Here is a 230,686-nt window from a genome sequence, read left to right on the forward strand (position 1 = left end):
AAATAACCCATCTCCCCCATCTTTTTCCAGATTTCCTTGTCGATGGTCCCGCTTTCTTCCCACTTTTCTATGTGAGGAACGGCTTCTTTCTGAAGGAAGTCCCTAAAACTCTGTCTGAAAAAATCGTGTTCTTCTGTAAAATGCATTGAATATTGAATTAAGACTAACGGGAAAAGATCGAAAATGCGTCCGAAAATCGTTTCAATTGGTTGGTTATTCCAAGCTCAAATATACTTCAATTAATGCGAATTCTCTTAGGCCGATTTCAGGAATTGAACGAAGTTCAGACCAGTTTTTAAAACCCCCGATCTTCCTCCGTTCCAACCAGATCGATCGAGCTACTTCATATCCAATTCCGGGTATTGTTGCCAAATCTGAGGCAGATGCTTGGTTCACGCGGATCAAATCCACAGATCGTGGCTGATCGAGTGTAAACCGGGATTTGATCCGCTTGATCAATTCCGCATCAAGACCGTAAATGGCATATAACTCATGCATATGTGCGAACCCACCGATTCGCTCCCTGAAGGTCTTGATCTGTTTGCTTTTAACTGATCCTATGCCACGTATTTGTATAAAGTCTTCTTGAGTAGCCGTGTTAAGATCTCCAATGAGGGATGTTTCCTTAACCACTTGTCGGGGTTTACCGGAGTTTTGAAGAAACTCGGGAAGTTCAAGATATGGTGCAATACGTTCCATAACTGAATCGGACAATTGTGTAACCATCTGAAACTGTTCCAGGGAATTGATCCAGTTCCCGCTTTCACGAAAAGCTGATATACGATCTACGGCAACAGGTGGAAGGCCCAGAATATACCCCCGATAATCATTTAGGAAAGTGGGATTGAAGGGGTAGATTACTACCCTACTCTTCATCTGACGTTCTCGCCTGAGATTATCCAGCAACTCGATCTGACAGCGCATCTCATCATCCAACACAGGAGCATTCAGTTCTACCTCCTTCTTCGGGAAATTCCGATAGAACAAGACAACGAGAATGAGGGCCATTAAAAAAAGAATCCCGTCGCGCTGACCGGCAGTCAACTTACGACGGGATGAATATCGTTCCATATGTTCATGACATATGGGGAGTTTTACCTCCTATAAAGATAAGCATATTATTTGCCTTTTATACCCTTTATCGCATCCAGATACTTGGCCATTTCTTCTCGCACCTTCGGGAACAGGAAGAAGAGTCCAATCATGTTGGGGAATACTAAGGCAAGGATCATAGCATCCGAGAACTTGATCACGGCATCCAGGGTAGCAGCAGCTCCAATGACAACAAAGACTAGGAAGAGACATTTGTAGATCAAATCAGCACGCTTTCCTTTTCCGAATAAATATTTCCAGGACTGCAGGCCATAATACGACCAAGAGATCATGGTCGAGAAGGCGAACAACACGATCGCGATGGTCAATACGTAGGAGAATCCAGGGATGACCGAATCAAAAGCGCGGGAGGTCAAATCCACTCCACCTAATGCCTCTCCAGATCCATTCAGGATCACACTACTTCCATCTACAGACCCATAAGTAAACACACTTTGCAGATTGTCGGCATCGATATTGAAGAAGATGATCACAAGTGCAGTCATGGTACAGATCACGACGGTGTCGATAAACGGTTCCAATAACGCAACCACACCTTCGGATGCTGGATACTTCGTCTTTACAGCCGAGTGGGCGATTGCAGCAGAACCTGCACCCGCCTCGTTGGAGAATGCCGCCCGTTGAAAACCGACGATCAGTACTCCGACCAATCCTCCAAGACCGGCCATTGGCGTAAAGGCCCCATTGAAGATCAATCCAAAGGCATCATCCACATAACTGAAGTTCGCAAAGATGATCACCAACGCAGCTAAAACATAAATACCGGCCATAAACGGCACGATCTTTTCCGTTATACTGGCGATCCGCTTGATACCACCGATGATCACAATTCCGACCAGGACAGCCAGGATAATACCAATAATTACTCCGGTAGCTCCTCCTTCGAGTCCCATTAAGGAAGACAACTGAACGGTAGCTTGGTTGGATTGGAACGCATTACCTCCACCAAAGGAGGCACCCACGCAAAGAATAGCGAATAAAGCTCCTAAAATTTTACCCAAACCGGAGAAACCTCTTTCTTTAAGTCCTTTTGACAAATAATACATTGGACCTCCATATACCGTTCCATCTGCACCAACATCCCGGTATTTTACACCAAGCGTACACTCTACAAACTTGGTCGCCATACCGATCAATCCACAAACGATCATCCAAAAGGTTGCTCCGGGCCCTCCCAGAGCGATGGCGACGGCTACCCCTGCGATGTTTCCTAGTCCAACTGTACCGGAAACAGCTGTTGCCAGTGCTTGAAAGTGAGAAACCTCACCTTCCTGACTCTCATCCCTAATGGTACCTATTACATCGCCATCCACGGTCAGACCTGTAGTGTCTGCCGAAGAGGTAACGGCTTCATGATGGTCAATTTCGTCGTATTTCCCACGCACTGTATTGATAGCCAAAGGAAACTTCAAGATGCTTGGGAACTTAAAATATATGGTAAAGAACGTGGCTCCAGTTACTAACAAGATTACCACAAAAGGCACATCATATTCACCTAATGGAACTGTCGTCAGGACGAATCCTTCCCACCAGGTGGCGATGGGCATGAACCAATCGTTGATCCGCTCGTCCAGCCCTTTTTCGGCTGCTTCCTGCGCGATGGTCAAAAATGGAAGAAATAAAGTTAACAGGGATAGGAAAGCTTTCCTCATAATGGAGTTATTGGTTCGAACTTTTGATTTTGAGCTCAGCAAGATGCTAAAAAAAAAAGCGAATTCAAATTTTCTCCCCGAATTAATGGTGCAGTCTAAACCTCGTATTGCTGCTTCAGGCTTTCGATCTGATTGGGGCGTCCGATCACGATCAGTTTTGATCCCTGCTCCAGTTTTAAAGATGGGTCCGGATTGACGATATACTCCCCTCCAGGAGTTTTGTAACCAATGATGGAGCAACCCGTTTTCCGTCGAAGATCCAAATCCCGAATGGTCAATTCCTCTCCAGAGGGGCAAACCTTCTCAAAGGGTATCTGCTCTACATTTATGCTATCGTCTTCACCCGAAACAGAAAGGTTATCCAGGAATTCAACCAGATCTGGAACCACCACTAATGAGGCCATGTGATCTCCCCCGATCTTATCCGGTAAAATGACATTATCGGCTCCTGCCAGCTTCAACTTTTGATAGCTGGTCTCTTCAGTTGCACGGCTGATGATCTTCAAATGAGGATTCAATTGGCGCGCGGACAGTACAATGAATAAATTATCCGCATCACTGGGCAATGCACTGATCAGGGTAGAAGCCCGTTCTATTCCGGCCAGATTCAGCACCTCATCCTGGGTTGCATCTCCATCTAGAAACAGAATTCCATCCCCCCTGTGATCGTCGATCACTTCTTCGTTGGACTCGATGACTACAAAATCCTTGTTGTAGTTCTTTAGCTTTAGAACGGCCTGTCTTCCATTTCGGCCAAAGCCGCAAACAATGATATGGTCCTTTAGGAGTTGGATCTTGGACTGCACGCGTTTTCTTCTAAGGTTAACAATATTGTTTCTGCTGATGATATTCTCTGTGATCACCTTGATCGCATAACCCACAATAAAGATACTGGAAAGGATGAGTATGGAGGTGAAAATTTTCTCATTCTGACCCAAGGGTTCTACTTCCTTAAAGCCAACGGTGGAAACCGTAATAATAGTCATGTAAATCGAATCTACTAGACTAAAACCAAACATCCAATAGCCTACAGAACCAATGACTAGTACTGAAAGTACCAGTAAAAGGGCCATGGTTATACGTGAAAATGGTAGACGGATCATAGATCGAAGACGGAAGTTCGTTTGGTGTAGACCAGGTCCTTTAGTCGAAGCCAGAACGCCAGGGTCAGGTAGATGGCGAAGCCCACTCCGAGTGTTGCAAAGGAGACATAGATAAAAAAGAGACGCACACTTTTAGCGCGCATCCCTAGTCGATCTGCTAGACGGGAACAAACATAGAACCCGCGCTTCTCAAAATAATGACGTATGGAATAGACCAGCTGAATCACCCCTGAAAATTAGCATAAATTACGCAAACAGTGACTGAGATCGATCAGTTAGAGATAACCTTTTTCACGCATCCAGTCATCGTTGTACATCTTGCCAACGTATCGACTTCCATGATCGTGGAATAGAACAACAACGACATCATCCGGGCCAAAGTGTTCTTGCAGTTGTAATACCCCTTTGATGGCTGCACCTGCAGAATTTCCACAGAACATGCCTTCCTTTTTGGCCAATAACTGGGTGTAAACAGCTGCATCCTTATCTGTAACCTTCGTAAAGCCATCGATAATGTCAAAATTGACATTGGCCGGCAGAATGTCCTCACCTATGCCTTCAGTGACATAGGGATAGATCTCTTTTTCGTCAAAGATGCCCGTTTCGTGGTATTTTTTGAAGACGCTGCCATAGGTGTCCACTCCCCAAACTTTGACATTTGGGTTTTGCTCTTTCAGGTATTTCCCGACACCAGAAATAGTTCCTCCGGTGCCGACCCCAACCACAAAATGAGTTACTTTCCCATCCGTCTGTTGCCAGATCTCCGGACCCGTGCTTTCATAGTGAGCCTGGGCATTGCTGGGATTATCATATTGGTTGACATACCAACTATTTGGTGTTTCTTCCGCCATTCGCTTGGCAGTGGAATAATACGACCGGGGATCTTCTGGCGCAACCTCAGTTGGACAAACTACGACTTCACTTCCAACGGCTTTAAGAATATCTACCTTTTCCTTACTCTGTTTATCTGTGGTGACACAGATCATGCGATATCCTTTGACAATTGCCGCCAGTGCCAAACCCATACCGGTATTCCCACTGGTCCCTTCCACTATGGTCCCTCCAGGTTTCAGCCGGCCATCAGCCTCGGCATCTTCTACCATCTTCAGGGCCATTCTGTCCTTCACCGAGTTACCCGGATTAAAGGTCTCGTATTTCGCCAAGACCAGACAAGGCAGATCTGCCGTTAAGGTGTTGAGCTTGATAAGGGGAGTGTTCCCTATAGTTTCCAGAATGTTCTTCGCGTATTCCATCTATTCGATTTGGCGATGCAAAATTACAAAACCCCTTTTGCATTTTACCCTACCACTATCTAATAAATATGCTATTCGAAACGGATCGCCTTGATGGGTCGAATTCGGGCCACCAGGTAGGACGGGATAAGCAGCATGACCAAACAGAGTAGAAAGGTCCCTGCATTCAGGGCCAGAATATAACCCAGGTCCAGGTAAACCGGTGCTTCTGTAACATAATAAGTATCTGGATCTAAGGGGAAAACCTTGAAATATTTCTGCACCAACAGCAGTCCGATGCCTAGTATATTCCCCCAAAGCAGCCCTTTCCCGATCAGGTACATCGAATTATATAGAAAGATCTTGCGGATGGACCAATCTGAGCTACCCAAGGCCTTTAGTATACCGATCATTTGAGTTCGTTCTAAAATCAGGACCAATAAAGCAGTTATCATGTTGATCCCGGCAACGAGGATCATGATACCGATCATCAGGGCGATGTTGAAATCGATGAGATCCAGCCACTCGAATAAGGCGTAATATTTTTCGCGTATGGTCTGTGAGTCCAGCTCACTGCCGATATCCTCATAAACAGCATTTCCCACTTCCTGGATCTGATCGAAGTCTTCCACAAACAGCTCGAAGGACCCGATCTGATCCTCTTCCCATCTGTTCAAACGCTGAATGTGACGAATATCCACCAACAAATACTGCTGATCAAATTCCATAAAACCACTCCGGAACAATCCAACCACCTCAAAACCACGACTCCTGGCCCGGTTGGTATTCTTAGAATCAAAGAAGTAGGTATTCACCTTATCACCCACCGAGAGCCCAAGACGATTGGCTAGAAATGATGATAACAGAATTTCCGTGTTCAGATTTCCACTGTAGTCAGGAAGCCGGCCGGCTATGAGAAAATCTTCAAAGGCATCCCACCGATAGTCCGAACCAACACCTTTGACCACTACCCCTTCAAATTCTGTTTCCGTTAGTATAACTCCTCCCTTCAAAGCAGATATCTGAATGTGTTCTACACCTGAAAGGGATGTAGGATTCGGATAAAACTCCTGCCCCATACGAATTGGGATCTGGGAATCGTTAGAGAAGTTAGTGTCGAAATTGGAAATGATGATGTCCCCGTTAAAAGCGGACACCTTCTCCCGTATCTTTTGCTGCAGGCCGATCCCAGTCGCAATGGAGATCATCATCATGACCATACCGATGACGATGGCCGTGATGGCAATTTTAATTATTGGGGCCGAAATGCTACTTTTATATTCTTTGTTGGTAGCGATTCGTCGCGCCATGAAAAACTCAAAATTGACCCGTTCCAAATGCGATTGATTCTGCTCAAAAATACGTTTTTATTCCTTGTCCTTGGGCTGATAGGCTGTATGGATCAGCAGGCACAGAACACCTATTCAGATTCTGTCTCAGATAAGGGTTCTAAACTCTATTTAGGGGCCGAAAGAATGAATGAATATCTACCTCTCTTAAACGGAAAAAAAATTGGTGTGGTGGCCAACCAGACCACAGTACTCTACCGGAATAACGGAAGCAATATTCACCTGGTGGATAGTTTGTTGAGCAGAGGGATTCAACTGCAGAAGGTCTTCGCCCCGGAGCATGGTTTCAGAGGAGAGGCAGATGCAGGAGAGCTAGTCAAAGATGGTGTTGACACTCAGACTGGATTACCCATTGTCTCCCTATATGGAAAGAATAAAAAACCAAGTGCGGAACAGCTGCAAGGACTGGACTGGGTGATCTTTGATATTCAGGATGTAGGAGCTCGGTTCTACACCTATATCTCCACCCTGCATTATGTCATGGAAGCCTGTGCCGAACAAGGCATTGCCGTAATGGTGCTAGACCGTCCGAATCCCAATGGTCATTATGTTGATGGGCCGGTTTTGGAAGTCGCAAATCAGAGCTTCGTCGGTATGCACCCGGTGCCCGTAGTACACGGCATGACCGTAGGAGAATATGCCCAGATGATCAATGGTCAGAAATGGCTGAAAAATGAGGTCCAACCAGAGCTGAAAGTGATCCAAATGCAAGGATATAGCAAAGGCATGTTGTACTCACTACCCATCCGTCCCTCACCCAACCTACCGAATGATCAAAGCATCAATCTTTATCCCAGTCTTTGTTTCTTTGAAGGTACGCCAGTGAGCGCAGGTCGGGGAACCGAGACCCAATTCCAGGTCTTTGGTGCTCCATTTCTTCCTGAAGACCGATACAGCTATGGTTTTACTCCGGTTGCAAATACAGGTGCAAAATATCCTAAGTTCAAAAATGAAGCTTGTAGTGGCATTGACCTGCGGGACTATCCAAAATTGGATCAGCTAAACCTCAAGTGGTTGATCCAGGCCTACCAGGACAGTCCTGACAAGGACAAATTCTTCAATAATTTCTTTGTCAAACTGGCTGGAACGGATCAATTGCAGCAACAGATAAAGGATGGTTGGAGCCAGGAGCAAATCCGCGAAAGTTGGCAAGCGGGCCTTAGCGCTTATCGTGAGATGAGTTCGGCCTATCGGTTGTATCCGGACTGATCAGTAATTAGGTAATCGCCTTTTCATCTCCTCAACGATATTAAAAGCTGCCGGGCAGATAGCAACATTCTTTATGGTCAGATTGCTGATCTGGTGGAATTTTTTCCTATCGGTGTGTGGGTATTCCCTACAGGCCTTTGGCCGTACATCGTAAACAGAACAATAATTATCAGTTCCTAGGAAGGGACAGGGTACCGATTGTAATACATAATCCTGGTCCTCATCCAGGCGCAGGTACTGATCGATGAACTTCCCGGGCTTCATGCGGAAATGACTGGCCAGTCGCTCTATATCGCGATCTGTGAATAAAGGCCCGGTGGTCTTGCAACAATTGGCGCACTCCAGGCAATCCGTCCTGGAAAATTCATTCTCATGCAACTCCTGCATAAGCTGATCCAGCTTGGCCGGTGGTTTCTTGCGCAGTTTAGCAAAGAAGCGCTTGTTCTGCTTCTGTGTATCTTTGGCCAGGTCTGGAAGTTGTTTCAGAAAGTCGTCCATCCCTCAAAATTAACTAAATGCAAGACATCTTTGGCCAGGCATTATTGGATTACCAATTAGGAGATCATCATGCCGAGATCCTGACCGAAACCAATATAAGCGAAGAGGAAGCCGTGCCGGTTCAGTATTTCTTTCGCATGTATGACGATATGCCCCCGTTGGAACAAATTGCTCTCCAGCGAAGCGATGGGAAGGTTCTGGACGTAGGATGCGGTGCCGGAAGCCATAGTTTGTGGCTGCAACAGCAAGGATTGGATGTACATGCGATCGATATATCACCTGGTGCGGTCCAAGCAGCCCGGCTGAGAGGAGTAAAAGATGTGGAGCACAGAAACCTTTTGGATGTTACGGGAACAACCTATGATACCATCCTTATGCTGATGAACGGCAGCGGAATTATGGAGAAGCTGGACAAGGTTCCATTCTACTTGGACCAATTAAAGAAGTTAATTACACCAACAGGTCAGGTGCTCTTGGACAGCAGCGATTTGCAATACCTGTATCCAGAAGGAGATGATGGCGCAATCTGGATCCCGGCTGGACGTTATTATGGAGAGGTCGATTATTGGGTAAGCTATAAGAATGAAAAGAGCCATCCCTTCCCTATGCTCTACCTGGATTCCGCAACGCTGAGCGAGTTAGCTCGTGCCGCCGGTTGGCAGATGGAGATCGTCCAGGAAGGAGAACATTTTGATTATCTGGCAAGGTTGACCCTATTGTAACGACCTAATCAATATTCCACGTCTCGGATGTACATTAAAAAAGTATGGAATCCGGAACAGGTAGGATTTTAAACAGTATGTTTGTTATACTATAAAGTGAGCTATGAAGTCAATGTATTTGAAAGTATTGAGTTTGTTATTCTTGGTTGTTCTTGCAGCCTGTAAGAGTGACGATGGAGGAGACAGTAGCCCTGAAGAGGATTCAAACGCCGGAAATAATCTTGCTCTGGGTGTCTCTGCTGGTGATCTGCTTACCGGGGGCAACTTCCAAAGAATGGTGATCGAATTCGTCTATTCCGAAGGGTTTCGGCCGCGCCAGGAAACCATCGATGCATTCAGGACCTTCCTAAACGCACGTGTCAATAAACCAGGAGGAATTGTATTTGTGGAAACTGTGATCGATCCTCCGGCCGGAGCACCATTCAATGCTACGGAGATCAGGGAGATAGAGGCCAATAACAGAACTCAGTTCAATACAGATGATACCATAGCCGTCTATGTCTTCTTTAGCAACGGCAGTGCTTTCGGTGACACCCAGACTGGATTTACCTTAGGTACGGCCTATCGCAACACTTCTATGGTTGTCTACGAAAAGACCTTGCGGGATGTTTCCCTGGACAATCCTGATTTTGATCTGGGAAGACTGGAGATCACAACGCTGAACCACGAGTTCGGACACATACTTGGACTGACCAATATCCTGGGAGATGACATTCATGAAGACCACGAGGATGGCATCAACAGAAAACACTGCATTATCAATGACTGTCTGATGTATTTTGAGGCTCAGCGGAGCTCGCGTGAGATGCTCAGACAAGTATTCCGCAATGATGAGGTACCCCAGTTAGATGAGCTGTGTATAGCAGATCTTCAGGCCAAGGGCGGAAAGTAATTCGTCCTTAAAGGCCTTTATAAACGGCCTCTCCTCCGATAAATGTTGCTAGCACTTTGGTATTAGGTATCTGATCCTCTGCCATCTGCATAAGATCACCGTCAAGGACCACAAAGTCTGCCATTTTACCAACTTCGATGCTTCCTTTTTCGGTTTCCTCAAAATTGGAATAAGCCGCCCATATGGTCATGCCTTTAATCGTTTCTTCTCGGCTCAATGCCTCCTCCATACGGAATCCGCCCTCAGGATATTGTTGAAGGTCCTTCCTGGCTACTGCAGCATAGAATGTATGCATGGGATTGACACGCTCTACGGGGAAATCAGTTCCAAGAGCGACTATACCTGCCTTATTCAATAAGGTTTTAAAAGCATAGGCTCCTTTGATCCTTTCGGAACCAACCCTGTCCTCGGCCCAGTACATATCGCTAGTGGCGTGAGTAGGTTGCACGGAAGGGATAATGTTTAAAGAGAAGTAATCAAAATCCGCAGGGGTAACAATCTGGGCGTGTTCGATCTTCCAACGAGCGTCTTCCTTCCCTTTGAGCGCTTCTGTATAGGCCCGCATCACGGCAATATTAGCTGAATCCCCAATGGCATGGGTATTCATTTGGTAACCTGCATAGGCTATCCTTTTCGCAAGGGCGGTCAGCGTTTCCTGATCTGTGATCATAGCACCGTAATGACCATCTTGGTCAGAGTATGGGGAGCGCATGGCAGCTCCTCTTGACCCTAAAGCTCCATCTCCGTAGACTTTGACCGAGCGAACATTGAGCCTAGGTGTTTTGATCTTGCCTTTACTCAGAAAGTGATCCAGGTTGTCCGGGTAATTACTGACCATGGCGTATACTCTTAACTTCAATAAGTTCGACTGCTGTAGGCTATCGATCAATTCTATCACCTCCCGGCTCAAACCGGCATCATTGACGGTGGTCAGCCCTAGTTCCATGCATCGGTCTGCTGCTTCCAATAAAGCTTCTGTCTGTAGTTCCCTGGATAATGGCGGAATAATAGCCCCTACCAAAGACATGGGTGCATCCACTAATATACCGCTAGGCTCTCCGTCCTTTAGAACGACCTCTCCGCCCGGCATTTTGGTATCCGCCGTTATCCCGGACATTTCCAAGGCCTTGGAATTCACCCAGAGTGCATGGCCATCAATTCTGCGAAGGGCAACCGGTGTATCAGGGAAAACTGCGTCCAGCATTTCCTTGGTTGGAAATTCCTTTACATCCCAATCGTTCTGATCCCATCCCCTTCCCTGGATAAAACTCATCTGCTTCTCGGCCTGGAAAGAAGAGACCTTCTGGATCACATCCTCGGCGCCTGTTGTGCCTACCAAGTCAACTTGTTGCATCCCCACACCCAGGTTGTACAAGTGCGCATGCGCATCAATCAGTCCAGGAAAGATACTCTTACCACCAGCATCGTAAATTTGAGCAAAATCATAGGTTGCTTCTAACGACTCTTCACTGTCAATAGCGACGATAAGTCCATCTTTGACCGCAAAGGATTCTGCAGTGTCAAAATTGTCGTTAACGGTATAAATGTTGGCGTTGGTGACTAAAAGATCGGCAGTCTCTTTGTGTTGCTGGCAGGCCACTAGGCTCAAAGCAGCGACCAGAAGGATGGTATTTCTCATGGCGTGTTTCATTTCCTCAAATTTACGGAAACAGAGCCTAGTATTAAACGCCTCTAGTTATCAGGCTTTTACCAATCGAACTTATAGGTAGCCCCAAGCAATGCTTGAATTCTCTGAACCGGAAAATTCATCCATTTTTGATAATTCTGTCCCGTGAGGTTACTCCCGTTCAAAAAGATATTGAAGCGATCATTTACCCGATATCCGACATGAGCATTCAGATCAAAATAACTATCCAGGCTCATCAAAGTTGGTGGCAACAAAGGTGTGGTTTCATTCATAAAAAGGTCCTTTCTCTCCCCTACGAAGAAGAACGACACTCCCCCATAGATCTGTTCTGTGATATTGAAATTGGAATAGAGGCTGGCCTCAAAGTCCGGCAGGTTCCAAGGTTCCGCCTGATTGGTCAGATCGTACTGATAGAAAGACCCATTCAGACCAAGTGAGAAATTGTCCGATATCTCCACTTTTAATTCTCCGAACACAGACAGTGTCCTTATATCGTCATATACGATGCCAAATGAATTTCCGTTCTCATACCCCTCAAAATTGACGGACATCCCCTTATACGGATTGGCTTGGAACAAAGCCCTGTTCTCCTGACTTCCATAACTCACACGCAAGTTATATCCCACTGTATTAGAGGCCTTTCCTTTCAACCCCAGGAAGGCGTCGTATTGCTCATTGGTCGGAGCGATCCACAGCGTTGGAGACACAAAAGGATTCTCTTGCCGGAACTGGTCATAGCTATTTTGGCGCAGTCCACCATCGGCACCACCATAGGCAATCAGCACCTCATCTACCAATCTGTAGGATGCATTGATCCTTGGATAGACATAGAAGTCCGTACTGCTATTTTTCAGATCGAAACCAAAAACCACAGCTGCCCCAAGTGAGACTGTAAAATCGTCTTCGGTATAATTGAAGGCCGGAGTTATACCTGTTATTAGATAGCTGTAATCCAGCTTCATTAGATTGGCATAATCCCGATCGAACCCACCGCTCAGAAAATCCAGATCTCCCTGCAGGTTGATGGAGAAATCGTCCACCGGAAAATCGAATCCAACTCCTAACTCTCCCCTAAACTCGGAAGAGGAGAAAGCATCGGTCAAGATAGAGAGCTTTCCCCTAGCCTCCTGGAATGTAGATTCATCCATCTGAACCTCTCCCCCAGCATAAGCACTGAAATAGGTCTGTTGAGGATCGATGGCATCTACAACCCCCATTTCGGCCTCGTTAAAAAGCGGATTAAGCCCATACCAATTGAACAACTGATGTTGAACCCCTGCATTGACCTCATAGGCCAGGTCGCGTTGACGGCTGATATAATTTCCATCCAATTTGGTATCGTAGAATTTGTTCTCCAACAACACATCGTCTATGTCTCCCTGAGAGGAATTGTGCCTGAAGAAAATGCCTGCATTATCGGTTCTGGAAATTTGGAAATTGCTAAAGAGTTCTGCCAGAACAGAAGTGTAATTCCCAAAGCCCAGTGAGGCATAACTATCGTATAACTTCATGGGTTCTGACTTTTCCACCGTAGCTGCCTGGCCCTTGGCGGGCGTGAAAGTTGATGCAACTGGAACAGAAAAGATCTCGTAACGCACATCCTTTTTCCGGGTCGTTACGGAATCGTCCAGAAGCGGAGTCTCTCTAACCTTAAAGGCGTCCGAAACACTTGGTGTATAAGGTTTCACCACATTCACCACTTCAGTACCCAAATCTTGCTCCTCCTGGGCCAGCAAAGAACTTCCGATAAATAACGGAAGCACCAGTAGTAAGTTGATTACAAATTTTGACAAGCTAATTTGATCTAAAACTTTTACCATCTTCAAAACAATCTGGGGATTAATCGTTACCATCCGTTTCTACAGACGAATTGGTTTTAGACTGGGCGGCCTTGATAACGGCCAACTCGGATCGAGCCTCTGAGACCACTTCTGGGAATTCGGCAAAATTTTCGATCACGCTTTCCAGGATGTAAGTTGCCTGGTAGGCATCTTCCAAGCCATAGAAGTTCCGAGCCATTAAGACCAGGCCTTTCGCTCCATATAGCTTATAACCTGAATAATCACGGGCCAGTTGTTGCACCGAAGCATTGGAAGCTTCAAAATCTCCATCCTGGTTTTTAAAGTAAGCGTCGTAGTACAGAGCCTCGGCCGCTAACTGCCCTGTGGCTATCTTCAACACCTCCGTGTAGGCCGCACGTGCCTTATCTTCTTCTGCCGTCTCCATGGCCGAACGGGCAATGATCACTTGGGCATCACTCTTTATGGCGTTGTCTATCTTAGAATTGGCCAGGACCTTTTCAGCATACTGAACGGCTTCGGAATAATTTCTGAGCTCGTAATGCGATTTCATGCTGTTGGTCTGGGCGAAGATCACATTCTGAGGGAAATTGGCAACAGTTTCCAAGCGGGATAGATAGGCCACGGCCTCCCCATAATCATTCTCGGAAAGCAAGATTTCAGAAAGTCTGGCCAAGGCCTGCTCGGTAAACTCGTTTCGTTCCCGGTCTGCGACGGCTTTGTAATGAGGCTTGGCTTCGGTTTTCTCATTGTCACCAAACTGCAATTGGGCCAAGTAGAAATGTGCCTTCAGGGAATGCTTGCCATTGGGGAACTGCTCCAAATAATCTGCGAATCGACCCTTGGCCTGCCCAGGTTTGTTTTCCAGATAAGGTCTTTCGGCTGCCTGATAAGCCGCATCGTCCAATTCTGCGTCGGCTACTTCCACAAAATCCAGGGTTTTTACCCAGCGGGCGTATTCGTCCACCTCGCCCAGGTCTATATAGATGATCTTTGCAGAACTAACCGCTTGCAATGCTTCGGGGGTGGACGGGAATTCACCGGCAACCTGTTTGAACAATCGCAAGGCCTCCCGGCTATCACCTCCGTTATCATAGATCAGCGCTTTCTTTAATAAGGTCCTGGCCACAAAACCACTTTCCGGTAACTGTCTTAGCAACTGATCGTAGGCCTCGATGGCGTCTTGGGTTCTGTCCTGTGCAACCAGGGTATTGCCCAATTCGTACAAGGCATCGTCCCTATAGATGGAATTTGGATAACGATCTCCGAACTGGGACAAAGCGACTAATTTTTCCTCTATCTTCCCGATGAAACCGTAGCTGATGGCCCGTTGGAAGGCCGCGTAATGCTGGTCTGGTGTTCCCTGGGTAATGGCCTGGCTATAATTGTCTATGGCCGCCTGGTAATCGCTGGTCACAAAATAACTATCCGCGATCCGGACCAGGGCATCTCTTTTCCGACTGGCTTCCGCACTGGTCTTGGAAACATATTGTTTAAAGCTACTTATCGCTGCGGGATAGTCGTTCAGTTTGAATTGATTATACCCAATGGCATAGGCACTGTTCTCGAATTCTGGAGTATCCGATGCTCTCGGGAGCTGCATGAACTGCCGATATCCGATCAGGGACTCGTCGAAATTTGACTGCAAGTAATCGCACTCCGCTATCCAATAGGTCGCCCTGGCAGTATACATGGCATCCCTGGGTTCGCTCAGACTCTTTTGAAAGAGCTCCCTGGCCTGCTGGAACCGGTTCTCGTTAAAAAGTTCCACCCCGCGGAAGAAAGCGACCTTTTGATAGGCCAACTTATTCTCAAATTTCTTGTTGTTCTCCAGCAGATCGAGAGCAGCGCCATAGTTCCTGGAACTGATGTAAGAGTCGATCAGCAATTCTTGCAATTCATCGTTGTTCGCGTTATCCGGGTACTGATCGATAAAGGACAACAGTACCTCCGGTACTGGCCGGTAACTATTCCCGATCTCATAACTAAGTTTGGCATAATTGAGCCATGCATCTTGTTGGATCTCGGCCGAGAAATTCATCTCCGAAGCATTTTTAAAAGCATTGAGTGCCTGCTGTTTCTGATCCAGTTTCAAATAACTCTCGGCTAGGTGGTAGTAAGCGTTTTGTGCGACCTCATCCCGACCGCCTACGATCTTGTTGAATTCTCCTATGGCGTTCTGATAATCTCCCTGTTTGTAGTAGGTATATCCCAATTGGTAATAGTCCGTATTGGACCAGCGACCATCCTTACCCCTATATCCTTGCAGATATGGCAAGGCCTCATCGTATTGCTCCAGATTGAAATAACTCTCGCCTATGATCTTGGATAATTCGCTTTTCTCCCGGGCATTGGACTGGTCAAATTGCTCCAGGCCAACCTCGATCGCCTTCTCAAAATTTCCCAGCTTGAAGTTCATATCCGCCTCGTAGTAGGACAGGCCATGCGCATAGCGATCTATTCCCTTTATCTCCTCAAAATATTCAGTAGCGCTTTGGTAGTCTTCTTCTTCATATGCGATATAACCCAAATAATACTTGGACTGCGCACCGTACTTTTCCGAATTGCTCACACGGTTCAGGTATTTTTGGGCCTCTTCATAACGCTTGCTACTGAAGTAGGCATAGCCATTATTGAAGTAGAATTGTTCTTTTTGTGCAGCGTTCAAGGCATTTTCGTCCACCTTGTCAAACCACTTCCTGGCGTAGGCGTACTTTCCATTCTCAAAATAATAATTGGCCACATTGATATAGGCCTCGTTGCGCTTGATGCTTGTTGGATAATCTGCCACAAAAGCTTCCATCAGACCGTCGGCATTTTGTTGGTTCAAGCGGACCGCACAACTGGCGATATAGTAAGCACAGTCGCCTTGTATCGTCTGATCACTGGACTTCTGCTTGACTCGTGTAAATAAGGTTTGGGCGGCTAAAAATTGACTGTTCGAAAACAATTCGACCGCTTTGTTATAATCTGAAAGTGGATCGGTAAAAACCGCTGTCTGCTGACCAAATACGGGAAAAATGGTCAAGCCAACCAGCAGTAGTAGCAGGAATTGACGGAGCATGCGATTTGGATTAATTGATTTGATTGATGACGTATTGACATAATAACGGCTCATTTTCCCGTTAATTATGTAAACGGCCAAACGACCCGTTCAGCTAGCGAAAATTACTGTATTTTTAACCTTCACCTTCGGATCAAATTATTTTCTTATGAAGAATGCATTGTTAATAGTGACAGCCCTTCTTTTGAGCGGTCAAATTGTTCATGCCCAAAAAACCAAGGTCCTTGTCGAACGGAATGGAAAAGTGGGAATAGGCACCAATCAACCCGATGAATTACTGACCGTTAAGGGAGTTATTCACACGCGGGAGGTGAAGGTCGATATGAAAGGTGCACTGGCTCCGGATTATGTATTTGAGTCCTACTTTGATGGCGAATCGGAACTCAATCCAAATTATCAATTGATGGAATTGTCCGAATTGAGAACTTATTTGGAGGAGAAAAAGCACCTACCGGGTCTTCCATCCGCTGCTAATATGCAGCAAGAAGGAATAATGCTAAGAGCGATGAATTTGAAATTACTCGAAAAGATAGAGGAATTGACGATCTACACCTTGCAGCAACAAGAAACGATCGATCAATTGAACCTTCGTCTGAAAAAGGTCGAAAACAATCAATAATAAAAGCCCCAAAAATGAGCGAAATCGTCCTCAGTCTTAAAAATGCATCTATTTTCCAACGGGAGAACCTGATCCTTTCCGATGTAACGGTCAAGATAAAAAAGGGAGATTTTGTCTACCTCATCGGGAAGACCGGAAGTGGTAAAAGTAGTTTCATGAAGACCCTTTACGGGGATATCCCACTTCAAAAAGGGCAGGGCACCATCGTTGGATTTGATCTGTCTACCCTGGCGGAACGGGAAATACCTTTTCTAAGACGCAAACTGGGCGTTGTATTCCAGGATTTCCAGTTATTGAACGACAGGACGGTCAAAGATAATCTGGCTTTCGTACTAACGGCAACAGGCTGGAAGGATAAGGCCAAGCAAGATCAGCGCATCAACGAGGTGCTTGAGAAGGTAGGAATGAAGACCAAGGATTTCAAATATCCCTATCAATTGTCTGGAGGAGAGCAACAGCGAGTAGCCATAGCCCGGGCTTTATTGAACGATCCGGAACTGATCCTGGCCGATGAGCCAACAGGTAACTTAGATCCTCAAACCAGCGTAGAGGTCATGGAAGTACTAAAAGAGATCAACCAGAACGGGAATACCATCTTAATGGCCACCCACGACTATGCCCTGATCCTGAAATACCCGTATAAAACCCTTAAATGCGACGATCACCAGATCTTCGAGGTGGTTCAGAAAACCGTTTGATCTAGTCTGATCGCTTATTCAGTTTACAGTTTTGCTCCATATCGGAGTCTATCTTCAAATGAACTGATCCATCGGGTCCGGGTTTGAAGTGAGTCCCCTCTTCCAAAATTACAGCTGTTGATGCGGTAAGTTCCAATTGAGCAGATTCCAGAATCTCCAGGTCACTAAAGCACACTTCTTTAGAAAAGGATCTAACCGGGAAATTCCAGCGATCAAATCGTTGATTGCTTATTCTTGCTGTAGCTTCCGGGTTAAATAGATCGTGAACCAGTTTAACCGCACGGCCACTGTGTAACATGCCCGCTCCATAGTTACCTCGGAAAGGCTCATTCACAGCGATTTTGTCCAGCCTGGTCGCAGTTAGTTTCAAAATAGGTTCTATCTCCTTGGCTGAAAGGCAAGGATAGAGAGACAACATCAATCCGATAGTACCGGTCACAAATGGCGCAGATACAGAGGTGGCTGCCGTTTCAATATATTGGACTTTATCCTCCAAAATCAGTGCTGAACCTTGCAGGACACCGACGGCCGGCGCAACCAGGTCTACCTCCGAATTTAAAGTGGCTGTCGCTACCGGATAAATTCGCATAGGATTGCCTATTCGACCATCTTTATAGCCAGCTGTCCGACCAACAAAGCCAAAGATGTTTTCAACATAGGGTTTCCCCGATTTTTGGTATTTCAAATTGTCCTCAGGTCTCTCGTACTTCCACATCACAGATGAAACTGAGATCACCTTATCGTAAGATGCAGGATACATATAGTCCTGTCCTTTGTTTTCCGACCAAGGCTTGTTTCCAGCTCCAGCGACCAATACGGTTCCTTGGGCAAACATTTCATCCACCGCGGCCTGACCGGTATCATAAAATCGGGAGCTAACCCAACTACAATTGATCACCCTAACGCCATCGTCCGAAAGCTCTCTGAGTTGTTTAAAGTCTCGGAATCCTCCATAACGGGTAGCGGCTAGGTTACAATCGTAGCAAATGCCCGGGATACCTACCCCATTATCACCTCTCGCTCCAAGTACAGCAGCAACTCCAGAACCATGACCATTGGATTGAGTAGAAAGTTGATAGACCTTTACCTTTCCTGCAAATTCCGGATGCAGTGTATCAATTATTCCATCGGCTACACCTAAGACGGTTTGGGGAGTTCCGGTAGAATAGTACCAGGCCTGTGGCAACCCCAACACATCCAAATAATCCAGCATGGCCTCCGCTCCCTGATTGCTTCCAATGGTACTGGTCGATCCGTAATCATTGGGCTCATAGATCTTCATTTCATCCTCCGACCATCGTTTACCCTTACTGAAAAGAGATGAGGAATTCTTTTTCAAGTCTTCTATTAGCCCCTTCCCACTAGTTCGAACAAAGAACTTTCGGATTCCCTCTCTTCCGGCTGTACCAGCCTTGGTCTCCGTAAACTGATAAATATCGTATTTGGACAATACAGCCTTTAGCTTTTGATCACGACCGGTGTAGCCCATTTTCCCATTGGTCATTGCGAACTCCGGCTGCCAATTGGCATCCTCGGTCTCCAAGGTATACCAAGCTTCCTGCTGAGCTTGAACAGTCCAAGTCGAATTCAAAAGAAGACCTATCAGGAGAAAAAATGAAAGCCGAAGAGTGTATCCTTGATGTTGTTGTGTTTTCACTATGAAAAGATACTGATTCTGCGGAAATCTAATGGATTAACCTCGCTTTTTAAAAAATGGTAATTTAGCTTCTGTCTATGCTATCGGTCCTCATACCCACTCACAATGATGATGTCCAGCCACTTTTGATGGAATTGGATCAGCAGCGATCCGAGTTGGACACTGCTGTAGAGATCATTGTTTGGGATGATGCCTCAGATCAGCTCACCAGTGAATCACTGCAAATCTTAACATCTCCAGGTTTTAAACAGTTTAGAAGTGAAAAGAACCAGGGACGATCTACCACGAGAAATCTGCTGACCGGCAAAGCTAAGTACGATTGGCTACTCTTCCTGGATGCCGATACCTTACCGGTTAATCCAGATTTTCTGCAGCAGTATGTAAAAAGTATCCAGACCGAACCCCGTTTAGTTCATGGGGGCATCAGCTATTCGGAGCAGGTTCCGGATAAGGAATACCGCTTAAGATGGGCCTACGGCCGCCGCAGGGAAATGCAAACTCTGGAGCGAAGAAATGTCAATCCTCATTTGGTCATGACAGGAAATTTGATGATCCAAAAGCAGTTGTTCCTTGATCTGAACAAAGACATTGGCAATTTTTATGGGGACGACCTGCTGATCTCGGATCGTATCCGAAAAAAAGGTATCGAAGTTTTGCATATCGAAAATCCGGTCTGGCACCTGGGTCTGGAGCCTTCCGATCTCTACCTGAGCAAACTGCTGGAATCCGACCGCGTACGTTACGCACTGGAATCCGACGGAACACTCTCTCCAGACCTGACACGGATCCAACAGTTCCATCATCGGTACAAATGGTTGATGCCATTCTACAGAGTCTGCTACGCTCCATGGAAAGAAGGAGCTAGAAGGAATTTAATCGGAGAAAATCCCTCCATACGAACGCTGGATCTTTATCGTTTGTATCACTACGGAAAGAATATCTAACATGGAATCAGGGATTTCCGTTATCATAACCGTTTACAACAAGGCAGAATACCTGACCGATACCATAAGGTCAGTGCTGAATCAGTCCTTTACTGATTTTGAGCTCATCCTCTGGAACGATGGCTCGACTGACAATAGCCAAAAGGTGATAGATACATTTCGGGATGTGAGGATTAAAAAATTCGAGGACAAGAACAGGGGTGTTAGTGAGGCAAGAAATCGAGCAGTAAAACAAGCCGCTCATCACTTCCTGGCATTTTTAGATGCTGATGATCAGTGGCTTCCAGATCATTTAGAAGAATTGAACCGAATGCGATCCACCTATGACAACGCCTCATTTTTTGCTACAAATTCTAAGTTGATCATCGGAGATAAGACCTTAGAGAGAAATTATAGCTTACACGCAGTCAACACAATCCAGGAAGTCGATTTTTTTGAAGCCAGTATGCGCGATTCGATCGTGAATAGCTCGACAATTGGTGTTTACAGAGAAGCATTTGACGCAGTCGGTGGTTTTGATCCCAGTCTAAAGAGTGGTGAGGATACCGATCTTTTTATCAGACTCGGCTTCAATTATTCCGTAGTTTTTAGTCCGAGAGTTACCAGCCGGATATATAGAACACCCGACAGTCTGTCCCAAACAGCGACAGATCTAGCCAAAAAGCCGGATTTCAGTGCGTACGCAGAAGAAGAAAAGCAACGGCCGGCTGTTAAGGCTTATCTTGACCTCAACCGATATGCGCTTTGTCTGCAAGCCAGACTAAACCAGGACGAGGTTCAATTTGATCGTTTCTATCAGCAGTTAGACGTTCAAAATCTCAACAAAAAACAACGTTTTCTGCTGGGCCAGAGTAAAGATGCCCTGATCAAATTGAAGAAACTACAGGATTTTGGCCGCCGATTAGGGTTTAGATGGGGCGCCTTTTGAGCGCAGGAACTCATTGTAGGAACGTAGATAATCCCCCTCGTCAAATTCGCCTGAAGAAAGAACCAGGCACACCGCACCAGAAGAGAAATTCTCCAGTTCTCTCCATGTCCCGGTAGGGATCAGCAGACCCCTGTCAGGTTTATTCAAGCTAATTACTTCCCTGTGATGACCATCGTCCAGAATTACATCGAAACTACCGCTAACAGCGATCAGGAACTCCATTTGCTCTTTATGAGCATGCCCACCTCGACGGGAGTCAGAGGGAACATCGAAGAGATAATAAACTCGTTTTGTAGCAAAAGGCAAGACATCCTTCTCAATAACCGCCAGATTACCCCTGGGGTCTGTGATCTTCGGTATGCTAATAATCTGGTAATCTGACATCTTATCTAATTTCCTGTCCCCCTCTGAGAAGAGATCGATATTTGGCTATCCCTCTAAAGCCTGTTCTCACTTTATGCGAGATCTCGGAACTCTTAATATACCCATGAGTTTTGAGAAAGCGCACGTATTTCAGCACCCAAAGATAGGACCAAAATCCATTATACTTGAATTGCAAGGCCGCCCTGGCGAAGACCACCCTATCACTTCCTTCGTCCTTGCCCGAACTAAACTCCGGATGAGACAAGATAGCTTGCGGGTAGAAATAGGTGGGCAAGCCCGCCTCCAGGCAGTTCCGCATAAAAACATATTCGTTGGCCGTCCCAAAAGTGGTTCCAAGTCCAAAATGAATGTTATATCCCACCTTATGGTCCAACAAGGACTTCCGCCTAAAACTGATCACCACTCCGTTTACCGTATCTGCTGAGGCCACATTATGAGCAGTAACATCCGGATAACTCCTATAGGGTGTCCCGTCAGAATTATTCATTTTAAACGTGATCACAGCTGCATCCGAATAGTGTTCAAAGGCCTGATGAATAATTGCATCCAATTCGGGTTCATAGACAACATCATCGTCCGCCACCAGACAAATATCGCTCTGTGCATGGGCTATAGCCATGTTCCGGCTTTGCGGCAAGCCTCGATCCGAAGTATTGATCACCCGGACGTTTTCCCGATCTGACTCTAACTGCTTATCCTCGTCGGTCTGATTGACGATCAGCACCCTGAAATCGGACAATTGATTGTGCTCAAACATGGCTTCCAGAAAGGAAAGATCTGTTTTGAACATGGTCGAGATAAGGATTTCTATAGGCACTGTAAAGTTGGGCTTTTGTATCTTTGATTACTACTTAAACGTAATTCGTGGGTACTTGCAAATTTAATTTTTTAGGCGAAAGCTCGAAGTTTGATCGGCCCGGAAAATTATCCTCCAGATGAACATACTGCTTGTCGGCGAATACAGCCGGTTGCATAACTCCCTAAAAGAAGGCTTACAGAAATTGGGTCATCGAGTGGTCTTATTGAGCACTGGTGATGGCTTTAAGGACTATCCTGCAGATATCAAGCTAGACCGTAAATACACCCGTGGCCTTGCGAGAAAATGGCGAATACTCTTGGTCCGACTCTTCAACTACGACCCTGCTGCAGCCGATCTCAAAAAGCAGTTCTTCCGGCATTATGAATCATTAAAAGGCTTCGACTATGTACAACTAATCAACGAAAGCCCCCTGGAAGTGACTCCTGGAATCGAACAGCAAGCCATAGATTGGCTCTATCAGAATAATGGTCCAATGTACCTGCTTTGTTGCGGTACAGATTATCTCAGTGTTCAGCACATATACAACCAGAGGCAACGCTATTCAATACTTACCTCCTACTTTGACGGGAAGAGCAGTGCCCAGGACCATGACGGGGCACTAAAATACCTGCGTCAGGACTTTAAAGAGCTGCACGAATTTGTATTTAAGCGCATCCATGGGGTGATCGCATCCAGTATCGACTATGATATGCCCATGTCCGGACATCCACAGTACCTGGGGATGATCCCCAATCCGATCAATGTAGACCTCCTACCCTTTCAACCTCCCAGGGCAGAGAATCCAATCGTCATTTTACACGGTATCAACAGAAGCAGTTATTACAAAAAGGGCAACGATTACTTCGAGGCAGCATTGGAGCAAGTAAAAGCCTCCTATGGGGACCGGATAATGATCGACACCGTAGAGGACCTGCCTTATCAGGAATACATTGAACATGTGGCAAAGGCCGATATTGTTTTGGACCAGGTATACGCCTTCGACCAGGGGTACAATGCCTTGGAGGCCATGGCCAGGGGAAAGGTCGTCTTGACCGGCGCTGAAAGGGAGTTCATGGAACACTATCAGCTCAAAGAGCAGGTTGCTGTTAACGTCCTTCCGGATTCGGAACAAATTGCAAGAGTGATGTCCGAACTGATCGAGGCGCCGGAAAAGCTCACTCAAATCGGCCGCAATGCCAGGGATTTCATAGCAGAGTATCACGATTATGTTCAGGTTGCCAAACAATACCTGGACAATTGGAAAGCAGCTGCAACTACTAGAGAATGAATATGTACTTTTGCATTTGACCAGTTAAAAAGCAGATGAATAACAGTATAATTTCGGATAAGGCCACCATTGGTAAGAATGTGAGTATCGGCCATTTTTGTATCATCGAGGATGATGTGGTAATCGGTGATAATACAGTCCTTCGAAATTATGTGGAACTCCGAAGAGGAACAGTCATTGGCGAGCACTGCTATATCGATTCCAGGGTATCTTCTTCCGGGAACTGTCAAATAGGTGATCATGTGATCGTACGCTATGACAGCATTATTGCACGAGGAGTTCGGATAGACGACCACGCTTACATCTGCCCCAAGTTGATGACCAACAACTTAAATACCGAAAAGGACTCTATTGGGGGAGCCTATATTGGTAAGCACGCCTTCATTGGGACGAGCTGTGTGCTGCAACACGGAATTAGTATTGGGAATCACGCTGTTATCGGCGCCTTGTCCTTTGTGAATAAGGATGTCCCTACATCTGAGGTTTGGTACGGTAACCCAGCCACTTTCCGAAAGAAAAAAGGGAATTAAAAACGGACGATCTTATTCCGTTTCAAGATCTCTCGCTCCTGATCCCAATCCCTTGAATAGTTCTCTTTGATCAATTTGGCGGGAACACCGCCGATCAGGATCTTTTCTCCCAGTTGAGTATAGTCTTTATTACATAGCGAATTAGAGGCGATGACACAATAGTCGGGTGTCTTGCAATTGGGCATAAAGGATACCCTGTTGGAGACGGCGTTGTGACTGCCCAGTTGGATGGGTCCCTTCATAGGATAGCGCTCTCCGGTTTCGGTATTGATCATGGGATGTGCATTGGTATCGATAAGTTGGGACTCAAAACCGATCCCTGTCCAATCTCCCAATACGATGCGCTCAGTACAAATCAACTTCACATTACTGCCCAAGGCCGACATATCCCCCATCTCACAATAGGCACCAGGAGACACACTGAATTGGCAGTCCTTTCCCATATGACAGTAGCCCTTAAATACCAGGGTCCCGCTTATTGAGAATTCTGCTATACCTCGAGATCCGGAGAACTTCTCGAACTGCTGACCAAAACCAACTTTTCCCATAATTGGAGCACCTTGCAGTACCACCTCTCCACTCAGATCTCCAAATTTGACCCGACCGTAGAATACCACGGGCAACTTACGGGCTACTTTGGCCGGAAACATCTTATAGTTAAATCGGAGGGTCTGAATCCAGTTGACCTTCCGATAGAGCCTTAATCGCTGCCTGAGTGATGGCTTTTGCTGTTTAGTCATCTCCTTTTTTTCTGCCCTTAAAAATATGCAATAGAAACTGACCGAGGTCTAGACGCTTGTTTAGCTGTTTCCAGGAGAACCAACTAGCCACTAAAAAGATCATGATCAAACCACCGTACTTGAGATACAAATTGGAAGTCAAGGTGGTTGCAAATCCCAGACCACTGAGCAGCAAACAACCAAAGAAGACAGGGTAAAACTCCCCCTCTAGTTTAAAGTTGTAGCGCCAACGGGTGATCCAGGTGACTCCCAGGAAATGGATGATGTAATAGATCAAAAAGCTAATCCCCAATCCTTCCAGGCCTCCATAGCGATATCCCAGAATATTCAAGGTCAGCATCAAACTATTGAAGAAGATACTGGTACGGATAAACAAGCGGGAATCGCCCTTGGCCAGGATAATATATCCCACGGACCAGGAACTCGCTTTGAAAACCATCCCCAGTATACCCCAAACTAAGAGAGGAACGACCGGCAAAAATTCTGCGGTGTATAAAATTCGAACCATCCACGGAGCAACCCCAATAAAGAGAACAACAATGGGGGTAATCAAAAGATTGGCAACGACGGCCTGTTGCAAGACCGAACTACTCACTTTAGCCGGATCCTCTGCTACCCCGGACAAACGGGGGAAATAATCGGTGGCCATGGCACTAAATATCAAACCGACATAGGTGTTCAGTATCACAAAGCCCGCATTATAAAGTCCCACTTCGTCCAAGCCCCCAGTCCCACTGATATAGATCTGTATCAGGTATCCCACCACCAGGGTGATCATAGAACTTAAAGACATCATTACCCCTAGGTTGACCATGGATTTTCCCTCTGTGATCAGATCCTTACGACCAATTTTGTCCTTGGAGCGCGAGATTCCCTGACTGTAGATCATTACGACAATCAAGCTGATCAAGGCCGTGAGAATGATGGCAGGTACTATCCCAACTATTCCGTAATAGTAGTATAAGGGTAAGGTGAGCACCAGTGCAACACCGTTACCGATCAAATTGGCCTTGGCCAGGTTTCCTAGCTTTCGGAGGCCTTGAAGCACTGCCAGACGGCTCGCGGTCAGCTGCTTAAAGATCAACGCCAATGATAACCACATAAAGGCCCAATCGTAGGAAGTATCCCCGAAGGCCCATTGACTAAGTGGCCCTGAAAAAACGGTCATCAACAGAGCACCAACCAAAGAAGTGATCCAAACCAAACGGTTTAAAATGGCGATCAAGCGCTCACTTTTCTGCTCATTATCAGAGTTCTCGGCAAAGGCGATCTCTTTTACGGCAGATCGGTCCAAGCCCAGGTTTGTGGCCCCGTTAACCAGGTTCAGTGTAGAGTTGAGCAGGCTGGCAATACCCATTCCGGCAGGACCAATTAGCCAGGCAATTACCTTGGAACGGACAATGGCGATCAGGATATTGAACACCTGTACTCCTCCGAAGAGGGAGGTCGCCTTTAAGATCTGACGATATTCCTTTTGACTATCACTCATTACTTTCTTCCAATCCCGGATTCTTTCTGAAATACCGCTGGATCAGGACAAATACGAAGATCAGGTAGAAGACATAGCGGATCATGTGAGCAAGTACAACTCCCTCCAAACCATAATCTGTAGTGAGGTATCGCGCTAAGATATAGAACATAGCCAGCGAGAAGATCTCAGAGGCTATGTAATTTCTAACCAGTTTCTTGGCCAGGAATTGATACATCAGGACTAATCCGGCCAGCCGGATAAAGTCCCCGATCAGTTGCCATTTAAACAGGGAAGCCAGACCTTCAAAATCCGGATAGATCAACAGCACCACATAATCCCGGAAAATATAGACCAGTATCATCCCCAACCCAAAAATGGGCAGTAAGGTCTTGTATATGTTTCGCAATTCGGCATAGAAGCCGGATCGGCTGTTAATGGCCGAGAATTTAGGCAAGACATATAAAGAGAAGATAGCTGTGGAAAAGACCATATAGTTCTTGGAAATATTGGTCATAGCCGTCCATATCCCGGCGTCAGATTCGGTGATCCTGCGAGTGATCATGGCCCGTACATCGATCTCCACATAATTGGTCAGCACTGTAGACGCAAAGGACATCAGGCTAAATGCCAATAAGGACTTCGCCATTGGTGTTGTAAAGCTCAACTTGCTGAATTGGACATACTCCCTGAGCACTTTCCCGAAGATCAAGATGATCACCAGGATCTGAACCAGAGGCGCAATGGCAATGGCGACCAATACCCCATCGATATTGTCCCGATATAGTAGCCAGACTAGCAAAGCCGCATTGAGTAAGTAGGCAAAGAGATCGATCTTGGCAAATTTCTTGTAAGCTGATAGGCCGTTGACCACTCCGTAGAATATGCGTTGAATGGCAATGGAAGGAACGATCAGAGCAACCAATTTGATCAGGTAGACGAAATCTGAGGTCGCAAAAAGATAATTACTTACCTCCTTGGCAAAAACCAAGAGTAGTATCCCACTGACCACACTTCCCAAGAGGGTAAAGACCATGGTAGTCGAGAAGAGCTTCTGCAACTGAGGTTTGTCCGATTTATACTCTGCCAGATATTTTACAACTCCGTTAAAGACCCCTAAGGAGGTGATGGAGGTCAACATCTGTATCAGGTTGCGAAGGGATCCTACTTTGGCCACCCCCGCTTCGCCCACCATTTGGGCCAGGAGTCGCTGAATAAAGAGAGAAATTACGAGGCGAACCGCAATGACCCCGGCATTGAGGCCGGTCATTTTCAGAAGTAGGTTCTCACGAATGAATCGAGGTATCTTCAAGGAGTGTAGGCATTAAGGATTTGTATGACCAATTGAACTTGATCTTGCTGCATTACAGGAGAAATTGGAATGCTGACCACTTCATTATGAATTTGTTCAGAGACCGGGAAACTCAACTTATGAAATTCGGGCAAGGCCGCTTGACGATGTGGTGGAACCGGATAATGAATAAGTGATCCCAATTCTTGTTCTGTTAGGTAGTGAATAAATTTTTCACGATCAGCAACTCGTACGACGAACAGATGAAAAACGTGATCCATGCCACCATCGTACCAGGGAAGCCTTATGCAAGGGTTATTAATCCCACTAAAATAAGCCTGAGCAACAGCTCTTCTTTGGGCATTATCATCGTCCAAAACAGGTAATTTACACCGAAGAAAGGCGGCCTGAAGTTCGTCCAGCCTGGAATTCATGCCCGGATGATCATTGATATAGCGTTTGGCCGATCCGTAATTCCGCAATTTTCTGATCAGATCAGCCAGTTGCCCATCGTTGGTCGTTACTGCGCCGCCATCTCCAAGAGCCCCCAGGTTCTTGGTTGGATAAAAGCTAAAGCCTGCAGCATCTGCAAGGGCTCCGGCCTTCTGGCCTTCGTTATTCATGGCACCATGCCCTTGAGCCGCATCTTCCACCACTATCAAGTCGTGCTTACGGGCCAGTTCATTGATCTTTTCCATAGGAGCCAATTGGCCGTATAAATGGACGGGCATGATCACCCGACTCTTGTTCGTGATGGCGGCTTGTAAGGCCTCGAGGTCAAAACTATATCTACTGGTTTCGCACTCTACCAAAACGGGGACCATACCAGCCTGCTTTACAGCCAAAACCGTAGCGATATAGGAATTCGCAGCAAGCAATACCTCATCGCCTCTCTTCGCCTTTCCTAATTGAATATAGGCTTCGAGAATCAATTGAAGTGCCTCCAGTCCATTGGCTACACCTACACAAAACTCAGTACCACAATACTGCGCATATTCCTGCTCGAAGGCGTCAACTTCATCTCCGAGTATATAATAGCCCGTATCCAGCATTTGATCCAGTTTGGTCCTGAATTCCTGCTCGAAACGGCGATTATTTTCTTTAAGATCTAAAAATGGGATCAAACCAATTGTTCGCTTAAGCGTTTATAAGATGCAGTTTCCACCAAATAGTTGTCCATGGCATATGCACGGGCTCCACAGGTTTCCTTCCAAAAGATCAATCCGGGATTCAAATGACCTGAATCCGGATCGACCGAGGTATTAAAATCAAAATATCTGCGCCCTTCGGAAAATTCCCGCATCAAAAAGTCGTATAACATATCGAGACTGCCCAATTGATTCTTGTCCTCATTGGCCGATACATATTGCGGATGGATGGTGGTTCTGGTCAAAAAGACCGTGGTGCCGGCCACTATCTTATCCTCATGATAGATATTCACCTGCTTGATCTGCTGCGGGAATCGGTGATGCAATAATTTGATCTCCTCCAGTGAATGAACAGGTTCCGCCCCGTGCTTCCGGCTTAGGTTGGGCCGCAAAATTTGGGTCCAAAATGCTTCAAAATCGTTGTCTATTTTCACTTCCAGGCCTTTTCGCATGGCCTTGTTTATCCCTTCCCTTCTGTTCTTTTGGAAGCCCAAGGCCTGGTCCTGATCGATCAGCATGATCAAATCCCTTTCCAAGAGTTTGGCCTGGCAGAGAAACAAGAAATATGCCAACTCATCTGATGGCAAAATGGTATAGAAGCCGGGAATATTTTTGATCTTTAAAGATTCAATTCCTTTATCGTGCAGAAACTCCAGCAACAAAGCCCAGGCTTTTAAGCTATCGCTAAGTTTAGCTCCTGTCCCTAGGACAAAACCACCGTAGGTCAATCCCTGATGAGAAATTAGCTGATCTCCCTGTTTATTGGCCGGTAAGACAGCAAAGACCTGTTCATCCCTATAGACCATGATGGAATGATCCCGAAAACGGTCCCGGTGGTAGTCCATAAAGTCACGCTCAAATAAGAATGTGGCATTCTTGGCCTGCCGGATAAACCGGTCCCAATCTTCTTTCCGATCTGACTGATACATGAAAACCCGAAAATTTCCACGATTTCTATTGCTCTTTTGGTTCAAATAACCCGAATTAGGTGTCGCTCTGTAAATCTAAAATTATTTTTACTTTTATCGGAATTATGCCCGATTTTACAAGATAAATGATCACATCCAGACAGGCTAAATATCTTGTATGGGGGCTCTTCCTCTTCACTACCCTCGTTGTACTATACCGTGAATTGGTCTATTTCCCGGATTCTGAAGGCTATCTGAAAAGCTACCTTATCCGAACAGCCGGATACCCCTTGTTCCTAAGGGCAGTAACGGCGATTTCAGGTGAATATTTTGAATGGATTCTAAAAGGACTGCAAGCGGTTATTGGCTGTTGGGGTATTGGTTATTTCCTTCGCAAGCTAAAAAGACTTAAAATTTTACAGCCTTTGTCAGTTGTTGTGCTTTGTGTAGTGTTGCTCGCACCCTATGTCTTTGATATTCGTATCGGTAATAAAGTGCTGAGCGAAGCCTTGGCCTATCCGCTCTTCCTGGTAGTAATCGCCCAACTGTTCGGAGCTTTGATTCGTAGAAGCAATAGGTCCCTGTTATTGGCTATTCCTTGGTTATTGCTGCTGTTAAGTGTACGGAATCAATTTATTTTCCTGGTACCCATCGGCATCGCTTTGGCTTATTTGATCTACAGGGACAAGGGTCAATTACGGCCATTCTTGATGGTTATGATCCTCTGGTTGGCTATACCCCTTGTAGGCAACCTCACAGATAGGTCCTATCATTACTTGCAGCACGGACATTTTGTAAGGACGCCCTGGCAGGGTATCCACTTCATGGCGCCCGCTATGTTCGTGGCCGAGCTCGAGGATGTCGATCTCTTTGACGAAGAGGTCAAACGCAACTATTTTTCACAAATGCACGCCTCCCTGGCAGCCAAGAAACTACATATAGACCATCCCAACGACTTCTACTGGGATCCGGTAGTGATCTATGTCTATCAGTTCACCGAAATTGCGAATTCCACCCTTTTTATGGAAGGTCGCGAGATCATTGCACCCGGTAAGGATAGATATGAAACCTTTATCGAAGTGGATCGCGTAACGGGACAAATGGCCCCGGTCCTGATCAAAAACAACTTTAGGAGATGGTTCCGAATCTATCGTGGGAATTTTGTTCATGGTATAGGAAGTACAGCTTTGGCCGTCGTTCTGTTATTCCTGCTGCTCTATGGGATATATAGCCTGTCAAAACGCAACGCTAGCCGCAATATGGAGTGTATGACCCTGGCCTTGTTGCTCTTATATGGCAATATGGCACTGGTATCCTTAGGCATGTATACCGTGAATCGATTCACTTTCTACAACCACTGGGCTATATTCTTCCTATTGATACTTTGGATTCAGGCCGGGCAAGCTAGCCTAAAGGCCAAGAAGTAAAGCTGATATCCTTACGCCTTGTTTCTTTTACGATCTACCTCTTTAAGCAGGATCTTTCTCAAACGAAGATGATTGGGTGTGGCTTCCACATATTCATCCTTTTGAATGTATTCCAAAGCCTCTTCCAATGAGAACTTGATCGCAGGTACAATACGCGTCTTATCATCCGCCCCGGCAGAGCGTACATTGGTGAGTTTCTTGGTCTTGGTCACATTGACCACCATGTCGTCACTTCGAGAATTCTCACCGATGACCTGACCTTCGTAAATCTCTTCTCCAGGATCAACAAAGAAACGACCTCTCTCTTGCAGCTTATCGATAGAATAAGGGATAGCGGTCCCCTTTTCCATAGAGACCAAACTACCATTCTGTCGTTCCGGTATACCACCCTTTAACGGTTGATATTCCAGGAATCTATGTGTCATTATGGCTTCACCAGCAGTTGCCGTAAGCAATTGGTTTCTCAGACCAATAATACCTCGAGATGGGATGACGAACTTACAGATCATCCGCTCTCCCTTGGCTTCCATACTGACCATCTCTCCCTTTCGGATGGTGACCATATCGATAGCCTTCCCGCTGACGTGCTCCGGCAGATCGATGTTCAATTCTTCTACTGGCTCGCATCGCTGCCCATCGATCTCCTTCTCGATCACCTGGGGTTGACCGATCTGTAACTCATACCCCTCACGGCGCATAGTTTCTATCAGGACGGACAAATGGAGAACTCCTCGTCCAAATACCATGAACTTATCCGCGCTATCAGTTGCTTGAACCCGGAGGGCCAGGTTCTTTTCAAGCTCCCGCTCCAGTCTCTCCTTGATGTGACGAGAGGTAACGAATTTACCATCCTTACCAAAGAATGGGGAATCGTTAATGGTAAATAGCATACTCATGGTAGGCTCATCGATGGCGATGGTGGCCAGTCCTTCTGGTTCCTGGGCATCGGCAACAGTATCGCCGATCTCAAATCCTTCCAGACCAACAAGGGCACAGATATCCCCGGCCTCAACCTGCTGTACTTTCTTACGGCCCAAACCTTCGAAAGTGTGCAATTCCTTAATGCGTGACTTCAATTGACTACCGTCCCGTTTGATCAGGGTAACCTGATCATTTTCATTAAGCTGACCACGTTGCAGTCTCCCTATGGCAATTCGGCCCGTAAAGGAAGAGTAATCCAGGGAGGTGATCAACATCTGAGTAGTTCCCTGTTCTACTTTAGGTTCTGGTATATGCTCCAGGACCATATCCAATAGCGGCTCAATATTATCGGTTGGCTGCTGCCAATCCTCACTCATCCAATTCTGTTTGGCCGATCCGTAAACCGTCGGAAAATCCAACTGCCACTCTTCGGCGCCCAATTCGAACATCAGATCAAAGACAGCCTCATGTACCTCATCCGGTGTACAGTTCTCCTTGTCTACTTTATTCACCACAACACAAGGTTTCTTACCCAGATCTAATGCTTTCTGCAGAACAAACCGGGTCTGAGGCATTGGACCTTCAAACGCATCTACGAGCAGCAAGACTCCATCGGCCATATTCAATACGCGCTCTACCTCACCGCCAAAATCGGCGTGACCAGGAGTATCGATGATGTTGATCTTGGTCCCTTTGTAATTCACAGAAACGTTTTTGGAGGTAATGGTGATTCCTCTTTCCCGTTCCAGGTCGTTATTGTCCAGGATCAACTCACCGGTCTGCTGATTCTCTCTAAAGAGACTGCAATGGTGCATGATCTTGTCTACCAAAGTGGTCTTTCCGTGGTCTACGTGGGCAATAATGGCAATATTCCTAATGTTCATGATGTGCTCCTTTTGGCGGCGCAAAAGTACTGGTAAATAATGGATTTTCTGGTATCTTTGTCACTCAAAATCAATCCCATGGATTTATCCAAGATCCCCCATCTCTCACATACCAATTCCAACAATTTTTTCCTGCTGGCGGGACCTTGTGCGATTGAAGGAGAGGAAATGGCTCTGCGCATCGCAGAGCAAGTACTGAATATCACAGATAAACTGAGTATTCCATTCGTCTTTAAAGGAAGTTTCAAAAAGGCCAATCGGAGCCGTATTGATAGTTTTACTGGTATTGGGGATGAAAATGCCCTGGAGATATTGGCCAAGATCTCTCAAAAATTTGAGGTACCAACCGTTACGGACATTCATGAAGTCTCTGATGCAGCCAAAGCAGCTCAATACGTCGATGTATTGCAGATTCCTGCCTTTTTGGTCAGACAGACGGACCTGGTTGTAGCGGCGGCTAATACGGGTAAAGTGGTCAACTTGAAAAAAGGACAATTCATGAGCCCGGAGAGTATGCAGCACGCCGTTCGAAAGGTTACTGATTCTGGTAATGAGCAGGTCATGGTCACCGATAGAGGTACCATGTTTGGATACCAGGATATGATCGTGGATTTCCGCGGAATTCCAACTATGAAACAGTTCGCGCCAACCGTTTTGGATGTGACACACAGCCTGCAACAACCTAATCAGACATCTGGTGTTACTGGTGGAAGACCAGATATGATAGCGACCATATCACGTGCAGGAATTGCGGCCGGTGCCGACGGGATCTTCCTGGAAACTCACTTCGACCCGGCCAATGCCAAAAGCGACGGAGCAAACATGTTAGATATTCGTCACTTGGAAAAGTTATTGACCGATCTGGTAGCCATTCGCCAAACCGTCAACGGGCTTTAAACGGAACGTTCCTAAATTCATAGGCATCCACTAACAAATCGGACAAAATATGGGTTACGATGTCCTCTACTTGATAATATCTAAGTGACTTGACGTACTTCCGGTTTTCGGAATTGAGATGCTCCAAATGCCGGTGGAAATGCTCTCCCGCCCAGAAACCAACATCCACACAACCCTTGCTGACGTTCAAATAACAGATCGGCTTATTGTCAGAATAGTAAAAGGGTACCTTCCATTTGTAAAGTAGCTGCGCCTCTGGAAGATGCTGTTCGATGATCATCTGCAATTGAAGCAAGATAGACCTAAATGGTTCTTCTTGCCTTAAAATATAGTCCTCTGCAGGTCGCACACTTCAAATTTAGGACAAAAAAAGCCGCTGTCTGTTAAGGCGATAGCGGCTTTCTGATCAGTTAGTTGTTCTTATTCGTATTGATCGAGTAAGAAGTTAATTACATCAGTGGTGGTAATGATACCGACCAATTGATCATCTTCCACAACCGGTAAAGCGTGGAATTCCTTTTCTGCAAAAATCCTGGCCACACTGCGAACCGTCATGTTCGGGGTCACGCTAGTCACATTCCTAACCATGACCTGATCTATGGAGAACATATCATAAACCGAATCTGAGGTAAAATCGTCGGCCACACTATAAGAATCTGCAAAACTGATCCTCAACAGATCATTATAGCTAAGCATACCTGTAATCAGTCCCTTCTCGATGACCGGTATGTGCCGTATGTGTTTCTTTTTAAAGTACTGCTCTGCCCTTTCTAGGGGATCGGTTACTTGTACCGTAACCACGTTTCGGGTCATTATTGCTGATATGCGAGTTCCTTCTTTCATGACGAACATTTTATACATTAAATGTCCGATTCCTAAGCCGAAAAAAGTATGACAAAAGTCAGCTTGACTGTGGGGACCGCTAGTTACTCCTTTCCGTCCACGAAATCTTGGAGATAGGAGAAACGAGGCGTGAGTTTGCCTTCCTCGTTAGTGATACGCGCCCTATGGAGGATTCCTCGACTATCTCCGTCAAAGAAAGCTGGAATTACTTCCTTCAAGAACATTGCTCCAAAACCATCGCTGGCATCCTTGGGTAACTCGCACGGCAGGTTATCTACAGCCATAACCGCAATCGAACCCTTCTTCTCATAATCTGTCTCGCTTTCAGATTGAGGGTTGTATCCGTAAAATGGCTCTGCAATGGTAGACGGTCTGATGGTAGAGGCTACAGGTCCGTCAATATCGCAGGAAATATCGGCGATATAACGAATAGCAAAATCCGCCTGGCGCGCATCTTCCCTTGTAAAAAGAAATGGTGCACCATCTCCATAGAAGTGACCGGCGATAAAAACATCACTTCTTCTGGCCAATGGCATGAAATTAGGTCTGTATCCAGTTGGGTCGCCGTAAAATGCACTGCGGTCAAAGTTTTGACCTTCAGGTGGCAGGTTGTAATCATCAACGTCCGCAACTGTATAAACAGCTTCGGAGAAATTCTCCTTCAGATAATCAGCGACACCAACCTCTTTGAGTTTAATATGGTCCAATATTTCCTTTGCCCCTCGCATCACCTTTCCACTCCCGGTCAGCACTATTCTAATGGCTGGTAATTGGATATGGTCCAGCTCTTCCTTCATGGCGGACAGATCCGGCAGATCCTCGGCCTTTGGCAGAACGAAAAGCCCTTCTTTCAGACCATACATACGCAAACCGTTGTAAGCCCCAACCAGACCGGCATAGTACCCAAAACCGATCAAACGGCCTCCTCTTTCATTTTCTATGGTCTCGTGGTCGTAGAGTTCGATCTTCTTATCCAGAATTGCGCGCAGCAAGTCCCGGTTATAAGGCTGCTTCTTAATGGTATGGCTGAAAAAGAAATACTTTTTACCAGGAACCAAGGACTCTACAGGAACCTCTTTTACCCCCAACATCACATCGGCAGAGGATACATCATCAGAAACGGTTAGCTCCCGTTGTTCATAGACCTCATCGTGATAGACTCTGATATCTGAGGATTCCACCAGGATGCGGGAATCAGGATATTGTTCTATGACAGACTGGCAGGCTTCAGGCGAAAATACCACCCGGCGATCCGGCGGTGTCTTTCTTTCCTTGATAAGGGCAAAGGTTATGGACATTTGGAATACTTTTTGAAGTATAAAAACGAGCGCTAAGATAAGCCAAAAAGACTATCTTTACGCCCATTTTCAGCTCTTTGAAAAACCATGGGGCCGACTGGTTTTGACAGCGGGACTTATGGTACAGTAAGCATGTCGAGCGCTGGAATACAGCTCGTAAATCTCATATTTCATCTTTTTTAAACGGCGAGAATAACTACGCCCTAGCTGCATAATCTGAATTATAGTAGGATATGCCTCGGCCCACAAGGTGGGCAAGCAGGAAGTCACTCAGCGACCTTGGTTTGCGGTAACTGATATAGTGGCTTCGTAAAAGTAAACCTAGCCCGTGCAGGGCTTTGATGCACAGGCGAAAACAAATTGAAGCTAAGCTGCAACTTGGTTGTCCACTACCGGGGCGCGGTCCAAAATCCTAAAGCGGACTAAACATGTAGAAAGCCGTGCTGTAGCGCGTTTGGACGAGGGTTCGAATCCCTCCGGCTCCACGATCAAATAAAAATCTGTTGAAAACACGGATTGAAATAGAAAAAGTCCACAAGCTTGCTTGATGGACTTTTTTTGTTGAAATACGTAGTTCGCTTTGCGAACACAGATTTTTATTTGCAGGACTGGAAATAGTAGGGATCACCGAGCGCTGCGAGGTACTCTCTCCCGTTGAGTGAAGAGTGAGCAGTGAAGTGAAAAAAGGATGCGCTAGCATCTGGGGTTTGTATTTGCAGGATGGGATCAATTGGAGATCACCGAGTGCAGCGTGGTAATCTCTCCTGTTGAGTGAAGCGTGAGGGGTAAAGAGTGAAGATTGAGGCACAGTGATTTCTGTGATTCCCCTAAATATGAAAGATCATTAAAAGCCACCGCACCAGCTCGCTCCTCACTACCAAAGGTCCACCGGACCGTTGGCGACCGTTCGGCCGTCCCCGGCTCCACGATCAAATAAAAATCTGTTGAAAACACGGATTGAAAATAGAAAAAGATATTCTTCCAGCTTGCCAGCCATGGCTAACGGCTAACCAAAACGAAAAATGATTTCTACCTAGGGGCATTAATCCCCACCCGACACAATCTAGTCTTTAATGCCCTATCATCCAAGTCCCAATCAAGTTGATTTAGGGGCTTCATGAATGCAGATATCCCGATTCAAGAATAACAGGCCCTTGTCTAGTCAGTAATTTTAAAGTAATTTTCCAGAACACTGACCAAGTTTGGACCCTATCCACTCCATAACCAACCCAATTTATGTACTGATGATGCTCTGCCTGATGGTGGTGCTGTCCTATTTTGCGGCTAAGACCAAAATCGGAAAGAAATTTGGAATTGCCCTACTTGCCATTGTGTTTACGGCTGTGATAGCGAATCTGGGATTGATTCCATCCGCATCTAACTCCATTCCGCTATACGATGGTATTTTCACTTACCTGGCTCCTATTTCGATTTTCTATTTGTTACTCGGTGTAAATCTGAGATCAATAAAAAAAGCGGGAGGCCCTATGATCGCGTTATTCCTTATTGGATCACTGGCAACCGTGATGGGTATACTGTTTTCCTGGTGGATCATCGATCCCGCCTCAACATTGGGAGAAGATGCTGGCATACTTGCCGGTATGCTTACGGGAACCTATACAGGAGGAAGCATCAACTTTAATGCGATTGCACTGCAATATGGATTCCAGGAGAAAGGGGCCCTCTATGCGGGAACAATTGCCGTAGACAATGTGGTCACTACTCTTTGGATCATCGTGACCCTGGCCATTCCTGCCATTATGAGACCTTATTGGAAAGATAGGCGTATAGAAATCGAACAGTCTAAAGACGAAAAGGTTTCCGAGATGCCGATAGGTTATAAATCCCTGGCCTTGCTCGTCCTGTTGGGGCTAGTAGCTTTCTGGATCACCCAATTGGTCAAGGAATGGGTACCACAGATCCCTTCGATTATTACCATCACCACACTGGGTATTCTCCTGGCACAAAATAAATCTGTGGCCAGGCTTAAAGGTAGTCAGCCGTTAGGGCTATACCTTGTCTATATCTTCCTTGCTGTTATTGGAGCCTATTGCGAGATCGCCTCGGTGATTGAACTAAAACAGATCGGTCTTACCTTATTGTTGTTCACCGGGTTGGGAGTGATTATACACGGTGTCTTGACCATTTTATTAGGGGGACTATTTCTGCGAGACTGGGATATGGTGGCCATTAGCAGTCAGGCCAACATTGGCGGTGGTACAACCGCCATTGCCCTGGCCGAAACATTCGGGAGAAAAGAGTTGGTACTTCCTGCCATACTTGTAGGGACTCTTGGAAATGCGCTGGGAACCTATCTCGGATTTATGGTCATTTATTTATTGTGATGAAATAGATCTATCGGTAAACCACTGATGCCCGCGTACCATTCATCTTTGTATCTTAAAGAATTAAATTCGACGAAATGAAAGAGCTTAGAAAAGAAGACATCAGCCAAGAAGTTTTCGACCTCTATGATGATTATGCCCATAATCGGATCAATCGGCGGGTGTTCATTGAAAAATTATCCCTTTATGCTGTGGGTGGTTTGACCGTAGGGGCCTTGCTCAGTTTTATTTCTCCTGATTACATCAACAGTGTTCTGGTTTCACAGGATGATCCGCGGCTCGATTCTAAGATGATTAATTATCCTTCTCCGAAAGGTGGCGGGACTATTAGCGGATTACTTTCCAAACCCAAGGAGGCAAAGACCAAACTTCCCGGGGTGGTCGTGGTGCATGAAAACAGGGGACTAAACCCGTATATAGCCGACGTAGGTAGACGAACTGCGGTGGAAGGCTTTATCAGTCTTGCGCCCGACGCACTGAGCCCACTGGGTGGATATCCTGGCAACGACGATGAAGGCAGGACCATGCAGCGTCAGCGAGACCGTAATGAAATGTTAGAGGATTTCATTGCTGCCTATGAATTTTTAAGATCACACCCCGATTGTACAGGCGAGGTTGGAGTGGTTGGCTTCTGTTTCGGTGGATGGATCTCCAATATGATGGCTGTAAAGCTAACGGATCTGGGAGCAGCAGTTCCCTTTTATGGCCGTCAGCCTTCCGCAGAGGACACGACCAAAATTAAAGCTCCATTGCTGATCCATTACGGAGAATTGGACAGTCGCGTTAACGAAGGTTGGCCCACTTATGAAACCGCTTTAAAGAAGAACTCCGTAGACTACACCATGCATATGTATCCGAATGCCAATCACGGGTTTCACAACAATACAACCCCGAGATTTGATGAAAAAGCCGCTACGCTGGCTTGGGAAAGAACAATTGCATTCTTCCGTAAGAACCTCAGTTAAAACTTTGATATTCAATCCGGCCTTATTAATTTTGACTTAAAATTGAGTGTATGAAGCCGAAAGTGACCACCGATTTTCAGGAAGGAAATGCCCAGATCTTCAAGAATCCTGTCCTGGAGAGCCTTACGAAAACCAATCCGATTCAAAACATTATCGTCTATGGGTTGACCATTGCGGCCTTGATCTATGTTGCTGTTGACTGGATCGGACTTAGTCCTTTGATGGTGCTTGGCTTATTTGTGAGCGGGATCTTTGTCTGGACCTTTGCAGAATATATGCTTCACCGTTTCCTGTTTCATTGGGTGACTGAGGCCAAATGGTCTCAACGCTTCCATTTCATCATGCACGGATCACATCACCAACACCCAAAAGATGAGGAGAGATTGTTAATGCCTCCGGTACCGGGCCTCATTATGGCCAGTGTGTTGTTTGGGATTTTCTTTTTGATCTTCTGGATCGCAGGATACTCTGATCTGACCTTCGGATTTTTTCCAGGATTCTTTAGCGGTTACTTGATGTACTCATTTGTACACCGGGCTACCCATACCATGAAACCACCCAAGCGATTCCGTCATCTATGGCACCATCACAGTCTTCACCACTACCGCTTTCCAGACAAAGCTTTTGGTGTTTCCAATACATTTTGGGATCGTGTCTTTGGGACCATGCCTCCAGCCTCAGCCCGACTGAAGCGATAGCCTATCTTATCGGTTTCATCCGCTCAAACGGAGTTTCCCGATCAAAATAATACCTGTAGGTAGAGTGCACCTTGCAGATCTCTCCCCCCACCTGCTTGACTACGATGATCATCTTACGATTAAAGTCTCCTATTCCATTGATCTCCAGGTTATCATATAGACCGGGCATGGTTTTCATTGCATTGTAACAGGTCATAGCAAGGGAGCCGTCCACACCTTTTCCCTGATGTTCAGGGACAATACCGAAAACTATCCCCAACATCTTGGTATTCTTCATGGTCAATTTATACCATAAGAACTTCAGAGTGCCTATCAGGCTCATTTTACCGTTGAGGTGCTTAAAGATCTGATTCACTTCAGGTATATTCAGATAAAAGGCAATAGGCTGGTCTTTGTAATAAATCAGCCACATGATCCTCGGATCAATGATGGGTTTCATCCTCTTAAACATCTTGATGGCCTGTTCGTAACTCAACCCTGAAACACCCTCGTGTTTGACCCAGGCCTTGTTGTAGATATCAACAATATCTGCTACCTGTTTCTTGAAATTCTTCATATCAAATGACCGAACATCATAGTCGGGATTTTCGGCCACCATACTAGCCTTCCGCTGAAGCTTCTGATCGACCATCACACGGGTATCCTTCCTAAATGTATAATGCTCATAATAGACCTGAAATCCGTAATTCTCGAACAGTTCCTTGTAATAGGGTAAATGATAATTACAGTTATAATTGGGTTCCAAATCATAACCTATGGTCAGTAACCCCCACCATTTATCTCGGCGTCCAAAGTTGATCGGACCATCCATGTAGGAGGCACCGCGTTCGATCAACCATTTCTTAGCTGTATCAAAAAGTAAATTGGCTGCTTCCTGACTTGGCGAACATTCAAAAAAACCAATTCCACCTGTAGATTCTAGTTCGGAGTCCACCGCCTTACGATCGACCACGAAGGCCGCAATTCTTCCGATGGTACCTTCAGCGTCTGTCAATAACCATCGAATACAATCTCCACGATGAAATGTAGGGTTGTTTTCACGATCAAAGACCTGATTGATATCCTGATTAAGTGGTCTTATATACGCCTGATCACCTGCATAAAGGGAATGGGCAAAGTCGATAAATTCTTGCTGATGCTCAGCAGTCTTAACCTCGATTAGATGCATCCGGAATGGGACAATACGTTGAAACAATAAACTTAGAAAAAAAAGCTAAACTGACCTCAACAAAAAAAAGCCCGATCTAGAAAGATCGGGCTCACAGTTGGTTGGTATTTAATTATTGGTGGGCTTCCTTGATATAACCCCAGCCCTCCGCTTGTTTTTGAATGATCTCCAGTATGCCATCCGGCACGACGTCTACACCTTTGATCAATTGGTCTTCACTTACCTTATAGCGGTTCATAGTTCCCTGACAGATTTTAAACGAAACATTACCTTCGGCGGCCAAGGTCTCAATATCCTTAGCCACAGAAGATTTGTCTGCTAAGACCATGTTCATGGCCTTGGAATACATAACCACTTCAAATTCCGACTCCGGGTAAGCCTCGGACATAAATTTGACATGGCGAATAGTAGATTGATGTGTTCCTTCGTCGGCACTGGTCACGTCAAAGACGATCTTGACCGGCTTTTCCTGGGCCATCACCAGCCCTCCGATCAACAGCATTAAAACACTGACAAACTTTCTCATGACAATCGCATTAATTACCGGCAAATATGTAACCACATCCGTGTTCTTGTGCTCTACCCAAGGCCCAGACCCCAGAAGGTACAACTTGAATGCCTGGATGCACACCGGCTTTCCATTCCTCGTAAACGGCATCAGAATCTAGTCCCATACCAGCAGCTGCCACACCACTGTATACCCGCAGTGCCAGATCGCAAACACAGAACATGGCCTTACGCTCTTGCATCTTTTTGATTCCATCGATCCCGGGTAGTGGGAAGTCACCATCTTGAGGCTCGTAATACGGGTTTCGCAATGAAGGTGCCTGTGTTTTGTTGTCTTTGACATCGAACATTTCCCCAAACTTATACTTCTCCCAAAGTTCTGATTTCATGGCAAATGGTATGGCCGAATGACGCAAGACACAAACCGCCGTCATATCTCCATCTGGAGTACCGGTCTGATTGTTGGTGAGGTAGAATGCCCATGTCCAAATAACTGGAAATCCGTCGTGAGGTGTAGATCCATCGTAAGCAATGCGATGACTTCCCTTAACGTTGTCCTTAAACCACTTGTCCGCATCATTGGGCGATAGCGGTGGATGAGTTGGTAGAGTTGGTAGAGCAGCCTGTATCGGGTTGGTCAAAACGGATAGGCTACTAGCGGCTGCTCCAAGCGCCACGGCGCTCAAGAATTGCCTGCGCGAATTTAAATCTGCAGATTTCATAAAAAGTGTTTATTGGTTAGATGAATACCGGGTAGGAAGCGGAGGTAGAAGGAAGCGGTTATAATTTACGAAAATTCAACGGCATGGTCTAGGCAAGGCGCATGCGAATTTCCCTACTTATTTGCTCTTTTCTATTTGATGCTCACGTTTATAAAAGGCCATGATCTCCAAAAACGGGCCGAGTTGATGCTGTTCGATACTAAATGGATCCGCAAATGGCGGATAAGGTGTAGACACAGGTTTTTTCACCAGATCAGGGAAATCTTTCTCCAGATTAGCCTTGACAGGACGGTTTCTTTGGTTGATGTATCCGGCAACATCATAGGCCTCTTCGTCAGATAATTTAGGGTCGAGATAGGTCACACCAAATGGCATGTTCGCCTTGATGAACTGGGCCGCGGTGATTACCCGATTCATACCCGCTCCGTTGTTGAAGGAATCTGGCCCCCATAAGGGTGGATATAGATAAACCTGGGAATTGGGTTTGAGTCGTCCTTGTCCATTGGCACCATGACATTCAGAGCATACCCGATGAAATATAGCCGCGCCTTGTTCCAGGTCCACAGCGCGATCCGGCAATTGGATACTTACAAAACCCTGCCCTTCTATCTTGCCGTCGTCAGGTGCAAATCGGCTCAACCAGTTGAGATAGGCAATATAAGCCTTCATCTCCCGGCTATCCTCTGGCATCATCCGACCGTTCATACTCCGCTCTAAACATCCGTTTATCCGCTCTTCGATGCTCCCGATCTTATCCTCGCGTCCCCGGTATTGCGGAAACCGTTGGATTATCCCGATCAAGGGAGCCGCGTAAGGTTTGGTCCCTCCCATCAAGTGGCAGTTGTTACAGGATAGATTGTTTCCGCTGTATATTTTTAGTGAATCACCATTACCCGGACCGATATACTGCGGAGTCTTGGTGAATAGTTCGTACCCCCACTTGATCTCCAGGTTCTCCGGAGAATGATCTAAGGTCGATACCGCGTATTCCAGATCGTAAATACTCTGAGCTGAGTATGCGTTCGTATCTGCCTGCTGGAGCTGATTATCCGGCTGAAAGGTCCCTATATAGATAAGGACAACACATCCCACGGATACAATCATAAAAAGTGCGATGAGCTGACGCATCAGCCGTTTGACCGGGTCCATATGTGGTAAAGGGTCACTCATAAATAATCTACAATCAGCGGAGTAGGCAAGGTGGGAGGCGGGATATGACGACTAAAGATAAAATAACCGGGACATTGCCCGGTTTAAATTTATTCGGAAAACTGTTTAATTCACAGTTTCTAATTCGTTGTCTTGCCATTCCTGTATACCTCCTTGTAGGTCGTAAACTTTAGTAAACCCCATCTCCTTGAGGATCTTGGCCGCTCGGGCAGATCGCTTTCCGGATCGGCAATAGACATATACGGGTTTGGACTTATCTAATACGCCTACCTGATCCTGAAAATCGTCATCGGTAACACAAATGTTTTGGGCATTCTTCAAATGGGACACGGAGTACTCTTCCGGTGTCCGAACATCTACCAATTGCAGAGAATCTGAACCATAAACGGCCTCATAGACCTGCAGCGGTGGGATCACCTCGATCTCACCCGTGGTCACTTCCTGCTTACAACTCCCTAAGGCTAGTAGAAGGAATAATATCAAAATATTCAGGCCTTTCCTCATAATAGTGATCAATTAGGTACCGTCTCTCCCGACCATTCCATAATACCCCCTAAGAGGTTATAAGTGGATTCGATACCAATAGAATTGAGTACCGCACAAGCCTGGGCACTTCTACCACCTGACCGGCAATAGACGTAATAATTCTTACTGGCGTCCAATTGCTGAACAGCCTCCATAAAGGAAGGTGGATCATAGATGTCAATTTGTTTAGCCCCTGGAATGGAGACTTCATCGAATTCCTCTTTGGTGCGGACATCCAGGATAACGGCCTCGTTATCGGCTGCCAATTGGCTTTTCCACTGGTCCTGCGTTAGATCTGGCATAGTGTTAAATAAATCTTAAAAATAAGAAATGTTTCCTCAATAGACGCAAAAAAACCCGAAACGTTACATTCTCGTTTCGGGTAAATGTTAAACAAAAACCGGAATCAGGCCTTGACCTTAACGGAACAGCCAATCGCTCTAGTTTCTTTTACGGTAACTTCTTTTCCCTTAATTAGTTGGTTTACAGCATTAGCTAAAAAGCGATCTTTAACACCCGAGGCATTACGGACATTATCGTCTATTGCGCCAATGTACTTCACAATATTCTTTCCGTTCTCTTTATTCAGTAAGTAAACATGTGGGGTTTTCTTGGCACCGTACTGGGCATAGACCGTTTTGGACTCGTCATAGAGATAAGGAAATGTAAATCCTTTATCCTTGGCCTTCTTCTGCATTAGTTGGAATGTATCATCCGGTTGAACGTCCGGATCATTCGGGTTGATCGCGATAACCGGGTAGCCCTCGCTCTTAAATTCCTTATCCAGGGCAATGATCCTGTCTTCTGAAGCAACTGCATACGGACAGGTGTTACAGGTAAAGATCACGATAAAACCTTTGGCATCCGGATAATCACCATAGGAGACCATCTTGCCGTCTACATTCTTCAGGTTGATGTCTGCCGCCTCATCTCCAATGGTGTAACCTCCATCCAGGTATGTAAAACTAGACAGACCAACGATGGCCGCCGTGGCCCAAATAAAAAGTACGAGTGATTGTTTTAGTTTCATGATTATTCGAGTATGGTTTTCAATTCAGTTTCTATCTCCTCATAGGTAAAGGAACGCTCGTAGAATTTCTCTTCCTCTCCCTTGATCAACAAGGTGGCCGGGATGGCACCGCTCCATTCTTCTGCTACCTTGGGTATCCAAGTATTAGCATCAGAATCGTCCAGCATCACTACCTCCGCTTGCAAACCTTTCTGCTTTACAAAAGGTACGACCTGGGTCTCCAACAGATCTGGAAGGTCAAGACTGACCAGGACCACTTTTACATTTTGATCTTTGAATTTTTTGTTCAGCTCTTCAAAGGCAGGTAATTCCTTGATACAAGGTTTGCACCAGGTGGCCCAGAAATTGATCACGTAAGTAGTCTCTTCGGATTGCCCGCGGTATAACTCTTCGAAGCGATCAAAATCAAAACTTGCAATAGTAGATCCAACTTCGTCGATAGTAATATCACTTACCGCGCTTGTTTGCTCCAATTCCGCCTGTGCCGTTTTGGACTCTTCTTGCCCTTTACAAGATACCAGGAGGATTATAAAAGATACAAGTAGCAGAAATGCTTTCATGCACTAAATGTAGCGAATGACCGCCGGAGTCCGAAGTCATTTAACAAATCGTTAATCCCGGCTTTCTCCATTTTAAAACCGACAATGATAAAATTGTGTTAAAGAGAATGAATTCCATAAAATCTGCATATATTTGTATCTACAAATGTTGTATTAACAATTATGTCGATAGAAAGAAGTATAAAATCAACCAAGCCCATGGCTATTGATACCAAAACGGTTATCAATATCATGTATACCAGTCGGCACATTGAAAAGACAATCGATCAGTTCAGACAGCACGATCTGACCATGCAGCAGTATAACGTCTTACGAATTTTAAGAGGTCAAAAAGGTCAGCCCGCTAACCTGTCTACCATTCAAGAAAGGATGATCGATAAGAACAGTAACACCACTCGCCTGGTGGACAAGCTGATCGAAAAAGGCCTGACCCGGCGTCAGCAATGTGAAGCCAACCGCAGAAAGGTTGAGATATTCATTACCGACAAAGGCATGGATCTGCTTAGCACATTGGATCCACTGACAGAAAAGATCAATCGGGAAATTGTGAGTAACCTGAGTCATACAGAAAAAGAAAAATTAAATCAACTCCTAGATAAACTACGAAACGATGAGTAACTACCTCGACAGTCTGAATTGGCGATATGCCACCAAGAAATTTGACCCCTCCAAGTCCTTATCTGACGAAGACCTGGATTATATCAAAGAAGCCATGCGGCTCTCTGCCTCTTCCTACGGTCTACAACCTTATGAAGTACTGATCATTCAAGACCCGGAGATCCGGGCCAAACTGAAACCAGCTTCCTGGAACCAGACCCAGATCACCGATGCCGCCTACGTGGTCGTCATTGCCAACCAATCCACCTTTGGTGACGAATTGGTTGATGATTATATCGATAACCTGGTCGAGACAAGAGGTGTAAGCAAAGAAGATGTTCAGGGCTACGCAGATTTTATGAAGAACACCCTGGGCGGATTTCCAGAAGAGATCAAAGCTCAATGGACAGCTAAACAGTCTTATATCGTCCTGGCCAATCTACTTTCAGCGGCCGCTGAGCGCAGAGTAGATGCCTGTCCGATGGAAGGTTTCGATCCGGCCCAATACAACGAGATACTAGGCCTAGGTGAAAGAAACCTAAACGCCGCCGTGGTGGCCACCATAGGCTATCGCAGCGACGAAGACGCCACACAACATTATCCAAAGGTTCGAAAATCAAACGACATTCTATTTAAAACCATTTAACACGTAAATACTAAAAACGATGAAAAAGACAGCTAAAACGTTAAGCCTTTTATTTGTTGCCCTGGCAGCATTTGCCTTTGCACCAAGCACTATCAAGAAGATCGATGTAAAAGAAAGCTCAATTGCCTGGGTAGGTAAAAAAGTGACCGGACAACATACCGGAACCATCAATCTGAAGGAAGGTTACCTGGAAATGGATGGAGACGCAGTAAAAAGTGGAAAGTTCGTTGTAGACATGACTTCCCTGACCGTAACTGACCTGGAAGCGGGGAAAGGAAAGGAAAAATTGGAAGGCCACCTGAATTCCGACGATTTCTTCGGTGTTGCCAATCATCCAACAGCTACCCTAAATATCAAAAAAGGAAAGGTAAGCGGCAATACACATACCCTGATGGGAGATATCACCATCAAAGGAGAGACTCAACCCCTGACATTCGACCTCGTTATGAACGGAAACACTGGTACTGCCAAGGTAGTTATCGATAGAACCAAATTTGGAATCCGTTACGGATCTGGCAGCTTTTTCGACAATCTTGGAGACAAAGCGATCTACGATGATTTCGAACTGGATATCACCTTGAAATTTTAACGAGTATAAGGTTTGCAGGATTGTATTTGATTGCTATATTTGAACTTCAAATGAAAAATCAAAAACAATATAACTGGTGGTGGACCACTTTACGAATAGAGTCGTGAGTGCACGCTGGTTATGCAAATTAAATACCAAGGCTTGTCTTCACGACAAGCCTTTTTTAGTTTTATGAAGTACCCATTAAAAACGGCATACAGGCAATTACTGGCGGATACCTTAACCCCGGTTTCCATCTACCTGCGGATGAGGGATCGCTTTCCGGGCAGCTTGCTGCTTGAAAGTAGTGATTACCACGCCAACGACAATAGCTTCAGTTATATCTGTTGCAATCCCATTGCGCGATTCGTTCTGACCAATGACCAACTCTACCGGCAGTACCCTGATGGCAAAGAAGACCGGCATACATTGACCACAACCGATTCTGTAGTCGATCTATTGAGTGAGTTTTCCACTCAGTTTGAAGCAGATGCGGGCCCCTTCAAATTCATCCATAACGGTCTGTTTGGATACATGAATTACGACGCGGTGCGCCACTTCGAGAATATCGAGATCTCCCAAAAAGAAGGAGCTCTGGGAATTCCAGATATCTGTTATGCGGTCTATCAGAATGTGATCGCGATCAATCACTTCAACAATGAGGCCTACATCTTCGCCCATACTTACAATCAGGATGAGAACCTGGACGAGATTGAACAATACCTCCGGTCCAGGAACTACAGTGCCTACCCATTTGCGAGATGTGGAGAACCAACCTCCAATCTTGACGATACCGGTTTTAAAGAGTTGGTAGTCAAATGCAAACAGCATTGCGCACGGGGAGATGTGTTCCAGATCGTTCCCAGCAAGCGGTTCAGCCAAGAGTTTACCGGAGATGAGTTCAATGTCTACAGGGCCCTGCGAAGTATTAACCCCTCACCTTACCTCTTCTACTTTGACTATGGAAACTTCCGGATATTTGGAAGTTCTCCAGAAGCTCAGTTAGTGGTCAATGAAGGAATCGCGGAGATTCATCCCATTGCCGGAACTTTTAAAAGAACTGGCCGCGATCAGGAAGATGCAGAACTGGCCCGTCAATTGGCGGAGGATCCCAAAGAGAACAGCGAGCATGTAATGCTGGTCGACCTGGCCAGGAATGACCTCAGTAGAAATGGAAGTGAGGTACAAGTAGATCGCTACAAGGAGATCCAGTATTTCTCACATGTGATCCACCTGGTGAGTAAAGTAACTGCCCGCAAAGATCCCAAAATCCAAACGGTGCAACTGGTAGCGGATACCTTCCCCGCCGGAACTCTTAGTGGTGCCCCTAAGCATCGGGCCATGCAACTATTGGAATCCTACGAGAATATCAACCGGGAATTCTATGGAGGAGCCATCGGCTTTATGGACTTTGAGGGAAATTTCAATCACGCCATCATTATCCGATCCTTCCTGAGTAAAGATCATTCCTTACACTATCAAGCCGGAGCGGGTATTGTCAGCGATAGTGACGAAGGAAAAGAACTACAAGAAGTGTACAATAAATTAGGCGCACTGAACAAGGCTCTGGCCTTGGCCGAAAATATGACCTCATGAGAATATTGGTAATCGATAATTACGACAGTTTTGTTTACAACCTGGTTCACTACCTGGAAGAATTGAACGTAGAAGTTGTGATCAGACGTAACGATGAAGTCCAGCTGGACGAAGTTGTTCAATTTGACAAGATACTGCTCTCCCCCGGCCCTGGAATTCCGGACGAATCTGGAATGCTGAAAAAAGTGATAGAACATTATGCCAGAAAGAAACCGATGTTAGGAGTCTGCCTGGGGCATCAGGCCATAGGCGAAGTCTTTGGGGGTGAGTTGGAAAACCTTGACACGGTGTTCCACGGAGTGGCAACCTTGGTCACTCCCACTGTCTCTGACGAACCTCTTTTTACTGGCCTGGAGGCCCAATTTGAAGTGGGCCGCTATCACTCCTGGGTAGTACGACCGGAAAACCTGCCGGATGAATTAGAGATTACAGCCCTGGACGGCAACGGACAGATCATGGCCATGAGACACAGGACCTTACCCTTGACGGGTGTTCAATTTCATCCGGAAAGCGTACTGACGCCGGATGGTAAAAAGATGATCGAAAACTGGGTAAAGAGCTGAAATTAGGATGAAAGATATTTTAAACAGACTGATCAACCATCAGCAACTGGATAAAGAAGAGGCCAGGGCTGTATTGCTGGCTATTTCCAAGGGTGACTATAACCCCAGTCAAATCGCGGCTTTCCTAACTGTGTTTATGATGCGGAGCATTGGAATACAAGAATTGGAAGGATTCCGCGACGCCTTGCTAGAATTGTGTATTCCACTAGAACTGGAAGGCAGAAAGACCATCGATCTTTGCGGCACAGGTGGAGACGGAAAGAATACCTTCAATATCTCTACACTTTCCTCTTTTGTAACCGCAGGTGCTGGTGTACTGGTAACCAAACACGGTAACTATGGTGTATCGTCGGTCAGTGGAAGTAGCAATGTGTTGGAAGCCTTGGGAGTCAAATTCAGTAATGAGCGAGACTACTTATTGAATTCTTTAGACCAGGCGGGTATCTGTATACTTCATGCTCCATTGTTTCATCCTGCTATGAAACAGGTCGCCCCGATAAGAAGAGCGTTGGGAGTCAAGACCTTTTTCAATATGCTTGGGCCTATGGTCAACCCTGCCTTTCCGGTAAATCAGTTGGTAGGTGTATTCAATTTAGAGCTTGCTCGTTTATACGGTTACCTCTATCAAAAAGGAGATAAGAATTACGCTGTATTGCACGCCATGGATGGCTATGACGAGATCTCCCTGACCGGAGCAGTCAAAGTAATTGCAAGGGAGCAGGAGCGGGTTTTGAGCCCTGAAGATCTCGGATTTGCATCAATCAGTCAGGAGGAGATCTATGGTGGAGAAACCGTAGAGGAAGCAGCCAAGATCTTTCAGGACATATTGAATAATTCCGGTACCGATGCCCAGAACAATGTGGTTTGTGCCAATGCGGGAACTGCGATTTCTGTAGCCCAAGGTTGTAGTTTGGAAGACGGAATAGCTATGGCGAAAGAATCCCTGCAAAGTGGTGCAGCACTCCGATCATTGAGAACCCTGCAAGAAATTAGTGCCTGATGAATATTCTGGATCGAATAGTAGCCTATAAAAAGCTGGAGGTAGAAGCTCACAAAGCGGCAATTCCCTTGGAAGTATTGCAAAGATTTGAGTATTACAACAGAACAGTGCAGTCCATGTCCGAGGCACTGAGCAATTCCGAATCGGGCATCATTGCAGAACACAAAAGAAGATCTCCCAGCAAGTCAGTGATCAATGAGAAGAGCGACCTGCCTGATGTGATACAAGGATATCAGCAGGCGGGCATATCAGCCATTTCAGTTTTGACAGACACACGTTTTTTTGGAGGATCTATCACCGATCTGCTTTTAGCTAGATCGTACAGTCAAATTCCGCTCTTGCGAAAGGAGTTCATGATCGATCCCTACCAGGTTCATGAGGCCAAGGCCCATGGTGCCGACGCCATCTTGCTGATTGCGGCCATATTGGACAAGCAGGAGGTAATCGAGCTTTCTGACCTGGCCAGCTCGCTGGGGTTGGAGGTTTTACTGGAGGTTCATAACCAGCAAGAATTGATAGGGCAGGACTTTAGTCATGTTCAAATGGTGGGGGTGAATAATAGAGACCTGAAAACATTTCAGGTAAACCTGGATAACAGCAGAAACCTTTCTGCACTTATCCCCGATGATGTGGTCAAAATATCCGAAAGTGGGCTTTCCCAACCGGAGTCCATTGGCGATCTACGCGGGTATGGCTACAAAGGCTTCCTGATGGGAGAATCCTTTATGAAACAGGCAGATCCCGGGCTTGCAGCGGCAGAATTTATCAAAGAATTGGGATGAAGTTGCGATTAAAAATATGCGGGGTAAAGGAACAAGCTGAGGAGCTGGCTGGTTTAGGGCCGGATTATCTGGGTTTCATCTTTTATGATCAAAGTCCCCGATACTTTAAATCTGAGATCCCTAATACCACAAAAGAAGTTCGTCGAGTGGGTGTCTTTGTGAACGAAACTCCAGAGACAGTTTTGAAAATACAAAAGAAACACCAGCTGGATATCCTGCAATTACATGGAGACGAATCCCCTGAAGTTTGCGAATTACTTGGCAGGGAGGCAGAAATTTGGAAAGTCTTTGGGCTGAACCAAGAATTTGATTTTAGCCAATTGACTCCTTACCTGCCAGTAGTCGATATGTTCCTATTCGATACCAAGTCCAAGGCAAGAGGAGGAACAGGTAAAACCTTCGATTGGTCAGTTCTAAAAGGCTATGATCATCCCAAACCTTTCATGCTTAGTGGTGGTATAGGCCCAGAACACGTACAAGAAATAAACCATATGGAGAGCGAATTCCCCATGCTGTATGGAATTGACATCAACAGCCGGTTCGAGTCAGAACCCGGGCTAAAAGATATTGAACGAATAAAACGATTTAAAGATGAGCTATCACGCTAACGCACGAGGTTACTACGGTCGCTTCGGAGGTGCTTACATTCCCGAAATGCTCTATCCCAATGTAGAGGAATTGAGGCAAAACTACTTGCAGATCATGCAAGAAGAGAGCTTCCAAAAGGAGTTCAATGATCTGCTTTCCGATTATGTTGGGCGGCCCACACCGCTTTATTTTGCGGAGCGGTTCTCCAAGCAGTACAATACTAAGATATACCTGAAACGGGAAGACCTGTGCCATACCGGTGCCCATAAAGTGAATAATACCATTGGTCAGATCCTCATGGCTAAAAAACTGGGGAAAAATCGGATCATAGCTGAAACAGGAGCTGGTCAGCATGGCGTTGCCACGGCCACAGTATGTGCCTTGATGGGAATTGAATGTGTGGTCTATATGGGTGCTGTAGATATAGAGCGACAGGCGCCCAATGTGGCCAGGATGAAGATGCTCGGAGCCAAGGTTGTTCCCGCCATGAGCGGCAGTAAAACCTTAAAGGATGCCACCAACGAAGCCATTCGGGATTGGATCAACAATCCAACGGATACTCACTATATCATCGGTAGCGTGGTGGGACCACATCCCTACCCGGATATGGTGGCACGATTCCAGTCTGTGATCAGTAAGGAAGTAGAAATTCAACTGCAGGAGAAAGAAGGCCGTGACCATCCGGACTATGTAGTAGCCTGTGTAGGTGGGGGCAGTAATGCCGCCGGTATCTACTATCAATACCTGGATCGGCCTGAGGTTGGGATCATAGCTGTTGAAGCAGCCGGAAAAGGTGTGAAAAGTGGGCACAGTGCTGCCACCTCTGCCCTGGGCAGGGAAGGAATCATCCACGGCAGCAAGACCCTACTGATGCAAACTGATGACGGTCAGATCACTGAGCCCTACTCCATATCGGCCGGTTTGGACTATCCTGGAGTGGGTCCTATGCATGCCCATTTGTTCGATTCCGGAAGGGGTGAATTTATCTCCATCACGGACCGGCAGGCTATGCAGGCTGGTTTGATGCTGAGTCAATTGGAAGGTATTATTCCGGCCATTGAGACCAGCCACGCCCTGGCCATATTCGAAGACCGAAAATTTAAACCTGATGACGTTATCGTCATCAACCTCAGCGGTCGCGGAGACAAGGATCTGAATACCTATATCGATTACTTCAAATTATGAGCGAACGCATTAAAAAGACCTTCGAGTCTGGAAAAAAGCTATTGTCCATTTACTTCACGGCGGGTTATCCGGAATTGAACGATACCCGCAGGGTCATCCGGGAACTGGAGGACAGCGGAGCAGATATGATCGAGATCGGTTTACCTTTCAGTGACCCCCTGGCAGACGGACCAACCATACAGGAAAGTTCTACCCAGTCTCTTCAAGGTGGGATGCACACCGAATTATTGTTCCAGCAGTTGGAGGGAATTCGAGAGGAGGTCGAAATACCCTTACTCATAATGGGTTATTTTAACCCTGTACTGCAATATGGCGTGGAAGACTTTTGCAGGCGGTGTCAGGAATTGGGAATAGATGGACTCATTTTACCCGACCTACCTTTGGCAGAATATCAACTGCATTACGAAGAACTCTTTAAGAAATACGGGCTGACCAATGTGTTCCTTATCACTCCTCAAACATCCGAAGAACGCATACGGCAGATCGATGAGGCCAGCGATGGTTTTATTTATATGGTCAGTAGTGCCAGCACGACCGGGGTGCAGCAAGGATTTGGTGAAGGAAAGCAAGCCTATTTTGACCGAATTGCCTCCATGAAACTCCGGAATCCAACCATAGTAGGTTTTGGTATCGGCGATTCCGATTCTTTTCGGCAGGCAACACGACAAGCCAATGGCGCCATCATAGGAAGTGCCTTTATTCGAATGCTCACCGCAGACGGGATTCCAGGTATCAAAAATTTCATAAAAGGCATAATAGACAATTGATTATCAAACTTTTATCTTTTTCCTATCTTTAATCCAATCATCAAATTAGACAATTATCATGGGAAAAGGAGATATGAAGACCCGCAAGGGAAAGATAAGCCGGGGTACTTATGGAAAACTGCGTCCGCGTAAGCCTGATCAACTGAAAATTGAAAAACCTGCAGCCAAAAAGAAAAAGTCTGCCACCAAAAAGAAATAAGCCAGTATATACCCTTCTAACCGGAAGGGTATTTTTTTAGAATTATTGCGTCCGTTCTTTAATTTTCTCAATTGATATCTTAAATTGTGGCAACACAAGAAGCGCATTATTTATGAGCAGATATATTTTAGGATTGATGATGTTGTCAGGTTTACTGGCATGTAGTGATTCCAGTGACCAAAAGAGCTCAGAACAGCCATTTACAGACAACTCCACTACCCTTTTTTCTAAAGTGGAACCCTCGGATTCCGGGATCAATTTTACCAATGTCATCAAGCAGACCGTAGATTTTAACTTCATGAACTATATGTATGTCTATACCGGAGCAGGTGTAGCTGTTGGTGATGTGGACAAAGATGGTCTTGATGATATTTATTTTGTGTCCAATTTAGGCCCCAATCGTCTTTACAAGAACAAGGGAGATCTGCAATTTGAAGACATTACGAACCAAGCAAGGGTTCAGGATTTTAGTGGTTTTTCTACTGGGGTGACCATGCTGGATGTGAATCAGGACGGCTGGCTGGATATTTACGTTAGCAAGGCTGGTTCTTTGAAGGATAATGATGGCAGGCGTAATTTACTTTTTGTCAATCAGCAGGATGGCACCTTTAGTGAGGAAGCAGCCAGGTGGGGAATTGATGACCCCGGTTACACTACTCAGGCATATCCCATTGACTACGACCGGGACGGAGACCTGGATCTGTATATTCTGAACCACCGCTACGATTTCCAAAATAATGGCACCATTTCAGGTGAAATTCAAAGTAAGATAGAGGAGTTGACCAGCGATCATCTGTACAGAAATGACGGCGACCGTTTTACCAAGGTTACCGCGGAGGCTGGTTTGTACAATAAGGCATGGGGGCTGAGTGCCGTGGTATCGGATTTCAACGATGATGGCTGGGACGACATCTACCTGGCCAACGATTTCCTGGAACCAGATGCCATGATGATCAATCAAGGAGATGGAACATTTAAGAACGAGATCCTGACGCGGATCAATCATATTTCGACCAATAGTATGGGTTCGGATTATGCCGATCTGAACAACGACCTCTATCCGGATCTGATGACGGTAGATATGGTCTCTGAGAATTATGCGCGCAGTAAAGAAAATATGGCGTCAATGAGCACGTCCAACTTCGAGAATATGGTCAAAATAGGTTATCACCATGCCTACATGGCCAATATGCTGCACTACAATTATGGGAACGGAAAATTCCAGGAAACCGGACAAATGAGTGGAGTTACTAAAAGTGACTGGAGTTGGGCCCCACTTCTGGCGGACTTCGACAATGACGGATATAAGGATATCTTCATTACCAATGGTGTAGACCGAGACTACACCAACCAGGATGTCCGGAAACAATTATATGGAATCATGGAACGAGGAGAGTCCATGCAGTTGGACGACCTGCTCAACATGATCCCAACAGAAGAGCTCAATAATTACATCTACAAGAACAAAGGAGATCTTTCCTTCGAGAAAACCATAGTAGACTGGGGGATGGAAGACCCTGGCTATTCCAACGGGGCCGCTTATGCCGATTTTGACAACGATGGTGACCTCGACCTGGTGACCAATAACCTGTATGAACCTGCAGGAGTTTATGAGAATCATGCCAACAAGCATTATTTACAGGTGGCCTTAAGCGGGAGTTCTTCTAATCCTTTGGCCATAGGAAGTAAGGTGCGTATCACCTTGGCGGATGGCAGTCAACAATACCAGGAACTTTACCTGACCCGAGGATTTGAATCGTCGGTATCCCCTGCCCTTCATTTTGGGTTGGGCGATGCCTCGGAGATCAGCGAAGTTTTGGTGATTTGGCCAGATGGTAAAAGTACATCCGTCACCAATACTATTGCAGACCAGAGAATGGAGATCGATTATAGCCAGGCCACCAATTCGGGCGTATCGCTCAGAACCGTTCCCAGCAAAAAGAATACCCTCAATGCTGAGGAACTAGGTCTGGACTATGTGCAAAATGAAAATGACTTCAACGATTATGCCCTGCAATTACTGATCCCACAAAAACAGTCTACCAAAGGCAGCGGTCTTGCCAAGGCCGATGTGAATGGAGATGGCCTGACAGATGTTTTTGTCGGAAATGCCCTTGGAGCGAGTGCAGCTCTTTATATTCAAAAGGAAGACGGAAAATTTCGGGCTACAAACAAAAGCTTATGGTCCAGGGAGTCTGTTTATGAAGATAGCAGGGCTCACTTTTTCGATGCTGATGGAGATGGCGATCAGGACCTCTATGTGGCCAGCACCGGATACGAATTGGCAATCGATGACCCGTTGTTGCAAGACAGGCTTTACCTAAATGACGGTGAGGGGAATTTCAGCAAACAATCCAATGCCTTACCTGCTATGCTAACGGCGACCAAGGCCATTGCATCCGCCGACTACGACGGGGACGGGGACCTGGATCTGTTCGTTGGAGGAAACGTGATCCCCGGCCAGTATCCACTGCCACCGCGTTCTTATCTGTTACAAAATGACAACGGAAAATTTACCGATGTTACCTCCACAAACCAGGCACTAGAAGCCATAGGAATGACATCCGAAGCCATTTTTACAGATTACGACGGAGATAGTGACACAGATCTGCTGGTAGTTGGAGAATGGATGCAACCGACCTTTTATGAGAACATCAATGGCTCCTTCGACCTGGCCGCTAACATTAGTGGCTTGGAAGATACCGGGGGCTGGTGGTTCTCTGTAATTTCAGAAGACTTTGATGGTGATGGTGATGCCGATTATGTGATCGGAAATGTGGGTAAGAACAATAAGTTCCAACCCAAAAATGATAAACCGATCTATATCTATTCCAAGGATTTTGACGACAATGGCAGTTACGACGTGGCCCTGAGTAAGATCAACGATGGTCGTTTGGTACCTGTGAGGGGTAAGGAATGTAGTAGTGAACAGAATCCATTTTTATTGGACAAGATCAAAACCTATAAGGAATTTGCCAGCCTGGAGATGAAAGATATTTACGGAGAGGACAAACTTAAGGATGCCTACCGATTGCAGGCCAACACCTTTGAGACCCTTTATTTAGAAAACCAGGGTGAGGGTCAATTTAAGATCCATCATTTACCGGTGCAGGTTCAGGTTGGACCAACCCTATCCATGGTCAGTGGCGATTACAACAATGACGGTCATCTCGATATTTTAGGTGTTGGAGCAATATATGACGCCGAAGTAGAAACTATTCGATATGATAGCAACTACGGCTACGTGCTGCTGGGCGATGGTTCAGGAGGATTTACTTACAGCAAGTCCCACGATCCGTTTATCGATTCTGATGCCAAGGAAGTCATACAGTTGGAGTTAGCCGGAAGACCACACTTTATGGTACTTAGCAACAAAGCTCCGTTAGAAGTGTTCTCGTTAGAGCCTTGATTAGAAGTGGTTGCTGTATTGCAGCACCCGAAAATCGATGGTGTTAAAGGCCGGATCCTTCGCCTTTAGTTCTTTATACTGAACCAGGCTCCCTACGGCCCGATTGGCTGATCCGGAAGGCGCAATAAGAGAAACTGTTTTAATCAATTTTCCCGATTGTGGATGAACGAAGCTGTGTATCCTCGGCACCTCGGAGTTTTCTACCTTGAGCTTTAGATCATATTGCTTGAGTAATCTTCGGAAAAAATATTCTGGTCCATTTTTACTGTTACCTCCGGTGAATAATAAGGTGTTTACACTGGGATGGACATTCAGAATGGCGATCAGATCCCTCAATTGAACCGACTGCATACCCAGATCTGTGGCGTCTATTTTCTCGCGTAAAGCTTCTTGCACTATATCACAGATACCGATCTTCCTTTGGACAAGGAAGTCCTTTCTTTGATCGATAGCTTGTTGGGTGGTCTCAAAGTTCAGTCCCAGATCAAAGATCCGATCCAGAATAGGCCATAGTTGCCCATCCCTACTTCCGTAACAAAAATTGACGTCGCCAGGTTTGAGTTCACCATTAGTGAAACGTGGTGGAGGAAGTGTTCCGACGATCAGCTTGGCAGATCCTTTCGGGATGAAAGGATCATAAGGATGTCGGTGGACGAACATTAGCGAGTAAAGACCAGCTCGGTATCTGTGGACAAAGACTCGGCATAGCCATAGCCGTCAAGGTTAAAGCTTTTGATATCGTCTAGAGTTTCGGCTTTCGACTGAATCAGGTAACGCGCCATTAGTCCACGGGCAAATTTGGCAAATGTCATAATTACCTTGTATTCGTCCCCCCGCAACTCTTTAAAATGACAGGTGATCACCTGACCTTTTAAGGACTTGAGGTCTAATGCTTTGCTGTATTCATTACTGGCCACATTGACCACGATCTCGTCTTCCCTTAATTCCCCGTTCAAGGCTTTGGTCAATTTAGGCTTCCAGAATTCATAAAGATTCTTCTTCACTCCTACCTTGATCTTGGTTCCCATTTCCAACCGATATGGCATGATGCGATCCATGGGCTTGAGCATACCGTATAGACCGGACAATATCCGAAGGGAATCCTGGGCATAGTTCAGTTCACTATCAGTAAATGTATGACTGTCCATACCTCTGTAGGCTTCTCCATTGAATGCATAAATCGCTTGACGCGACACATTTTCTTCAAATGGAAAGCTCCAGGCCTGATTTCGTTCAAAGTTCAAATCGGCCAAATTGGGCGAAATATTCATCAATTTGCCTAAACTTCTGGCTGATTTCTTTTTCAGCAGTTTATTTAACCGTATGGATTGATCGGAAAAATCAACCTCGGAAGAACGATCCGTAGGCAGCTCAGAGTCGAAATCCATTGACTTGGCGGGAGACAATAGTATTTTCATGAAATCTTTTTCTCAAAATTAAGGATTATCAAACAGCTGGAGTCAAAATGAAATTGGATATCACAATGGAACAATGGGGTAAATTGATACCAATAATTCCCGAACTCTAAAAAGTTAAACAAAATGGAGTAGGAATATCCAGTCTCTAGTTGTTATATGAACAGAAACAAGGCAAAACATCTGATTGATAACCTGATTGAACCAAGAAAATATATGTTGATTATGAAAAGAATTTATCGCTTCGCATTGTTAAGTATCCTCGCTCTGGGATCAGTCTTTTATTCATGTGAGACTACCGAGCTGGAGTTGTTGGACAACCCCAATGCCCTGTCTGATGATCAGGCAGATCCAAACTTGTTGCTGAATTCTATTCAGCGTGCCTATGTCACTAGCTTAGGTACATTGAACGATCGTAGTTCTGAGTTAGCTCGGATCGACTATGTAGGTGGACGTGATTATTTCGCCATGTACAACTCTTCTGCCCTGGACGGAACCTGGAACCGGTTCTACTCAGGTATGAGTGCTGACATCAATGTGATCGCAGCTCTTAACGAAGGAGAGGATCAGGACCTGCGTTTCCATCTTGGAGTTTCCAAGACCCTGCAGGCTCACCACCTGATGTTGCTGGTAGACTTCCTGGGAGATATCCCATGGTCTGAGGCACTGAACCCACTTGAGTTCCCGAACCCAAGTGTAGATGATGATGCGTCTGTTTACGCTGTAGCTCTGGCTTTGCTGTTCGAGGCTGATTCTTACTTCGCTGATTTCGGATCTGATGCTCCTGACTCTGTGATCGACTTCTTCTACGATGGAGATAACAACAAGTGGAGAAGACTGGTTCAGACTCTGAAAATGCGTCATGCACTTACTACAGGAGACTTCAGCCGCTTTACCGGTCTGGTCTCTGAAGGTGGATTCATCAATAACTCTGCTGACGACTTCCAGTTCAACTACGGTACTCAGCTGTTGAACCCGAATACACGTCACCCAGATTATAACGCTGATTACACCACTTCTGGTGCCAACATCTATCAGTCTAACTGGCTGATGGAAACCATGCAAGGTGCAGATAAAACGGACGGTAGCGATGACGATCCACGGATGCGTTACTACTATTTCCGTCAGGCTGACTGTACTCCAGGTGCCTCTTGTGACCCTGATGGTGACGGACAGTTCCTGTCTTGTTCCCTGGAAACTCCTCCTCCTCACTATATCGCTGGTGGCGTAAGCTACTGTTGGTTAGAGGATGGATACTGGGGTCGTGACCACGGTGATGACGACGGTACTCCTCCGGATAACTTCCTGAGAACTGCCGTAGGTGTATATCCTGCTGCCGGATTGTTTGACGATGATCGTTTCGCCGGTCTGAATCAAGACGTAGGTGGTGTCGGAGAAGGTATCGAGCCAATCATCCTGGCTTCTTACGTAGACTTCTGGAGAGCTGAAGTAGCTCTTTCTGCCGGTAACGTTGGTGGTGCTCGCGACTTTGTAGACGCAGGTATGAACAAGTCCATGGACAAGGTTACCTCTTTTGGTGCCCTGGATGGATCTCGTGATACCTCATTTGAGCCTTCTCAAGGTGACATCAATGACTACATTGACAGCATCACGTCTCAGATTACTAATACCTCAGACGATAGCTGGAACGTACTAGCAGAGCAGTACTTCATCACCATGTACGGCGGTGGTAGTGATGCCTATAACTTCTACAGAAGAACTGGTTATCCAACAACGGTTAAGCCTAACTTAGAGCCTAACCCAGGTGTGTTCCCAAGAACATTCCTTTACCCTTCTGTTGAAGTAGTTGCTAACCCGAATATTACTCAGCGTCAGGACAACGCTACTCAAGTCTTCTGGGATACAAAACCAGCAGGACCTGCGTTCCCGCCGGCGAATTAATTATAGATTCATTTGAAAAGTCAACCATCGACCGGAGAACCGGTCGATGGTTTTTTTATTCCTTCTGGTGTTTGGCGTAATGTCTCCACTTTTCCAGACAGGATTCGAAGTCTTCAGGGAGATCAGCCTCGAAAGAAAGAAACTCACCGGTCATTGGATGGTCAAAACCAAGTGTTTTGGCATGTAGTGCTTGCCTGGACAGCACCTTAAAACAATTCTCAACAAACTGCTTATACTTACTAAAGCTGGTCCCCTTCAGGATCTTATCTCCACCATAGCGTTCGTCATTGAAGAGCGTATGACCAATGTGTTTCATATGTACCCGGATCTGATGGGTCCTGCCTGTCTCCAGTTTACAGGACACTAAGGTGACATAACCTAGTCGCTCGATCACTTTGTAATGGGTCACTGCGGGCTTACCTCTTTCCTCTTCTTCTCCTTCGAAGACCGTATTCTGTAAACGATTCTTGGGATGACGGCCAATATTTCCACTGATGGTCCCTTCATCTTCCTCCACATTACCCCAGACCAGGGCCAGGTATTCTCGCTTGGTCGTCTTTTCGAAGAATTGCCTGGACAGTTCTGACATGGCCAGGTCCGTCTTGGCCACAACCAATAGGCCACTGGTATCCTTATCTATCCTATGGACCAGACCCGGGCGATCATTACTGTTCTGTGGCAGGTTTTCGAAATGATAGGCAAGGGCATTGATCAGGGTGCCGCTGTAGTTTCCATGCCCTGGATGGACCACCATACCAGCGGGTTTATTGACAACCACTACCTGGTCGTCCTCGTGAACGATCTCTATTGGAATGTTCTCCGGTACAAGCAGAAACTCGTAAGGCGGATGCTCAAAAAGTACGGTGACAACATCTGCCGGCTTGACCTTGTAATTGGATTTTACAGATGAACCGTTGACGTGGATATTACCAGCTTTTGCCGCATTCTGAATACGGTTACGGGTGGCTTTCTCGATCTTGTTCATCAAGTATTTATCCACTCGCAGCGGTTGCTGACCTTGATCTGCGGTAAAGCGATAATGCTCGTATAGATCGTCGCTATCCCGTTGTTCCCAGTCGGGATTGTTCTCAGGGGCGCTCATTCTGGGGAGTTTCTTCTGATCCTTCCTCTTCATCGTCCTCGATCTCTTTCTTTTTTAGACGGTTTAAAGAACCGTCTCCAACCACCAGGTCGATCACACTGGTCTTGCGCAATTCTGAACCGGGTTGCAAGGATTTCCCTTCATAGAGCATATCTAAAACTTGGTCACTGATGTCTGGTTTCTCGATCACTTCCCCGATCTGAAAACCAGCCGCCAGAAGTGTTGGAGCTGCTTGTCTCAAGGTCTTTTGCACTACATCGGGAACTTCGATCATCGGGTAACCAGAGCGATTAAGTGAAATGTAGATCTTACGATCCTCCTTTACAAAGGTCCCGGCATTAGGGATCTGCTCTATCACAGTCTTGTATTCAAAGTCCGGGTTGTAGTTTGTAGAGTCCATGATCTCATACCTCAATTCTGCTTCGTCCAAGGTCTCCTCTACCTGTTCCACCGTCATATGTGCCAGATCGGGTACTTCTATTTGCTGTCCGTGATTGGTACTCATCCGGAGCCACCACATAAAAAGGGTAACCAAAACTAAAGTGACTAAACCAGCCAAGACTAGCTGCTTGAGAAAGGTTCGACTGAAGATAAAGCGAAGAAAAGACATTGTTAGTGGACTTGGGCGCAAAAATAGGAAACCTATTGCTTATGGTACTTTGATTTTTCGATCAACTTGGGGTGGACAGGCACGCTATACCTAAAACCATACCAAATTGCAGGTAAGATAACGGATTTAAACTATGTTTATTTTGACCATCCATAGGGCCTCCGAAGAGGTACCCCTCATTTTGAAAACCAATTAAGCTGAAATCAGATTTGATCACATGGCAAAATCATCATGCTGCTTCCTAGCCTTTTTGTTCCGGCTGGATCGATAGTTTCTACTGCCCTTGGTCCAGTAGCTAACCGCAGACATCGCGATGCCCAGGACAACGATCATTATGACGATCTCGTAGAATTCTATAGGAAGGTTCATAGCCTTAAAATACGAAAAATCCTTAAGTTCGTTTAACCGGTTCGGATTCGGACCATATTAAACAACTGCGATATTTTAACTTAAATGAACTTCATTCATAAATTTCGGAAGTTAGTCAGCCTCGTGAAACAAAGAGCCGCCCTGCCCTCAATTTTGTTTTCAATACTACTTTTTACCTCATGCGAATCAAACAAAACACACAACTTATCCCTACTCGACCATCAGACCCCAGATAATACTCCACTGATCTTTGCCGAGGGAATTATTTCTACAGATGATTTTGAATTCACCATTACTTTCACACCAGAGATGGATGAATTGTATTTTACCCGTCGCAAACCCGACGAAGACAATGCGGTCTACGGTATTAAACTTGAAAATAATGTGTGGTCAGAACCGGAAATAGCGTTTTTTACATCCAACGAGGGCTGGGACTTTGAGCCGCATATCAGTCCAAATGGCGACCGCCTATATTTTGGCAGTGTCCGTCCGCTTAACGACACAGCATCATCTGCAGGATTGCATCAATGGTACAGTAAACGAACAGCCAGCGGATGGGACGATCCAAGACCCTTGGAAAAACCCTTCATTGACAGGCGCATCACCATGTACCTGACCTCTGCAGAAAACGGTAACCTTTATTTTACCACGGGCGAAGAGGGAGTAAAACCAGAAGATTGGGACATTCACACTGCTAACAACATCAATGGTGAATACTCCGAGGTGATCCGTATGGGCCCGGAAATCAATTTTGATGGTAAGTATATTGCCCACTCCTACATCGCTCCAGATGAAAGTTATATGATATACGATGGAGAAAGTGATTCCGGTTATGGCGACTGTGACCTCTATATCAGTTTCAACCGAGACGGTCAATGGAGCGAAGCTATTAATCTTGGACCCGAGATAAATACAGACCAATGCGAGATGTGTGCCAGTGTTAGCCCGGATGGAAGATATTTATTCTTTCACCGCGGAAGCACCGACGAAAATGACAAGGACACCGGGAACATCTACTGGGTCGATCTGGGCCGTGTTTTGGAGAATATCGAATAGTCATCGAAAGACTAGGGTTCCATCCCGTATTCGACAATAACTGCTGGTATCTTAAGTTTAATTATAACTTTGCGATAACATCCTAAATTGGTCCAGATGAACAAACCAAAAGTAGCCGTCGCCATGGGCGGATATTCCAGTGAAAAGGACATCTCCTTGCAAAGTGGCAAGGTTGTTTCAGAGAATCTGGACTCGGATCAATTTGATGTTTATTGTGTGGAGATCATTCAGGAAGGCTGGTTTCACATAGGTCCTAACAATGAACGTTATCCAATCGACAAGGGAAACTTTGGATTTGATACTCCAAATGGCCCAGTAATTCCAGATGTTGTATTCAATACCATTCACGGCACTCCAGGTGAAGATGGCCTGTTGGCCTCCTATTGGGAATTGATCGGGATTCCCCAAACAAGCGCACCATTTTATCAAGCGGCCCTGAGTTTTAATAAGCGGGACACCCTGGCGGTTTTAAAGCAGTTTGGAATCAATACGGCCCGTTCTGTATTGTTAAACCAAGGTGATGAAATTGATACGTCGAAAATAATAGACCAGGTTGGCCTACCTTGTTTTGTAAAACCAAACCGCAGCGGATCCAGCTTCGGGATCAGTAAAGCAAACAGCCATGAGGATCTGCTGCCGGCCATTGAAAAAGCTTTTACCGAAGACGATGAAATCATCATTGAAACAGCCCTTGTAGGCACCGAAGTTTCAGTGGGCGTTTATGCTCAAGGTGGTAAGCCTGTGGCTTTGCCCGTTACCGAGATCGTGAGTGAAAATGACTTCTTTGATTACGAAGCCAAATACCTGGGCAAATCGGATGAGATCACCCCTGCCAGGATCAGTGATGAAGAAACTTTAATGGTACAGGAGGAAGCCAAAAAGATTTATCGACTACTGAATATGAAAGGGATCAGCCGCTCAGAATTCATTATTCAGCAAGGTATTCCATACTTTCTGGAGATCAATACCACTCCTGGACTCTCGTCAGAAAGCATAGTTCCGAAGCAGGTTAGGACAGCCGGGCAACACTAGGTCAATTCTTTGGTCAATTGGTGATGGAAGCATTACACCAAAAAGACTAACTTTAAACCATGAGACGAGCCGTATTTCCGGGATCTTTTGACCCAATTACCCTGGGACACATCGATATTATTGACCGAGCCATGCCTCTGTTCGATGAGATCATCGTTGCCATTGGGGTCAACGCCGAGAAAAAGACCATGTGGAGCCTGGAAGATCGGCTGCAATTTATCCAGGAGGCCCTAGGAAAATACGATAAGGTCCGTATCATGACCTACGATGGATTGACTGCTCAGTTTTGCAAGGAACAGGAGGCCGGATATATTCTTCGGGGTCTAAGGAATGCCTTAGACTTTTCCTATGAACGATCCATTGCCCAAACCAATGCCCGGATTGCGGGGGTGGAGAGCATTTTCATCATCAGCTCTCCCGGGACATCGCATATTTCATCGACCATAGTAAGGGATATAGCCAGGCACGGTGGAGATTACAGCGAGTTAGTTCCTTTTAAGGTAAGTCCATAAAAAAACTCCCCGGTCACCGACCAGGGAGCTTTCAATAAATTTATTGACCTCTTTACTTACAGAGAAGCAACGTGCTTAGCCAATTTAGACTTCAGGTTAGCAGCCTTGTTATCGTGGATAATGTTGCGCTTGGCTAACTTATCCAACATAGCTACTACTTCAGGAAACAATTTCTCAGCCTCCTTCTTATCGGTCATCTCTCTTAGCTTCTTCATCGCGTTACGCGTTGTTTTATGTTGATACCGATTACGAAGACGTTTGGTCTCGTTGCTTCTAATTCTTTTTAAAGCTGACTTGTGATTCGCCATACTACTAATTTTTTGTAGCCCATAGGAGAATCGAACTCCTGTTTCAAGGATGAAAACCTTGCGTCCTAACCACTAGACGAATGGGCCATTGTGTCAAATTGCGGATGCAAAAATACAACTATTTTTCAATGCTACAAGGCTTACCAACTTTTTTTGGTAAATTTTAGTAAGCCTTTGCAAACAGGACTTTCCGAGCGGATGGCCTCCCAGTAACCATACAGTTTCCAGGGGATGTATCGCCCTCCATTGGAATACATCGAATAGTGGCCTTGGTCTCATTCTTGACCTGCTCTTCCGTTTCGGCTGTTCCATCCCAATGTGCCAGGATAAAACCACCTTTTTTCTCCAGAACTTCCTTGAACTCATCATAGGTCTCTACCTCTGTGGTCAATTCGGTCCTGGCATCAACCGCCTTTTGATACAGGTTGGTTTGTATCTCCTCCATCAGACCACTAATGTGATCTGCGCTATCGGTTACCTGAACGATCTCCTTGCTCAGGGTATCGCGTCTGGCGATTTCCACTGTTCCGTTCTCAACATCCTTTGGGCCAATAGCGATGCGAACCGGTACACCCTTAAGTTCGTATTCGTTAAACTTCCAACCCGGTTTGTGGGTATCTCGCTTATCGAACTTAACCCGAAGTCCTTTGGCTCGGAGTTCTGATTGGATCTTATTAGCCACCTCAGATACAGCATCAAACTGTTCATCGTTTCTGTAGATCGGTACGATCACCACCTGATCGGGAGCCAGGTTTGGCGGCAGGACCAACCCATTATCGTCACTGTGGGTCATGATCAGGGCACCCATCAACCTTGTAGATACCCCCCAGGACGTAGCCCAGACATGATCCAGTTTACCATCCCGATCGGCAAATTTCACATCGAATGCCTTGGCGAAATTCTGCCCCAGGAAGTGAGAGGTTCCCGCCTGCAGTGCCTTACCGTCTTGCATCAAAGCTTCTATACAATAGGTCTCCAACGCCCCTGCAAAACGTTCGCTTTCGGTTTTCAATCCTTTGATCACCGGCACAGCCATGAAGTTTTCAACAAAGTCCGCGTAGACATTGATCATCTGTTCGGCCTCGGCTATGGCCTCCGCTTCCGTAGCATGCGCGGTATGTCCTTCCTGCCAAAGAAACTCGGCCGTTCTAAGGAACAAACGTGTTCTCATTTCCCAGCGCACTACATTGGCCCATTGGTTGACCAGGATAGGCAGGTCTCGGTAACTCTGGATCCATTTGCGGTAGGTATCCCAGATAATGGTCTCGGAAGTAGGACGAACGATCAATTCTTCCTCCAGCCGTGCATCCGGATCCACCACAATACCTCCCCCATCTTCATCGTTCTTTAAACGGTAGTGAGTAACCACCGCACACTCCTTGGCAAAGCCATCCACGTGGCTGGCCTCTTTGGAAAAATAAGACTTGGGAATAAAGAGCGGGAAATAGGCATTTTGGTGACCGGTTTCCTTGAACATGCGGTCCAGTTCGGCCTGCATGCGCTCCCAGATGGCAAAACCGTAGGGTTTGATGACCATACAGCCTCGGACACCCGAGTTTTCGGCCAGATCGGCCTGGATAACCAATTCGTTATACCATTTGGAATAATCTGTCGCTCTGGAGGTTAAATTCTTAGCCATGTTTATAAGTTTGGCACAGATATTGAGACTATCTGAGTAGCTGTCAACATTCGGCAAAACTAACTATTTTTACATTGTCCAACAATTAAATCGCATGGTTATGAAAACCTTCTACTCGACCCTAAAAACGCGAGCCTTTTTTACCCTAGGATTGCTTGGACTACTGGTATTTACTTCCTGTGGTTCTTCATACTATGGTGCTGAGGCTGCAGGCGATGGCATTTATGCCAATACCACTTCGGATAACAATACCGAAGTCGCCGAAACCCAAACGGACAAATCCAATTATTACAAGCAATATTTCCAGTCCAAGGATAAGGCCTATGAGGAAATTCCGGAGGAAGATGCGGTCTTTACGGATATTGAGGCCTATCACACCAAGGAAAGCCTGGACGAAGAGGGAAATATCGTCATAGAAGAGCAATACTACGATGAGGGATATGGTGCCTGGGGCACTAATTCCAGCAGCGTCTCTGTAAATTATTACGGGGGTGTTGGTTTTGGCGTTGGCGTCGGTTTCGGCTGGGGCTGGGGCTGGGGTGGCTGGTACAATCCCTGGTATAACCCCTGGTGGGGCTGGGGCTGGGGCTACGGCGGCTGGTACAACCCCTGGTGGGGATATGGATGTTATTACCCTACTCCTTACTACGGCCATGGATATTACAATAACTACGCCTATAATCGCGGTAGACGAAACTCCAATTACTACGCATCTCGTTCGACCAGTAGAGGAAGAAGTAATGTTGCGGCCGCAAGGAACTCGTATTCCAGAGCCGAGCTGGATCGCCGGATCAATCGGAACAATCAGTCTCGTATAAACAACGGAAACCGCAGTCGATACAGCAGACCGAATAGCTCGGCAAATAGAAGTCGTCCGAGTTCGAACAGGTCCAGACCGGCTTATAATCGGCCAAATAACGGCAGGCCATCCTACAGCAGGCCAAGTAATTCCAGGCCAAGTTATTCCCGTCCTTCTGGTGGCCGGCCCAGTTCCGGAATGAGAAGTGGCGGAGGAATGCGAAGCGGCGGAGGAATGAGAGGCGGCGGCGGTGGTCGTCGTGGTGGAGGCCGAGGATAAATCACTTACAACCAGACTCAATCAAACTATCAATATGAAAAGAACCACTTTCTTACTCATAGCGGGAATGGTATGTGCCACTGTGAATGCACAAACCATTACCGACGGGCTACGATACGGAATAGACAACACCCTAGGAAATGCACGATTCAACGCCATGAGCGGTGCTTTTGGAGCCCTCGGAGGAGAGATCTCGTCCATCGCTCTAAACCCGGCCGGTAGCGCAGTATTCCTGGGAAATAACGGGACATTCTCGACCACCATTGACGATTTCAACAATAAATCTACTTACTTCGGGACGTTTACTGAAAGTGGTGAGACCGATTTCAACGTTGCCTCGGCAGGGATGGTTTTTGTCTTCCCCAATTACGATATGGACTCGGCATTCAAAAAATTCTCCCTGGGGTTGAATTTTAACCAGACACAGAATTTTGACAATGACCTGTTCTTTCGTGGGAACGGGAATACTTCGGTTGCGCAATTCTTTTTACAACAGGCACAGGGAGTTCCGCTAAACCTGCTGCAAACCCAAGAGAATGAATCCATTTCCGACCTCTACGCCTTCCTTGGGCGCAATGAAGGTGTGGCGGCACAGAACGCCTTCCTAGGTTACCAGGGATTCATTATAGACCCTGTAGAAGAGAACCCAAACAATAGTGCTTATGTTTCCAATGTAGCAGGCAATAGCTTTAACCAGGAATACTACCAGTACACCCGGGGATATATGGGAAAATACACCCTCAACTTCGGTAGTCAGATAGGTGAACGCTTCTTTTTGGGGGTAAACCTGAATACACACAGCATTCTTTATGATGAGTCCAACTTCCTAAGGGAGCGCAACTCCAATCAGGGAAGTTCAGTTAGCCAGATCGGTTTTGAGAATCTTTTGAGGGTCAGAGGAACAGGTTTTTCCATGCAGTTTGGCGGTATTGCCAAGGTGACCGAAGCTTTCAGAATAGGTTTGACCTACGACACACCAACCTGGCACGACATTAACGAAGAGACCACGCAATACCTGGAAACACGGAGAATGGAAGGCGGGAATACACTGACCACAATAGTAGATCCGCGAGTTATCAATGTTTTTGGAACTTACAATCTGAATACCCCGGGAAGGTGGGCAGCCAGCATGGCCTATGTCTTTGGCCAGGATGGGCTGATCAGTGTCGATTATTCCTATAGAGACTTTTCAAACATCAAATTCAAACCCACCAGCGACCCATATTTTGCAGCACTCAATGCAGATATCAACAGAAGATTACAAGGCGTTTCGACCATCCGAATCGGTGGAGAGTACCGGATCAGTCAGTTTAGCCTCAGGGGTGGATATCGTTATGAGGGAAGCCCATATAAGGACAAGACCACTCTTGGTGACCTGAACGGATTCTCAGCGGGTATCGGCTATAATTTTGGCTTCTTTTCTTTCGACTTCTCATATGCCCATGCCAAGCAGGAGCGAAATCAACAATTATATACCATCGGTCTGACGGATAGTGCCCGTATTGAGACGGTTACAAATAACTACATCTTTACTCTGGCAACTAGTCTGTAGAGGCGTTAATTCTATGATAAAAGGTAGTCTAGACCCTCAGGCCTTAACTACCTTTGTTACATTGTATCAAGGCATTGTTTTATTAGAACAACGCTAATAACTATCTTTGCACTTGGTGAATTGCTAACACCCATTACTATGAATTTAGAAAAACAATTGCAGGAAATAGAAGCCATGGGCGATGATCACGTCAGTTCATCGGCAGACACACCCCTTAGAGCGGATGCGTTTGACCTAAGTGATATTGAAAAGGTCGCCCTCATCAAAAAGGATGTCGAACGTATTTTACATACCTTGGGGATGGACCTTACAGACGACAGTCTGAGAGGAACTCCCCATCGGGTTGCAAAAATGTTCGTGCAAGAAATATTCAGTGGACTCCACCCGGATAACAAGCCCAATGCTGCCACATTTGAGAACAAATACAAGTACGGAGAGATGCTGGTCGAGAAGAACATCACCCTCTACTCTACTTGTGAACACCATTTACTACCTATTGTCGGTAAGGCTCACATCGCCTATATCTCCAGTGGCTCAGTTATCGGATTATCCAAAATGAATCGGATTGTGGATTACTATGCCAAACGGCCTCAAGTTCAAGAACGATTGACGATGCAAATTGTACAGGAACTTCAACAAGCTTTGGGGACAGAAGATGTGGCTTGCGTGATCGACGCTAAACACCTCTGTGTAAATTCACGGGGAATACGCGATATCGACAGCAGTACAGTAACGTCAGAATTTGGAGGTGTCTTTAAAAACACTGATGTAAAAAGAGAATTTCTGGACTATATCAAACTGGAAACTGAATACTAAGGCACTTCTAGCCTCACAACCTGACCAATCACCCACAAGAGTTCCATGAAATTATTCGAAACTCAGGATCTTTCCATTTATAACTCCTTATCCAAAAACAAGGAGAAATTTATTCCAATACACGAAGGCGCCGTTGGTATGTATGTTTGCGGACCAACCGTCTACAGCAACGTGCATTTGGGGAATTGCCGAACTTTCCTATCGTTTGATCTGGTTTTCAGGTATTTGCAACACCTGGGCTTTAAGGTGAGATACGTGCGGAACATAACCGATGCAGGTCACTTGGAGAATGATGGTGAAAGCGGTGATGATCCTATCTTAAAGAAGGCCCGCATAGAACAGTTGGAACCCATGGAGGTTGTCCAGAAATATTCGGTCGATTTCCATGAGGTCATGGCACTCTTCAATGCGAAGGCACCCAGTATAGAACCCACCGCAACCGGGCACATCATAGAACAGATTCAGATCATTGAACAGATCATTGAAGCAGGATATGCCTACGAAACTAATGGTTCGGTCTATTTCGATGTACAACGCTTTAACGAAGATCATCAATACGGAAAGCTGAGTGGGCGTCAGTTGGAAGACATGATTGCCAATACCAGAGAGTTGGCGGCCCAGAGTGATAAGAAAAACCCCCAGGATTTTGCCTTGTGGAAGAAGGCAGAACCTCAGCACATCATGAGATGGCCGTCGCCATGGAGCGATGGATTTCCTGGCTGGCATTTAGAATGTACAGCCATGAGCACGAAATACCTGGGAAATAATTTTGACATTCACGGAGGTGGAATGGATCTGAAATTCCCTCACCACGAATGTGAGATCGCCCAGGCAGAAGCTTGTAATGGAGAGTCTCCGGTTAATGTATGGATGCACGCCAATATGCTTACCCTCAATGGTAAGAAAATGGCCAAGTCTACCGGAAACAATATACTTCCCAGAGAATTGTTTACCGGAGAGAACCAACATTTGAGCAAGGCCTTCTCTCCGACGGTGGCCAAGTTCTTTATGTACCAGGCCCACTATCGCAGTATTCTGGATTTCTCCAACGATGCCTTGCTGGCCTCGGAAAAAGGCTTCAACAGGCTCATGGATTCCAACAGGGCGCTATCAGAATTGAATACCTCGGATCAGAGTTCCTTGGATATATCCGCTTGGCGCCAGTCTTGTTACGATGCGATGAATGACGACTTCAACAGTCCCATCCTAATCGCTCAATTGTTTGAAGGAGCCCGTATGGTCAATTCTTTGAAAGAGGGAAGTGAGACCATTACCAAGGAGGACCTCGGCTTACTGTCCAAAACCTTCCACGACTTCCTGTTTGATGTACTAGGAATGGTCGATGTTTCTGCGGACAACAGCGGAAGTGGAGACAAACTGGCCGGAACCATCGAGCTACTGATCCAATTGCGCAATGAGGCCCGGGCTAACAAAGACTTTGCTACCTCCGACGCAATCCGGGACCAACTGCTAGAGATGGGAATTCAACTTAAGGACGGCAAAGAGGGCACTACCTACTCGCTGAACTAGATTAGCCAAGGTGTCCTTACAGGGTGAATAAATGGCTCACATATCCACTGGTATTGTTGATCAGGTTGTATCAGACCCTGATCTCTCCCTTGTTTCCATCTACCTGTCGCTATCAGCCTACCTGTTCCCATTACACAATAGAGGCGCTTCAGAAGCATGGATTGTTCAAAGGGTCCTGGTTGGCCGCAAAACGAATTGGGAGTTGTCATCCTTGGGGAGGTTCAGGCTACGATCCTGTTCCGGATAAAGACCCTCAATCTAACGATTGATCCTGTTTGAATCCCAAAAAGTATCATAAACACGCGACCCATTCCCACTCGCTTTTCTATCTTTAGCCGTCTAAACACTCTCCATATATGATGAACCACTTTCTTTCCATGCGATGGGATCCTTCCGAAGGTCTTGACCTGGGATTTTTCGAGATCAAGTATTACAGCCTGATGTATGTGATCGCATTCATTTGCGGGTGGTACATCATGAAGAAGATATTCACCAAGGAGAGAGAATCCCTGGATAAGCTGGATTCTCTTTTCATTTATATGGTGCTTTCCATCCTGGTCGGAGCTCGTTTGGGGCATGTTATCTTTTATCAACCGGAACTATTCGTGGAGGACCCTATCTCTGTATTTCTCCCTATCCGGACAGTACCGGAATTTGAGTATACTGGATTCAGGGGATTGGCTAGCCATGGTGCGGCTATAGGAGTTATCATCGCCATGTATCTATACAGTAAAAAGGTGGTGAAAAAGCCTGTTCTCTGGATGCTGGATCGCATCGTGATCCCTATAGCCCTTGGAGCAATATTTGTTCGTTTTGGGAATTTTATCAATTCGGAGATCATTGGGAAGGCAACGGGAACAGATTTTGGTGTGATCTTCGTCCAATTGGGAGAGGATTTCCCCCGTCATCCTGCTCAGCTCTATGAAATGACGGGATATCTCTTTGTATTCATACTGTTGTGGCAGCTGTATTTTAAAAAGGAAAAAGGTCAATACCTGGGATACACCTTCGGACTATTCCTAACCCTGCTTTGGCTAGTGCGTTTTTTGGTGGAATTCGTCAAAGAAGCTCAAGTAGACGACCGGGCAGATTGGCTGCTGAACACGGGACAGTTATTAAGCATCCCATTCATCGTATTGGGTATTTATTTTATGGTGAGGTCCAAAAATCACCCCTATCAAAAAGCATAATTCAATTCCATGAAGAAATACTGGATTCTTGCTGCATCCATAAGCATTATGGGTTCATTTCAAGCATGTAAGGACAATTCTAACAAGCAAAACCTCACACAGGAGGTCTTCTTTACCAAAGAAGGAGAACTCTCTCTGATACGTGCTGCAAACGATTCTGTTGTAGTAAAACTGGATATCGAGATCGCAGATAATGATTACGAGACCCAAACCGGGCTGATGTATAGGAAATCTATGCAGGATAACCGAGGAATGCTATTTATCTTCCCTAATGAACAAGTCCGGGCCTTCTACATGAAGAATACTGAATTTGCCCTGGACATCATCTTCCTGGATACCGAGCAGAAGATCGTCAGTATTCAGCAGAACGCTAAACCACTTGACCCCACATCCTTGCCTTCTGATGGCCCCGCCAAGTACGTATTGGAGGTCAATGCCGGCCTGATCGAGCAATGGGGTATAGGTCCTGGAGACCGGATGGAATTTCAAAAGAACTAATAAAAAAAACCGCTTCTTATCGAAGCGGTTTTTTTAATGTTTATCGAATGGATTAAGCGGCCTTGTCGCTTTCTTCCTCTTCTTTCTTATCACTTAAATCGATTCCTCGTTTCTTCACGGTATCGAAGAATACTGGAGTTGCAATGAATACAGACGAATAGGTTCCTACCAATACCCCGACGATCAATGCGAAGATCAATCCTCGGATAGACTCAGCCCCCAGCAGGAAGATCGTCAACAGTACGATCAAGGTGGTCATGGAAGTATTCAAGGTACGGCTCAAGGTACTGTTCAGGGCCGAGTTGATAATACGGTTCATCTTCCAACTACCGTGCTCGTTAAAGAATTCACGGATACGGTCAAATACAACCACCGTATCGTTCAGGGAGTAACCGATCACCGTCAGGATGGCTGCGATGAAGGATTGGTCGATCTCCATATTGAACGGCATGATCTTATAGGTCAGGGAGAAGATCCCTAACACGATCAATACATCGTGGAATACAGCGGCAACTGCACCCAAACTAAACTGCCAGCGACGGAATCGCAGCAGGATATAAAGGAAGACAACCACCAGGGATCCAAGGACCGCCCAGAAAGAGGCTTTCTTTATATCGTCGGCAATAGTCGGACTCACCTTGTAGTACTCCATACGTCCGGCAATCTTATTCTCATCGTCTACCTGGAACTCGGTAAAGGTCATTCCTTCCGGAAGGTTTGGCTTCAAACCTTCGTATAGCATCTGCTCGATCTCCGTATCCACCTCAGAAGCAGTTTCATCAACCCTGTACTTGGTAGTTATCTTCAGCTGGTTGTTGGCACCATAGGTCTTAGCCTCGGCACTTCCGAATACGGCTACCAGATCATTTTGGATCTGTGTGGAGTTTACGTCCTTATCAAATCGAACCGTGTAGCTTCGTCCTCCAACAAAGTCGATACCTTGGTTCAGGCCATTGGTGAAAAGAGAACCTAAACTGATGGCCAATAGTACACCGGAAACAACATAGGCAACCTTTCTTTTCTTCAGGAAGTCGATGCTCATGTTCTTGAACCAGTTCTTAGTCATCGGAGTAGAACATGGAAGTGGCTTCCCATTGCGGGTATAACTATCAATGAATAATCTGGTTATGAAGATGGCGGTGAACAGGGAGGTACCAATACCAATTAATAAGGTAGTGGCAAAACCTTTGATCGGTCCGGTTCCGAAGACTAACAAGATCAAACCAGTTAGTGCTGTCGTGATGTTGGCATCCAGGATGGAAGACAGTGCGTTGTTGAAACCGTCCTTGATCGCATCTTTCTGTGCCTTTCCTTTGGCGAGTTCTTCTCGAATCCGCTCAAAGATCAGTACGTTCGCATCCACAGAAATACCAATGGTCAATACGATACCTGCAATACCAGGCAGGGTCAATACCGCGCCCAATCCTGCTAGGATACCAAAAATGAAAACGATGTTCACAACCAAGGCGACATCGGCAAAGGCTCCAGCTTTACCGTAATAAAATATCATCCAGATCAATACAAGGGCAAGGGCAATGATAAAGGACATGATACCGCTATCTATGGCTTCCTGACCAAGTGTTGCACCTACAACCTCCGCCTCGATAATGTCAGCAGATGCTGGCAATTTACCCGCGCGGAGTACGTTGGCTAAATCCTGACCTTCTGTAATGGTGAACTCTCCGGTTATCTGACTTCTTCCTCCGGAGATCGGACCGGAAGTAACTCCAGGTGCAGAGTAGACGATATCGTCCAGTACGATCGCAATCTGCGTCTGATTGGTGTAGGCATATCCAGTCATCTCTTCCCAGATCTTCGCACCACGACCGTTCATTTGCATATCTACAGCAACATTACCCAATTGATCGTAAGTCTGCTGGGCGTCGGTTACAACACCTCCACTGAGGGGCGGCTCGTCTTCCCGATTACTCTTAATGGCATAAAGACCAGTAATTTCTTCTTCAAGCTGATCGTTGTATTGTGGAATCTCCCACAAGAATTTGGCAAAACGCGCATCACCTGTAAGTAAAGCTCGGACCTGCGGCATTCTCAAATAGCTGTTGATCACTGCCGTATCGCGTAGAGAGAAACGGGCAATTACAGGAGATCCCTGTACTCCCGGAAATACGATTCGACCAATGATCGGATTGGCCTCGGCAGGATCTTCATCCTCAGAACCAACTTCTTCACCTCCTAACAGATCGTCAATGTCTGCAGACGTGCTATCGGTACTGGTAGAATCAGCCTCTTGCTCTGACTGAGGAGCCAACAAACTCTTCACTGTGGCATCGGCCTGGAAAATGAAATTCTGGAATTCCTCAGCCTTGTACACTTCCCAGAATTCCAATTGAGCTGTACTCTGAAGAAGTTTCTTCACACGCTCGACGTCCTTGGCCCCTGGAAGTTCGACCAGGATACGGGCAGAATTCCCTAATCGTTGGATGTTAGGTTGAGTCACACCGAATTTATCGATACGCTTGCGCAGTACTTCGAAAGCAGAGGTGATGGACTCGTCGATCTTTCTGGAGATCACACTCTTCACCTGCTCGTTGCTCATAGAAGCATCAATATCGTCTTCCAGATTCTTGTTGAAGAAGATATCCGGAGAAGCTAATTTGTTTTCTCCTGGGATGGCCTCAAAGGCTTGGTAGAAGGACTCCAGGTAAGTATCCTGGCTATTCTTTTGTAATTCGACCGCATTGGTCAAGGCCTGGTTAAATGCCGGGTCTTTGGAGTTGTTGGCCAGCCCGCGAAGGATATCCTGTACGGAAACCTGAAGGATCACATTGATCCCTCCCTTTAGGTCAAGCCCTTTGTTTAACTCTTTATCCTTGGCCGTTTTATAGTCGATACCCAAAAACTGAGACTGGGTAGAGACGGAATCCAGGTATTGAATCTCGGCAGCACTGCGTTCGGCTGGCTGATCCGCTCCGAATTTAGCGCTGGCATAGGCCTTGGCGTTATCTTCCACGCGATTTGCTATGAAGGTGAAGGAGAGTTGATAAAGACTTACCAGTCCAAACAACACGGCAAATACGGTGATTAGTCCTCTATTCTGCATGCTTCGATTTTTTGAACATTTTTTGAAACGTGCAAATATAGTCGTTCAAATAGGAAATGCCAATTATTTCGGATCTAAATACGGCACAAAAAAAGGCCACCACCGGTAGCCTTTTTTTAATTCTATATGCTTAATAACTAGACGTCTAGAAGTCCATTTACCGCAGAAACACCGGCTGCACTGGACTGCAGATGATCCTTTTCCTTCTGATCCAGTTCGATCTCTACGATAGACTCGATTCCGTTTCTCCCGAGAATAACCGGTACCCCAAGGCAGATATCGTTCAAGCCGTATTCCCCTTCCAACAAGGCAGAACAAGGGAACATCTTGTGTTGATCACAGGCGATAGCTTGAACCAAAGCGGATACGGCAGCTCCGGGTGCATACCAGGCAGATGTACCTAAAAGTTTCGTCAGAGTAGCACCTCCAACTTTGGTATCTTCCAATACCTGCTGCAGTCGGTCTGCATCGATGAATTCAGAGACAGGAACGCTGTTTCTGGTGGCCAATCTGGTCAATGGCACCATTCCGGTGTCACTGTGACCACCAATAACCATTCCGTCAACATCGCTAATTGGTGCACCTAGTGCTTCTGCCAGTCGATACTTAAAGCGTGCGCTGTCCAGGGCACCGCCCATACCGATGATTCTGTGCTTAGGCAGATCGATGGATTTGTGCGCCAGATAGGTCATGGTGTCCATAGGGTTACTGACCACGATCAGGATAGTGTCTGGAGAGTGTTGAACCAAGCTACTGGCAACTGTCTTAACAATCCCGGCGTTGATTCCGATAAGCTCTTCCCGGGTCATTCCAGGTTTCCTCGGAATACCCGAGGTTATCACACAAATATCACTTCCTGCTGTCTTGGAGTAATCATTGGTCGTACCGGTAATTTTGGTATCGAATCCGTTCAATGAAGCGGTTTGCATCAGGTCCATGGCCTTTCCTTCGGCATAGCCTTCTTTGATATCGAGCAGGACTACCTCACTGGCAAAATCCTTGATGGCGATGTATTCTGCACAACTGGCTCCGACTGCTCCGGCACCGACTATGGTTACTTTCATAATTCTTAAGGGTTTATCAGGTTTATGATTATCTCGAAATTGTGCGGCAAAATTACGAAATCAATTGCTGAAAAGTCTTGTGAGGACTTTCTTTTTTAACTGATTTCCGTCAGGTTTAGGTCAAAAAAAAACACCCCATACGGGGTGCCTTTGTTATGTTTAACATCAATTAGGCATCGATATTGGCGTAGACCGCATTTCGCTCGATAAAATCACGTCGCGGTGGCACCTCATCTCCCATCAGCATGGAAAAGATCCGATCTGCTTCCGTGCCGTTCTCGATGGTCACTTGACGCAGCGTTCTGAATTCCGGATTCATGGTGGTGTCCCAAAGTTGCTCGGCATTCATTTCACCCAGACCCTTATAACGCTGAATGTTAGCTCCACCTCCAAAGGACTCATTGATCTCGTCCCGTTCCGCATCGTTCCATGCGTAGGCCTTCTTTGCTCCTTTCTTCACCAAATAAAGCGGTGGAGTGGCAATATATACGTGTCCGGCTTCTATCAGTGATTTCATGTACCGGAAAAAGAAGGTCAGGATCAGGGTTGCAATGTGAGACCCATCTACATCCGCATCACACATGATGACGATCTTGTGATAACGCAATTTCTCCAGGTTTAGCGCCTTGCTGTCCTCTTCTGTACCGATGGTTACTCCTAAGGCAGTAAATATGTTCCGGATCTCTTCATTCTCGAAGACCTTGTGCTGCATGGCCTTTTCTACATTGAGAATCTTTCCTCTCAATGGCAAAATGGCCTGAAAGTTTCGGTCCCGACCTTGTTTGGCCGTACCTCCCGCCGAGTCTCCCTCTACCAGGAATACTTCGCACTTTTCCGGATCCTGCTCTGAACAATCCGAGAGTTTACCAGGTAGTCCTCCCCCGCTCATGACGGTCTTCCGTTGAACCATTTCACGAGCTTTGCGGGCGGCATGTCTGGCTTGCGCCGCCAGGATCACCTTTTGAACGATGGTCTTGGCATCATTGGGATGCTCCTCCAGGTAATCTTCCAGCATTTGGGAAACAGCCTGGCTAACCGCAGAAGTCACTTCACGGTTACCTAATTTGGTTTTAGTCTGCCCTTCAAATTGGGGTTCCGCAACCTTAACCGAAACAATGGCGGTCAATCCTTCGCGAAAATCGTCTCCGGAGATTTCAAATTTCAACTTGTCCAACATACCCGATGCATCCGCATATTTTTTTAAGGTAGTGGTCAAGCCTCTTCTGAATCCAGATAAATGCGTTCCCCCTTCGTGGGTGTTGATGTTGTTTACATAGGAATGCAGGTTCTCGTTAAAGGAGGTGTTGTAGATCATGGCCACTTCTACAGGTGTACCATTCTTCTCACCTTCCATGGAGATCACATCAGCGATCAACGGCTCTCTGTTTCCGTCCAGGAACCGGATAAATTCCTTCAGTCCCTCTTCGCTGTAGAAGGTTTCGGCAACGAACTCACCTTCTTCGTCCTTAAAACGCTTGTCTGTGAGGTTTATGGTGATGCCCTTGTTCAGGTATGCCAGCTCTCTCAAGCGGCTGGCCAAGGTGTCATAATTATATTCCCTCGTGATTTTAAAGATCTCCGGATCTGGCCTAAATGTGACAATAGTACCTCTCTCATCGGTTGTCCCTATGGATTTGACCGGATAAAGGGTCTTCCCTCTTTCGTATTCCTGTTCCCAGATCTTTCCGTCCCGGTGAACCGTGGCGGTAAGATGCTCGGACAGGGCATTCACACAACTGACCCCAACCCCGTGCAGACCACCGGATACCTTGTAGGAATCTTTGTCAAACTTACCTCCGGCTCCGATCTTGGTCATAACGACCTCCAGTGCGGAAACTCCTTCTTTTTTATGGATGTCGACTGGGATACCCCGGCCATTGTCTTTTACAGTAATTCCGTTGTCCTCATTGATCCATACATCGATGGTATCACAGTGACCCGCAAGGGCCTCATCAATGGAGTTGTCCACCACCTCGTATACCAGGTGATGCAACCCACGGACACCGACATCGCCAATATACATGGACGGACGCATACGTACGTGCTCCATCCCCTCCAGGGCCTGGATATTATCGGCGCCATAATTGGCATTTTTTTGCTCTTCGCTCATCAACTAAAAAGTCTGGTTTAAACCTAAATTTCAAATTCTTACAAAGATAACGAAATACCCAATGAAATCAGTACTTTTCAGCGTTTTTATACTCGGAGTTATTAACAAAAAATTGTGAAGAAATGACCCTCTTTTCCAGCAATTTATATCGATTTGTTTCTGCTCTCGTAAGCCTACTTATTTTGGAACGACCAACTCGCTGTAATTAATGGGGATTTTTGCAAAATTTTAAGGTTCCCTTCAGTCTTAAAAATTAAATTTGAATCATAAACTAAACATCATGAAAATCAAAACTACAATGACCATTCTGGTCCTGGCTTTATTGGCAGTTGCAACACCACTGTCTGCACAGGATTTTAGTAACATGGACGCCAGTCCTATGGATGCCGCCAGCTTCCCTAGCAGCTACCGCGTAAGTGACAAACTGATCAAGATCGTATACAGCCGTCCACAACTGAAAGGACGTGACCTTGCTAGCCTGGCACCTGCCGGAAAGGTATGGCGAACCGGAGCGAACGAAGCAGCAGAGCTTACCCTTTACGTGGATATGAAGGTTGGTGGAAAAACCGTTAAGGCCGGAACTTATTCTTTCTTTACTATTCCCGGTGAAAAAGAGTGGACTGCCATCATCAGCAAGGACGTTAACGTTTGGGGAGCCTATTCCTATAACGAAGCCAATGATGTAGCTCGCGTCAGTGTTCCTGTTTCGACAGGTGATTCACTGGAAGCTTTCAGCATCGCCTTCACAGAATCGGATAACGGAGTAGATATGAACTTGGGATGGGGAACTGTCCGAGTAAAGGTCCCTTTCACGAAATAAGACCTTCTCTTTTGAAATTACCTTAAGCCGTGAACCCGCATTGGTTCACGGTTTTTTTATGGGATATTGAGGTATTTGTGAGTTTGAAGGGAAACGATCCACTTAGGATTGGCCATGGCGTAGTCTACGATCATTGGCATAACCTTTTCTCGTTTGCTCCATTCCGGTTGCAAGAACAACTTGCAGGAAGGCCCGACCCGTTCGGCCTGCTCCTCCGCGAATCGAAGGTCATCACGATTGTAAATAATAACCTTTAGCTCGTCAGCCTCTATGTAAACCTGCTCCAGTGGCAGTTTGTTCTTTTTTGGCGAGAGGCAGATCCAATCCCAGTTACCGGTCAAGGTGTAAGCACCTGAGGTCTCTATATGAACCTGCATACCCTTTTCTTTGAACGCGGCCGTCAAGGGACCCATGTCCCACATCAGTGGTTCTCCACCTGTAACCACAACCGTATTGGAATAGTGAGCGGCATCTTCGGCAATTTGATCAATGGCCGTGGGTGGATGTAGTTTTGCATTCCAGCTCTCCTTGACATCACACCAATGACAACCCACGTCACAACCTCCTATGCGGACAAAATAGGCCGCCCGTCCTTTGTGATATCCCTCCCCTTGTATGGTGTAGAAAGCCTCCATAAGGGGGAGCATCATTCCTTTACTGACCAGATTGGAAACGGCTTTATCCATGAGCGCAAAGGTAAGGCTAATCTGGGTTTTCCAGGACCTTATTCGGACTTAACCGCGACCACTTCGATCTCGACCAAGGCGCCCGCCGCAAGTCCTTTTGCTGCAAAGGTGGTTCGGGCCGGTTTCTGAGGCAAATATTCCCGGTAGACTTGATTAAATGCCGCAAAATCTGACATATCATCAAGTACCACCATTGCCTTGATCACATCGGACATCTTCAGTTCGTGCTGGTCAAGCACAGCCTTTATATTCTCCAGGGTCTGACGGGTCTGTTCTTGGATCCCACCTTCTACCAACTTCCTAACGCTATGATCCATCCCGATTTGACCGGAGAGAAAATAGAACTGACCCACTTGCACCACATCACTGAAGGGAGTGTCACTTTTCAGCGGTTCGTGGGAAGCATGAAAGACAGGGGCCACACTTTTGTGCTCCCGTTTGCGTTTTCGTTTGTGCTCACCATTCTGGTCGGTTGTACCGTGATCAATCTCGGTGTGATGTTCTTTGGAGGAATCATGATCGGCACATGCCAGAAAAATAACTGCTAGCATCGAAACCATTAGAAATCTTAATCTCATAATGAAAGGTATTGGTATTTAAAATTAGGAATATTTCTATAGCAGCAGGACAATTCCTATTTTTAACCCAAACAACGGACCATGGCCAATCGCGAGGAATTCTTTGATCACATCTCCCAAGGATACACCACTAAGGGCGAGGCCATTACATTGGGCGCAGCCATGTTAGACGGCGAGGCAGTTACTAATGCCTTGGTCAAGGTTCCACTTAAAACCTTGAATAGGCACGGACTTATTGCCGGTGCCACCGGAACAGGTAAAACAAAAACGTTGCAGGTCCTGGCAGAAAATCTATCGGACAACGGAATTCCCGTTCTCTTGATGGACATGAAGGGAGACCTCAGCGGAATTGCAAAAGCGAGCCCAGGACATCCGAAAATTGACGAAAGACACCAGGCTATCGGAATCCCCTTTACTCCCCAGGAGTTTCCTGTGGAGATTTTAAGTCTCTCGGAACAGGACGGAGTGAGATTGCGGGCGACAGTGAGTGAGTTTGGACCTGTCTTGATCTCCCGTATTCTTGATGTTTCAGAAACTCAGGCGGGGATCATCTCCATATTGTTCAAATATTGCGACGATAATCAATTTCCATTGCTCGATCTGAAAGACTTTAAAAAGGTCCTTCAATACGCAACTGGTGAAGGCAAGAAAGAACTTCAAGCTGAATACGGCAGAATATCGCCTGCTTCTACTGGGGCCATTCTCAGGAAGATCGTTGAACTGGAGCAGCAGGGAGCCGACCTCTTCTTTGGTGAAAAGTCTTTCGACACAGATGACCTTCTCCGGGTAGACGACAACGGACGAGGATATATCAACATCGTGCGGCTAACCGATATACAGGACAGACCTAAACTCTTCTCCACATTTATGCTTTGTTTGCTGGCCGAGATCTACTCCAGTTTCCCAGAGCAGGGAGATTCCGGAAGACCGGAACTGGTGATCTTTATAGACGAAGCCCACCTGATCTTCAAGGAAGCCAGTGATGCCCTACTGGATCAGATCGAATCCATCGTCAAGTTGATTCGATCCAAAGGAGTGGGACTCTATTTTGTGACCCAGAACCCAACAGACGTACCGGAAGAAGTATTGAGTCAGCTGGGGTTGAAGATTCAGCATGCGCTGCGCGCATTTACGGCCAAGGACCGTAAGGCCATCAAGTTGACCGCGGAAAACTATCCCATATCGGATTATTATGAAACGGACCAGGTTCTCACCTCACTTGGAATCGGTGAAGCCCTGGTTAGTGCCCTGAACGAAAAGGGAATCCCAACACCATTGGCGGCGACTCTTCTGCGAGCACCTATGAGCAGGATGGATGTACTGGAGCCCAAAGAACTGCAGGATCTGATCCGATCATCCCAGCTCATCCGGGATTACAACGAAGAGATCGATAGAGAAAGTGCTTACGAATTACTGAACGAAAAAATAGCCCGGGCCAACGAAGAAGAGGCTCGTGAAAAAGCAAGACAGGAACGCGAAGCAGCATCTACTTCTGGTAGGAAGAGATCTTCTTCCTCCAGACGATCTTCACGAAGAAGCCCCCTGGAGAAGGTGCTGACCTCGCCTACAGTAATACGTTCCGTGCTCGGTATACTCAATAAAATGATCAAATAAACCTTATATCAAACCATGAAGAAAACATCCCTTTTACCCCTACTCGGACTGATTGCCATCCTCTTTTATCAATGCGGCCCTGATACCGATCCATTTCTGATTTCAGATGGCGCTATTGGACCGCTTACCAAGGACCTGATGATCCGCCAGGTAGATTCAGTTTTCGAAGGAGACTCTTTGGTGCTATCTGCTCCTTTAGGTAATACGCTAGGCACCCAAGGTGAGGTAGAGATCTACGAAAAAGGAGGAATCAAACTCTTATTGGTTTCGCCTGAAGATCCCAACGATCCATACTCCATGATCTCTTATGTCCAGGTATTCGACCCTCGCTATAGAACCGAAAAAGGACTTACCATCAGCAGTACTTTCAAGGACATCAAGGACAACTACGAGATCAAGAGTATCGAAAATGCCATCAACTCGGTAGTGATCTTCTTACAGGATAGCGACGTCTATCTGACCATAGATAAACAGGAACTACCAGAGGATATCAGGTACAATTACACTGCGAGGATAGAAGCCACCCAGATTCCGGACGACGCCACCTTCAAATACTTTATGATCGGCTGGGACCACAGCGCCGAATGATTTGACAGAATCTGTTAATAATGAATTAAATAGCCTCCTCTGCGGGAGGCTTTTTTGTACTTTCAAATCAAACAACCCACCATGAAATACAATACGATACGAGGACTCTCGCAGATCTTCATTCTGCTGATTGGTCTAAATCTTTCAGCACAATCCGAATACAACTACGAGCCCAATGCCGATTACCCTTTTGGTCGTCCAAACCCTGAAGCACCGCAGGAGATCAAAGATTGGCAAACACTCATTGGCACTTGTGAATGCTCTTCTGTGGCCAGGAATCCAGATCAATCCTGGGCAGAACCAGTTCAGATGGAATGGACCTTCAAGTATATCATGAACGGCTGGGGTTTACAGGATGAGACTCTCAAAGCCGATGGCGGCCATTCTGGTAGTATCCGGCAGTTCATAGCCGATAGCAGCAAATGGTATGTGCACTATTATTCCAACAAAGGCACCACTACCGTCCTCCCAGCCTGGGAAGGCGGAAAGCGCGGAGACAGCATCGTGCTTTATCGACCTCAGACAGCACCCAATGGCATGGAAGGATTTTATCGGATCACGTTTAGCGACATGAGCGAAGAGGGGTTCAATTGGCTGGGGGAATGGGTGGATCCTTCTGAAAAGATTCGTTTCCCGACCTGGAAGATCAATTGCAGAAGAAAGCTGACGAGCAAATGAAATACTTGGTCGAATTGACTGGAATATCTTAGCTTTATGCTATGCTGACCAGCCAAAAGAAGTCCGAATACCGCTCCGAGCTATTCGCGCATTTAGACGGGATCGTTGTTGCTCCCGTAGCCTACGCTTTACATGAGCGAAAGGTCTTTGATACTCTTATCCAAGAGCAGGAAATTGTTCTAAGCGATCTGACCCGATCGTTCGGATGCAATGAGGGATACCTCAATGTAGGGCTGCGTATGATGGCCTCTCAGGGTTGGCTGGATTATCACCTGGACAACGAGCAGAATATCGTTAGGTTGCGGAAAAATGATAGGAGTTCACTGGCGTTTGAGTTTATGGGTCGCTATAAGGAGGTGGTGGATTTCATGAAGAATTCCGAGGCCTTTCACCCCCGTCATGTAGAGCGGGAACAATACAGCGAACTAAATCGCATCTTCCAGAAATACATAGATGGTCATTACGATGCCGTTTCCAAAGACAGCAATCGGATCGAAATCGAAGAGCAGATCAAAAAACACATAGAAGGGGTTTTGATCGGTCCAATCACCGTTTTACTGGGGATGGAAGGTATGTTTCACAAATACTTCATGGAGGCCTCCTTCCGGGCAGACGAATTTCACGAAGACCCCATCAGCTTCTCTAAGATCTTAGATTTCCTGACTTTTTTAGGTTGGTTTGAGAAACGCAATGAACATTACCGATTTACTGACAAGGGGCTCTTCTTTGCGAGAAGATCGTCTGCTTACGGAGTCACAGTCTCCTACATCCCTACATTCCGTCGCGTGGATGAGTTGATCTTTGGCAACGCCAATATTTTCAAGCGATCCATCCCAGGCAGCCCCGAAATACACGTGGATAGAGAGATGAATGTATGGGGCAGCGGAGGAGCTCACTCGGCTTACTTCAAAAAACTGGATGAAGTGGTCATGGCCTTGTTCAATAAGCCTATCCATGAACAACCCAAGGGAATACTGGACATGGGATGTGGGAATGGAGCCTTCCTCATCCACCTCTTTGAGGTCATCGAACAACGGACGCTAAGAGGTCAGATGCTAGAAGAACATCCACTTTTCCTGGTCGGTGTAGATTACAACCGGGCTGCTTTGAAGGTAACCAGGGCCAATCTGGTTAAGGCCGACATCTGGGCCAAGGTGATCTGGGGAGACATTGCAGATCCTGCCCAGTTGGAAAGTGACATCCAGGCCAGTTACGACATTGATCTAAGCGACCTGCTCAACGTAAGGACATTTCTGGATCACAACAGACCCTGGAGTGATCCCAAGGCCAAAAGAGTTGAAAAAAGCACCTCAACCGGAGCTTTTGCTTATGCCGGTGAACGATTGTCCAACGCAGATGTGGAACAAAATCTCAAAGAACATTTCCAGAACTGGGTGCCATATATTGGGAAATTTGGTCTTTTGATGATCGAACTGCACACGATTCCATCCGAGATTACCGCGGCAAATCTGGGAAAAACGGCTGCTACGGCCTATGATGCTACCCATGGATTCAGTGACCAATACATTCTGGAGTTGGATGTCTTTAACCGCATCATCGCGGAACTTGGTTTAAAAGCCCATCCAAATTACTTTTCAAAATATCCGAATAACGAATTAGCAACAGTGAGTATTAATTACTTAACCCTAGAGAACTGACCATGCAACCTATCTCACCCTTTCATTTGGCCATACCAGTAGACGATATACCCACTAACCGATCCTTTTATCGAGAGGTAATTGGTTGTGAGGAAGGTCGCAGTAGTGATCACTGGGTCGATTTCAACTTTTTTGGTCATCAATTGGTCATTCACTACAAAGACCCGGAACCAGGGGCCGAATTACATACCAACCCGGTAGACGGAAAAGCCGTCCCTGTCCCTCACTTCGGTGTGGTCCTTAGCATGGAACAATTTGAGGCTTTGAGTAACCGATTGAAAGAGCAAGAGATCGAATTCATCATAGAACCCTACATCCGTTTTCAGGGTGAGGTTGGCGAACAGGCAACCATGTTCTTTTCTGATCCTGCCGGAAATGCCTTGGAGTTCAAAGCTTTCAAGAATATCGATCAGTTATTCGCCAAATAGACTTCTTTCCCTTAATTCTTGAAATGGTTAAATTTATGATCTGATGAATCGACCAAATCAAATTCCTGTTGGGATCATTCAACAGCTGTTAGTCCTTTTGCTTATTGCCATTTTTGGCGGCTTGATATTCTGGGAGTTGTTACCCTATCTTTCCGGAGTTCTGGGAGCGATCACCTTGTATGTTCTCATGCGAGGGCCAATGGTACGGTTAGTTAAGCGAGGTTGGGGAAGAAATTTTACGGCCACCATATTATGTATTCTTTCATTCTTTGTAATCCTATTACCACTTTCCGGAGTCTTTGCCATGCTTGGCAGTAAGGTGGCTAAAGCTGTACAGAATTCGGAACGGGTTATCAGTATTTTCCAAAAGAACTTAAACGAGGTCGAGACCTATTTGGGTATTCCTTTGGGGTCTGATCTGGATATTGGTGCTATTACCAGTTGGTTGACCTCTAATTTGCAGAGTGTTGCTGGGGGAACCTTCAATGCCATTCTTGCCGTTGGTTTGATGTATTTCATATTGTTCTACCTGCTTACGGAACGAGCCTTCAGAAGATCACCCATTTTCAGCAGCCTGCCGTTCAGCAAGGAAAATATGGAATTGATCAGTGAGGAAATTCAAGCCATGGTAAAATCCAATGCCATCGGCATACCGTTAGTGGCTATTATTCAAGGGATCTTTGCTTTGATTGGATTCCTGATCTTTGGTACAGACGAGCCGTTTTTCTGGGCGGTCATTGTGACAATAGGATCCACCATTCCTTATGTGGGTACGGCAATTGGCATAGTACCCGTGTTTATCATTTCGTTATCTGCTGGGGATAATTTCGCGGCTTGGGGCGTACTGATCTACGGTATAGTCGTGGTTGGTACTTCAGATAATCTGGTCCGTTTGTACCTACTGAAGAAATTGGATGATGTCCATCCGCTGATCACCCTGGTCGGGATCGTAGTCGGTGTACCTTTGTTTGGATTTATCGGGCTAATCTTCGGTCCCCTGATGATCAGTCTTTTCCTGCTGCTGCTTAAGATCTATCACAAGGAGTATGGCCAGAATGAACCGATTAAAGAGGAAGTGAAAGTTTCTGAGATCCAGGATGCGTCGGAGGATTTGACCGATCCCTCAGATTAGGATCGTCGCTTCCTGGCCAATAAGGTATTGCTGAGCAACATGGCGATGGTCATGGGACCTACACCGCCAGGTACCGGTGTGATAAAGGAGGCTTTCTCTTTGACGGCATCATAATCTACATCACCTTTCAATACGTAGCCACGGGTAGCTTCTTCATCCACAACACGGGTAATACCCACATCGATTATCACGGCACCATCTTTAATCATACTCGCCTTCAGGAATTCCGGAACTCCCAAAGCGGTCACGATTATGTCTGCAGAACGGGTGAATTCTTCCAGGTTCTGTGTCCGGCTATGGGTAAGGGTAACGGTCGCATTACCGGGATTTCCCTTCTTGCTCAAAAGTATGCTCATGGGCCGGCCCACAATATTACTTCGTCCGATAACCACAACGTGTTTACCCTGTGTATCCACTTTATATCGCTTCAGCATTTCCATGATACCTGCCGGTGTTGCAGGCACAAAGGTCTCCATCTCCAGAGACATCTTCCCAAAGTTGGTCGGATGAAAACCATCCACATCCTTATCCGGATCAACAGCCATTAACACCTTTTGAGCATCAATTTGTTTTGGCAAAGGCAACTGAACAATGTAACCATCAATGTCGTCGTTGGCATTGAGTTCGCGAACTTGTTTCAGCAATTCTTCTTCGGTAGTGGTCTCTGGCAGATGAATGAGGGTCGATTCGAACCCAATGCGCTCACAAGCGCGCACCTTACTTCCTACATAGGTTAAACTGGCTCCATCATTACCAACCAGAACGGCCGCTAAATGTGGGACCTTTTCGCCCCTATCCTTCATTCCCGAGACCACTTCGGTGATCTCGTTCTTGATATCGTTGCTCAGTTTTTTTCCATCCAGTATTACCATAGGTGCAATTTGGGTTTGATTATCGCATTTTGTTCATCATCTGCATCATCTTGCGGCCGCCGCCTCCCTGCATCATCTTCATCATCTTGGCCATTTGATCAAATTGTTTCAACAATTGATTGACCTGCTGAACCGATGTTCCACTTCCCTTGGCAATACGCTTCTTTCGGCTCCCATTGATCAGGGTTGGACTGGTCCTTTCTTCCGGGGTCATGGAGTGAATAATGGCTTCAACATGCTTAAAAGCATCGTCGTCTATATCCACATCTTTCATGGCTTTACCCGCTCCGGGAATCATCCCGATCAGGTCCTTCATGTTCCCCATTTTCTTGACCTGTTGGATCTGCTTCAGGAAATCGTCAAATCCAAATTGGTTCTTGGCGATCTTCTTCTGCAGCTTACGGGCCTCTTCCTCATCAAACTGTTCCTGGGCACGTTCTACTAAGGAAACAACATCTCCCATCCCCAGGATACGATCGGCCATCCTTTCAGGATAGAAGACATCGATAGCATCCATTTTTTCACCTGTACCGATGAATTTAATGGGTTTGTTAACCACACTCTTGATCGAAATGGCGGCACCACCACGGGTATCACCGTCAAGTTTGGTAAGAATTACACCATCGAAATTGAGGCGATCGTTAAATGCCTTTGCTGTATTGACCGCATCCTGACCCGTCATGGAATCGACTACGAATAAGGTCTCCTGTGGCTGAATGGCAGAGTGGATGTTAGCGATCTCCGTCATCATTTCTTCATCCACAGCCAAACGTCCGGCAGTATCCACGATGACCACATTGTGACCGTTTTGCTTAGCATGGGCAATGGCATTGGTGGCAATTACAACCGGATCCATATTACCCTCTTCGCTGTAAACTTCTACCCCGATCTGTTCTCCAACCACATGCAACTGATTAATGGCGGCAGGACGATAGACATCACAAGCAACTAATAGCGGCTTTTTGGATTTCTTGGATTTCAGATAGTTGGCCAGTTTACCCGAAAAGGTGGTCTTACCACTACCCTGCAGACCCGACATCAGTATCACTGAAGGGCTAGCACTCAGATTTATTCCTGCTGCATCTCCTCCCATCAACTCGGTCAGCTCGTCCTTGACGATCTTGACCATCAATTGACTCGGTTTCAGGGAAGTCAGTACGTTTTGTCCCAGTGCCTTTTCCTTCACCCGATTGGTGAAATCCTTGGCTATTTTAAAGTTGACATCAGCATCTAGCAATGCCCGTCTAACCTCTTTCAAGGTTTCGGCTACATTGACCTCGGTAATGCTTCCGTGACCTTTTAAAACATGTAAGGCCTTATCTAACTTATCACTTAAATTATCGAACATCTGCTATCAGCATTTTTGCGAAAGGCAAAGATACAAATTAAGCCGCTGCCGACTTCGGAGGAATACGAAATTTTGTCGTATATTTAAGTGCCTGACAAACCGACACTTACCCGCTTTTATTTCCTAATTCTACCAATCCAATTCCCGGACTACTTAGTTTGTGGTTGATTGCTCCATTTTCGGACTTCTGCACCGAGTGATCGACTATTAACCAATACTCTCATATAATGAAAACAACCATTAAAAAATCCATGCAATGGGTCCTATGCCTGTTATGTATCAACCTGGGGCTGGCCCAAGGAGACTATCAAGCGTTTTGGGTACACGAGGACCATGTAAAACCTGCAATGCTTCAAGAATATGAACAGGTATCCAAGGAGTTTGTCGAAGCCTGCAAGAAGAACAATATTTCAGACCTTTCTTTCATCACCATGGCCACCGACGATTTTCGCTATGCCTATATCGGAGGTATTGAGAACATGGCGGCACTAGACAAGAATAGTTTTGCCGAAATGCAGGAAAAGATGGGGATGGAAGCTTTTGGTTCCATGATGAGTCGAATGGATAAGTGCTATACCGATCATATCGATTATGTATTGAACCTGGATCCGGAATTGAGCTATATGCCGGGCGGAATGACTCAAATGCCAGAAGGTATGAACTACAGGAGCAATACGCTTTATTATGTTTCCCCGGAGAATTACAGCAAGGCAAACGATGTCGCCAAGCGCTTTAAAGCACTTTTCGCTAAGAATAATTCCAAGATGCATTATAAAGTCTACCGCAGTGGATTTGGGGCACCGGCAACTTTCTTCCTGGTGGCCATAGCTGCGCAGAGTCCGGCTCATTTTGAAACCATGAATGCAGAAAACATGCAACTACTGGGGGAAGAAGGCGCCGCCCTAAATGCCGAATTAATGACCATCATTTCAGATATGGAGCCCATGCGCGGGTACATGAGACCTGACCTGTCTTACGCTCCCGCAAATAACTAACTAACCCTTATTAACCAACTATGAGAAAATTGATCATTTTAGGACTGGTCCTTGTTGGGGCCATCTCTTGTAAAGAAGCTGAAATTCGATATACCCAAGACTCACCAGAGATAAACGAGGTGAAAGGCCTGGTGGCCGATTATGTTGCGGGTAACTGGGACACCTTCCAGGCTCGGTACTCCGATACGGCCAAACTATATCACAACACCTGGGACGAACCTATCAGTCCGGGACAACGGCTGGGTGACACCCAGGCTTTGTTGAGCAATTTCAATGACTACAGTTTTGTCGAAGACCGTTCTGAATACGAAATGGTGATAACTGATAAAGGTGAAACTTGGGTCAATTTCTGGGGAGTCTGGAAAGGAACTATGATCGCAAACGCCAAAGAGATCATTATTCCGGTTCATATCACCGCTCGTTTTGTGGATGGTAAGATCGTCAGTGAATACGGTTATTGGGACAATTCACAGATGATGATGGCTATGCAGGAACTCGCTCAGCAAGCACAGTCTGAACCGGAGGAGCCTGAATAATCAATGATCGAATTCCTATAAAAGCGGAACCGCTCCCTGGGCACCTGGGAGCGGTTCTCATTCATAATAAAACTAACCAATCAAATTATGAATTTTGCTTACAGCGGAGGAAGGATCACTCGGTTGATCACGTGCACAACTCCGTTAGCTGCTTGAACGTTTGTCACTACGATATTGATCACACGTCCGTTTGGATCAGTGATAGTAGCTGCAGCTGCATTGATGGTGATATTTCCTCCCAGGGTACCTACATCTCCACTAGACAAGTCCTCCTCACGTACATTGGCTCCACCAATGACGTGGTAGTTGAGTGTCGCGGTCAGCGTGGCAGTATCCAGGTCACCTAGACCACCTAGTCCTAGCTCGGCCAACAGATCGCCAAAGGCATCGTTGGTTGGGGCAAATACAGTAAAGGGTGCAGGCTCTGTTCCGTTTGGCGTACTCAGTATCCCAGCAAAATCAGGTTGATCTTCTCTCGTCAGCGCAGCAACAAGGGTCTCAAAAGTTGGATCCGCAGTGGCGAATGTAACTACCGTTGGAAGACCGATAACAGCATCGACAACGTGTACTACTCCGTTGGCCGCAGTTTGGTCCGCAGCTGCAACAGAAGAAACTCCATTGATGCGAACACCATCTGCAGTACTGATATACATGCTCAGGTTATCTTCTCCTCCGAATGTAGCCAAGCTGCTCACATAGCCAGTAGAAAGATCAGTTGAAAGAGCTGTTCCGGTAAGAACATGGTTCAGAAGTACTTGCGTCAATACATCGACTGGAACATCGTCCAAGCTATCTAATCCTAGGCTGTCCAAAAAGGCCAGGAAAGCAGTATTGGTCGGAGCGAAAACAGTGAATTCTGCATTTCGGTCATTTAGCGTATCAACCAAACCGGCACGTCCCAGGGCATCAACCAAAATCGAAAGGTCTGCGTTCATCATGGCCAAGCCAGCAATTGTTGGGTTCACAACATCGATCGCCTCTTGTGGCAAGATCACTTTATCTATTGCGTGAACAATACCATTTGAAGACTGAACGTCAGTTGCAATGATGTTAGCTTTAATTCCAGTAGCATCAATGATACCAGGACCTCCATCCAATGTGATCAGGATGTCTTCTCCTTGGAAAGTAGTTACCTCTGCCCCTTCAGACAGGTCTCCTGCGCGGACATTGGAAGCGGCAATTACGTGATAATTTAAGACCGTTTGCAATAGGTCTACTGGGATCTGGTCCAGGGAATCCAGGCCAAGAGCTTCTAGCAAACCAGCAAAAGCATCGTTTGTTGGGGCAAATACAGTAAAGGGAGAGCCTTCAGTTCCCGATAACAGAGCAACATAGTCTACACCGTTCGTAGAACCAGCGACTAAGGCTTCAACTAAAACAGAAAAATCTGGATTTGCAGTAGCCTGAGTAACAACTGTAGGTATACCGATAACGGCATCCACCTGGTGGATTACACCATTACTTGCCTCTACATCAGCATTGGCGACTACGACAGAAGATACTCCGTTAACTCGTATGCCAGAGCTTAGGTCGACAAACAGGCTTAGGTTAAATCCAGTATCTCCGAATGAGGCTAGGGAGTTCAAATATCCAGTTGTAAGGTCTGTAGAAAATGCAGAGCCGTTCACTACGTGGTTAAGTAATGTCTCTGTCAAAACATCAACTGGCACTTCCTCCAGACTTGGGAAACCATTATCATTCAAGAATTGTTCGAAGGCTGCGTTGGTTGGCGCAAATAAAGTTCGCTCCTCTACCCCATCCAGTGCCCCTGTCAGCCCAGCTCTATTCAGTGCCGCGACCAATGAGGTGTAGTCGGAATTACTTTGTAAAATGTTCGTGATTGTGAAATCAGAGGAATCCGGATTGGTCGGATTGTTATCATCGTCATTGCTACATGCTACAACGGTGATCGCTAAAAAGGCAACAAATGCCCATTTAAATAGTTTTTTCATAATGCATTTTTTTAGCTTGATTAACTGCTTATGAAACAAACAAAGGGCATTTTTTACTACCCGAAATCCCCCAGTTTAATAATACTTTAACTTTTTGTTCAATCTTTATATAAAAAGATTAAACACTGTAAAAGCCTATAAATAGGGGTCTAGCGTAGTTTTTTGCCAAATTTTAGTTACAGAGGTCGATGGCATCCAGAATCACTTGTTCTAGAGCGGCGTCATCTTCTATGAGTTGAGTAGTACCTGTTTCCCAGATTACTTCCATGGGATAATTCATATTGACAAGTATGTTGGTAGGAAAGTCGTCAAGCCATTGGAAGGTCTGCTTGTCATGGTCTAATGAAACAGTTTCAAAACTACCCTGGGTGGCATCGTAAATGGCCAGGCGAATTGGATAGACCAAGTCGATGCAAGTCACTCGCTGATCGTAAAGAATACCCGCCTCACATTTGGTGATCTCAGTTAGGAATTCTTCGTGAACCTCTATGGTCGTAGACTCATAGTTCGCATAAGTGATCTCAATGGGATAGACAGGAACCAGTTCGTCGTTGGAATTAAAGGGTACAAGATCGGCAACCGAATTGATCTGATACGGCTCTCCGCTGTACATTACGGTATAAGGGAAGTTAACACTGAAACAACTGGAACGATCTACCACATCGTCGAAGGTCCCGTCGTGAGAGGTCACATTTTGAAGTAGGGATCTAAGCTGCAAGGCCAACCCTTCTTCATTGTTTTGATCTTGTTCATCTATAACTGTAAATTCCTCCTGTTGACAGGCAAACAAGGCACACACTATCATCAATCCCAGAACTCTCTTCATGGCGGTGATTTTTCTGTAATATAACAATTTAGGACATAGAATTCCTACCGTGAATTTCTTTCTATCTTTAGCCACTGGCAAAATGCTATGGAAAAAAAGTTGTTTGAAAATGTATGTCAGGAACAGATCTACAGTCAATTGTATCAACGACTTGCAAAAGATCTGCACGACTTCATTTATTTTAAATACGGCAACCAGGTCAATCCCGAGGACAAGGTTCATGAAGCCTTCATGAAGCTATGGCAGAACTGTGACAGTGTACCTCCGGAAAAGGCCAAGTCCTATTTGTTTACCGTAGCCAATAACCTGGTGCTAAACGAACTCAAACACAATAAGGTGGTCTACAAGTTCAAGCAAATCCCCAAACGCAGCGAAACCAACAAAACCCCTCATACTGAACTGGTGGAGGAAGAATATTTAGAACGATTCCAAGAGGCACTGAACAAGCTTCCCGAAGGACAAAGAATAGCATTTTTGTTGAACCGTGTCGAAGGCAAAAAACATCAGGAAATAGCGGACATGCTGGACATATCTCGGAAAGCGGTCGAAAAGCGCATCTATACAGCCTTAGACAAAATATTGAAGGAATTGGGAGAAATTCTGGAATAATGGTAGGAAAAAACGTCCCTCGGTTGTTCTATACTTGAAATTAGGTATGAAAAAGAAAGATTTAATTTCCAAATGGTTAGACCATGAGCTAACCGCTGACGAGCTCAAGGCGTTTGAAGCATCAAACGCCTTTGGTTCGTTGTCAAGGATAGATCAGGCTGCTGAATTAGTTCAGAAACCTGAACTGGATGTGGCGCTTTCTTACCAAAAGCTTAAAGCAAAGCGGGATCAGGTCCGTGAGAAAAGTCTCTGGAACTGGCGTCGTGCTGTTGTTAGCGTTGCTGCAGTTGCAGTGATTGCCCTTGGGCTTTTTTGGGTTGTATCCAATAACTCCGGAATGGTCCAGGTGATGACGGCCATGGGAGAAAAAACGGAACTTACTCTGCCAGATAGTTCTGAAGTCGTCTTAAATGCGGGATCTTCTCTGGAGTACGACCAAAACTGGGATGATGTTAGAGCTGTTCGTTTGAATGGGGAAGCCTTGTTCGAGGTCGAGGAAGGAAAAACCTTTACTGTAGAGACTTCAGTTGGAACGATCCAAGTCTTGGGAACTCGATTCAATGTAAAGAACCGCGATAATTGGTTTGAGGTCACTTGCTTTGACGGTTTAGTGGAAGTGAAGTTTGGAGCTTCCAATTATAAGCTGTCTGCCGGCAATTCCTTCAGACTGGTCAACGGGCAGCCGCATTGGGAAGAGACCTCAATGACGAATCCGGCCTGGGTTGCCAACAAATCGATCTTCAAGAGTGTACCGCTGTCTAGTGTCTTAAGCGAATTAGAGCGGCAATATGCCATTGAGATAGAGGCTACTGAAATCGATAAAAGTGTTATTTTTACGGGAAGTTTCACCCACGAGGATCTCGAAACAGCCCTTAGAGCCATAAGCATTCCGTTATCCCTGACCTTTGAGGTAAAAGAGAATTCCGTGACCTTAAAATAGATTGACGTGCCGTCACTGAAAAGGCATTTCATTATTCTCTTTTTCTGCATCTCCTCACTCAACCTGTTACAGGCGCAAAGCGAAAACCGGGAGGTACCCCTTACTCAATTCTTTCAGTCTTTAGAACAGCTTTTTGGTTGTAACTTTTCCTATCAGGACAGTGACCTGACCCATCACTATGTGCTACCGGAACAACGCAATAACCTCAATGAGTATCTGGATTTACTGTCCGAACTCACCCTATTCGACTATACATTGCTGCCGGATCTAACAGTTGCCGTAGCAACTAAACCTGATCTAACCTCCTACTGTGGGGTACTGATCGGGCGGGAGTCCGAACAGGTGGTAACCGGAGCTACCGTAAGAACGGCCTATCAAATTATGACGGTGCCGGAAAGTGGCATGTTCCGTGGCCTTGTAGCCAAGCCCAGTGAAGAGATATCGATTACCATGTCAGGCTACAACCCCATCCTCATTACTGCTGGCAACTTGGATGAAGCGGCATGCCCCAGATTGGTGATGACTCCACTACCCCAAGCCCTGGAAGAAGTTTATCTGCTAAACTTCCTGGCCAAGGGGATAGAGAAACGCCTGGATGGTTCACTGTTAATCAATTATGACGATTTCGACATTTTACCCGGGCTGATCGAACCCGATGTCCTGCAAACCATACAAGCCTTACCTGGGATACAATCCGTAAATGAGCGGGTTTCCGATATCAATATCCGTGGTGGCACCAACGACCAGAACCTCATCCTTTTGGACGGAGTTAAAATGTATCAAAGCGGACACTTCTTCGGATTGATCTCTGCGTTCAACCCCTTTCTGACCACCGAGGTCTCGGTTATCAAGAACGGCTCCCCGTCCCGTTTCGGTGATGGAGTTTCGGGTATCATTTCGATGCGCGGAGAGGAGGAGATCAACAAAGAATTCAGGGCAGGAGCAGGAACAAATCTAATCAGTGCTGATGCCTGGGTAGACGTACCACTTGGAGAAAAGGCTTCCTTGCAGGTTTCAGGAAGAACATCCATCAATGGCCTGGTGGAGACTCCTACTTTCAACGCCTATTTTGACCGGGTATTCCAAAATACCGAAGTGATATCAGAAAGTGATAGCGAGTCCGTTTCGGATGACGCCTTCAACTTTTTTGATACCTATCTCAGACTGTTGTATCAACCAACAGAAAAAGACTATATCAGGGCCAACTTCTTGGTCCTGGGTAACGACTTGACCTTCCTGGAAAATGCCAACGTGGATGGTATGTTGGAATCCAGGGGAAGTAACCTGGACCAGAACAACCTGTCCGGAGGATTCTTCTATCGACGAGACTGGAGCCCGGACTTTCGGACCATTTTTCAATGGTATGGCAGTAATTACGATCTGGAAGCTCGCAACGTAGACGTGATCAACAATCAGGAGCTAGTGCAGCAGAACCAAGTTGAAGAAACTGGGTTTAGAGTGCGTGGTATCTACGATTTAACGGCAAGATTTGCACTAGAGTTGGGTTATCAATTCAACGAAACGGGTATCACCAATTTCGAACGGATCAACAATCCCGACTTCGAAAGGACCGATAAACAAGTGATCCGAACCAATAGTCTGTTCGCGGATGCTACCTATGTGACCAATGACAATAAGACCGTATTATCTGGCGGAATCCGGTTCAATCATATTGGAAAATTTGATGAGATCAAGGTCGAACCACGTCTGAGGATCAATCATCGTTTTAGTGACCGGTTGAGCTTGGAACTTCTTTCCGAGATCAAGAGCCAGACTACTTCCCAAATCATCGATTTCCAATCGGACTTCTTGGGTGTGGAGAACCGAAGATGGGTATTGTCTTCTCCAGATGTTTTGCCCATTATCATGGGACGGCAAATTTCCCTGGACCTCATCTATGTGAATCAGGGCTGGCAGTTAAGCGTAGAGCCCTATTTAAAGGAGATCGATGGAATTTCGGCTCAAAGCCAAGGTTTTCAAAATCAATTTCAAAACGTCAGAACAACAGGAAGATATACGGTAAAAGGTGTAGATCTCCTGATCGATAAACGCTTCCAGAAGATCAATACCTGGTTGGGATATTCCTTTGCGGATAATAGCTATCGGTTTCCGGAATTAAACCCAAGTGAATTTCACAACAACCTGGATGTTACCCACACACTCAGTTATGGTATCAATTACAGCTGGAAGGATTTTAAATTAGCCGCTGGCCTGAACTGGCACAGTGGAAAGCCCACTACCAGACCCGTTCCCGGTGAAGAGATAATCGACGGACAGATCAACTTTCAACCTCCTAACAGCGACAATATCGACGATTATTTCAGGGTAGATCTCTCCGGCACCTATCGGTTTATGATCGGATCAAAGATCAAGGCTTTTGCCGGACTCTCAGTCTGGAATCTTTTCGATAATGAGAATGTGGTCAACAACTTTTACAGGATCAATTCTGCAGGAGAAATAGAGGAGGTAAATGAGCTCTCATTGAGCTTTACCCCTAACGCCAGTTTTCGGATCGAATTCTAAGTGAAATAGCTATCTTTAATCCACGTCAATCAATATCCTAATCGTAAATCAATTCTGGAAATGAAACAACTAATTACGGTCATGATCATGGCCCTGTTCACTGTGGCCGGTTGGACGCAAACCGATATGGAATTAGCTCAATCTACCGTCACTCAAGACAAGATAAAGGGGCATATCTACTTTCTAGCCGATGATCTGCTGGAAGGTAGGGAAACCGGAACCCAGGGAAATAAAATAGCAGCCGCTTATTTGGCGAATACCCTAAGAAGTTATGGGGTTAAACCCAATCCCGAATCTGGAAATTTCTACCAGGAAGTCATACTGCAAAAGACAACTCCCCATACGCGAATTGAGCTCAAACTGGGTGGTAAAGCTGTCAAGAACACAGTCGTCCTGGCCGGCAACAAGATCAACTACACTGGAGGGGCGGTCTTTGTAGGTCATGGATTGGAAGATGATTACAAAGGCAAGAATGTCAAGGGTAAGATTGTTTTCATGCGGGCCGGAGGCCCAGATGGTGGCACAGCTCAACAAGCCTTCAGACTAAGAAAGCAAAAGGAGGCGCTTGCCAAGGAGAAGGGAGCTATTTCCATGATCGAATTCTTACAAGCCGAAGAAAATATGTGGGGCTATATCGAACACAACTTCAATACGGATCGGCTGGGAATGAAGGACCCGGAGAAGATCAAGAAAGAACAGACCGTAAAAGGTGAGATGAATTTTACCTATCTCTGGATAAAGGATGAGTTTGGTCAGCTGGCTGTAAACATGGAAAAGAATCCGGAGCAGCCTGTTCAGCTCTTGGTTTCCGGAAGCCAAAAGATTCCTGTGAAAACTCAAAACGTGATCGGCTGGGTAGAGGGCACTGATCCCGAATTAAAAAATGAGTTCATTATCTATTCGGCTCACTACGACCACGTGGGGATTGGAACCCCGGACGAAACAGGAGACGCTATCTACAACGGTGCCAGGGACAATGCCGTAGGTACAACTACTGTATTGAGCATGGCGGAAAACCTGGCAAAACACCCAACAAAGCGGTCTGCTTTGTTCATTCTCTTTACTGGGGAAGAAAAAGGGCTATTGGGAAGTAAGTACTATGTGGAGAACCCAGTGCTACCACTCAATCAGATGGTCTACTGCTTCAACTCTGACAATGGTGGATACAATGATACATCTCTGGCCACCATCATCGGATTACCCCGCACTACTGCAGAGCAGAATATCAAAGATGCTGTTTCTGCCTTTGGCCTGACCGCCATTGACGATCCTGCTGCCGAGCAAGGGCTGTTTGACAGAAGTGATAATGTGAATTTTGCCGCTGTCGGCATCCCGGCACCTACCTTTTCCTTAGGCTTCCGTTCCTTTGATGGTGAAGTAACCAAATACTATCACCAACCCGGAGACCATGCGGATTCCATGGATTATGACTACCTGGAGAAATTCTTCAAGTCCTATGTATTAGCCGGAAGAATGATCGCCAATGACCCACAGACCCCATTCTGGACTGCAGGAGATAAATATGAAGAGGCCGGTAAGGAACTTTATCAGGTAAGCGGAGTTAAGAATTAGATGGTTTCCACATAAATAGAAAGACCCGCCTGGCACAGGGCGGGTCTTTTATTTCGGGGGCAATAATTGCCCAAACTTACTGAATTTTAATCACATACGCTCCGGAACCGATATCCCAAGCAGGTCAAATCCAAGCCGGATAACCTCTCCAGTTGCTTCTGATAGTTGAACACGGAATTGGATCTTCTCCGGGCTTTCTGCACCAAAGATGGGAACATTCTGGAAAAAGGAGTTGTAAAATTTCACCAGATCGTAGGTATAATTGGCAATAAGCGCAGGACTATAAGCGTCTGCAGCGGCTTGAAGTACTTCAGGAAATAACATCAGCTGCTTCAGTACATCTTTCTCACGGTCTTCGAGATCCACATCTACGCGACCCGAACCAATTGATTCGTCTTCATTGGCTTTACGCAAAATGGACTGTATCCGTGCATAGGTATACTGAATGAAAGGGCCTGTATTGCCTTGGAAATCGACGCTCTCCTCTGGGTTGAACAGTATTCTTTTCTTCGGGTCGACCTTGAGAATATAGTACTTCAAAGCTCCCAGCCCAATGATGTGGTAGAGCTGTTGCTTCTCCTCTTCAGAATAACCTTCTAACTTCCCGAGCTCAGAAGAAATGTCTCCGGCGGTTTGATCCATTTGTGCCATCAGATCGTCGGCGTCCACTACCGTTCCTTCCCGGCTCTTCATCTTTCCGGAAGGCAGATCGACCATGCCGTAGCTCAGATGATATAAATTCTCCGCCCAGGTATAACCCAATTTTTTCAGTATCAGGAATAATACCTTGAAGTGGTAATCCTGTTCATTTCCTACTGTGTAGATCATCCCGGTGATATCCGGGTTATCCTTCACCCGTTGGATCGCTGTACCGATGTCTTGGGTCATATAGACCGCCGTACCGTCACTGCGCAGCACCAGCTTCTCGTCCAGTCCATCTTCGGTCAGATCACACCAAACTGAACCGTCTTCTTTTTTAAAGAAAACTCCTTTGGCCAGGCCTTCCTCTATATTGTCCTTACCTAGCAAGTAGGTATTGCTTTCGTAGTAATAACTGTCGAATGAAACTCCCAGGTTTTGATAGGTTTGCTCGAAGCCCTCGTACACCCAGCCGTTCATGGTCTTCCAAAGCTGGACCACTTCGGGCTCTCCTGCTTCCCATTGCCTGAGCATCTGCTGGGCCTCCAAGAGTGATGGTGCCTGAGCCTTGGCCTCTTCTTCTGTCTTCCCTTCATTCATTAATTGGGAAACCTCAGCTTTGTAATCTTTATCGAACTGCACGTAGAAATCCCCTACCAATTTATCGCCTTTTACTCCGGCACTTTCTGGAGTTATTCCGTTGCCATGGCGTTTCCAGGCTAACATGCTCTTACAGATGTGGATCCCTCTGTCGTTGATGATCTGGGTCTTGTACACCTTTCTTCCGGCTGCTGCCAGGATTCGAGAGACGGAATCCCCCAACAGTATGTTCCTGATATGCCCCAGGTGGAGTGGCTTATTGGTATTAGGAGAAGAGAACTCCACCATAACGGTTTGATCCGTGATATTATCAAGCCCATAGCGCGAATAATCAGGAGTCCGGTAGAACTGCTCTAACATATAGGAATCGCTCAATACGATGTTCAAAAATCCTTTGACCACATTGAAGCCTACCACTTCCGTCAAGTTCTTTTCCAGGAACTCACCTATGGTCTGTCCAATTACAGCCGGATTTCCCTTAATAGATCTGAGCATAGGAAAAACAACCACGGTGATATCTCCTTCAAACTCCTTGCGAGTGGCCTGGAATTCGACCGAAGGAAGTTCTACCTGATAGCTTTCCAGTATGGCGCGCTTAACATTTTCGGAGATCAGTTCTTGAAGCAATGTATTTTGATTTATGGATTTTGAACAAAATTCGCCTTAAAAATCCGTTGATATTCTAGGCCGCAAAGATAGTTTTTTTATGCATGGATTGTGGGTTATCTTTGTGTTGATGCTGTTTAACGTATCCTATAATAACCCTGCTGTTCGAAAGCAAATAGATTCGGAGATCGGAAAGCCTTATACCCTGGCGGAGCGGCTCCGGCTAAAGGGAATAGGTTCTCCTCGATTGGTCATTTCTGAAGCCAGTATTCAGATCCACAATCTCCTCATTCTGGACAACAACCGGAATTATGCGAATATCGAGTTAAGACCTGGAGGAATCCTTGTAGGTTTTCGTTCACTTTTGGAATCCTATGCCCTGGTCATTCCCTTTCACAAATTGACAGTATACAAGACCGATGCGAATGTTTACACCATTCATCGCGACAATTATTTTGTGCGTATTGAATTGCGGAATCGCGATAAGTCCATACATAGATTCATGCAGAAACTGACCCAACTTAAAACTGAGGCCATGGGGGATAGAATTGAGGACTTATGATCAACTTTTTAAATACTCAGTTTTAGTAGACCATCCTATGCGCGTTCTTCGATATTTATTGGCCCTGGGTGGAGTTGGATTGATTGTTCTTGCCATATCGAATTGGATAAGGCCTTTTGACCAATTTGAAGGGCAATCCCTGCCAATGGCAGGTCTTGGAGTTCTGTTGATCTTAGGTGTACAACTCAGCCAAAAAAGGCGAAGATAGCGCTCATGATGTGGCTTTGTGACGAGCATTGATTATCTTTAGTCAAAGCTGTGAAAATGAAGATATTATTGACCGGCGCCAATGGTTATATTGGCATGCGCTTGCTACCCTTGCTCCTCAGAGCTGGTCATGAAGTAGTATGTGCCGTAAGAAATCGGGATAGACTATCGATTACAGAGGATATCAGAAGGCAGGTCCAAATTGTTGAGATCGATTTTCTAAAGGATGTTGTTCCCGATCTCTTGCCAAAGGATATCGACATCGCTTTTTACCTGATCCATTCGATGACTTCCTCTACAGATTTTACGGACAAGGAAGAACGATCGGCAAATGTTTTCAACGAATACCTTGCAGAAACCAACTGCCGGCAGGTAATTTACTTGGGCGGTATCGCCAATGAAGAAAATCTTTCACCTCACTTATGGTCCAGGCGCAATGTGGAGGAGACTTTGGGGTCCGGAGAGGCTGCACTAACCGTCCTGAGGGCAGCGATCATAGTGGGCTCGGGCAGTGCCTCCTTTGAGATCATTCGTGACCTTTGTGAAAAACTACCGATAATGATTACCCCCAAGTGGGTCAAAACGCGTTGTCAACCTATTGCCATTCGCAATGTAATGCAATACCTGATTGGGGTCATAGACCGAAAGGATTGTTTCAATCAAACTTTTGACATTGGTGGCCCCGACATTCTCAGCTATCGCTCAATGATGCAAGAGTATGCCCGTTTCAGAAAGTTGAGATTATTTATCATTGACGTCCCTTTCTTATCACCTAAATTGTCTTCTTACTGGTTGTATTTTGTGACTTCCACCTCCTATAAGTTAGCGCTGAACCTAGTAGACAGCATGCGGGTCGAGGTTATAACTAAAGACACCCGCCTGCAGGATATGCTTGACATAGAGCCTATCTCCTATCGCGATGCCCTGGAAATGGCCTTTAAACGTATCCGGCAAAATCAGGTGGTTTCCAGTTGGAAGGACTCCATGGTCAGTGGGATCATGGACCAGGAGGTCAGGGACTATATCAAGGTGCCGGAATACGGCTGCCTCAAAGACAAACAACAGATTATTCTAGAAGATACTGAAGTAACGCTCGATAAGATCTGGGCCATCGGCGGAAAGAACGGCTGGTATTATGCCAATTGGCTATGGAGAATAAGAGGAACACTGGACAAAGTGGTAGGTGGTGTAGGACTCAGGCGTGGCCGAACTCATCCCGATAAGATCTATGAAGGTGATGCCTTGGATTTCTGGAGAGTAATTCTTGCCGATCGCGACAAACGCAGATTACTGCTTCTGGCAGAAATGAAAGTTCCAGGAGAAGCTTGGTTAGAGTTTGAGATCGATGACCAAAATATCCTTCATCAAACTGCTACTTTTCGACCCAAAGGCTTGTGGGGTCGATTGTATTGGTATGCCATGCTGCCCTTCCACTATTTTATTTTTGATGGGATGATCAGGAAATTAGCCGATAGTCGGTAGTCGGTAGTCGGTAGTCGGTAGTCGGTAGTCGGTAGTCGGTAGTCGAACCAAAAGAATTCCTGCTCACTGCTTGCTAAGTAAATCGATTCACGATTCACGATTCACGATTCACGATTTCTACCTTGGGGCCCCTAAACCCCTCACGGGAACAAAGTATTGATTTCATCAATAGACTCCTAATCCTTTTCGGTAGTCTAAAGCTTATTCATGAAAGGTCCTATCGGAATTCAAGTAACCCGATCGCTCAAGGGCACGAGTCAGTAGTCAGTAGTCAGTAGTCAGTAGTCAGTAGTCAGTAGTCAGTAGTCAGTAGTCAAAATATCCTATTTGTCTACGCCTCATTCTTCAATCTTCACGCTTCGGCAAAAACACTTCCGCCATCATACACCTGGCACTACCACCTCCGCAGGTTTCTATGATGGTCAGATCACTGCTGATGATCCCACCAAATTTACGTAATGTATCGATCTGTTCTTGATCCAGGCTATCATAGGCAGCCTGGCTCATAACGGTATATTTCTGATCGGCCCTTGAACCTGAAGCATATTACCCGCAAAATGATTCATTTGTTCCTCGCTAATATCAATAATGATCTTACCGTCCTCTTTCAGAGAATTGGTCACCGCTTTCCTCTCGGATTTATCGTCTATGGCAGACAGACAGATCACACAGAATTCTTCCCCAAGGCACATCATCACATTGGTGTGATATATGGGTAATCGTTGGCCGTCGACGGACTGATTCGCCGTAAAAATGACTGGGGTAAATTCAAAATCTTCGCAGAATTCAATCACCAATTCTTCATCTGCTCTGGCCGAAAGCGCACAATAAGCCTTCCTATTGACACGATCTAATAGTAAGCTGCCAGTACCCTCCAGAAATAGTCCTTCATCTTCAGCGGAGGAGTAATCCACAACCTGTTGGATGAGCATTCCTTCTTCTTCAACTTTTACAAGAACCTCTTCCCTGCGTTCACGTCTTCTATTCTCTGCAAACATGGGATAAAGGGCAACGGTGCCGTTGTCGTGAAAACTGATCCAGTTATTGGGAAATACGGAGTCTGGAGTGTCCAATTTCGCTTCATCGTCTACAACGATCACTTTAACACCCGCATCCCTTAGTTTTTTGACAAAGGAATCGAATTCTTGACGTGCCCGATCATTGAGTCGTTCTGGATCTATGGCCGTTTGCTGTTGGAAGAAATTATTGACCGCAGTTAGCTCGTTTGTGCGAAAACTAGCTGGTCGGATCATCATTAAGGTATCGGTAATCTGTCTCATTTATCGCTTGGTCATGGGTAAGCAAAAATAGCGTAATTTAAAATCCGATTAGACCGAAAAGACAATTATCCAATGACAGAAAAGGAAAAAATGTTAGCTGGGGAGATGTATGATCCACTCGATCCGCAATTAGCTGAAGAACGGTACCAAGCCCGATTACTTTTTCAGGAATTTAATAAGATTGACGAAAACAATAAAACCAAGCGCAACGAAGTCTTAGGAAAATTAATTCCGCATACTGGATCCGATCTATGGGTAGAACCTCCGTTCTATTGTGATTACGGCAGCAACATAATCATGGGAAATCAAGTGTTCATGAATTTCAACTGTTGTATACTGGATGTCATGCAAGTGAAAATGGGCGATAGAGTAATGCTGGGTCCTCAGGTTCAGATATATACTGCTACCCATCCACTAAAGGCCAAAGCGAGGAGTTCGGGAAGGGAGTTTGCCAAGCCCATCACTATAGGTAACGATGTCTGGATAGGCGGTAATGCCACCATTTGTCCGGGTGTGAATATAGGTAATGGTGTCGTGATAGGAGCCGGTTCTGTTGTTACAAAAAATATACCGGACAACTGCTTCGCAGCTGGCAATCCCGCTAGGGTAATACGAGAAATTGAGAACGATTAGATCAGTTGGCTTCCCGAATCAGTGGCATGGTGCTGCATCGCAGTAGCCCTCCCTGTTTTGCGATCTCATTGTAATTCACTTCTTCTACGGTAAACCCATGAGATCTTAACCAGTCATTTAGACGGGTAAAATTGCGTTCGGAGATCACCACATCAGGTGATATGGAAAACACATTGCTGAACATAGCCGCCATCTCTTCCTTGGTGATGTGAAAACAGTTCTTCTCACCAAAATGGTCTATAAGCCACTGATACTCTTCTTCCTCAAGGAAGGCATCTCTGTGAATAATTGCCTTACCTCTTCCCAAGGGTTGAAAACAACAATCCAGGTGAAGAGCTGAGTTCAATGGATCCGTATTCGACTTTTTGAGATTGAACGAAACCACTTTTCTCTCAGGAAATAACTCCTGCAGGGCCTCAACCGCTGCCATATTGGTCCTGGCAGTAATGTAATCAGGATAGTCGTCTCCACGATATGTTCCCACGAGAAGGTAATCCCCCCATGGCATCACATCACCGCCTTCCACATGACATTCGTCCGGAAGAATGATCCGTTTGGACTTGTCCACCGTTATCCAAACGTATTCGGTGGCTTCCACCTCTCGCTTACGATCGGGCAGAATATTGGCAATAATGATCTTATCATCAATGACAAAGGAGATATCCCTGGCAAATATCTGGTTATAATCTTCCAATACTTCAGGTCGATAAACCTGCACCCCATAGCGCTTCAAGACATCAGCTACCTCCTCCATCTGGGAGACCATGTCGGCTTCTTCGGGATAGGTTCCGGCAAGTATGTGTTGTAGGGATTTAGGATCGTAAGCATCCTCTGGTTGTGGTATGGGACCATTGCTTGTGGCTATCCCAAGGACAACCGCTTTAAGCGGGGAAATTTCGTCCGTAATATGTAACTCCATAGAATAAAAAAGCACCTCCGGAAAAGAGATGCAATATGTGTGATGGCTTAACGGTATTCGATATCCTTAAATGGGCGATGAGTTTCTCCGATATAGATCTGTCTTGGTCGCCCGATGGGCTCCTTCCGAAGTCTCATTTCGCGCCATTGAGCGATCCAGCCAGGCAAACGGCCAAGGGCAAACATGGCAGTAAACATTTCCACTGGGATTCCCAATGATCTGTAAATGATACCCGAATAGAAATCTACGTTAGGGTAAAGTTTGCGATCTACGAAGTACTGATCTTCCAGGGCCTCTTTTTCCAGACCTTTGGCAATGTCCAATACCGGATCATCCACTCCCAGGTCGTTCAATACCTCATCGGCGGCCTTTTTAATAATTCGTGCCCGAGGATCAAAATTCTTATAAACGCGGTGACCAAAGCCCATTAGTCTGAACGGATCACTTTTATCTTTGGCCTTCGCCATATACTTCTTGGTATCTCCACCATCTTCCTTTATTCCTTCGAGCATTTCGATCACGGCCTGATTGGCACCTCCGTGAAGCGGACCCCACAGTGCACTAATTCCAGCCGAGATAGATGCAAACAGCCCGGCGTGCGAAGATCCGACTATCCTAACCGTGGAGGTAGAACAGTTTTGCTCGTGATCGGCGTGCAGAATAAGCAACTTATCCATGGCCTCAGTAATCACCGGATTAGAAACATACTCCCCGCTCGGACTTTTGAACATCATCTTCAGGAAGTTCTCTACATAACCAAGTGAGTCGTCACCGTACTCCAAAGGCAGTCCGGCTCGCTTTCTGTGCGCCCAGGCCGTGAGCACAGGAAACTTACCTAGTATGCGCACTATGGCATTGTACATCTCCTCCTCGCTATCAACATTGACAGAAGATGGGTTAAAGGCTATAAGTGCTGATGTTAGTGAGGACAGCACACCCATGGGATGAGCAGACTTCGGAAATCCATCTACGATCTTCTTGACATCCTCATCAACATGAGAGTTCTTTTTGATATCAGCATGGAATTTCTCCAGCTGATCCGTATTGGGCAACTCTCCAAAGATCAACAAATAAGCTACTTCCAAGAAGTCGGCCTTTTCTGCCAACTCCTCGATAGAATACCCCCTGTAACGCAAGATCCCTTCTTCTCCATTGAGAAAGGTAATTGCACTTTCACAGGAGCCGGTGTTCTTATAGCCCGGATCAATGGTTGTAACACCTTTGGTAACACCTCGCAAGGTTTTAATGTCGATAGCTACTTCATTTTCAGTACCTACGACCAAAGGCAATTCATACTGATTTCCATTTATTTCCAGTTTGGCTGTGTTACTCATTGAAATGATGATTTTAGGGGGGTGATTTTCGAATTGCTAAATTACGAATTATTGCCCTATTTTTTTAACATTTCCGCAAACGAAGTGGGTTAAAAAAACCTTAATTCAGGGTATAAAAAAACCCCGCCTTAGCGGGGTTGATAATTTGTTCGATATACCTAGACTTTAAAAGCACTTCTTCCTGGATAATAGGCGATCTCATCCAATTGCTCCTCGATCCGGATCAGTTGATTGTATTTGGCCATCCTATCGCTTCTTGAGGCAGATCCGGTTTTGATCTGACCCGTGTTCAGCGCAACGGCCAGATCGGCGATGGTATTGTCTTCGGTTTCTCCACTACGGTGAGACATCACACAAGTATAACCCGCATTATGCGCCATATTCACCGCTGCAATAGTCTCTGTAAGGGTTCCGATCTGGTTCACCTTAATCAAAATAGAATTGGCAATGCCCTGCTCTATTCCTCTTCCCAATCGCTCTACATTGGTCACAAACAGATCATCACCCACCAGTTGAACCTTGTCTCCCACCAGGTCGGTCAAATGTTTCCAACCTTCCCAGTCGTTCTCGTCCATTCCATCTTCTATGGATATGATTGGATATTTTCCTGCCAATTCAGCCAAATATTCGGCTTGTTGACGGGAGTCGCGCTTCTCTCCTTTGTCACCCTCAAAAATGGTGTAATCATACACTCCATCCTTGTAGAACTCTGCCGAAGCACAATCCAAGGCAATCATAACCTGCTCACCGAGCTTATATCCAGCTTTCTCAGTAGCGAGAGCGATGGTTTCCAGGGCGTCTTCTGTCCCACCCAGGGTTGGTGCAAATCCTCCTTCGTCTCCTACGGCAGTGCTCAGACCCCGGTCGTGTAATACTTTTTTGAGATTGTGGAAGATCTCACTTCCCATCTTCAGAGCTTCAGTAAAGCTTTCGGCATTGACCGGCATGACCATGAACTCCTGGAAGGCGATCGGTGCATCACTGTGAGAACCACCATTAATAATGTTCATCATAGGAACAGGCAAGGTCTTGGCGCTAACTCCTCCTACATATCTGTAAAGAGGCATGGCCAGTTCGTTAGCAGCCGCCTTGGCTGCTGCCAAAGAGACTCCGAGGATCGCATTGGCACCCAAACTGGACTTATTAGGTGTTCCATCTAATTCGAGCATGATCTTATCGATCATTTCCTGGTCAAACACAGAGATCCCAAGTAAGGTTCCGGCTATCTTACCGTTTACATTTTCCACGGCCGTTAGCACTCCTTTACCCATATAATCGCTTCCTCCATCTCTAAGCTCCACGGCTTCGTGTTCTCCGGTAGAAGCACCTGAAGGTACAGCTGCGCGACCCAGGATTCCATTCTCGGTGATCACGTCTACTTCCACTGTTGGATTTCCTCTGGAGTCGAAGATCTGACGGGCTACAATGTCGATGATAATGCTCATAGTAATGGTGTTTTTTTGTAGGGTTGAAGATACAAAAAAGGGCCCCATTTCTGGGGCCATTTCTATCTAGTGAATTAGAAAATACGCTTATTTAACACTATAACGATTTCGCCTTCTAGCTACTTAGGCGCCAACTAGGCTGTGACTTTTCACATTGGTTAGGAACTCGTCAAACAGGTAGCGTGCGTCGTGGGGTCCGGGACTGGCTTCAGGGTGATACTGAACCGAAAACACAGGCTTACCGGCGATCCGAATTCCGGCTACGGTATGATCGTTCAAATGAACGTGAGTGATACTAACCTGCTCATGAGCTTCGGTCTCCTCCCGATTTATAGCGAATCCATGATTTTGAGAGGTGATCTCTCCCTTACCTGTTTCCAGGTTCTTCACCGGGTGGTTGATCCCTCGGTGTCCGTGGTGCATCTTATAGGTCGAAATTCCCATTGCCTGCGCCAATACCTGATGGCCTAAACAGATTCCGAATGCCGGTTTGCCGGAATCGATAACCTTTTTGGCCGTTTCGATGGACTGGGTAAGCGGTTCCGGGTCTCCAGGTCCGTTGGAAAAGAAGTATCCATCTGGCTGGAAATCCGACATCTGCTCAAAGCTCGCATCATATGGAAAAACTTTGATGTAACAGTCTCTGGAGGCCAGGTTTCGCAGAATGTTCTTTTTGATCCCAATGTCCAGGGCAGATATCTTATATGTTGCATTCTCGTCACCAAAGAAATAAGGCTCTTTGGTAGAGACTTTAGATGCCAACTCCAAGCCCTTCATATCAGGAACTTCGGCTAGTTCTTTTTTCAACTGGTCAACTTCATCCACCCGAGTAGAAATAACTGCATTCATTGCACCATTGTCCCGAATATAGCTGACCAATGCTCGTGTGTCCACATCGCTGATGGCTAGTAATTTGTTCTTATCCAGGAATCCCTCCAGGGAATCATCGGCCAGTGGTCTGGACTGGTGATAGCTGAAGTTGCGACAGATCAATCCTGCGATCTTAACGCCATTGGACTCGTTCTCCTCTTCGAAGGTCCCATAGTTCCCAATGTGCGCGTTGGTAGTCACCATGAGTTGACCGTAGTAGGAAGGATCAGTAAAGATCTCCTGATAACCGGTCATTCCGGTGTTGAAACAAACTTCTCCGAAAGCAGTGCCTTCCTTTCCGCCTACTGCTTTACCGTGAAAAATGGTCCCGTCCGCTAATAAGATCAGGGCTGGTTTTCTGGTTTGATATTTCATAGCTAAAAGAATTTTTCAAAGATACGACCTTACGGTCTTTATGTTAATATCCTAAACAAAACTTATGCACAAAAAAAGGAGTGAAAATCACTCCTTTATTCTGTTCCGAGAACGGCATCCAACATTCGTTTGACATCCAGTTCTCTTTTAAATGACAAATCGTATTTATCAACAAATTCCATCAGTTGACCCTCCTTATCGCCTACCAAGGTGACCACATCCTTCTTCCGCATTCTAAATACCTTGAAGGAGTTCTTCTTTCTGAGATAATAGGTCGACTGTTGCTCGTACTTACTCGGCCTGTTGACCATGGGGTTATCAGATCCCTCTGTAAAAGTCAAATAATGATATTTGAGCAAGGAAAAATCGGAATTCTCATAGATCACTTCAAAATAGGTAGAGCCGCGCTCTACGGGGAAGTAATATTCTTTGAATTCCCTTCCGTTAATATAAGCCCGCTCCAGGCTCTTATTATCGAATGTAAAAATGGTGTCCTCACTGACCTTAGACTCAAAGACCTTACGATACAGATTAAAGTTGATGTTTCGAATTAAAAATCGGGTGCTTTCTCCGGTGGTTACCTCTAACACACCTGTGTTGGTCCAGGATTCGAACAAATGGACAGAACCAGAAATGTTTCTGGCCGGACTGATCACCATAGAGGTACCTCCCAAGTTCTGACCTCCGGCTCCTATCGCTGATAAGTTCTGAATCACAATGGCATTATTGGCATCGATAGGGTTATCGTCCTGAGCCAAGCCCATAGACAGGCTTAATAACAAACCGACCAATAATGTTATTTTCCTCTTCATAAGCTTTCCCCGCATCTGATACTCGCTCCACATAAGCGATAATATACTAATTATTCATAAGGTTGGTCAACATCCTTCTGACATCATCCTCCTTTTTGAAAGAAAGATCATTGGTCTTGGCATATTCCTCCAACTCCCCTGATTCCTCTCTGGCAAGAGCCAGGATGGCCTTCTTTTTAAATTTAAAATCCTTGATGGAATTTCCATCCTTCACGTAATAGAATTCCTTTTTGGTGATCTTGGTACGAGACCTGTTGACCATAGGATTTGGATTGGCTTCCACTACATGGATGCTATATCCTTTGAGTAGTGAAAAATCAGGCCCTTCAAAGATCACCTCATATACTTCATTCCCTCTTTTGGATGGATTGTAGATACTTTTAAACGGCTTATCGTTTATCACTAACCGATCGTAGGTGCTGATATCAAAGATCACTACAGAGTCCTGCGAGATCTTGGACATAAAATTACCGGAGCGAACATTGTAATTCATATTCGTAAAGATGTACCGCTTATCATCTACTTCGATAACACCTCTATTTTCCCATTGATCGAACAGATAGACAGAACCTTCGGCATCTGCCCGAGAAAGGATGATATCGTCAAAATCGGTTAAACTGGCCCATCCCCTGATCTTCTGAACGTCGATATTGGTGATCAGGGATTCCGGATTTCTCAAACCATCGGCATCATCAAAGGCAGGAATACCGCCTAGGTTACCTGCAGATGGGTTGACATCCTGAAGTTGACCGAAAGATTGAATGGTGACTAATAAACCTAAAGAAAATGCAATGAGCTTCATAATATGATTGTTTTAAATTGATGAACAATTCCACACAAAATGAAGCTCACTGTAATACATCTACTACTGGTGCTGTACGTAGTTGAGTATCATTTTGAGGTCCTCTTCGTTTCCGAAGGACTTATCGTATTTCTTGGCATATTCTTTAGCGATCTCGCCTTTTACGGGACCCAATGCCTTTACGATATTACTTTTATTGAATTTGAACTCCCGAATGGACTCTTCGGTATCCATATAGTATTCGTGACGCTGAATTATCTTATCCCTTGTTCGAGCCAACATAGGATTCGGGCTGGCTTCCAGGATGTCGATGGAATATCCTTTCAGGATAGTAAAATCGTCTCCTTGATAAATTACTTCGAATACACGCTGGCGCTTTAACGGTTCGTAGTAGTAGCTTTTAAAGGTCTTACCTCCAACCTGAATTTTCTCGATGCTGGCAAAGTTGTAAGAAGAGATAGAGTCTCCCTTCTTTCTTTCGAACATCGAGCGCTGAATATTAAAATTAATATTCTCCGAATTGAAAACACCGCCATCATTCTTGGCGTAGATGCGCGCGGCATTGTCCCATCCGTCAAACAGGTATACTGATCCCTCGCGATCAAATTTCGGATTATAGAAGGAAAATCCTCCTGTTAGGGTCGATCCTGTACCTTGAGTACTGGTCGCTAGACGCTGCATACGGAAAGTATCTCCGGTTTGGTTCGCATCAACATTGGCATTTTGAGCAACAGTAAGTCCGGTAATTAATAATAGTCCGGCAATTAATGATTTCATAGAATTTTGTTTTCGGTTCAAATAAAAATACTAAGGGTAAAAAAAGGGTAAGACTCTGTCGAATCTTACCCTTTACGTTTTGTTTTAAGATCTAACGTCCAATCTTATTCTTCCTCTTTAACCGCAGTAGCTACAGGGGCTGCCGCAACAGCAGCACCACTCTTACCACCTCTTCGGCTTCTTCGGGTCGATTTCTTCTTAGCTGGTTTTCCAGCATTGTAAAGCTCGTTATAATCTACCAATTCGATCATGGCCATTTCGGCATTATCTCCAAGACGATTACCCAACTTGATAATGCGGGTATATCCTCCTGGACGATCTCCTACCTTGACAGCAACGTCGCGGAACAGTTCCGTAACAGCATCCTTTTGGCGCAGACGGCTGTAAACAACTCGACGGTTGTGAGTAGTGTCCTCTTTGGACTTGGTCACCAACGGCTCAACGAACTGTTTCAGCGCCTTGGCCTTAGCCAGGGTCGTATTGATTCTTTTGTGTTCTATCAGGGAGCAAGCCATATTGGCCAACATCGATTTACGATGCGCGGTTTTTCTCCCCAGGTGATTAAATTTCTTTCCGTGTCTCATTTTCTTATACTTTCAGGTAGTTCATCCACATCGGAAAACAACCTAATCTTTATCCAATTTATACTTAGACAGGTCCATCCCGAAGCTCAGCCCTTTTACATTGACCAGCTCTTCCAGCTCGGTCAATGACTTCTTACCAAAGTTTCTGAACTTCATCAGATCGTTCTTGTTGTAAGAAACCAGGTCTCCCAGGGTATCTACTTCGGCCGCTTTCAGACAGTTAAGCGCTCGAACGGACAGATCCAGATCGATCAATTTGGTCTTCAGCAACTGTCGCATGTGCAAGGACTCCTCATCGTAGGTCTCTGTCTGAGCAATCTCATCAGATTCCAGGGTAATGCGCTCGTCACTGAACAGCATAAAGTGATGAATAAGGGTCTTAGCACCTTCTGTCAGGGCTTTCTTAGGATGAATAGAACCATCGGTGATGATCTCAAAAACCAACTTTTCATAATCGGTCTTCTGCTCCACACGATAGTTCTCGATGCTGTACTTCACATTCTTGATCGGAGTGTAGATCGAATCCGTGAAGATGGTACCAAGAGGTGCGTTGGCTTTCTTGTTCTCCTCTGCGGGAACATATCCACGTCCTCTTTCGATAGTGATCTCCATATTCAGATTCACCTTAGAATCCATATTACAGATTACCAGTTCCGGGTTCAATACCTGGAATCCAGAAATGTACTTTTGGAAATCTCCGGCGGTCAATTGATCAGCTCCAGAAACAGAGATGGTCACGGTCTCGTTGTCGATCTCGTCGATCTGACGCTTGAACCGAACCTGCTTCAGGTTAAGAACGATCTCAGTCACATCTTCCACCACACCAGCGATCGTTGAAAACTCATGGTCGACTCCTTCGATACGAACCGAAGTGATCGCAAATCCCTCTAAAGAGGAAAGTAAAACACGTCTTAATGCGTTACCTATGGTCAGACCGTAACCAGGTTCCAAGGGACGAAACTCGAATTTCCCCTCGAAATCGGTCGAGCTGATCATGATAACTTTATCAGGCTTTTGAAAACTAAATACTGCCATAGTGTGACTCCTGTGTGTTAAGATTACTTAGAATATAATTCGACGATGTACTGCTCGTTGATGTTCTCCGGGATCTGCAGACGCTGAGGAACAGAAACGAAAGTTCCTTGTTTGTTCTCAGGATTCCAGCTGATCCACTCGTAAACATGACTGGCGTTGGCCAGTGAATTCTCGATCACTTCCATAGACTTGGACTTCTCTCGAACTCCAACTACATCTCCAGCTTTCAGCTGATAGGATGGAATGTTCACTTTGTTGCCATTCACCGTAATGTGACGGTGAGAAACCAACTGACGTGCAGCACTTCGTGACGGCGCGATCCCCATGCGGTAAACTACGTTATCCAGACGGGACTCACACAATTGAAGCAAAACCTCACCTGTAATTCCAGGAGCGGCAGTTGCCTTTTTAAATAGGTTACGGAATTGACGCTCCAGGATACCATAGGTATACTTGGCTTTTTGCTTTTCAGCCAATTGGATAGCGTATTCTGATTTCTTCCCTCGACGACGGTTATTCCCGTGCTGTCCAGGAGGGTAATTTCTCTTTTCGAAGGACTTATCGTCTCCGAAAATCGCTTCGCCAAACTTACGGGCGATCTTAGTTTTTGGACCAGTATATCTTGCCATTTACTTTGAATTTGAAGGGTAGTGCCTGATTAAGGTCATCCTCTGGCACCGCTCTCCCTTCGGTTTATACTTAATTGATTATACTCTTCTTCGTTTCGGAGGACGACATCCGTTGTGCGGCATTGGAGTTACGTCAATGATCTCGGTTACCTCTATTCCATTGTTGTGAATGGTTCTGATAGCCGATTCCCGTCCATTACCTGGACCTTTAACGTATGCCTTTACCTTGCGCAGACCTGCTGCCTGGGCCACACCAAGAGCATCCTCAGCTGCTAATTGAGCAGCATAAGGTGTGTTCTTCTTGGATCCGCGGAATCCCATTTTACCGGCAGAAGACCATGAGATCACGTCTCCGTTCTTATTGGTAAAAGAAATGATGATGTTATTGAAAGAGGCTGTAATGTGAGCTTCACCTACAGACTCCACCTGCACCTTTCTTTTCTTCGTAGTTTTTGAGCTAGACTTTGCCATATCTCTAGGTATTATTTAGTTGCTTTCTTCTTGTTAGCAACTGTTTTACGTTTTCCTTTACGTGTACGAGAGTTGTTCTTGGTTCTCTGTCCTCGTAGTGGTAATCCCACACGGTGACGAATTCCTCGGTAACACCCGATGTCCATCAAACGCTTGATGTTCAACTGGACCTCACTACGTAATTCACCTTCGATCTTGAAGGACCCTACAGCCTCACGAATTTTCCCGATCTCCTCATCGTTCCATTCGCTGACCTTTTTGTCCTCGCTAACTCCGGCTTTGTCTAACACCTGCTGGGCACGGCTTTTACCGACCCCGAAGATGTAAGTTAACGCGATTACACCCCTTTTGTGATTCGGGATATCTACACCTGCGATTCTTGCCATAACTTATCCTTGTCTTTGTTTGAACCTTGGGTTCTTTTTGTTAATTACATACAAGCGACCTTTTCTGCGTACGATCTTGCAGTCGGCGCTACGTTTCTTAATGGAAGCTCTTACTTTCATTGTTCCTTTTGTTTGATCGCGGATCGTGCCGCTTAGTATCTATATGTTATTCGAGCCTTAGTCAGATCGTAAGGACTCATTTCCAATTTTACCTTGTCTCCAGGTAATAGCTTGATATAGTGCATTCGCATCTTTCCGGAGATATGTGCGGTCACCACGTGACCATTCTCCAACTCTACTCGGAACATCGCATTGGACAGGGCCTCTACGATGGATCCATCTTGTTCGATTGCGGGTTGCTTTGCCATAATTAAGCTACTGCCTTTCGGTTTTTACCTGACTTCATCAGACCGTCATAGTGACGATTCAACAAGTAGGCGTTGATTTGTTGCATAGTATCGATGGCCACACCCACCATGATCAACAGGGAAGTACCTCCGTAGAACAGGGCCCAACCTTGCTGCATACCGATCAACTTAACGACGAAGGCCGGGAATACGGCGATCAGCGCCAGGAAGATCGATCCTGGTAGTGTGATCTGTGACATGACCCGATCCAGGAACTCTGCTGTATCGGTTCCGGGTTTGATGCCTGGTATAAATCCTCCACTGCGTTTCAGGTCGTCGGCCATTTTGTTGGTCGGAACCGTGATCGCGGTGTAGAAATATGTAAATATCAGGATCAGTACTGCGAATACGATATTGTACCACAGCCCGAAAATGTCACTGAAATTAGCTTGTACCGATTGCGCCCAGCTACTGTCAGACAGACTCGCTACGGCAGATGGAACGAACATGATCGCCTGGGCGAAGATGATCGGCATAACCCCAGAAGCATTTAGCTTGAGTGGGATGAACTGACGAGCACCAAAGATGTTCTTTTCATATCCACCACTTGCAGTTCGCCTGGCATATTGCACGGGGATCTTCCTCACCGCCATCACCAACATGATAGAGGCAAGTATGATCACAAACCAGATCACCAATTCGATCAGGATCATGATCAATCCACCGTTAGATTGCAGTACTCGGGAAGCAAATTCCTGAGCGAAGGACTGAGGCAAGGTAGCGATGATCCCCACCATAATAAGGATGGAGATACCATTCCCGATTCCTTTGTCAGTAATCTTCTCACCCAACCACATCGCGAAGATACAGCCGGTTACAAGGATGATCACAGACGAAATGTAGAACATCGGGGTCTGTCCCAGGATGAAAGCTTCAGTTGGGACACCCAAGGCTGGTAATCCAGCCAGGTAACTCGGTGCCTGAACCAAACAGATACCGATGGTCAACCATCTGGTGATCTGATTGATCTTCTTCCTTCCGCTCTCTCCTTCTTTCTGCAATTTCTGCAGGTATGGTACGGCGATCTGCATCAGCTGTACAACGATCGATGCCGAGATGTAAGGCATAATACCCAAGGCAAAGACCGATGCGTTTGCAAATGCACCACCGGTAAAAGCATTCAATAATCCACCAATCCCTCCGGCATCGAACTTACCGGCAAATTCAGCCAGTTTAGAAGCATCAATCCCAGGCAGGACCACCTGCGCACCGAAACGATAAACCAAGAGAAGACCCAAGGTTACCATGATACGGTTTCTCAGCTCTTCGATCTTGTATACGTTCTTGATAGTTTCTATAAACTTCATGCGCGCGCTATTAAATAGTTACTACTTCCCCACCAGCAGCTTCGATAGCTTTTTGGGCTGAGGCAGTAAATTTATGTGCGGTTACTTTCAATTTGGCAGAAAGTTCTCCACGCCCTAGTATCTTAACCAGGTCGTTCTTTCCAGCCAATCTAAGCTCAATCATAGTATTCAGGTCAACTGAATCCTTGATCTTCTTGTCATCGACCAATTTCTGTAGGGTATCCAGGTTTACTCCCTGGTATTCTTTTCGGTTAATGTTCTTGAAACCGAATTTAGGCACACGACGTTGCAATGGCATTTGACCACCTTCGAATCCTAACTTCTTAGAATAACCCGAACGTGACTTAGCACCTTTGTGACCTCGGGTAGCCGTACCGCCTTTACCGGACCCCTGTCCGCGACCGACGCGCTTTCCTTTGTTCTTAACCGATCCCTCGGCTGGTTTTAAGTTACTTAGATCCATTGCTCTATCTTAATTGGTCTCTACAGAAACCAGGTGATTTACTTTTTTGATCATACCGAGAATGTTTGGCGTATCCTCGTGCTCGACGGTCTGGCCGATCTTACGAAGACCAAGAGCCTCAAGCGTTCTCTTTTGGTTTTGCGGGCGATTGATCGCGCTGCGTACCTTGGTTACTTTAATTTTTGCCATCTTCTTCAGTATTTTATCCTTTGTACAATTTCTCCAGGGAGATTCCACGCTGCTTGGCCACCATTTCGGCAGAACGCAATTGCAACAAGGCATCGAAAGTTGCCTTTACTACATTGTGTGGGTTGGACGACCCTTGAGACTTAGATAATACATCGTGAACTCCTACTGCTTCCAGTACCGCACGTACAGCACCTCCGGCAATAACCCCCGTACCGGGAGCAGCTGGAAGTAATGTTACGCGGGCTCCACCGTACTTACCTTTTTGCTCGTGTGGCAAAGTGGCTTTGTTCAATGGGATACGCACCAGGTTCTTCTTGGCATCTTCGATGGCCTTGGCAATGGCACTGGCAACATCTTTCGACTTCCCTAGTCCTTGTCCAACAACACCGTTTTCGTCACCAACAACAACAATAGCAGAAAATCCGAAGGCACGACCCCCTTTGGTCACCTTGGTAACCCGTTGTACACCAACCAGGCGATCCTTTAATTCCAGACCTCCGGGTTTGACTGTTTCTACGTTTTTATAATCCTGATACATACTTACTAGAATTTAAGTCCGCCTTCACGCGCACCTTCTGCTAATGATTTTACTCTTCCGTGATACAGATAACCTCCACGGTCAAATGCAACACTGTCTACACCGGCTTTGATCGCCTTTTCAGCAATGGACTTACCAACCAATTTGGCCGCTTCAGTCTTATTTACTTTAGACGCGTCGATGTCCTTATCTCTCGAAGAAGCAGCGGTAATGGTCACACCACGTACGTCGTCGATCAGTTGCGCATAGATTTCCTTGTTCGATCGGAACACAGCCAAACGAGGACGTTCGGCAGAACCGGCAACGGTTTTACGGATCCGGTAGTGGATGCGCTGTCTTCTCTGTTCTTTAGATAATGCCATAACTTACTGACTTAAGCAGTTTTACCTGCTTTTCTTCTAATTTGTTCTCCTACAAACTTGATTCCTTTTCCTTTGTAAGGCTCTGGCTTACGGAAGCTACGGATCTTGGCAGCAACTTGACCTACCAATTGCTTGTCGTGAGAAGTTAGTTTAACAATAGGGTTTTTACCTTTTTCACTGACGGTCTCTACTTTCACCTCTGGGGCGATATCCAACACAATGTTGTGAGAGAAACCGACGGCCAGATCCAATTTCTGTCCTTGGTTAGAGGCACGATAACCTACCCCAACCAATTCCAGTTCCTTGGTCCAACCTTTGGACACACCTTCGATCATGTTGCTGATCAATGCACGGTACAATCCGTGCTTGGCGCGGTGGTCCTTGGCATCAGAAGGACGCTCAACGATTACGTTGCCTTCCTCTACTTTTACGCTAACCGCATCAAACTGCTGCGTTAACTCGCCTTGCTTTCCTTTTACGGTGATCACGTTGTCGTTGATCTCAACAGTAACCCCCTCTGGAATCGCTACTGGGCTTTTACCTATTCTGGACATTGCTCGTCTTAATTATATTAGTAAACGTAACACAATACTTCTCCACCAACCTTTTGAGCTGTGGCCTGCTTACCGGTCATTACACCGGCCGAAGTGGACACGATGGCAATTCCCAGTCCGTTCAGGACACGAGGCATCTCGTTGGAGGCAGAGTATTTACGTAAACCAGGTTTACTTACTCTTTGAATTCTACGAATAACCGGTTCTTTGGTCATTCGGTCGTACTTCAATGCGATTTTGATAGTCCCTTGAGGTCCATCTTCATCATTGAATTTATAACTCAGGACATACCCTTGATCAAATAGGATCTTGGTAATCTCCTTTTTCAGGTTTGAGGCAGGGATCTCCACTACACGGTGTCCCGCCTGTGCTGCATTTCGGATTCTGGTTAGAAAATCTGCAATTGGATCAGTAGTCATCTTCTCTTCTCTTTAATTTATTACCAGCTTGCCTTTCTAACTCCAGGAATTAAGCCTTGGTTGGCCATCTCGCGGAAGGTAACTCGGGAAATTCCGAATTGACGCATATACCCCTTTGGACGTCCTGTCAGCTTACATCTGTTGTGCATACGCACAGGAGATGCATTCTTAGGAAGTTTTTGCAGGGCTTCATAATCGCCGGCCTCTTTTAGTGCCTTACGCTTTTCAGCGTATTTGGCGACCATTTTTGCGCGCTTTACCTCGCGGGCTTTCATTGATTCTTTAGCCATCTTAATTCTTTTTAAAAGGTAATCCTAGTTCTGTTAACAATGATTTCGCCTCCTTGTCCGTGTTGGCTGTGGTGACGAAAGTGATATTCATTCCTTCGATCTTCTTGATCTTGTCAATGTTGATCTCTGGGAAAATGATCTGCTCGGTCACTCCCAATGAGTAGTTTCCACGTCCGTCAAAACCAGTGGCCTTGATCCCGTTGAAATCACGTACTCGAGGTAGTGCGATGGTGATCAATCGATCCAGGAATTCATACATGCGTTCTCCGCGCAGGGTAACTTTAGCTCCGATAGGCATTCCCTTACGTAGCTTAAAGTTGGCGACATCCTTGGTAGAAACCGTTGGAATGGCTTTTTGCCCGGTGATGTTGGTCAATTCCTCAACAGAATAATCGATCAGTTTCTTATCAGCGACAGCGTTACCAACTCCACGTGATACGATGATACGCTCCAATTTAGGAACCTGCATCACGTTGTTGTAGCCGTACTCGTCGGTCAGGGCGTTGATTACCCTATCCTTGTATTCGTCCTTAAGTCTTGGTGTATATCCCATAACTACAATACTTGATTCGATTTCTTAGCAAATCGTACTTTCTTCTCTCCTTCCATGCGGTAACCCACACGGGTAGCCTCACCGGATTGAGGATCTTTCAAAGCCAGATTCGAAACGTGAATCGGAGCTTCTTTTTCGCTGATCCCTCCCTGAGGATTGGCTGCACTTGGCTTCTGGTGTTTCTTCACCAGGTTGACACCCTCTACGATGGCTTTGTTCTCCTCGCGGAAAACACGCATCACACGACCTTCGGAACCTTTGTGGTCTCCTGCAGTCACGATAACGGTATCGCCAGATTTGATTTTAAGCTTTGCCATTTTAATTATCAATTAAAGCACCTCGGGCGCCAGTGAAACAATCTTCATGAATTGCTTGTCTCGCAATTCGCGGGCAACCGGTCCGAAAACACGGGTTCCTCGCATCTCACCCTGAGGGTTCAACAGTACACAGGCGTTGTCGTCAAAGCGGATATAAGATCCGTCAGGTCGACGTACTTCCTTCACCGTGCGAACAACAACGGCGGTAGAAACAGTACCTTTCTTAACTGTCCCGTTTGGTGTGGCTTCTTTCACGGTAACAACAATTTTGTCTCCGATTGAAGCATAGCGTTTTTTAGTTCCTCCCAACACACGGATGGTCAATACTTCCTTGGCCCCGGTGTTGTCTGCTACTCTCAGTCTAGATTCCTGCTGTACCATGATTACTTAGCTCTTTCTATGATTTCTACTAATCTCCAACACTTGGTCTTACTCATAGGTCGTGTTTCCATGATCTTTACAGTATCCCCTTCGTTGCAGTCGTTCTTTTCGTCGTGCGCTACGTATTTCTTCGTTTTCAAAACGAACTTACCGTACATCGGGTGCTTTACTTTCTTCACCTCGCTAACAACGATAGATTTCTCCATCTTGTTGCTGGTTACCACCCCGATACGCTCTTTTCTTAGATTTCTTTTTTCCATCTTTCGGCTACGTACAATTATTGCACTTCTCTTTTAGTTAGTTCGGTCGCAATTCTCGCCATGGCTCTGCGTTGAGCCCGCAGCTGAATTGGATTCTCCAATGGAGAAATGGCGTGCGCTATCTTCAGGTCGGTATACGACTTATTCAATTCGTTCAAACGCTCCTGCAGATCTGCAGTAGTCGCTTCTTTTATTTCGGATTGTTTCATCATCTTATCCTTTGAAAATTAAGCTTGATAATCGTTTGAAACGATGAATTTGGTCTTTACCGGAAGTTTCTGGGCCGCCAGTCGAAGGGCCTCTTTGGCTACATCTTGTGGCACTCCAGAAATCTCAAACAATACCCGACCAGGCTTTACAACAGCTGCCCAGTATTCTACGGCACCTTTACCTTTACCCATACGTACTTCCAATGGTTTCTTGGTGATGGGTTTGTCCGGGAAGATCATGATCCACAGGGATCCTTCTCTTTTCATATATCGGGTAGCTGCAATACGAGCAGCCTCGATCTGACGTGAAGTCAGAAAGTTCGAGTCTAATGACTTGATACCAAAGGTTCCGTAGGCCAGTTGGTTACCGCGACCGGCATTACCTTTCATTCGGCCTTTTTGCTGCTTTCGGAACTTCGTTCTTTTTGGTTGTAACATCTTCTGTTTACTTTAAAAGATTACTTTCTGTTACGACGTGGGCCTTTACCAGCACCGCGACCACCAGAAGTTCGTTTTCCACCTTTTTTATTAGCCAGACCTACCAAAGGAGAAAGCTCACGCTTACCGTAAACCTCACCTTTCATGATCCACACTTTTACACCCAGGCGACCATAGGTCGTGTGAGCTTCTACCAAAGCGTAGTCGATGTCCGCCCGGAAAGTAGACAATGGAATTCGTCCATCTTTATAGGCTTCGGTCCGTGCCATTTCAGCACCATTCAAACGTCCGGAGATCTGAATTTTGATTCCTTCAGCGTTCATACGCATTGCAGCCGCGATAGCCATCTTAATCGCACGACGATACGAGATTCGATTCTCGATCTGACGGGCGATGCTGGCAGCTACCAGGTGCGCATCAAGCTCAGGGCGCTTGATCTCATGGATGTTGATCTGTACTTCCTTCCCGGTGATCTTCTTCAGCTCTTCTTTCAGCTTGTCTACCTCCTGTCCGGCTTTCCCGATAATGATACCTGGACGCGCAGTGGTGATAGTAACGGTTACAAGCTTAAGCGTACGCTCAATGATCACACGAGACACACTAGCTTTACTCAGACGAGCGTGAATGTACTTTCGGACTTTATCGTCCTCGGCCAGTTTATCACCGTAGTCGTTGCCTCCGTACCAGTTGGATTCCCATCCTCTGATGATCCCAAGGCGATTTCCTATTGGATTTGTCTTCTGTCCCATTTACAATCTAGCTTTGTGTGTTATCGTTAGCTCCAAGAACCAAGGTTACATGGTTGGAACGTTTTCTAATTCTGTGTGCCCGTCCCTGAGGTGCTGTCTGAAGTCTCTTCAGCATAGTTCCACCGTCTACGCGGATCTCTTTTACAAAAAGATCAGCATCTTCGATCGAAGCATCCTCATTCTTGGCTTGCCAGTTGGCGATCGCTGAAAGCAACAACTTCTCCAAACGGATAGAAGCTTCTTTGTTGCTGAATCGCAAAATATTCAAGGCCTTGTCTACCTTCTCACCACGTACCAGATCCGCAACCAGGCGCATCTTTCTTGGAGAGGTAGGGCAATTGTTCAATTTGGCCATGTACTGTGTCTTCTTGGCCTCCTTGATCTGTTCTGCTCTTTCTCGTTTACGAACTCCCATGGCTTACTTTTTACCTTTGTTTTTAGCACCTGCGTGACCACGGAATGATCGTGTAGGTGAGAATTCTCCCAGTTTGTGACCTACCATGTTCTCGGTAACGTATACCGGTACGAACTGGCGACCGTTGTGCACGGCTATGGTCTGCCCGACAAAATCAGGAGTGATCATAGAAGCACGCGACCAGGTCTTGATCACACTCTTCTTGTTCGAGTCCACATTGGCCTGGACTTTCTTCTCCAGCTTATAGTGAACGTATGGTCCTTTTTTTAATGATCTTGCCATTGCTTATTTCTTTCTTCGTTCTATAATGTACTTGTTACTCGCTTTTGTCTTGGAACGAGTTCGGTAACCTTTAGCAGGCACACCGTTTCTCGATCTTGGATGACCTCCGGAAGCACGTCCTTCACCACCACCCATTGGGTGATCGACAGGGTTCATTACAACCGGACGAGTACGTGGACGACGACCCAGCCAACGAGAACGACCAGCCTTACCGCTAACAAGCAATTGGTGGTCACTGTTGGATACAGCTCCGATAGAAGCCATACAGGTGGTTAGGATCAAACGTGTCTCACCGGAAGGTAACTTCACGGTGGCGTATTTTCCATCACGGGCCATCAATTGGGCAAACGCACCAGCACTTCGAGCCATGACAGCTCCCTGTCCTGGTCGAAGTTCTATACAAGAAATGATAGTACCCAATGGGATGTTGGCCAGTGGCATGGCGTTCCCGATCTCTGGAGCTACTTTCTCCCCGGAAACGATGTTCTGACCTACCTGTAGTCCATTTTGAGCGATGATGTATCGCTTATCTCCATCCTGGTAGTTGACCAAAGCAATAAACGCGCTTCGGTTTGGATCGTATTCGATTGTTGCGACGGTAGCAGGGATTCCATGCTTATCGCGCTTGAAGTCGATAATTCTGTATCGACGCTTATGACCACCACCTTTGTAGCGCATGGTCATTCTTCCTTGACTGTTCCTTCCCCCTGAACGTTTTTTCGGAGCGAGCAAGCTCTTCTCCGGCTTATCAGTTGTGATGGTGTCAAATCCATTTACAACTCTAAAACGCTGTCCTGGGGTGATCGGCTTTAATTTTCTTACTGACATTTGTCTTCTCTTTTAGGCTGTTAACAGCTTAAAGGTTACTGTAAAAATCAATTGTATCACCTTCCGCCACCTGTACAATAGCTTTTTTGTAAGCTGCTGTTTTACCAGTTTGAATCCCGGTTCGGGTGTACCGAACACGACGATCTGGGCGGACATTCATTGTGCGAACTGCAGTAACAGAAACTCCATAAGCCTCTTCTACGGCTTTCTTGATTTCTATCTTATTCGCCTTCGGGTTGACCACAAAGCCGTACTTGTTATTCAGCTCGGCATCGCTGGTGGCCTTCTCGGTAATAATAGGTTTAATTAAGATATTCATCTCGTCTCTATTTACTTAAGTTTGCTTCAATTCCTTCCAAAGAACCTTCGAACAACACTAGGCTGTTCGCGTTCATAATTTTGTAAGTGCTTAATTCTGAGTTCATTACAACTTCAGCACCTTTCAAATTACGCGACGACAAATATACGTTATTATTTGCGTCACCCAACACGAACAGAGACTTTTTGTTCTCCAGCCCCAGGGATTTCAATACAGAATTGAACTCGGCGGTTTTTGGAGCTTCCATTTGGAAGTCCTCTAACACGATGATTGCCTTATCGTTAGCCTTTTGACTGAGGGCCGAACGACGAGCCAAACGCTTCAGGTTCTTGTTCAGCTTGAAACCGTAATTTCTCGGGCGTGGTCCAAATACACGACCACCTCCTTTGAAGATAGGCGACTTAATACTACCCGCACGAGCTGTACCGGTACCTTTCTGACGCTTGATCTTACGAGTGGATCCTACGATCTCTCCTCTTTCCTTGGCCTTGTGAGTCCCTTGACGTTGATTGGCCAGGTACTGCTTTACATCCAGGTAAACTGCATGATCGTTAGGCTCGATCCCGTATACCGCTTTAGAAAGCTCTGCTTTCCTTCCGGTATCTTTTCCGTTTTTATCTAAAACCGCTACCTTCATTATTTCTCGATCGTTACATAGGCGTTCTTGTGACCGGGAACAGCCCTTTCACAACAAGCAGGTTCTTCTCAGGAACCACTTTTAGTACGCGCAAGTTTTGAACTTTCACTTTTTCATTCCCCATTTGACCAGCCATGCGCATCCCCTTGAATACTCGAGCTGGATACGATGCGGCTCCAATGGAACCAGGTGCTCTCAATCGGTTGTGCTGACCGTGAGTCGCCTGACCCACACCGGCAAAACCGTGACGCTTAACTACCCCTTGGAATCCTTTCCCTTTGCTTGTTCCTGAAACATCCACGAACTCGCCTTCTTCAAAGTGCTCCACAGTGATAGTATCACCTAGTTTATACTCCTCTTCAAATCCTTGGAATTCAACAACACGGCGTTTAGCAGTTGTTCCAGCCTTCTTGGCGTGGCCCTCATCCGCTTTATTTGCCTTCTTTTTGTCATCGAAACCAAGCTGAAGAGCTTCATACCCGTCAACCTCTTTGGTTCTGACTTGGGTAACGACACAGGGGCCTGCTTCGATAACGGTACACGGAATGTTCTTTCCGTTCTCGTCAAAGATGCTGGTCATCCCTATCTTTCTTCCAATTAACCCAGACATAGTTATTATTTAATTAATAGTTATTGTTCTTATTCTTACCGGAGAGCTTCTCAAAAAAACAGGGTCAAAATAACTTCAACCCTGAAAATTATTTTGCTCCGTTTTTCCTTCGCTCGCAGCTCCGGACATGTCACCACCGGCTTTTCCAGTGGCAGTATACTTATACCTTGATCTCTACTTCAACACCAGATGGCAGCTCCAATTTCATCAGAGCGTCAATGGTCTTGGAAGAAGAAGAGTAGATATCCAACAAGCGCTTATACGAGCTCAATTGGAATTGCTCACGACTCTTCTTGTTCACGTGTGGCGAACGCAACACGGTAAAGATCTTCTTGTGAGTTGGTAACGGGATCGGCCCGGTTACAACTGCACCTGTACTCTTTACAGTCTTCACGATTTTCTCGGCAGACTTGTCTACCAGGTTGTGATCGTACGACTTAAGCTTTATTCTGATTTTTTGACTCATTCCTTAACAAATTACACGTTAGCAGTTCCTCGGGCAGCAGCTACTACCTCTTCCGAGATATTCGATGGAGTCTCAGCGTAGTGCGAGAATTCCATGGTAGAAGTAGCTCGTCCAGATGAAAGGGTACGCAGGGTAGTCACATATCCGAACATTTCGGATAGTGGCACCAATGCTTTTACCACTTTGGAACCAGCACGATCACTCATATCATTTACCTGTCCACGTCGACGGTTCAGGTCACCTACAATATCACCCATGCTCTCTTCTGGAGTAATTACCTCCAGTTTCATGATGGGCTCCATGATAACGGCACCTGCAGCCTTGGCGGCAGCTTTAAATCCTAATTTTGCAGCAAGCTCAAAAGACAACTGATCAGAATCCACAGGGTGGAAAGATCCATCCTTGAGGGTAACCTTCATGCTATCTACTTCGAAACCAGCCAATGGGCCATTCTTCATGGCGGCACTGAATCCTTTCTCAACAGACGGGATGAATTCCTTAGGAATGTTACCTCCTTTGATCTCGTTCACAAACTCTAGACCAACTTTACCTTCGTCAGCAGGTCCTAGTGTAAACACGATATCGGCAAACTTACCACGACCACCCGTTTGCTTTTTGTACACCTCGCGGTGATCTGCAGTGCGGGTAATGGCTTCTTTGTACTCCACCTGAGGCTGTCCTTGGTTAACTTCAACCTTGAACTCACGCTTCAGACGATCAACGATGATATCCAGGTGCAGCTCTCCCATACCAGAGATAACTGTTTGTCCGGATGCTTCGTCAGTACGAACCTGGAAGGTTGGATCCTCTTCGGCCAATTTGGCCAGGGCCATTCCAAGCTTGTCAACATCTGCTTTTGTTTTTGGTTCTACGGCAATACCGATCACAGGATCAGGGAAGTCCATAGATTCCAGGATGATCGGAGACTTCTCTGCTGAGAGGGTGTCCCCGGTCTTGATATCCTTAAATCCAACCGCTGCTCCAATATCTCCTGCCTCGATAAAGTCGATGGCATTCTGCTTGTTGGAGTGCATTTGATAGATTCTAGAGATACGTTCTTTCTTACCAGAACGGTTGTTCAATACATAAGATCCGGCATCAAGACGTCCTGAATAAGCACGGAAGAAAGCCAAACGACCAACAAACGGGTCAGTGGCGATCTTAAAGGCCAGTGCAGAGAAAGGCTCTTTGGTGTCCGGCTTACGGGCGATCTCGTCTCCGGTATCAGGATCGGTACCTACGATAGCGTCCTTATCTACAGGAGAAGGCAGGTAACGACATACGGCATCCAGTAGGAACTGAACCCCTTTGTTCTTAAACGCAGAACCACAGATCATTGGGATGATGGACATGTCCATCACAGCAGCACGAAGAGCAGCGTGCACCTCGTCCTCAGTGATGGAGTTCTCATCTTCCATGAATTTCTCCAGTAGGTTCTCGTCATATGCAGCAACCTCCTCGATCAGCTTCTCGCGGTACTCGGCAGCTTCTGCTTTCAACTCTTCAGGAATCTCTACTACATCGAAAGTAGATCCCATGGTCTCGTCATGCCAGATGATGGCACGGTTTTTAACCAGGTCAATGATCCCTTTGAAATCCATTTCCTCACCGATCGGCAATACGATAGGCACGGCATTGGACCCCAACATATCTTTAACTTGCTGAGCAACAGCCAGGAAGTTAGACCCCTGACGGTCCATTTTGTTTACAAATCCGATACGTGGCACTTTGTAGTTGTCCGCCAATCGCCAGTTAGTTTCTGACTGAGGCTCAACTCCGTCCACCGCACTGAACAAGAAAACCAATCCGTCCAAAACACGAAGTGATCGGTTAACCTCCACAGTAAAGTCTACGTGACCAGGAGTATCGATAATATTGAAGTGGTAACCTTTAGCATCTGCTGTTGGCTGACCATTTTCCGTTGGGAAATTCCAGGTACAGGTAGTAGCCGCAGAAGTAATGGTAATACCACGCTCCTGTTCTTGCTCCATCCAGTCCATAGTAGCCGCTCCATCGTGTACTTCCCCGATCTTGTGGCTTACCCCAGTATAATAAAGGACACGCTCTGTTGTCGTTGTCTTACCGGCATCAATGTGCGCGGCAATTCCAATGTTTCTGGTATATTTTAAATCTCTTTGCGCCATGGTTGATTAGAATCTGAAATGTGAGAATGCTTTGTTGGCCTCGGCCATCTTGTGAGTATCCACTCGTTTCTTCACTGCAGCTCCTTCTTCCTTGGCAGCAGCAAGAATCTCTGCAGCTAGTTTTTGAGCCATGGACTTTTCATTACGCTTGCGCGAGTAACTGATCAACCATTTCATAGCAGTAGAGATCTTGCGATCAGGGCGGATCTGCATTGGGATTTGGAAGGTTGCCCCTCCAACTCGACGGCTTCGTACCTCTACGTGAGGCATTACATTGGAAAGTGCATCTTTCCAAAGTTCCAGAGCCGACTTTTCTTCATCTTGTTTCTTCTCCTCTACGATATCCATAGCATCGTAGAATATTTTGAAGGCCACAGATTTCTTTCCGTCCCACATCAGGTTGTTCACAAAACGTGTAACCAGCTGATCGTTAAACCGTGGGTCCGGTAAAAGCGGCCGTTTTTTTGCTTGTCTTTTTCTCATCTTAACTTACTTTGACTGAATTACTTTTTAGGACGTTTTGCACCATACTTGGAACGTCTTTGCAGACGACCCTCAACACCAGCGGTATCCAATGCACCGCGTACGATGTGGTATCTTACTCCTGGCAAGTCTTTCACTCGTCCACCTCTAACCAATACTATCGAGTGCTCTTGAAGATTGTGTCCTTCGCCTCCGATGTATGCGTTCACTTCCTTCCCGTTGGTTAACCTTACACGAGCCACTTTACGCATGGCCGAGTTTGGTTTCTTAGGAGTAGTGGTATATACACGCGTACAAACACCGCGACGTTGCGGGCACGAATCCAAAGCAGCCGATTTACTCTTCTTGGTTATTTTGGCTCTTCCTTTTCGTACTAATTGTGAAATAGTTGGCATATAAAATACTCGTTATACTTAATTTATAAATACAATTTCCCCTATAAAAGGGCGTGCAAAGGTAGAAATTAAATTGGAGAAATCAAACGGTCTAATTTCCAAATCAGTGAATCACAAGAGAATTTTATGACTTGATATGAAAAACGACCAACTAACGTTAGATTTACAGCGCCAATTCTGAGGATTTGAAGAGAACTATCAGGTCACTTTTGTACCTTAATATATATATACTTGCAATTAGTTGGGTGAATGCACAACAGATCTCCTTGCAAATTGACACGGACTCTCCCCTGGACCCAGTGGTTAAAGAACGGCTTGTCCTTCCTACTAGACTAAGCGACCTCTCTGAGCTGACCACATTTTCAGACAGCCTGCAAAACCTACTGAGCAAGCAGGGGTATATAGACATCTCCAGGCCAACTAATATTAAGGTAAACGATTCTACCTATTCCATCAGTTTCCAACTAGGAGATCGTTACGCCCTTATCCGCATAGACTATGATCCCGAGAACTGGAACAGAAAAGACCTGGCCAGGTTGATCCCAAAAGTAGAGGATGATAATTTTATCCTGGCCGTGGAACAGTTGGAGCCCACCCTGCAGGCATTGACTGGAATCCAATCGGCTAAGGGGGATCCATTCGCCAAGGTCCAGTTGAGGAATATACGCAAGACCGAAGACAATTCTCTTCGAGCTTCCCTCTCCCTGGAATCCACCCAAGGCAGAACGATCGACTCGCTGGTGATAAGAGGCTACGAAAAATTTCCCCCGTCCTTTGTTCGATACTACGCCGGTATAAGAATTGGCGATGTCTTTGATCAAGCCCGGTTACTGGAACAGGCAAACAATATCAACAGCCTGGGCTTTGCCAGAAGTAGCAGATCGCCGGAGGTATTCTTTGAACCGGACCAAACCACGGTCTACCTCTATCTGGAAAAACGCAACAACAATCTCTTTGATGGCATCCTAGGTTTCAATACCAACGAAGACGACGGTAATCTCGAATTTAACGGTTACCTCAATTTAGAGTTGAACAACAACCTCAATTACGGTGAGCAACTTTCAATCAACTACAAGGCGGACGGCAGGGAGCAACAAAACTTCCGGGTGGCTTTGGCCATGCCCTATCTACTACGCTCTCCATTGGGAGTGGAACTCGAACTCAAAATCTTCAAACGGGATTCTACTTTTTCTACCACGGATCAACAGGCACGACTAACCTACCAATTCGATCCCAAACTGATCGGCTCCGTGGGATACAAGGGATACAACTCCAGCAATCTTAGACAGGATGAATCCTTGGTTCAGGATGTAGCAGACTATGACGCTGCCTTCTTCACAGCCGGTATTCGTTACATAGATAACCAGGACAACATCTTATTTCCAATTAAAACATTGGCCACTATAGATTCCGAATGGGGAAAACGGGAAACAGACACCTTGAATGACGACCAGTATAAGATAGCGATCTACGCCCATCATATCTTCAACCTCAATTTGCGGAATTCCATTTACCTCAGAAATGAAACCCGCTACATACAAAGCGAGGACTACCTAATCAATGAACTGTATCGCTTTGGCGGGATCAACAGCATACGTGGATTCAATGAGAACTCCATCGATGCACAATTCTACTCTGTCTTAAACACGGAATATCGTTACCAATTCAATTCCGGTCTATACGCCCATAGCATTATCGATTTGGGATATTTTGAGAACAGTCCGCTTAACTTGAAGGAAAAGTTATACAGCTTCGGATTGGGAATTGGATTTTCTACTCAAGCAGGAGTGTTCAAATTGAACATTGCAAACGGAAATTCGGAGTCCCAAAACTTCAAATTTTCGAACACAAAAATTCACTTAAGCCTGTCTTCCAGATTCTAGCTGAGCCTAACAATAGCTTAACGTTTTGGTAAAAAAAAACCAAATTTTAAGTTTAAAAAGTTGTGTATTTAACTTTTTATTGTGATTTTTGGCAATGGCTAATTCAAATAATTTATAAAAATGAGAACAAAGTTTAGTGGAATTTTAACGCTATTATTGGCGTTTGTCGTGCAACTGACGTTCGCACAAGAAAAAACTATCTCCGGTACGGTGACTGATAATTCAGGCCTGCCCCTTCCCGGAGTTAACATTATCGTAAAAGGCACGAGTAATGGAACACAATCTGACTTTGATGGAAATTACTCCATCCAGGCCAGTGTGGGACAGTCGCTTGTATTTTCTTACGTTGGCTTCACTACCGTGGAGCAGGCTGTAACTGCCGCAGCCAGCAACATTAGCATCCAAATGCAAGAGGATGCTGCCGAGCTGGATGAGGTAGTTGTAACTGCACAGGGTATTAAGAAAGAGGCTAAGGCCCTTGGTTATGCGGTAAGCACCGTAGAAGCCGAGGACATCGAGCAAAGAACAGAGGGAGATGTTGCCCGGGTACTTTCGGGTAAAGCTTCAGGGGTACAGATCACTTCACAGGGTGGTACGTCAGGTTCTGCTACCAATGTAGTTATTCGTGGTTATAGCTCCATTACCGGTAGTAACCAGGCGTTATTCATTGTGGATGGTGTTCCATTCTCCAGTGATACTAACGCACAAGGTAACTTCCTTGATGGAAACGTGGGGTCTTCCCGTTTCCTGGATCTTGATCCAAACAACATTGAAAGTGTTAACGTATTGAAAGGTCTGGCTGCTGCTACACTTTATGGTACTGCCGGACGTAACGGGGTAATCGTTATCACCACCAAGTCTGGTGGTGGAGGAGCAACTGCCTCAGTGAAGAAGACCGAAATTACAGTTAGCCAATCATTCTTCTTCAACGAGATCGCATCTCTTCCTGATTATCAGGATGACTACGGTAACGGTTTCGACCAGTCTTTCGGATGGTTCTTCTCTAACTGGGGTCCAAACTTCTCTCCTAACGGAGTGGACGGATACCTTAATGACCCAGCCGGACTGATTGATGGGAATGGAACTTTGGCTCACCCATATGATACTTCGGCCTTCCTGAACAACTTCAACGGTGGTAACAACGAATTGAAGAACAAATACTCCGGAGCACGTTATCCTTACCAACCATACAACAGTGTTGAGAACTTCTTCAGGACTGGTGCGGTTAGCAACACTTCTATCAACATCCGAGGTAACTCAGAAGATGGTAAAGTGGCCTTTAACGTGAACTACGGTCACCTGGACGAAGAAGGATTTACTCCAGGTAACGGAATTCGACGTAACACATTGGCTGTTGGTGGACGTGCACAACTGTCCAACAAATTTACAGCTCAGGCTACTTTGAATTTCTCTCGTAACGATGTTAAGTCTCCTCCAGTAGCGGCCTCTCGAGGTAACGGTACACTTGGTTTCTCAACATTTGCGAACGTATTCTTTACTCCTCGTTCTGTTGACCTGATGGGTCTTGAGTTCGAAATTCCAGAAAACGGTGGTTCCATCTATTACCGAAACGGTAACGACATCATCAACCCTCGTTGGTCAGTTAAGAATGCTGGAAGCCGTCAGTTGACAAACCGTGTATTCGGTACTGCTCAGCTACAATATGATATCACTGATAACCTGAACGTTCTTTACCGTGCTGGTATCGACTTCTACAACGAGCGTAACACGCAGTATGTAAACAAGAACGGGGTTAACTTCAACCAAGCGATCAACGGACAGTATATCACTTATGATAACAATGTAAGGATCTGGGATCACTACCTATCTGTAGGAGGTGACTACGACCTGACAAGCGATTTCGGTCTTTCTTTCACAGCTGGTGCTACTAGCCGTTCGAGAGAGTTCGATCAGCAAGGGGTTCAGTCTGACGGACAGATTGTATTTGGCGTATTACGTCACTTCAACTTCTTGACTCAGCAACCAATCCAATTCACTACTTACCGTAACATTATCGGGGTATTTGGTGAAGCTTTGATCGACTTTAGAGATTACGCTTTCTTGACACTGTCTGGACGTAATGACTGGGTTTCTAACCTACCAACTGAGAACAACAGTAAGTTCTATCCAAGTATCTCTGGATCGTTCATTCCAACTCAGGCTTTCCCATCCATCCGATCTAACGGGTTCAACTACCTGAAGATTCGTGCCGGTTTAGGACAGTCTGCTAACTTCCCAACTGGATTCCCAGTTGTAAACACTGTTGCTCAGAACACTAACGTAAATGGTGGTGCCATCGGAGGTGTAACTACTAACGCAGTTTCAAACTTCCAGGCTAACCCTGATCTGAAGCCAGAACTTATTTCCGAGTTCGAAGTTGGTTTCGATACTCGAGTATGGGATAACAGAATTACACTGAACTTCTCTTACTTCGATCGTCAGACCAAGGACTTGATCGTTAACAAGCCGCTTTCTCCATCAACCGGATTTACCAATACTCAAGACAATATTGGTAAAGTAGAAGGTGACGGATTCGAAGCTGACTTGAGCGTCGATTTCTTTAGAGCAGAGAACGAAGGAGACTTCGCGTGGAACTCTCGAGTGAACTTCACTAAGAGTGAGCAGATCGTAACTGAGCAAGATGAGGATCAAATCTTATTTGCCGGATCTACTGCCTCTTTCCTAGGTGCGAATGCCGCAATCGAAGGAGAGCAATTAGGGGTTATCGTTGGAGACCGCGTACTACGCGACGAAAACGGAAACTTCGTGGTAAATAGTGCCGGTAACTATGTTACTGAATCTCAGGTTACTTTGGACGATGGTCGTCAGATCACTCCAATCATCGGTAATCCGAACCCTGATTACGTGATGAACTTCATCAACTCGTTCTCTTACAAGAACTTCAATCTGAACTTCCAGGTCAGCCACACTTCTGGTGGTGACATCGCCAGTTCAACGATTGCTGTACTTCTTGGACGTGGTTTGATCGAAGAGACTGCCGATCGTAAGAACACATTCATTCTTCCTGGTGTACGTCAGGACAATGGACAGCCTAACGATATTCAGATCAACAACTCTCAGTACTACTTCTCTAACGTTCTGTTTGGACCAAAAGAGCTGCAAGTATATGATGGTTCTGTGATCCGCCTGCAAGAGATCTCTCTTGGATACACTGTACCTAAACGTTATCTGGACAAGACTCCATTTGGATCAGTATCTATTACTGCTAGTGGATTCAACCTGTGGTACGATGCTTACAACACACCTGATGGTGCTAACTTCGATCCTAACGTAGCTGGTGTAGGTATTGGTAATGGTAGAGGATTCGACTACATCAACGGACCTAGTTCCAGAAGATGGGGTATGAGCATCAAGGCGTCGTTCTAATTACAAACAAAAATTCTTATGAAAACTATATATAAATTTTTAGTTCTGGCATTGATCTCGAGCGGTGCGGTCTTTTATTCATGTGAGACTACCGAGCTGGAGTTGTTGGACAACCCCAATGCCCTGTCTGATGATCAGGCAGATCCAAACTTGTTGCTGAATTCTATTCAGCGTGCCTATGTCACTAGCTTAGGTACATTGAACGATCGTAGTTCTGAGTTAGCTCGGATCGACTATGTAGGTGGACGTGATTATTTCGCCATGTACAACTCTTCTGCCCTGGACGGAACCTGGAACCGGTTCTACTCAGGTATGAGTGCTGACATCAATGTGATCGCAGCTCTTAACGAAGGAGAGGATCAGGACCTGCGTTTCCATCTTGGAGTTTCCAAGACCCTGCAGGCTCACCATCTGATGTTGCTTGTAGACTTCCTGGGAGATATCCCATGGTCTGAGGCACTGAACCCACTTGAGTTCCCGAACCCAAGTGTAGATGATGATGCGTCTGTTTACGCTGTAGCTCTGGCTTTGCTGTTCGAGGCTGATTCTTACTTCGCTGATTTCGGATCTGATGCTCCTGACTCTGTGATCGACTTCTTCTACGATGGAGATAACAACAAGTGGAGAAGACTGGTTCAGACTCTGAAAATGCGTCATGCACTTACTACAGGAGACTTCAGCCGCTTTACCGGTCTGGTCTCTGAAGGTGGATTCATCAATAACTCTGCTGACGACTTCCAGTTCAACTACGGTACTCAGCTGTTGAACCCGAATACACGTCACCCAGATTATAACGCTGATTACACCACTTCTGGTGCCAACATCTATCAGTCTAACTGGCTGATGGAAACCATGCAAGGTGCAGATAAAACGGACGGTAGCGATGACGATCCACGGATGCGTTACTACTATTTCCGTCAGGCTGACTGTACTCCAGGTGCCTCTTGTGACCCTGATGGTGACGGACAGTTCCTGTCTTGTTCCCTGGAAACTCCTCCTCCTCACTATATCGCTGGTGGCGTAAGCTACTGTTGGTTAGAGGATGGATACTGGGGTCGTGACCACGGTGATGACGACGGTACTCCTCCGGATAACTTCCTGAGAACTGCCGTAGGTGTATATCCTGCTGCCGGATTGTTTGACGATGATCGTTTCGCCGGTCTGAATCAAGACGTAGGTGGTGTCGGAGAAGGTATCGAGCCAATCATCCTGGCTTCTTACGTAGACTTCTGGAGAGCTGAAGTAGCTCTTTCTGCCGGTAACGTTGGTGGTGCTCGCGACTTTGTAGACGCAGGTATGAACAAGTCCATGGACAAGGTTACCTCTTTTGGTGCCCTGGATGGATCTCGTGATACCTCATTTGAGCCTTCTCAAGGTGACATCAATGACTACATTGACAGCATAACGTCTCAGATTACTAATACCTCAGACGATAGCTGGAACGTACTAGCAGAGCAGTACTTCATCACCATGTACGGTGGTGGTAGTGATGCCTATAACTTCTACAGAAGAACTGGTTATCCAACAACGGTTAAGCCGAACTTAGAGCCTAACCCGGGTGTGTTCCCAAGAACATTCCTTTACCCTTCTGTTGAAGTAGTTGCTAACCCGAATATTACTCAGCGTCAGGACAACGCTACTCAAGTCTTCTGGGACACAAAACCAGCAGGACCTGCGTTCCCGCCAGCTAACTAAAAAAAATAATATGAAAACGAGATATAAAGTTTTTGGTCTGATTGCGGCAGCCTTGTTTGCCACATCCTGTACCGAAGAAGATAACACAATCGACCAAGTGTTTGATGGAGTAAGCAGCGGTGCCGTACTTCGCGGTATCCAAACCATCTCCAACGAATTGCCGATCGGTAATGACGATGCTTCCTTCTCTATCGAACTGGAATACCAGGACAATCAAGATGGAGCCCTGTTGGAAAGCATGGACATTTACATCAAGTACGCTGACAACTCTCCAGATGAAGGAGATTCCGGCGGAACTCAGGAAGAGAAATTCTATGGTAACGTTGCTGCTGGTCAGTTTACCGAAGGACCTTTTGGACTCCCTCGATTTACCCTGACTATCACAGCTGCCGATTTCCTGGCAACTACAGGACTTACTTCTGAGCAGATCTTTGGTGGGGATACCTTCACCACTCGTCTGGAAGTATTCCTGACCGACGGTCGTCGTTTCTCTGTAGATAACGCTGGTGGTATTATTACCGGTGGATTCTTTAACTCTCCTTTCCAGTACACTACTCCAGTAGTATGTCCAGTATTGGCCGAGGAATTTGTTGGAGACTACACAGTGGTGAACAACAGTGCCGGTGTACTTGGATTCAATGTATTCGAAGAAGGAGGAACAGTAACTCTGGTATTGGGTGAGACTTCTGTAGAACGTCAATTCGACTTCATCTTCTTGCCAGATGCAGGAGTTGGACAACCCGCAGACACCTTCATATTGAACTTCGTTTGTAATGCTACTGTAGTGCCAGCTGGTCAATCGACCAACCTGACTTGCGGAACCGGTCTGACCATCGGACCAGCCCCAAGTGGAGACCAAGGTAGTTATACAACAGGTGATGACTCTGTATTCTCTATCATCTTTACCGACAACACTCAAAGTGATTGTGGGGAAGGACCAAAAGATGTTACAGCAACTTTCACTAAGCAATAATAATCTTGCACAGATTAAGAAAGCCGTCCTTCGGGACGGCTTTTTTATTTTGTAGTTTTGCCCCAATCATCAATTATGCGCTTGAAGAACTTACTCTTTATTTTAATTTCTAGTTTACTTATCGCGTGCGGACAAGAACACAAAAATGAGATCAGTGCACAACAGATCATCGAACGTTCCATCGAATCGTATGGGGGTGAAGCATTTTTTAACTCTGTTGTATCGTTTGAAGTAGATGATCTCAAATACAATTTGATCAGAAAGGATCACATTACCGATTTCACTGTAAGCCGACTTAAGGACTCCATGGATTTGGTAGGAAGGTATCAGAACGGGCTTTTGGAATATTATGTTGATGGCGAGCTGCAGGAATTAGGCACCTACAATCTTAGAATATTGAGGGGAAAATTAGACGGATTCACCTATATGAATTCAATTCCTCACATTTTGATTCAAAATGCTATCACACTAACAAGGATGGCAGATGTGACAATCAGGAACAAACCTCAACTGGTTGTAGAGGCCAAATGGTTGAAAATCGAGGATCAGGATCAGGATATCCTTTATCTCTACCTCGACCCAGAGACCTATAGGATCAACTATACCGCAGAGCAACTTGAAGTTACCGGAGGTTATCCCCAATTTAAACGATATTTCAACTTTCAGGAAGTCAACGGACTGCTATTCGCTGATTACTATTCCTTTGCCAGAAAGGACAGTGTTGAACTGGATAAGATGTACCAACGATTTGAGCTGGCGGATCTCCGAGAACTGGACCAGATCAACCTAAAAGACATAGAAGTGATCTATCCCTAAGCCTATGAAAAGAGAATTCACTGTTTTTGGAATATACCCGGTAATAGAGGCAATCAAGTCCGGTAAGTCCTTGGACAAGCTGTATGTGATCAAGGACAGTCAAAACCCGAAGATCGATCAGATACTGCAGTTGGTCCAGGAAAGTGATACTACCGTAGTGGAAGTTCCAGTGGAAAAATTGGACAGATTAACTCGCTCCAATCACCAAGGTGTGGTAGCGACCCTCTCTCCTATTTCTTTTATCTCCCTGGACGACCTGGTAGAAAACAGCTTGGAAAAACCCACTCCGGGGCTGATCCTGGTGTTGGATCAAATAACGGATGTTAGAAATTTTGGTGCGATTATCAGAACAGCTGAATCTACTGGGGTGGACGGGATCATCATCCAAAAGAAAAGTGGTGCTCCGGTAAGTGGGGACACCGTTAAAACCTCTGCAGGAGCAGTTTTCAACGTCCCTATCTGCAAGGTAGACCACATCAAAGACGCCATCTACTACTTACAAGGATCTGGGTTTACAACCCTTGCTGCAACGGAAAAAGCGCAGCAAGATATCTACACAGAAGACCTTAGCGGGTCCGTGGCCTTGATCATGGGTTCTGAGGGCAGAGGTATTGCCCCTTCTGTTCTGAAGATAGTAGATACGCAAGTAAAACTACCGATGCTGGGCAAGATCAATTCCTTAAATGTATCCGTTGCCTGTGGAGTGTGTTTGTACGAGATCGTACGCCAAAGACTATAGATCGTCCTTTCGGGAGCGAAAGCGATAAATGATCTTAATCGGTTCTTCCTCTGCTTGCTCTTCTTTTGGTAAATCTCCAATAAAATTACCATCATCGTCAAATTGCTGCATGAATTCGTCATCATCAGGATTGTAATTAGGCGATTCCCACGCATATCGAGCCACAGGAGGCTTCTTTGGTCGCAATAGCAATGCGAGTACCAAACCAACAGCAAAACCCGAAATATGGCCTTCCCAGGAGATCTTAGGATCTATAGGAAAGAGATACCAGATAAAACCGCCATAGAGAAACACTACGATCAGGGCAATAGCCATGAGCCTGTAGTGCCTGGAAAATGCTCCCTTGAAGAATAGAAATGAAGTGAGCATATACACTACCCCACTAGCGCCTATGTGCATGGCAGGGCGCCCGATAAGCCAAGTCATCAATCCTGTTAATAGCACGCCCAAAATTACAACCCGCCAACGAATAGACCGGTAGAAATAGAACAAGCCCATGCTCAACACCAATAGGGGTACTGAATTATTAAACAGGTGTTCCAAGCCACTGTGTATAAATGGACCTGTTAAGATACCGATCAGACCTTCAGCGTGCAGCGGATAGATCCCGTAACGGTTAAAATTGACACCAAACCGAACCTCTACCCAGAAAACCAACCACAGGGAGAGCACGAATAAGAGAGGATATACCAATACATCCAGGCTAAAGACAAGTTTCACAGTCTTGGTCATAACTCAAACCTCTCAAAAATTACTCCCTTTTACAAATTTGTGCAGATTTGTCAGTTGATGAATAACCGAAATCGTACTTTTAGTCACCTATGAGTGCACCACTGGCAGAACGGATGAGACCTACCTCCCTGGCCGATTATATCAGCCAGAGACATCTGGTTGGACCTGAGGGCTCGCTCAAGGCACAACTTCAAAGTGGCATGATCTCATCCATGATCTTTTGGGGACCTCCCGGTACGGGAAAGACCACCCTTGCCCAGATCGTTGCTAATGAATCCGGCAGACCATTCTACACCCTAAGTGCAATAGACAGCGGTGTTGCTGCTGTTAGGGAAGTTATTGCAAAGGCAAGGAAAAGCAACGACCTCTTTACCGCTAAGAATCCCATCCTCTTCATTGATGAGATCCATCGCTTCAGTAAATCGCAACAGGATTCCCTGCTAGGAGCGGTTGAAAAAGGTTGGATCACCCTGATAGGAGCAACAACAGAGAACCCAAGTTTCGAAGTAATCCCTGCCCTGCTGTCACGTTGCCAAGTTTATGTTTTGAACCCATTTGGGAAGGAGGACCTCGAGGTATTGCTAAAAAGGGCACTGGAGGAGGACGATCAACTCAGAGCTAAAAAAGTGACCCTTAAGGAGACCGAGGCCCTGATCCGTCTTTCAGGAGGTGATGGCAGGAAACTACTCAATATGCTAGAACTGATTGTCCTGTCAGAGCCAGGCGAGCAAGTGGAGATCACAGACCAAATGGTATTGCAAAAGGTTCAGCAGAACACGGTGCTATACGATAAGACGGGAGAACAGCATTATGATATCATATCGGCCTTTATTAAATCGATCAGGGGAAGTGACCCTCATGCAGCTGTCTATTGGTTGGCTCGGATGGTAGAAGGCGGGGAAGATGTCAAATTCATCGCCCGACGATTGGTCATTTTGGCCTCTGAGGATATCGGTCTGGCCAACCCAACTGCACTGGTGATGGCTAACAACACCTTCCAGGCTGTAAACCTAATCGGTTATCCGGAAGCCCGGATAATACTCAGCCAATGCACCATCTACCTGGCAACTTCTCCTAAGAGCAATTCTGCCTATGCCGCAATTAAGAAAGCCCAGCAGTTGGTCAAACAGACCGGGGATCTATCGGTGCCTTTATCTATTCGGAACGCACCTACTAAATTGATGAAGGAGTTGGGTTATGGTCAAGACTACGCTTATGCCCACGATTATGAAGGTAATTTTACACCTCATGAATTTCTGCCAGAAGAGATTTCAGGTACCTCTCTCTACGCTCCAGGAAATAATAAAAGAGAACTTAGTCTGCAGACCTATTTAAAGGGCTTGTGGCGAGATAAATACGATCAGGGAAGTTGACGTAGTTGGAGAGATCCGTTGTTGGTTCCTGCAATTAAAAGTTGTAGCTCAGGAATAAATTCCAGGGACTTTACATTTCCATCCAAATACAGACCAGCATCCTCCCATTTCATAGATCGATATCCGGTTTCTCCTCCAAGTAGAACTAAGCCTAAACCCATGTCCATTCTAGGGGTTTCTACTTCAGTATTAAAGATGTTGCCTGCTAATACAATATCCTGGTATCCGTCTTTATTTATATCAGTAGAGATTGAAGCAAATACAGGGAACAATTGGGCCTCTGGGGGAAGTTCCCGTATTTCGAAACCACTTCCGGTATTGATCAAAACAACAGACTTAAGGGTGTTCATCTCTGCTTGGTATGCAGAGTTCAATTCCTCTCCATAAATATCCTGCAGCGAGGCATTAGCAAATTCGTTATAGGTTGAGAACTTCTCTGTAATAAAAGGCATCTGCTGGGAAGAACACTCTCGCCCTCTGACCGGCACATCCTTGCCGTTGTATTTCTTGCTCAATACCAGGTCGAAAGTACCGTTTCCGTCAAAATCATTGCCATATACCCGGAAAGGCTTGTCTGCCGAGGCTTTGAACTTGATATTGGAACCCATATTACCGAGAACATAGTCTGGAAGGCCATCATTATTCACATCAGTCTCACCCACGTGAAACCACCATCCCAACTTATCCGCCAAATCGTATTGAGCAGCGATATTCTCAAAAACTCCTCCTTGATTCTTAAAGAATCCTACACCACCCCATTCTGCTACTGCCATGAAGTCCATTTGACCATCCTGATCAAAATCTGTAGCAATGGTTTTGTTTACAATTCCGAAGGTGGAGAATTCTGGAGCCATCTCGGCCGTCGCCAAACTAAACTGGCCAGCATCATTTCTAAGGATAAATGAGGTGGCCGCCATGGGATACTGACCGGGAGTGATCCTATTACCGACAACAAGGTCCTTATCGCCGTCGCCATCCATATCGAAAGCAGTGACTGTTTTACCACTTTCTGCAAGTCCGGCAGGCAACAAAGATACAGCTGCCTTTGTGAGCCCTCCAGACCCATCATTGATATACAACCGGTCTTTGTAAAGCGGATCCGATGCAGGAAACTCATTTCCACCACTTACAACGTAAAGATCCATATCAGAATCACCATCGGCATCAAACCAGACAGCTTCCATGTCCTCATGACCGGAATCCTCTTGAAGCACGGTACTCCTCAGCTTTCTGAAACCGGAATCACTTTGTACAAAAACAGCACCAGCTTGTCCTGTTGCCCCTCCGATCCAGAGATCTTCTTTCCCATCCCCATTGATGTCCGCCTTGGCCATGTAGGGTCCAAAAGTAGATTGCTTGTACGGAAGTAAGATCTCGTCTACAAAATCGTCAAAATCATTCTCCAGGTGATCAAAGGACATACCTCTGACGGCAACTTGTTTGAAGGCCGTATTTGATCCTGAATTTATGTTGCTATCCGCGAATGCCTCCTCTTCCTTGAAGGTCAATGAAGAATTCACATCTACAGCATAGCGTTCCTCCATCTTTCCATTGGGCCAGGTTACCCGCACCGTATCCACTACTTGTACATCGCCTAATCCAAAATGGGCGTCAGGAGTTGTAGCAGATAAATAACCTTTAACCCGCTTGGTCTCTATTAGCTGTGTTCTCCCGTCGTAGAACAGTTCGACACGCGCAAAAGGTTCAGAAGTCTTACCCTTGGTGACCACCTTTAAATAGTTTCCAACTTCTCTGTCTACAGATAGATTCTGATAGATAAAGGCCGGTTCGTCAATATTGTTGATCACCAGATCAAGGTCACCGTCATTGTCCAAATCGGCATAAGAAGCCCCATTAGAGAAAGACGGTTCTAAGAACCCCCATTTAGCGGTCTTATTCTTGAATTCCAGACCCTCGGTATTCTGATAAAGGATATTGGATAGTTTTTCGCTGGGAAGCGCATCGTACAAGCGCTGCTTGACCTCGACCGGCACATTTCCCTGATAGGCTTGCTTGGCCTGGGTCACCATGATCCTGGAATCATTATCCAGTGCATAACGGCGGTAACCATTGGTCACATAGATATCCTTTAGGCCATCCAGATCAAAATCTGTCATTAAACCTGCCCAACTCCAATCTGTCTTGGCGACTTTCGCATGTTGCGCAATATTGACAAACTGGTCATTCCCTACATTGAGCTGCAGCGAGTTGAACATATACTGATATGGCATCTCAAATCGGTCCACCAACAAGGAAAATCGCTTGGTGTCCATTGAGGCCATTAATGTCTTGGATCGAACGTGATCACTGGATGCCATATCCAGCACATAAATATCCTGGTTCCCATCATTATTGATGTCGGCCATATCGACACCCATTCCAAAAAAGGTGATCTGTCTGATGTGATCCTTAATGCGATTAGCGAATGTTCCTTTCCCTTGATTAATAAAAAGAGCATCGGGCACATAGTAGTCGTTGGCCACGTAAACATCGATCCAACCATCTTGGTTGACATCGCCCGCCGTTACACCGAGTCCAAAGGACGGGGTAAGCATCCCTGCCTCCTTTGTTATACGGGTGAAGCTGTTACCGTCGTTGCGGTACATCTGTACGGAACTTTTCTCCAGATCTGCAGGCCTAACTTCCATCTGATTAAAGAATCTCAATGGATCCAGGCCATAAAACTCATTTTCGTTGGAAACGAAGCAATCCAGATCCCCATCTTTGTCCATATCAAAGAATACAGATTGGGTACTGATGCCTTGATCGTTCAGTCCGTACTGCTCTGCGCTCTCCGTAAAGGTCAGATCTCCATTATTGATGTATAACAAATTGGACCGATCATAATCGCGTTTTGGCCCCCTTGAGAAACATAAACATCCATCCAGCCGTCGGCATTGATGTCTACAAAGGTCACTCCATTGGACCAAACTTTATTCTCATTGATACCGGCTTGGTCTGATATGTCCTCAAACTGGAAGTCTCCTTTGTTCAGGTAGAGCTTATTGGGTACTTGATTTCCGGCAAAAAATAGATCCGGAAGCCCATCGTTATTGATGTCTTCTATACCTACGCCGGCTCCATTATAGAAATAATCAAAATCGAAGAGATTCTCAATGGTACTAACATCTTCCTGCAGGCTGTTGGCGAACAGAACACCAGACTGGGATGCAGGTACTTTTCTGAACAGGCCCTGGTGATCGTCCTTGGCAATCCCTGTATCGGTAGGTTTAGGGGACTCCGATTCATTTTCTTCCTTACAACTGATCAGTAAAGTAGAAAGAAGAAGAAATAATAGGGTGTAGTAAAGAGGGTGTTTAGAATAATATTTATTCATCTTTTACAAATTTCATCACCATAAGGTCAGATTGACCTTCCACTTGCCGTTCGATCTCAAAACCGTTCTTGGTCTTTCTGGCAATTCCACTAAAACCATTTGTATTAACTAGATAGGTGTTTTTTTGGGAGGTTGGAACCATGGTTCCGATCTTTTCTCCTGCCCTTCTGATCTCAAATTGATCTCCACGGGCGATCAACTGAAAATCCTGATAACTGTAGGTCTCCTGGTCCGACATGACCACCTCTTTCGCAGAAACCTCTTCTGCAGCCGCATTGGCTGCTTCTTCTGTTGCTACAACAGCAGCTGTTGTCTTACGGCTTCTTTCTGTTCCTTCTGACGGAGTAGCTGCCTCCGCGGCTGCCAGAGCGGTCAATTCGAAGCTTTCCAAGGCTCTTCGCATGGATTCCTGGTAGGCCACCTTGTACTCCTTCTCTTTGCTCTTGCCTTCTTTGGTAGAATAGACTGTGAAGCCATTACAGTCCTTTAGATGGACCGTAGTCTTGGTGTACGGAAAGCCGGTTTTAGATTCGGCCTCTAACCAAAGAACATCACATCGTTTCAGATCTTCCGGCAATTCCTCTTGAAACACTGCTTCATAGCCGTAATTTCTTAATTCGTAACGAGTTAAGGTATTTAACCTGTGTGTATCCTTCCCTTTTAAAAAGGTGTACTGATAGGGTACTACAATATAAGTGTAGTCGCCAATTTTTCGTTGTGCAAAGCTGTCTGTTACTAAAGAAAAAAGGAAAAAAAGTGCGATAAGCGTTCTTATCATTGCTGGTCTAATTTTAGGTTGAGTCCCAGTTGTAAAGATACACTTTTTGCCTTAGCGATATTGCCGTAACGCAGCATATTGTCGGCCATGACGTAAAAATTGAACCGACCGAAAAGAGCTGAAACCCCCAGCCCCAAATTATCATAAGAATAAGAGTCTATTGTGTATGTCAATTTCGCCGAAAGGAATTCCCACATCCGGCGGTAGTAATAAACAGTAGCTGCTCCTTGGAATCTATTTGGTCTCTTTATCGTGAACAATTGCAAGCCAACTTCCTGTTTCCATTTAGTACCGGCATCCATGTTACGACAATCGCATTCCTGCCCACTGGCCAAACGTCCAAAACCATAGCTTACGGCAGCATTCACTTTTAACGGTCTCCAAACCGTGTAAGCACTGCTGACTGTATCTATGGGTATTGCAGCCTCCAATTCGTCTTCCAGGTCATCCCAGTAAGGTGGTGCGGGCTCACCTTCTGATAAAGGAGGAAAGAGTAATTCTATGCCGTCCAGTGTATAACTGCCTCTGGCCTCGTAGGATTCATTATTTCTGCTGTAAACAATGGCCCCAATATCGAGTAAACTGGCACTAGCCGTTACCTGGTCGTTAATATTGTAGGAAGCCCCTAGATCCAATCCCAGACCAAGGTTACCACTAAAAATGGCCCGCCCAATGATCTTAGAAGCACCTCCTTCATCCAGATCCATGACCCCAGAAGTATTTACCGTGACCTCAGCATTTTCTATGGTATGTTCATAAATGTTTTCAGAATCCCCTGATGCTACTCGAGTAGTAAATGTCCCCCGATTCCCAGTACTTTTTATGTTTAGAATTCCCGAATACAGCTTAACCCTTGCACCCAATGTCCATTTCTTACTGACCCTTTTGTTGATTCCAAAGTGGTAAACATTGACCAGATCGGCCACAGCACTTACCTCTTCGAGATCAAATGGATAGTCCAGGTAGTTTTGATTGCCTTCCCAAGCCAGTATGGCCAGATCTCTAGGAAAATAGGCAATGAAATCAAGTTCTTGATAGATCCCGGCACTGAAATACATTTCCTTCCGATTCCTCCAACCAAAAGAGATAATCTCCAATTGCTGGGTGGCTGTAAAGAAATCATTTTCCGACAGCTCGAATATCTTTTGCCCGATCCGCTGATTGATATCTCCACCATCATTCCGAAAAATGTCGTAAACCGTTACCCCAGACGAACCTCCATTGATGTGAAACTGAGAAAATAAAGGAATTCCAAAATGTCGCTCTAGGTTGGTTTCTTCCCCGGGATTGACCAGCAAGGACTGTGGGATCTCACTGAATCCGTAAAGCAATTGCTTATTCTGAGCGGAGGCCCAATTGATCAACAGTGCCACAAGAAGGACGGTTAAAATACGCATATGATTATTCCCTCTCCTTGATCTCAAAAAAATAGGTGGTCTTGGATTGCAAGTTCAGATTACCTTCCAACCCGGGATCAGCCGACGCGATCTCAGTCTCGACCACCAACCGATTGGCCATGGTCAGATTCATAATTTGATCTCCTTCTACAACCTCGAATATCTCCGTTAGCACAGGGGCAGACACACTGCCATTGATCACTTGTGCCGGAATGGTATAAACCGTATCATTTTGCTGGGAGATGAATCTAAAATCAACCTGGAAAGTTCGGTCTATGGAATTGGTAAACCGGAAAAGAAAATCTACACGCTGCAGGCTCTCCTGTGTTCCGGAATCGTCCAGAAAACGGATCTCGGTAGTATCCCGAACGATCTGATTGATCTGCCCGGTTTCCTGATCGAAGAAGCGATCGAATTGCAGATCGAAAAAGATGAGGTTCAATTCCACCACCGGTCGCAAGGCTACCTCATTAGCCTGATCAAAATCGACATCCTTCGCACAAGATCCAAGCAGCATCAGTCCGAAACAGACTAAGAAAGAAGGAAATAGGTTTGTTCTCATCTGGGGGGTTGTTATTTAAAACAACGTCTTGTGAGCCCTAAATATTATAAGAAAGCGTCCAGTTCCCATAACTGGTCTACACAGGTATAGTTGATGGGAATATTCTCCTTGTGATAGTTGATGAAAATTGTCTGCATACCAACCTCTTCTGCCCCTAGGATATCGGCTTCGAAGGTATCACCTATCATCAAAGATTCTTCCGGCAAGGCACCTGCCTTCTCCATGGCCAACCGAAAAATATAAGGATGTGGTTTTTTCACCCTGGCCTCTTCGGAAGTAGTTACTGTACTAAACAGGTGGGCAATCCCACTGTTGGCTAGTTTTTGGTGCTGAACCTGGTGAAAGCCATTCGTAATGATGTGCAATTTGTAAATATCCGCCAGGCGCTCCAGCAATTGTTCCGCCCCTTCGAATAAATGGTTGTCACCGGGTAATTCCTGGATATAGGACTCTGCCAAAAGATCGATGGTCGTGATATCGAAGTGCATCCCCAATGCCCCAAAAGCATCTTGAAATCGACCTCTTCTGAGCTCTTGTTTAGAAATTCGCTCCTCTCTGAACAATTTCCAATAATTGAAATTAATGGGTTCATAGATCTTGACAAACCGAGCGACTTCCAGCTGGATCCTATGTGTAGAAAATACCCGTCCAAATGCCAAGGCCGAGTTTCGGTCGAAATCCCAAATGGTATGGTCCAGGTCAAAAAAAATATGTGCTACCGCTTGTTTATTCATCCCGCTTGCGAATTTGATCGTAAAGTCCATGCCAGGTCCTGTTTTGAAAGGTCTTGGCGAAGTCCTCATTCCGAAGAATCACAGAAAACTCCCCATTAAGTCTTCTCACTTCTTCCATTAATTTCAATAGTTTGTCGTGCACCTGCTGTCTTTTTTGTCCTTGCAATCCGCTTATGGCCGCAGCAACGGGTTGGATCAATAGCGGTGTCTTTATTTCGTAATCCAGATCGTAAAAAAGAAATGGCGTACAGGTGCCGGCACGGAAACCGATCTGATCTTCATACACCATGGAGAAATCACGGGGAATTTCAACTTCGACCAGGAGTCTGTAAATATCTGGAAGGCTGATCAGATAATTGGTATTCATTGAAGCAGTGACCTCACGATGGGTCAATTCTTCCAAGGCCTTTTTTTCCTGCTGCAATTCATTCAGATCGGACAAGGCATTCTGTGAGATCACCAGTCCAACTGTTGTATAGTCGGCCACATATTTGACAAGCGATTGAAATTTCTTTCGGCGGCTGTTAATATTGCGAGAGAATTGACTGGCCTCGCCTAAAAGAAAGAACAAGGTTTGTGGATAAGATTCCTTGCCTGAATTGTTCATTAAGAACTCAAAGGTGTCATAAGGATCTTTCTTCCACCCCATCACAACCTGTAATACCTGGAAGAACGAAACAAACCGCAAGCGAATCAAATTGCCCAGCAGATTCATGCTGGTGGCTATAGCTCCCCGCTGTAAATATCGGTACGGCAATTCAGCATTAATGATGGTGTGAGTCTTGAAGCCTTCGTTTCTTAATGTTATTGCCGGGAATTGTTGCTTCAACGCTTGTCCAAAATATTGTGCCCATATATCGACCACCGGCTGCATGAGAAAACCCTCCTTAAAACCTAAGGAGGCTTCGGCAGGAAAACGCCCTCTTGTATCCTTAACATGAGGCAGATACTCCTCGTAGCGCGACATGAGGTAAAAGGCTGCGGAAAATATATCAAAGGCTAAATGGCTGTTGCCATCCACTGCAAAGAAGCAGACCGTTTCCTTAAAGGGTCTTACCTGTATGGGTTGATCCTCAAAGCCTTGCTCAAATAAAAGACCTTGACTTTTAATAAAGAATTCGTTTCCCAAGGCTTGTTTGCCATAAGACATTTTTGGCCCCTGGTGAGAGACAAATTGCTCTACCGCAGAAGTGAAACTGATCTCCAGCCCTAGGATGCGCGTACAAATGTGCTTGAAGATATAATCAACTCGGGAGGTCGTTTGCCGGGTGTAGATCAGGAGCATGAATGGATCAAAGGAGTTGTTCGTCAGCAAAGCTAAAATACGCTTTTTCAGTGATTATTAGATGGTCCAAAACCTGTACATCCAGATGTTTGCCGGCCTCTACCAGTTTCCGGGTAAGTCGAATATCAGACTCACTTGGCTTCAGGGTACCGGAAGGGTGATTATGGGCCAGAATGATGGCTACAGCACTGATCCGAATGGCTTGGCGATAGACCAATCTGATATCGACCATGGTTCCGGTGATCCCACCCTTGCTCAATTGATCATAGCACATCACCCGATTGGCATTGTTCAGGTAAATGCACCAAAATTCTTCATGTGGCAGATCACCAAGAACGGCATGCAGAAGCTCGAAGACATGTTTGCTGGATTGAATACTTGTTCGTTGTCTGGCCGGTTCCTGCTGCCTTCTTCTGCCTAACTCCAAGGCCGCGGCTATCTTTACTGCTTTCACCTGTCCGATGCCTTTAAAATTGCAGAGATCTTCCAGGCTGAAGCGTGCCAATGAATTCAATTGATTCTCCGCCTTGTTTAATAATTGGCGTCCAATGGTCACCGCAGATCGATCCCTGGTCCCGGACCCGATCAACACCGCCAACAACTCCGCATCGCTCAATGCTGCTGCACCTTTAAGCAGAAACTTCTCCCTGGGCCGGTCTTCGTCCTTCCATCCTCTTAGGGGTATACTAAATCGATACATCTTTTTTTCCGAAACTAGCATGAAAAATTAGTACCACTATCATCCCGAACAGCAGTTTTCAGCGTATTCAAGAATTAAGAGTCGGCTATCATTAATTCGTATCTTTAATTTCCAAAATAATCACGCTATGGAGTCTTTATTCGAGCAGCAAGGATACCAAATTATCCAGGACCGATTGGACAAATTGAGTCCGGACCAGCCCGCCAAATGGGGAAAGATGGACGTCGCCCAAATGCTACATCATTGTCAGAAAGCTTTCGAAATACCGCTCGGAATATCCACCATCAAACCGCCGGGGGGCTTGATGAAATTGGCTTTTAAAGTATTCAAAAAGACCTTGTACAATGACAAGCCCTGGGGTAAAGGGATGAGAACTGCTCCGGAGTTCCTGGTAAAGGATGCCAAAGTCTATGAAACGGAAAAATCCAGGTTGCTGGAACTAGCGGCTCAGTTCCACGAAAAAGGCAAAGATCATAATTGGCCCATACACCCAGCGTTCGGAAAATTGACCTCGGAACAATGGGGTAAAATGCAATATAAACACCTGGACCATCACCTGAGACAATTTGGAGTTTAACTCGAGCCTATTCCATGGAACAGCACCCAAAATATCCACCTCCACATCATCAGATTCAAGACCGGGAGAAAATGATCGACCTTATCCGAAATTATCCCCTGGCGGAGTTGGTGACGGCAGACGGGGATGAAGCTTTTGTTACCCATATTCCCATTATATACAATGAAGCTTTAGGTCAGTTGGTAGCGCATATAGATAAGTACAACCCGCAGGTCAGGACACTGCAGGATGGAAAACAAGCTACAGTGGTCTTTAAAGGGCCGGATACCTACATTTCACCGGGCGTTTATAGAAGCGACCAGTTACCCACCTGGAATTACCTCATCGTTCATATCAAAGGGAGAATCACCCTGATCAATGAGCCCGAGCGAGCTAAACAGACCATGATAGACATGACCGCATTCCTGGAAGGAAGTAAACCACGATTTGTACTGGAAATGGACAATCCAAGAATGGCCAGGGCCGTCAACTATATCCAGGCCTTTACCATAGACATGGAGCATTGGGATGGTAAATTCAAATTATCCCAAGACAAACATCCCGCAGATGGACGTGCCGCCAAACAAGAGATGATGGACAATAGTCGGGCGTCCGAGGAGGAATTCATCGAACGAATGTACAAGTAATCACTGAAGCCGTTGCTTCAATTCTTCAAGATCTAAACCACCATAATTACCGGAACTCATCAATAAAACAGCTTTGGGCTGATCCAGTTGGCTGTAGAGGTGTTCTTTAAATTTTTCAGGTTGTGTAAAAACGACCAGATCCTCTCGTTGAAAAGCCTCTCGGATCTGTTCTTCTGTCAGGGGTTGTAGTTTTTTGATAGCCACCGCATGAGGAGAATAAAACACAACGGCCTGATCTGCCACGTTCAGTGCACCGCGATACTCCTTCAAAAAAACAGGATTTAAACTACTGTAAGTATGCAGTTCCAAACAGGCCAATAGATCCCTGTCCTGATATTGTTCTTTCACGGCCTTGGTGGTCGCCTCTACCTTGGAGGGCGAATGTGCAAAGTCCTTGTAGACCACCACAGAAGGAGTTTCGACCAACTTTTCCAAACGCTTGCTGGCACCTTTGAAACTGGCTATGGCTTCATAGAAATCCTGCTGGTCTACCCCCATTAACTGGCAGATCCATCGGGCTCCTTCCAGATTATTCAGATTGTGCTTCCCAAACACCTCAATAGGCATAGGGCCTTCTGGTGTTTCCAACAAGGTCTGATCACCCACTACTCTATACTCCGGGGTTTTGTACGGGTATTTCTTTATCGTATGAGTCGTTTCCTCGACCAAAGTCTTAAGACGCTCGTCTTCCTCGTTGTAGATCAAGGCTCCCCCTGGGGTGATCTTCTCGATAAAGATTCGAAATTGATCCAGGTAATTCTCAAAGCTTGGGAATACATTGATATGATCCCAGGCAATTCCGCTAAGCAAGGCAATATTGGGTTGATACAGATGAAACTTCGGGCGTCTGTCCAATGGTGAAGAGAGATATTCATCGCCCTCCAGGACCATGAAATCATTTCCGTCTGTAAGCTGTACCATGGTCTCAAAGCCATCCAGCTGAGCACCCACCATATAATCCACTTCTTTCTCCCAATAATTAAGCACATGTAGTATCATGGAAGTGATGGTGGTCTTACCGTGAGATCCCCCAATGACGACCCTGGTCTTTTCCTTGGATTGTTGATAAAGAAACTCGGGATAAGAGAAAATCGGCAAGCCTAATTCCTGAGCACGTTTTAATTCTGGATTATCTGCTTTCGCATGCATACCAAGGATGACGGCATCTAGTTGAGCGTGAATGCGATCCGGGAACCATCCCATAGCCTCAGGAAGCAATCCGGATCGATCCAAACGTGACCGTGAAGGTTCGAAAATATCGTCATCGCTACCGCTTACCTGATATCCCTTCTGATGTAACGCCAGGGCCAGGTTGTGCATAGCACTTCCCCCAATAGCAATAAAATGAATTTGCATAGACTGATTAAAGCGCTAAGATAATGGCTTTTTCTTGCCGTGCTTCCTTAAAATCCGGTCGATCTTCCAGAGCCTTATCGATCCATTCTAGCGCCTGGTTCTTTTGACCTTTGTTCTTATGGATCTGTGCCAGACGAAAATAAGCCCAATCCTTCGGCACTCCATCCTTAGCCGAATGATTTTCTATATATGCGTGTAGACATTGAATTCCCAAATCACTCTTCAGGTTGTATTGAGCGGCGATCTTCCCGATCTGATAATTCAGCTGATTTCGCTGGTGTATCTCTAGTGATCTGGTAGCATTATTGATGGCCTCGTTGGGACGGTCATTGTTCTCGTAAAAACTAGTCAGTTTCTCATAGGTCAACATGGACCCACCAATATCGATGGCTTTCTTATAGTGATACTCCGCATCTTTTGGCCGATCACTATACTCGGCAATATAACCATGGGATAGGTGTCCGTCTACCGGAGAGATCTTCATCAGCTGGTCTGCGTAGGACTTGGACTTGCGCTCACTTCCCCCGATAATTCCAGGTAATTGCATGTAGAATTCGACCAAGGCCCATCTGACGTCAATATGAGAGCTATCCAGTTCTGCAGCCTTGCCAAAGTGATATTTGATATCCGAAATATATCCCAGGGCCTTGAATTTATTTACCTCCAGCGCCTTCATAGCTAAAGAACCACCGTATTTGTAATGGTAATTGGCGCTTTGATCATTTTCCTCCACCAGAGGACCATACCACTCCAAAGCTCCATCCCAATCCTTTTGGTAAGCGGCGATATCGCCAAGATATTCTCGGGTCTTTGCGTCCTTTGGGTAATTTTTCAAGTGGGATTGAAACAAGGATCCTGCCTCTTCATACTGCGCATCCTCAAAGAGGATCACAGCCCGATCAAAGGGGTTTTGGGCATGCAAAGCAGATGCCATGATCAACATAAAGCAGGTCAAATACCGCATTTGAGTCATACTAATGGGTCTAAAGATAGGGAATATGGCTTTTTCACTCGTTGAGTGCAGAACGTTCACTCAATTGCTTTAGTCTGATGTTGTCGGCTTTTATCATCAATTTAACACCCTCAGGCTTAATCTTCCTTTGGCGGAAAGTCAGCTAACAACTTGGTAATGGTCTCACGATAATAGACTTCCTTCTTCTCCGGAGAAGAATTCGTCTTGAGGTCTGCCGCGATAACCCCTTGCCAGATTAGGGCGTCCTTGCGCACATCGATAATATCCACTGTGAGTAACTGCCTGATTTGGTTTCCACCGACTGGAATGCCTCCGCTTACGCCGTATCCAACATTTCCGCTCCCTCCACCTATTCCAACACCTATGGTGGTATTGGATTCGGTCACATAATCCTCGGTGTAAAAATTGATCAGGAATTCCGGTCGGATGCTTTGGCTCATCCCCCTAGTCTCCAACACGCTGTCTATTGCACGGATCAGGCGACGGTTGTCAAATTCTGTCAGGCCACTGTCTATCTGTGGGTAATAATCATAGCTGTCCAGTTGGCCAAAATCGGCCGCCCTGTCGTAATCTACAACAGCGGCAGAGCCACAAGAGAGCAGGCAAAACGCCCAAAAGATCAGAGATAATAAACGCATAGCTTTTTAAATAAAGATACGAAATGAGGCTATGACCAAGGGAGTCTATTCTTCCCGGTTCAGTAAGACCCAGAGCGAATCTTTGAGTTCAGTCAAACCCTTTTGGGCTACAGACGAAATGAACAGGTAGGGAAGTCCACCGAATGCTCCTTTCAGTTCGGCATCCATTTCTGTTTTCAGTTCCTCATCCAGCATATCGCTCTTAGAAATGGCAATAAGCCGGTCTTTATCCAGCAATTCCGGGTTAAAACGTCGTAATTCGTCAAGCAGTATATCATACTGTTTTTCAATATCCGGAGCGTCCGCCGGAATTAAGAACAGTAATACCGAATTTCTCTCGATATGCCGCAAAAATCGATGTCCGATTCCCTTACCTTCTGCCGCACCTTCTATGATACCCGGTATATCCGCCATAACGAAGGTCTGATAGTCCCGGTGCTTCACTATCCCCAAGTTGGGTTTGAGAGTGGTGAACTCATAATCTGCGATCTTGGGTTTCGCAGCGGTGATCACGGATAGTAAAGTAGACTTTCCGGCATTGGGAAAGCCAACCAATCCGACATCGGCCAGTACTTTCAGCTCGATGGTCACATTGCGTTCCTCTCCGGGCAGGCCCGGTTGGGCATAGCGCGGTGTCTGACGGGTAGCCGATTTGAAATGGTCATTTCCTCGGCCTCCCTTGCCACCCTTCGCCACGATCACTTCCTGGCCATCTTCAGTGAGTTCGGCAATCTTTTCCTGGCTGTCGGAATCCTTAAGAAGGGTGCCAAGCGGTACCTCAATGATAATATCTTCTCCATTAGCACCTGTACTGGTTTGTTTACCGCCTGCACCGCCGTGCCCGGCCTTAAAGTGTCGCTTGAATTTCAAGTGATACAAGGTCCATAGATTCTTGTTGGCCCGAAGAATGATATGCCCTCCCCGGCCACCATCTCCTCCATCCGGCCCACCTTTGGCCACAAATTTCTCTCTACGGAGGTGTGCGCTACCCTGGCCTCCTTTTCCCGAGGTCACATGCACCTTGACATAATCCACAAAATTTCCCTCGGTCATGGGATCTGGTTTCTATTGAAGTGAATCGATCACCCCACTTAGGCGATCTGTAATTTCGGCTATACTACCTACACCGTCTACACCGAAGTACTTGTCCTGTGCCAGGTAGAAGTTCTTTAAAATGGCGGTCTCGTCGTAATAGACCTTGATCCGGTTTCGGATCACAGCCTCATCGGCATCATCTGCTCGGCCAGAGGTCTTTCCTCGCTCTAAGAGTCTTTCAACCAAGACCTGGTCCTCTACCTCTAAAGCGATCATTGCCGTAATCTCGCTCTTCTTGGAGTTCATAAGGTTATCCAAGGATTGTGCCTGGGCCTCGGTACGAGGGAAACCGTCGAAAATAAAACCATTGGCATCCGGGTTCTTGTCTACCTCGGCATTGAGCATGTCTATGGTCACTTGATCGGGTACTAACTGACCCTTTTCTATATACTTCTTGGCCAATCTTCCCAGCTCAGTATTGTTTTTCATGTTAAAACGGAATACTTCCCCAGTGGAGATATGAACCAATTGATACTTTTCTTTTATGACATCTGCCTGAGTACCTTTTCCAGCACCCGGAGGCCCAAATAAAACGAGATTGATCATGAACTTGTTTAAAGATTATCGCCTTTATGCAGGCGGTTATTTCACGCGGTTGCAAAGATAAGAATTGCCCAGAAGATTGTACCTTTGCTACATGGCAAATTATTTTTCTTCCTCCTTCACATTAGGAATACTGGGAGGCGGACAATTGGGAAAAATGCTCCTCTACGAAACCCGGAAATACGACATTGCCACCCGGGTTCTGGATCCAAGTGATCAGGCTCCATGCCGCATTGCGTGTAATGACTTTCAACAAGGTGATCTGATGGATTACCAAACTGTCCTCGATTTCGGTCGAAAGGTGGACTTGTTGACCTTCGAGATCGAGGGTGTCAATGTAGATGCATTGGAGACCTTAGAGCGCGAAGGCAAAAAAGTCTATCCCTCGTCCCATACTTTACGACATATACAGAATAAAGGCATCCAAAAGGAGTTCTACAGGGATAACCATATCCCTACTGCATCTTTCCATCGTTTTGAATCCCTTCAAGCTTTGCGAACGGCCATTAAAGAGGACCGGGTAAGATTACCCTTTGTTTGGAAAAGCTGCGTTGGTGGATACGATGGTATGGGTGTCAGCATAGTGAAGGACCTGTCCAGGCTAGATCAATTGGCGGATGTGCCATGTATTGCAGAGGATCTGATCCCATTTAAGAATGAATTGGCCGTTATTGTGGCCCGTTCTCCTCAAGGGGAATTGACTACCTATCCGGTGGTGGAAATGGAATTTCATCCAGAGGCCAACCAGGTGGAGTACGTCCTGTGTCCGGCTCGCATTGACGATGAGGTTGCCGAAAAGGCCAGGAATGTAGCCAAACAAGTCTCGCAGGCATTAAGTCATGTTGGGTTATTGGCGGTCGAGCTGTTCCAAACCGAGGATGACCAAATTTTGGTTAACGAGGTAGCTCCTCGTCCCCATAACAGCGGCCACTATAGCATTGAGGCCAGTTACACCAATCAATTTGAACAACATCTCAGGGCCATTCTGGACCTTCCCTTGGGCAAGACAGATAGTAAAGTTGGGGTGTTATGGTCAACTTGGTGGGAGCCGAAGGTCATACCGGCCCGGTGGTCTACGAAAATATTGAGAAGATCATGGCCATGGAAGGGGTTACTCCGCATATCTACGGTAAAAGTGAAACCCGACCTTTTCGAAAAATGGGACACGTGACCATAGTGGATAAGGAATTGAATAATGCTCGGCAACTGGCCGAGTCCGTCAAAAATAGTATTCGTGTAATCAGTAATAGCAGCAATCATGAGTAAAGTGGGTATAATTATGGGTAGCACCAGCGACATGCCGGTTATGAAAGATGCAGTCGAGATCCTCAAAGGATTTGACATTGAGGTAGAAGTAGACATTGTATCGGCACATCGTACCCCGGATAAATTGTTTGATTATGGTAAAAATGCACATGAAAGAGGTATTTCAGTGATAATTGCCGGAGCTGGAGGTGCGGCTCACCTACCTGGGATGATTGCTTCATTGTCGCCGCTGCCAGTGATCGGTGTCCCTGTCAAGTCCAGCAATTCCATAGATGGTTGGGACTCCGTACTTTCTATCCTACAAATGCCGGGCGGAGTGCCCGTAGCCACAGTTGCTCTTAACGGTGCCAAGAATGCAGGTATACTTGCTGCTCAGATCATCGGAAGTGCAGATAAATGTGTTCTGGACAAAGTCCTTGTCTACAAAGAAGGACTGAAGAAGAAAGTGGAAGAAGGCGCCAAGGATATCAAAACCCAGCACTAGATCATGACCAACACCAATCCCCTGCTGCAGGATTTCGACACCCTGCCATTTGACCGTATAAAAAATGAACATTTCCTGCCAGCGATCAAAACCCTGATCAAGGAGACCAACAAGGAAATTGATCGGATTACGGACAATCCCGAAACACCGGATTTTTCGAACACCATAGAAGCCCTGGAACGCACCGGCGAAAAACTGAATATCGTATCCGGTACCTTCTTCAACTTGAACAGTGCTGAGACCAACGAAGAGCTACAGGCCCTGGCACAGGAGATATCTCCAATATTAACGGAATTTCGGAATGATTTCATGCTCAATCAACCCCTCTTCCAAAGGGTTAAGAATGTCTATCAGAAACGTGAGGAACTAGACTTGAACCCGGAAGAGCAAATGTTGTTGGATACCCAATACCAGGCATTTGCCCGCAATGGTGCAAATCTTCAGGATGAGAAGAAGACACGTCTACGGGAGATCGATACACGGCTAGCCAAACTTTCCCTGAGCTTTGGGGAAAATGTATTAGCGGAGACCAACAAGTACGAGTTGCATTTAACCGACGAAAAACAGCTGGAAGGATTGCCGGAAAGCGCGCGTGAAGCTGCAGCGTTGACCGCTACCGAGAAAGAAAAAGATGGCTGGATCTTTACCTTGGATTACCCCAGTTACCTGCCGTTTATGACCTATGCGGATTCTCGGGAACTCAGACAAGAACTGGCCATAGCAAACGCTACTAAAGGGTGCCATGGTGACGAATTGGACAATCAGGAGATCGTTAAGGAGATTGCTGGTTTGCGGCTAGAGCGAGCTCAACTTTTAGGATTCCAGACCCATGCTGATTATGTCTTGGAGCGTCGAATGGCTAAATCGGCAGATACGGTGAACTCCTTCCTGGATGAGTTATGCCAGAAAGCCCGGCCTGCAGCAGAAAAAGAATTTGCCCAATTGGGCCAATTTTCCAGAGAATTGAATGGTCCTGAACAACTGGAGATCTGGGACGGTGCCTATTACTCCGAAAAGCTGAAACAGAAGTTATTCGACCTGGACGACGAAATGCTGAAACCCTACTTCCCTTTGGAGCAAGTTATAAACGGGGTATTCGAGATCGCAGGAAGACTATACGATCTCAGCTTTGAAGAAGTTGATGACATTGCTGTTTATCATCCCGACGTAAAGACCTACCGGGTATCGACCTCCGATGGGAGATTGAATTCCATCTTTTATGCAGATTTCTTCCCAAGAGCCGGGAAGCGCGGTGGTGCTTGGATGACCAGCTACAGCCCTCAACAGATAGTGAATGGGATCAACAGCAGGCCTCATATATCCATCGTCTGTAACTTCACCAAACCTACCCCAGACAAACCGTCATTATTGACCTTTAACGAGGTCACTACACTTTTCCATGAATTTGGTCATGCCCTCCACGGTATGCTGGCCAATACTAAATATTCAGGACTGAGCGGCACCAATGTATATTGGGACTTTGTAGAATTACCCAGCCAGATCCTGGAAAACTGGTGTTACGAAAAAGAAGCATTACTGCTGTTCGGGCGCCACTACCAGACCGGAGAACCTATCCCCATGGAATATATTGAGAAGATCAAGGCGTCCGCTAACTTTATGGAAGGGATGCAGACCTTAAGACAGTTGAGCTTTGGGATGTTGGACATGGCCTGGCACCATGCCTTTGCCGGTGAGATCGATTCTGTTAAGGCGTTTGAATCTGAAGCCATGAACAGCACCAGATTGTATCCGGATGTGGCAGAAAGTTGTCGGAGCACGGCCTTCTCACATATTTTCCAGGGAGGCTATTCTGCCGGTTACTACAGCTACAAATGGGCAGAAGTCCTGGATGCAGATGCTTTCGAGTATTTTAAGGAAGAAGGTATCTTCAATAAGAAAGTTGCGCAACGTTTTAACGACCATATCCTTTCAAAGGGAGGTACAGAGGACCCAATGGAACTCTATATTCGTTTTAGAGGTCACAAACCGGATCCGGAAGCCTTGTTACGAAGAGCAGGCTTGATAGCAGCTTCCTGAGCTTTGTCAAAATGATTATTTTTGAAGGGTAACTCCAGTAAATGTCAGCTAATCAACCTGAGCCACAACATTGGGTAGACCGCTACTCAGACTACCTTTACAATTACACCATTGTAAGGGTAAACGATCATGTTGTAGCCCAGGATCTCATTTCTGAGACTTTCCTGGCAGGGCTTAAATCCATGGCCAACTACAAGGGTGACGCCTCGGAAAGAACTTGGCTCATATCCATACTCAAGCGAAAGATAATCGATCATTATCGTAAGAGCAATTCCAAAAAAGGGAAGGCTGAGGTCCGTATGTCTTACAGGCAAGACGAAGATGAGGGCGATTGGCTATCCGAACGGGTAAGTGACCCTTACGATAAGAATGCTGAAGACCTGATGCAGAACGAAGAACTGGGTACCGCCATTTTTGGTTGTCTGGACCAATTGAGCGATAAACAAGCAACCATATTCAGAATGAAAACCATAGATGGAATTGACACTGAGACCATCTGTAATGAATTTGACATCACTGCGTCTAACCTATGGGTGATTATACACCGGGCACGTAAGGCTATGGCCGACTGTCTGGAAAAAAACTGGTTCTAAACCGATGAAAGTAAAAGTAACATGCCAGGAGGCCAATCACATTTGTGATAAGAATCAATACCGGGAAGCATCTTTCTGGGAGAAGGTTCGTCTGAACATACACCTGATCTATTGCCGGGCTTGTCGGAAATACACGGCCCGAAATATGAAATTAACCAAGGCCATGAAGAATCCAGAGGTCAAGACTATGGAGGACGGAGCCAAACAAGATCTCAAGGCCAGGCTGGAAAAGGAAATGCTCAACCACTAAGGGATAAGGCCAGCAAATAACCGGCAATCGGAATCCCTTCTACCCAAAACGAAGCAAAAAAAGGTCGTTGTTCGCTTCGTGACAATAGCAAACTCAAGTAGGAAATCACCACCAGGTAAATCAGAACAACCATATGCACATGGATCTGTGTTGATTTGGCAAATTCCATCCCAACGATGATCAGAGCCAGGATGAACCCAAACTTCTTGGTTCCCTCAATTCCTAGTATCTGGGGCAAAGTACCCAGGCTAGAATCATCTTCCTTCAGATCCCTGATCTCAAAAGGCAGGGTCAGGAGCACGATAAAAAGAAATCGCTGGGTAATACTGAACAATAGGTCGCCCTTTAACTCCAACCCAGCCGAATAGATCGCGGGACATATGGTAACCCCGGTCCAAACCAAGGCTACTAACAAAATTTTTAATCCGGAACGGTTTCTGAGATTTCGGCTCTTGTTTAAAGGAAAATCGTAAAATAGAGTGACCAACCCCATTGCGCCCATTACCAATAGCAACTCAGTATCGAGGGAGATGGACGAATAGACTATACCGATACCCGCCAGCATATTTACAAACCAGAATAACCAAACCGGGATTGGAAGCTCCGAATGGCCCTCCTTGATGCTTCGATAATACTTAATGAAATTATAGCCGATCAACGTCCCACAAAAAATGAGCAGGTAGACTCGAAAATCCAGAGAAGTGTTGAATTCCAAGGCAGAGATGCCCAATAGAGAAATAACCGCTAAGCCCACGTGCATACTGCTTTCCACATAAAATGACAACCAGGGCCGTAATCGCATCATTGAACAAAATTAGCCAAATGTTAGCAAGTGCCCTTTTTAGTTAAAAAAAACAGTGTTAGGGGCTCGTTAAAACAACCTTTTTTAGCTGTTTTCGTCGTAATTTTGCGAAAATTCCGAAACTGAAGAATATATGAATTTCGACTCTTTCGCTTTAAGACATATTGGACCTCGCCGCAGTGACCTGCAATCCATGTTGGAAACCATCGGGGCTGAGAGTATGGAACAGTTGATTTATGAGACCATCCCTCCAGACATTCGTTTAAAGGAGGATATCCAACTGGATCCGGCTATGACGGAACAAGAATTCCTGGAACACGTGAATCACTTGGCGGAGAAGAACAAATTGTTCAAAACCTATATAGGTCTGGGATATCACCAAACCCACACTCCTCCGGTTATTCAGCGTAACGTATTGGAAAACCCGGGTTGGTATACAGCCTACACACCATACCAGGCAGAGATCGCCCAGGGTAGATTGGAAGCATTGCTCAACTACCAGACCATGATCACAGACCTGACCGGTATGGAGTTAGCTAACGCTTCTCTCCTGGATGAAGCAACAGCCGCTGCAGAAGCGATGTCGCTGTTGTTCTCGGTCAGGGAACGCCACCAGAAAAAAGAGAACATCTGTAAGTTCTTTGTTTCTGAAGAGGTACTTCCTCAGACCAAATCGGTTCTTCAGACTAGAGCCATTCCAATTGGAGTGGAGCTGGTTTTCGGTAATCACGAAGAGTTTGATTTTTCAACCGAATATTTCGGCGCCCTTTTACAATACCCGGGCACGAGTGGAAGGATTTACGACTATGGTCAGTTTATAAGCCAATGTAGAGAATCGGGAATCAAAGTAGCTGTTGCTGCGGACCTTCTCAGCCTGGTCCTGCTTGAATCTCCCGGACAAATGGGAGCTGATGTAGTTGTAGGTACCAGTCAACGATTTGGTATTCCACTTGGATACGGAGGGCCACATGCTGCCTACTTCGCAACGAAAGAGGCCTACAAGCGAAACATACCTGGTCGAATCATCGGGGTAACACGGGATGTGGATGGAGGCCGCGCTTTGCGCATGGCCCTGCAAACCCGTGAACAACACATTAAACGTGACAAGGCCACCTCGAACATCTGTACAGCACAAGTTTTACTGGCAGTTATGGCTGGTTTTTACGGAGTCTATCACGGAAGTGAAGGGCTGAAGTTCGTAGCCCGGAAGGTTCACAATTCTGCCGCTACCCTTGCAGATGCCTTGGAACGACTTGGTCTTTATCAGATCAATGAGCATTATTTTGACACAATTGCGGTAAAAGCCGATGCCGAAAAGACCAGATTGATCGCCGAAGCTCATGAGATCAATTTCTACTACCCTGATTCGGATACTGTCTCCATCGCCGTAAATGAGACCACTACCATCAAAGACATCAATGCCATCATTGAGGTGTTTGCTTTGGTATTGGGCAAGGAGATTAGCAGCGTCGAAGATCGCCTGGAGGGAACAGCTATTCCGGAGTCTGTTCAAAGAAATACAGATTTTATGACCAATGAGGTCTTTAATCGGTACCATAGCGAAACGGAACTGATGCGTTACATAAAGAAGCTTGAACGAAAGGATCTTGCTCTAAACCATTCTATGATCTCCCTGGGGTCTTGCACCATGAAGCTGAATGCCGCAGCCGAGATGTTGCCACTCAGTGATGCGAGATGGGGAAGTATTCATCCCTTCGTACCGGTAAAACAAGCCAAAGGTTACCAGCAAATGCTTCAAAAGCTTACAGATCAACTTACCGAGATCACAGGCTTTGCCGGTACTTCTCTTCAGCCCAATTCCGGGGCTCAGGGAGAATATGCTGGCTTAATGGTGATCCGTGCTTACCACGAATCCAGGGGTGATAGCCACAGGAACATTTGCTTGATTCCATCTTCTGCACACGGAACCAACCCTGCCAGTGCGGTTATGGCCGGAATGAAGGTGGTAGTTACCAAAGCAACTGAAGAAGGAAACATTGATGTGGACGACCTTCGGGCCAAAGCCATAGAACACAAGGATAACCTGGCGGCCTTGATGGTCACCTATCCATCTACCCATGGGGTATACGAATCTGCTATTCGTGAGATCACAGGTATTATTCATCAATACGGTGGTCAGGTCTACATGGATGGAGCCAATATGAATGCTCAGGTCGCTTTGACCCACCCTGGAGCTATCGGTGCCGATGTATGTCACCTTAACTTGCACAAGACATTTGCCATTCCGCATGGCGGTGGAGGACCAGGAGTTGGGCCTATCTGTGTAGCAGAGCAATTAGTTCCCTTCCTCCCGAGTAATCCGTTGATAGAAACAGGAGGAGATCAAGCTATAACAGCTATTTCTGCAGCTCCTTTTGGAAGCTCCCTGGTCTGTATGATCTCTTATGGTTATATCTCTATGCTTGGAGTTAGCGGGCTTAAGCGATCTACAGAATATGCCATCTTGAATGCGAATTACATCAAGGAGCGTCTGAAGGATCAGTTCCCGGTCCTCTATACGGGGGAGAGAGGCAGAGCTGCTCACGAGATGATCATTGACTGTCGTCCCTTTAAGGAAAAAGGCATCGAAGTAACAGATATCGCCAAGCGATTGATGGACTATGGTTTCCATGCACCTACTGTATCCTTTCCTGTGGCCGGTACTATGATGATAGAACCGACCGAAAGTGAAAGCAAGGAAGAGTTAGATCGATTCTGCGAAGCTATGATCGCGATACGCGAAGAGATCGATGCAGTTGATGCTGGGGATACAAACAATGTTCTGAAAAACGCACCACATACCCAGGCCATGGTAACAGCTGACGTTTGGGAACTACCTTACAACAGACAGAAAGCAGCCTTCCCACTGGATTATGTTGCCGACAATAAGTTCTGGCCAAGTGTTAGACGTGTGGATGATGCCTATGGGGACAGAAACCTGATTTGCAGCTGCGAACCTATAGAAGCTTATATGGAAGCCTAAATTAGGCCTAAACATAACAGGGTAGTGCTGGAATTTGGGTATTTTTACGAAAATTGCTAGCTCATGGGTATTATCATTTCAGGTACCGGTTCCTACCTTCCTCAGAAGGTTACTACTAACGAAGGCTTCGAAGATCATAACTTCTATCAGCAGGATGGATCTCCATTTGGATCGGAGAACACCAGAATCATTGAAAAGTTTGAAGCAATAACGGGTATCTCGGAACGGAGATATCTGGCCGATAATATGGTCACATCCGAGATCGCCTACAGGGCAGCTGATAGGGCTATTGCAGACGCAGAAATCGATGCGGAAACCCTGGACTACATCATCGTTGCCCACAACTACGGAGATGTCAAACACGGCACCCAGCAAAGTGATACGGTTCCCAGCCTAGGTTCGCGGGTAAAGCATTTGCTACGGATCAAGAATCCGAGCTGTGTGGCCTATGATATTCTCTTTGGGTGCCCGGGCTGGGTTGAGGGTATTATACAGGCACAAGCATTTATTCGATCAGGTATGGCGAAACGCTGTCTGGTCATCGGGGCCGAATCCCTTTCCCGGGTGATCGACAAGCACGACAGAGATTCTATGATCTACAGTGATGGTGCCGGAGCTTGTATTGTTGAAGAATCCACAAGCGGAGATAATGGAATCCTCAGTTTTGAAAGTGCCACCTTTACATATGATGAGGCTCATTTCATATACTTTGGTGAATCCAATAACCAAGATGTCAGTGACGCACGACGCTACATTAAGATGTACGGCAGAAGGATCTATGAATTTGCCATTACTCATGTTCCGACCGCAATGAAGAGCTGCCTGGATAAAAGTGGATTACCAATTGACCAATTGCACAAGGTATTTATACACCAGGCTAACGAGAAAATGGACGAAGCCATCATTAAACGCTTTTATCAACTCTACGGCAAGGACACACCTACTGATGTCATGCCCATGACCATCGAAAAATTGGGCAATTCCAGTGTAGCCACTGTACCCACGCTTTATGACATGGTGCGCAGAGGTGAATTGGAGGGACATTCCGTGAAGCCAGGCGATGTCATACTGTTTGCCAGTGTGGGAGCCGGAATGAACATCAATGCCATAGTCTACCGCGTCTGATATGTACGACAGCACCTACCCGAAAAAGAGATATCAGCATACCCTTAAGTTTCTCAAAGAACATATCAATAAGGAGGAACGCATACTCGATCTGGGGGTGAGTAATCCATTTTCGGAAATTCTGAGAGAGAAAGGTTATCAGATCACCAACACCAATGGTGAAGATCTCGACCTGGATTTCAGCGCTGTACAAAAGAACCAGTATGAGGCCATTACGGCGCTGGAGATCTTTGAACATCTTGTTTCCCCATTCAATGTGCTATCCCGGATAGAAAAAGGTAAGTTAATCGCCTCTGTACCTCTAAAACTTTGGTTTGCCTCCGCCTATCGATCAAAAACAGACGCACGGGATCGCCATTATCACGAATTTGAAGATTGGCAGTTTGACTGGCTCTTGGAAAAGGCGGGATGGCGTATTAAAAAGCGTGAAAAGTTCACCAATCCGGTCAGGAAGATCGGTATTCGGCCAATCCTTCGCCGCTTTACTCCACGATATTACCTGGTCTATGCGGAAAAAGGGTTATGAGGTTTGCCATAATCATCCCGGCGTATAACGAAGAGTCTAATCTTCCCAAGACCTTACAATCGTTGGTTGAGCAAAGTCTGTTGCCTACCCAACTCATTGTCGTTAACGATAACTCTACAGACGATACCTTTAAGATCGCCTCTGACTTTTCCCAAACCCATCACTTTATCAAGGTTATAGACCGAATGTCCGAAGCCGTTAGCCTTCCCGGGGCCAAGGTTATTGAGACTTTTTATGCAGGACTTGAGCACATAGACCATGAGTTCGATGTAATCTGCAAGTTTGATGCAGATTTAAGCTTTCCCTCTAATTACCTGGAATCCTTGGCCAATGAGTTTAAAACTGAACCAAGTTTAGGTATGGTCGGAGGGTTTTGTGAGGTAGAAAAAGACGGCAAATGGGTCTTGGAAGACCTGACAGGAAAGGATCATATTCGAGGTGCATTAAAAGCCTATCGCAAAGCCTGTTTCGACGATATAGGCGGCTTGAAGAAGGCCATGGGATGGGACACCATAGATGAGCAGTTGGCCCGATACTATGGCTGGAAGGTAAAAACCCTGGATCATTTAAGAGTGAAACACTGGAAGCCTACTGGCTCCACTTACAAATCTAAAAATGGTCGTTTGCAAGGAGAGGCTTTTAAACGCATGCGGTTCGGATTTACCCTCAGTTTGATCGGTCTTACCAAACTGGCACTGAAGAAAAAGAGTCTAAAATATTGGTTTGAAGGTCTTAGCGGCTATTTAAACTGCAAAGAAGAAGCATTGGTGACCCCAGATCAAGGAACTTTCATTCGTAAATGGAGGTGGCAGAAGATTAAGAAAAAGTTATTCTGAATTCCTAAAAAGAGAGACTTAAATTAGTCCTACTTTTACATTAAAATAGACCTGATCATGAAGAAATTTCTGCTCGTTTTATTCGGGATCACCCTGATTGGATGTCAGGAGCAGTCCCAGGATACCATAGATGAGACCTCCGGGACAAATACGGATGTGAACAAGGAAAGACCAAAGAATATCATTCTATTGATAGGCGATGGTATGGGCTTAAGCCAGGTGAGCGCTGCCCAATTCTATAAGGAAGGAACTCCGTCCTTTGAACGATTCCCGGTAGTTGGCCTGAGCAAGACCTCATCCTCTGACCAGCTGATCACGGACTCTGCCGCCGGAGCCACTGCCTTCGCGTCGGGAGTTAAGACCTATAACGGTGCTGTCGGAATGAATAGAGACTCCATCTCCGTTCCTACCATATTGGAGCAAATGTCAGAACAGGGATATCATTCTGGTGTGATCGCTACTTCTTCCATCACGCATGCCACACCTGCTGCATTCTACGCCCATGTGAAAAGAAGAGGGCAAGCAGAGGACATAGCCTCACAAATGCCGGCCTCCGGTGTAGACTTTTTTGCGGGAGGAGGATTACAATATTTCAACCACCGCAGTGACGGTGCAGACCTGATACAGGAGTTGGTCGATAGTGGCTTTGCCGTGGACACGACCAGCATAGAGACACAGCTTACAGCGGAAAAGCAAGCTTATCTTTTAGCGGCCGATGGCATGCCACGAATGTTGGACGGAAGGGGAGATTTCCTTCCCAAGGCAACGGCCAAAGCAATTGAGCAATTGAATTCTGGAGACAAAGGATTCTTCTTAATGGTAGAGGGATCCCAGATCGATTGGGGTGGTCATGCCAATGAGACGGATTATCTGGTGTCTGAGCTATTGGATTTTGACCAGGTTATCGACCAGGTGCTGGATTTTGCAGAAAAGGACGGACAGACCCTGGTCATTGTAACTGCCGATCACGAGACGGGTGGATTCACCTTATCAGACCTGGATGGAGATTACAACCAAGTAAACGGAACCTACAGTACCGGGGGGCACTCTGCGACCATGGTTCCTGTTTTCGCATATGGACCGGGCAGCGAGTCGTTTGGAGGAACTTATCCTAACAATGAAATCTATTTTAAAATGGTCCGCGCAATAGGTTTGGTTGTAGACTAAAGGGTAGAATTCTCCAGCTTTAATTCCGTATTTTAGCACTTTTCCAATATGAAGTACCTGGCGGATATAGGTTCGTATTTTATGATGTGGAGGGCCATCTTCAACCGCCCGACCAAGCGTTCCGTTATGCGGGAACTGATCTTTAAGGAGATCGACGAACTGATCATTAATTCCCTGGGTATAGTAGCTTTTATTTCTTTCTTTGTTGGCGGTGTTGTGGCTATACAAACAGCGCTGAACATCGATAACCCGCTTATTCCTGTTTACCTCATCGGGTTCGCAACAAGACAGTCCATCATCCTGGAATTTGCCCCCACCTTTATCTCGATCATCATGGCCGGAAAGATGGGTTCTTTCATCACCTCCAGCATTGGCTCCATGCGGGTGACCGAGCAGATCGATGCCTTAGAAGTGATGGGGATCAATTCATTGAATTACCTGGTCTTTCCAAAGATAGTCGCCTTATTATTCTATCCTTTTGTAATTGCGATCGCTATGTTCTTAGGGATTCTTGGCGGATGGGTCGCAGGTGTATACGGAGATTTTTCGTCCTCGGAGGCATTCATCCAGGGATTACAGGAAGACTTTAAGCCATTTCATATTTTTTATGCCTTTGTGAAAACCCTGGTTTTCGCCATGATTTTGGCCACCGTCCCCAGTTGGCAAGGTTATTTCATGAAAGGAGGAGCTTTGGAGGTCGGCAAGGCCAGTACAAACTCCTTTGTTTGGACCAGTGTATTGATCATTCTGGCTAATTATATCATTACATCTTTATTGCTGAGCTGATGATACGGGTAGAGAGTCTATACAAAAGTTTTGGCGAGGAGCCCGTGCTTAAGGGGATCACAACCACCTTCGAGCAAGGTAAGACCAATCTGATAATCGGGCAAAGCGGGAGTGGTAAAACCGTTTTCTTAAAATGCTTATTAGGTCTTTTTACCCCAGAGGAAGGCAGGATCTTCTTTAAGGAACAGGCCATAGACGAGATGAATATCGATCAGCAGCGCAAGTTGCGTGAAGATATGGGAATGGTCTTCCAAGGAAGTGCCTTGTTCGATTCCATGAATATCGAGGAAAATGTGATGTTCCCCCTACGCATGTTTAGTGAAAAACCACGTGAGGAAATGCTGGAACGGGTAAATGAGGTTTTGGCCCGGGTCAACCTGGAAGGGGTAAACAGCAAATATCCTTCTGAGATATCTGGTGGGATGCAGAAACGGGTAGCTATTGCCAGAGCAATTGTTAACAATCCGAGCTTTTTATTCTGTGATGAACCCAATTCGGGTCTCGATCCACGGACAGCCATCTTGATAGACAATCTGATACAGGAGATCACTAAGGAATACAATATAACTACTGTTATCAACACCCACGATATGAACTCGGTAATGGAGATAGGAGAAAATATCGTCTTCCTGGAAAAAGGAGTATTAGCCTGGCAAGGTAACAACCGGGAGATCTTCATGACGGACAACAAGAATGTGACCAATTTTGTGTACTCCTCGGACCTTTTCAAGAAGATTAGGGAGATTCAGATCAAGGAAAAGTAAATTTAACGCAGGACCAGGGTATCGATCTTCAGCCTGGCTTTTAAGAACTCGTACAACCTGGCTTTGTCACTCTCCACATCTCGCCTGCGCGCATTGTCCTTCCAATAGGTATTGAAATAATTGACAGTATCCACCTTCCCCCCTCGTTCTACCAGGGTAACCGAATAGGAGAACTCCTCGAGGTTGGGATAATTGATCTTCACCTCTTTATTGATCTCTTCGAATGGGATCAGGTCATCCTCAATTTTACTCAAAGCATTCACCTTTCTTTGCAGTGAGTCGATCAGGGAATTCTTATCACTGATTACCAATGAGTCTCGTGATCGAATGGCCTCCAGGTACTTGACTTCATTGTCTCTATCGTCAAAACGACCGGACTGATTGATAACCAATTCACAGTCACGCAAAGCACTATAGGTCTGCATCCTGTTTTCAAGCACTAAAACCGTGGATTCAGGAATTTGCTCTACTCCAAAGGACATTAGCTCTATGGTCGATACATCATCATATCGATACTGAAACGTGGCGTACTTCTTCATATATGAAGAGTTGGGAAGTGCGTCCAGCTCGGTTTCGATAAATCGTTTGGCGGCTGTCTCGAAGCTACTTTCTTTCAATACCCGATAAAAGGTCACGCCAGCAGGAACCATGACCAGCACGGCAAAGAATGACGCTATCCTAGAGGTATTTCTCCGTTTGCGTGAATTAGCATATTTGATCAATGGGAAACGCAGGATTCGAAGGATCAACCAGGTTGCCAGTGCTATGAAAATACTGTTGATCAGGAATAGATACATGGCACCGGCGGCATACCTCCAACCATCAGGATTACCCAATATTCCTTCTGCGAGGCCATAACCAACCGTACAAAGTGGTGGCATCAGGGCTGTGGCAATTGCCACTCCGAAGATCACCGAGGCGATGGTCCCTTTCTTGGTCCTTGCAATGATCAGGGCCGCACCACCAAAAAATGCGATCAATACATCACGTATGTCCGGTCGTGTACGGGCTAATAATTCCGAGGACTCTTCCCTCAGTGGGAACAACCAAAAGAACAACAAGGCTGTGATCACACTAAGCGCAACCATTACCCCGAAATTCTTAAGGGCCTTACGCAGGGTGTCAATATCGTTTGTGGCCACTGAAAGTCCTAAGCCCAAAATCGGACCCATCAGTGGAGAAATAAGCATGGCCCCTATAACTACTGCCGTAGAGTTGGCATTCAATCCTATGGAGGCGATGAAGATAGAACAAACAAGGATCCAGGCGGTGGCACCTCGGTAAGGAATATCGGCCTTTATGGCCTCGATAGTTGCAGGACGATCTACTTCCTGACGTATATCGAGCAACTTGGACAAAAAGCCAGAGATGCTCCTATACAAGCCCTTGGCATCTTGTTCTACTGCTTTACGCTGGTCCTCTATGTGCTTATTGACATCTTCGTTTTCCATACATCAGGTATACTGATCTCCAAAATTTGAATTGACTTTTTGGAGCAATTCCTTGATCTCTTGTTGCTTCTGTTTAGGAAAGATAAGTAAAACATCGTCCTTATCCACTATGATATAGTCATCCAGGCCATCTACCACAACCAATTTCTCTTTGGATGTGTAGATCATATTGGAGTTGGCATTGTCCAAAAGTGGTTTAGCCCGAACTACTGCATTCTCGGATGGATCATCAACCATTTTCTCAAAGAGCGCACCCCATGTTCCCAGATCATTCCAATCAAAGCTGGCATTTTTGACCCGCACATTGGCGGCTTTCTCCATGATTCCGTAGTCTATTGAGATGTTCTCCGCCTTTGGATAAGTGGAATTGATGAACTCCATTTCACCATCCGTGTGATATGAATCATCTCCCTCCGAAAATAATGCGTACATCTTCGGGAGAAACTCCTTAAAAGCTTTCAGTATGCTCCGGGCACTCCAGATGAAGATACCTGCATTCCACAAGAAATTTCCTGATTCCAAAAACTGTTTGGCGGTGTCGTAGTCAGGTTTTTCACAAAACCGCAAGACGGAAGGAATATCCTTTGTGTCAGTTTTGTCTTTTTCAATATATCCATAACCCGTGTTGGGGAAGTCAGGAACAATTCCCAAGGTAACCAACACATCTTCTTGGGCACAAAGATCAAAGCAGGCCAAAACATCATCTTTAAAGGCCAACTCATCCTCTATCCAGTGATCGCTTGGGGCAACCAGCATCAAGGCATCCGGATTCTCCTTGTAAATACGCATAGCAGACCACAGTATACAGGGTGCTGTATTCCGCATAGCCGGTTCCGGAACCACCTGGTTCTTATCAATTTCAGGTAATTGCTCACAAACTAACTCTGTATAGCTAGCATTGGTCAGCACGTTGATCTGAGAGGCAGGAACAAATTGGTTTAGCCTACTAAAGGTTTTTTGCAGCAGGGATTGCCCCGTTCCCAGCATGTCGTGGAACTGCTTAGGAAATGAAGAAGTGCTGACCGGCCAAAAACGCGAGCCAATACCTCCCGCCATGATGACGGCATAATAATTATTGTTCATGAAACTATTGGATTAAATTGACTTCGGCCATGGGATTGAACAGGTAAAGCCTTCCCGTTTTCACTTCAACGCATTCGAAGCGCTTAACCCGTTTTGCTCCCCGTCGAAATACCCGTCCGTTGTACAACTTGAAGTAACCACCCATGGGCACCTCAAAGATATAGTATTTGTCGTTGGGCGGATCGTACTGTTTAAGTGATAAGGCGAGTGCAGGATCAGAATCGCTGCTGGCCCGGGGATTCTTAAAATGTCGAGCTAATTGTGGCAATACTTCAGAAGGAAAAACTTGTGGCCTGATAAAAGGCAGCATCATTTGCTGAAAGGTATGCTTCCATTCCCTGCCGTGTGGTTTAATTTGCCGCCCGTATTTCTTGTACGCCACTAAATGCGCCAATTCGTGGATCAAGGTCATCAAAAAACGATAGGGATTCAGGTTAGCATTGACCGTTATCTGGTGAGTTCCGTCTGGTCGCAGTCGATAATCCCCATGACGCGTTACCCGCTCATTGACGATCTTTAAATGCACCTCATGAATTTTGATCAGTTCCAGGCAGGCCGAAACCGATTCAGAGGGCAGGTATTTTTCCAGAGTGTTGTCCATCCTTAGGGTGTGGTACTGGATACCGGTAATATCTTCCCATTGTAGTATCGATTGCCATTGAGGGCAAAATCCAGAACAAAGCTCGCCATTTCCTTAGCCGAGATTGGTGCTTTGTAACCTGGAAAGGCCTCTTCCAACATTTCGGTCTGTACAGCACCTAAAGCTAGGCCATTGAATGAAGGGCCGGAATCTTTGTATTCCTCTGCAAGTACCTCGATCAATGTATTAAGAGCTCCCTTACTGCTGGAATAAGCTGTAAGACCCGGGAACTTGGCACTTCCCTGAACTCCTCCCATACTACTGATCCCAACTACGTGCCCTTTCTTACCCATAAAAGGAAGGAGTTGTTGAGTAAGATGCATCACGCCGAAAACATTGACCTGATAACACTGCAGAATCTCTTCTGCCTTTAGTTGAGAGAATGGTTTGTTTACCAGATTTCCTGAATTATGGATCAGTATATCTACCCTACCCCAATGTTCACCTATATAGTCCGCAACTTTGATAAGGTCGCCTTTTTGAGTGATATCGCAAGGTAGACAGTGACAGTTGGTAAGCCCCAATCCTGAAACCGGAACGGCATCCCTGGACAGCGCAATTACCTGGTGTTCCGTATCGGCTAACAGACCGACCATCTGGTAGCCAATACCCCTGCTGGTCCCTGTGATTATAATATTCTTTCCCATAATCTAAAGATAAAGAAAACCCGTTATCGACTTCTGGGATAACGGGCTTCTATTATTTTGCACATTGTGTCAGATCAGGCGAACATAGTCACCGGATTCTCCACATAATTTCTCAATGTCTGAAGGAAGGCAGCACCCGTCGCGCCATCAACCGTTCGGTGATCACAGGCCAAAGTAACTGTCATGGTGTTTCCAACGGCGATCTGACCATTCTTAACCACCGGTTTTTGAACGATGGCACCTACCGACAGTATTGCCGAATTCGGTTGATTGATGATGGAGGTAAACTCCCTGATCCCAAACATGCCCAGATTGGACACCGTAAAGGTGCTTCCCTGCATTTCGTCCGGGGTCAATTTCTTGTTCCTCGCTTTACCCGCCATTTCCTTGACCTGGGCACCAATTTGAGAGAAGGTCATTTGATCTGCAAATTTCAATACAGGAACTAATAAACCATCTTCGACCGCAACTGCCACTCCGATATGGATGTGTTTGGCAATACGGGTTACTCCATCTGCCCAGCTAGAATTGACCTGAGGATGTTTTCTCAGTGCCATGGCACAGGCCTTTACCACCATATCATTAAACGAGATCTTGACATCAGGATCCGAATTAATGGCCGTTCTTGAGGCTATGGCGTGATCCATATCAAACTCCACGGTCAGATAATAGTGTGGTGCCGTGAATTTGGACTCTCCAAGACGACGCGCTATGGTCTTTCTCATCTGAGAATTGGTAACCTCCTCAAACTGCTCTTCGCCTACAGGCATGTAAGCAGCAGGACCAGCAGCAGCTGGTTGGTAATTTTCAATATCCCGCTTGATGATCCTTCCATTCTCTCCAGATCCCTGGACTCGGCTTAGATCTATTCCTTTCTCGGCTGCCAGTTTCCGGGCTAGTGGCGAAACAAATAGTCTACCGCTTGTGGCTGCAACTGGAACTGCTGCAGGTGGTGCTGGCGTTGGTTTAGGTGCCGGAGCTGGAGCCGATGGTGCCGGAGCTGGAGCAGCAGCTTTTTCAACTACAGGTGCAGTCTCTTTCTTCGCTGCAACCGGAGCCGCACTAATTCCGGAAACATCTGTTCCGGCAGGTCCAACGATGGCAAGCAGCGCATCTACTTTGGCCGTTTGGCCCTCAGGAATCCCAATTTTCAAAAGGGTCCCGGAATAAAATGATTCAAACTCCATGGTGGCCTTGTCGGTCTCGATCTCGGCCAGGATATCTCCTTCCTCAATGGAATCTCCTTCTTTTTTTAACCAGCTGGCTACCGTGCCCTCTTCCATAGTGTCACTAAGTCTGGGCATAGTGATGATCTCTACTCCTTCAGGTAATTCAGTAGTAGTTGTTGCCTCCTCTGCAACCGGAGCCACTTTTTCCTCAGTCTCTTCCTCAGCAGCAGCAACTGGTGCATCTCCACTTAACAAGGCACTGATATCTTCTCCTTCCTCACCAATAATGGCCAGTAAGGCATCTACGTTGGCGGTTTCTCCCTCGGCTATACCGATATGCAGGAGAGTGCCTTCGTAAAAGGACTCAAACTCCATGGTGGCTTTGTCGGTCTCGATCTCGGCCAGGATATCCCCTTCAGCTACCTGATCTCCGACCTTTTTCAGCCAGGAGGCTACAGTTCCTTCTTCCATGGTGTCGCTTAAGCGCGGCATGGTGATAATTTCCGCCATAGCTATAGTTTATGTGGTAAGAATGGATAGTCTTCTTGTTCGTAGACAGCTTCGTACATGACGTTGAGTTCCGGGTATGGAGAATCTTCCGCAAACTGCTCGCACTCTTTAACCAACTCCTTTACCCGATCGTTGATCGCCCCGATCTCGTCCTCGGTGGCGTATTTCTTTTTGTAGATGATATCCAATACGTAATCGATGGGGTCTTCATCCTTCATTCTCTCAACCTCTTCCTTTGTTCGGTAATGCTGGGCATCACTCATGGAGTGACCCCTATACCTGTAGGTTCTGATCTCCAGGAAGGTTGGACCACCGCCTTTACGGGCGCGGCTGATCGCCTCGTCCAATTCCTTGGCAACTACTTCCGGTTTCATTCCGTCTACCGGACGACAAGGCATATCGTAACCCAATCCAAGTTTCCAGATCTCACTATGGTTGGCTGTTCGCTCTACAGATGTCCCCATGGCATATCCGTTGTTCTCTACACAGAATACTACCGGAAGATTCCAAAGCATCGCCAAGTTAAAGGTCTCATGCAATGATCCTTGCCTGGTCGCCCCATCCCCCATAAAGGTCAAGGTCACCGCATCCCTGCCGAAGTACTTATCGGCGAATGCCAAACCAGCACCCAAAGGAATTTGTCCTCCAACTATACCGTGACCACCATAAAATCCGTGTTCCTTGGAGAAGATGTGCATAGAGCCTCCAAGTCCCTGAGATGTTCCTGTTCCCTTTCCGTACAGTTCCGCCATCACTTTTCTTGGGTCAACCCCCATTCCGATTGGTTGAGGGTGATTTCGGTAGGCAGTGATCATCTTGTCCTTGGAAAGATCCATGGCGTGCAAGGCTCCCGCCAAAACAGCTTCTTGTCCGTTATAGAGGTGCAGAAATCCCCGTACTTTTTGCTTGATATAAACCTGGGCCAGCTTGTCCTCAAACTTCCTCCAGAACAACATATCCTCGTACCACTTGAGATAGGTCTGCTTGGTTATTTTCTTCATCTAGTTGACTATATCCCCGTTGGGGTTTTTCAGAAAAACAAAAATACTATTTTCTCACCTTCTAAAAAACCACTCAAATTAAAATGTGCGAAAACGTTAGAGGTAAGAATCATCGAAGGTAAATGGCAAGAGATCAGCGACTGAGGAGGCCTTGTAGATCGGCCCCTCCCCTCCCTTAAAGTAGATGGGTATTGCGCAATTCTGTCTCAGTTCATACTGAGCGATTGCCTGCCTGCAAACACCGCAGGGTGCTACTGGTTCCGGATTGTCCTTGGACCTGGCTCCACCCACTACCACCAGCGTCTTTATGAGTGGATCGGAATAACGGGAAGCGGCTTGATGAATAGTGGTTCTCTCTGCGCACAATCCCACTGGAAAGGAAGCATTCTCCTGATTGTTCCCACTCACGATCTGTCCATCACCCAACAAGACAGCGGCACCGACCGTAAAGTCCGAAAATGGGGCATAAGCCCTGTCCCGGGCTTCTCTAGCATGAGTGTATAATTCCTGAATGTCGACCGGCAGATCATCCAGCCTCTCATAGATCTCGAATTCTGCTCTGAAAACGAGCTTCTCCAAAGCGCCTAGTATTCGCTATACTCTTCCCCAAAGGAGAAGGTCAGACCAAATCGTAGTGTTCCCTCCAACGGGCTCCTGACCGCCGAAGTCGAAAATAGATAAGAGATATCGAAGTTGATTGTGGTATACCTGAACCCAGCTCCCAGAGATAGAAACTGACGGGAACCCTTATTGGGATTCTCGTAGAAGTAACCTGTCCTGAAGGCAAAGACATTCTGATACCAGTACTCCGCGCCAAAGGCCCAGGTCATTTCCTGAAATTCTTCTGAGAAGCCATCTGGGGCATCACCCCAAGAGGAGAAAAGTGCCGAGAACCAGCTTTCATTATACCAGTCGTCTTCTCGATTGATCACGCCGTCCCCATTGGAGTCACTAGGAGTAGGCACTAAAAGCTTGTTCATTTCTAGGTTAAGACCAATCGTGTTATAACCGTCCAGGATGAAGTCAAATCCACCGCCAATGGCAAAGTTGGTCGGCAGGAAATTCTCCTGCCCCAGATCATCATATTTCAATTTCGGTCCAATATTCGAAATGTTGAATCCGGCTCTCCAACGACCGTTAAAATCACTGTATGCGATCTCCTCACTTTGATAATATCCTGCAATATCAACCGCAAATGAGTTAGCCGCCGAGGCATCTTCTATGGCCGCCTGGATCTTAAGATCAGATCGCAGGTATCGACCCGCTACCGCAAGAGAGAACTGATCACTTAATCTTAAGGAATAACTGACGTCAAAAGTTAGTTCATTAGGGCTTTGCAATAAAGGTTCCTGGTCGATGGTCTCACGAAGTTCGATCTCACCCAAACTGAAATACCTGAAACTGAGTGCAAAGGCACTTCGTTCGTTGATTCGATTGTAATAGACCAGGTTACCCAGGAAAATATCGTTAACCAACTGACTTAAATAAGGTGTATATGTTATCCCTATCCCCTGCTGATCCAAAGCGAAGGCATACTTTGCTGGATTCCACTGTTGTGAGAAGGCATCTGCAGAACTCGTTACACCGATATCAGCAATCCCGGCCGAACGTGCATCTGCTGCGATCAATACAAAGGGGACACCTGTGGTGATGACCCGATTATCCACAGATGTACCGTTGTCTTGAGCAACGGCTTGAAAGGCCATAATCAGGGTTAGAATCGGAATAAAAATCTTCTTCATGAGGTCAAATTTGAGCAAATATAAATGTATTTTCTAAAGGATTACGAGTTTTTCAAATTTTTCAACTCGCTGGTTAGTTAACGTAGATTTAACAGTAATCTTGTACACATAAGTACCTTTTCCTATCCGGTCTCCGAAATCGTCCCGACCATCCCAGATAATATCCCTGGAAAGGAATCCTTCTGTGTTGATCACCTGATTCTTGGTCCAGACCACCTTCCCGGAAATAGTGAAGACCTGTACCTGCACCTCCAGGGGCTCGAATGGACGGTTGTGATTGAACCAAAACTCGGTGTAATTCACAAAGGGATTTGGATAGTTCAGTACCCGTGTTATCTCTAACTGATCGTCACCAGCCACCACAAATTGTATCTCTGCTGTACTGGAATTGTTGTACACATCCCAGGCCTTAAAGGTCAGGGTGTGCAATCCCTCTTCCAGGTCTCTCAAATTATAGGTAGCCTTTCCACGTGTAAAGTCGTCAACCTCTGCCAGATAATACTCATTGAGCACAAATGGATTGGATTCGTCCCCATCCAGGATGGCGATCATATCGTGTCCAATACCTGAAGCAGTATTGATACCGTTTTCGTCCATCAATCTGGCGATCAGTATAGGAGAATCGTTGGTGATCCCACCATTGACGAAGGTCTCGTCGTTCATGAACAATTCTATGGTTGGACCGGTGTTGTCCTCCGGGGCTGTCTCGTCCAGTCCACCGACGATCAGATCCAGGTTGAATCCATTCCTGTCCTCCAGAACATTGTCCTTCTTGCTGTACAAACTAACCCGGCCATTGCCATAGGGAATCTGAATGTCCCTGGGAACAACAAACTCGAACTCGAACTGACCGTCGCTCACCGTTGCCTGCCCGTTAAAAAGACCTTCCCCAAGGGTAATGAAATCCATGATCAGCAGGAATCCATCAGATCCCCTGACCCCATCGTTTCCAAGAGTTTGTCTATCTACATTCTTATCGAACACCTTTGCCTCCAAAATACCGTTGTAGTCTGTAAGCACATTCCCGGAGGCATCCGTGACTTCTCCTCCCAGGCGTACTCTACTTAGCGCCTTTAAGGTGTCATTGGCCTGCCCGATTGGTACTCCGTTCAAGGTTGTCAGCCGAATATTGGGTTCGGGGAAGGCCAAACGCATAGCGGGATCTCCTAGATAAAATATCACTCTTCGGTTAGAACTGGACTCACCAACCTTTGACAGCCTCAGGGCCTCTGCGGGTGGGACCGGTACTATACGGTCAAAACCAAAAAGCTCTTCCGCCAGATCCTGATTGAACCTCACCCCTAAACTAACACCAATAGATCGGGTTGTGGTGATCATGGATACTGCTCCCCCAGTGGGATTCCAGTAAGTGATCTCTCCCGCCGTAATTCGTTGAGGTCATCAAATTTGGTAAACTCACAGGTCACCGTTACAAAACAAGGAAAGCGATAATCATTGGTCAGGTCGTCAGCCTCCAGTTTCATGAAGATGGCTTCACTGGCCAGTCCGTCTTCCCCGCCATGACCAAAATAATTGATAACCAGTGCACCAACCTCCAGGGCATTGACAATGGCATCATTGACATCGGGATATCGATCTCCTCCCGCAGAGGTTTGTTGCTGATACGAATCGCTATGGATCTTCTTTACATTGATAAAGGGTTTTTCCTGTGAGATCTCGTCCCCCAGTGCATCCAGATTGCCTTGCAGATCTTCAAATTCAAATTCCTCGTCCACATCATCCGAAACCAACACAAAATTGTTTCTCCAGTTACCATAGGATCGTTCCAGTGCATATCGTTCGATCTTAGTTACCATTTCATTGGCCAGATTGACATCATCCGCCAGGATTCGGCCAACCGCGATGTCCAGTTTATCGGAGCCATTGTTATACAGAAACCGTCCTTCTTCGGGATCCATCGCGCCGTAAAAGTCATCGGTCATATAGGAACGGAAGGTACTATTGCTAAATACCGTATGAAAAACAGGGACTACATTATTATTTCCAGGTATTCTGTTCTTGTAATCGAAGGAAGCCTCTCCAAAAAGGCAGAGGTATTTTATTCGCTTATCGGGTGAAGAGGCATTCTCATAAATATAACGAACAAAGTTTCGGATAGCCCCAACATCTTGTTTGCCTGAACTGAACTCTTCATAGATCTTATCCGTAGTCACCACCTTGACATTGAGACCATCAGCCTGGCTTCGGATATTCGCCAACCGTAAGGCAGGTTGCAAAAGAAAAGGGGCCGTGACGATCAGATAATCAACATCCTGAAAACCACCCGACCCGCTGAAGATAGTACCCTTGAGGTCCTGGTTAGCAACCCTGGGGTTACTGATCTGTTCCGGGGCAAAATAATCGTCTGCACCATGAGCGATGTACTCCCTGATCTGACCCAGATTTGCCTTGAAACTTAGGCTAGCAGAACCATCATGTACCTTAAAACCGATATTCGCAGGATCCGTCACATCCCAAAGCTGAGAAAAACTACCAGCCGAAGAAATGATATACTGTCCGACGCCGCTTGAAGAGGCGGCTTCATTCTTTCTAAAGATCAATTGTCCTTGGGCCCCGGTAAGCTGCCGGTCGGCCCGGATACGTATGTAATCCAGATAGGCTATGCTGGTAGGATTTCCTCCGTTGCTGTAGGTGAGATCTACTGTAACCGTTTCCGGTCCCGCATTCACAGCGCCTGTAAAATTACGGGTAGATAATAAGGTCGGATCGTTGATGGGTGGGAATTGAAGTGGATTGACAGAAGTTCCGTTTATGGAGATTGCCATGGAAGTTGATTGCTCTGAAGCTGCTCCGGCCTTGATCGTAATATCCATGCTGCTCCCACCTACAATATTTGGAAAACTGAGTTCGAACTGTTGCTCTGGCTCTACATCGAATCGATTTCCAAACCACCTTCTTCCTACTTTGGCCGGACTGATCTCGTCCTGCTCAAAGAACTGATAATCGTCGAAGGTAGTGAAGCTCAGTTGGGGCGCCCCACCTGGTTCGGCTAGAGGTTGGACCCGGCGTCCAGGGCCTCCATCGGCGGTGATATAATAGAAAGACTCATCGCTGTAGGGATTGAGGTTACTATCATTCTGATCCTGATAGCCTCGCGTACTCTCACCGTAGAATAGGATATAGTCATCGGCATTGAATCTTCCATCCTCCTCGCCCACTATTTGTATGGCGTTTTCCCGGAGGTCAAAATACTGGTTGTCCTGATTGACTAGCGGTAAGGTCTTACCGCCGTTGCCGTAAATTTTGAGATTACGAGGATCTACTTCGTTCATGTTCAACCCCAGATCCCTTAAGAAGTCCCGATCAATGATATGGATGCCATTGTTGGAGACTTTGAACTTGTACCAATTCCCAGAAGCCAGGACCGAACTGCCCAGTGGAATCCGATTGCGTTGAGGTGCCCGAGTATAGGTATATTCCAATCCAAATGAAACAACTTTAACTACTTGTCCGTTCTGTCTCAACACCGGAGTTAGCTGTAAGGTAGCCACCTGTTGGTCCCTGGCACGGGTACTTAAAAAGTCAAAGCTCAATTGGGATGGGATGTCGATCTGAGGCAGTCTGGCCACCTCATTCTGACTTAGGGGCTCATATTGAACATTGACCAGCTGCACGGCAGAAGGATCAACATATCCCTGCTCCAGCCAGGTCACCGAATAGGTAAGTTGTTCGTTATCCCATTGCAAATTTCCCGAGTCCAGTAAATTGGGATCGGGGACCACGTTTACACTTCTTTCTTGAGTAGCAGAAGTAATCGCAGACGTTTCCCAGGAAATCTGAACACGTTTGGTTTGGGCAAAAAGTCCTGAACACAGGGAGAATACGCCCAGGAACAGTAGAATTTTTCTCATCATTAGCACTAACGATTCAAATATACGCTTAGTATGGCGGACAATTAACTTTTTTCTAAGAAAACTAGGCCCTGGCATAATAAAACCAGAATTGAGCCGTTTTGTAGGGGTGATAAGGGTTCCCGCGATTTTGGAACCCACTAAAAACCAAAAATTTATTGCATTTTTGAGGTTAATTACTATATTGCAATCCCAATTTTGCTGAACCTAAAATCATGAACTTAAACAAATTCTTCGTACTACGGCTATGTATTGCCCTCGTCACAGCCGGCGTTTTAGTCGGATGTAACAAGTCAAGAGATTACAAGAACAGCTCCCGAGCCACTGGATGGAAGGTGAATGCCAAAGAAGGCGGTCTGCAGTATAACGCGAAAGCGAAAGAGCAGGAAACCGGTCCTGGATTGGTGTTTATCGAAGGTGGTACCTTTACTATGGGAAAAGTTCAAGACGATCCAATGCACGATTGGAACAATTCCCCCAATCAGCAGCACGTCCAATCTTTTTATATGGACGAGACCGAGGTGACCAACCTCATGTATCTGGAATATCTGGACTGGCTTAAGCGAGTCTTCCCTCCAGATGACCCTAATTTCAGAAAGATTTATGAAGGTGCATTACCTGATACCCTTGTTTGGAGAAACCGCCTGGGTTACAACGAGGTAATGACCAACAACTATTTGCGCCACCCTGCCTATGCAGATTACCCTGTTGTGGGTGTTAGCTGGGTACAGGCTGTCGAATTCAGTAACTGGCGTACAGACCGTGTAAATGAATTGATCCTGGAAGAGGAAGGATTCGTTACACGCAATGCGCGCTACGAAGTAGGCTCAGGGTCTACCTTTAATACGCAGACCTATTTGAATGCACCTACCATGACCTACGGTGGGAATGACTCCTTAACTCGAGGTGGTAAGCGTTCTCAAAGTGTTGCCAAGCGAAGCCAGGATAGTACCAATCTTTACGTGCAACGCAAGGACGGTTTGTTATTGCCTTCTTACAGGCTACCTACTGAAGCCGAGTGGGAATACGCCGCTCTGGGATTGGTAGGACTGAGAAACTACAACGTATACCGAGGTAGAAAGAAATATCCGTGGGATGGGCAGTATACCCGCTCTGGAAACAGACGTTCTCGTGGAGATCAACTGGCCAACTTCAAGCAAGGAGATGGTGACTACGGTGGAATTGCCGGATGGAGCGACGATGGTGCCGATATCACGGCAGAAGTTAAGTCCTATGAAGCCAACGATTATGGTCTGTACGACATGGCCGGAAATGTGGCCGAGTGGGTAGCCGATGTTTACCGTCCTATAGTTGATGACGAATTTAACGACTTCAACTACTATCGTGGAAACGTATATACTAAAAATGCCATTGGATCTGATGGTAAGGTGAAAATAGTCAATGCAGACTCTATTGTATACGACACCCTGAGCAATGGTAAGGTCGTTGCCCGTAACCTGCCAGGTGAGATCCTTCAGGTTCCTGTAGACGAGAACGAAACCTATTTGAGAACAAACTTCTCCGATAGTGATAACCGTGACTACCGGGACGGAGATAAGCGATCTACTCGTTATTACCAATCCTTTGGTGATGATGATGAAGATGGTGTGAACAAGAGAAAAATGTATAATTCTCCCGAGCATCAAGTTGGATCTGCCGACGACGGAAGCATGAACTTGCAGTACGATAAATCCACCAAGCGAACTTCACTGATCAGTAATGAGGTCAGGGTGTATAAAGGAGGTTCTTGGAGAGATCGTGATTACTGGCTGGATCCAGCGCAGAGAAGATTCTTCCCTCAGGATATGGCCACGGACTACATCGGTTTCAGATGTGCCATGTCTCGAGTAGGATCTAAAGCAAAAGACAAGAAGAAACCTCGTCATTAAGGCGAATCTACCCCATAAACCAACCCTCCAGTACTTCGTGCCGGAGGGTTTTTTGTTTTGTAAATTTGAAAAAAACTTAGCTTGAGGATCGAACAACTTTACGAGGTGTACCGGCAGAGTTCAGGTATCTGTACAGATACCCGGAAGATCCAGCCTAACTGTCTCTTCGTAGCTCTAAGGGGGCCAAATTTCAACGGGAATGAATACGCCCAGGAGGCACTTGATAAAGGAGCCTACAAGGTAATCTTAGACGACCTGCGTTTCCACAAGAACACCGGTGAGACCATTTGCCATGGTGATTCTTTAAAGTTACTTCAGAAACTAGCCACCTATCACCGAGGGCAACTGGGAATTCCAATTATCTCTCTTACGGGGAGTAATGGTAAGACGACAACCAAGGAACTCATTCATCTGGTGCTGGCTAAGAAATTCAATACCCAAGCGACTCAGGGTAATTTGAACAATCATATCGGCGTTCCGCTTACATTGCTCGCGATGAACGAGAAAACTGAACTGGGTGTGGTCGAAATGGGGGCTAATCACCAGGGGGAAATCGCGGCCTTATCAGAGATCGCCCTACCCGATTTTGGATATATCACCAATTTCGGCAAAGCTCACCTGGAAGGCTTTGGAGGCGAAGAAGGCGTTATCAAGGGAAAGTCTGAACTCTACAGACACTTGGCGGCGCGCAACAAAAAGGTCTTTGTAAATGGGAATGATCCCAAACAATTAGAATTGACGGAAGGCATGGATCGGTTCGTTTTCGGTCCAGATGACTCAGACTGTCCCATTCAATTGTTAGAGCACCAGCATGGATTGAAGATCAAATACCGCCAACTATTGATCCAACCTCATCTGACGGGGGTATACAATTTTCACAATATCGCCGCGGCTATCGCCATGGGTCATATACTTGGTATTGAACCCGAAGCGATTAAAGAGGCTATTGAGACCTATATGCCGGATAACAACAGATCTCAATTAACCGAGATCAAGGGACGCAAGGTATTTAAGGATGCATACAACGCTAACCCAAGTAGCATGGTGGTTGCAATAGACAACTTCGTTCAGATGACCTCCACACCAAGGATCTTGATACTTGGAGATATGTTCGAGTTAGGTGAGGATGCTGCGAAAGAACACCAAGAGATCGCCAATAAGGCCGGCAGTTTGAGAGACACTACGGTATTCCTTGTTGGAGAACACTTTGATCGAGTAAAGGCTGAAGAACATATGCATCAATTTTCCACCTACTCCGACTTGGAAGAGTATTTACAGAATAATGAGCTAGCCCCAGGCCCATTAATGATAAAGGGATCCCGCGGTATGGCCCTGGAACGAGTGTTGGAGCTGCTCTAGGGAGTCAATCTTACAATTTAAATTCAACTTAACATCTTTTTGTTTAACGTTATTGTATTTTTGTTAAACAATTTAGATGAAACGTCCATTAGCTGAAAAGATTTGCCCGGTTTGCAATCGCCCATTCTCCTGGAGAAAGAAATGGGAAAAGAATTGGGATATGGTAAAATACTGCAGCCAGCGTTGTCGTCGAAATAAGAGTTAAGATGAAAACAGCCATCTATTGGTTCAGGAATGACCTGAGAGTAGTTGACAACCACCTCCTGAAGCAGGCAACCGAAGAGAACGATCAAATTATTGGCGTTTACATACTGGAGGATCGCCTTCTGAGCTTAGATCGTTATGGTTTTGCTAAAACTGGGCCATTTAGACTTCAATTTCTCCTGCAGAGCTTACAAGAGCTTAAATCTGCCTTACTGGATCTCAATATCCCTTTGATTGTACTGAGAGGGAGCGGGGTATCAGAAATGAAATCGCTCATATCTAACAACGAGGTCACAAGTATTTACAACCAACTGGAATGGACTTCTGAAGAGGTTGACACGGAAACCAAACTGAGAAATTCAATTAGCGCCTCTGTTCGATGGATCCAATCATACGATCAATTCTTGCTCCATCCCTCGGATCTACCCTTTTCACCAGACCGTACTCCGAGGGGATTCACTTCCTTCCGAAAAAAGATCGAGAACCGGGTAGATGTTCGTCCCGTGGAAGTTCCGAGCCCCATGAAATCGACACCAGAGATTGAGGCCGATGGGATACCCGTGTTGGAGGAATTAATTCAGGACAAAATCACGACGGACGATCGATCTGCTTTCCCATTCAGAGGAGGCCAGACTCAAGCGCTTGATAGATTGAGATCCTATATCTGGGAAACTAAAAAAGTTCGGTATTACAAAAAGACCAGAAATGGGCTAGTGGGAACAGATTACAGCAGCAAGTTCTCTCCCTGGTTGGCAAATGGAAGTCTATCTGCAAGATCGATCTACTGGGAGGTCAGGAAATTTGAAAAAATTCACGGATCTAACGAATCCACCTATTGGCTAATCTTTGAATTGATCTGGAGAGATTTTTTCAAATATGTCTCCCTAAAACATCAAAATAAGATCTTCAAGACTGGAGGTATACTCGAGAGGGAGTACTCCTGGTCGCGTGACAGAGACAAAATCGAACAGTGGATCAAGGGAGAGACCCCAGAGCCATTTGTCAATGCCAATATGATCGAATTGGCACGAACCGGATGGATGAGTAATCGGGGCAGGCAGAATGTAGCCTCCTATTTTAGCAAGGACATGGGCTTAGACTGGCGTATAGGAGCAGCCTATTTTGAATCCATGCTGATCGATTATGACGTGCACAGCAACTATGGGAACTGGATGTATGTTGCTGGGGTGGGTAATGATCCTCGGGATCGAAAATTCAATGTGGCATCTCAGGCAGAACGCTACGACCCGAACGGTCGTTTTCAGCGAATCTGGCTCCAAACCACCTTGTTTTGACAAAAACGCTTAGACTCATACTGGGAGATCAACTAAATAGTTGTCACAGTTGGTTCCAACAAGTGAACCCTGATGTGACGTATGTTATGATCGAATCCCACCAAGAGCAAGAATACGTCACTCACCATATCCAAAAAATAGTTGGCTTTGTCCTGGCCATGCGGTCGTTCGGACAAACGCTTACTAATAGAGGACACCAGTTGATCTACATGAGGCTAGACGACCCTCAGAATCGCTCGAGCTTAACAGATACGATTAACAGTTTAATCGAGGCGGGTGGATTTGAACGTTTTGAGTACTTACTGCCAGACGAATATCGACTGGACCTCCAACTAATAAATTTTTGCCAGTCCTTGAAGATAGCAACAGGGTTTCGGGACACGGAACACTTCTACACCCAGAGGGACGAAATGGCCCTGTTTTTTGAAGGCAAAAGTCAATACCTGATGGAGAGCTTTTACCGATACATGCGGAAAAAGCACGGGGTACTGATGCTTAACGATACCAAACCCATTGCAGGACAATGGAATTTTGACAAGGACAACAGAAACAAGTGGAAAGGCCAGCCAGCCATACCAGAGTTACCTGATCTGAGGAAACCCGTCGCCCAGCTGATCACTATGATCAATGAACAGGGAATTAAGACCATTGGTGCCATAGACCCGGAAGATTTCAATTGGCCTACTAACCGAGCTGAAGGACTAGAACTCTTAGAGTATTTCTGCAACTACCTCCTCCCCCATTTTGGCACCTACCAAGATGCTATGCACACTGACCAACCTTTTCTTTTTCACAGCCGGCTATCCTTTGCTTTAAACCTAAAGATCCTCAGCCCCAAGGAGGTTGTAGACAGGGTGATCGACCATTGGGCCGATAGGAAAGAAGATATCGATCTGGCCCAAGTGGAAGGTTTTGTCCGACAAATCATTGGCTGGCGCGAATACATTCGCGGAATGTATTGGCTACAAATGCCGGACTATGAACGCAAAAACTTCTTTAAGAACGATAATCCCTTGCCCCAGTTCTATTGGAGCGGAGAGACCAAGATGAATTGCATGAAACATGCCATTTCCCAGAGTCTGGACTTGGGCTACGCACACCACATTCAACGTCTGATGGTCACAGGAAACTTTGCCTTGCTAAGCGGAGTTAGTCCAGAAAAGATCGACGCCTGGTATTTAGGTATTTATACAGACGCTATCCAGTGGGTGCAATTACCTAATACAAGAGGGATGAGTCAATTTGCTGATGGAGGTTTACTGGCGACCAAACCCTATGTAAGCAGCGGGAGCTATATCAATAAAATGAGTAACTATTGCCAAGGTTGTGCGTATAACGTAAAGACCAAGGTAGAAAAGGATTCCTGCCCATTTAACTCTATGTATTGGAATTTCCTCTATCAACACAGAGACAAATTGGCCAATAACCGCAGAATGTCCATGATGTACAGACAGCTGGACAAAATGGATGGACAAGTTTTAACTCAAATGGTCCTAAGAGCACAAGACATAATTGAAAATCCGGATGCTTACTGAAAAAAGCGACATAAGCATCATGTGGTTCAAGCGCGATCTGCGATTGGAGGATAATCCAGCTTTGGATCAGGCGTTGAAATCAACTAATCCGGTCTTGCTCTTATACTGCTATGAGCCAAGTTTGATGGAAGACGCTCACTACTCTGACCGTCACTGGAACTTCATTAGACAATCCCTGGAAGAATTACAGGAAGACTTGCAAGGAGTAAATAGCCAAGTGCTAGTTGTGCGTTCTGAACTAATCCCATTACTGTCCAAGCTACAGCAATTCTGGAACATCAAAGTCCTGTATTCCCACCAGGAGACCGGATTAAAAGTAACTTACGAGCGAGACAAACAAGTTGCCCGTTTTTGCAAGAACAACCTGATAAAGTGGACCGAAGTGGTCAATAATGGTGTCTTCAGAGGAAGAAAAGACCGGTCCAACTGGAAGAATGACTGGTTGGCCTTTATGAAATCTCCGGTTTTGAGATTTAATGCTAGTTCAGAGCAATTTATTCCAACCGTAGATATACAAGAAGCAAGTACATTCTTTGATAGTTTTAGTCCTAAACCAGCAATAGGTAAGTTCCAGCCCGGTGGAAGAAGCAAAGGTCTAATCTACCTGCAGACTTTTTTACAGTCGAGGTATCCTGACTACAATAAGAACATTTCTAGTCCGGCTTTGGCTCGCATCAGTTGCAGCCGGCTTTCTCCCTACCTGGCTTGGGGCAACTTATCCGTGCGGGAGGTATGGCAAGCTGCAAAAGCGCATCGAAAACAGGCACCCGCTAAAAGGGCTTTGGACGCATTCACCAGCAGATTGAGATGGCAGGCACACTTTATTCAGAAGTTCGAAATGGAGGATACCATGGAATTTGCCAGCGTAAACAAGGGCTACAGAAAACTCAAAAAAAGTATTGCCCAGGATTATCAAAAAGCCTGGAGAACTGGAATGACTGGTTTTCCATTGATCGATGCCTGCATGCGCTGCCTTCAATCTACCGGTTATCTGAATTTTAGAATGCGAGCCTTGGTGGTCTCCTTTTTCACCCATACACTGTGGCAGCCCTGGCAGGACGCAACGACTCACTTGAGTCAAGTATTCCTGGATTTTGAACCGGGAATCCATTTCCCGCAATTGCAAATGCAGGCCGGGGAAACTGGAATCAACACCATCAGGATCTACAACCCGGTCAAAAACAGCAAGGACCACGACCCAAAGGGAGATTTTATCTGCAAATGGGTACCCGAATTGAGAAACGTCCCGGACGAATTTATCCACGAACCATGGACCATGACTCCCATGGAAGAGCAGTTCAACAATTTTACACTTGGGATCGACTATCCCAAACCCATCGTTGATCTGCCTGCCAGGCGTAAAATAGCCTCTCAAGAACTATGGCGGATGAAAAAGGACCCGGAGGTCCGGGCCGAAAGTAAACGAATCCTGCGTCGACACACCTTGCAGGACAGAAATCCATTTGATTGATGAAAGCTCAAAGATTGGACGACCAACAGATTGATCGAGTGATAGAAATGGCATGGGAGGACCGTACTCCTTTTGACGCCATAAAGGCTCAGTTCGGCCTGGACGAAAAAGGGGTAATCACGCTGATGCGACGCGAAATGAAGCCCAGCAGTTTCCGACTATGGCGGGCGCGGGTCCAGGGTCGTTCTACCAAGCACCTTAAAAAACGTAACTTTGATCAGGACGATGCGCGATTTAAATGCACGCGCCAACGACAGATTAGTAATAATAAAGTTTCAAAACGACGATGAAGGAGAAAAAGCCAGATCAGGTAGTCTATAACGAGGAGTCTGGTCGTTATGAAGCCAGCTTAAAGCCATATAGCACCAATGTAGGAGCGCCGGCTATTACCACCCCAGACACCACAGCCTGGAAACTGAGAAACATTGACCAGGTGAACAAGCAGGTGGGAGCGCGCTACGCAGAATTGAAGCTGCAATACGATGCCTTGATGGAGCAGTTCCAGTACAATCAGTTAGTTTACGATGCTCAATTCAATTTTGAACCCTTGGTGGGTCATACTTATCACCTGTACAAAAAGACGGACCAACAACCCTTTCTTTCTATCATATCGCCCCAGGAATGTAATTTCGAGCACTTAGGATCCTTTCGGCTAAATGCCGATAAGATGTGGGAGCAGGTTGAGGAGCGTCGTAAGGAAGAATGAGCCGATAGTCGGTAGTCGGTAGTCGGTAGTCGGTAGTCGGTAGTCGGTAGTCGGTAGTCGGTAGTCGGTAGTCGGTAGTCGGTAGTCGAAGTTAAAGTCGATTCACGAATAACCATTAACGAATCACGATTTCTACCTTGGGGGCCCCTAAACCCCGTCCGGGGGTAAATTAGATCAATCCAGATAAAGCTCCTAATTATTGCTTCGGCAGTTTACTGAATTCTTGAATGGGGATACTGGATTACTCACTACGTTCGTGATCCAGACTAAACCCTCTTCTGAAATTACAAACCCGATCCACTTTGCGGATCACTGGTTATTTTTTAAAGTCACCACACAAGCGAATTGAAGTTTATAGGATTATTCCCGCAGGTCATGATCCAGATCAAACCCGCTCCTGCAAATACCAAAACCCCAATCCGTTTTACGGATTGAGGCTTTTCTTTTTGGAAAAACATCAACATGCGAGCATGAGCAAAGAAGATTATTCCCTTCGCTCATGATCCAGACTAAACCCTCTTCTGAAAATACAAACCCGATCCACTTTGCGGATCACTGGTTATTTTTTAAAGTCACCACTCAAGCGAATTGAAGTTTATAGGATTATTCCCGCAGGTCATGATCCAGATCAAACCCGCTCCTGCAAATACCAAAACCCCAATCCGTAAAACGGATTGGGGCTTTTCTTTTTGGAAAAACATCAACATGCGAGCATGAGTGTTTTCCCAAAAAGAAAACCCGCAACTTTCGTTGCGGGTTTTGTGTTTGATGTGGGTCATACTGGATTCGAACCAGTGACTTCTACCCTGTCAAGGTAACACTCTGAACCAACTGAGTTAATGACCCGAGGGACGGCAAATATAGTCAATATAGACTTAATTGAACCGAGGTATTTTTGCTTTTTACGTTATTTCAAAGCTCTAAACGGGAGAGTATTTCAAGGAAAGAATAATCCGAAAAGATCAGGGATTACTCCCTCCGGTCGTGATCCCGGACCGAGCGTCTTCGCAGAAGAATCAATGTCCGGTGGACATTGGTTAGCGAGGGGCCAGCGTTGAGGGGCGGGCAGAGAAAGCCGATTGCGGTTGGTCAGGGATTACTCCCTCCGGTCGTGATCCCGAAGCGACCACTACTGCAAATGAAAAAACCGATCTGCTTCGCAGATCATGGTTGTTTTTATCAGAAAAACACCAACATGCGAGCATGAGTGTTTTTCTAATAAAAAAACCACATCGTTTCCGATGTGGTTTTTTCGTTTGATGTGGGCGCGAAGGGATTCGAACCCCTGACCCCTTGGGTGTAAACCAAGTGCTCTGAACCAACTGAGCTACGCGCCCTCACTTGAGCGGGGCAAATATAAGGCAGTTTTTATTCATCGCAAATTATTCGAACAAAAAAATCACAGGACTTCCGCCACAACAAAGGTGCTTCCACCAACAAAGATGATATCCTCAGGTTTGGCCCTTTGTTTGGCGCTATTCAAGGCTTGATTCACTTCTTCTACCACCTCGCCTGTGAGACCAAATTTATAGGCGGCTTCTTTCAGTTCATCTGCCGACAAAGCTCTCGGTATATCAGGAGAAGTGAAATAGTAATAAGCATCCTTGGGAAACAGTGGCAAAAGAGTTTGGAGATTCTTATCTGCTAATGTCCCCAGAACTATATGAAGTTGTTCGTAGTCCTCCTTAAGTAATTGCTGAATGACTAGCTCTAATCCCTCTTTGTTATGGGCGGTGTCACAAATGATCTTTGGCGCGGTTCCAAGTATCTGCCAGCGCCCCATTAACCCCGTATTAGTTACGACATTCAGTAGACCTTGCTCAATTTGATTTTGTTCAATATTCCATTTCCTGTTTTGAAGAATTTCTAAAATGGCTATTGCTGTACGCAGGTTAAATTGCTGGTACGCTCCTTTGAGGTCAGTTTCATAAGTGGTCCTAGTTAGTTCATCCGCTCGATAGATAGGAGCATCCAATTGATGGGCTATCTTTTGGAATACCGGCCAGGTTTCCGGTTGATATTGCCCAATGACTACTGGCACTCCGGCTTTGATTATACCCCCTTTTCTACTGCAATTTCGGGGAGAGTGTTGCCTAAAAACCGCATATGATCAAACCCAATATTGGTAATGGCGCAGACTTCAGGATTGACCACATTGGTACTGTCCAACCGGCCACCCATTCCAACTTCGACCACCGCAATATCTACCTTGTGTTTTTTAAAATGATCAAAGGCCATACCTACGGTCATCTCGAAAAAAGAAAATTGTCCTTCTAGCAAGAACTCTTTGTTCGTTTGTATAAATTCGACCACATCGCTTTCCGCGATCATCTCACCGTTGATCCGTATGCGCTCTCGGAAATCGGACAAATGAGGAGAAGTATATAATCCGACCTTATAACCAGCCGTCTGCAGGACAGAGGCAACCATATGGCTAACCGATCCTTTCCCATTGGTCCCTGCAATATGAACTGCGGGAAAGTCATTTTGCGGGTAATTGAGTTGGCTCATCAGGGCCCAGGTATTGGACAGGTCTGCCTTATATGCCGCCCCGCCTAATCGCTGGTACATCGGCAATTGCGAAAACAACCAATCCAGGGTTTCCTGATAGGTATTCATGGCCTACTTAAGAATAAGCTTAGAGCTCCAGTTGGGTAGGTTAGTCAATTTTAGAAAATAGACGCCGGATGACAAATCGCTAAGATTAATGCGGCTATTGGTACCCTCCAGAGAGATGCTCTTTAATAGTCTTCCTAGCTGATCGTATACTTGCAACTGACGGCCATCTAAACCTTCCGGTAGCTGAATATTGACCATTCCATCTGTTGGATTCGGAAATACTTGAATGCCATTCACTTGTAAGTCCGGAAGTTCGAGGATATTCGTGCTTATGTCTAGACGATAACTGGAACGCCCATAAGTACCCACATAAAGGAGGTCGTTGGCCTGATCCAGGTGCATATCCGTAATCACTACCGATGGAAGGTTAGTTCCCACAGGTGCCCAACTATTCCCTTCATCATCAGATCCAATTACCCCGATATCGGTCCCCAGGAATAAATTGCCAAAATCATCTTTCACTATATCGTTAACCGGTACATCGGGTAGGCTGGTACCAATATTCGTCCAATTGGCCCCGAGGTTGGTACTCCGATAAACATGACCGTTGTCCTCACCAAATCGGTATCCAGAAAAGGTCACATAGATGGTGTTACTGTCTTCGGTATCGGTCAACACTTTGGTCACCCATCGATCCGGCAAACCCGTTGAAACCGCATTCCAATTTTCTCCTCCATCCTCGGTAACCCAAACCTTTCCGTCATCCGTTCCAACCAGGATCAGGTCACTGTCTAAAACAGATACATCGATACTTGTGATTGTTCCAAAGGCCAAATTCCCTTCATAGGGTCCATCTGTCAAATCTTCACTGATCGCTGTCCAGTTGCCGGCAGCATTGGTTGTTCGATAGAGGCGTTGTGTACCGTAATAAAGTGTTTGAGAGTTAGCTGGATCAAAGGCGATGGGTGTATCCCAATTATTCCGATCTGAAGGATTGACCCCGTTAAGCGCACCATTAAAGGTGGAGCCATTATTCGTGGATTTTCCCAAATTACCCCTCTGAGATAGCGCATAAATGACATTGGTATTGTCAGGATCCACAAGGGGTTGAAATCCATCTCCTCCAAAAATGATCTCCCAATCGTCCAGCCCTCCTGTTTGGGTTCGCATGGTGCTGTTGTCTTGAGTACCTCCATATATTTTATTCCCGTTGGAAGCATCCACATGAAAACGATAGAATTGGGTGATAGGCAGGGTCTCATCTTTAGTCCAGCTACTGCCATCGTTGCCACTCTTGTAAAAGCCCCCATCATTACCTAACAATACCTCTCCAGCAATATTTTCGTTAAAGGCAAGCGCATGCTGATCCACATGGACATTGGGAAAGGCGTCGAACCAATTGTTACCACCGTCCGTAGATTTCTGAACGTCAAAATCCACATTATAAATGATATCCTCGTCAGAGGGATCGACGAATATACCGCGGAACCACCAGTGAAAACCAACATTGTTTAACTGACTGGAGTTCACCTCGACCCAGGTATCGCCTCCATCGGATGTACGATAAACCCCCTGAATTGAACCCCCTGCTGTAGCGTATCTGGCATAGAGTACATTCGGATTTGAGCGGGATATGTCTATACTAATACGGCCCTTATCATTTGGTGCCGTTGGTAGACCGTTGGTCATTTCCTGCCAGGTATCACCCCCGTCCAATGATCGGAACAGACCAGATGTCTCTCCACCGTATTGTCGACGGTTTGGTCTACGGATTCGTTCCCAAGCGGCCGCATACACAATTTCTCCATTACTGGGATGAATGGCCATATCAATGATTCCGGTAGAATCAGAAAGGAATAAGCGTTGCTCCCAATTTTGCCCCCCATCGGTACTGCGATAAACTCCTCTGTTGTTGTCATTTCGAAAAAGAGGGCCCATGGCGGCCACGAAAATGGTATTGTCATCGTTCGGATCGATCAGGATCTTACCAATGCTTCCGGTGTCCGGAAGCCCTTGAGGGGTCCAACTTAATCCCCCATCGGTACTTTTATAGACACCATCTCCATCGTAAGCTAAGGATCCTCCTCCTGCGTTCACCTCGCCGGTGCCTACCCAGATCAAATTGTTGTTGTTTCTCGAGATCTCAATATCACCAATGGATAACATCTCCTGATCGTCAAAAATGGGTTGCCAGGCGCTACCTGCATTGGTAGTTTTAAAGATCCCACCAGAGGCGGCACCCACATAATAGGTTTGGGCGTCATTGCTGGGGATCTCTATATCAGTAATCCGGCCACCTATGTTGACAGGCCCGCTAAATTCCCACAGCACATCAGTGCCTCTTGTATTTCCTAAAGTACGTTTCCACTGAATAGCTTTAGAGTAAGCCTTGGTATCAATCTGACCAGAGGGGTATGCTCTTTGCGCAAAGAGAAAGTCGGCCGGTAGCTGATCCGGCTCTTCACTTTTGGGTTGATTTAGTGAGTTCTGGCAAGCAAGCAAACACAGTACTGCCAGAGCGAAGAGAAGTCGTTTTTTCATGGCTGATTTTTATCTGATAAAGATAGGGAATCAGCCTCTGAATTTAATCGGACAGACTGAACTTGTAGATGATCTTTCCGATCTGTTTGGCCGGTGCTTTCTCGTCCGGATTGAATTTGGTCGCCAGGGCTGCTCGTTTGGCTGGCTCAAGCAGACATTTGGAATTGTTGGTCGTTCCTCGAACCCCTGGTGTAGCACTTATTACTCGGCCACTTCTGTCTACTTCAATACTGACCACAACCGTTCCCGCCTCGTTACATTCCTGAACGTATTTTTCCTTGTTCAGCGCCTTACGTCCACCCAATAGATAATTACCATCGCCATCAAGGCCTTTTCCGGTTCCGTAATAGCTGGATGCGTTAGGATCACCATCCGGAGAACCTTTATCACCTGCCTGGTTGTCGTTGCCTTCATTTCCATCTGCCGTCCCTTCATTTTTAGGTCCGTTTATCAGACTGGATAAGGCATCAGTCGTTGCCTTATCGGGTTTCGGGTCCGGCTTTTTGGGGGTTCTTTTTCTTCGGGCTTCTCCTCAGGGACCTCTTTTTGTTCCTCTTTCTTTTCCTCTTTCTTGATTACCGGGGCCTCTTCCGAATCCTGGGTAACCACTTCCTCTTTAACTTCGGTCTCTTCCTGAGGTGTTGGAGGAGGTGTGGTCTGTTTGGGAGCAGTCTTTACGGGTTCTGTTGGCTGATTGTTGTCACTGCCAAAATCCGTGGTGCCAAAATTAACGGCTATCCCACTTTCCAGCGGCGGATCAAGGTACTTTAGGCCAACCCAGAACAATAGAATCAGGATGATCACGTGGATGACCACCGTAATTCTCATGCTCTTTCGCTTGTGTTCCGTATCCAACCAACTACTCATAGCTCAATTAATTTGGGCGTACGGCTAGAACTACCTTAAAATTATTCTTGTTGGCGATGTCCATTACAAAGACTGCATCCTCAATGGGTACACCTTCTTCTGCTCTTAATATGATGGTTGGTTTGTCCTGTCCAGCCAGGACCTTCTGAAGTTCTTTCTCTACCCCGTATTCACTGACCCGCTCTTTATTGACATAATATGCACCATTCTTGGTAATACTGACCGAGGCTTTCTGCTGATTGGTCGATTTACCCTTGGCCTTGGGCAATATAAGATCTAGCGCATCTGGGGTGATCGCGGGAGATGTTAGCAAGAAAAAGACCAATAACAGAAATACGATATCCGTCATCGAACTCATGCTGAATTCGGCCTTCACCTTATTTCTTCCCCTTAGATTCATTCTGCAGGTTCATTTAACAGGTCTAGGAAATCCACAGCCGTGGCTTCCATTTGGTGAACCACTTTATCCGTTTTCACCACCAGGTAGTTGTATCCGATGTAGGCAACGATACCCACGATCAAACCAGCAACGGTTGTGGTCATGGCCGTATATATACCTTCAGCCAGGCTTCCCATTTCTGCTTGTCCACTACTGGTGGCCAATTGGTGAAAAGCCAAAACCATCCCGATCACCGTCCCCAGGAAACCGATCATAGGAGCAGCACCAGCAATGGTTGCCAACACACTGACATTCTTTTCCAATTTGTAGACCTCCAGCTTACCGGCATTCTCAATGGCCGTGTTGATATCTTCAAGTGGACTTCCGATCCTGGAGATTCCTTTCTCCGTCAGCCGTGAAACCGGAGTGTTTTGTTGGGCACACAGCACTTTGGCTGCCTGGATGTTTCCACTGGCCACATGATCGCGGATCTGATTCATGAAGTTCCTGTCTACCTTAGACGAAGCTTTTATCGCAAATAGACGTTCGAAATAAATATAGACCGCAACAAAAAGAAGGACGAACAGAACGGCAATAATGATTTGACCTCCCAGACCACCATTCATGAGCAATTCCATGATGGAAAGTGTCTTTTCGGTCGATTCGGCCTCCAGGCCCTCGACTACCTCCTGCTGACCTTCCTGAAGGAATAGGTTAAGCATACAGAAATTTATTTAAACAAATAACGGGATACAACTGGATAAATTGTGACTCCCTAGAAAAACATACTCTTGAACGCCAGGAATACCGCGGCTCCTGCCAGGAATCCGATCAGTGCCAACCAGGCTACCTTTCTAAGGTACCAGATGAAATCGATCTTCTCCATTCCCATAGCGGCAACACCGGCTGCCGATCCAATAATCAGCATACTACCCCGGTTCCAGCCGAGTAGGCAATAAAGTGCCACAGGGCAGAATCAGTTGGTGCATCGTACATTCCCATTGAAGCTGCCACCAGCGGAACGTTGTCAATGATAGCAGACAATACCCCTAGTAACATAACTACAACATCCTGATTTGGGATGGCTCCCTGTAAAACTTCGGCCAGATACCTCAAGGTTCCTACTTCTTCACCGTTGATGGCTCCATAGACCAGGCTCTCTAGCCCGGCGACTGCAAGTAGTATCCCGAGGAAGAAAAGTATACTCGATATCTCGATACGGGAAAGGGCCTTGTGAGCAGAATACAAATGTCTTCTTTCTTTACTGAAGTCTTCTTCCGGGTGTATATATTCTGATACTAACCAGGTCACACCCAAGGCCAACATCATCCCCATATAGGGAGGTAAATGAGTCAAAGTCTTGAAAATGGGAACCGATACGATCATTCCTAGACCCAGGAATAACATGGTTCTGGAGCTCAACAACCGTTCCGCAGCTTCGTCCGCTGTAGTGTCTACATCGACATATCCCTTGAATGGCTTCATGTAAGAGGCCACCATAAATGGCAAAATAAAGCAGGCAATAGATGGAAGAACCACGTATTTGATCAAGCCAAGTGCGCTCACTTTATTGGCGATCCATAACATGGTTGTAGTTACATCTCCAATTGGAGACCAGGCTCCCCCGGCATTAGCTGCAATAACCACCATGGCGGCATACCACAAACGATCTCCCTTGTTGTGAATCAGCTTTCTAAGCAGTGTGACCAGTACAATTGTAGCTGTCAGATTATCGATGATAGCGGAGAGAATGAATGCGAGAATTCCAATGATCCATAAGAGGCGTCTTTTGGAGCGCGTTCGAACCGCGGATTTAAGTACCTCGAAACCACGGTGCAAGTCGATTATCTCTACGATGGTCATAGCCCCGATCAGGAACACCAGAATCTCGGCAGTCTTACCGAGATGGTGTAATAGGGTGTTCTCAAATCCGTGAAGGGCTTCATCACCTCCTGATGCGCTGAATACGTTCTCGTAGGTATCCACCACACTGAACCAACCACTTTGAAATCCGACTGCTAAAACGGCCCAGATGAGGGCTGCCATAATAAGTGCTGGAACAGTCTTATCTAATCGCAACGGGTGCTCGAGAGTAATGGAAAGGTACCCGATAACGAAAATCAGGATAATGATGGACTCCATAAAAAGTTGGATTTTAGTTCTGTCCTAAATTAACTGTTTCAACGCAATTTCAAAAGCTGTTTCACTAATATTCTTTACGCTAGGGTTTTGATCGAAAATTTGACGGATCGATCGTCTGATAGTCTGGGAAGTATCATTGAAAATAGCTTCGTCCGTCATCTCGACCTTACTCTCCATGAAATAAGCGAACACCCTGGCCATCCCACAATTACTTATGAAATCCGGGATCAAGCTAACCCGTTCGTCTGTAAACTCCATGATCGGCCCAAAAAAGATCTCTGGATCGGCAAAAGGCACATTGGCTCCACAACTGATCACTTCTAATCCATTGTCCATCAGGCTGGCGATCTGGTCCTTGGTGATCAACCTTGAGGCTGCACATGGGGCAAATATATCGGCCCGACAGTTCCAGATCTCTTGGTTGATCTGATCAAAACTCAGCATATTATCAGCCACCAAGGTATTTCCATTCTTATTCAGGAACAAGGATCTGATCTCTTCAAAGCTGAAGCCGTCATTGTTAATGATTCCGCCGTCCCGATCGATTATACCCACTATGCTGGCACCCATTTGTGCCAGGTAATAGGCAGCGGCCGATCCGACATTTCCGAATCCTTGTACAATAGCTCGCTTGCCCTTTACTTCACCTCCATAGATATCGTAATAGTGCTTCACCGCTTCGGCTACGCCAAAGCCGGTGATCATGTCCGCCACAGTATATCGTTTATACACATCGGGAGAGTATTCCGGAGAGTCGATTACCTTGATCACCCCGTGACGCAACTGCCCGATACGATTGATCTTATCTGCCTCACTAGGCACGAAATGACCGTTAAAAACTCCTTCCTGAGGATGCCAGACGCCACTTGCCTCTGTCATGGGTATGACCTCATGGATCTCGTCCACATTCAGGTCTCCCCCAGTGCCATAATACGCTTTGAGCAGAGGACTGACTGCCTTATACCAGCGCTCCAATACTCCTTTTTTCCTTGGATCATGCGGATCAAAATTGATCCCGGATTTGGCTCCACCGATGGGAGGTCCGGAAACGGTGAATTTCACCTCCATGGTCTTGGCCAAAGAAAGCACTTCGTTCATATCCAATCCCGGGCGCATCCGTGTTCCTCCTCCCGCAGCACCACCTCTAAGGGAATTGATGACAGTCCAGCCTTCGGCCTCGGTCAGGGGATCCTGCCAATGAAAAACAATTTCGGGAGCTTTGTTCTCGTAGGTTTTAAGCAGTTCTTTCATAGGTTGTCGTTAAGCGCCAAATATAAAAATTTGCCGGCGCTATTCTCCAAAATTTTCGGGGTTTTAGGGGTGAAATATCTTGCCTGAGCTATGATTTTTTTTTGCACCGGTAACCGATGCCAAACAGTTGACTTCATTGCGGAATCGCAATACTCCTAATAGTCCAAATATCAGGGCTTCTTTATGCTCTATTAGATTGGCCTGAGGTATCGTAATCTCTGCCTCGCATTCTTCCCGAATCCTACGGATCAGAAAATCGTTGTAAGCCCCACCCCCTGTGATCAGGACCTTACTCTTAACCGGAATGGAACCAGCAATCTGCTCGGCCATATGTTCCACCAGGGTCCTGAGCATATCGCAGTGCGGTAAATCCGTCTCCACTAGAATCGGATCTATTTGCTCACTAACCCATTCTACTCCTAAGGATTTAGGTGGTGACAATTGGTAATAGGCCAAGTTGTTCAAGCGGGTCAATAAGGATTCATTTACGTTCCCGGAAGCTGCAAGTCGCCCCTTGTCATCATAGGGATAACCTAACTTTTGAGCATAGCGGTTTAGCACAATATTCACAGGACAGATATCATAAGCCAAACGTTGCCCATCGTTCTCCATGGAACAATTGGCAAAACCACCCAGATTAAGACAGTATTCATAATCGTGAAACAAGAGTCGATCACCTATAGGAACCAAAGGCGCGCCTTGACCACCTAAGGCCACATCCTGAGTTCTAAAATCGCAAACTACGGGTAATTGTAAGGCTGTTGCCAAAACTTGCCCATCCCCAATTTGTCTGGTGTAACCCAGCTCCGGCCTGTGCCAGACTGTATGCCCATGACTACAGATAGCGTCTGGCCTACCATTCAATTGACCGATAAATTCTCGGAGGATATCTATCAAATGTTGGGTAAAATCATCTTCCAACTGTTTAACTTCTCCCACCTCCAGTAGACTGCAATCTCGAAGCCGATCCTGCCATTGATGATCGTATTCAAATGTGGTTGTCTTGAGGAAATTATAGTCCCAATTCCCATCAGGGCTCAAACTGAGTTGGATGTAGGCGCAATCTACTCCATCCAGAGAGGTGCCACTCATCACCCCAACCACCTTGTATACGTCTTTAAACATATGAGTAAAAGTATTGGGATTTATTGAAAAAATGGCAACTAAGAAGTATCTTTGCACCACTTTTCTTGAAAATAATTTAACGTATTGCCGCTATGGATTTTAATCTTTCAGAAGAACACCTCATGATTCGGGATGCAGCCCGTGATTTTGCTCGTACGGAATTGCTGCCCGGAGTGATAGAACGTGACACTCATCAACAATTTCCTGCAGAGCAGGTCAAGAAGATGGGTGAATTAGGATTCCTTGGAATGATGGTGGATCCAAAATATGGCGGTGGCGGAATGGACACATTGTCTTATGTGCTGGCCATGGAAGAGCTCAGCAAGGTTGATGCCTCCAGTTCGGTGATCGTTTCCGTGAACAACTCCCTGGTGTGTTGGGGTATCGAAACCTACGGGAGCGAAGAGCAGAAACAGAAATACTTGACCAAACTGGCCACTGGAGAATCTCTTGGAGCATTTTGTCTGAGTGAACCAGAAGCTGGAAGTGACGCAACATCACAACGCACTACAGCTATCGACATGGGTGATCATTACATCCTGAACGGAACCAAGAACTGGATCACCAACGGTGGAAGCGCAGATTATTACCTGGTCATCGCCCAAACGGATCGTGAAAAAGGACACCGAGGAATCAATGCCTTTATCGTGGAGAAAAGTTGGGAAGGATTTGAGGTTGGACCCAAGGAAGACAAACTAGGTATCCGGGGGAGTGATACCCACACCCTGAACTTCAATGATGTAAAAGTACCTAAGGAGAATAGGATAGGTGAAGATGGATTCGGTTTCAAATTTGCCATGAAGACCCTAAGCGGTGGTCGGATCGGAATTGCTGCCCAGGCTCTTGGAATCGCATCAGGCGCTTACGAACTGGCCAAAGAATACTCCAAGATCCGTAAAGCTTTTGGCACCGAGATTTGCAACCATCAGGCGATCGCCTTTAAGTTAGCCGACATGTATACCCAGATCACTGCTGCTCGACACTTGGTCATGCAAGCAGCCTGGGATAAGGACAATGGCAATAACTACGATCTAAGTGGAGCGGTGGCCAAACTTTACGCCTCACAAGTTGCCATGGAGACCACAGTCGAGGCAGTTCAAGTGCATGGAGGAAACGGATACGTAAAAGAATACCACGTAGAGCGATTGATGCGAGATGCGAAGATCACCCAGATCTACGAAGGGACCAGCGAGATCCAAAAGATCGTGATCTCTCGCAGCGTTCTTAAAGAGTAGTTCTCTGGTCTAAAGCAGGAAGTTCCAAACCAGACCAAACCGGATGACCGCGTCCCGGTAGGGATAGCCCGGTGCGGAGAAGTGCTTGTTGGTACTGCTGAAAAGCTGGTTGAAGTGCTCCCATTTAAAGAATATCCTGGTCTGTTTCACCTTGACATTAAAGAACAGGTCCACTAAGGGGAAGGCTCCTAGTTTTTCATCATTCTGAACGTAGAATTCGGCGATCACAGGATCGTAGGCATTCATGTTGTATTCGGTGAAGAATGTGAAGTTAAGGCCCGTTTGGACAAATAGCGCATTTTTAAACCACCTGTCCTCGTAATACAAGGAATTTCGTGTAACGAATTCCGGCACATTGAATACCTCTTCTCCGCTCAAGGCCTGTTGAAAGAGGATCGTATTCATTAGGGCAAACTTCCGCCAACGGAACTCCTTTTCAGCTTTTACCTTCACATAATCTACCCGCTCCCCAAACTGAGATGGGCTAGGTGTACTATCATTGGACCGTATCTGGTAGTAGGTATAGTCGTCGATACCGGTATAGGTCACTGTAAGATCCAACCATTTGCTGGAGGCCAGATCCAGCTCAAGCTCCTGGGTCTTGATGTTGTTCAGTTCATTTTGCCAGTTGTAATTGACATAATCACTTTGGTACAACAGAAAACCGAAATCCGGGGCCACGGAGTGAATCCTGGCCGTTGCAGTCACCTTGCTTTCTGGTTGTAGCTGATATCCTATCCCTGCCTCTAAGAAATTGCCGTCAAAATCTCCAGCCAGGTTGATCGCTCCCTTCCCAAAGACCTCAAATCGACGATACTGTTTTTGGTAGGTCGCACCCAGCTCTACCAGGTCTCCTTTCAGACGGTTAGTGATCCTTCCCTGATCCAGGATCAACACCGAATTGTACCCGTAATTATAATCCGTGTATTTCACATAACCGCCCAACTGTCCGATCACATCGTTTTCCCAGCGGACATAACCACTTCCTTGGAAATCCTCCAGTTTGGTCTTTTTACGCAGGTCAGTTGCCACATAGGCCGGTCCAAATCCATCATAAGCACTGTTTTGTCTGTACTCGTAGAACTTGTCTTCATACATCCCCCAGCCCCCTAAAGTCACAACATTTTGGGAGGTGCTGTCCACATCCTTGATCAGGTCGTACTCTAACTCACCGAAAAAACGCAGCCCTTCCAGTTTATTCTCGGCATTTTCAAAATTCACGTCCAACCGTCCCCTATCCTGGAATTCAGGGTCGTTCGCCTCAAATAGGGCAATTGAACTCGGGGTAAGCCCACCATTTTCCTGATTCAGTATATCCTGGGCAGCGATATGCCCCCTGAATCTGGTTCGTTTATTGGGTGCCACCCAGTTGGAAGTAAAACGAAAGTTCCCGGTGCTAGCCAGTGCATGTTGGTACTTCCCTAGGGATCGCAACCCTTTGTACGCCACCGAAAAGTTGAAATTCTTTTTGGTGTTAACCGTAAAAAATGCATCCAACTGCTGTCCTTGTTCAAAGGCTGTTTTAAAGTACAATTCCGTTAAAGGTGTCGGGACATTGAAGTAATTCATGTCTTCCATATCCCGATAATTAAAATGATGGGATTGGGCGACGAATCTCGGTTTCAGATGATTGGAGTCGAAGTTGTATGCCAGGGTATTGTAGGTCTGTCCGACATTGTTAAATGGCAGCAGCTCAAACCGATCTCGTCTCAGATAATTGAACTTGTATTCTTTCTGAATACTTTGTGTAGTATCCAGGAAAGTGGTATCCCGATCGTGGGAAATGATCTTATACAGGTCAATGGGTGCCCTTCTGATATTATTCTTATCCAGAAATCCTTGTTCCTCCTGGTCATTATCCTTGCCCTGACCGACGTTAGGAGGTGGCACATTCTGGTTAATTCTCAGTCCCTTATCTTGGGCCCAACAAACGGTCGAAAAGCCAATAAAAACAACAAGGACAAGCCTTTTAAACATACAGCTGCGGACTTATGCAGCAAAGGTATACTTTTGAATGGAATTCCTTAATTTTAATTATGCTGCAGTCCCGAATCCAGGAAGAGTTGATCGAGTGCGGAACGGACGAGGCCGGTAGAGGTTGCCTGGCCGGACCGGTTACGGCAGCGGCGGTCATCCTTCCTCCGGATTACGACCATCCCATCCTGAATGACTCTAAACAACTCAGCACCAAACAACGGAATGCCCTACGAATAGAGATCCAACGGGAAGCCATTTCCTATCAGGTGTGCCACATTCATCCCAAAGAGATCGATCAGATCAATATTTTAAAGGCCTCTATTCTGGCCATGCAACGGAGCATACTTCAATTGGATCCTCAGCCGGGTTTCATTGCGGTGGATGGCAACAAGTTTATCGAACTTCCAGGCAAGCAGCACCAATGTGTGATCAAAGGAGATTCACGTTACCTGCATATTGCAGCTGCCTCCGTATTGGCCAAGACCTATCGGGATGAGTATATGGCCAGGATCGCTTCAGAGTTTCCTCAATACGGCTGGGAGTCCAACAAGGGGTATCCGACAGCGTCCCATCGAGAAGCCATTTCAGAATTCGGCCCCACCCCTTATCACCGGATGAGCTTTAAACTTCTCCCAACTCAATTAAAACTGGAACTTTAGCGTTAGCTGTTAAAAAGTAGTCAATAACTGCTGCTTGTAACCGAACCAGCGTGCATGCATCCTTTTTATTTTTACATATGCGATTGACCTGGACCAGATTATTATTGGGGATTGGACTTGTTACGCTAATGGCCTGCAATAACAGAGCAGACCAAAATCGTGACCTGTTTACCTATGTCCCCGCGAACGCAGATTATGTCTGGAGATTTGACAACCTGGATGAGCTCCTGGCAGACCTGACCAACAATGATCTTATTGAGGCTGCGGATCAAGGGTCCATTTATAACAGCTTATTGGACTCCCGTGAATTACTCCAATTATTAAAGGTAGACTCCAGATCCTATCTGGCCATGACCAGATTGAACGATAGCCTGAGTCCTATGTTGATCATTACGGATCTCAGGGAAAATCCTGAACTTTTAAACTCTGTGGAGGGCTTGCAAGAAAAAGGAATTCCTGCAGAGCAATACATTAGTCAGTTGGTCTTGGGTCAAAACACTTATTACAAAAGCCTTCAGGATAGTATTTTAATCTTATCCGATTCCCAACTTTGGCTGAAGGAGGGATTGAACAGATCTATCGCTCAGGATTCTCTTCTTGAACGCATATTGCAGATTGATGCTGGAGGTGAAGTAGGTATGGCCAGAAGAGCAGATGGCCTCTTTAACAGAGATTCCACCCAGATGGATTTTGCTTCCTGGGTGGCTATGGAAACGCGATATCTTCCGGAGGGAATTGAGGCACATGGTGTTGTACTGGCACGTGATAGTACGGATCAATTTGTCAGACTATTCGACGGCTTAAATCCTCAACCAATTAACAGCTTGTACCGTATTCCCAGAGATGTCGAATCGGTCACAGGGTTTACGTATAGCGACGACGAACGGTTGTTTGAGAACCTGGCCAATTACCGATCAGAACGCTTTATCGCAGACAGCATACAAGCCGTCTTTGAGAGTATAAATGAGATTACGGTGATTGACCGAGGTGACCATCAGGCCGTCATCATGCACAGTCTGGATATTGACCAGTCCTGGCTGGAAATAGCATCTTTCATGACCCAAAACGAGACTTATCGTGAGATTGAACTCTATGATTTCTCCCAGGCCAATTGGCTATCTGATTTGCTCCAACCACTGGTTTCTGCCCGGTCGTTAAAACTGGCCTTTCAATTGAATGAACACCTGATCATTTGTTCAAACAGAGGATTGGCCGAGTCCATTATATCCTGTAGTCAGCAGAATAATTGCCTGGATAGCTCTTCGGATTTCCAGATCGCCGCAGACCGTATCAGTTCTTCGGCTTCTTATTATTTGGTGCAAACCGATGATCCCGGAAAAGCTCCCTTTGCCAATTGGTTTGGACTAGCTCCCACAAATCTTAAGACCTATCCCCTGAATATTATCCAGATGAGCTACGATAGGGACTTTGCCCATGTTAACCTGATCGGGCAACAAAGGCAGGCTGAGACCGTAAGTACAAGTGGTAGCGTCTCGGAGATCACACACATCAATTTGGATCAGGATATATTAGGTGATCCGGTTTTCTTTAGTAATCATCGTACCGGCGGAAAGGACATCGTCGTCCAGGATGTGACCAATACCCTACATCTGATATCCAGCGGCGGGAAGATACTTTGGAGCAAGGCTTTGAGCGAACCCATCCTTGGCAGGGTCAAGGAGGTCGACATCTTACGCAATGGAAAGAAACAGTTGGCTTTTACCACTACACGAGGGTTACACGTTCTGGATCGCAATGGAAATGCCGTTGCCCCTTTTCCTAAACAATTCAGGGATGAGATCACTCAACCCCTGGCCTTATTTGACTACGACCGCAATAGAAATTACCGTTTCGTGATCGTACAGGGAGAAGAGGTTCATATGTACGACCGTCAAGGTAAAACGGTCAAAGGTTTTGGATTTGACAGAGCATCCTCCCCCATTGCCTTACCCCCTGTACACATCAGGATGGACCAACGCGATTATCTGCTGTTCGCAGAAGATTCTGGCAAGCTCAATATTCTGAGTAGAAGAGGTAAAGAAAGGATCAAAGTAGAACAGAACTTCGAATTTGGAGAGAACCCGCTGGAACAAGAAGGCTCCACCTTTGTGGTTATTACCAAGGACAAGGTTAAGCACAGCATCACCCAAAGTGGAACAGTCCGTTCACAGCCATTGAACGTTTCCAATTCCTATTGGTTCAATATGGAAGCTAAAGTTAAGGCTACCATGGACGACAACCTGCTGCGGATCAACGGTCGCTTGGTCGAACTGCCTTACGGGATCTACACCTCACCGGGCATCTTCAGTCGAAACCGGAATTACTTTGTCACCGTAACAGAGACCCAAGACAACAAAGCCTACCTCATCGATCAGCAAGGAAGCGTCATCAATGGATTCCCGGTATTTGGACAGGGAGCGATAGACTTGGGAGATGCCAACAGGAATGGAAAGCTCAATGCCTTGGTGAAAGGAGGAGATCGAGAGATCATCCTATACCAGATCGATTAGGCTAGTACTATGACTGAGTTTCGAACAGTTGGTTAAAATGCTCAAGCAGTTTGCCTTTGACCTCTTCCATGGAGACTTTTTCCCTGCCTAACTCTACATTTAAAGAGGTAACGGCCTTGTCTTTGATACCACACGGGATCATATGATCGAAATACCCGAGGTCAGCATTGACGTTGAAGGCGAAACCGTGCATGGTCACCCAACGACTGGCACGCACACCCATGGCACAGATCTTTCGGGCAAATGGGGTTCCCACATCTAACCAAACACCCGTTTCTCCGGGCGAACGCTGTCCTTTGATCCCGTATTCGTCCAAGGTTAGGATGATCATCTCTTCCAAGGTTCGGAGATAGCGATGAATGTCGGTAAAGAAGTTCTCTAGATCCAGGATCGGATAACCGACTATCTGACCCGGACCGTGATAGGTGATGTCCCCTCCCCGATTGATCTTGTAGAAACTAGCCCCGATCTCTTGGAGTTTGGCCTCATCAACTAGAAGATTATCAAAATCCCCACTCTTACCCAATGTATAGACATGTGGATGTTCTACAAACAAGAAATGATTGGACGTCGGCAGTTCCTTTCCCTGCCTCCGGTTGGTGATCTTGGTATCCAGTATCTGTTTAAAGAGATCCTCCTGGTAGTCCCAGGTCTCTTTATAATCTCGGTATCCGAGATCCTCTACCTGAACCTGTTTATTCATGATCAGTCTTCTAGTTCGACCTCTAGATCAAGTATGTCGGGATCTTTAAAATAAGCCAAGAAAGAACGGTCAACCTCAATGGTCTTGCCATCCAGGCTCAATTTAGCATCCTTTGCAGAGGCATTCTTGATACGCTTTGGGAAGGTATATCTCAAGGTGTATCGCATGCCTTCCAAAAAGCTTTCGGCGGAGGCTACGCTGTCCATTTGTTGTTTGTGCTTTTGTGGATCACGAATAAATGCGTCTCGTTTAAAGACACCATTCTTCATACTGAACTTAACCCCGATCAGACCTTCGGAAGAATCTCCTGCAGATTGACTGTTTTCATCCTGAGAGAAACCACTCATAAAATCTCCACTTTTCTCAAAGGCAGCCATCAGATCCCCAATCTCATCGACACGGTCAAACTCCGTAAAGACTTCAATGTCCATCTTTCCACCATCTGGATCCATGTAGGTACGGAAGCTAAAGTCCTCCAATTCCTTTAGACGCTTTTGTTCCTCAGCAGGTAGCGTTGCGATGCTATCTTTCTTTTGTTCGAGGAAATCCCGCATTCGGATAATGGTATCTGTCTTGGTAAGGGTGCTGTCCTGTGCCAACTGGCTCAAGGTCATCATCTCGCTCATATCCATGGACACGGCAATTTTACCAGAGCCGTCTTCACGGACTTCCATGGTTTCTACAAACTGACAACTACTGGCAACTAAAACAAGGGCTAAAGCGAAAAAGAAACGGTAGATCAAAACTTATCGATTAGGGTTATTCAAAATAATTAGTGCTGCTATCACTCCGGGTATCCAACCACATAATGTTAGGATAAGTACGATCACTATAGAACCGCAACCCTTATCCAAAACCGACAGTGGGGGAAACAAAATGGCTAGCAAAACACGCCATATGCTCATAGACTACAAATTTACGATTAATATCCATGGTATCAGTACAGCTGATCGGGCTTTTGTTACATCGGGCAATTAGCTATATTCGGGTATGAAATTGCCCTTGCCCTATCTTCTCATATTGCTTCTTAGCCTTGGAAGCCAGCTAAGGGCGCAGCATGTTTTTTCTGGTCATGTGGACACCACAGGTCAGAGTGAAATATTTCTTTCGCTGATAGATGACTATCGGAAGATAAGCGGGGTATACCCGGAACAGATCATTGCCAGGGCCGTACCAGACTCCAGTGGTTTCTTTAGTTTTCAGGGTGACAATCTTCCTAAAGAAGACCGGATCTATCGGATCCATCTCTCGCTATGCCCTGAGGACGAAGACCAGGCTAGTCATTTCAACGGTCAATGTGTCAATAGCCGGGAGATTCTGTTTATAGCTAGTAGAAACGACACCCTATCCCTTCCACTTAATTCCGAAGACGAAATTTTCTGCAAGATCTCTTCCGGCCGCGACGAAAGTTCGATGCTTATGCGGGTTGATTCCCTCAAGAATGACATGCTTTTCGACTTTGGAAGTTATCGCAGTGCGACAAACCAGGAAATGAATACGGTGAATTGGTTTGATCGCTTCAGTGAATTTGGACAGCAACTGGGTCATCCACTGGCACAACTCTACATTTACAGCATAGTGAGCGACCGTCGCTCGCCCTTTTACCAGCATTACTTAGACCATTTGGATGATGCCGGATTTGACCAACTGGCAGACAGATTGGAGCTGCAACTACCGGGAAGTAACTATGGCAAACAACTAAGGTCAGAATTGAAAGCAGACCAAGTCACTACAGGTCTGAAGTGGAGTCTTGACAGCTGGATGCTTTGGTCGTTGATAGTAATTCTCCTTATATCACTGGGTGTCAATTTCTATCTGATCCGGCAAAAGAACATCACCCCTAAAGGAAAGAGTTTGGTACTTTCGAATCTCTCTCAGCAAGAACGAACCATTTTGCAGCTCATCGTTGACGACAAGACCAACAAAGAGATTGCCTCGGAATTACACATTAGTCTCAGTACCGTAAAGACGCATATCAACAATCTCTATCGCAAATTAGGAGTTGGTTCGCGAGCAGATGTAAAATCCCTCTGGGGATAAATCCACCGGGGGTCTAGTCCCGATTTCCATCCCCGTTTCCTTGCCCTCCCGGGGCATTTGATCCCATATTGCAGAAAAAAAAACATGAGATCAATACTCCTATTATCCCTGTTCCTAACCGGATCGGCCCTTGTAGCCCAAACAATCAATCAGCAAACAACAGACAGCAGAGATCGCGTCATACTTCTAGGTCCCATTGACCAACAAGGACTGTCCGAAGCTCCGTTTTCCAGCTGGTTCCTGGAACGTAAAAGCGATTATCAAGCCCAAGCAGAGACCCTCGAAAAACTCCACGGACAACTGGGAGAATACGATTTGACATTATTTATGGGAACCTGGTGCGGCGACAGTAAAAGAGAAGTGCCTCGCCTTTACAGTTTACTCGAAACTGCCGACTACCCCATGGAGAGAATGACTGCCATTGCGGTAAGTCCGGACTCCGAGACCTACAAACAAAGTCCGGGAGCAGAAGAGCGGGGACTAAACATTCATCGGGTACCTACCCTGATCCTTTCCAAAGATGGAAAGGAAGTAGGGCGAATAGTCGAGCATCCCCAACTTAGTCTGGAAGAAGATCTACTCGCGATCTTGGAAGGTAACTACCAATCCCATTATGCAGCAGTCGATCTTCTGGACGCATTGATCGACGATCTGGGGGTGCAAAAATTTAGGACGCAAATGGAAGACGTCGTCCCAGAATATAGGCAGACACTAGAGTCTGTATATGAGCTCACAACCTATTCCGCCGTTCTGGAAGCTGCCGGAATGCAGGAAAAGGCCTTGGCCGTGGCCCAATTCAATACCCTGATCTACCCTGAAGAAGCCTATGCCATGCTCAATTTGGGCAAAAGACAAAAACAGGCAGGTATGCTTGCAGAGGCAAGAAAGACCTTGGAAAATCTGCTCGTACAGCAACCAGAGAACAAACAAGCCAAGAAACTATTGGCCAGCCTGGGTGAAGAGCAGCGTTAGGTACCGGTTTTTAGTTTTCTTTTGTAAATATTCCTTGGAAATGGGCTAATTTTGCTGACTCAAAACAGCAACCCATGCAACTCACCGAACAGGAACGCGTAAGACGAGAGAAATTGGCCCAATTACGAGCCATGGGCATCGATCCGTATCCACCGGAATTGTATCCCGTGGATCAGATGACTTCCCAGGTCAAGTCCGACTTCCAGGAAGGGCTTCAAGTCAAAATGGCTGGGAGATTGATGTCCAGACGCATTCAGGGAAAAGCGAGTTTCGCCGAACTACAAGATAGTGAGGGCCGGATACAGGTTTATTTTAACCGGGATGAGATCTGTACTGGAGAGGACAAAACCCTGTACAACGATGTGTACAAGAAGTTGCTGGACATCGGTGATTTTATTGGGATAGAGGGTGAACTCTTTACCACTCAGGTAGGCGAACCTACTGTCATGGTGAAGAATTTTACCTTATTGGCGAAATCCCTACGGCCACTACCCTTACCTAAAACAGATAGTGAAGGAAATGTGCACGATGAATTCAACGATCCGGAACTGAGATACCGGCAGCGGTATGCTGATTTGGTGGTGAACCCACAAGTAAAGGACACCTTCATCAAAAGGACCAAACTGACCAACACCATCCGCAGGTTCTATAACGACATGGGCTTTTTGGAAGTGGAAACTCCCATACTACAGCCTATTCCGGGTGGGGCTGCGGCCAGGCCATTTGTGACTCATCACAACGCCTTGAACATACCTCTGTATTTGAGGATTGCTAACGAGCTTTATTTAAAGAGACTGATTGTAGGTGGTTTTGACGGGGTGTATGAGTTTGCCAAGGACTTCCGTAATGAAGGCATGGACCGGACCCACAATCCGGAATTCACCGTGATGGAGATGTATGCGGCCTACAAAGACTACAACTGGATGATGGATACGACAGAGCAATTACTGGAGACCATCGCCATGGAACTACACGGAACCACTGAAGTGACCTTTGACGGCAAGAAGATCGATTACAAAGCGCCTTATCAACGGGTCGGAATCCTGGATGCCATTAAGGAACATACCGGACACGATCTCTACCAGAAAAGCGAGGATGAGGTCCGTGAAGTTTGCGGAAAGCTGGGCATCGAGGTCGATGAGACCTTTGGAATCGGCAAGATGATCGATGAGATCTTTGGCGAAACCTGTGAGCATCTGTACGTTCAGCCCACCTTCATCATTGACTACCCGGTAGAGATGAGCCCGCTGACTAAAAAACATAGAACAAAGGAAGGCCTTACAGAACGTTTTGAACTAATCGTAAACGGAAAAGAACTGGCAAACGCCTATACCGAGCTTAACGATCCAATTGATCAGCGGGAGCGCTTTGAAGATCAACTCAAACTATCTGAAAAAGGTGACGACGAAGCCATGTTCATCGACCAGGATTTCCTTCGGGCACTGGAATACGGTATGCCTCCAACCTCGGGAATCGGGATTGGAATTGATCGGCTGACCATGTTCATGACAGATAACCAGTCTATACAGGAAGTTCTTTTCTTCCCGCAAATGAAACCGGAGGTAAAGCAAGTCGCACTGAGTGATGAGGCGAAGAATGTTCTAGAACTGCTCAAAAATGCCCAGCAGATGTCGCTAAACGACCTAAAGACCCAAGCCGGGCTCTCCAACAAAAAGTGGGATAAGGCCATCAAAGAACTAACCAAGAACAAGCTAGCGAAAGTCGAAAAGACCGATGAAGGTCTGTTTGTTGAGATGGTTTAATATCAAAATGTCTCCCTGAGAGCGGTCGAAAGATTTCTGATATAAGAAAAGGATTTACATACACGTAAATCCTTTTTTATTGCTTTATGGAGCAGACCGCAGCAAATAAACTAGTGTTGACAGTCACGGATTGGTCACCATAGAATACATAATGATCTCTTAAAGGATTATATCGTCCGGTTAATTTTAGTTAAGGTTGGTTAACAATCAGTTAAATTACCCGTAGTTCAGTAACAAATACCTTCCAATGAGAGTCTTCTAGTCAATCAATCAATTATGAATTTAAGACGTACAATCATGACAACCGTAAAACATTTCGTCCTCGCGATCACTTTACTTGCAGGAACAACTTTATCCGCGAACAACGATCCAGTTGTTAAAGACAAAACATCAACAAGCTGCGAGGAATTTAATAAGTGCCAGAAAAAAACAGATTGTCTGGTGGGTGCATTAGCGCAAACCGACACAACGCATGAGGAGATAGGAGATTTCGGATATGTTGATATTGAGGAAATGGAATTGCTGAATCAGGAAATGGAAGCGCTAGGGTTTGAAAAGGCAGGCTCAGACGATCAGGAGATAGGCGATTTCGGGTATGTCGATTTTGAGGAATCGGAATTGCTAAGAGAGGAAATGGTAGCTCTGGGATTTGAAAAGGAATACTCAGAAAACGAAGAGATCGGCGACTTCGGATATGTCGATTTTGAGGAATCGGTATTGCTAAGAGAGGAAATGGTAGCTCTAGGTTTCGAAGAGGTAGATTCAGAAAACGAAGAGATAGGCGATTTCGGGTATGTCGATTTTGAGGAATCGGAATTGCTAAGAGAGGAAATGGTAGCTCTGGGATTTGAAGAGGTAGATTCAGACAATGAGGAGATAGACGATTTCGGTTTTGTTGATTTTGAGGAAATGGAATTGTTGAGGGACGAAATGAAAGCTTTAGGGATTGAATTATAAAAAACTTCCGTTATACAGTATATGACCATCAAGGCATAGTTAAAATATTTTCTTTTTGAAACCGGGTTTATCCCGGTTTCTATTTTACATAACATTTTCCAGTTCATACACCTCTGAACTTGATCCCGGATTGGTCACTTATTTGTCAAGACGCTCTAAACTCACTTGAACGATCAGGTTGGATTATCCAACAAGAAGTGGAAGAAAGCCATTAAGGAGCTCAGAAAGAACAAGCTGGCTAAAGTCGAGAATACAGATGATGGTCTGATGGTGGAATAAACCGCCTTACCTGTATGATATAACTCATGGTTTCGGTAAATCCGATCGCTATCTTTGAGGAACTAAAATCCTGTCCATGACCGATATTCAGATCGCCCAGCAGATAACACCCAAGCACATACGAAAGATAGCCGAAGGGCTCGCAATACCAGAAGAAGATCTGGAGTATTACGGTCAGGACAAGGCCAAGCTTCCCCTGTCGCTCATCGACCAGGAAAAAGTGAATGCCAATAACCTCATCCTGGTAACCGCCATTTCTCCCACACCAGCCGGTGAAGGAAAGACCACCACGAGTATCGGACTGACTGACGCCCTTAACTTAAGGGGGAAACAATCCATGGTGGTGATTCGGGAACCTAGCTTAGGACCTGTATTTGGAATTAAAGGAGGAGCGGCTGGCGGAGGTTGGAGTCAGGTGATCCCAATGGAAGATATCAACCTCCATTTTACCGGAGACTTCAATGCCATTGAAAAGGCAAACAATTTGTTGGCTGCCTTAATTGACAATAATATCCAAAGCAAGACCCGTTCTCTGGGCATAGACCCCAGAACGGTCAGCTGGAAACGCTGTATCGACATGAACGACCGGGGGCTCCGAAATATCGTGGCAGCCTTAGGTGGAAAATCCGGTGGCATCCCACGGGAGACCGGGTTTGACATTACAGCTGCATCGGAGATCATGGCTATTCTGTGCCTGAGTAGAAATCTGGAAGACCTGACCCGTCGTTGCGGGGATATCTACATCGGTGACACCTGGGACGGAAAGGCGATTCATGCCAGGGATTTAAACGCCCAAGGAGCAATGGCCGTTCTTTTAAAGGATGCCATTAAGCCAAACCTGGTGCAAACCCTTGAAGGAAACCCAGCCATCATACACGGGGGCCTTTTGCCAATATCGCCCAGGGAACCAACTCTATTCTCGGAACCAAAATGGGATTGAGCCTAAGCGAATTCGTGATCACCGAAGCTGGTTTCGGTGCCGACCTGGGTGCTGAAAAATTCATGAACATCAAATGTCGGGCTGCGGGCTTATCGCCCAAGGCAGTCGTACTGGTAGCTACTATTAGGGCGCTCAAATATCACGGAGGAAAACCGCTAAGTGAACTGACCGATGAAGATGTGGATGCACTGCAACGGGGATTTGCCAATTTGGACCGACACATAACCAGCTTGAAGAGCTTTGGGATTCCTGTTGTGGTCTCTATCAATTCCTTTAGTTCGGACACCGAGGCCGAAAACCAGGCACTTTTGGATCACTGCAAATCACTTCATGTACCGGCTGCCCTTTCGGAGGGGTGGGCCAAAGGAGGACAGGGTTGCCTGGATCTGGCAGATCTGGTGGTTCAAGCGGCTGCAGAATGCCAAAGATCATTTACTCCGACTTACGCTTTGGACGATCCCATTCGACTGAAAATGGAAAAAGTTTGTCAGACCATTTATGGAGCTGAAAACGTGATTTTGACCAACAAGGCGAAACGGCAGTTGGCCCGTTTCGAAGCCAGGGGCTATGACCAATTGCCGATTTGTATGGCCAAGACGCAAAAAAGTCTCAGTGATGATGAAAAACAACTGGGACGACCAGAACACTTCGATATTCACATCAGGGAGTTCGAGATCGCGACCGGAGCAGGTTTTGTCATTCCCATTGCTGGAAACATCCTGCGCATGCCAGGTCTACCGGGAACCCCTGCCGCAGAGCGGATCGAGATCCTGGAAGACGGCCAGATCAGCGGCTTGTTTTAGGTTAAACTTTTGTGCCTTAGCACCTTTTTTTGAAGAATTTTCTTACCTTTTCCCGCATTTGTTTAAATAAAGACATGAGAAGTATACTATTTACCCTATGCCTGATCGCCCTATTGTCCGCCCCACTTTATGGTCAGGAAGAACAAAAATCATTCTACGATAATGGTGCCGTTAAGGAGGTATTGACCACCCAGGGCAACGAAAGTAAATTAGTGACCTATTATCCGGATGGTCAGGTCTATTCGGAACAACGCCTAAAGAACAATCAGCCCCACGGCAGGTTGACCAGATATTATCAGAACGGTAACAAGGAAAGTGAGATCGATTTTGTTAACGGTCGTCCCGAAGGGATGGTAGCCAACTATTATGAATCTGGAAACATTCGGGTGAGTCAACCCCATCTAAACGGTAACCCGCACGGAGAGTGTATCGAGTATTTTCCCGACGGACAAGTAGCCGTTAAAGGGAATTATAACGACGGACGGAAAATTGGTAAATGGGAATCGTTCTATCCCACCAATACATTGAAATCAATTCTGGAATTTAATGCTGATGGTGTTGCCACTAGTTCTGTTCTCTATTATGAGAACGGGCAAAAGTTAGAAGAAGGTGACCTTATGCTGGACAACCAGCATGGGGAGTGGAATTACTATTTTGACAATGGGCAAATGAGTGCCCAGATCATCTGGAACCAAGGTAAGATGGTGAAATCCGTTTCTGCCTTCGATGGTTCAGGAAATCCTATGGACCCAGGCACCCTGGACAAGGGCAATGGCACAGTTATCTTCTATGGCCCAGATGGAGAAGTCACACAGACCCTGGAAGTGATCCAAGGGATTGCACAATACGATAATTGATTGTGATTTAATGCAGGACCAAGGCGGCAGGCTCAATCGGTATGTCCGTGGTCTTGATCAGTTGTAGTCCGTAATCCAGATAAGCCACGGCCCACTGGGCTTCGGTGTTTCCGGCTTCTATGTAGGAATAAGCAAAGACGATCACCTCCTCTTCAGAGTTGATTTCAATTGGTCCTGGATTAAGCAGATTCTGCCCATTGGATTCCAAATAATCCACAAAGGTGAAGAGATCGAATATGGTGTTGGCCCCCTGGTCAAGGTCATAGTATGCCGGACCCTCGATCAGTAGATTGGGTTGCGCATACGCAAATCGATAATACAGTCTGTTGCCGACCAACTCGGTATCGAAGAAGCCTCCTCTGTTGATGTTCTCCAGTATTCCCTGCGGACTACCCAGTTTGCCGATATTGTAATCAAAAATACGGACCACCCCATTCCCGAATAAATAGATAAAGTCTCCAGAGAAGGTATACCCGATCAGGCTGGTGATATCCGTTTCCAGGACCTTGGTCCGAGAATTCAGGTCGAAGGCTTCCAGGATTAATCGCTGATCCTGGTCTACATAGGTCAGCATGAATTTGTTCCGGTCAATATGTACCGTAGAAAGTGCTTCTAGAGTCTCGTAAAGTGGCGCCTCTACTCCTTCGGCCATATTGTAGCTATCCATTCTGTAAATATCTTCATTGAATCGATCCCTATAGAATGTAACAATATGACTTGAGCTTGCCACAGTAGAGATACTTACCGGATCCACCTCCGGCTGAAAAAATTCGTTGAACGGGCTTGAATCACCTGTCCTTACATCCCGTACCCAAACTCGATTAAAGAAACTTGGGCGGTAAAAGATCAGGTTGGGAGGCTCTGAACGAAAAACTACACCAGTATCCATGTTCATGTCCTCATTCAAATTGAGTACAGGACCCTGTATTTCACCTTCGGTAAGAACAACACTGGAATAAACGGCATTAACTGGTCTGGACAGAACGGTCAGGTCAAAATTGACGGTTCGATCCGGGTTTTCTCCATTAGTATCTTCGGAATCCTGTTCGGTGTCTGTTGCGGTGGTCGCGTCATCATCGCCCACATCACAACCAACAAAGGCAATCAGGAAAGAGAGAATCAAAAATTTCTTCATCATAGCAGCAGTTAACAAAGTTAATTAAAAGCAAAACAATGAGCCAGTTGTAATCCAACAAGCGAATGTTCGACTACCTCTTCATCAAGACGCAATCGCAATGTCAAAAACCAAGACGATCATATTTGATGGAGAATGCTCCCTTTGCAATGGGATCATCGATTGGTTGTTCCAGCAGCTACCAAGGGATGAGTTTAATTATGTTGCTTTTCAATCGCCAGAGGGACAAGAGTTACTAAAACACTATGGTTTCAACCTCTATAGGCTGGACACTGTGATCTTGATCGATGATGAAGGCCTTCACCTCCACAGTACAGGTCTGCTAAGAGTACTGAGGCTCACCAACAGATGGCATGCCCTCTCATCCTTAGCTCTAAAGTTTCCACGTCCCCTTAGAGACGGAGTCTACAGGATCGCTGCTCGCAATCGAATGCGTTGGTTTGGCGCCTCTGGCCAATGCCATATTCAGCTACCTCTGGCTAATCATTAACTCGAGGTACACGAATCTGATTCCCTAGGAATAAAGCATTGAGGAACAACCGGTTGGTTCCAAACCAAGATCCACGGAAATTTGGATTGTCTGCGAAGAGGACCACCCTACCGGCCCCTACAGCACTTACCACTAAGGATGCAGAAGGTTTCAGATAGTTCTCGTACCGATTTTCCGAGATGTATCCGTCGATGTGTGGATCGGCCGTATACTTGGCCACAGTCGCATATGGATTCTGACTGGGTTGTATGAAGACTTCGTTGTTCTTGTAGACCGGCAGAGAACGATCCGTATAACCGAAAGCTAGTGGGTGGGTCAGATCCAGATCAACCTCGAAAATAGCACCACCAACTTCTTCTCTTCCGTTATTCTCCGGAGCATCGACATATGATAGCCTCTCTGAATTTTCGTTCTTAACACTATCCTTGGTTTTGACCGTCAGTTTCTCCTTGACCAATTTCTTATTTATAGCCCACTTAGAGGCTCCTGCTATGGTGATCAGCGTATTGCCTTTGCTAACCCAATCCTTGATCTTCTTCTGTTTGAGCGAGTCCAACTGTGAATAGCTTCCAGATACCATTACCAGGGTATTGTATTGGTCAAGTGGAGCAAAATTGAAGGTTCTCAGCTGTAATTTGGTCATGGGCATTTTTACACGAGTATCCAGCAGATGCCAGACTTCTCCGGCTTCGTAGGAATTGACCCCATCCCCTATTAACATCAAAACCTTAGGAGCTTCTACCTTTCTGAAATTACCGCTACCCAGATCGATTCCTTCCAAACTAAATCCGGTGGAAACCGCATAGATATTCACCTTCCATAATTGTTGAGCCTCCTGGATGAATTGATGCAATTGCTGCGGGGACATGTCCTGCTTGCTCACGGGTATCATGATGGTACCATAATTGAATTCCTTCTGTCCGGCATGCGTATTTGTGGTAAACGGTTTGAAGGCAGAAGCCGCTTGCACACCGTTCTTCTGTAAGTAGTTCAAGGCTGCCGGTCCGTAATAATCATCCCAATCCAGTAAATAGGCATAATTGGATTGTGGAGCCGTAGTGATCTGTACCAATTCCGAATTCCCGCTTACCTCCTTGCTGGTATCAACAGAACGTACAGGCTTGTACTTCATATTGTAGAAATTGGCAACACTCCAGGCCGAGGCATCGTAGAAAACGCTGTCACGGTATTTGTTGTAGGTCTCAAAGAATGACTGAACCATCCGTTGTTGAGGTTGACGAGTAGGCACTACAAATCGATCACCTTTTTGGTAAACCTTGATGCGATGCAGTAATAACTTATCGATAAAGGCAATGGTCCGATTGACATCCTTTGGATCTCCAAATTCGTAACCAGCCACATTGGATGGTTTATTGGCAGTAACTGCCGAGTTGAAGAATTTTTGCTGATACTCTCGCAGGGTAACTTTATTTTCTACTGCTGCTTTCACCGTTGCCATACTGGAGGTAAACTGATTGCGAATGGTAAATGCAAAAGATATCTCACCATAGTCGGTCTTTTGTAAATGCCCGCGGGAACTTGCTTGCTCAAACAACAGCGCCAAGGCGCCCTGCAGATCAGGGTAGGAGGATCCATAACCTGGGTAAGTACCATCAAAAGCTTCTTTAGTGAAGTAGAAGGAACCAATATTATCCAAGGCACTGGAATAGTATGGCGCGAACAGATTATTGAGATCTTCGTAATTCTCTTTAGGCATTATGGGGTCTTCAGATCCGATCGGTTTCATCGGCTCGAAGAAATAGTTGCTGTTGGTCCCCATTTCATGAAAATCGGTTACCACATTGGGATACCATTGATGATACCAGGCTAGTTTACCCCTGCTTTCCGGGTTGATCGCCAACAACCAGTCCCTGTTCAGATCAAACCAATAATGATTGGTCCTCCCTCTTGGCCAAGCCTCCCAGTGTTCTGCATCATAATTATCGCTGACTAAAGGGTCGGCACGAAATTGATTGGCCCATTGGGTATGACGGTCCCTGCCGTCGGGATTAATGGTGGGATCAATGAAAATGACCCCATCAGAACGATACTTAACAATATCAGGATGAGATGACGCCACCAGTGTGTAGGCTGTCAATAGAGCAGCTTCAGAACTGGATGGCTCGTTACCGTGTACGTTGTAACCGAGATTGATGAGGATAGGCAGAGCATCTGGACTACCCGGATCTTGGTCCGGGTTGGTAAACTTAAGATGTTCCAATCGGATCTGTTCCATGTTCTGAATGTGATCGGGATCCGAAATTGTGAGCATGACCAGTTTCCGGGCCTCATGGGTCTGTCCGTAATACGTTATGGCTGCCCTGTCCGATAGCCGCGCCAGTAGCTCCATATAACCAACGATCAGATCGTGGCGCGTATGCATAGCGCCCACCTGATACCCCAGATACTGTTCTGGGCTGGGAATTTCCGGATCGAATGGACCGTAATCCTGTAAATAGTAATCTTGGGCCTGTGTTGAGATTCCAGCCAAGGCGAGAAAGCAAAAGAGGAAAATGTTGGTGAATTTCATAGGATGGTAATTGATTGTTCTAAAATAAACCAATTAGCCCGGATTAACACAACTTTAGTAGCCGCTGGTTAAACCTCTTGTATTCGGTTTAGTCATAAGGACATAACCTTATAAAATTAATAACAATGAAGACACTAGTTTATTTAGCCCTGGCGTTGACTACCCTTATTGGTTGGTCCCAACCTGTAAGGGGTTCCCACGATAATCGTAACCCTATGAAGGAGAAACTGGCGGAATTGTCGCCAGAACAGTTAGCGGATCTCAAGACCAAGAAGATGACCTTACAGTTGGACCTGGATGAGAAACAACAACAGCAGATCCACAATTTTCACCTGAACCAGATACAAAACAGAAGGCAAGAAATAGAAAATGGCAAAAAACCAAAGGATATGACCGCCTATGAACTCTATGCCTTCAAATCCCAACAGTTGGACAGACAAATAGCCGCAAAAGATCAATTGAGGTCAATTTTGAGCGAAGAACAATTCGATAAACTGGAAAAGTCAGTTAAACGCGGGAAAGCCATGATGTTGAAGCGGGCCTCGAGAGATCACGGTCGACGCCCATAATGTTAATCTGGCCCGATTCTTGAACACATCTGGAGCAATTGACTACTTTAGTCACATACTTAATTGATAAATTATGAAAAGATCGATTTGGATTTTGAGTTTTGCCTTACTGCTGCTCGGAGGGATGAACACCTTGAGCGCCCAGGATTTAAAACGAAGTCAAGACAGGCCGGAAGTAGTTGCCAAGGCCAAGGTCAGTGAACTGAGTCAAACCCTGGATCTAACAGGAGATCAGCAAAGAACGATCTTCCGGGCCATGGTTAAATATGAAAAGGCCCGGTCCCAAGAAGAGAACTACGATCTGGAAGCAGTGATGAAAAAGACGCTAACGGCAGAACAGTTTGATCAATGGAAGAAAATGAAGGACAATTAATGTCCCTCAAGCATATTGAGCCCCGCCATGAAGCGGGGTTTTTTTATGACCAATTTTGAAGAATATCCTCGCAGGCGTGAATGGTCTTATCGATATCATCGTATGACAATGCATCATTCAGGAACCAACTCTCATAAGCCGATGGCGGCAAATAGATCTCACGTTCCAGCATCCCGTGGAAGAAACGGGAAAACGAATCACCTCGAGCCGCTAAAGCTGAAGATTCAAAATCGACGACCGGCTGATCACTGAAGTGAACCGAGATCATGGATCCCAATCTGTTAATCTGGTAGGGAATCTCGGGATGTGCTTTAAAACACGCTTCCAGTCCCTGATGCAAATAAGCTGTTTTCTCATCCAGGGATCGATATACTTCGGGATTATTGTCCAGCAAGTTCAACATGGTCAAACCGGCGGTCATGGCCAATGGATTACCACTTAAGGTTCCGGCCTGATACACCGGTCCAACGGGAGCAAGGAACTCCATAATTTCCTGCCTGGCTGCAAATGCCCCTACAGGAAGCCCACCTCCGATCACTTTACCGAAAGTTACTATATCCGCCTGAACACCAAGCCGCTCCTGGGCTCCACCCGCTGCCAGTCTGAAGCCTGTCATAACCTCATCAAATATGAGTAAGATGCCGTTCTGATCACAAATTTCACGAAGCCCCTCCAGGAATCCTGGCTGGGGCAAGATGCACCCCATATTTCCTGCCACCGGTTCGATAATCACAGCGGCGATCTCTCCTTGATTTTGTTCCACCAAATTGGCAACGGAAGCCAGATCGTTAAACCGGGCTAGTAAAGTATCCTTAGCGGTACCTTGAGTAACGCCCGGGCTGTTAGGTGTCCCAAAGGTAAGAGCACCACTTCCTGCCTGAATCAAAAAGGCATCACTGTGCCCGTGATAGCAACCCGAGAATTTGATCAGCTTCTCTCTTGCCGTATACCCTCGTGCCAGCCGAACTGCGCTCATGCAGGCCTCAGTACCGCTATTGACAAAACGGATCTGGTCAATATTGGGCACCATCTTGACGGCCAACTTGGCGATCTCGGTCTCCAGCTCTGTTGGAGCACCAAAAGAGGTCCCTTTTTGGGTTCGATCGATCAGTTTTTCGACAACTTCCTGATGAGCATGACCTAATATCATGGGACCCCAGGATGCAATATAATCGATGAGTTGACGACCATCTGCATCATAGAGATAGGCTCCTTTCGCCTTCTCAATGAATACGGGATCGCCTCCCACGGCCTGAAATGCCCTAACCGGCGAATTTACCCCTCCGGGAATGTACTTTTTTGCTTCCTGAAATAGTGCGCTGCTACGGGTGTAGTTCATGATGACCTAGCGATTTTCTGTAGGCTGCAAATATAGGGTTTGTCCTACTGAAATCAGGTTACCATTCAGCTTATTGTAAGCCTTTAACTTATCGACCGTCAAGTTGAATCGACGGGCGATACTGTATAAGGTATCACCAGAACTGACCACATAAACTTCTCCGGATGGCGTTGTGGTCACGATATCCTGGGCCGGAGGCTCCCAATTGCCTTTGAGGACCATCTTGTCGAAACGCTCCAGATCATAACGCTCTATGATCTTGATGAGTTTGGAAGGATATTTCGGATCCGTTGCATAGCCAGCCTTTTTCAAGCCTTTGGCCCATCCTTTGTAATCCGACTGCTTCAATTTGAATAAAGAAGCATAACGCGACCTCTTGGTCAGGAACAAGGAGTGATCCCTAAAGGAGTCATCGGGATCTTCATAACGGCGAAAGCATTCCCCTTTTTCGTCATCGTCGTGGTATACGCGGGCGCCGTTCCAGGTAGTATGACACTTGATTCCGAAGTGATTATTGGATTTACGGGATAGTTGGCCTCTACCGGCGCCACTTTCTAAAATCCCCTGTGCCAGGGTAATACTGGCGGGAATTCCATAGATCTCCATTTCTTCCATGGCAATCGCCTGGTAGTTTCTTATATAGATATCTACAACTTGGGTGTAAGTGGCATTGGCAGGGATGGGTTCTTTCTCCCGACTGGGTTCTACTCGGGTAGTCTCTGGTTTGGGCCTTTCCTTGCGCTCTTTTCGTTCTTTTCGGGTTTCGTTCTTGGAGACTGCCTCCTTTCCAGGTTTACAGCCCAGAACAAGACTCAACAATATGATCCCCAGCAGGTATGGTCTCATGCAACTTACCGAATTAAGGGTAGTTGTTTTTTGATAAGAATTTGGTTCATAGCAGGAATGCCTTGTAGCCCCCCTGTATGTACGGCTAAAATACGGCTATTTTTCGGAAAATGTCCATCGCGAATTCGTCCCATGAGTCCCATCATCATTTTTCCGGTATAGATTGGATCAAGACCAATATTGGTCTGTTCCTTAAGCTGGTTCATAAAAACAATGAGAGAACGATCCATCTTAGCGTATCCGCCTAAGCAAGCTTGGTCAGTAATCTCAAAATTAACCTTGTCCGTATACTTAACGATCTCCTCTGTCTGAAAAGTGCCTTTCAAAGCAGAAAATCCGATGACCTGCTGATCATTTGCTGAAGATTTGATCAAACCGGCCAGGGTTCCACCAGTGCCCGTTGCACAGCAGATGTGAGTAAACTCCCTTGTGTGAATTCCCAGAATCTCTTCGCATCCTTTAACCGCTAACTGGTTAGTACCACCCTCAGGGATCAAGAAATGCCCAGGATATTGTAGGAGTATTTTCCTGATCTCATCTGAGGCTTCCTTTTGCCGATAAGCGGTCCTGCTTACAAAGTAAAGTTTCATCCCGCTTTCCTTGGCTTTGGCCAGGGTCGGATTCAATGGCTTGGACGCCAATTCCTCTCCGCGGATTATTCCAACCGTAGGGATGTCTGTAATTTTTCCAAGACAAGCCAAGGAATCGATATGATTTGAGTGCGCTCCTCCAAAACTTACCATACTCCGAAAGCCCTCCGATCTGAAATGTTGATAATTGTATCTCAGCTTCCTGAATTTGTTCCCCGATACCGGTGAAGGGATCAAATCTTCTCGCAATAAGCTGAGCTCGACTTCTGATGGATTATGACCCAAAATACGGATCGGTTCTATTAGAACTGGGGGCAATTTAGCAGCATCAAATAAATTCATATAGCTAACTAACTAAATATGAGTCCATATTTAAATTATTGACAAAAATCTAGAGTTCTAAAGTGGTCAAATTAAGGTATTGTCAGTATTACGAACAATACGATGCAAATAAATTGGGACTTTTAGGCGTACACTTGAAGTTTATTCCTACAAAATGTTAAGTCAAAACCGGATAATTGTTAATCTTTAGTGTATTTCATCGATTAATATTGCATTTTATCGATTTATTGTGATATTATTGTTGTGTATTCAATAAGACCCCAAAAGCTTATGAAAAAATCATTACTTCTTAAGATTTATGTCCTTTTCGTGCTGGTCGTTCTGATCGCCGGAAAGGCGCTTTCACAAGTTGGGATCAATACAACCTCACCTCAGCCCGGATCTATACTTGATGTTGAGAGTGCAGATAAGGGAATGTTGATTCCCAGAGTAAACATCAATAACCTATCGACTATCGCCCCAATTACAGGTGGGGCCACCGAAAGTCTTTTGGTTTACAACACCAACAATACCACCGGTCGTGGTTTCCATTACTGGGACGGATCGGTGTGGGTACCCCTGATCAGCGACGATTGGCGGGAAGATGGTAACAACGGCACCAATATTGCCACAAATTTTGTGGGTACCACAGATAATGTAGGCCTGCGATTCAGAACGAACAACGTCAACCGATTCGAAATGACAACCGATGGACGGCTTTTGGGATTTAGTTCAGGGAATAGCGGTAACCCCATGCTCTCCTGGAGCGGCGATCAAAATACCGGAATCTTCCAGGCATCGGCAGATAATCTGGGTTTTAGTACCGGTGGGACGGAGCGATTCCGAGTACCTAATGTTAATCAGGTTCATGCCATGGCCCTGGGAACAAACGTTGCCCCATTCTACAGCTGGAATGCCGACACCGATACTGGACTGTGGAGTAGTCAAGCGGACCGAATGAACCTCAGCGCTGGTGGACTGGAATTCATCGAATTGAGAGAGAATGGAAATGACGAACTGATGATCAATGATTCCGGAGTTGATATGAATACCCGAATAGCAACCAATAATAATGCGAATACCTTCTTTGCCGATGGCGCCAACGACAATATCGGACTGGGAACCGGCACACCGGACACCAGTGCCCAACTTGACCTGGCGGATACGGACAGAGGAATACTGATCAATAGGGTTGCTCTGGGCGCCACCACAGCTGCAGCACCGGTAACAGCACCTGCAAGCGGACTCATGGTCTACAACACGGCCAGTTCTAATGTGGGAAATGCCAACGAGGTCACTCCCGGTTTCTACTACTGGAACGGATCTGGTTGGGTTCGTGTGGAGGGTTGGTCAACCACTGGAAATACGGGTACGAACTCCACCAACAATTTCCTCGGCACCACAGATTTCACGACCCTGGTCTTCCGGACCGATAATACAGAACGCATGTACATTGACCAGGCCGGCACAGTGGGTATAGGAAATACTCCTTTTCCCAATGTAGCGCTGCGTGTTAACAATGCTGCTCAACCCTATGGGGTCTTGGCCGAAACCAACAGTGCCGGTGGAGTAGCTGTTTATGGAGAGGACATCGGATCAGGAGGTTTGGGAATCTATGGAACCTCTGCCAATAATCACGGTATATTCGGTATCACCAGTTACACGGGTAGTGCCTTCCTTATTGGAGGTATGATCGGCTGGGGATCCGGTTTCGATGGAGCCAATGGTATGTTAGCAGTTGCGGACCAACAGGCCAGTTCCCGATCCAATATGGGAATCAGAGCCGTATCCGGTAGCACGACGTCCATCTCGTCCAACCAGATCCTTAACGTGGGGACCAATACCAACGCCACCGATCTTGCCCTTTACGCTTTATCCGAGGGACCTATCACAAGTCTGGGTGAATTGGAAGCAGCTCGCTTCCAAACCAATTATACCGGATCTGCCATCACTGCAGACTCCAGGGACCCGCGAGCACAATTGGCCGGGTACACCAACAACAGTCAGCAGGGAGGTGGAAATATGTACTACGGTGGTTACTTCTACAGTGGAGGATCCAATTCCAATTCTTCCTGGGCCTATGCAGGCGCTCGGTACAACAATACCAATTACAAGATTATTGGGAACGGAAACGTCTCTACCATAGTCGATGGAGCCACCCAGTCTTCCAATCAGAAGATCATGTTTGCTCCCGAGGCACCAGAGGTCCTTTTCGAAGACTACGGTACAGGACAACTGATCAGTGGAAGGGCTGATATTCAGATAGACCCAATACTCTCCAACAATATTCACGTCGATTCAGATCGCCCCCTGAAGGTCTTTATTCAATTAGAGGGTGATTGCAACGGTGTTTTCGTGACCAATAAAACTAAGGACGGTTTTACCGTAGTCGAATTAAATAAAGGGTCATCCAATGTCAATTTCTCTTGGCATATCGTTGCCAACAGAAAGGATGTAGAGGGTGCTAATGGTGAGGAGCGCGTGGTATACAGTAGTCTGCGTTTTCCGGATGCACCAACCAAGATCAAGTTGGACGAGCTGGCCGCAACAGAGGCAAAGCAATATGAAAAACCAAAATTTTCTCCAAAAGAACAATAATCCCCCGTTCTTATAGTTGATTAGTTAGTTGAGTGAGTAAGGTGATGTCCACAAGACGTCACCTTACTTGTTTTCTTCTTTTTTCACTAACTGACCCTTAATCTTGTTAAATACCAGGACTTGAAAATTTATTTGAATTTTTTGTAGTCTTTTTCGCTGTTTTGATGAAAAAAGAACATAATTTGTGCTTTTTATCGATTTTATTTGCTTTTTAACGACATACTATTTAAGCTTGTAATCCCCAAATTAACCTTAAGAAGTATGAAATCAACTTTTACTCGACCTACTTATGCCTGGTTATTCAGCATCTTTAGTTTGCTGATCGTCGGCCAGATGAATGCCCAGATCGCTCTGAGTACGCTAACCAACCCTTTGGTTAACAGCCCAGACACCGACCCCATAGAAAATACGATCATACAGATTGGAGGTGAAACTCAACTGATCGATGGCAAAGCTGTAATTCAGGTGGATCCTCAATGGGCTAAGACCTATTCTGAAGTAGATTACAATTACCAGATCATGATCATGCCAGATGGCGATTGCGAAGGAATCTATATTTCCAACAAGACCACAGACAGCTTTACGGTAAGGGAAATCGGTCTTGGAAAGAGTAATCTAAAGTTTTCGTGGAACCTGGTGGCCACACTGAAGCCTACGGAAGGAGGACCTACCATTACCAAACTAAGGGATGCCGGACCTCGAATTGACGGTTTCCTGCAAAACAGCTATCCCAGAGACCTGGATAAATCTATCCAGTAACGACATACCGGACCCTGATCCGAGATACTTAACTCACTCAACGCAGACACCCTGTTCCTCTAGGAGCAGGGTTTTTCTATCTAATTCCAACTGACTTAAAGAAATCTTTAGTGTTTTCGATCCGCCACTCTTAGCGGAATATCGGTACCTTTGTCCTATGTCTTTCTCTAGGAAAAAGATAGAGCTGGAAGAGGGGGATTACTACCTGACTCCAGAGGGGTACAAGTGCTTTACCGAGCAATACCATTTAAAGCGCGGATACTGCTGTGAAAGCGGTTGCCGTCATTGCCCATATGGTTTCGACCCCAAAACAAACAGTCAATCCCGCAACAAATGACATTTGCCCAGTCCATCCGAGCAGGAATACCCGATATCCTGCCCGCTGTTAAGGAATACGACCCTGCAGTGAATCACGCTCCTAAGCGCAAGGATATCTTGAATCCGAAGGAGAAGAAACTTGCCCTGCGTAACGCACTTCGATATTTTGATTCAAAATTACACAAGGAGCTGCTCCCTGAATTCGAGCAGGAATTAGCTACCTATGGCCGGATATATATGTACCGTTATCGGCCGGATTACGACATGTTTGCCAGGCCATTAGAGGAATATCCAGGAAATAGCCTTCAGGCCAGAGCCATTATGCTGATGATACAGAACAACCTGGATCCTCAGGTGGCTCAACATCCCCATGAGTTGATCACCTACGGAGGAAACGGAGGAGTATTCCAGAATTGGGCTCAGTATCTGTTGTGTATGCAATATCTCAGTCAAATGACAGACCAGCAAACCTTGGTTATGTACTCCGGGCATCCTTTAGGTTTGTTTCCCTCTCATCCTGAGGCACCCAGAGTCGTAGTGACCAATGGGATGATGATCCCCAATTACTCCCAACCCGACGATTGGGAAAAGTTCAATGCACTTGGCGTAACTCAATACGGACAAATGACCGCGGGAAGCTATATGTATATCGGGCCGCAAGG

Annotated in this window: 217 protein-coding genes, 3 tRNA genes, 1 other RNA gene and 10 pseudogenes (2 of these 231 cut by a window edge); 99 read left to right on the forward strand and 132 right to left on the reverse strand. The window is 46.0% G+C overall.

The features are described 5' to 3' along the window. The 7 genes from BST85_RS07925 to BST85_RS07955 all read right to left on the reverse strand — a co-directional run. Nucleotides 1-146, reverse strand: partial view of an acyl-CoA dehydrogenase family protein gene (locus tag BST85_RS07925; protein ID WP_104812757.1) — the 5' portion only. 1,012 nt of this gene lie to the left of the window's left edge; the window shows 146 of its 1,158 coding nt (coding positions 1-146); its start codon is at nt 144-146; the stop codon falls past the left edge of the window. A gap of 67 nt (nt 147-213) precedes the next feature. Continuing rightward, nucleotides 214-1,071: a helix-hairpin-helix domain-containing protein gene (locus BST85_RS07930; protein ID WP_104812758.1), complete on the reverse strand. Its 858-nt coding sequence runs from the start codon at nt 1,069-1,071 to the stop codon at nt 214-216. 47 nt (nt 1,072-1,118) lie between these two features. Beyond that, nucleotides 1,119-2,765, reverse strand: coding sequence for an alanine/glycine:cation symporter family protein (locus BST85_RS07935; RefSeq protein ID WP_104813947.1), 1,647 nt, complete (start codon nt 2,763-2,765; stop codon nt 1,119-1,121). Between the two features lie 95 nt (nt 2,766-2,860). Beyond that, a complete protein-coding gene (locus BST85_RS07940) occupies nt 2,861-3,838 on the reverse strand; it encodes a potassium channel family protein (protein WP_245917657.1) in 978 nt (325 codons plus the stop codon). A gap of 26 nt (nt 3,839-3,864) precedes the next feature. Beyond that, nucleotides 3,865-4,095: a PspC family transcriptional regulator gene (locus tag BST85_RS07945; protein ID WP_104812760.1), complete on the reverse strand. Its 231-nt coding sequence runs from the start codon at nt 4,093-4,095 to the stop codon at nt 3,865-3,867. Nucleotides 4,096-4,143: 48 nt separating this feature from the next. Next, nucleotides 4,144-5,121 (reverse strand): PLP-dependent cysteine synthase family protein, encoded by a 978-nt coding sequence (locus BST85_RS07950; RefSeq protein WP_104812761.1) that lies wholly within the window; start codon nt 5,119-5,121, stop codon nt 4,144-4,146. A gap of 71 nt (nt 5,122-5,192) precedes the next feature. Beyond that, nucleotides 5,193-6,410, reverse strand: coding sequence for an ABC transporter permease (locus BST85_RS07955; RefSeq protein ID WP_104813948.1), 1,218 nt, complete (start codon nt 6,408-6,410; stop codon nt 5,193-5,195). A gap of 27 nt (nt 6,411-6,437) precedes the next feature. Here BST85_RS07955 and BST85_RS07960 point away from each other — a divergent pair, with 27 nt between their 5' ends. Next, nucleotides 6,438-7,658 carry an exo-beta-N-acetylmuramidase NamZ family protein gene (locus BST85_RS07960; protein WP_104812762.1) on the forward strand — a complete coding sequence of 407 codons (1,221 nt, stop codon included), beginning with the start codon at nt 6,438-6,440 and terminating at the stop codon, nt 7,656-7,658. Here the strand turns inward: BST85_RS07960 and BST85_RS07965 are convergent, their stop codons facing one another. Next, nucleotides 7,659-8,156, reverse strand: coding sequence for a YkgJ family cysteine cluster protein (locus BST85_RS07965; RefSeq protein ID WP_104812763.1), 498 nt, complete (start codon nt 8,154-8,156; stop codon nt 7,659-7,661). A gap of 17 nt (nt 8,157-8,173) precedes the next feature. On the opposite strand from BST85_RS07965, the gene BST85_RS07970 reads away from it, so the two are divergent. Both BST85_RS07970 and BST85_RS07975 read left to right on the forward strand, forming a co-directional pair. Then, on the forward strand, nt 8,174-8,878 hold the full coding sequence (locus BST85_RS07970; protein ID WP_104812764.1) for a class I SAM-dependent methyltransferase: 705 nt from the start codon (nt 8,174-8,176) through the stop codon (nt 8,876-8,878). A gap of 103 nt (nt 8,879-8,981) precedes the next feature. Further along, nucleotides 8,982-9,770 (forward strand): zinc metalloprotease, encoded by a 789-nt coding sequence (locus BST85_RS07975; protein WP_104812765.1) that lies wholly within the window; start codon nt 8,982-8,984, stop codon nt 9,768-9,770. Nucleotides 9,771-9,777: 7 nt separating this feature from the next. On the opposite strand, the gene BST85_RS07980 is transcribed toward BST85_RS07975, so the two are convergent. From BST85_RS07980 to BST85_RS07990, 3 genes are all read right to left on the reverse strand, one after another. Beyond that, complete coding sequence (locus tag BST85_RS07980; RefSeq protein ID WP_245917658.1) at nt 9,778-11,421, reverse strand: amidohydrolase; 1,644 nt, start codon at nt 11,419-11,421, stop codon at nt 9,778-9,780. Between the two features lie 56 nt (nt 11,422-11,477). Beyond that, entirely contained in the window at nt 11,478-13,181 is a 1,704-nt protein-coding gene (locus BST85_RS07985) for a TonB-dependent receptor (RefSeq protein ID WP_181039990.1), read from the reverse strand. Nucleotides 13,182-13,257: 76 nt separating this feature from the next. Beyond that, nucleotides 13,258-16,281 carry a tetratricopeptide repeat protein gene (locus BST85_RS07990; RefSeq protein WP_104812767.1) on the reverse strand — a complete coding sequence of 1,008 codons (3,024 nt, stop codon included), beginning with the start codon at nt 16,279-16,281 and terminating at the stop codon, nt 13,258-13,260. A 148-nt stretch (nt 16,282-16,429) separates the two neighbouring features. Here BST85_RS07990 and BST85_RS07995 point away from each other — a divergent pair, with 148 nt between their 5' ends. Both BST85_RS07995 and BST85_RS08000 read left to right on the forward strand, forming a co-directional pair. Continuing rightward, the gene (locus tag BST85_RS07995) at nt 16,430-16,900 is read left to right on the forward strand and encodes a hypothetical protein (protein WP_104812768.1); all 471 of its coding nucleotides are present in this window, start codon (nt 16,430-16,432) and stop codon (nt 16,898-16,900) included. Between the two features lie 14 nt (nt 16,901-16,914). Next, nucleotides 16,915-17,598 (forward strand): cell division ATP-binding protein FtsE, encoded by a 684-nt coding sequence (locus BST85_RS08000; protein WP_104812769.1) that lies wholly within the window; start codon nt 16,915-16,917, stop codon nt 17,596-17,598. Between the two features lies 1 nt (nt 17,599). On the opposite strand, the gene BST85_RS08005 is transcribed toward BST85_RS08000, so the two are convergent. Next, nucleotides 17,600-19,255: a S8 family peptidase gene (locus BST85_RS08005; protein ID WP_181039991.1), complete on the reverse strand. Its 1,656-nt coding sequence runs from the start codon at nt 19,253-19,255 to the stop codon at nt 17,600-17,602. A gap of 77 nt (nt 19,256-19,332) precedes the next feature. Here BST85_RS08005 and BST85_RS08010 point away from each other — a divergent pair, with 77 nt between their 5' ends. Both BST85_RS08010 and BST85_RS08015 read left to right on the forward strand, forming a co-directional pair. After that, nucleotides 19,333-20,199 carry a glycosyltransferase family 2 protein gene (locus BST85_RS08010; protein WP_104812771.1) on the forward strand — a complete coding sequence of 289 codons (867 nt, stop codon included), beginning with the start codon at nt 19,333-19,335 and terminating at the stop codon, nt 20,197-20,199. A 1-nt stretch (nt 20,200) separates the two neighbouring features. Then, nucleotides 20,201-21,127, forward strand: coding sequence for a glycosyltransferase family 2 protein (locus tag BST85_RS08015; RefSeq protein WP_104812772.1), 927 nt, complete (start codon nt 20,201-20,203; stop codon nt 21,125-21,127). Here the strand turns inward: BST85_RS08015 and BST85_RS08020 are convergent. Together BST85_RS08020 and BST85_RS08025 are read right to left on the reverse strand one after the other, a co-directional pair. Then, nucleotides 21,101-21,511, reverse strand: a complete 411-nt coding sequence (locus tag BST85_RS08020) for a sugar 3,4-ketoisomerase (protein WP_104812773.1) — start codon at nt 21,509-21,511, stop codon at nt 21,101-21,103. The genes BST85_RS08015 and BST85_RS08020 overlap by 27 nt on opposite strands. A 1-nt stretch (nt 21,512) precedes the next feature. Then, nucleotides 21,513-22,328, reverse strand: coding sequence for a glycosyltransferase family 2 protein (locus BST85_RS08025; protein WP_146090684.1), 816 nt, complete (start codon nt 22,326-22,328; stop codon nt 21,513-21,515). A gap of 118 nt (nt 22,329-22,446) precedes the next feature. On the opposite strand from BST85_RS08025, the gene BST85_RS08030 reads away from it, so the two are divergent. Next, entirely contained in the window at nt 22,447-23,598 is a 1,152-nt protein-coding gene (locus BST85_RS08030) for a glycosyltransferase family protein (RefSeq protein WP_104812775.1), read from the forward strand. Nucleotides 23,599-23,633: 35 nt separating this feature from the next. After that, on the forward strand, nt 23,634-24,128 hold the full coding sequence (locus BST85_RS08035) for a DapH/DapD/GlmU-related protein (RefSeq protein WP_104812776.1): 495 nt from the start codon (nt 23,634-23,636) through the stop codon (nt 24,126-24,128). Here BST85_RS08035 and BST85_RS08040 read toward each other — a convergent pair. Genes BST85_RS08040 through BST85_RS08060 form a run of 5 tightly spaced genes read right to left on the reverse strand, consistent with a single transcriptional unit; the run spans nt 24,125 to nt 29,704 of the window. Beyond that, a complete protein-coding gene (locus tag BST85_RS08040; RefSeq protein ID WP_104812777.1) occupies nt 24,125-24,868 on the reverse strand; it encodes an acyltransferase in 744 nt (247 codons plus the stop codon). The genes BST85_RS08035 and BST85_RS08040 overlap by 4 nt on opposite strands. Next, the gene (locus BST85_RS08045; protein ID WP_104812778.1) at nt 24,861-26,357 is read right to left on the reverse strand and encodes an O-antigen translocase; all 1,497 of its coding nucleotides are present in this window, start codon (nt 26,355-26,357) and stop codon (nt 24,861-24,863) included. Before BST85_RS08045 ends, BST85_RS08040 begins: the two co-directional genes overlap by 8 nt. Further along, complete coding sequence (locus BST85_RS08050; protein WP_104812779.1) at nt 26,350-27,648, reverse strand: O-antigen translocase; 1,299 nt, start codon at nt 27,646-27,648, stop codon at nt 26,350-26,352. The genes BST85_RS08045 and BST85_RS08050 overlap by 8 nt, the downstream gene beginning before the upstream one ends. Continuing rightward, nucleotides 27,645-28,751 (reverse strand): DegT/DnrJ/EryC1/StrS family aminotransferase, encoded by a 1,107-nt coding sequence (locus BST85_RS08055; protein ID WP_104812780.1) that lies wholly within the window; start codon nt 28,749-28,751, stop codon nt 27,645-27,647. The genes BST85_RS08050 and BST85_RS08055 overlap by 4 nt, the downstream gene beginning before the upstream one ends. Continuing rightward, nucleotides 28,748-29,704 (reverse strand): GNAT family N-acetyltransferase, encoded by a 957-nt coding sequence (locus BST85_RS08060; protein ID WP_146090685.1) that lies wholly within the window; start codon nt 29,702-29,704, stop codon nt 28,748-28,750. The genes BST85_RS08055 and BST85_RS08060 overlap by 4 nt, the downstream gene beginning before the upstream one ends. 125 nt (nt 29,705-29,829) lie before the next feature. Between BST85_RS08060 and BST85_RS08065 the strand changes: the two genes are divergently transcribed. Further along, nucleotides 29,830-31,110, forward strand: coding sequence for a hypothetical protein (locus tag BST85_RS08065; protein ID WP_104812782.1), 1,281 nt, complete (start codon nt 29,830-29,832; stop codon nt 31,108-31,110). Nucleotides 31,111-31,121: 11 nt separating this feature from the next. On the opposite strand, the gene typA is transcribed toward BST85_RS08065, so the two are convergent. Further along, on the reverse strand, nt 31,122-32,915 hold the full coding sequence (typA, locus tag BST85_RS08070; protein ID WP_425427888.1) for a translational GTPase TypA: 1,794 nt from the start codon (nt 32,913-32,915) through the stop codon (nt 31,122-31,124). A 78-nt stretch (nt 32,916-32,993) separates the two neighbouring features. Between typA and kdsA the strand changes: the two genes are divergently transcribed. Further along, nucleotides 32,994-33,812, forward strand: coding sequence for a 3-deoxy-8-phosphooctulonate synthase (gene kdsA, locus BST85_RS08075; RefSeq protein WP_104813951.1), 819 nt, complete (start codon nt 32,994-32,996; stop codon nt 33,810-33,812). On the opposite strand, the gene BST85_RS08080 is transcribed toward kdsA, so the two are convergent. From BST85_RS08080 to BST85_RS08090, 3 genes are all read right to left on the reverse strand, one after another. Further along, entirely contained in the window at nt 33,799-34,161 is a 363-nt protein-coding gene (locus tag BST85_RS08080) for a DUF1801 domain-containing protein (RefSeq protein ID WP_104812783.1), read from the reverse strand. The genes kdsA and BST85_RS08080 overlap by 14 nt on opposite strands. Before the next feature lie 71 nt (nt 34,162-34,232). Further along, nucleotides 34,233-34,655, reverse strand: coding sequence for a CBS domain-containing protein (locus tag BST85_RS08085; RefSeq protein WP_104813952.1), 423 nt, complete (start codon nt 34,653-34,655; stop codon nt 34,233-34,235). Between the two features lie 83 nt (nt 34,656-34,738). After that, nucleotides 34,739-35,947, reverse strand: a complete 1,209-nt coding sequence (locus tag BST85_RS08090) for an NAD(P)-dependent oxidoreductase (protein WP_104813953.1) — start codon at nt 35,945-35,947, stop codon at nt 34,739-34,741. A gap of 95 nt (nt 35,948-36,042) precedes the next feature. Here BST85_RS08090 and ssrA point away from each other — a divergent pair. The 4 genes from ssrA (at nt 36,043) to BST85_RS08110 (ending at nt 39,961) form a co-directional block, all read left to right on the forward strand. Further along, nucleotides 36,043-36,441, forward strand: a transfer-messenger RNA (tmRNA) gene (gene ssrA / locus BST85_RS08095). Nucleotides 36,442-37,155: 714 nt separating this feature from the next. Further along, on the forward strand, nt 37,156-38,298 hold the full coding sequence (locus BST85_RS08100; protein ID WP_245917659.1) for a DUF819 family protein: 1,143 nt from the start codon (nt 37,156-37,158) through the stop codon (nt 38,296-38,298). 77 nt (nt 38,299-38,375) lie between these two features. Then, nucleotides 38,376-39,263 (forward strand): dienelactone hydrolase family protein, encoded by an 888-nt coding sequence (locus BST85_RS08105; protein ID WP_104812784.1) that lies wholly within the window; start codon nt 38,376-38,378, stop codon nt 39,261-39,263. Between the two features lie 50 nt (nt 39,264-39,313). Continuing rightward, nucleotides 39,314-39,961 carry a sterol desaturase family protein gene (locus BST85_RS08110; protein ID WP_104812785.1) on the forward strand — a complete coding sequence of 216 codons (648 nt, stop codon included), beginning with the start codon at nt 39,314-39,316 and terminating at the stop codon, nt 39,959-39,961. Between the two features lies 1 nt (nt 39,962). Here BST85_RS08110 and BST85_RS08115 read toward each other — a convergent pair whose 3' ends face one another. The 8 genes from BST85_RS08115 to BST85_RS08150 all read right to left on the reverse strand — a co-directional run bounded on the left by BST85_RS08115 (nt 39,963) and on the right by BST85_RS08150 (nt 45,643). Then, the gene (locus BST85_RS08115; RefSeq protein ID WP_104812786.1) at nt 39,963-41,129 is read right to left on the reverse strand and encodes a hypothetical protein; all 1,167 of its coding nucleotides are present in this window, start codon (nt 41,127-41,129) and stop codon (nt 39,963-39,965) included. Nucleotides 41,130-41,241: 112 nt separating this feature from the next. After that, the gene (locus tag BST85_RS08120) at nt 41,242-41,655 is read right to left on the reverse strand and encodes a DsrE family protein (RefSeq protein WP_104812787.1); all 414 of its coding nucleotides are present in this window, start codon (nt 41,653-41,655) and stop codon (nt 41,242-41,244) included. Nucleotides 41,656-41,665: 10 nt separating this feature from the next. Further along, on the reverse strand, nt 41,666-42,358 hold the full coding sequence (locus BST85_RS08125) for a twin-arginine translocation signal domain-containing protein (RefSeq protein ID WP_104812788.1): 693 nt from the start codon (nt 42,356-42,358) through the stop codon (nt 41,666-41,668). 117 nt (nt 42,359-42,475) lie between these two features. Continuing rightward, nucleotides 42,476-43,528, reverse strand: coding sequence for a c-type cytochrome (locus BST85_RS08130; protein WP_245917660.1), 1,053 nt, complete (start codon nt 43,526-43,528; stop codon nt 42,476-42,478). A 105-nt stretch (nt 43,529-43,633) separates the two neighbouring features. Beyond that, nucleotides 43,634-44,032, reverse strand: a complete 399-nt coding sequence (locus BST85_RS08135; protein ID WP_104812790.1) for a rhodanese-like domain-containing protein — start codon at nt 44,030-44,032, stop codon at nt 43,634-43,636. An 8-nt stretch (nt 44,033-44,040) separates the two neighbouring features. Continuing rightward, a complete protein-coding gene (locus tag BST85_RS08140; protein ID WP_104812791.1) occupies nt 44,041-44,355 on the reverse strand; it encodes a rhodanese-like domain-containing protein in 315 nt (104 codons plus the stop codon). Between the two features lie 104 nt (nt 44,356-44,459). Beyond that, a complete protein-coding gene (locus tag BST85_RS08145) occupies nt 44,460-45,083 on the reverse strand; it encodes a thioredoxin family protein (protein WP_104812792.1) in 624 nt (207 codons plus the stop codon). A gap of 2 nt (nt 45,084-45,085) precedes the next feature. Beyond that, on the reverse strand, nt 45,086-45,643 hold the full coding sequence (locus BST85_RS08150; protein WP_104812793.1) for a TlpA disulfide reductase family protein: 558 nt from the start codon (nt 45,641-45,643) through the stop codon (nt 45,086-45,088). Between the two features lie 198 nt (nt 45,644-45,841). Here BST85_RS08150 and BST85_RS08155 point away from each other — a divergent pair, with 198 nt between their 5' ends. The 12 genes and pseudogenes from BST85_RS08155 (at nt 45,842) to BST85_RS08210 (ending at nt 57,543) form a co-directional block, all read left to right on the forward strand. After that, nucleotides 45,842-46,261, forward strand: a complete 420-nt coding sequence (locus BST85_RS08155) for a MarR family winged helix-turn-helix transcriptional regulator (protein ID WP_342750413.1) — start codon at nt 45,842-45,844, stop codon at nt 46,259-46,261. Then, nucleotides 46,254-46,886 (forward strand): NAD(P)H-dependent oxidoreductase, encoded by a 633-nt coding sequence (locus tag BST85_RS08160; protein ID WP_104812795.1) that lies wholly within the window; start codon nt 46,254-46,256, stop codon nt 46,884-46,886. The genes BST85_RS08155 and BST85_RS08160 overlap by 8 nt, the downstream gene beginning before the upstream one ends. A gap of 19 nt (nt 46,887-46,905) precedes the next feature. After that, nucleotides 46,906-47,475 (forward strand): YceI family protein, encoded by a 570-nt coding sequence (locus tag BST85_RS08165; RefSeq protein ID WP_104812796.1) that lies wholly within the window; start codon nt 46,906-46,908, stop codon nt 47,473-47,475. Between the two features lie 171 nt (nt 47,476-47,646). Then, a complete protein-coding gene (locus tag BST85_RS08170; protein ID WP_104813955.1) occupies nt 47,647-49,050 on the forward strand; it encodes an anthranilate synthase component I family protein in 1,404 nt (467 codons plus the stop codon). Continuing rightward, nucleotides 49,047-49,613 carry an anthranilate synthase component II gene (locus BST85_RS08175; RefSeq protein WP_104812797.1) on the forward strand — a complete coding sequence of 189 codons (567 nt, stop codon included), beginning with the start codon at nt 49,047-49,049 and terminating at the stop codon, nt 49,611-49,613. The genes BST85_RS08170 and BST85_RS08175 overlap by 4 nt, the downstream gene beginning before the upstream one ends. A 7-nt stretch (nt 49,614-49,620) precedes the next feature. Then, entirely contained in the window at nt 49,621-50,613 is a 993-nt protein-coding gene (gene trpD, locus BST85_RS08180) for an anthranilate phosphoribosyltransferase (protein ID WP_104812798.1), read from the forward strand. Continuing rightward, nucleotides 50,613-51,395, forward strand: a complete 783-nt coding sequence (gene trpC / locus BST85_RS08185) for an indole-3-glycerol phosphate synthase TrpC (protein WP_104812799.1) — start codon at nt 50,613-50,615, stop codon at nt 51,393-51,395. The genes trpD and trpC overlap by 1 nt, the downstream gene beginning before the upstream one ends. Beyond that, a complete protein-coding gene (locus BST85_RS08190; protein ID WP_342750414.1) occupies nt 51,392-52,003 on the forward strand; it encodes a phosphoribosylanthranilate isomerase in 612 nt (203 codons plus the stop codon). Before trpC ends, BST85_RS08190 begins: the two co-directional genes overlap by 4 nt. After that, entirely contained in the window at nt 51,987-53,168 is a 1,182-nt protein-coding gene (trpB, locus tag BST85_RS08195) for a tryptophan synthase subunit beta (RefSeq protein WP_104812800.1), read from the forward strand. The genes BST85_RS08190 and trpB overlap by 17 nt, the downstream gene beginning before the upstream one ends. Continuing rightward, nucleotides 53,165-53,935 (forward strand): tryptophan synthase subunit alpha, encoded by a 771-nt coding sequence (trpA, locus tag BST85_RS08200; RefSeq protein ID WP_104812801.1) that lies wholly within the window; start codon nt 53,165-53,167, stop codon nt 53,933-53,935. The genes trpB and trpA overlap by 4 nt, the downstream gene beginning before the upstream one ends. A 58-nt stretch (nt 53,936-53,993) precedes the next feature. Continuing rightward, nucleotides 53,994-54,068 (forward strand): annotated as a pseudogene (locus BST85_RS14495) (30S ribosomal protein THX); the annotation flags it as partial. 178 nt (nt 54,069-54,246) lie between these two features. Continuing rightward, nucleotides 54,247-57,543, forward strand: coding sequence for a VCBS repeat-containing protein (locus BST85_RS08210; protein WP_104812803.1), 3,297 nt, complete (start codon nt 54,247-54,249; stop codon nt 57,541-57,543). On the opposite strand, the gene BST85_RS08215 is transcribed toward BST85_RS08210, so the two are convergent. Next, nucleotides 57,544-58,203 (reverse strand): uracil-DNA glycosylase family protein, encoded by a 660-nt coding sequence (locus tag BST85_RS08215; RefSeq protein ID WP_104812804.1) that lies wholly within the window; start codon nt 58,201-58,203, stop codon nt 57,544-57,546. It lies immediately after the preceding gene. Then, nucleotides 58,203-58,961, reverse strand: a complete 759-nt coding sequence (yaaA, locus tag BST85_RS08220; protein ID WP_104812805.1) for a peroxide stress protein YaaA — start codon at nt 58,959-58,961, stop codon at nt 58,203-58,205. The genes BST85_RS08215 and yaaA overlap by 1 nt, the downstream gene beginning before the upstream one ends. 222 nt (nt 58,962-59,183) lie before the next feature. Here yaaA and BST85_RS08225 point away from each other — a divergent pair, with 222 nt between their 5' ends. Beyond that, the gene (locus BST85_RS08225; RefSeq protein ID WP_104813957.1) at nt 59,184-60,860 is read left to right on the forward strand and encodes a SusD/RagB family nutrient-binding outer membrane lipoprotein; all 1,677 of its coding nucleotides are present in this window, start codon (nt 59,184-59,186) and stop codon (nt 60,858-60,860) included. A gap of 55 nt (nt 60,861-60,915) precedes the next feature. On the opposite strand, the gene BST85_RS08230 is transcribed toward BST85_RS08225, so the two are convergent. From BST85_RS08230 to BST85_RS14340, 3 genes are all read right to left on the reverse strand, one after another. Beyond that, a complete protein-coding gene (locus BST85_RS08230) occupies nt 60,916-61,962 on the reverse strand; it encodes an RluA family pseudouridine synthase (protein ID WP_104813958.1) in 1,047 nt (348 codons plus the stop codon). Beyond that, on the reverse strand, nt 61,949-62,572 hold the full coding sequence (locus BST85_RS08235; protein WP_104812806.1) for a PASTA domain-containing protein: 624 nt from the start codon (nt 62,570-62,572) through the stop codon (nt 61,949-61,951). Before BST85_RS08235 ends, BST85_RS08230 begins: the two co-directional genes overlap by 14 nt. Before the next feature lie 213 nt (nt 62,573-62,785). Then, nucleotides 62,786-62,941, reverse strand: coding sequence for a hypothetical protein (locus tag BST85_RS14340; protein ID WP_181039992.1), 156 nt, complete (start codon nt 62,939-62,941; stop codon nt 62,786-62,788). 123 nt (nt 62,942-63,064) lie between these two features. On the opposite strand from BST85_RS14340, the gene BST85_RS08240 reads away from it, so the two are divergent. From BST85_RS08240 to coaD, 3 genes are all read left to right on the forward strand, one after another. Continuing rightward, nucleotides 63,065-63,997 (forward strand): TolB-like translocation protein, encoded by a 933-nt coding sequence (locus BST85_RS08240; protein WP_181039993.1) that lies wholly within the window; start codon nt 63,065-63,067, stop codon nt 63,995-63,997. Nucleotides 63,998-64,093: 96 nt separating this feature from the next. Further along, the gene (locus BST85_RS08245; protein WP_104812808.1) at nt 64,094-65,029 is read left to right on the forward strand and encodes a D-alanine--D-alanine ligase; all 936 of its coding nucleotides are present in this window, start codon (nt 64,094-64,096) and stop codon (nt 65,027-65,029) included. A gap of 59 nt (nt 65,030-65,088) precedes the next feature. Continuing rightward, nucleotides 65,089-65,541: a pantetheine-phosphate adenylyltransferase gene (gene coaD / locus BST85_RS08250; RefSeq protein ID WP_104812809.1), complete on the forward strand. Its 453-nt coding sequence runs from the start codon at nt 65,089-65,091 to the stop codon at nt 65,539-65,541. 56 nt (nt 65,542-65,597) lie between these two features. Here the strand turns inward: coaD and rpsT are convergent, their stop codons facing one another. The 3 genes from rpsT to proS all read right to left on the reverse strand — a co-directional run bounded on the left by rpsT (nt 65,598) and on the right by proS (nt 67,488). Continuing rightward, nucleotides 65,598-65,849 carry a 30S ribosomal protein S20 gene (rpsT, locus tag BST85_RS08255; RefSeq protein ID WP_104812810.1) on the reverse strand — a complete coding sequence of 84 codons (252 nt, stop codon included), beginning with the start codon at nt 65,847-65,849 and terminating at the stop codon, nt 65,598-65,600. Between the two features lie 15 nt (nt 65,850-65,864). After that, nucleotides 65,865-65,936 (reverse strand) — tRNA-Glu (locus BST85_RS08260). Between the two features lie 76 nt (nt 65,937-66,012). Next, nucleotides 66,013-67,488 (reverse strand): proline--tRNA ligase, encoded by a 1,476-nt coding sequence (gene proS, locus BST85_RS08265; RefSeq protein WP_104813959.1) that lies wholly within the window; start codon nt 67,486-67,488, stop codon nt 66,013-66,015. Nucleotides 67,489-67,588: 100 nt separating this feature from the next. On the opposite strand from proS, the gene BST85_RS08270 reads away from it, so the two are divergent. The 7 genes from BST85_RS08270 (at nt 67,589) to BST85_RS08300 (ending at nt 74,152) form a co-directional block, all read left to right on the forward strand. Next, on the forward strand, nt 67,589-68,566 hold the full coding sequence (locus BST85_RS08270; RefSeq protein WP_146090686.1) for a hypothetical protein: 978 nt from the start codon (nt 67,589-67,591) through the stop codon (nt 68,564-68,566). Nucleotides 68,567-68,600: 34 nt separating this feature from the next. Further along, the gene (locus BST85_RS08275; protein ID WP_104812812.1) at nt 68,601-70,118 is read left to right on the forward strand and encodes an OmpP1/FadL family transporter; all 1,518 of its coding nucleotides are present in this window, start codon (nt 68,601-68,603) and stop codon (nt 70,116-70,118) included. A gap of 138 nt (nt 70,119-70,256) precedes the next feature. Then, complete coding sequence (gene folE / locus BST85_RS08280) at nt 70,257-70,934, forward strand: GTP cyclohydrolase I FolE (RefSeq protein ID WP_104812813.1); 678 nt, start codon at nt 70,257-70,259, stop codon at nt 70,932-70,934. A gap of 45 nt (nt 70,935-70,979) precedes the next feature. Beyond that, complete coding sequence (gene cysS / locus BST85_RS08285; RefSeq protein WP_104812814.1) at nt 70,980-72,464, forward strand: cysteine--tRNA ligase; 1,485 nt, start codon at nt 70,980-70,982, stop codon at nt 72,462-72,464. Nucleotides 72,465-72,487: 23 nt separating this feature from the next. Next, nucleotides 72,488-72,733 (forward strand): membrane protein insertion efficiency factor YidD, encoded by a 246-nt coding sequence (gene yidD, locus BST85_RS08290; RefSeq protein ID WP_104812815.1) that lies wholly within the window; start codon nt 72,488-72,490, stop codon nt 72,731-72,733. A gap of 87 nt (nt 72,734-72,820) precedes the next feature. Further along, nucleotides 72,821-73,654, forward strand: a complete 834-nt coding sequence (lgt, locus tag BST85_RS08295) for a prolipoprotein diacylglyceryl transferase (RefSeq protein WP_425427891.1) — start codon at nt 72,821-72,823, stop codon at nt 73,652-73,654. A gap of 9 nt (nt 73,655-73,663) precedes the next feature. Beyond that, a complete protein-coding gene (locus BST85_RS08300) occupies nt 73,664-74,152 on the forward strand; it encodes a DUF192 domain-containing protein (protein WP_104812816.1) in 489 nt (162 codons plus the stop codon). Nucleotides 74,153-74,204: 52 nt separating this feature from the next. Here BST85_RS08300 and secDF read toward each other — a convergent pair whose 3' ends face one another. From secDF to gyrB, 3 genes are all read right to left on the reverse strand, one after another. Next, nucleotides 74,205-77,213, reverse strand: coding sequence for a protein translocase subunit SecDF (gene secDF, locus BST85_RS08305; RefSeq protein WP_104812817.1), 3,009 nt, complete (start codon nt 77,211-77,213; stop codon nt 74,205-74,207). Between the two features lie 137 nt (nt 77,214-77,350). Then, nucleotides 77,351-78,277 carry a malate dehydrogenase gene (gene mdh, locus BST85_RS08310; RefSeq protein WP_104812818.1) on the reverse strand — a complete coding sequence of 309 codons (927 nt, stop codon included), beginning with the start codon at nt 78,275-78,277 and terminating at the stop codon, nt 77,351-77,353. Between the two features lie 169 nt (nt 78,278-78,446). After that, nucleotides 78,447-80,387, reverse strand: a complete 1,941-nt coding sequence (gene gyrB / locus BST85_RS08315) for a DNA topoisomerase (ATP-hydrolyzing) subunit B (protein ID WP_104812819.1) — start codon at nt 80,385-80,387, stop codon at nt 78,447-78,449. Between the two features lie 280 nt (nt 80,388-80,667). Here gyrB and BST85_RS08320 point away from each other — a divergent pair, with 280 nt between their 5' ends. Further along, nucleotides 80,668-81,207, forward strand: coding sequence for a DUF2911 domain-containing protein (locus BST85_RS08320; RefSeq protein ID WP_104812820.1), 540 nt, complete (start codon nt 80,668-80,670; stop codon nt 81,205-81,207). A 56-nt stretch (nt 81,208-81,263) separates the two neighbouring features. Here the strand turns inward: BST85_RS08320 and BST85_RS08325 are convergent, their stop codons facing one another. Together BST85_RS08325 and BST85_RS08330 are read right to left on the reverse strand one after the other, a co-directional pair. After that, the gene (locus BST85_RS08325; RefSeq protein WP_104812821.1) at nt 81,264-81,893 is read right to left on the reverse strand and encodes a 7-carboxy-7-deazaguanine synthase QueE; all 630 of its coding nucleotides are present in this window, start codon (nt 81,891-81,893) and stop codon (nt 81,264-81,266) included. Nucleotides 81,894-81,931: 38 nt separating this feature from the next. Continuing rightward, complete coding sequence (locus BST85_RS08330) at nt 81,932-82,471, reverse strand: RidA family protein (RefSeq protein ID WP_245917661.1); 540 nt, start codon at nt 82,469-82,471, stop codon at nt 81,932-81,934. An 81-nt stretch (nt 82,472-82,552) separates the two neighbouring features. On the opposite strand from BST85_RS08330, the gene BST85_RS08335 reads away from it, so the two are divergent. The 6 genes from BST85_RS08335 (at nt 82,553) to BST85_RS08360 (ending at nt 88,569) form a co-directional block, all read left to right on the forward strand. Beyond that, complete coding sequence (locus tag BST85_RS08335; RefSeq protein ID WP_104812822.1) at nt 82,553-84,085, forward strand: helicase HerA-like domain-containing protein; 1,533 nt, start codon at nt 82,553-82,555, stop codon at nt 84,083-84,085. A gap of 15 nt (nt 84,086-84,100) precedes the next feature. Beyond that, a complete protein-coding gene (locus tag BST85_RS08340) occupies nt 84,101-84,673 on the forward strand; it encodes a hypothetical protein (RefSeq protein WP_104812823.1) in 573 nt (190 codons plus the stop codon). An 81-nt stretch (nt 84,674-84,754) separates the two neighbouring features. Next, the gene (locus BST85_RS08345) at nt 84,755-85,351 is read left to right on the forward strand and encodes a hypothetical protein (protein WP_104812824.1); all 597 of its coding nucleotides are present in this window, start codon (nt 84,755-84,757) and stop codon (nt 85,349-85,351) included. A 41-nt stretch (nt 85,352-85,392) separates the two neighbouring features. Next, on the forward strand, nt 85,393-87,009 hold the full coding sequence (locus tag BST85_RS08350; RefSeq protein WP_104812825.1) for a class I SAM-dependent methyltransferase: 1,617 nt from the start codon (nt 85,393-85,395) through the stop codon (nt 87,007-87,009). A gap of 2 nt (nt 87,010-87,011) precedes the next feature. Beyond that, nucleotides 87,012-87,437, forward strand: coding sequence for a VOC family protein (locus BST85_RS08355; RefSeq protein WP_104812826.1), 426 nt, complete (start codon nt 87,012-87,014; stop codon nt 87,435-87,437). A 43-nt stretch (nt 87,438-87,480) separates the two neighbouring features. After that, nucleotides 87,481-88,569 carry an AI-2E family transporter gene (locus BST85_RS08360; protein ID WP_104812827.1) on the forward strand — a complete coding sequence of 363 codons (1,089 nt, stop codon included), beginning with the start codon at nt 87,481-87,483 and terminating at the stop codon, nt 88,567-88,569. On the opposite strand, the gene folD is transcribed toward BST85_RS08360, so the two are convergent. Together folD and ffh are read right to left on the reverse strand one after the other, a co-directional pair. After that, the gene (gene folD, locus BST85_RS08365) at nt 88,566-89,441 is read right to left on the reverse strand and encodes a bifunctional methylenetetrahydrofolate dehydrogenase/methenyltetrahydrofolate cyclohydrolase FolD (protein WP_104812828.1); all 876 of its coding nucleotides are present in this window, start codon (nt 89,439-89,441) and stop codon (nt 88,566-88,568) included. The two genes, BST85_RS08360 and folD, sit on opposite strands and share 4 nt — an antisense overlap. 19 nt (nt 89,442-89,460) lie before the next feature. Further along, nucleotides 89,461-90,789, reverse strand: a complete 1,329-nt coding sequence (gene ffh / locus BST85_RS08370) for a signal recognition particle protein (RefSeq protein WP_104812829.1) — start codon at nt 90,787-90,789, stop codon at nt 89,461-89,463. Nucleotides 90,790-91,016: 227 nt separating this feature from the next. On the opposite strand from ffh, the gene BST85_RS08375 reads away from it, so the two are divergent. Both BST85_RS08375 and BST85_RS08380 read left to right on the forward strand, forming a co-directional pair. Then, nucleotides 91,017-91,784, forward strand: a complete 768-nt coding sequence (locus BST85_RS08375; protein WP_104812830.1) for a hypothetical protein — start codon at nt 91,017-91,019, stop codon at nt 91,782-91,784. A gap of 20 nt (nt 91,785-91,804) precedes the next feature. After that, complete coding sequence (locus tag BST85_RS08380; protein ID WP_104812831.1) at nt 91,805-92,320, forward strand: nuclear transport factor 2-like protein; 516 nt, start codon at nt 91,805-91,807, stop codon at nt 92,318-92,320. 98 nt (nt 92,321-92,418) lie between these two features. Here the strand turns inward: BST85_RS08380 and BST85_RS08385 are convergent, their stop codons facing one another. Beyond that, nucleotides 92,419-94,272: a fasciclin domain-containing protein gene (locus tag BST85_RS08385; RefSeq protein ID WP_104812832.1), complete on the reverse strand. Its 1,854-nt coding sequence runs from the start codon at nt 94,270-94,272 to the stop codon at nt 92,419-92,421. 172 nt (nt 94,273-94,444) lie between these two features. Beyond that, complete coding sequence (locus BST85_RS08390) at nt 94,445-95,098, reverse strand: hypothetical protein (protein WP_146090687.1); 654 nt, start codon at nt 95,096-95,098, stop codon at nt 94,445-94,447. Between the two features lie 87 nt (nt 95,099-95,185). On the opposite strand from BST85_RS08390, the gene BST85_RS08395 reads away from it, so the two are divergent. From BST85_RS08395 to BST85_RS08410, 4 genes are read left to right on the forward strand one after another with little or no spacing between them, the layout of a single operon-like run. Then, nucleotides 95,186-95,707, forward strand: coding sequence for an RNA polymerase sigma factor (locus tag BST85_RS08395; RefSeq protein WP_104812834.1), 522 nt, complete (start codon nt 95,186-95,188; stop codon nt 95,705-95,707). Nucleotides 95,708-95,753: 46 nt separating this feature from the next. Continuing rightward, complete coding sequence (locus BST85_RS08400) at nt 95,754-96,647, forward strand: FecR family protein (protein WP_104812835.1); 894 nt, start codon at nt 95,754-95,756, stop codon at nt 96,645-96,647. 6 nt (nt 96,648-96,653) lie between these two features. Further along, complete coding sequence (locus tag BST85_RS08405; RefSeq protein ID WP_104812836.1) at nt 96,654-99,170, forward strand: TonB-dependent receptor plug domain-containing protein; 2,517 nt, start codon at nt 96,654-96,656, stop codon at nt 99,168-99,170. A 60-nt stretch (nt 99,171-99,230) separates the two neighbouring features. After that, on the forward strand, nt 99,231-100,742 hold the full coding sequence (locus BST85_RS08410) for a M28 family peptidase (RefSeq protein ID WP_104812837.1): 1,512 nt from the start codon (nt 99,231-99,233) through the stop codon (nt 100,740-100,742). Between the two features lie 90 nt (nt 100,743-100,832). On the opposite strand, the gene argS is transcribed toward BST85_RS08410, so the two are convergent. Next, on the reverse strand, nt 100,833-102,608 hold the full coding sequence (gene argS, locus BST85_RS08415; protein WP_104812838.1) for an arginine--tRNA ligase: 1,776 nt from the start codon (nt 102,606-102,608) through the stop codon (nt 100,833-100,835). Between the two features lie 109 nt (nt 102,609-102,717). Between argS and BST85_RS08420 the strand changes: the two genes are divergently transcribed. Together BST85_RS08420 and BST85_RS08425 are read left to right on the forward strand one after the other, a co-directional pair. Continuing rightward, a complete protein-coding gene (locus tag BST85_RS08420; protein ID WP_104813962.1) occupies nt 102,718-103,149 on the forward strand; it encodes a hypothetical protein in 432 nt (143 codons plus the stop codon). 264 nt (nt 103,150-103,413) lie between these two features. Next, complete coding sequence (locus BST85_RS08425) at nt 103,414-104,838, forward strand: SDR family oxidoreductase (protein WP_104812839.1); 1,425 nt, start codon at nt 103,414-103,416, stop codon at nt 104,836-104,838. 345 nt (nt 104,839-105,183) lie between these two features. Here BST85_RS08425 and ctlX read toward each other — a convergent pair. Continuing rightward, nucleotides 105,184-106,118, reverse strand: a pseudogene (gene ctlX, locus BST85_RS08430) (citrulline utilization hydrolase CtlX). A gap of 72 nt (nt 106,119-106,190) precedes the next feature. On the opposite strand from ctlX, the gene BST85_RS08435 reads away from it, so the two are divergent. Next, nucleotides 106,191-106,751 (forward strand): sugar O-acetyltransferase, encoded by a 561-nt coding sequence (locus tag BST85_RS08435; protein WP_104812840.1) that lies wholly within the window; start codon nt 106,191-106,193, stop codon nt 106,749-106,751. 1 nt (nt 106,752) lies between these two features. On the opposite strand, the gene BST85_RS08440 is transcribed toward BST85_RS08435, so the two are convergent. The 39 genes and pseudogenes from BST85_RS08440 to rpsL form a co-directional block, all read right to left on the reverse strand. Beyond that, nucleotides 106,753-107,670 carry a dimethylarginine dimethylaminohydrolase family protein gene (locus tag BST85_RS08440; protein ID WP_104812841.1) on the reverse strand — a complete coding sequence of 306 codons (918 nt, stop codon included), beginning with the start codon at nt 107,668-107,670 and terminating at the stop codon, nt 106,753-106,755. A 47-nt stretch (nt 107,671-107,717) separates the two neighbouring features. Further along, the gene (locus BST85_RS08445; protein ID WP_104812842.1) at nt 107,718-109,004 is read right to left on the reverse strand and encodes a citrate synthase; all 1,287 of its coding nucleotides are present in this window, start codon (nt 109,002-109,004) and stop codon (nt 107,718-107,720) included. Nucleotides 109,005-109,162: 158 nt separating this feature from the next. Then, nucleotides 109,163-110,449 carry a phosphopyruvate hydratase gene (eno, locus tag BST85_RS08450; protein WP_104813963.1) on the reverse strand — a complete coding sequence of 429 codons (1,287 nt, stop codon included), beginning with the start codon at nt 110,447-110,449 and terminating at the stop codon, nt 109,163-109,165. 123 nt (nt 110,450-110,572) lie between these two features. After that, nucleotides 110,573-111,694 (reverse strand): glutamine-hydrolyzing carbamoyl-phosphate synthase small subunit, encoded by a 1,122-nt coding sequence (gene carA / locus BST85_RS08455; RefSeq protein WP_104812843.1) that lies wholly within the window; start codon nt 111,692-111,694, stop codon nt 110,573-110,575. A 95-nt stretch (nt 111,695-111,789) separates the two neighbouring features. Continuing rightward, the gene (locus tag BST85_RS08460) at nt 111,790-112,506 is read right to left on the reverse strand and encodes a hypothetical protein (RefSeq protein WP_146090688.1); all 717 of its coding nucleotides are present in this window, start codon (nt 112,504-112,506) and stop codon (nt 111,790-111,792) included. A gap of 46 nt (nt 112,507-112,552) precedes the next feature. Beyond that, nucleotides 112,553-113,308: a hypothetical protein gene (locus BST85_RS08465; RefSeq protein ID WP_104812845.1), complete on the reverse strand. Its 756-nt coding sequence runs from the start codon at nt 113,306-113,308 to the stop codon at nt 112,553-112,555. 63 nt (nt 113,309-113,371) lie between these two features. Then, nucleotides 113,372-114,085: a hypothetical protein gene (locus BST85_RS08470; RefSeq protein WP_104812846.1), complete on the reverse strand. Its 714-nt coding sequence runs from the start codon at nt 114,083-114,085 to the stop codon at nt 113,372-113,374. A 104-nt stretch (nt 114,086-114,189) separates the two neighbouring features. Further along, on the reverse strand, nt 114,190-114,669 hold the full coding sequence (rplQ, locus tag BST85_RS08475) for a 50S ribosomal protein L17 (RefSeq protein ID WP_104812847.1): 480 nt from the start codon (nt 114,667-114,669) through the stop codon (nt 114,190-114,192). A gap of 42 nt (nt 114,670-114,711) precedes the next feature. Further along, nucleotides 114,712-115,704: a DNA-directed RNA polymerase subunit alpha gene (locus BST85_RS08480; protein WP_104812848.1), complete on the reverse strand. Its 993-nt coding sequence runs from the start codon at nt 115,702-115,704 to the stop codon at nt 114,712-114,714. A gap of 23 nt (nt 115,705-115,727) precedes the next feature. Continuing rightward, complete coding sequence (gene rpsD, locus BST85_RS08485) at nt 115,728-116,333, reverse strand: 30S ribosomal protein S4 (RefSeq protein ID WP_104812849.1); 606 nt, start codon at nt 116,331-116,333, stop codon at nt 115,728-115,730. A 78-nt stretch (nt 116,334-116,411) separates the two neighbouring features. Then, nucleotides 116,412-116,804 carry a 30S ribosomal protein S11 gene (rpsK, locus tag BST85_RS08490; RefSeq protein WP_104812850.1) on the reverse strand — a complete coding sequence of 131 codons (393 nt, stop codon included), beginning with the start codon at nt 116,802-116,804 and terminating at the stop codon, nt 116,412-116,414. A gap of 11 nt (nt 116,805-116,815) precedes the next feature. Beyond that, a complete protein-coding gene (gene rpsM / locus BST85_RS08495; RefSeq protein WP_104812851.1) occupies nt 116,816-117,190 on the reverse strand; it encodes a 30S ribosomal protein S13 in 375 nt (124 codons plus the stop codon). Between the two features lie 3 nt (nt 117,191-117,193). Continuing rightward, nucleotides 117,194-117,310, reverse strand: a complete 117-nt coding sequence (gene ykgO / locus BST85_RS08500; protein ID WP_010519235.1) for a type B 50S ribosomal protein L36 — start codon at nt 117,308-117,310, stop codon at nt 117,194-117,196. A gap of 32 nt (nt 117,311-117,342) precedes the next feature. After that, entirely contained in the window at nt 117,343-117,558 is a 216-nt protein-coding gene (gene infA / locus BST85_RS08505; RefSeq protein WP_104812852.1) for a translation initiation factor IF-1, read from the reverse strand. Nucleotides 117,559-117,560: 2 nt separating this feature from the next. Beyond that, a complete protein-coding gene (secY, locus tag BST85_RS08510) occupies nt 117,561-118,904 on the reverse strand; it encodes a preprotein translocase subunit SecY (RefSeq protein WP_104812853.1) in 1,344 nt (447 codons plus the stop codon). A 10-nt stretch (nt 118,905-118,914) separates the two neighbouring features. Continuing rightward, entirely contained in the window at nt 118,915-119,367 is a 453-nt protein-coding gene (gene rplO, locus BST85_RS08515; protein ID WP_104812854.1) for a 50S ribosomal protein L15, read from the reverse strand. Nucleotides 119,368-119,376: 9 nt separating this feature from the next. Beyond that, entirely contained in the window at nt 119,377-119,556 is a 180-nt protein-coding gene (rpmD, locus tag BST85_RS08520; RefSeq protein ID WP_219842117.1) for a 50S ribosomal protein L30, read from the reverse strand. Nucleotides 119,557-119,569: 13 nt separating this feature from the next. Continuing rightward, on the reverse strand, nt 119,570-120,094 hold the full coding sequence (rpsE, locus tag BST85_RS08525) for a 30S ribosomal protein S5 (protein ID WP_104812856.1): 525 nt from the start codon (nt 120,092-120,094) through the stop codon (nt 119,570-119,572). 5 nt (nt 120,095-120,099) lie between these two features. Then, nucleotides 120,100-120,456 carry a 50S ribosomal protein L18 gene (gene rplR, locus BST85_RS08530; RefSeq protein WP_104812857.1) on the reverse strand — a complete coding sequence of 119 codons (357 nt, stop codon included), beginning with the start codon at nt 120,454-120,456 and terminating at the stop codon, nt 120,100-120,102. Between the two features lie 11 nt (nt 120,457-120,467). Beyond that, a complete protein-coding gene (gene rplF / locus BST85_RS08535) occupies nt 120,468-121,010 on the reverse strand; it encodes a 50S ribosomal protein L6 (protein ID WP_104812858.1) in 543 nt (180 codons plus the stop codon). Nucleotides 121,011-121,027: 17 nt separating this feature from the next. Continuing rightward, nucleotides 121,028-121,429: a 30S ribosomal protein S8 gene (rpsH, locus tag BST85_RS08540; RefSeq protein WP_104812859.1), complete on the reverse strand. Its 402-nt coding sequence runs from the start codon at nt 121,427-121,429 to the stop codon at nt 121,028-121,030. Nucleotides 121,430-121,449: 20 nt separating this feature from the next. Further along, nucleotides 121,450-121,719 carry a 30S ribosomal protein S14 gene (gene rpsN / locus BST85_RS08545; RefSeq protein ID WP_104812860.1) on the reverse strand — a complete coding sequence of 90 codons (270 nt, stop codon included), beginning with the start codon at nt 121,717-121,719 and terminating at the stop codon, nt 121,450-121,452. A 1-nt stretch (nt 121,720) separates the two neighbouring features. Then, the gene (gene rplE, locus BST85_RS08550) at nt 121,721-122,272 is read right to left on the reverse strand and encodes a 50S ribosomal protein L5 (RefSeq protein ID WP_104812861.1); all 552 of its coding nucleotides are present in this window, start codon (nt 122,270-122,272) and stop codon (nt 121,721-121,723) included. Nucleotides 122,273-122,274: 2 nt separating this feature from the next. Then, the gene (rplX, locus tag BST85_RS08555; protein WP_104812862.1) at nt 122,275-122,589 is read right to left on the reverse strand and encodes a 50S ribosomal protein L24; all 315 of its coding nucleotides are present in this window, start codon (nt 122,587-122,589) and stop codon (nt 122,275-122,277) included. Between the two features lie 12 nt (nt 122,590-122,601). After that, nucleotides 122,602-122,970 (reverse strand): 50S ribosomal protein L14, encoded by a 369-nt coding sequence (gene rplN / locus BST85_RS08560; protein WP_104812863.1) that lies wholly within the window; start codon nt 122,968-122,970, stop codon nt 122,602-122,604. Between the two features lie 2 nt (nt 122,971-122,972). Beyond that, complete coding sequence (gene rpsQ, locus BST85_RS08565; RefSeq protein WP_104812864.1) at nt 122,973-123,230, reverse strand: 30S ribosomal protein S17; 258 nt, start codon at nt 123,228-123,230, stop codon at nt 122,973-122,975. 17 nt (nt 123,231-123,247) lie between these two features. Further along, on the reverse strand, nt 123,248-123,439 hold the full coding sequence (gene rpmC, locus BST85_RS08570) for a 50S ribosomal protein L29 (RefSeq protein ID WP_104813964.1): 192 nt from the start codon (nt 123,437-123,439) through the stop codon (nt 123,248-123,250). 18 nt (nt 123,440-123,457) lie between these two features. Next, a complete protein-coding gene (gene rplP, locus BST85_RS08575) occupies nt 123,458-123,877 on the reverse strand; it encodes a 50S ribosomal protein L16 (RefSeq protein ID WP_104812865.1) in 420 nt (139 codons plus the stop codon). A gap of 20 nt (nt 123,878-123,897) precedes the next feature. Further along, nucleotides 123,898-124,626, reverse strand: a complete 729-nt coding sequence (gene rpsC, locus BST85_RS08580; protein WP_104812866.1) for a 30S ribosomal protein S3 — start codon at nt 124,624-124,626, stop codon at nt 123,898-123,900. Between the two features lie 7 nt (nt 124,627-124,633). After that, nucleotides 124,634-125,041, reverse strand: a complete 408-nt coding sequence (rplV, locus tag BST85_RS08585) for a 50S ribosomal protein L22 (RefSeq protein WP_104812867.1) — start codon at nt 125,039-125,041, stop codon at nt 124,634-124,636. Nucleotides 125,042-125,044: 3 nt separating this feature from the next. Then, nucleotides 125,045-125,323, reverse strand: coding sequence for a 30S ribosomal protein S19 (gene rpsS / locus BST85_RS08590; protein ID WP_104812868.1), 279 nt, complete (start codon nt 125,321-125,323; stop codon nt 125,045-125,047). Between the two features lie 3 nt (nt 125,324-125,326). Continuing rightward, nucleotides 125,327-126,151, reverse strand: coding sequence for a 50S ribosomal protein L2 (rplB, locus tag BST85_RS08595; RefSeq protein WP_104812869.1), 825 nt, complete (start codon nt 126,149-126,151; stop codon nt 125,327-125,329). Nucleotides 126,152-126,179: 28 nt separating this feature from the next. Beyond that, entirely contained in the window at nt 126,180-126,470 is a 291-nt protein-coding gene (rplW, locus tag BST85_RS08600) for a 50S ribosomal protein L23 (protein ID WP_104812870.1), read from the reverse strand. A gap of 7 nt (nt 126,471-126,477) precedes the next feature. Beyond that, nucleotides 126,478-127,107, reverse strand: coding sequence for a 50S ribosomal protein L4 (gene rplD, locus BST85_RS08605; RefSeq protein ID WP_104812871.1), 630 nt, complete (start codon nt 127,105-127,107; stop codon nt 126,478-126,480). Beyond that, nucleotides 127,107-127,717, reverse strand: a pseudogene (rplC, locus tag BST85_RS08610) (50S ribosomal protein L3). Before rplC ends, rplD begins: the two are co-directional and overlap by 1 nt. A 160-nt stretch (nt 127,718-127,877) precedes the next feature. Further along, the gene (gene rpsJ / locus BST85_RS08615) at nt 127,878-128,183 is read right to left on the reverse strand and encodes a 30S ribosomal protein S10 (protein WP_010181931.1); all 306 of its coding nucleotides are present in this window, start codon (nt 128,181-128,183) and stop codon (nt 127,878-127,880) included. An 11-nt stretch (nt 128,184-128,194) separates the two neighbouring features. After that, entirely contained in the window at nt 128,195-130,327 is a 2,133-nt protein-coding gene (fusA, locus tag BST85_RS08620) for an elongation factor G (protein WP_104812872.1), read from the reverse strand. A gap of 6 nt (nt 130,328-130,333) precedes the next feature. Next, nucleotides 130,334-130,810 carry a 30S ribosomal protein S7 gene (gene rpsG / locus BST85_RS08625; protein ID WP_104812873.1) on the reverse strand — a complete coding sequence of 159 codons (477 nt, stop codon included), beginning with the start codon at nt 130,808-130,810 and terminating at the stop codon, nt 130,334-130,336. Between the two features lie 20 nt (nt 130,811-130,830). Continuing rightward, nucleotides 130,831-131,205 carry a 30S ribosomal protein S12 gene (gene rpsL, locus BST85_RS08630; RefSeq protein WP_104812874.1) on the reverse strand — a complete coding sequence of 125 codons (375 nt, stop codon included), beginning with the start codon at nt 131,203-131,205 and terminating at the stop codon, nt 130,831-130,833. Nucleotides 131,206-131,450: 245 nt separating this feature from the next. Between rpsL and BST85_RS08635 the strand changes: the two genes are divergently transcribed. From BST85_RS08635 to rlmB, 6 genes are all read left to right on the forward strand, one after another. After that, the gene (locus tag BST85_RS08635; RefSeq protein WP_181039994.1) at nt 131,451-133,088 is read left to right on the forward strand and encodes a BamA/TamA family outer membrane protein; all 1,638 of its coding nucleotides are present in this window, start codon (nt 131,451-131,453) and stop codon (nt 133,086-133,088) included. A 120-nt stretch (nt 133,089-133,208) separates the two neighbouring features. Continuing rightward, nucleotides 133,209-136,475 (forward strand): SusC/RagA family TonB-linked outer membrane protein, encoded by a 3,267-nt coding sequence (locus BST85_RS08640; protein WP_104812876.1) that lies wholly within the window; start codon nt 133,209-133,211, stop codon nt 136,473-136,475. Between the two features lie 18 nt (nt 136,476-136,493). Further along, complete coding sequence (locus BST85_RS08645; RefSeq protein WP_104812877.1) at nt 136,494-138,170, forward strand: SusD/RagB family nutrient-binding outer membrane lipoprotein; 1,677 nt, start codon at nt 136,494-136,496, stop codon at nt 138,168-138,170. Nucleotides 138,171-138,180: 10 nt separating this feature from the next. Continuing rightward, nucleotides 138,181-139,143, forward strand: coding sequence for a hypothetical protein (locus tag BST85_RS08650; RefSeq protein ID WP_146090689.1), 963 nt, complete (start codon nt 138,181-138,183; stop codon nt 139,141-139,143). Between the two features lie 75 nt (nt 139,144-139,218). Further along, a complete protein-coding gene (locus tag BST85_RS08655) occupies nt 139,219-139,959 on the forward strand; it encodes a DUF6503 family protein (protein WP_104812879.1) in 741 nt (246 codons plus the stop codon). Nucleotides 139,960-139,963: 4 nt separating this feature from the next. After that, nucleotides 139,964-140,698 carry a 23S rRNA (guanosine(2251)-2'-O)-methyltransferase RlmB gene (gene rlmB / locus BST85_RS08660; protein WP_104812880.1) on the forward strand — a complete coding sequence of 245 codons (735 nt, stop codon included), beginning with the start codon at nt 139,964-139,966 and terminating at the stop codon, nt 140,696-140,698. Here rlmB and BST85_RS08665 read toward each other — a convergent pair. After that, the gene (locus BST85_RS08665) at nt 140,693-141,430 is read right to left on the reverse strand and encodes a rhomboid family intramembrane serine protease (RefSeq protein WP_104812881.1); all 738 of its coding nucleotides are present in this window, start codon (nt 141,428-141,430) and stop codon (nt 140,693-140,695) included. The genes rlmB and BST85_RS08665 overlap by 6 nt on opposite strands. Before the next feature lie 89 nt (nt 141,431-141,519). Between BST85_RS08665 and BST85_RS08670 the strand changes: the two genes are divergently transcribed. Next, nucleotides 141,520-142,803, forward strand: a complete 1,284-nt coding sequence (locus tag BST85_RS08670) for a replication-associated recombination protein A (protein ID WP_104812882.1) — start codon at nt 141,520-141,522, stop codon at nt 142,801-142,803. Here the strand turns inward: BST85_RS08670 and BST85_RS08675 are convergent. The 8 genes from BST85_RS08675 to radC are packed head-to-tail and all read right to left on the reverse strand — an operon-like array spanning nt 142,791 to nt 151,596. Then, nucleotides 142,791-145,634, reverse strand: a complete 2,844-nt coding sequence (locus BST85_RS08675; protein WP_104812883.1) for a VCBS repeat-containing protein — start codon at nt 145,632-145,634, stop codon at nt 142,791-142,793. The genes BST85_RS08670 and BST85_RS08675 overlap by 13 nt on opposite strands. After that, nucleotides 145,607-146,140, reverse strand: a complete 534-nt coding sequence (locus BST85_RS08680; RefSeq protein ID WP_104812884.1) for an FG-GAP repeat domain-containing protein — start codon at nt 146,138-146,140, stop codon at nt 145,607-145,609. The genes BST85_RS08675 and BST85_RS08680 overlap by 28 nt, the downstream gene beginning before the upstream one ends. Then, on the reverse strand, nt 146,133-146,918 hold the full coding sequence (locus tag BST85_RS08685; RefSeq protein WP_104812885.1) for a hypothetical protein: 786 nt from the start codon (nt 146,916-146,918) through the stop codon (nt 146,133-146,135). Before BST85_RS08685 ends, BST85_RS08680 begins: the two co-directional genes overlap by 8 nt. Beyond that, nucleotides 146,915-148,315 (reverse strand): DUF5723 family protein, encoded by a 1,401-nt coding sequence (locus tag BST85_RS08690; protein WP_104812886.1) that lies wholly within the window; start codon nt 148,313-148,315, stop codon nt 146,915-146,917. Before BST85_RS08690 ends, BST85_RS08685 begins: the two co-directional genes overlap by 4 nt. A gap of 4 nt (nt 148,316-148,319) precedes the next feature. Beyond that, complete coding sequence (locus BST85_RS08695; RefSeq protein ID WP_146090691.1) at nt 148,320-148,877, reverse strand: hypothetical protein; 558 nt, start codon at nt 148,875-148,877, stop codon at nt 148,320-148,322. 44 nt (nt 148,878-148,921) lie between these two features. Further along, on the reverse strand, nt 148,922-149,611 hold the full coding sequence (locus tag BST85_RS08700) for a YjjG family noncanonical pyrimidine nucleotidase (protein WP_104812888.1): 690 nt from the start codon (nt 149,609-149,611) through the stop codon (nt 148,922-148,924). Further along, the gene (locus BST85_RS08705) at nt 149,604-150,926 is read right to left on the reverse strand and encodes a DUF7033 domain-containing protein (RefSeq protein WP_146090692.1); all 1,323 of its coding nucleotides are present in this window, start codon (nt 150,924-150,926) and stop codon (nt 149,604-149,606) included. Before BST85_RS08705 ends, BST85_RS08700 begins: the two co-directional genes overlap by 8 nt. Continuing rightward, a complete protein-coding gene (gene radC, locus BST85_RS08710; protein WP_245917662.1) occupies nt 150,904-151,596 on the reverse strand; it encodes a RadC family protein in 693 nt (230 codons plus the stop codon). Before radC ends, BST85_RS08705 begins: the two co-directional genes overlap by 23 nt. Nucleotides 151,597-151,723: 127 nt before the next feature. Here radC and BST85_RS08715 point away from each other — a divergent pair, with 127 nt between their 5' ends. Both BST85_RS08715 and BST85_RS08720 read left to right on the forward strand, forming a co-directional pair. Further along, entirely contained in the window at nt 151,724-152,173 is a 450-nt protein-coding gene (locus BST85_RS08715; RefSeq protein WP_104812891.1) for a DUF1569 domain-containing protein, read from the forward strand. Between the two features lie 14 nt (nt 152,174-152,187). After that, the gene (locus tag BST85_RS08720) at nt 152,188-152,799 is read left to right on the forward strand and encodes an FMN-binding negative transcriptional regulator (protein WP_104812892.1); all 612 of its coding nucleotides are present in this window, start codon (nt 152,188-152,190) and stop codon (nt 152,797-152,799) included. Here the strand turns inward: BST85_RS08720 and BST85_RS08725 are convergent, their stop codons facing one another. The 5 genes and pseudogenes from BST85_RS08725 to BST85_RS08745 form a co-directional block, all read right to left on the reverse strand. Beyond that, nucleotides 152,800-154,155, reverse strand: a complete 1,356-nt coding sequence (locus tag BST85_RS08725) for a UDP-N-acetylmuramate--L-alanine ligase (protein WP_104812893.1) — start codon at nt 154,153-154,155, stop codon at nt 152,800-152,802. Between the two features lie 7 nt (nt 154,156-154,162). Beyond that, a complete protein-coding gene (locus BST85_RS08730; protein ID WP_245917663.1) occupies nt 154,163-155,128 on the reverse strand; it encodes a tetratricopeptide repeat protein in 966 nt (321 codons plus the stop codon). 116 nt (nt 155,129-155,244) lie between these two features. Then, a complete protein-coding gene (locus BST85_RS08735) occupies nt 155,245-155,766 on the reverse strand; it encodes a DUF4136 domain-containing protein (RefSeq protein WP_104812895.1) in 522 nt (173 codons plus the stop codon). A gap of 45 nt (nt 155,767-155,811) precedes the next feature. Then, nucleotides 155,812-156,819, reverse strand: coding sequence for a GTPase ObgE (gene obgE / locus BST85_RS08740; RefSeq protein ID WP_104812896.1), 1,008 nt, complete (start codon nt 156,817-156,819; stop codon nt 155,812-155,814). 12 nt (nt 156,820-156,831) lie between these two features. Next, nucleotides 156,832-157,407, reverse strand: a pseudogene (locus BST85_RS08745) (adenylate kinase); the annotation flags it as partial. 91 nt (nt 157,408-157,498) lie between these two features. On the opposite strand from BST85_RS08745, the pseudogene BST85_RS08750 reads away from it, so the two are divergent. From BST85_RS08750 to BST85_RS08770, 5 genes and pseudogenes are all read left to right on the forward strand, one after another. Next, a pseudogene (locus BST85_RS08750) lies at nt 157,499-158,670 on the forward strand (5-(carboxyamino)imidazole ribonucleotide synthase). Next, nucleotides 158,663-159,154, forward strand: coding sequence for a 5-(carboxyamino)imidazole ribonucleotide mutase (purE, locus tag BST85_RS08755; protein WP_104812898.1), 492 nt, complete (start codon nt 158,663-158,665; stop codon nt 159,152-159,154). Before BST85_RS08750 ends, purE begins: the two are co-directional and overlap by 8 nt. A 3-nt stretch (nt 159,155-159,157) precedes the next feature. Next, the gene (locus tag BST85_RS08760) at nt 159,158-161,191 is read left to right on the forward strand and encodes a M3 family metallopeptidase (RefSeq protein ID WP_104812899.1); all 2,034 of its coding nucleotides are present in this window, start codon (nt 159,158-159,160) and stop codon (nt 161,189-161,191) included. A 41-nt stretch (nt 161,192-161,232) separates the two neighbouring features. Further along, complete coding sequence (locus tag BST85_RS08765) at nt 161,233-161,784, forward strand: sigma-70 family RNA polymerase sigma factor (RefSeq protein ID WP_104812900.1); 552 nt, start codon at nt 161,233-161,235, stop codon at nt 161,782-161,784. Between the two features lie 4 nt (nt 161,785-161,788). Beyond that, the gene (locus BST85_RS08770; protein ID WP_104812901.1) at nt 161,789-162,034 is read left to right on the forward strand and encodes a hypothetical protein; all 246 of its coding nucleotides are present in this window, start codon (nt 161,789-161,791) and stop codon (nt 162,032-162,034) included. Here BST85_RS08770 and BST85_RS08775 read toward each other — a convergent pair. After that, nucleotides 162,024-162,839 (reverse strand): UbiA prenyltransferase family protein, encoded by an 816-nt coding sequence (locus tag BST85_RS08775; RefSeq protein WP_104812902.1) that lies wholly within the window; start codon nt 162,837-162,839, stop codon nt 162,024-162,026. The genes BST85_RS08770 and BST85_RS08775 overlap by 11 nt on opposite strands. A gap of 130 nt (nt 162,840-162,969) precedes the next feature. Between BST85_RS08775 and gcvP the strand changes: the two genes are divergently transcribed. The 7 genes from gcvP (at nt 162,970) to BST85_RS08810 (ending at nt 171,023) form a co-directional block, all read left to right on the forward strand. After that, complete coding sequence (gene gcvP / locus BST85_RS08780) at nt 162,970-165,819, forward strand: aminomethyl-transferring glycine dehydrogenase (RefSeq protein ID WP_104812903.1); 2,850 nt, start codon at nt 162,970-162,972, stop codon at nt 165,817-165,819. A gap of 63 nt (nt 165,820-165,882) precedes the next feature. After that, entirely contained in the window at nt 165,883-166,944 is a 1,062-nt protein-coding gene (locus tag BST85_RS08785) for a 3-oxoacyl-ACP synthase III family protein (RefSeq protein ID WP_104812904.1), read from the forward strand. Between the two features lies 1 nt (nt 166,945). Then, complete coding sequence (locus BST85_RS08790; protein WP_104812905.1) at nt 166,946-167,470, forward strand: methyltransferase domain-containing protein; 525 nt, start codon at nt 166,946-166,948, stop codon at nt 167,468-167,470. Next, a complete protein-coding gene (locus BST85_RS08795) occupies nt 167,467-168,306 on the forward strand; it encodes a glycosyltransferase family 2 protein (RefSeq protein WP_104812906.1) in 840 nt (279 codons plus the stop codon). Before BST85_RS08790 ends, BST85_RS08795 begins: the two co-directional genes overlap by 4 nt. Nucleotides 168,307-168,363: 57 nt before the next feature. Next, nucleotides 168,364-169,473 (forward strand): alkaline phosphatase, encoded by a 1,110-nt coding sequence (locus BST85_RS08800; RefSeq protein ID WP_104812907.1) that lies wholly within the window; start codon nt 168,364-168,366, stop codon nt 169,471-169,473. 48 nt (nt 169,474-169,521) lie between these two features. Next, nucleotides 169,522-170,259, forward strand: a complete 738-nt coding sequence (locus BST85_RS08805; RefSeq protein WP_104812908.1) for an MlaE family ABC transporter permease — start codon at nt 169,522-169,524, stop codon at nt 170,257-170,259. After that, nucleotides 170,259-171,023 carry an ABC transporter ATP-binding protein gene (locus tag BST85_RS08810; protein ID WP_104812909.1) on the forward strand — a complete coding sequence of 255 codons (765 nt, stop codon included), beginning with the start codon at nt 170,259-170,261 and terminating at the stop codon, nt 171,021-171,023. Before BST85_RS08805 ends, BST85_RS08810 begins: the two co-directional genes overlap by 1 nt. A 2-nt stretch (nt 171,024-171,025) precedes the next feature. Here BST85_RS08810 and BST85_RS08815 read toward each other — a convergent pair whose 3' ends face one another. The 9 genes and pseudogenes from BST85_RS08815 to porU form a co-directional block, all read right to left on the reverse strand. After that, entirely contained in the window at nt 171,026-172,474 is a 1,449-nt protein-coding gene (locus BST85_RS08815; RefSeq protein ID WP_104812910.1) for a DUF389 domain-containing protein, read from the reverse strand. 3 nt (nt 172,475-172,477) lie between these two features. Beyond that, complete coding sequence (locus tag BST85_RS08820) at nt 172,478-173,557, reverse strand: mannose-1-phosphate guanylyltransferase (RefSeq protein ID WP_104812911.1); 1,080 nt, start codon at nt 173,555-173,557, stop codon at nt 172,478-172,480. 4 nt (nt 173,558-173,561) lie between these two features. Beyond that, on the reverse strand, nt 173,562-174,158 hold the full coding sequence (locus BST85_RS08825; RefSeq protein WP_104812912.1) for a SprT-like domain-containing protein: 597 nt from the start codon (nt 174,156-174,158) through the stop codon (nt 173,562-173,564). Between the two features lie 2 nt (nt 174,159-174,160). Beyond that, nucleotides 174,161-174,844 (reverse strand): SDR family NAD(P)-dependent oxidoreductase, encoded by a 684-nt coding sequence (locus tag BST85_RS08830; protein ID WP_104812913.1) that lies wholly within the window; start codon nt 174,842-174,844, stop codon nt 174,161-174,163. Nucleotides 174,845-174,918: 74 nt separating this feature from the next. Further along, nucleotides 174,919-176,523, reverse strand: coding sequence for a pyruvate dehydrogenase complex dihydrolipoamide acetyltransferase (locus tag BST85_RS08835; protein WP_104812914.1), 1,605 nt, complete (start codon nt 176,521-176,523; stop codon nt 174,919-174,921). Between the two features lie 2 nt (nt 176,524-176,525). Further along, on the reverse strand, nt 176,526-177,524 hold the full coding sequence (pdhA, locus tag BST85_RS08840; protein WP_104812915.1) for a pyruvate dehydrogenase (acetyl-transferring) E1 component subunit alpha: 999 nt from the start codon (nt 177,522-177,524) through the stop codon (nt 176,526-176,528). Nucleotides 177,525-177,620: 96 nt separating this feature from the next. After that, nucleotides 177,621-178,103, reverse strand: a complete 483-nt coding sequence (locus BST85_RS08845) for a cytidine deaminase (RefSeq protein WP_104812916.1) — start codon at nt 178,101-178,103, stop codon at nt 177,621-177,623. Nucleotides 178,104-178,108: 5 nt separating this feature from the next. Next, on the reverse strand, nt 178,109-179,266 hold the full coding sequence (gene porV / locus BST85_RS08850) for a type IX secretion system outer membrane channel protein PorV (RefSeq protein ID WP_104812917.1): 1,158 nt from the start codon (nt 179,264-179,266) through the stop codon (nt 178,109-178,111). 33 nt (nt 179,267-179,299) lie between these two features. Beyond that, nucleotides 179,300-183,216, reverse strand: a pseudogene (gene porU, locus BST85_RS14770) (type IX secretion system sortase PorU). Nucleotides 183,217-183,353: 137 nt separating this feature from the next. Here porU and gldJ point away from each other — a divergent pair. From gldJ to BST85_RS08895, 8 genes are all read left to right on the forward strand, one after another. Next, nucleotides 183,354-185,027: a gliding motility lipoprotein GldJ gene (gldJ, locus tag BST85_RS08860; protein ID WP_104812918.1), complete on the forward strand. Its 1,674-nt coding sequence runs from the start codon at nt 183,354-183,356 to the stop codon at nt 185,025-185,027. A gap of 81 nt (nt 185,028-185,108) precedes the next feature. After that, entirely contained in the window at nt 185,109-186,386 is a 1,278-nt protein-coding gene (locus tag BST85_RS08865; protein ID WP_104812919.1) for a UDP-N-acetylmuramoyl-tripeptide--D-alanyl-D-alanine ligase, read from the forward strand. Nucleotides 186,387-186,462: 76 nt separating this feature from the next. Continuing rightward, nucleotides 186,463-186,591: a DUF2256 domain-containing protein gene (locus BST85_RS08870; RefSeq protein WP_104812920.1), complete on the forward strand. Its 129-nt coding sequence runs from the start codon at nt 186,463-186,465 to the stop codon at nt 186,589-186,591. A 1-nt stretch (nt 186,592) separates the two neighbouring features. After that, nucleotides 186,593-187,885 (forward strand): DASH family cryptochrome, encoded by a 1,293-nt coding sequence (locus BST85_RS08875; RefSeq protein ID WP_181039995.1) that lies wholly within the window; start codon nt 186,593-186,595, stop codon nt 187,883-187,885. Continuing rightward, on the forward strand, nt 187,882-189,420 hold the full coding sequence (locus BST85_RS08880; RefSeq protein ID WP_104812922.1) for a cryptochrome/photolyase family protein: 1,539 nt from the start codon (nt 187,882-187,884) through the stop codon (nt 189,418-189,420). The genes BST85_RS08875 and BST85_RS08880 overlap by 4 nt, the downstream gene beginning before the upstream one ends. Next, entirely contained in the window at nt 189,410-190,891 is a 1,482-nt protein-coding gene (locus tag BST85_RS08885) for an FAD-binding domain-containing protein (protein ID WP_104812923.1), read from the forward strand. The genes BST85_RS08880 and BST85_RS08885 overlap by 11 nt, the downstream gene beginning before the upstream one ends. Further along, a complete protein-coding gene (locus BST85_RS08890) occupies nt 190,891-191,181 on the forward strand; it encodes a TIGR03643 family protein (RefSeq protein WP_104812924.1) in 291 nt (96 codons plus the stop codon). Before BST85_RS08885 ends, BST85_RS08890 begins: the two co-directional genes overlap by 1 nt. Further along, nucleotides 191,178-191,597, forward strand: a complete 420-nt coding sequence (locus tag BST85_RS08895; RefSeq protein ID WP_104812925.1) for a DUF2452 domain-containing protein — start codon at nt 191,178-191,180, stop codon at nt 191,595-191,597. Before BST85_RS08890 ends, BST85_RS08895 begins: the two co-directional genes overlap by 4 nt. Nucleotides 191,598-192,368: 771 nt before the next feature. On the opposite strand, the gene BST85_RS08900 is transcribed toward BST85_RS08895, so the two are convergent. The 10 genes and pseudogenes from BST85_RS08900 to BST85_RS08945 all read right to left on the reverse strand — a co-directional run bounded on the left by BST85_RS08900 (nt 192,369) and on the right by BST85_RS08945 (nt 202,461). After that, nucleotides 192,369-192,443, reverse strand: a tRNA-Val gene (locus BST85_RS08900). 416 nt (nt 192,444-192,859) lie between these two features. After that, nucleotides 192,860-192,934 (reverse strand) — tRNA-Val (locus tag BST85_RS08905). Between the two features lie 62 nt (nt 192,935-192,996). Then, a pseudogene (locus BST85_RS14775) lies at nt 192,997-194,216 on the reverse strand (bifunctional folylpolyglutamate synthase/dihydrofolate synthase). A 3-nt stretch (nt 194,217-194,219) separates the two neighbouring features. Further along, a complete protein-coding gene (locus BST85_RS08915) occupies nt 194,220-196,697 on the reverse strand; it encodes a T9SS type A sorting domain-containing protein (RefSeq protein WP_104812926.1) in 2,478 nt (825 codons plus the stop codon). Between the two features lie 43 nt (nt 196,698-196,740). Further along, nucleotides 196,741-197,525: pseudogene (locus tag BST85_RS08920) on the reverse strand (energy transducer TonB). A gap of 46 nt (nt 197,526-197,571) precedes the next feature. Next, on the reverse strand, nt 197,572-197,964 hold the full coding sequence (locus tag BST85_RS08925) for an ExbD/TolR family protein (RefSeq protein ID WP_104812927.1): 393 nt from the start codon (nt 197,962-197,964) through the stop codon (nt 197,572-197,574). Beyond that, nucleotides 197,961-198,665 (reverse strand): MotA/TolQ/ExbB proton channel family protein, encoded by a 705-nt coding sequence (locus BST85_RS08930; RefSeq protein ID WP_104812928.1) that lies wholly within the window; start codon nt 198,663-198,665, stop codon nt 197,961-197,963. Before BST85_RS08930 ends, BST85_RS08925 begins: the two co-directional genes overlap by 4 nt. 53 nt (nt 198,666-198,718) lie before the next feature. After that, a pseudogene (nhaD, locus tag BST85_RS08935) lies at nt 198,719-200,085 on the reverse strand (sodium:proton antiporter NhaD). 24 nt (nt 200,086-200,109) lie between these two features. Further along, nucleotides 200,110-201,336, reverse strand: coding sequence for a Glu/Leu/Phe/Val dehydrogenase dimerization domain-containing protein (locus BST85_RS08940; protein WP_104812929.1), 1,227 nt, complete (start codon nt 201,334-201,336; stop codon nt 200,110-200,112). A gap of 63 nt (nt 201,337-201,399) precedes the next feature. Next, nucleotides 201,400-202,461, reverse strand: a complete 1,062-nt coding sequence (locus tag BST85_RS08945) for an anhydro-N-acetylmuramic acid kinase (protein ID WP_104812930.1) — start codon at nt 202,459-202,461, stop codon at nt 201,400-201,402. A 92-nt stretch (nt 202,462-202,553) separates the two neighbouring features. Between BST85_RS08945 and BST85_RS08950 the strand changes: the two genes are divergently transcribed. Beyond that, nucleotides 202,554-203,696, forward strand: coding sequence for an acyl-CoA dehydrogenase (locus tag BST85_RS08950; RefSeq protein WP_104812931.1), 1,143 nt, complete (start codon nt 202,554-202,556; stop codon nt 203,694-203,696). Nucleotides 203,697-203,705: 9 nt separating this feature from the next. Here BST85_RS08950 and BST85_RS08955 read toward each other — a convergent pair whose 3' ends face one another. Next, on the reverse strand, nt 203,706-205,673 hold the full coding sequence (locus BST85_RS08955) for a putative porin (RefSeq protein ID WP_104812932.1): 1,968 nt from the start codon (nt 205,671-205,673) through the stop codon (nt 203,706-203,708). Between the two features lie 59 nt (nt 205,674-205,732). On the opposite strand from BST85_RS08955, the gene BST85_RS08960 reads away from it, so the two are divergent. Both BST85_RS08960 and BST85_RS08965 read left to right on the forward strand, forming a co-directional pair. Next, the gene (locus BST85_RS08960; RefSeq protein ID WP_104812933.1) at nt 205,733-206,332 is read left to right on the forward strand and encodes a ribonuclease HII; all 600 of its coding nucleotides are present in this window, start codon (nt 205,733-205,735) and stop codon (nt 206,330-206,332) included. 77 nt (nt 206,333-206,409) lie between these two features. Further along, nucleotides 206,410-208,842, forward strand: coding sequence for a hypothetical protein (locus BST85_RS08965; RefSeq protein WP_104812934.1), 2,433 nt, complete (start codon nt 206,410-206,412; stop codon nt 208,840-208,842). Nucleotides 208,843-208,849: 7 nt separating this feature from the next. Here the strand turns inward: BST85_RS08965 and lipB are convergent, their stop codons facing one another. Genes lipB through BST85_RS08980 form a run of 3 tightly spaced genes read right to left on the reverse strand, consistent with a single transcriptional unit; the run spans nt 208,850 to nt 210,450 of the window. Beyond that, entirely contained in the window at nt 208,850-209,545 is a 696-nt protein-coding gene (gene lipB / locus BST85_RS08970) for a lipoyl(octanoyl) transferase LipB (RefSeq protein ID WP_104812935.1), read from the reverse strand. 2 nt (nt 209,546-209,547) lie between these two features. Then, on the reverse strand, nt 209,548-210,288 hold the full coding sequence (locus tag BST85_RS08975) for a hypothetical protein (RefSeq protein ID WP_104812936.1): 741 nt from the start codon (nt 210,286-210,288) through the stop codon (nt 209,548-209,550). A 3-nt stretch (nt 210,289-210,291) separates the two neighbouring features. Continuing rightward, complete coding sequence (locus BST85_RS08980) at nt 210,292-210,450, reverse strand: YqaE/Pmp3 family membrane protein (protein ID WP_104812937.1); 159 nt, start codon at nt 210,448-210,450, stop codon at nt 210,292-210,294. A gap of 85 nt (nt 210,451-210,535) precedes the next feature. On the opposite strand from BST85_RS08980, the gene BST85_RS14585 reads away from it, so the two are divergent. From BST85_RS14585 to BST85_RS09010, 6 genes and pseudogenes are all read left to right on the forward strand, one after another. Next, on the forward strand, nt 210,536-211,585 hold the full coding sequence (locus tag BST85_RS14585) for a helix-turn-helix domain-containing protein (RefSeq protein ID WP_104812938.1): 1,050 nt from the start codon (nt 210,536-210,538) through the stop codon (nt 211,583-211,585). An 84-nt stretch (nt 211,586-211,669) separates the two neighbouring features. Next, nucleotides 211,670-212,557: a TlpA family protein disulfide reductase gene (locus tag BST85_RS08990; protein WP_104812939.1), complete on the forward strand. Its 888-nt coding sequence runs from the start codon at nt 211,670-211,672 to the stop codon at nt 212,555-212,557. Nucleotides 212,558-212,631: 74 nt separating this feature from the next. Next, nucleotides 212,632-214,320, forward strand: a complete 1,689-nt coding sequence (gene lysS, locus BST85_RS08995; RefSeq protein WP_104812940.1) for a lysine--tRNA ligase — start codon at nt 212,632-212,634, stop codon at nt 214,318-214,320. A 441-nt stretch (nt 214,321-214,761) separates the two neighbouring features. Continuing rightward, a complete protein-coding gene (locus BST85_RS09000; protein ID WP_104812941.1) occupies nt 214,762-215,277 on the forward strand; it encodes a hypothetical protein in 516 nt (171 codons plus the stop codon). Between the two features lie 355 nt (nt 215,278-215,632). Then, nucleotides 215,633-217,299 (forward strand): annotated as a pseudogene (locus BST85_RS09005) (formate--tetrahydrofolate ligase). 74 nt (nt 217,300-217,373) lie between these two features. Beyond that, on the forward strand, nt 217,374-218,156 hold the full coding sequence (locus BST85_RS09010) for a toxin-antitoxin system YwqK family antitoxin (protein WP_104812942.1): 783 nt from the start codon (nt 217,374-217,376) through the stop codon (nt 218,154-218,156). Between the two features lie 7 nt (nt 218,157-218,163). Here BST85_RS09010 and BST85_RS09015 read toward each other — a convergent pair whose 3' ends face one another. Further along, on the reverse strand, nt 218,164-219,294 hold the full coding sequence (locus BST85_RS09015; RefSeq protein WP_104812943.1) for a hypothetical protein: 1,131 nt from the start codon (nt 219,292-219,294) through the stop codon (nt 218,164-218,166). 97 nt (nt 219,295-219,391) lie between these two features. Between BST85_RS09015 and BST85_RS09020 the strand changes: the two genes are divergently transcribed. Continuing rightward, a complete protein-coding gene (locus BST85_RS09020) occupies nt 219,392-219,781 on the forward strand; it encodes a thiol-disulfide oxidoreductase DCC family protein (RefSeq protein ID WP_104812944.1) in 390 nt (129 codons plus the stop codon). On the opposite strand, the gene BST85_RS09025 is transcribed toward BST85_RS09020, so the two are convergent. Then, nucleotides 219,771-222,311, reverse strand: coding sequence for a M14 family zinc carboxypeptidase (locus BST85_RS09025; RefSeq protein WP_104812945.1), 2,541 nt, complete (start codon nt 222,309-222,311; stop codon nt 219,771-219,773). The genes BST85_RS09020 and BST85_RS09025 overlap by 11 nt on opposite strands. A gap of 125 nt (nt 222,312-222,436) precedes the next feature. Between BST85_RS09025 and BST85_RS09030 the strand changes: the two genes are divergently transcribed. Together BST85_RS09030 and BST85_RS09035 are read left to right on the forward strand one after the other, a co-directional pair. Continuing rightward, the gene (locus BST85_RS09030) at nt 222,437-222,880 is read left to right on the forward strand and encodes a hypothetical protein (protein WP_104812946.1); all 444 of its coding nucleotides are present in this window, start codon (nt 222,437-222,439) and stop codon (nt 222,878-222,880) included. A 73-nt stretch (nt 222,881-222,953) separates the two neighbouring features. After that, nucleotides 222,954-223,253 (forward strand): hypothetical protein, encoded by a 300-nt coding sequence (locus tag BST85_RS09035; protein WP_104812947.1) that lies wholly within the window; start codon nt 222,954-222,956, stop codon nt 223,251-223,253. Between the two features lie 43 nt (nt 223,254-223,296). On the opposite strand, the gene hemL is transcribed toward BST85_RS09035, so the two are convergent. Genes hemL through BST85_RS09050 form a run of 3 tightly spaced genes read right to left on the reverse strand, consistent with a single transcriptional unit; the run spans nt 223,297 to nt 226,370 of the window. Next, nucleotides 223,297-224,592: a glutamate-1-semialdehyde 2,1-aminomutase gene (gene hemL, locus BST85_RS09040; RefSeq protein WP_104812948.1), complete on the reverse strand. Its 1,296-nt coding sequence runs from the start codon at nt 224,590-224,592 to the stop codon at nt 223,297-223,299. 6 nt (nt 224,593-224,598) lie between these two features. After that, a complete protein-coding gene (locus BST85_RS09045) occupies nt 224,599-225,438 on the reverse strand; it encodes a glucosaminidase domain-containing protein (RefSeq protein WP_104812949.1) in 840 nt (279 codons plus the stop codon). A gap of 5 nt (nt 225,439-225,443) precedes the next feature. Continuing rightward, nucleotides 225,444-226,370: a 1-aminocyclopropane-1-carboxylate deaminase/D-cysteine desulfhydrase gene (locus tag BST85_RS09050; RefSeq protein ID WP_104812950.1), complete on the reverse strand. Its 927-nt coding sequence runs from the start codon at nt 226,368-226,370 to the stop codon at nt 225,444-225,446. A 270-nt stretch (nt 226,371-226,640) separates the two neighbouring features. Between BST85_RS09050 and BST85_RS09055 the strand changes: the two genes are divergently transcribed. The 4 genes from BST85_RS09055 to BST85_RS09070 all read left to right on the forward strand — a co-directional run. Next, nucleotides 226,641-228,947 carry an autotransporter outer membrane beta-barrel domain-containing protein gene (locus BST85_RS09055; RefSeq protein WP_104812951.1) on the forward strand — a complete coding sequence of 769 codons (2,307 nt, stop codon included), beginning with the start codon at nt 226,641-226,643 and terminating at the stop codon, nt 228,945-228,947. 261 nt (nt 228,948-229,208) lie between these two features. Further along, nucleotides 229,209-229,706, forward strand: a complete 498-nt coding sequence (locus tag BST85_RS09060; protein WP_104812952.1) for a hypothetical protein — start codon at nt 229,209-229,211, stop codon at nt 229,704-229,706. 157 nt (nt 229,707-229,863) lie between these two features. Beyond that, entirely contained in the window at nt 229,864-230,043 is a 180-nt protein-coding gene (locus BST85_RS09065; protein ID WP_104812953.1) for a C1orf53 family protein, read from the forward strand. Then, on the forward strand, nt 230,040-230,686 hold the start of the coding sequence (locus tag BST85_RS09070) for a urocanate hydratase (RefSeq protein ID WP_104812954.1). The gene runs 1,333 nt beyond the window's last position; only the first 647 of its 1,980 coding nucleotides appear in the window; it begins with the start codon at nt 230,040-230,042; its stop codon lies beyond the right edge, outside the window. Before BST85_RS09065 ends, BST85_RS09070 begins: the two co-directional genes overlap by 4 nt.

It is taken from the genome of Aureitalea marina, assembly GCF_002943755.1.
GTDB lineage: Bacteria > Bacteroidota > Bacteroidia > Flavobacteriales > Flavobacteriaceae > Aureitalea > Aureitalea marina.

Bases quoted from the DNA above. Each gene is read 5' to 3' on its own strand.
- BST85_RS07930 (WP_104812758.1), bottom strand. From the start codon at position 1,071: ATGGAACGATATTCATCCCGTCGTAAGTTGACTGCCGGTCAGCGCGAC.
- BST85_RS07935 (WP_104813947.1), bottom strand. From the start codon at position 2,765: ATGAGGAAAGCTTTCCTATCCCTGTTAACTTTATTTCTTCCATTTTTG.
- BST85_RS07940 (WP_245917657.1), bottom strand. From the start codon at position 3,838: ATGGCCCTTTTACTGGTACTTTCAGTACTAGTCATTGGTTCTGTAGGC.
- BST85_RS07950 (WP_104812761.1), bottom strand. From the start codon at position 5,121: ATGGAATACGCGAAGAACATTCTGGAAACTATAGGGAACACTCCCCTT.
- BST85_RS07955 (WP_104813948.1), bottom strand. From the start codon at position 6,410: ATGGCGCGACGAATCGCTACCAACAAAGAATATAAAAGTAGCATTTCG.
- BST85_RS07960 (WP_104812762.1), top strand. From the start codon at position 6,438: ATGCGATTGATTCTGCTCAAAAATACGTTTTTATTCCTTGTCCTTGGG.
- BST85_RS07965 (WP_104812763.1), bottom strand. From the start codon at position 8,156: ATGGACGACTTTCTGAAACAACTTCCAGACCTGGCCAAAGATACACAG.
- BST85_RS07970 (WP_104812764.1), top strand. From the start codon at position 8,174: ATGCAAGACATCTTTGGCCAGGCATTATTGGATTACCAATTAGGAGAT.
- BST85_RS07975 (WP_104812765.1), top strand. From the start codon at position 8,982: ATGAAGTCAATGTATTTGAAAGTATTGAGTTTGTTATTCTTGGTTGTT.
- BST85_RS07980 (WP_245917658.1), bottom strand. From the start codon at position 11,421: ATGAAACACGCCATGAGAAATACCATCCTTCTGGTCGCTGCTTTGAGC.
- BST85_RS07990 (WP_104812767.1), bottom strand. From the start codon at position 16,281: ATGCTCCGTCAATTCCTGCTACTACTGCTGGTTGGCTTGACCATTTTT.
- BST85_RS07995 (WP_104812768.1), top strand. From the start codon at position 16,430: ATGAAGAATGCATTGTTAATAGTGACAGCCCTTCTTTTGAGCGGTCAA.
- BST85_RS08000 (WP_104812769.1), top strand. From the start codon at position 16,915: ATGAGCGAAATCGTCCTCAGTCTTAAAAATGCATCTATTTTCCAACGG.
- BST85_RS08010 (WP_104812771.1), top strand. From the start codon at position 19,333: ATGCTATCGGTCCTCATACCCACTCACAATGATGATGTCCAGCCACTT.
- BST85_RS08015 (WP_104812772.1), top strand. From the start codon at position 20,201: ATGGAATCAGGGATTTCCGTTATCATAACCGTTTACAACAAGGCAGAA.
- BST85_RS08020 (WP_104812773.1), bottom strand. From the start codon at position 21,511: ATGTCAGATTACCAGATTATTAGCATACCGAAGATCACAGACCCCAGG.
- BST85_RS08030 (WP_104812775.1), top strand. From the start codon at position 22,447: ATGAACATACTGCTTGTCGGCGAATACAGCCGGTTGCATAACTCCCTA.
- BST85_RS08035 (WP_104812776.1), top strand. From the start codon at position 23,634: ATGAATAACAGTATAATTTCGGATAAGGCCACCATTGGTAAGAATGTG.
- BST85_RS08040 (WP_104812777.1), bottom strand. From the start codon at position 24,868: ATGACTAAACAGCAAAAGCCATCACTCAGGCAGCGATTAAGGCTCTAT.
- BST85_RS08045 (WP_104812778.1), bottom strand. From the start codon at position 26,357: ATGAGTGATAGTCAAAAGGAATATCGTCAGATCTTAAAGGCGACCTCC.
- BST85_RS08060 (WP_146090685.1), bottom strand. From the start codon at position 29,704: ATGTATCAGTCAGATCGGAAAGAAGATTGGGACCGGTTTATCCGGCAG.
- BST85_RS08065 (WP_104812782.1), top strand. From the start codon at position 29,830: ATGATCACATCCAGACAGGCTAAATATCTTGTATGGGGGCTCTTCCTC.
- typA (WP_425427888.1), bottom strand. From the start codon at position 32,915: ATGAACATTAGGAATATTGCCATTATTGCCCACGTAGACCACGGAAAG.
- kdsA (WP_104813951.1), top strand. From the start codon at position 32,994: ATGGATTTATCCAAGATCCCCCATCTCTCACATACCAATTCCAACAAT.
- BST85_RS08085 (WP_104813952.1), bottom strand. From the start codon at position 34,655: ATGAAAGAAGGAACTCGCATATCAGCAATAATGACCCGAAACGTGGTT.
- BST85_RS08105 (WP_104812784.1), top strand. From the start codon at position 38,376: ATGAAAGAGCTTAGAAAAGAAGACATCAGCCAAGAAGTTTTCGACCTC.
- BST85_RS08110 (WP_104812785.1), top strand. From the start codon at position 39,314: ATGAAGCCGAAAGTGACCACCGATTTTCAGGAAGGAAATGCCCAGATC.
- BST85_RS08115 (WP_104812786.1), bottom strand. From the start codon at position 41,129: ATGCATCTAATCGAGGTTAAGACTGCTGAGCATCAGCAAGAATTTATC.
- BST85_RS08120 (WP_104812787.1), bottom strand. From the start codon at position 41,655: ATGAGAAAGTTTGTCAGTGTTTTAATGCTGTTGATCGGAGGGCTGGTG.
- BST85_RS08125 (WP_104812788.1), bottom strand. From the start codon at position 42,358: ATGAAATCTGCAGATTTAAATTCGCGCAGGCAATTCTTGAGCGCCGTG.
- BST85_RS08130 (WP_245917660.1), bottom strand. From the start codon at position 43,528: ATGAGTGACCCTTTACCACATATGGACCCGGTCAAACGGCTGATGCGT.
- BST85_RS08135 (WP_104812790.1), bottom strand. From the start codon at position 44,032: ATGAGGAAAGGCCTGAATATTTTGATATTATTCCTTCTACTAGCCTTA.
- BST85_RS08140 (WP_104812791.1), bottom strand. From the start codon at position 44,355: ATGCCAGATCTAACGCAGGACCAGTGGAAAAGCCAATTGGCAGCCGAT.
- BST85_RS08145 (WP_104812792.1), bottom strand. From the start codon at position 45,083: ATGAAACTAAAACAATCACTCGTACTTTTTATTTGGGCCACGGCGGCC.
- BST85_RS08150 (WP_104812793.1), bottom strand. From the start codon at position 45,643: ATGAAAGCATTTCTGCTACTTGTATCTTTTATAATCCTCCTGGTATCT.
- BST85_RS08155 (WP_342750413.1), top strand. From the start codon at position 45,842: ATGGCTATTGATACCAAAACGGTTATCAATATCATGTATACCAGTCGG.
- BST85_RS08160 (WP_104812795.1), top strand. From the start codon at position 46,254: ATGAGTAACTACCTCGACAGTCTGAATTGGCGATATGCCACCAAGAAA.
- BST85_RS08165 (WP_104812796.1), top strand. From the start codon at position 46,906: ATGAAAAAGACAGCTAAAACGTTAAGCCTTTTATTTGTTGCCCTGGCA.
- BST85_RS08170 (WP_104813955.1), top strand. From the start codon at position 47,647: ATGAAGTACCCATTAAAAACGGCATACAGGCAATTACTGGCGGATACC.
- BST85_RS08175 (WP_104812797.1), top strand. From the start codon at position 49,047: ATGAGAATATTGGTAATCGATAATTACGACAGTTTTGTTTACAACCTG.
- trpD (WP_104812798.1), top strand. From the start codon at position 49,621: ATGAAAGATATTTTAAACAGACTGATCAACCATCAGCAACTGGATAAA.
- trpC (WP_104812799.1), top strand. From the start codon at position 50,613: ATGAATATTCTGGATCGAATAGTAGCCTATAAAAAGCTGGAGGTAGAA.
- BST85_RS08190 (WP_342750414.1), top strand. From the start codon at position 51,392: ATGAAGTTGCGATTAAAAATATGCGGGGTAAAGGAACAAGCTGAGGAG.
- trpB (WP_104812800.1), top strand. From the start codon at position 51,987: ATGAGCTATCACGCTAACGCACGAGGTTACTACGGTCGCTTCGGAGGT.
- trpA (WP_104812801.1), top strand. From the start codon at position 53,165: ATGAGCGAACGCATTAAAAAGACCTTCGAGTCTGGAAAAAAGCTATTG.
- BST85_RS08210 (WP_104812803.1), top strand. From the start codon at position 54,247: ATGAGCAGATATATTTTAGGATTGATGATGTTGTCAGGTTTACTGGCA.
- BST85_RS08215 (WP_104812804.1), bottom strand. From the start codon at position 58,203: ATGTTCGTCCACCGACATCCTTATGATCCTTTCATCCCGAAAGGATCT.
- yaaA (WP_104812805.1), bottom strand. From the start codon at position 58,961: ATGAAAATACTATTGTCTCCCGCCAAGTCAATGGATTTCGACTCTGAG.
- BST85_RS08225 (WP_104813957.1), top strand. From the start codon at position 59,184: ATGAAAAGAATTTATCGCTTCGCATTGTTAAGTATCCTCGCTCTGGGA.
- BST85_RS08230 (WP_104813958.1), bottom strand. From the start codon at position 61,962: ATGAGCGCCCCTGAGAACAATCCCGACTGGGAACAACGGGATAGCGAC.
- BST85_RS08235 (WP_104812806.1), bottom strand. From the start codon at position 62,572: ATGTCTTTTCTTCGCTTTATCTTCAGTCGAACCTTTCTCAAGCAGCTA.
- BST85_RS14340 (WP_181039992.1), bottom strand. From the start codon at position 62,941: ATGAACCTTCCTATAGAATTCTACGAGATCGTCATAATGATCGTTGTC.
- BST85_RS08245 (WP_104812808.1), top strand. From the start codon at position 64,094: ATGAACAAACCAAAAGTAGCCGTCGCCATGGGCGGATATTCCAGTGAA.
- coaD (WP_104812809.1), top strand. From the start codon at position 65,089: ATGAGACGAGCCGTATTTCCGGGATCTTTTGACCCAATTACCCTGGGA.
- rpsT (WP_104812810.1), bottom strand. From the start codon at position 65,849: ATGGCGAATCACAAGTCAGCTTTAAAAAGAATTAGAAGCAACGAGACC.
- proS (WP_104813959.1), bottom strand. From the start codon at position 67,488: ATGGCTAAGAATTTAACCTCCAGAGCGACAGATTATTCCAAATGGTAT.
- BST85_RS08270 (WP_146090686.1), top strand. From the start codon at position 67,589: ATGAAAACCTTCTACTCGACCCTAAAAACGCGAGCCTTTTTTACCCTA.
- BST85_RS08275 (WP_104812812.1), top strand. From the start codon at position 68,601: ATGAAAAGAACCACTTTCTTACTCATAGCGGGAATGGTATGTGCCACT.
- folE (WP_104812813.1), top strand. From the start codon at position 70,257: ATGAATTTAGAAAAACAATTGCAGGAAATAGAAGCCATGGGCGATGAT.
- cysS (WP_104812814.1), top strand. From the start codon at position 70,980: ATGAAATTATTCGAAACTCAGGATCTTTCCATTTATAACTCCTTATCC.
- lgt (WP_425427891.1), top strand. From the start codon at position 72,821: ATGATGAACCACTTTCTTTCCATGCGATGGGATCCTTCCGAAGGTCTT.
- BST85_RS08300 (WP_104812816.1), top strand. From the start codon at position 73,664: ATGAAGAAATACTGGATTCTTGCTGCATCCATAAGCATTATGGGTTCA.
- secDF (WP_104812817.1), bottom strand. From the start codon at position 77,213: ATGCAGAATAGAGGACTAATCACCGTATTTGCCGTGTTGTTTGGACTG.
- mdh (WP_104812818.1), bottom strand. From the start codon at position 78,277: ATGAAAGTAACCATAGTCGGTGCCGGAGCAGTCGGAGCCAGTTGTGCA.
- gyrB (WP_104812819.1), bottom strand. From the start codon at position 80,387: ATGAGCGAAGAGCAAAAAAATGCCAATTATGGCGCCGATAATATCCAG.
- BST85_RS08320 (WP_104812820.1), top strand. From the start codon at position 80,668: ATGAAAATCAAAACTACAATGACCATTCTGGTCCTGGCTTTATTGGCA.
- BST85_RS08325 (WP_104812821.1), bottom strand. From the start codon at position 81,893: ATGGATAAAGCCGTTTCCAATCTGGTCAGTAAAGGAATGATGCTCCCC.
- BST85_RS08330 (WP_245917661.1), bottom strand. From the start codon at position 82,471: ATGAGATTAAGATTTCTAATGGTTTCGATGCTAGCAGTTATTTTTCTG.
- BST85_RS08335 (WP_104812822.1), top strand. From the start codon at position 82,553: ATGGCCAATCGCGAGGAATTCTTTGATCACATCTCCCAAGGATACACC.
- BST85_RS08340 (WP_104812823.1), top strand. From the start codon at position 84,101: ATGAAGAAAACATCCCTTTTACCCCTACTCGGACTGATTGCCATCCTC.
- BST85_RS08345 (WP_104812824.1), top strand. From the start codon at position 84,755: ATGAAATACAATACGATACGAGGACTCTCGCAGATCTTCATTCTGCTG.
- BST85_RS08350 (WP_104812825.1), top strand. From the start codon at position 85,393: ATGCTGACCAGCCAAAAGAAGTCCGAATACCGCTCCGAGCTATTCGCG.
- BST85_RS08355 (WP_104812826.1), top strand. From the start codon at position 87,012: ATGCAACCTATCTCACCCTTTCATTTGGCCATACCAGTAGACGATATA.
- BST85_RS08360 (WP_104812827.1), top strand. From the start codon at position 87,481: ATGAATCGACCAAATCAAATTCCTGTTGGGATCATTCAACAGCTGTTA.
- folD (WP_104812828.1), bottom strand. From the start codon at position 89,441: ATGGTAATACTGGATGGAAAAAAACTGAGCAACGATATCAAGAACGAG.
- ffh (WP_104812829.1), bottom strand. From the start codon at position 90,789: ATGTTCGATAATTTAAGTGATAAGTTAGATAAGGCCTTACATGTTTTA.
- BST85_RS08375 (WP_104812830.1), top strand. From the start codon at position 91,017: ATGAAAACAACCATTAAAAAATCCATGCAATGGGTCCTATGCCTGTTA.
- BST85_RS08380 (WP_104812831.1), top strand. From the start codon at position 91,805: ATGAGAAAATTGATCATTTTAGGACTGGTCCTTGTTGGGGCCATCTCT.
- BST85_RS08385 (WP_104812832.1), bottom strand. From the start codon at position 94,272: ATGAAAAAACTATTTAAATGGGCATTTGTTGCCTTTTTAGCGATCACC.
- BST85_RS08390 (WP_146090687.1), bottom strand. From the start codon at position 95,098: ATGAAGAGAGTTCTGGGATTGATGATAGTGTGTGCCTTGTTTGCCTGT.
- BST85_RS08395 (WP_104812834.1), top strand. From the start codon at position 95,186: ATGGAAAAAAAGTTGTTTGAAAATGTATGTCAGGAACAGATCTACAGT.
- BST85_RS08400 (WP_104812835.1), top strand. From the start codon at position 95,754: ATGAAAAAGAAAGATTTAATTTCCAAATGGTTAGACCATGAGCTAACC.
- BST85_RS08410 (WP_104812837.1), top strand. From the start codon at position 99,231: ATGAAACAACTAATTACGGTCATGATCATGGCCCTGTTCACTGTGGCC.
- BST85_RS08420 (WP_104813962.1), top strand. From the start codon at position 102,718: ATGCTGTTTAACGTATCCTATAATAACCCTGCTGTTCGAAAGCAAATA.
- BST85_RS08425 (WP_104812839.1), top strand. From the start codon at position 103,414: ATGAAGATATTATTGACCGGCGCCAATGGTTATATTGGCATGCGCTTG.
- BST85_RS08435 (WP_104812840.1), top strand. From the start codon at position 106,191: ATGACAGAAAAGGAAAAAATGTTAGCTGGGGAGATGTATGATCCACTC.
- BST85_RS08440 (WP_104812841.1), bottom strand. From the start codon at position 107,670: ATGGAGTTACATATTACGGACGAAATTTCCCCGCTTAAAGCGGTTGTC.
- BST85_RS08445 (WP_104812842.1), bottom strand. From the start codon at position 109,004: ATGAGTAACACAGCCAAACTGGAAATAAATGGAAATCAGTATGAATTG.
- eno (WP_104813963.1), bottom strand. From the start codon at position 110,449: ATGAGCATTATCATCGACATTGTAGCCCGTCAGATCTTCGACTCCAGA.
- carA (WP_104812843.1), bottom strand. From the start codon at position 111,694: ATGAAATATCAAACCAGAAAACCAGCCCTGATCTTATTAGCGGACGGG.
- BST85_RS08460 (WP_146090688.1), bottom strand. From the start codon at position 112,506: ATGAAGAGGAAAATAACATTATTGGTCGGTTTGTTATTAAGCCTGTCT.
- BST85_RS08465 (WP_104812845.1), bottom strand. From the start codon at position 113,308: ATGAAGCTCATTGCATTTTCTTTAGGTTTATTAGTCACCATTCAATCT.
- BST85_RS08470 (WP_104812846.1), bottom strand. From the start codon at position 114,085: ATGAAATCATTAATTGCCGGACTATTATTAATTACCGGACTTACTGTT.
- rplQ (WP_104812847.1), bottom strand. From the start codon at position 114,669: ATGAGACACGGAAAGAAATTTAATCACCTGGGGAGAAAAACCGCGCAT.
- BST85_RS08480 (WP_104812848.1), bottom strand. From the start codon at position 115,704: ATGGCAGTATTTAGTTTTCAAAAGCCTGATAAAGTTATCATGATCAGC.
- rpsD (WP_104812849.1), bottom strand. From the start codon at position 116,333: ATGGCAAGATATACTGGTCCAAAAACTAAGATCGCCCGTAAGTTTGGC.
- rpsK (WP_104812850.1), bottom strand. From the start codon at position 116,804: ATGGCAAAGTCTAGCTCAAAAACTACGAAGAAAAGAAAGGTGCAGGTG.
- rpsM (WP_104812851.1), bottom strand. From the start codon at position 117,190: ATGGCAAGAATCGCAGGTGTAGATATCCCGAATCACAAAAGGGGTGTA.
- ykgO (WP_010519235.1), bottom strand. From the start codon at position 117,310: ATGAAAGTAAGAGCTTCCATTAAGAAACGTAGCGCCGACTGCAAGATC.
- infA (WP_104812852.1), bottom strand. From the start codon at position 117,558: ATGGCAAAGCAACCCGCAATCGAACAAGATGGATCCATCGTAGAGGCC.
- secY (WP_104812853.1), bottom strand. From the start codon at position 118,904: ATGAAGTTTATAGAAACTATCAAGAACGTATACAAGATCGAAGAGCTG.
- rplO (WP_104812854.1), bottom strand. From the start codon at position 119,367: ATGGATCTAAGTAACTTAAAACCAGCCGAGGGATCGGTTAAGAACAAA.
- rpmD (WP_219842117.1), bottom strand. From the start codon at position 119,556: ATGGCAAAAATTAAAGTAACCAAGGTACGCAGCGCGATCAATCGCCCG.
- rpsE (WP_104812856.1), bottom strand. From the start codon at position 120,094: ATGTATCAGGATTATAAAAACGTAGAAACAGTCAAACCCGGAGGTCTG.
- rplR (WP_104812857.1), bottom strand. From the start codon at position 120,456: ATGGCATTATCTAAAGAACAGAGAAGACAGCGCATCCACTACCGGATC.
- rplF (WP_104812858.1), bottom strand. From the start codon at position 121,010: ATGTCCAGAATAGGTAAAAGCCCAGTAGCGATTCCAGAGGGGGTTACT.
- rpsH (WP_104812859.1), bottom strand. From the start codon at position 121,429: ATGACTACTGATCCAATTGCAGATTTTCTAACCAGAATCCGAAATGCA.
- rpsN (WP_104812860.1), bottom strand. From the start codon at position 121,719: ATGGCTAAAGAATCAATGAAAGCCCGCGAGGTAAAGCGCGCAAAAATG.
- rplE (WP_104812861.1), bottom strand. From the start codon at position 122,272: ATGGGATATACACCAAGACTTAAGGACGAATACAAGGATAGGGTAATC.
- rplX (WP_104812862.1), bottom strand. From the start codon at position 122,589: ATGGCAAAGCTTAAAATCAAATCTGGCGATACCGTTATCGTGACTGCA.
- rplN (WP_104812863.1), bottom strand. From the start codon at position 122,970: ATGGTACAGCAGGAATCTAGACTGAGAGTAGCAGACAACACCGGGGCC.
- rpsQ (WP_104812864.1), bottom strand. From the start codon at position 123,230: ATGGAAAAAAGAAATCTAAGAAAAGAGCGTATCGGGGTGGTAACCAGC.
- rpmC (WP_104813964.1), bottom strand. From the start codon at position 123,439: ATGAAACAATCCGAAATAAAAGAAGCGACTACTGCAGATCTGCAGGAG.
- rplP (WP_104812865.1), bottom strand. From the start codon at position 123,877: ATGTTACAACCAAAAAGAACGAAGTTCCGAAAGCAGCAAAAAGGCCGA.
- rpsC (WP_104812866.1), bottom strand. From the start codon at position 124,626: ATGGGACAGAAGACAAATCCAATAGGAAATCGCCTTGGGATCATCAGA.
- rplV (WP_104812867.1), bottom strand. From the start codon at position 125,041: ATGGGAGTTCGTAAACGAGAAAGAGCAGAACAGATCAAGGAGGCCAAG.
- rpsS (WP_104812868.1), bottom strand. From the start codon at position 125,323: ATGGCAAGATCATTAAAAAAAGGACCATACGTTCACTATAAGCTGGAG.
- rplB (WP_104812869.1), bottom strand. From the start codon at position 126,151: ATGTCAGTAAGAAAATTAAAGCCGATCACCCCAGGACAGCGTTTTAGA.
- rplW (WP_104812870.1), bottom strand. From the start codon at position 126,470: ATGAATATCTTAATTAAACCTATTATTACCGAGAAGGCCACCAGCGAT.
- rplD (WP_104812871.1), bottom strand. From the start codon at position 127,107: ATGAAGGTAGCGGTTTTAGATAAAAACGGAAAAGATACCGGAAGGAAA.
- rpsJ (WP_010181931.1), bottom strand. From the start codon at position 128,183: ATGAGTCAAAAAATCAGAATAAAGCTTAAGTCGTACGATCACAACCTG.
- fusA (WP_104812872.1), bottom strand. From the start codon at position 130,327: ATGGCGCAAAGAGATTTAAAATATACCAGAAACATTGGAATTGCCGCG.
- rpsG (WP_104812873.1), bottom strand. From the start codon at position 130,810: ATGAGAAAAAGACAAGCAAAAAAACGGCCGCTTTTACCGGACCCACGG.
- rpsL (WP_104812874.1), bottom strand. From the start codon at position 131,205: ATGCCAACTATTTCACAATTAGTACGAAAAGGAAGAGCCAAAATAACC.
- BST85_RS08640 (WP_104812876.1), top strand. From the start codon at position 133,209: ATGAGAACAAAGTTTAGTGGAATTTTAACGCTATTATTGGCGTTTGTC.
- BST85_RS08645 (WP_104812877.1), top strand. From the start codon at position 136,494: ATGAAAACTATATATAAATTTTTAGTTCTGGCATTGATCTCGAGCGGT.
- BST85_RS08650 (WP_146090689.1), top strand. From the start codon at position 138,181: ATGAAAACGAGATATAAAGTTTTTGGTCTGATTGCGGCAGCCTTGTTT.
- BST85_RS08655 (WP_104812879.1), top strand. From the start codon at position 139,219: ATGCGCTTGAAGAACTTACTCTTTATTTTAATTTCTAGTTTACTTATC.
- rlmB (WP_104812880.1), top strand. From the start codon at position 139,964: ATGAAAAGAGAATTCACTGTTTTTGGAATATACCCGGTAATAGAGGCA.
- BST85_RS08665 (WP_104812881.1), bottom strand. From the start codon at position 141,430: ATGACCAAGACTGTGAAACTTGTCTTTAGCCTGGATGTATTGGTATAT.
- BST85_RS08670 (WP_104812882.1), top strand. From the start codon at position 141,520: ATGAGTGCACCACTGGCAGAACGGATGAGACCTACCTCCCTGGCCGAT.
- BST85_RS08680 (WP_104812884.1), bottom strand. From the start codon at position 146,140: ATGAATAAATATTATTCTAAACACCCTCTTTACTACACCCTATTATTT.
- BST85_RS08685 (WP_104812885.1), bottom strand. From the start codon at position 146,918: ATGATAAGAACGCTTATCGCACTTTTTTTCCTTTTTTCTTTAGTAACA.
- BST85_RS08690 (WP_104812886.1), bottom strand. From the start codon at position 148,315: ATGCGTATTTTAACCGTCCTTCTTGTGGCACTGTTGATCAATTGGGCC.
- BST85_RS08695 (WP_146090691.1), bottom strand. From the start codon at position 148,877: ATGAGAACAAACCTATTTCCTTCTTTCTTAGTCTGTTTCGGACTGATG.
- BST85_RS08700 (WP_104812888.1), bottom strand. From the start codon at position 149,611: ATGAATAAACAAGCGGTAGCACATATTTTTTTTGACCTGGACCATACC.
- radC (WP_245917662.1), bottom strand. From the start codon at position 151,596: ATGTATCGATTTAGTATACCCCTAAGAGGATGGAAGGACGAAGACCGG.
- BST85_RS08715 (WP_104812891.1), top strand. From the start codon at position 151,724: ATGGAGTCTTTATTCGAGCAGCAAGGATACCAAATTATCCAGGACCGA.
- BST85_RS08720 (WP_104812892.1), top strand. From the start codon at position 152,188: ATGGAACAGCACCCAAAATATCCACCTCCACATCATCAGATTCAAGAC.
- BST85_RS08725 (WP_104812893.1), bottom strand. From the start codon at position 154,155: ATGCAAATTCATTTTATTGCTATTGGGGGAAGTGCTATGCACAACCTG.
- BST85_RS08730 (WP_245917663.1), bottom strand. From the start codon at position 155,128: ATGACTCAAATGCGGTATTTGACCTGCTTTATGTTGATCATGGCATCT.
- BST85_RS08735 (WP_104812895.1), bottom strand. From the start codon at position 155,766: ATGCGTTTATTATCTCTGATCTTTTGGGCGTTTTGCCTGCTCTCTTGT.
- obgE (WP_104812896.1), bottom strand. From the start codon at position 156,819: ATGACCGAGGGAAATTTTGTGGATTATGTCAAGGTGCATGTGACCTCG.
- purE (WP_104812898.1), top strand. From the start codon at position 158,663: ATGAGTAAAGTGGGTATAATTATGGGTAGCACCAGCGACATGCCGGTT.
- BST85_RS08760 (WP_104812899.1), top strand. From the start codon at position 159,158: ATGACCAACACCAATCCCCTGCTGCAGGATTTCGACACCCTGCCATTT.
- BST85_RS08765 (WP_104812900.1), top strand. From the start codon at position 161,233: ATGTCAGCTAATCAACCTGAGCCACAACATTGGGTAGACCGCTACTCA.
- BST85_RS08770 (WP_104812901.1), top strand. From the start codon at position 161,789: ATGAAAGTAAAAGTAACATGCCAGGAGGCCAATCACATTTGTGATAAG.
- BST85_RS08775 (WP_104812902.1), bottom strand. From the start codon at position 162,839: ATGATGCGATTACGGCCCTGGTTGTCATTTTATGTGGAAAGCAGTATG.
- gcvP (WP_104812903.1), top strand. From the start codon at position 162,970: ATGAATTTCGACTCTTTCGCTTTAAGACATATTGGACCTCGCCGCAGT.
- BST85_RS08785 (WP_104812904.1), top strand. From the start codon at position 165,883: ATGGGTATTATCATTTCAGGTACCGGTTCCTACCTTCCTCAGAAGGTT.
- BST85_RS08790 (WP_104812905.1), top strand. From the start codon at position 166,946: ATGTACGACAGCACCTACCCGAAAAAGAGATATCAGCATACCCTTAAG.
- BST85_RS08795 (WP_104812906.1), top strand. From the start codon at position 167,467: ATGAGGTTTGCCATAATCATCCCGGCGTATAACGAAGAGTCTAATCTT.
- BST85_RS08800 (WP_104812907.1), top strand. From the start codon at position 168,364: ATGAAGAAATTTCTGCTCGTTTTATTCGGGATCACCCTGATTGGATGT.
- BST85_RS08805 (WP_104812908.1), top strand. From the start codon at position 169,522: ATGAAGTACCTGGCGGATATAGGTTCGTATTTTATGATGTGGAGGGCC.
- BST85_RS08810 (WP_104812909.1), top strand. From the start codon at position 170,259: ATGATACGGGTAGAGAGTCTATACAAAAGTTTTGGCGAGGAGCCCGTG.
- BST85_RS08815 (WP_104812910.1), bottom strand. From the start codon at position 172,474: ATGGAAAACGAAGATGTCAATAAGCACATAGAGGACCAGCGTAAAGCA.
- BST85_RS08820 (WP_104812911.1), bottom strand. From the start codon at position 173,557: ATGAACAATAATTATTATGCCGTCATCATGGCGGGAGGTATTGGCTCG.
- BST85_RS08825 (WP_104812912.1), bottom strand. From the start codon at position 174,158: ATGGACAACACTCTGGAAAAATACCTGCCCTCTGAATCGGTTTCGGCC.
- BST85_RS08830 (WP_104812913.1), bottom strand. From the start codon at position 174,844: ATGGGAAAGAATATTATAATCACAGGGACCAGCAGGGGTATTGGCTAC.
- BST85_RS08835 (WP_104812914.1), bottom strand. From the start codon at position 176,523: ATGGCGGAAATTATCACCATGCCGCGCTTAAGCGACACCATGGAAGAA.
- pdhA (WP_104812915.1), bottom strand. From the start codon at position 177,524: ATGAAGAAAATAACCAAGCAGACCTATCTCAAGTGGTACGAGGATATG.
- porV (WP_104812917.1), bottom strand. From the start codon at position 179,266: ATGAAGAAGATTTTTATTCCGATTCTAACCCTGATTATGGCCTTTCAA.
- gldJ (WP_104812918.1), top strand. From the start codon at position 183,354: ATGAACTTAAACAAATTCTTCGTACTACGGCTATGTATTGCCCTCGTC.
- BST85_RS08870 (WP_104812920.1), top strand. From the start codon at position 186,463: ATGAAACGTCCATTAGCTGAAAAGATTTGCCCGGTTTGCAATCGCCCA.
- BST85_RS08875 (WP_181039995.1), top strand. From the start codon at position 186,593: ATGAAAACAGCCATCTATTGGTTCAGGAATGACCTGAGAGTAGTTGAC.
- BST85_RS08885 (WP_104812923.1), top strand. From the start codon at position 189,410: ATGCTTACTGAAAAAAGCGACATAAGCATCATGTGGTTCAAGCGCGAT.
- BST85_RS08890 (WP_104812924.1), top strand. From the start codon at position 190,891: ATGAAAGCTCAAAGATTGGACGACCAACAGATTGATCGAGTGATAGAA.
- BST85_RS08895 (WP_104812925.1), top strand. From the start codon at position 191,178: ATGAAGGAGAAAAAGCCAGATCAGGTAGTCTATAACGAGGAGTCTGGT.
- BST85_RS08915 (WP_104812926.1), bottom strand. From the start codon at position 196,697: ATGAAAAAACGACTTCTCTTCGCTCTGGCAGTACTGTGTTTGCTTGCT.
- BST85_RS08925 (WP_104812927.1), bottom strand. From the start codon at position 197,964: ATGAATCTAAGGGGAAGAAATAAGGTGAAGGCCGAATTCAGCATGAGT.
- BST85_RS08930 (WP_104812928.1), bottom strand. From the start codon at position 198,665: ATGCTTAACCTATTCCTTCAGGAAGGTCAGCAGGAGGTAGTCGAGGGC.
- BST85_RS08940 (WP_104812929.1), bottom strand. From the start codon at position 201,336: ATGAAAGAACTGCTTAAAACCTACGAGAACAAAGCTCCCGAAATTGTT.
- BST85_RS08945 (WP_104812930.1), bottom strand. From the start codon at position 202,461: ATGTTTAAAGACGTATACAAGGTGGTTGGGGTGATGAGTGGCACCTCT.
- BST85_RS08950 (WP_104812931.1), top strand. From the start codon at position 202,554: ATGGATTTTAATCTTTCAGAAGAACACCTCATGATTCGGGATGCAGCC.
- BST85_RS08955 (WP_104812932.1), bottom strand. From the start codon at position 205,673: ATGTTTAAAAGGCTTGTCCTTGTTGTTTTTATTGGCTTTTCGACCGTT.
- BST85_RS08960 (WP_104812933.1), top strand. From the start codon at position 205,733: ATGCTGCAGTCCCGAATCCAGGAAGAGTTGATCGAGTGCGGAACGGAC.
- BST85_RS08965 (WP_104812934.1), top strand. From the start codon at position 206,410: ATGCGATTGACCTGGACCAGATTATTATTGGGGATTGGACTTGTTACG.
- lipB (WP_104812935.1), bottom strand. From the start codon at position 209,545: ATGAATAAACAGGTTCAGGTAGAGGATCTCGGATACCGAGATTATAAA.
- BST85_RS08980 (WP_104812937.1), bottom strand. From the start codon at position 210,450: ATGAGCATATGGCGTGTTTTGCTAGCCATTTTGTTTCCCCCACTGTCG.
- BST85_RS14585 (WP_104812938.1), top strand. From the start codon at position 210,536: ATGAAATTGCCCTTGCCCTATCTTCTCATATTGCTTCTTAGCCTTGGA.
- BST85_RS08990 (WP_104812939.1), top strand. From the start codon at position 211,670: ATGAGATCAATACTCCTATTATCCCTGTTCCTAACCGGATCGGCCCTT.
- lysS (WP_104812940.1), top strand. From the start codon at position 212,632: ATGCAACTCACCGAACAGGAACGCGTAAGACGAGAGAAATTGGCCCAA.
- BST85_RS09010 (WP_104812942.1), top strand. From the start codon at position 217,374: ATGAGAAGTATACTATTTACCCTATGCCTGATCGCCCTATTGTCCGCC.
- BST85_RS09015 (WP_104812943.1), bottom strand. From the start codon at position 219,294: ATGATGAAGAAATTTTTGATTCTCTCTTTCCTGATTGCCTTTGTTGGT.
- BST85_RS09020 (WP_104812944.1), top strand. From the start codon at position 219,392: ATGTCAAAAACCAAGACGATCATATTTGATGGAGAATGCTCCCTTTGC.
- BST85_RS09025 (WP_104812945.1), bottom strand. From the start codon at position 222,311: ATGAAATTCACCAACATTTTCCTCTTTTGCTTTCTCGCCTTGGCTGGA.
- BST85_RS09030 (WP_104812946.1), top strand. From the start codon at position 222,437: ATGAAGACACTAGTTTATTTAGCCCTGGCGTTGACTACCCTTATTGGT.
- BST85_RS09035 (WP_104812947.1), top strand. From the start codon at position 222,954: ATGAAAAGATCGATTTGGATTTTGAGTTTTGCCTTACTGCTGCTCGGA.
- hemL (WP_104812948.1), bottom strand. From the start codon at position 224,592: ATGAACTACACCCGTAGCAGCGCACTATTTCAGGAAGCAAAAAAGTAC.
- BST85_RS09045 (WP_104812949.1), bottom strand. From the start codon at position 225,438: ATGAGACCATACCTGCTGGGGATCATATTGTTGAGTCTTGTTCTGGGC.
- BST85_RS09050 (WP_104812950.1), bottom strand. From the start codon at position 226,370: ATGAATTTATTTGATGCTGCTAAATTGCCCCCAGTTCTAATAGAACCG.
- BST85_RS09055 (WP_104812951.1), top strand. From the start codon at position 226,641: ATGAAAAAATCATTACTTCTTAAGATTTATGTCCTTTTCGTGCTGGTC.
- BST85_RS09060 (WP_104812952.1), top strand. From the start codon at position 229,209: ATGAAATCAACTTTTACTCGACCTACTTATGCCTGGTTATTCAGCATC.
- BST85_RS09065 (WP_104812953.1), top strand. From the start codon at position 229,864: ATGTCTTTCTCTAGGAAAAAGATAGAGCTGGAAGAGGGGGATTACTAC.